A 226,506-nucleotide genomic window follows, 5' to 3' on the forward strand; every position below is an offset into this window, starting at 1 on the left:
GTGGAGGGAGGAGAGTAATAGCACGGATGATGCGTGGCGGAGTGCTGCGACAGTGGAGACGTAGGGGTAGAGTGATGCGGCGTTGAGGATGACTGGCTGCAAGTGTAGGGGTGTGGGGGGGCAGGGGTGGTGGGGGGTGGGTTGACAGCTGCAGCGGTGGGGTGGGGGGAGTGGTGGGCGGTCGTGGCGGTGGTGGGGGTGGTGGAGGGGGGGGGGCAGCGGGGGTGGGGGCGGAGGCGGTGGCGGCGGCGGTGGTGGCGGAAGCAGCGGCGGCAGCGGGAGCGGCGGCTGCGGTTGCGGAGGCTCCAGCGGCGGCCCTGGCGGTGGCTTTGGCGGCGGTTTCGGTGGTGCGAATGGCGGCGGTTTCGGTGGTGCGAATGGCGGTGGCTTCGGTGGTGGCTTCGGTGGCGGGTTCGGCGGAGGCTTTGGCGGAGGCTTCGGCGGCGGTCACGGAGGCAAGGGTGGCGGCAGCGGCGGCAGTGGCAACGGCGGCGGGAACGGGTACTAGGCGTCGCCCAATCCCCGGGTAGGGGGCCCCCGCGCCCTACCCGCCGACGAGATGTCCCGGCATACTGTCCGCTATCCGCTGGCAACGGCGGTGACGTCCCGATCCCCCGGTCGGGCGTCGCCGCCGGAGGCCGGTCGGAGCGGCCCGCCCGCCGTCGGCGCGCGCTGACGGCATGGCGCGGAGCCCGCGCGACCTGCGCCGGGAGCGGCGGGAACACAACCCCCATTGCATGCGAGTGTTATGGAACCAATCCGAGACGACCGCCTCATATCAGATTCATCGTTCGATATGAGGGCCCACAACATGCATCGAAACGTCCCCCCCGCCGCGACCCGCACGGCAGCCGCCGTGCTGATGGCTGCCGCCTTGGGCCTCGCATCGCTCGCCAATGCGCAAACGCCCGCGCAGCCGATGGCGAAAACCCTGTCGCAAGCTGCGCCCCCGGTCGACCCGACCTTCTCCGCGTATTCGCTCGTCCAGAGCTGCAAACAGCGCCACGACAACGTCGCTCAAGGGCAATGCGTCGGCGCGATCCGCGGCATCATCCACGGCTATCAGTACGGCGTGCTGTTCCTGGCGCAACGCGCGACCATGCCCGCCAACGAAATGCAGCGCGTCTCACTGTGCCTGCGCGACGTGCCGGTGTCGACGATCGTCGACGACTTCCTCGCCGATGCCGCCCAGGTCCCGGACGACGCGCTACAGCACACCCCCGCCGAAGTCGCCGTACTCGGCTCCGTGCATCAGCACCACGCCTGCACCTGAGCGTCGCGTCAGCGACGCCCGCCGTGCTCCAAGCCTCGCGCATCGCCGCTCCGCAATGGGCGGCGGTCGCGCCAGGGCTTACAACATCTCCAGCGCGCGCTTGCCGCGCGGCGGCTTGAAGTAGGCGTCGAGCGCGGCCAGTTCGCCGGCTTCCAGCACCATCTGCGACGTGCGATGGTTGTCCCGCACATGCTCGACGCGCGCCGCTTTCGGAATCGCGCACACATTGGACTTACCCAGCACCCACGCAAGCGCTACCTGAAACACCGAGACACCGCGCGCGTCGGCAATATCGTCGAGCGGCGAGCGTTTCGGCAGGCGCGCATGATCGACCGGGCTGTACGCCATCGCCGGCATGCCGCGCGCGGCGAGCCACGGCAACAGATCGAACTCCGGCCCGCGCCGCGCCACGTTGTACAGAATCTGATTGGTCGCGCACGCATCGCCGCCCGGCGTCGCGACGAGTTCTTCCATGTCGTCGGTATCGAAGTTGCTCACGCCCCAGTGACGAATCTTGCCCGCGGCGCGCAGCGCCTCGAAGCCGTCGACAGTTTCCGCAAGCGGCACCGAGCCGGGCCAGTGGAGCAGATACAGATCGAGCCGGTCGGTTTTCAGACGCTTCAGGCTTTGCTCGCACGCGGCGATCACGCCGCGCCGGCTGGCGTTGTGCGGATAGACCTTGCTGACCAGAAACACCTTGTCGCGCAAACCGGCGAGCGCTTCGCCGAGCAGCGACTCGGTCGCGCCATCGCCGTACATTTCGGCGGTATCGATCAGCGTCATGCCGAGTTCGATGCCGCAACGCAGCGCATCGATTTCCGCCGCCCGTTGCGCCCGTTGCTCGCCCATCTCCCACGTACCCTGCCCCAGTGCCGGAATGCGCTCGCCGCCCGGCAGGCTCACGCTTGCGATATCGCTCGTCATGCTGACTCCTCGAAGGTAGCTCGATCCAGATGCGATGCGAAGGCACGAGGCCTCATCCCGCAACGCATGCGACGAAAAACTAGCGACGAGTTTAGCGGCTCGGCGAGCTCCCGGCGGCGCGCCAGGCAAAAGCCCGCTATAACGGCACGCGCCGATGTTCTAAAATTGCCGCTTGCCCATCTTGCGTGAGCCCCATGACCTCTGCCTCGGAAGACCGCTGGCGCGACCTGCGCCCGGACCCGGAAAACGACACGCCGCTCTATCTGCAACTTGCCCGCAAGCTCGGCAGCGCGATCCATGAAAACCGCTGGAACGCCGGTGAAGCACTCCCTTCGGAACGCGTGCTGTCGGAGGCGCTCGGCGTATCGCGCATCACGTCGCGCAAGGCGATCGCGCTGCTCGTCGAGCAGGGTTTGATCCGCCGCACCCAGGGCGCGGGCAGTTTCATTACGCCGCGCTATGAAGATCCGCTGTCGCGCCTGTCGAGCTTCAGCGAAATGCTGCGGCGGCGCGGCTTCACGCCGAGTTCGAAGTGGCTGTCGCGCGAAATCTCGCCCGCCAATCGCGACGAGGTGATCCAGTTGGGCCTGTCGCCCGCCGCCGCGGTCACGCGGCTGCGGCGGCTGCGGCTCGCCGACGGCATCGTGATGGCGGTCGAGAACTCGACGTTTCCGGCCGCGGTGATTCCCGATCCGCAGGCAATCGGCGATTCGTTGTACACGTATCTGGAGAGTCGCGGACTGACGATCGTGCGCGCGTTGCAGCACTTCCGCGCGGTGAACGCGAGCGACGAAATCGCGCAGCAGATGAGCATCGCGCCGAACGAGGCGTTGCTGCTGATCACGCGCGTGGGTTATACGGCGGATCAGCGGGCGATCGAGTTGACCGATACGTATTGCCGCAACGACTACTACGACTTCGTCGCGGAGTTGAGGAAGTAGGCGGCGACACGGTGGGCGCTCGGGCGCGCCGTGGTCTCGAGCTGAACGCGCCGCCCGCTCCAACCTTCAAGTCCAGCGCGCTTCGTACGCGCCGAGTCGCGCCGGCGGCAGCGCATAAAACGCAGGCGTCTCATCCAGTTGCTCCGCGGGCTGCACGCCAAGCACGCGGCCGAATTCCGACTGCACGCTCGCGACGCAATCGCGCACATCCTCGAGCGACACCTCGGGCGCCCGCTGACCATCGTCGAGCAGCCCGAACGACTGCAACCAGCGCCCAGTCTGCGCGAGCGACACCTTCACATGCCAGCTACCGCCCTCGCGAGCCCGTCGCGCGAGCGCGACCATCGCACCGAACGCGGCCAGGTAGCCGGTCGCGTGATCGAGCGCCTGACACGGCAGATGGCGCGGCTCGACCGATCCCGCCGCCGCGCGCTCGGTCCACGCGATGCCGCTCGCCGACTGCACCAGACTATCGAAGCCGCGTCGCTGCGCCCACGGCCCCGTGTGCCCGTAAGCGCACACCGAGACATGGACGATGCCGGGCCGCAGCCGCGCGAGTTCGTCGGGCCCGAAGCCGCGCGCCGCCAGCGCGCCCGGACGATAGGCCTGCAGGAACACGTCGGCATCGCGCGCGAGGCCACGCAACGTGTCGCGGCCGGCCGCGTCGCGCAGATCGACGAGCGCCGAACGCTTGCCGCGGCCGTTGTCGATCACGAGCGGCGCGATGTTCGGCAGATGCGGCCCGTTGACACTCAACACGTCCGCGCCATGATGCGCGAGCGCGCGGCCAGCCACCGGTCCCGCGATGATCCGCGACAGATCCAGCACGCGCACGCCCGCGAGCGGGCGGTCGGCGTCAGTGTCACCAGAGCGCGGCGGCTCGACCGGCGCGTCGCCGATGCGCTCGATCTCGAACAGCGGCAAACGCGCGATCGCCTTGGCCTGCTCGAGCGCAGCCCATTCGTCGGGCGTGCGAATCAATGCGGCACACAGGCCCGCGTCCGCAAGCGTGCGATCGAGCGTCGCCCCCTCCCAGCCGCGAATCGCGGCCGCCACCGACTCGCGCCCGTTGTCGCAGCCGAGCACCTCGAGCACGCCCTTGAGGTGATGCGCAAAATTCGTGTGTAGCTGGATCCAGCGACCGTCGCCCGTTTCGTAGAAGCCGGTGACCGGATCGCGCAGCGTGGGCGGTGGCCCGTCGTCGATCCGCAGATAGCGTTCGCTGCGAAACGCCGCCAGCGCGCGACGCATCTGCACCGACACCTGTTGCCGGTGTCCACTACGCAAGCGCCAGTATTCGGCGGCGGCAAGGCCCGTCACGGCGATGGTTGCCGACGCTAGGCTGCCGACGCGGTAGACCGACGGCAAGCCGGGGTCCGTGCCGGCGAGCGACACGGCGTGCAGCGCAACCGGATCACAACCGGCAAGCGTCCAGATATGTTTGAGGGCGAGTTCGGGCGTCATGGCAGTGGGCGCGTGGGTCGCGCGGACAGGAAGCAGGTGCACCGAGTCTAAATAGGCGTGTCGCCCCGATCAATCTTGATTATGATAATCAATATATATTGATTTCTTCTGTTTCGACGCGCTTTCATGCCCACTCCGATTTACCTGACCGCCACCGAAGCGGCCGCGACGCTCGGCATCAGCTTGCCGACGCTGTATGCGTACGTGAGCCGCGGAATGCTGAGCTCGTCGCCGGATGCGCAAGGCAGGCATCGGCTCTACGATGCCGCCGAGGTGCGTCGTCTTGCGCGTCGCAAGGCGGACGGCAAGCGCGCGGGCAAGGTCGCGCAAAAGGTGCTCGACTGGGGCGTGCCGGTGCTCGAATCGTCGATCACGCTGGTCGCGGACCGTCGCCTGCTGTATCGCGGCCACGATGCGATCGAGCTCGCGCGCCATGCGTCACTCGAAGACGTCGCGGCCCTGCTGTGGGAATGCAGCCCGCGGCGCATCGCCGATGCGCCCGCCGTGCCGGTCGCCCCCGCGCAATGGGCCGCGTGGCTCAAGCTGTGGAGCGACAGCACGCCGCTCGATCGCGCGCTCGTGCTGCTGCCGGCCGCGGCCGCGCAAATGCCGCGCGTGTGGGCGCTCGGGCGCGATGCTCAACTCGACACCGCGTGCGCCGTGATGCGGCTGCTGGCCGCCGCGATGCTGCCGGCGGCGCCGTCGAACGAACCGCTGCATCGGCAGATCGCGACGGCCTGGCGGGTGCGTAGCCGGCCACAAAGCTTGCTGCTGCGCGCGGCACTGGTCGCGTGCGCGGATCACGAGCTGAACGCGTCGACATTCACGGTCCGCTGCATCACGTCGACGGGCACGCATCTGTTCGGCGCGGTCGCGGGCGGGCTCGCGGCACTCTCCGGGCCGCGTCACGGCGGCGAAACCGTACGCATCGCGGCCCTGCTCGACGAGGCGTCGCGCGCGCCCGACCTCGACCGCTATCTGGCGAACCGTCTCGCGCGCCACGAACACGGCGCGCCGGGGCCGGTGCTGTCGGGCTTCGGTCATCCGCTCTATCCGGACGGCGATCCGCGCGCGCGGCTGTTGCTGACGATGCTCGCCGACTGCGCGCCGGCCCGCTCACCGCTCAACGAGGTCCTCCAGCTCGCGCGAGCGGTGCGCGACACGACGGGCGCGGAGCCGACATTGGATTTCGGGCTTGCGGCGCTCGAGCGCGTGCTCGGCTTGCCGGCCGGGGCCGCGTTCACGCTGTTTGCGCTCGGGCGCGTGGTCGGATGGATCGCGCACGCGATGGAGCAGACGCGCGATGGCCGCTTGATCCGGCCGCGGGCGAGGTATATCGGGGAGTATCCGGCGGGCGGGGTTGAGTAGTGACCTCGTAGGTGCCTGCCCAAGGACTGAAAACCGTCTGAAAAGCGGCGGCCCGCCGTCCGCCCTGCTTCACACCGCGTGTGGTCGACGCAGCAGCCAAGCCGGCATCGGCCAGCCGAAGGGCAGCTTCGGCAACTTGCGCTCCGAGCCGCTCGCCAGCGCAAGACGCGCGCCCGCCTGCCCCGCGCTGACCCATGCCACCGAGCCACGCGCCAACCCGATCGACTCGCCCGCTGCGAGCCAATGATCCTCGTGCTCACCCTCGACGGTCAGCCAGACGTTGCCGCTGATCACCTTGAAAACCGACGGACGCTCGACCCGCCACGCCGTGACGGGCTCGTCATGTTCCAGCTCGAAAACTCGTACTTCTCGCATCGCCGCTCTCCTTGAAGGATTTTCTGTCGTACCGATTATTGACGTGCGATGATCGGAGACACATGCACAGTTCCGAACACTTTCATCGGAACTGTTCAGTCAAAAAACCGAACAGTTGGCGTGGTGGCGAAGGACGGCAAGCGTATGAAACTCGAAATCCAGCTCGATCGGGACAACGGCGTGCCGCTGACCGAGCAGATCGTCGCGGGCGTATCGGCGTGGATCCGTTCGCGCAATGCGCATCCTGGCTCGAAGCTGCCGTCGATCCGCCAATTCGCCGCCGACTTCGGCGTCAGCCGCTTTCCGGTGATCGAGGCGTACGACCGGCTGGTGTCGCTCGGCTATGTCGATTCGCGCCACGGTTCCGGCTTCTATGTCGCCGATCGTCAGCCGCCGGACATGCACTGCCAGGGCACCTCGGACCCGCGCCGCGCCGACGTCGAGTCGGACCATTTGCTGGAGCAATTCAACTATCCCGGCGAGACGCTGAAGCTCAGCACCGGCTTTATTCCCGTAGGGTGGCGCGACATCGATGGCATTGCCCAGGCGATCCGGCACGTGTCGCGAACCGATCCCGCCAGCATGGTCGAGTACGCGACGCCGCTCGGCAATCCTGTCTTGCGCGAGCAGTTGCGAACCCGCATTGGACAGTTGGGTATCCAGGCAGAGGCGTCGCAGATTCTGATCACCGACGGCGCAAGTCAGGCGTTCGATCTGCTCGTGCGCTACCTGCTCAAGCCCGGCGACACGATCTTCGTCGAGGACCCCGGTTACTACAACCTGTACGGCCTGCTGCGACTGCACGGCATGAAGCTGGTCGGCATCCCCCGCACCGGCAATGGACCCGATCTCGAGGTGATGCAGGCGCAACTGAAGCTGCACCGACCCAGACTGCTGCTCATCAACACCGTGTTCCACAATCCGACCGGCACGACGGTCGCACCGCAGGTCGCTTTCCGTCTGCTGCAACTGGCGCGCGAGCACGGCTTCCAGATTATCGAAGACGACATCTACGCGGATTTTCAGACCGACATCACCGATCGCCTCGCTACCCTCGACCAGCTCGAACAGGTGATCTACATCGGCGGATTGTCGAAGACGCTGTCGTCGTCGCTACGGATCGGCTGCGTGGTTGCGAACCACGCGATCATCAAGGATCTGGTCGACATCAAGATGTTGACGAGCATCGGCTGCTCGCGCTTTGCCGAAGCGGTGGCGGTGTCGATGCTGGAGCGCGGCGCATATCGCAAATATCTGGAACGACTGCGCCGGCAGATGCGTGGCGCGCTCGGCTCGACCGTCCAGACGCTCGAAGATGCCGGCTGGGAGATTTTCGAAGAGCCGGCGGGCGGTAAGTTCGTGTGGGCGCGCGTGCCCCATGTCGCAAACGCCGAGCGGCTGGTTGAATGCGGTGTGCCGCTCGGCGTGACAGTGCTGCCTGGACAACACTTCAGGCCGAATCGGGAGCCGAGCCCGTGGATCAGGATTCACGTGGCCTTTGGCAACGAGCCGCGGGCCCAGGCGTTCTTTCATGCGGCGGCGCAGTTGCCGCCCGATGCGTAAACACAGCCCGGAGCGCGACGGCGGCCGAGCATCGACACGATCGCAATACGCCCCCGCCGCTGCGCCGGGCCGCGCTTTTCCCTAGAATAGCGAGTCCCAGCCCGACCGAGCGCGCCTAGCCGCCTTCCATGTCCACGACGCCGACTCCGCCCGCCCTCGCTCCCGACATCCCCTCGGGTCCCTCGCCCCGCTCGCTGACCGTAATGCTGTGGCTGGTCGCCACCGGCTTCTTCATGCAGACGCTGGATTCGACGATCGTCAACACCGCGCTCCCCGCGATGGCGACAAGCCTCGGCGAGCTGCCGCTGCGCATGCAATCGGTGGTGATCGCCTACTCGCTGACGATGGCGGTCATGATCCCCGTGTCCGGCTGGCTCGCCGACAAACTCGGCACGCGGCGCGTGTTCTTCAGTGCGATTCTCGTGTTCGCGGTGGGCTCGTTGCTGTGCGCGAACGCGCATACGCTGAACCAGCTGGTGCTGTTCCGCATTCTGCAAGGCGTGGGCGGCGCGATGCTGCTGCCGGTTGGGCGGCTCGCGGTGCTGCGCACTTTCCCGGCGGAGCGCTATCTGCCGGCGTTGTCGTTCGTGGCGATTCCCGGTCTGATCGGACCGTTGATCGGACCGACGCTCGGCGGCTGGCTCGTCAAGATCGCGTCGTGGCACTGGATCTTTCTGATCAACGTGCCGGTCGGCATCGTGGGCTGCATCGCGACGTTTATCTTCATGCCGGACAGCCGCAACGAAAACACGGGCAAATTCGACCTTGGCGGCTACCTGCTGCTGGTGGTTGGCATGGTGGCGATTTCGTTCGCGCTCGATGGCCGTACAGAGTTCGGCGTTCAACATGCCACGGTGCTGGTGCTGCTGATTCTGAGCCTTGCGTGCTTCGTTGCTTATGGTCTGCACGCGGTGCGCGCGTCCGCACCGATCTTCCCGCTCGATCTCTTCAAGATCCACACTTTTAGCGTCGGATTGCTCGGCAATCTGTTCGCGCGGATCGGCAGCGGCTCGATGCCTTACCTGATTCCTCTGCTGCTGCAGGTGAGCCTCGGCTATAGCGCCTTCGAAGCCGGCCTGATGATGCTGCCCGTGGCGGCCGCGGGCATGGCGACGAAGCGTCTTGTGACGACACTGATCCTGAAGTACAGCTATCGACGCGTGCTGATGACGAACACGATTCTGGTCGGCCTGATGATGGCGAGTTTCGCGCTCACGAGCACGAATCAGCCGCTGTGGCTGCGACTCGTGCAACTGGCGATCTTCGGCGGCGTGAACTCGATGCAGTTCACCGCGATGAACACGCTGACGCTGAAGGACCTCGGCACCGGCGGCGCAAGCAGCGGCAATAGCCTGTTTTCGCTCGTGCAGATGCTTTCGATGAGTCTCGGCGTGACCGTGGCCGGTGCGCTGCTGGCGACCTTTACCGGCATCATGCAACGCGTGACGGCTGCCAATTCGTTGCCCGCGTTTCATGCGACGTTCCTGTGCGTCGGCATCATCACTGCATGCTCGTCGTGGATCTTTGCGCAGTTGTCGCCGGACATCCGCACGCCCGCGAAAAAGACCGATCCTTCGGAGCGGACCTGAAAGCCGCACACCTGGCTGCCGCACGAATGAGGGCGGCCGCTTCCGGCGTACCGGCGAACGGACTTCCGGCTAGGGGCCTGAGCGCGCGGCCCGCAGCACCCTCGAACAGCGCCGCCGACCCGCAACAGGGCGCGTCCCGCACCAGCGAAGTGCGTGTCATCAACCTTGTACCGCTGGGCATGCAGAATGGTGGCCTCAAAGCATCGCCGCTGGACGCTCGAGCTGTGTTCGTGCACGCGCATAGTTCTTGCTCGCCTATCCTGTAAACTCTTGATCTGCGCCTGCGAACTCCTGCCGAGTCCTGCAAGCGCCGCCATTTCCACACGACTGACATGATGAGCATGATCGAACTCGATCCTCCCGGTTTCCAGCCACCACGCCCGATGGCCGGCGACGAAGGCTCCCGGCGTACCGTTCTGTATGGCGGCTACACGGTTTTCAGCGTGTTTCAGCCGGTTTTCTCGGTCTCGCACCGGCGAGCGATCGGGTATCACGCATCGCTGCGCGCCCACGACGAGCATGAAAGGCAAGTGCCCTCGCACGAGGTCTTTACGCAGGCCGCGCGACGCGGCGACCTGCTTGAACTCGGACGGCTGGCCGAATCGCTGCACCTCGGGAACTTCAACGCGTTCGACAGCCACGACGAATGGCTCTTCCTCAGCCTGCATCCCGCCGCACTGATGGACACCAGCTACGGTGACGCGCTGCTTGCCAGCCTCAAAACGCTCGGCCTGCCGCCGCAACGCGTGGTGCTCGAAGTATCCGAACAGGCCGGAGGCGAGACCACGCGCTTTGCCGAAATCGTCGATTTGCTGCGCAAATCCGGTTTCCTGATTGCGCTCGACGGCTTTGGCGCAAAACACTCGAACATCGACCGCGTGTGGAATCTGCGGCCGGACATCGTCACGCTCGACCGCTGCATCCTCGCGCAAGCGAGTGAACACTCGCACATCGAGCGCGTGTTGCCGGGCCTCGTCTCCCTGTTGCACGAATCTGGGCAACTGGTGCTGATGGGCGGTCTGAGCACCGAGCGCGACGCACTGATTGCGCTTGAATGCAACGTGGATTTCGTCCAGGGCGCCTATTTCGCCGGCCCGAGCGTCGACCCCGTCAAGCCGCAAGTCGCAGCCGGCCTGATGGATGCGCTTTCCGCCGCGCTGCGTGAACGCGTTGCCGCGCGCGAGAAAGCCCAGTCCGCGCGGCTCGCACCGTATGTCACCGCGCTCGAGACAGCCGCCGCGCAAATGATTGCCGGAGAATCGATTGCGCAGGCCACCACCCCGTTGCTCGCGCTCGGCGAAACGGCGCGCTGCTTTGTGCTGGACGGCTCGGGCCGGCAGATCGGCGACAACGTGCTGCCGCCGGGCCGCACATCGCAACGTGCGAAGCGCTTTAGCCCGCTGCTGCATTCCGAAGGCGCGAGTTGGGAACGCCGCCCGTACTTCATCCAGGCAATGCGTCAACCGGGACGGGTACACCTGACGCCGCCGTATCTGTCGATCAACGAAGCGCACCTGTGCGTTACTGCGTCGATTGCCGCGCACACGTCGCATGGAACGCAGGTGCTATGCGTCGACATCAACTGGGAAGTCGCGGCTCACCGTAACTGATACCGCCGGATGTTTCTTGATCCGGGCAAGCAGTTCCTTGACCGCGTCACGACCCAGCATCTGATTAGCCGCCTGCAAATGCGCGGCGCTAGTCAGGATGCGCAACGAGACGATTCTCGCCGACAGGTCCGTCGCGCCATCCGTCACCACGTCGATCAATCCGACGATGTCGCCATCGCAGAACAACGCGATGCACACGGCCCCCTCCATCGACACCACCTCGGCGTGGCTCGCCTGCTGCGCGAGCGAGGTGATGGTGACAATCCACTCCGGAACTGACACCGGCTCGCAAGCGCACTGCGCTTCAGTCCTCGGCGTGGGTGCGTGCGCGCGAAGGGACGTGCCGACCGTGGAGAACGGCGTGGGCGCAGCGTGCAGAGGTACGTCGCTGATCAGTTGGGGCGCGTCGCTGAAAAGCTGCAGCAGGCCCACCCGGTCTTGCGCTTCGAGCGCGACACGCAAACGCTCGACGATTCGCCCATGTACCGCGGGATCGGGCCGCTCCAACGGCGCGCCCGCACGCCGCAGACGCTCCTTGGCCCGGTGAACGATTTGCCGGCAAGCGGCCGGTGTGCGTTCGAGAATCGAGGCAATTTCCGCATAGCCGCACTCGAACGCTTCATGCAGGACGAACGCCGCGCGCTCGTCCGGCTTCAGATGTTCGAGCAGCAGCATCACGCCATACGACATATCCGCCGCGCGCAATGCCAACTCCTCCGCCGATGGCGCAACCTCGTCGAGCCACGGCTCCGGTAGCCAGCCGCTAGCCTGCGACGCTCGCTCGCGCCGCGCGTGCCGCAAACGGTCGATCGCCGTGCGGGTGGTAAGCGTGGTGAGCCAGGCAACCGGTGTTTGCACCGCCTGAGTATCCGCCAGATGCCATTTGAGCCAGACGTCCTGCACCACGTCTTCGGCTTCCGCGCGACTGCCGAGCATCCGGTACGCGAGAGCCAGCAGACGGGCGCGCGCGGCCTCGAAACTGGATGCCTTGTCGATTCCCTGTTCCGTCATGCGTAGACCTCCCGATGGTGCGTGGTGAAAAAACGGCTTCGTACCGGTGACACGGCTCAAGCGCAAGCCACGGCCGGTATTCCTGAGCTTGACGCATGAGCAGCGAGTGATGTGACAGCGAGGCACAAAAAAATATTTGTCACACGGCCGGCCGCCAGTTCGTCAAATGAGCAACAACCCGCGCCTGTGATGCGGCTTGCGAACCGCGGCCGCATGCGCATCCCGGAATGCCCGTGCCGCCCATCCTGAACGAGGACCCTATGCCTTCCAGTTACCCATCTGTCTATGGCCTGGGCCTCGTGCCCACGGTCATCGAACAATCCGGCCGGGGCGAGCGCGCCTATGACATCTACTCCCGTCTGCTGCGCGAGCGCATCGTGTTTCTTGTCGGCCCCGTGAACGAGCAGTCGGCCAGTCTGATCGTCGCGCAATTGCTGTTTCTCGAGTCGGAGAACCCTGACAAGGATATTTCTTTTTACATCAACTCGCCTGGCGGCTCGGTGTACGACGGTCTTGCGATTTACGACACCATGCAGTTCATCAAGCCAGAGGTCTCGACCTTGTGTACGGGCTTTGCCGCGAGCATGGGGACCTTCCTGCTCACCGCGGGTCAACGTGGCAAACGGTATGCGTTACCCAATGCGCGCATCATGATTCACCAGCCGTCCGGCGGCGGTCAGGGCACCGCGGCGGACATCGAAATCCAGGCGAAGGAAGTGCTGCATTTGCGAGCGCGTCTCAATGCGATGATGGCGGAGCGCACCGGACGCAGCATCGAGGAAATCGCGCGCGATACCGACCGCGACAACTTCATGTCAGCGCTGGAAGCGAGGGAATATGGACTGATCGACGATGTGCTGGAAGCTCGCGCGACATGGAACAACACGGTTCGCCGCGATACCATGTAACGGCACTGACATGAAGCTGCTTTCTGGGTCGCCTGCCGCCACCTTCCACCTGACTATCGGTGCGAACGCACCACAAACGCTGCTCACCTTCGCTGGAATCGCTATCATGTCGCGAATCGTCGAGTTCGACGACCGCTTCAATGGAGATATACATGGCGTCATCCAACGAAAACGTCAGCATGGCGCTATTCTGCGACTTCGAAAATGTCGCGCTCGGCGTGCGCGACGCGAAGTACGACAAGTTCGACATCAAGCTGGTGCTCGAACGCCTGCTGCTGAAGGGCAGTATCGTCGTCAAGAAAGCGTATTGCGACTGGGATCGCTACAAGAGTTTCAAGGGGGCCATGCATGAGGCCAATTTCGAGTTGATCGAAATTCCCCATGTGCGCCAGTCGGGCAAGAATTCGGCCGACATCCGGCTCGTCGTCGATGCGCTCGACCTCTGCTACACGAAATCGCACGTCAATACGTTCGTGATCATCAGTGGTGATTCGGATTTCTCGCCGCTCGTGTCGAAGTTGCGCGAGAACGCCAAGCAGGTGATCGGCGTCGGTGTGCAGCAGTCCACCTCGGATCTGCTGATTGCGAATTGCGACGAGTTCTTCTTCTACGACGATCTCGTACGCGAAAGTCAGCGCTCAGTCGTGCGGCGCGAATCGTCGCGCCCTCAACAGAGCGCCCCGCAGGCCGCCAAACGTGCGCCGGACGAAGAGAAGGCCCCGCCCAAGGAAGATCTGGAGAAGCGCCGTAGCAAGGCCGTCGAGATTGCGGTGCAAACGTTCGACGCACTCGCTTCCGAACGCGGCGACAGCGGCAAGATCTGGGCGTCCGTGCTGAAGAACGCGATCAAGCGGCGCAAACCGGATTTCAACGAGACGTACTACGGTTTCCGCGCTTTCGGCAATCTGCTGGAAGAAGCGCAGGCGCGCGGGCTGCTCGAATTCGGCCGCGATGAGAAGTCAGGCGCGTACGTTTATCGAAGCAGCGGTGTGAACGTCGCGAGTGAAGCGACAGGTGAAATCGTCGGCGAAACCGTAGCTGAGTCGTCCGAGACGGGGTCGGCTGAGGAGTCGTACGAAACGCAGACTACGCAAGCGGGCGCTTCTGAATCGGGCAGCAAGCATAAGTCGCGACGCAAGGATCGGAGCAACCGCAAGGCGGCCCGTGGCCAGCAGGAAGCCGCCCACGACAGGCGCAAGCACCACGAAGCTGATGAAGAACCTGCGGTCACCACGCCGGCTTCCACCGAACCCGCCGAACAGATCCCGCTGCAGGAACCGCATGAGCAGGCGCCGCACTCACACGAGTTCGTCACTGAGCAGATCTCTGAAGAGTCCGAAGCGCGCTCTGTAACAGAGGAAGCGGATTCAACCGCTGAGCAGGTCCTTTTCGGCCCCGAAACCGGGCAGACCACCGACCACGCCCCACTCGCCCAGCGTCAAAGCGCCAAAAAGCGCGCATCGCGCAAAACGGCTGCGAAGAAAGTGAAGAAAAGCACGCCGCGCACGATCGATGAAGTACCCGAGATCGCTGCGCCGGCCGAGGCCCCTGCGCCGGCGGTCAGCCCGGAAGAAGCGCCCGTGGCCGCCAGGAAGGCTACCCGTAAGACGGCTTCTCGCAGCCGTCGTCCGAGCAAGGCGAGCTCAACGGACAACACGGAGTAAGCGAGCCGGTCGCCCCGCAGCCGTCACCGCTCAGTAAGCCGGATAGGGCGCATACATGACCGGCGGCGGCGGCGCGTAATAAGGACGCGGCGCGACATACACCGGTTGCGTCGAATAGTAAGGCTGCGGCTGAACGATCGTCTCGCCCTTCGAGGTCATGCACTGGGCGTAGGCGGTATCGTAGTGCGCCTGTAGGCCGGCGGCCGAATACTGTGCACCATTCGCGCCGTTCGCGCCGCCGATCAGCAGGCCACTGCCCGCGCCGATCGCCGCGCCCGCGCCGGCGTTGCCCGCCGCGGCACCGAACAGCGCGCCGATCGCTGCGCCGCCGAGCGTACCGAGCGCCGCACTGTTCACGCTATTCGTGGTGGCCGCCTGCGCCGCGCCGGTCCCATTCGTCGATTGATTTGCGTAATCACGGCACGCGTAGTCGTTCTGCTGAAACACGCTCAGCGGCTCGCCGCTACGCGGCATCGCGGCAATACTCGGGCCGCTTGGCGGCGCCACCGCGCAACCTCCCAACGCGAGTGCGATGATGGCGGCGGGAATCGCCAGGCCGATTGTTTTATTGCTGGAAATCATGGTCGTGCAGTTCGGAGGATTGGAATTCAAACGTTAGGCTAATCGCAAAATTCCGTGGTTACGGCTTCGTTACAGAAAGTTTTTGCGCTGCCGGCTTGCCTGTTGCCGACCGCGTGCGGACGCAGCGATCGGGTACGTTATATCGGGTAATGCTTGTAAATGAGCTGGCAATCAATTGTCGCAGAGTGCGCCCTACACTCGCGTCGAACATTCCCGCCGCCCAACCAATCGACCAGACGAAGGACGAATCGATGAACCGGCTCATTCCCGCCGCCGCAGCAGCTTGCGTCGCCTGTAGCGCGCCCGTGTTCGCGCAATCGACGCCGGCCACGCCGAGCGTCGTACTCCAGCAACCGGGCACGACGACCTTTCCGAGCGCCGCAATCGCGCAGAACTTCCAGTACATGAACCATCCGCCACCGGCGCCCACCCCCGCCAGTTCCCCGAAGTCGACGGGTGGCGGCCGGGGTCATCGGCATCGACAGATGTCGTCGAGTGCTGAGTCGGACGGTTAGACAACGGTCAAATCCGCTTCACAGCGCGACACCGTGGTTACCAACTGTGACAAACTTGTTTCAGAAGCGCGCAAGAAAGGCGCCCGCTGACGGTCAGCGAACGCAACACCCAATCCTCGCCTCCAAATCGCGTCGATAAAAAGAAAGCCCTCGCACAGGAGGGCTTTCGTGTTTTTGCCACCGTCATCGATCGCAACCGCGAGAACCGGCTCGGCTTATCCAAACCTCACGCCGGGTGACGATCTCAGACGGCAAGCGGCAAGCGGCAACCGGCAATCTCAAGCGAAGTTTTTCGCTGCGAAGTCCCAGTTGACGATGTTCCAGTACGCTTCGACGAACTTCGGACGCGCATTGCGATAGTCGATGTAGTAAGCGTGCTCCCACACGTCGATCGTGAGCAGTGCCTTTGCGTCGGTGGTGAGCGGCGTGGCGGCGTTGCTCGTCGACACCAGGTCGAGCGAACCATCAGCCTTCTTCACGAGCCATGCCCAGCCCGAGCCGAACGTGCCGACCGCGGTCTTTGCAAACTCTTCCTTGAACTTGTCGAACGAACCCCACTTCGCGTTGATCGCGTCGGCCAGCGCGCCGGTCGGAGCGCCGCCACCTTGCGGCGACAGGCTGTTCCAGAAGAACGTGTGATTCCATACCTGAGCGGAATTGTTGAAGATACCGCCCGACGACTTCTTGACGATCTCTTCCAGCGACAGGTTCTCGAACTCCGTGCCCTTGATCAGATTGTTCAGGTTGGTCACATAGGTCTGGTGATGCTTGCCATAGTGAAACTCGAGCGTCTCTTCCGACATGTGCGGAGCGAGCGCGTTTTTCGCGAACGGCAGCGGCGGGAGCGTATGTTCCATGGTGCTTTCCTTCTCTGTATCTGTTGTGGGGAGTCTGCGGATGACGCTATCGAGCACTCGATTGTAGGCGACTTGGAATAACCCCGCAAACCAACGGCCTTTATGTCCGGCATGGCAAAACCGCCGTGCGCAAGGCCCTCCGAAGGGGGTGCGCATGGCGCGTGCCTGCATCGTTGCAAGCCGGAAAATGGGCGCCGCGCGCCCACTGGCGAAACGTCAGAAACCGTCGGTCAGACGCGCCTGCACGTCGGCGAGCGCGACGTCGGCCGAGCCTTCGGCGAGATGCATCGTCAAGCGACGACCAGGTTTCAGCGACGCCGGCGTGCGAATCGCCCGACCGCTTTGCGCGTCGAGCACGGCCGCATAACCGCGCTCGAGTGTGCGCTGTGGACTCAGCACTTCGAGTCGCGCGCTGAGCATGTCGATGCGTGCGAGCTGGCGTTCGTGCTGGCGCGAGAGCGCCCCATCGAGACGCTGTGCCAGCATCTTGACGCGCGTGCGCTCGGCCGCGAGATCCGGACGCCAACGTTGCCAGCGCATCTGCAGCAACGCGAAGCGCGCGCGGGCGTCGCGCACCGGTCGCGCCCCCGCCGACGCAAGCCGCACGCGCACCTGCTGCAGATGTGCGCGCTGCCGCTCAAGCCGCTCGGCCGGCGACACGAGTCGGCGCGCCAGCCAGTCGAGCTGCTGCGCGCGCCGCTCCATCATGCGGCCGAACGCACGTGCGAGCGTCGCGTGTCGATGATCGAGCTCGCGCAGCAGCATGACGCGCTGCGGGCTCACGAGTTCGGCGGCGCCGGTTGGAGTCGGCGCGCGCACGTCGGCGGCGAAATCGGCAATCGTGAAATCGGTTTCGTGACCGACGCCACTCACCACCGGAATGACGCTTTCCGCGATCGCGCGCGCGAGCACTTCTTCGTTGAACGCCCACAGGTCTTCGATCGAACCGCCGCCGCGACACACGATCAGCACATCGACCTCGCGGCGCGCGCCAGCCGCCTCGACCATCGCCGCGAGCTTCGCGCTGACGCCCGCCCCCTGCACCGGCGCCGGATAGACGATCACCGGAATATGCGGCGCGCGGCGCGACAGCGTCGTCAGCACGTCGCGCAAGGCGGCGGCCTGCAACGACGTGACGATACCGATCGCGCGCGGATGCGTCGGCAGCGCGCGCTTGCGTTCGGCGGCGAATAGTCCCTCGGCCTCGAGTTGCGCCTTCAGGCGCAGAAACGCTTCGTACAGACGCCCCTGACCGGTACGGCGCACCGCTTCGACATTCAGCTGCAGTTCGCCGCGCGGCTCGTACATCGTGACGAGCGCGCGCACCTCGATCCGATCGCCTTCGCGCGGCGTGAACTCGGCGTACTGCGCGCGACCACGGAACATCACGCAGCGCATCTGCGCCTGCGCGTCCTTGATCGAGAAATACCAGTGGCCGCTCGCGGCGCGCGTGAAATTCGACACTTCACCCGCGACCCAGACGAGCGGAAACGAGCGTTCGAGCATCGTGCCGATTGCGCGATTGAGTGCGGAGACGGGAACGACGACTTCACCGCCTGGTGCGGCCGCCGAAGCAAAGGGATTTTCGGGATTCATGCGAGGAATAGTATTACTGGCCGGACAGACGATAGACCGAGTGGCCAGTGGCGTCCAGCCGGAATCGCAGGATTGTTAAAAGTGTCCACATGGCGGGAACCGCCTGACGAATTCCGCCAGAACGCCCGTCAATCCCAATAAATTGCGGGCATGCCTTTGATTTATATGGTGTTTAGGTGCCGACAACGAACGCTCGCCCCGGTCAAAACGGCGCGCAATGGCCCTTGCGGCCAATCAGGTGGCAGGTTCTCCACAAAGTTATCCACAGACTGTGAGCAACCGCACATAGCGCATTCAGGCGTGCGCGAGGTCCCACGCGACTTGCCGGGCGGGATGCCCGCGCGCTAGAGTGGCGGGTTCGACGGCATGCCGTTCGCGCAACACGGCGAAGCGCTTGCCGGTCTGAGGCACAACCTTGTGCGAGCCCGCTCGCCTCGATGCTTGCGCCTCATTTTTCGACCGTATTCGCATTTGATTGCCCGGAGAACCGCGTTGATGTTGACCTTGCGTAGTGCGTACGGCGCGCAGTCCGTGGCCGCGACCCGCCCATGAGCGAACTCAACGACCGTCTCGAGGCGCGCCTCGCGCACGAATGGCAGCAGCGTGGACCGCTCGCATGGGCGTTGACGCCTCTCGCCTGCGTGTTCGGCGCGATCGCCGCCGCGCGCCGCGCCGCGTTTTCGCTCGGCTGGCTGAAGTCGGTGCGGGTCGGCGTGCCGGTGGTCGTCGTCGGCAACGTGACGGTGGGCGGTACCGGCAAGACGCCGACCGTCATCGCGCTCGTCGAAGCGTTGCGTGCGGCGGGCTTCACGCCCGGCATCGTGTCGCGCGGCTACGGCGCGCGCGTGCGCACGCCGACCCAGGTCACGCCGGGTTCGTCGGCTCGCGTCGGCGGCGACGAGCCTCTGCTGATCGCGCGCCGCACCGGGGCACCCGTGTGGGTCTGTCCGGATCGCGTCGCCGCCGCGCAGGCGCTGTGCGCCGCGCGCCGCGACGTCGACGTGATCGTCAGCGACGACGGCCTGCAGCACTATCGCCTCGCGCGCGATGTCGAACTCGTCGTGTTCGATCACCGGCTCGGCGGCAACGGCTTCCTGCTACCGGCCGGCCCGCTGCGCGAGCCGCTATCGCGCCGCCGCGACGCGACGCTGATCAACGATCCGTACGCGCGCACGCTGCCTGGCTGGCCGAACACGTTCGCCCTGCAACTCGCGCCCGCCGACGCGTGGCATCTCGACAACCCCGCGCTGCGTCGTCCGCTCGCACAGTTCGCCGGTCAACGCGTGCTGGCCGCGGCCGGCATCGGCGCGCCCGAGCGCTTTTTCGCAACCGTACGCGCGGCCGGCCTCGCGCCCACGACGCGCGCGCTGCCCGATCATTACGCGTTCGAGCGCAATCCGTTCACCGACGTCGACGCCGACGCGATCCTGATTACGGAAAAGGATGCGGTAAAATTGGGGACCTGGCACGACGCGCGCATCTGGGTAGTCCCGGTCGAAGCCGCGCTCGATCATCGCCTCACTGCATTAGTTGTGGAGAAAGTCCGTGGACGCTCGCCTGCTTGAAATCCTCGTCTGCCCGATTTGCAAGGGCCCGCTCAGTTACGACCGCGCCGCGCAGGAACTGATCTGCAACGCGGACAAGCTCGCCTATCCGATCCGCGACGGCATTCCCGTGATGCTCGTCGACGAAGCGCGGCAGACCGTCGAAGGCACGCCCGTCGATCTGAATCCCGGCTCGGTCGCCTGACACGGAGCGACGCCGTACCGCGCAACGTCGTTTAGCGCGCGGGGGCCAGGCAAGCCTCAATGCCGATGCCCGCCCCACCTCTGCTCCACGACCGTTCCGCAGTCGTTTTCTTCGCTGCGGCTTATGTCTGACTCTGCGTGCGCGTCGCGCGCGCAGCCTCTTGTCCCGGCCTGAGCGCCACCCGCCCCTGCTCCGATGACCCAAACCGCTCCTCATCCGTTTATCGCCGTCGTGCCGGCCCGCCTTGCGTCGACGCGTCTGCCCAACAAGCCGCTTGCGGATATCGGCGGCAAGCCGATGGTCGTGCGGGTCGCGGAGCGCGCGCGCGAAGCGGGCGCGCAGCAGGTGCTGGTCGCGTCGGACGCGCAGGAGGTGCTCGACGCGGCGCACGATCACGGCTTCGACGCGGTGCTCACGCGCGCCGATCATCCGTCGGGCACCGACCGTCTCGCCGAAGTAGCGACGCGTTTCGGCTGGAGCGACGACACGATCGTCGTCAACGTGCAGGGCGACGAGCCGCTGATCGACCCGGCGCTCGTGCGCGGCGTTGCTTCGCATCTGGCGACGACGAACGACTGCGCGATCGCGACGGCCGCGCATCCGATCACCGATCCCGCCGAGATTTTCAACCCGAACGTCGTCAAGGTCGTGCCCGATGCGCGCGGCGTCGCGCTGTATTTCTCGCGCGCGCCGATCCCATGGGCACGCGACGCGTGGCAGCCGCACTGGCCCAACGTCGCATCGATGCCCACACCGCCCGCGCCCGCCGTCGTGTATCGGCACATCGGCCTGTACGCGTATCGCGCGAAATTCCTGCGCACGTACCCGAACCTCGCGATCTCGCCGATCGAGCAGGTCGAGGCGCTCGAACAGTTGCGCGCGATGTGGCATGGCGAGCGCATCGCGGTGCTCGTCACGCACGACGTACCGCTGCCCGGCGTCGATACTCCCGCCGATCTCGCGCGCGTACGGGCTTTATTCGGGTCTTGAGCGCGGGAAGCCGTGGCATAATCGACTGGTTATGCGCGCCTCCCAGCGCAGGCGAGACTCGGGTTATCCCGGTCGCGCCGTTCGGATCTTGCAGCGCCGTCGTATTCGACGTGCAGCGCGAGCTAACCAACGGTAGTCGACGCGGGTCCTGCGAGAATCGCCGGGAAGCATGCCGCATCAAGAAAGAATTCACATAGATCTGGAGATATCCATGCGTTTGATCCTGTTGGGTGCACCGGGTGCCGGCAAAGGCACTCAGGCCAACTTCATCAAGGAAAAGTTCGGCATTCCGCAAATTTCGACCGGCGACATGCTGCGCGCGGCCGTCAAGGCCGGCACGCCGCTCGGCCTCGAAGCGAAGCGCTTCATGGACGCGGGCGAACTCGTCACCGATGAGCTGATCATCAACCTCGTGAAGGAGCGTCTGCAGCAGCCGGACTGCGCGAACGGCTATCTGTTCGACGGTTTCCCGCGCACGATTCCGCAAGCTGAGGCAATGAAAGAGGCCGGCGTCGCGATCGACTACGTGCTCGAGATCGACGTGCCGTTCGACGAGATCATCGTGCGCATGAGCGGCCGCCGCTCGCACCCCGCTTCGGGCCGCACGTATCACGTCACGTTCAATCCGCCGAAGGTCGAAGGCATCGACGACGTGACCGGCGAGCCGCTGATCCAGCGCGACGACGACAAGGAAGAAACGGTCAAGAAGCGCCTCGAAGTGTACGAATCGCAGACCAAGCCGCTGATCGAGTACTACAACGGCTGGGCGAAAAACGGCGACGCGTCGAGTTCGGTGAAGGCGCCGCAATATCGCCGCATTTCGGGTCTCGGCAGCGTCGACGAAATTCGCGCCCGCGCGTTCGACGCACTGAAGTAAGCGTTGCCTGCTGCCCGAGTTTGACGAGAAACCCGCCCGCTTCGGCGGGTTTTTTTATTGGCGCGTAGGCAAATCAAGCTGCAACGCCTCGCGCAGCTTGCTCAGGAGAATTGATTAGCTCGCCATAGCGCTCCTATGCCGCCGCCCGCTTCGCTTTCCGCATTGCAGCATAGCCGCTACAATCAATCGTCGAAAAATGCTTCGATCGAGAAAGCACTGAACAACCGTAGCAAAGGAGAAGACATGGAGATTCGTGACAATGTGTTCCTGATCACCGGCGGTGCATCGGGCCTCGGGGCCGCCACCGCGCGCCTGCTCGTCGAGAACGGCGGCAAGGTCGTGCTCGCCGACCTGAATCTGGACGCGGGCGAGGCACTCGCGAAGGAACTCGGCGGCGTGTTTGTCAAATGCGACGTGAGCCGCGAAGAGGACGCGCAACAGGCCGTCGAAGCCGCGACGAAGCTCGGCACGCTGCGCGGTCTCGTCAACTGCGCGGGCGTCGCGCCGGCCGCGAAGACCGTCGGCAAGGACGGCCCCCATGCGCTCGATCTGTTCGCGCGCACCATCACGATCAACCTGATCGGCACGTTCAACATGATCCGGCTCGCCGCGGTGCAGATGTCGAAGAACGAGCCGAACGCCTACGGTGAGCGCGGCGTGATCATCAACACGGCGTCGGTCGCCGCGTACGACGGCCAGATCGGCCAGGCGGCCTACTCCGCCTCGAAGGGCGGCGTGGTCGGCATGACGCTTCCGATCGCGCGCGACCTGTCGCGCAACGCGATCCGCGTGATGACGATCGCCCCGGGCATCTTCGAAACGCCGATGCTGCTCGGCATGCCGCAGGAAGTGCAGGACGCGCTCGGCGCGATGGTGCCGTTCCCGCCGCGTCTCGGCAAACCGGCCGAATACGCGATGCTCGCCAAGCAGATCTTCGACAATCCGATGCTCAACGGCGAGGTGATCCGCCTGGACGGCGCGATCCGTATGCAGCCGAAGTAAGGATCGCCGAACGAGATCAGTCGTCGACCCGCGGGCTTGACCCGCATTCGACGAAAAAAAACGCCTGCACATGCGTGAGATGTGCAGGCGTTTTGCGTTTATGACGCTTGACGATACCTATGGCTACTCGCCGTTATCATGCCGCGTGCGCTGCCGCAATTCATGCAGCTGCGACTCGACCACCGTCGCATCCTCGGCATCGGGGCGATCGCCGAGATAGCTTTCGAGGTCCTCGAGCGCGGGCCGCAGATAGTCCAGGCGCGCATACGCGAAGCCGCGATCGCGTACTTCCTCGATATTGTCCGGCAGCAGAATGACGAGCCGTTGCTGCACCGCGAGCAGACGCTGCCAGCGCTCGGTCTGCAGGTAGATCGCCTTCAGGTTGCGCAACATCCTTGCGACGATCTCGCGACGCGTGGCCGGTTGCAGCAACAGGCGCAGTGCGCGTCCGACCGAATCTCCGGCAGACGCGACATACGGCTCGAGCATTTCGACCATTTGCGCTTCGGACAGCGAATGACCGGTGGTCGGATCGAGCATCACGTCGCCATCGGGCGTGCTCACGCGCAGCAGGAAGTGGCCCGGAAAAGACACCCCGCGCACCGGAACGCCGAATTGCTCGGCCATCTCCAGATAGAGCACCGCGAGCGAAATCGGAATGCCGCGGCGACGTTTGAGCACGACGTTCAGATGGCTGTTGTCGGGGTCGTAGTAATCGTTCAGATTGCTCGCGAAACCGAGTTCGCGGAAAAAGAAACGATTGAGGATGCCAACCTTCTGACGGATATCGGCATCGTCGGGCATGCGGCGGCGCAGCCGCAACACCAGCTCGTCGATCTCGGCGAGCACCGACTGCAGATCGAGGTCGGGATAGGCGTCCTGCGCGAGCGAGAGCGTCGTCTCGGTCAGCGGCAGGCTCTCGTCTTCGGCGACGAGCGTGCTGAAATAATCGAGAATCCGCGACATGGTGATCACTTCACTCGCCTTTTGAAATACGCGTACTTGAAGCCCATCAGCCAAAGCATACCGAAATATAGCGCGGCGAACAGCACGAGGCACGCACCAAGCAACACCATGCGGCTGACCGGCTGGTTATGCATGCCGATCCAGTCGAAGCTGATTGCAAGCCAGCGCATGACGCCGGCGAGCACGAGGCACGCTCCGAGTAACTGCACGAAGAACTTGAGCCAGCCGCTCGACGGCATATAGATGCCGCGTTTGCGCAGACCAATGAACAGCAGCAGCGCATTGACGCAAGCACCGAGCCCGACGCTCAGCGTAAGACCCGCATGCGCGAACACCGGTACGAACGCGTAATTGCTCAGCTGCGTGACGACCAGCACGCCGATGCCGATCTTCACCGGCGTCTTGATGTCCTGCTTCGCGTAGAAGCCCGGCGCGAGGATTTTGATCAGGATCAGGCCGACCAGACCGACGCCGTAGGCGGCCAGCGCGCGGCTCACCATCACGACCGAGTTGCCGTCGAACTTGCCGTAGTTGAACAGCACGGCCGTCAACGGCTGTGCGAAGAAGAACAGCGCGATCGCGCTCGGCGCGGCGAGCAGGAACGTGACGCGCAGCCCCCAGTCGAGCAGCGACGAATACTCGTGCGCATCGGCATCGACGTGCGCCTTCGACAGGCTCGGCAACAGGATCGTGCCGAGCGCGACGCCGAGCAGCGCGGTCGGAAACTCCATCAGCCGATCGGCGTAGTTGATCCACGACACCGCGCCCGGCCCGATGTGCGACGCGATGTTGGTGTTGATGATCAGGCTGATCTGCGCGACCGACACCGCGAACATCGCCGGCACCATCTTCGCGAGTACGCGCTTCACGCCGCGATGCGCGAGCGCGCGCAGCGGATTCAGGCCGATGCGCGGCACCATGTCGATCTTTTTGAGGCCCGGCAGCTGCACCACGAATTGCAGCACGCCGCCGACGATCACCGCCCAAGCCAGCGCATAGACCGGCGTTTGCAGGCGCGGCGCGAGGAACAGCGCCGCGAGGATGAACGCGACGTTCAACAACACGGGCGCGAACGCGGGCAGCGAGAAGTTCTTGTACGTGTTCAGCACGCCCGACGCCAGCGACGTCAGCGAGATGAAAATGATGTACGGGAACATGATGCGCGTCATCGTGACCGCGAGCTGGTACGCGTGCCCCTCGTGAGCAAGGCCGGACGCGACGACGAACACGACGCCCGACGCACCGACCACGCCGAGCAGCGACAGCACGGCCAGCGCCCACGCGAGCACGGTCGAGGTAGCATCGACTAGCGCCTTGGTGGCGTCGTGACCTTGCTGGTTCTTGAACTCGGCGAGGATCGGCACGAAGGCTTGCGAGAACGCACCTTCGGCGGAAATGCGGCGCAGCAGGTTCGGGATGCGGAAGGCGACGTAGAACGCGTCGGTGTATTGACTGGCGCCGAACGCACGGGCGATCAACGTTTCTCGGGCCAGTCCGGTCACGCGCGACAGCAGCGTGAAGCCGCTGACCGTCAGCAGGGCTCGGAATAGATTCATGGGGCGCTTATTATACGGGTCCCGCCAGTGCGGGCGACGAGCCAGAACGCGATTCGGACCGATTTGCGGCGCGGACGTTCGCGCCGATCTGCTGAAAAGCGCGATTTCTTGTGTTTCTTGCGATGTTCGCGTCGACCTCAGCACCCTGAGCTGTTGTCCTCGCACACGGGTCGGCAGATAAGCGCCAAAGTCACGCCGGACCGGCCGCCGCTGCGCCGTCGCGCGTTTTCCGTTGCCACGTGCCTGATTTTGTTGCTATAATCGTCGGTTTCGAAGCTTGCTCAGTTTTCGAACGGTCTTCGGACGGGATTCTCAGCTTGACGCAACGTCATCTGTCAATGCATCCGGATACCTGAAAACACGGGCCCGCCTTCGCGTAGTTCGATCGATTTTTTCGACACTTTTGCGCCCTTGGGCAATCGCTTCCAGGGGTTCGGATCGAGAAGCAGCACCTCGCCTCTTCAATCAAGGCCGGGTACTGGAAACAGGAACAGGATAAGGAACCGTCATGGCAAACTCCGCACAAGCACGCAAGCGCGCCCGCCAGGCCGCGAAGGCAAACTCGCATAACTCGGCACTGCGCTCGAAGTTCCGCACGGCCATCAAGGCCGTCCGCAAGGCAATCGACGCAGGCGACGAGGCTAAGGCCGCTGAAATCTTCAAGGCATCGTCGAAAACCATCGACATCATCGCCGACAAGAACATCATTCACAAGAACAAGGCAGCTCGCCACAAGAGCCGTCTCGCTGCAGCCATCAAGGGTCTGCAAGCGCCCGCAGCGCAGTAATTCCGGTCAGCCCGCTTCGGCGGGCTACCTCCTGTTTCCGCTGCACAAGAAGCCCGCTTTGGCGGGCTTTTTTGTTTTTTGCCACTTTTTGGTTTTTTGCCAGATCGGCAGCCACAAAAAAACCCGCTGCTTGCGGGTTTTTGCTTTTGCTGCGCGCGGCCGATGCGGCCAGCCTGCGTCAGATCACATGGCGTTTGGCTTGCGGCGGAGGTGCATGCTCGAGTTCCAGTTCGCACGCCTCGGTGACGAGCAGGTCGTTGTCTTTCGCGAAGTTGAGAACGAAATCGAAGGCCATCGGCTCGATGTCGCGCAGCCGCGAATCGAGAATGACGCATTTGAGGTCGCCGATCATCGTCGGGCGCACGTACACCGAGTACTGCATATAGGCGTTTGGCCCCTTCCTCACGCCGGGCCCGAACGACGACATGACGCCCGCGAGCCGCTCCGACCAGTCGCTCGGTCGAAACTTTTTTCCGGTCGACGTAATGCCCTGAATGAAATATTCGATTGGAGCTGCTTCGGCCATGTAGGAATACCTGTGTGACTGCCCAGCGGAATGACGGCCAACCGGCGAGCCAGCTGCGCGCCCGAATTCGCCGCAAGCGACATGCACGACAAGCGCTTGCAGGCTCCTGCGACGTTCATGGGACCTGGCGCTAACGCAACAATGACGAACCGCACGACGAGAACCGCTGCGGCGAACCGGCTGAACCGCTCTGGCGCCTGCCATGACGGCCACGCCGTGACAGGCTTTCCGCGCCACGCGAGCCACGTTTCTTCATGCGAAACGCCGGCCTGCTGGGCTTTGGGATAACCCCTAGATTATAGCGCAGCGGGCCCTTTTCCGCAGCGCACACAAGCGTCCTTCAGCACCTTTGCACAACGTATTGCAACGCTTTCGGATCGCTTGCACCGCCGTCCGGCCGACTCGTCAAACGGGGCGAAATCCTTTATGCTGCATTGAGTTACCACCAAACGACGGCGGCACAGTCCGGCAACCCTGCCGGGTGAGACCGCCGTATTTGTTTCATGACCGCCAAGAAAATTCGCCACTACCTGCAGTTCAAGGATTTCTCGCTGGAAGACTACGAGTACGTGCTCGAACGCGCGCGCATCCTGAAACGCAAATTCAAGAACTACGAGACCTATCACCCGCTGCACGACCGCACGCTGGCGATGATCTTCGAAAAGAATTCGACGCGCACGCGTCTGTCGTTCGAAGCCGGCATCTTCCAGCTTGGCGGTCACGCGGTGTTCATGAGCACGCGCGACACGCAGCTCGGCCGCGGCGAGCCGATCGAAGATGCCGCGCAGGTCATCTCGCGAATGGTCGACATCATCATGATCCGCACGTTCGGCCAGGACATCATCCAGCGCTTCGCCGAAAATTCGCGCGTGCCGGTGATCAACGGCCTTACCAACGAATACCACCCGTGCCAGGTGCTCGCAGACATCTTCACGTACTTCGAGCATCGCGGTCCGATCCGCGACAAGACAGTCGCGTGGGTCGGCGACGCGAACAACATGCTGTACACGTGGATCGAAGCCGCGCAGATTCTCGGCTTCAAGCTGCGCCTGTCCACGCCGCCCGGTTACAAGCTCGACCGTGCGCTCGTCTCGGCGGAAAGCGCGCCGTTCTACGCGGAATTCGACGACCCGAACGAAGCCTGCGCGGGCGCCGATCTCGTCACCACCGACGTGTGGACCAGCATGGGCTTCGAAGCCGAGAACGAAGCGCGCAAGAAGGCTTTCGCGGACTGGTGCGTCGACGCCGACATGATGGCGCGCGCGAATCCCGACGCGCTCTTCATGCATTGCCTGCCCGCGCATCGCGGCGAAGAAGTCAGCGCCGAAGTGATCGACGGGCCGCAGAGCGTCGTGTGGGATGAGGCGGAGAACCGTCTGCACGTGCAGAAGGCATTGATGGAATACCTGCTGCTAGGCAAGCTCAATCACTGAGCGAACGCTGGTCCAGACACAAGCCGGAACCGCGGTACAAAAAAGGCGCCAGGAGGAAAACTCCCGGCGCCTTTTTGCATTCTTCGGCGTTGAAACGGCCGCTCACAAGCAAACCGGCTCCGCCTCCAGTTCCACGCCAAATCGCTCGGACACGTCGCGCTGGATCGCCCGCGCGAGCGCCAGCACTTGCGCGCCGCTCGCGCCACCGCGATTCACCAGCACCAGCGCCTGGCGCTCATGCACGGCCGCCGCGCCCATCGCGCGCCCCTTCCAGCCACATCGGTCGATCAGCCAGCCGGCCGCCAGCTTCACCCGGCCATCGGCTTGCGCATACGACACGATTTCCGGCTCGCGACGTTTCAGCGCCTCGAACCGGGCGGCATCGATCACCGGATTCTTGAAGAAGCTCCCCGCGTTGCCCAGTTCGAGCGGATCGGGCAGTTTCGCGCGCCGCACGGCGACGACCGCATCGAAAATGGCCTGCGCGCTTGGCTGCAGAGCCTCGCCATCGGCTTGCCCGGCGCGCGCCGCCAGCTCGCGCGCGAGTTCCGCATAGCCGGCGCGCGGCTGCCACGCCTTCGGCAAGCGGAACGTCACCGACGTGATCACGAAGCGTTCGCGCCCTTCCCGCTTGAAAAAGCTGTCGCGATAGCCGAACCGGCACGCGTCGCCGTCGAGCTCCACGGCTTCGCCGGTCGCGAGCTCGATCGCCCGCAGCGACGCGAAGCGCTCGCACATTTCGAGCCCGTAAGCACCGATGTTCTGGATCGGCGCCGCGCCGACCGTGCCCGGAATCAGCGCGAGGTTTTCGAGGCCGGGCATGCTCTCGGCCAACGTCCACGCGACGAACTCGTGCCACGGCTCGCCGGCGGCGGCCTCGACATACCACGCGTCCTGATCCTCGCGCACCACGCGGCGGCCGCGCAGCGCCACCAGCAGCACGAGCCCGGCGAAGTCGCCGGTCAGCACGACGTTGCTGCCGCCGCCGAGCACAAGGCGCGGCAGGCCCGCGACGCGCGGATCGCGCACCGCGGCGAGCAACTGTTCCTCACGCTCGATCAGGCACGCGAACTGCGCGCAAACATCGAAGCCGAACGTGTTGTGGGCCTTCAGCGAATAGCCGGCCATGAGGGACGCGACGGCGGGAGTGACGAGATTGGATTGGGACATCGGATCGGCAGCAGGGCAACGACGGGAAGCAACGAAAAACGACGCATGACGCGTAAGACGACAGGAGCAACGCCGCCCGACGCGGATCGGCCGCCGTCGCGACCATGCGCGGCGGCCTTGGGCAAAAGGGAGCGGCGTCGGTAAAATGACGTCCGGTCCGTGATTATAGCGAGTGCCTCGCGCGCAGCCGACCGGCCGCGTCGCGCACTGCCGCACTATTGGGAGAATGCAATGCCATCGTTTGACGTCGTCTGCGAAGCGAACATGATCGAAGTCAAGAACGCGATCGAGCAGTCCAACAAGGAAATTTCCACGCGTTTCGACTTCAAGGGGTCCGACGCGCGCGTCGAACACAAGGAAAACGAAATCACCGCTTACGCCGACGACGACTTCAAGCTCGGTCAGGTGAAAGACGTGCTGCTCTCGAAAATGGCCAAGCGCAACGTCGACGTGCGCTTTCTCGACTACGGCAAGATCGAGAAGATCGGCGGCGACAAGGTCAAGCAGGTCATCAAGATCAAGAAAGGCGTGTCCGGCGATCTGTCGAAGAAAATCGTCCGTCTCGTGAAGGACAGCAAGATCAAGGTGCAGGCGAGCATTCAGGGCGATGCCGTGCGTATCACCGGTGGGAAGCGCGACGACCTGCAAAGCGTGATCGCGATGCTGCGCAAGGACGTGACCGACACGCCGCTCGACTTCAACAACTTCCGCGACTAAGCGCCACGACGCGCGAGGCTTGCAACGAGCTTCGCGCGCGAATTCAGACGCGCTTCAAATCGGGCCGGGCGAATCGCTCAGCCCGTCCATCTCACAGATCGTTGCCCGCCGCCGGAGTCGCGACCTTCTTCTTGTCGCCGATGCGGCTCTCCTGCCCCCGCATCAGCTTCGCGATGTTGCCGCGATGCCGCCACACGAGCAGCAGGCTCATCACCAGAACCGCGAGCGCGACGATGCGCGGCCCGAACAGGAACACGTAGAAGAGCGGCGCGAACAGCGCCGAGCACAGCGCCGCGAGCGACGAGTAGCGCGTGAAGAACGCGACGATCAGCCAGGTCAGCAAGGTCGCGATGCCGAGCGTCGGGTTGATCGCCAGCAGCACGCCCGCGGCGGTCGCGACGCCCTTGCCGCCCTTGAAGCGGAAGAAAATCGGATACAGGTGACCGAGAAACACCGCGAGCGCGGCAATCGCGATCGAGCGCTCGTCGAGCCCGTAACGCGCGCCGAAATGGACGACCACCCATACAGGCAGCCAGCCCTTGAAGGCATCGCCGATCAGCGTCAGAATCGCGGCCTTCTTGCTGCCGCTGCGTAGCACGTTGGTGGCGCCGGGGTTGCCCGAGCCGTACGAGCGCGGGTCGTCGAGACCCATCGCGGCGCTCACGATCACGGCAAACGACAACGAACCGATCAGATAGGCAACGACAGCGACGATCAGGTTTTGCATCTGGGACTCTTATAAGGATCGCGGTCTGACATTCGATACCCCAACCGCAACAGGGCATGCCCGTCGAAACGAGGCGGCGCACATTCTACCGAACGTGTCCGCGCAAAAAACATTCAGGCAAACGTCAACTCTCGCTGCGTCATCAGTCCACGCTCGCGCATTGCACCGGCTTCGCCCCAAGCAGATCGGTGAGCACTTCCGGCTCGATGCTGACGAGAAAGCCGCGCCGGCCGCCGTTCAGCCAGATCCTGTCCATTTCGAGAATAGTCGACTCGACGTACACCGGCATCTGCTTGCGCGTGCCGAACGGCGACGTGCCGCCGATCAGGTAACCCGAATGACGGTTAGCGACCTCGGGCTTGCACGGCTCGACGCGCTTCGCGCCGATCTGCCGCGCGAGGTTTTTCGTGCTGACGGTGCGATCGCCGTGCATCAGGACGATCAGCGGCTTCGCGTGCTCGTCTTCCATCACCAGCGTCTTCACGACCTGATGCTCGTCGACGCCGAGCTGGCGTGCCGATTCCGCGGTGCCGCCGTGCTCGACGTAGTCGTAAGGATGCTCGCCGAACGTGACGCCATGACGCCGCAGCAACTGCGTGGCGGGCGTTTCGGAGACATGTCTGGATTTGCTCATCGGCGCATTGTAATGGCGCGTTTGCAAGACGGCTATTTGCCGAACGGCCAATTGTGCGGGTCCGGAGCTTGTGGCACGATCGTTCGAAAATAGGCCGGCGCGGTGCGCGATACTGCGCAAGGGCAATGAATTGTTTCAGGAGACAGTGTTGAGCCAGGCTTCATCCATCCGTTCCACCATCGACATCCCCGCGCTCCTGGCCGCCCTGCCCGCGCGCATCAGCGACATTCCGGCGCTCGCCGCCGCGCGCGATCCGCGGCATGTCGCATTGATCGAAGACGCGCGCCGCCTCACCAACGCGCAACTGCGCGATGCCGTCGATGCCACCGCCACGCTGCTGCGCGACTGGGGCGTGCGCGGCGGCGATCGCGTGATGATCGTCGCGGAAAACAGCATCGCGCAGATCGTGCTGCTGTTCGCGACCGCGAAGCTGGATGCGTGGGCGCTCGTGTCGAACGCGCGCCTATCCGCCGCCGAGCTCGACTCGATCCGCGCGCATGCGCAACCGCGCGTCGTCGCGTATGCGGTCGAAAGCTCGCCCGACGCGCGCCAGCATGCGCAACGTCATCAGGCCACCCATGCACCCACGGTGTCTGCGGACATCGGCGCATGGTCGTATGCGCTGGACAGCACCGCGCAACCCGAACCGGTCGAAGCCGCCAACGACCGTCAATGCGCGGCGCTGATCTACACGACCGGCACCACCGGCGCGCCGAAGGGCGTGATGCTGTCGCATCGGAATCTGCTGTACATCGCGGCGGTGTCGAGCCGGCTGCGCCAGGTCGGGCCCGACGACGTCGTCTATGCGGTGCTGCCGATCTCGCACGTGTACGGTTTCGCGTCGGTATGCCTCGGCAGCCTGCATGCGGGCGCGACCTTGCGGCTCGCGCCGCGCTTCGTGCCCGAAGCGGTGCGTCGCGCGCTGGCCGACGACCAGGTGTCGATCTTCCAGGGCGTGCCGGCGATGCACGCGAAGCTGCTCGAACATCTGCACACGCACGGCCACGCATGGTCCGCGCCGCGACTGCGCTTCGCATACTCGGGCGGCTCGCCGCTCGACGCCGCGCTGAAGGCGCAGGCCGAAGCCGTGTACGGTCTGCCGCTGCACAACGGCTACGGCATGACCGAAAGCAGCCCGACCGTGTCGCACACGATGCTCGACGCCCCGCGCGGCGACTGCTCGGTCGGCGAAGTCATTCCGGGCGTCGAAGTGAAATTCGTCGGGCTCGACGGCGTCGAAGCGGCCGCGGGCGAGATTGGCGAATTGTGGGTACGCGGTCCGAACGTGATGCTCGGCTATTACCGCAACCCTGAGCAGACACGCGCGACGGTCACGGCAGACGGCTGGCTCAAGACCGGCGACCTCGCGCGGCAGGACGCCGATGGCGCGCTGCATATCGTCGGACGCAGCAAGGAACTGATCATCCGCTCGGGCTTCAACGTGTATCCGGCCGAGGTCGAGCACGTGCTGAACGCGCATCCGCAGGTCGTGCAGTCGGCTGTGATCGGACGCGCGGTCGAAGGCAACGAAGAAGTGATCGCGTTCGTCGAGCTGATTTCGGGTGCGACGGTCACGCCCGCGGAATTGATCGCCTGGTGCGGCGAACGGCTCGCGCCCTACAAGCGGCCGGCCAAGTTGAAGGTGCTCGCGGCGCTGCCGGCTGCGTCGACCGGGAAGATTCTCAAGCACCGCTTGCGCGAGTTCATGTGAAACGGCGGCCGCCGTATACGGCCCCGCGCGTCCCACTCACCCGCGCGGATGATGCTGCGCGTGCAGCGATTTCAAACGCTCGCGCGCGACGTGCGTGTAGATCTGCGTCGTCGAAATATCGGTGTGGCCAAGCAGCAATTGCACGACACGCAGATCCGCGCCGTGGTTGAGCAGATGCGTCGCGAACGCGTGACGCAACGTGTGCGGCGACAACGGCGCATGGACGCCCGCCGCCTGCGCGTGTCGCTTGATGATGTTCCAGAACTGCTGGCGCGTCATGCCTTCCGCGCGTGCCGTCACGAACAGCGCATCGGCCGCGCGCGCGCCGAGCAGCGCCGGGCGCGCGTCGCGCAGATAGCGCTCGATCCACGCGTGCGCCTCTTCGCCGAACGGAATCAGCCGCTCCTTCGAGCCCTTGCCGGTCACCCGCACGACGCCTTCGTTGAGCCCCACCTCGATGCTCTTCAGCGTGACCAGTTCGGTCACGCGCAAGCCGCTCGCGTACATCAACTCGAGCATCGTGCGATCGCGCAAGCCGAGTGGCGTGTCGATATCGGGTGCGCCCAGCAGCGCTTCGACCTGCGCTTCGCTCAAGGTCGACGGAAAACGCGGCGGCTGCTTTGCCGAGCGGATGCGCAAGGTTGGGTCCGCGGCCGCGCGACGCTCGCGCACCGCCCACGCGTAATAGCGGCGAAACACCGACAGCCGGCGATTCGCCGAAGTCGCCTTGTCCTTTTGCCGCGCCGCGCTGTAGGCGGTCAGGTCGGCTTCGCTCGCGATGTCGAGCGAGGCGTTGCGCGTGTGCGCGAGCCATTCGCAGAACAGGCGCAAGTCGCGGCGGTACGCGTCGAGCGTGTTGCGCGACAGGCCGTGTTCGAGCCATAGCGCGTCGCAGAAGGCGTCGATCGATGCGGAACTGGTCAGAAGCAGCGGCGAGGTGGCGGCTGTGTCTTCGCCGTGTGCGGCGGTATCGGTGATGGTGCTCATGCGTACGGCACACCCTCATGCGCGAGCAGCCAGCGCTTTACATTGCGAAAGAAGCCATCGCCGCCATCGTGCGCGAAGCCGCCGATGCCGCTCGAACTCACCACCCGGTGACACGGAATCACGATCGGAAAGAAGTTCGCGCCGCACGCCTGGCCAACCGCGCGCGGCGCGCTGCCGAGCTGCTTCGCGAGTTGTCCGTAGGTCAGCACGACGCCCGGCGGGATGTCGCTGATCGCCTGCCACACGCGCCGCTGGAACGCGGTGCCGCACGCGGCGAGCGGCAGCTCGAACTTCGCGGACGCTCGCTCGAAGTAACGCTCGAGCTGGTCGGCCGCCTCGCGCGCGAGCGGCGTCGCGGGCGCGACGTTGCGCGTCGAATCGGGCAGATAAACGATCTCGCGCACGGCCTCGCCCTCGAGCCGGATGCCGACCTTGCCGAACGGCGCGTCGATCACTGCGTTGAACATGATTGCCTGCTCCTCATGCGTGCCAACTTGCGGGCACGGAACTGCCACCAACGAATTGCCGCCACCGAATTGCAGCCACCGAATTGCAGCCACCGAATTGCCGCCACTTTACGCCGCTTCGAGCGCCCACTCCACATGCTCGCGCACCACCGTCGACGGATCGTCAACCCGCTGCCGCAACGCGCGCACGATCGCGGCACGCGCCTCGGCGTCGAGACTTGCGGGCGCGGCGCGCAACGCGTTACCCATGCCGACCGCGAGATTGCGCAGCCAGCTCTCGTAACCGATGCGGCGAATCGCGCTGCCTTGCATGCGCGTATCGAACTCGTCCGCGCTCCACGCGAACAGCTCGACCAGCGACGCGCGATCGAGCCCGTGCCGCACGTCGAAATCGGCGACCGGCGCGGCCTGCGCGAACTTGTTCCACGGACACACGAGCTGGCAGTCGTCGCAGCCGTACACACGATTGCCGATCAGCGGCCGCAGGTCGAGCGGAATACTGCCCTTCAGCTCGATCGTCAGATAGGAGATGCAGCGCCGCGCGTCGACCTTGTACGGCGCGACGATCGCGCCGGTCGGGCAGGCGTCGATGCACCGCGTGCAGCTGCCGCAATGCGAGCCCGGCGTTTCGGGCGCCGCCTCGGGCACGGTTTCGGCGTCGGTCGGCAGCGGGATGTCGACATAGATCTCGCCGAGGAAGAACAGCGAGCCCGCGTCGCGCTGCAACAGCAACGTGTGCTTGCCGCGCCAGCCGATGCCGGCCTTCTGCGCGAGCTCGACTTCGAGCACCGGCGCCGAATCGGTGAACACGCGATAGCCGAACGGCCCAATTGCCGCTTCGATCCTGTCGGCCAGTTGTTGCAGACGCTGACGCATCACCTTGTGATAATCGCGGCCGCGCGCATAGATCGACACGACCGCCGTCGACGGGTCCGCCAGCCGCGCATGCTCGGCCGCGCGCCAGTCGCGCGCTGCTTGCGCCGCCGCTCCCTCGAGCGTCTGCGCGGGCAGATAAGCGATGCGCGCGGTGATCACGCGTCGCGTGCCGGCCACAAGCTCGGCCGGCCGCGCGCGTTTCATGCCGTGTTTGGCCATATAATCCATCTCGCCGTGGCAACCCGCTTCGAGCCACGCTGCAAGCGGCGCTTCGGCGGCCGACAGATCGGTATCGCTGATGCCGATTGCCCCGAAGCCGAGTTCACGGCCCCACGTCTTGATGTCGAGCGCAAGCGCATGGAGCGCCGCTTCATCGAAACGGGACATTGCACACGAGACTCGCGCGGCATCATCGGCCGTTGCGGGCGTGCAGGAATCAGGGGACTTCGGACTTCGGTTCATCACGCCATTTTACGAGAATGCCTGTCAATTCCGATCACGCGACCCTACCGTCCGCTGCCGTTGTCCTCGAACGCTCTTTCGCGCTCGCGGACGAAGCCGCCACGCAGGCGTTCGGCGCGCGCTTCGCACAGGCGATCGAAAGCGTGCGCGCGGCCTCGCGCGCCCAGCCCGGCACCGCAAGCGGCCTCGCGTTCCACGGCCTGCAAGTCCAACTCGTCGGCGACCTCGGCGCCGGCAAAACCACGCTCGTGCGCGCGACGTTGCGCGGCCTCGGCCACACCGGCCGCGTGCGCAGTCCGACCTACACGCTCGTCGAACCGTATGTGCTCGAGCGGCCCGCCGGGGAACTCGCGCTGTATCACTTCGATCTGTACAGATTCACCGATCCGGCCGAATGGGCCGACGCAGGCTTTCGCGAATATTTCGACAGCGGCGCGGTCTGCCTCGTCGAATGGCCGCAACGCGCGGGCCCGCTGCTCGGCGTGCCGGATCTCGTCTTCTCGCTCGGGCTCGTCGGCGGCACCGACGCAAACGCGGACGCACGCGTCCTCGTCGCACGCGCCTATAGCGAATCAGGAAAGGCATGTCTCGAAAGATGTTAATCAAACCGTTCCACTCGATCGAATCGGCGGCGGGCGCAACGCATAACTGGCGGCGTCGGCAGATCCTGCGCGCGGGTGCGTCGACGCTCGTGCTCGGGCTCGTCGCGCCGCGTCTCGCCTTGGCGAGCTCGGTACTCGGCGTGCGCGTGTGGCCCGCGCGCGACTACACGCGTGTGACGATCGAATCCGATCAACCGCTGCAGAACACGCAACAATTGCTGCAGGGACCGGACCGGCTCGTCGTCGATTTGAGCGGTCTCGATCTCGATCAGGCGCTGAAGGATCTGGTGTCGAAGATCACGCCGAACGATCCGCAGATTTCGTCGGTGCGGGTCGGACAGTATCAGCCGCATGTGGTGCGCATGGTGTTCGACCTGAAGGGCTCGGTGAAGCCGCAGGTGTTCGCGCTGCCGCCGGTCGGCGCGTACAAGTACCGGCTCGTGTTCGACCTGTATCCGGCTGTCGCGCCCGATCCGCTGATGGATCTGCTCGCGCAGACCGAGCGCAAGCAACAGGCATTCGACGAACAGAACAGCGCGCCGCCCGCGACGCTCGCCGGTCCCGGCACGACGCCGCCCACCGACAACAGCGATGCGTTCTTCGAGCATTACGCGCAGAACGGCGGCGCGGGTACGGGCGCCGCGAATGGCGCCGCGGGCCTGCGGCATCCGCCGGCACACGGCACGACGGCCCCGTCCGCTCCGGTCATCGCCGGCAGGCAGGCGACACCGTCCGCGCCCTCCGCGGCAGTCGCGCCGCCCACCGCGATCGCCCGCAACAAGGGTGGCAACACCAGTGGCAACAGCACCGCGCGCGGCCTCGGCAACGAAAGCGACACCCCCGGCGACAGCGACGACACCTACGCGTTCACCACACCCAAATCGAGCCGCAGCAACACCGTGCGACTGCTCACCGTCGCGATCGATCCGGGTCATGGCGGCGAGGACCCGGGCGCGATCGGCGGCGGTGGTACCTACGAGAAGCACATCGCGCTCGACATCGCGAAGAAGCTGCGCGCGAAGATCGACGCGCAGCCGAACATGCGCGCGATGATGACGCGCGACGCCGATTTCTTCGTGCCGCTGAACGTGCGCGTGCAGAAGGCGCGCCGGGTCGGCGCGGACCTGTTCGTGTCGATCCACGCGGACGCGTTCACGACGCCGGAGGCCAAGGGCTCGTCGGTGTTCGCGCTGTCGGAGCACGGCGCGTCGAGCGCGGCCGCGCGCTGGATGGCGAACAAGGAGAACTCGTCGGATCTGATCGGCGGCATCAACATCAAGTCCGACGACGCGACCGTGAACCGCGCGCTGTTCGACATGTCGACCACCGCACAGATTCGCGACTCGATGCGCTACGGCAACTTCGTGCTGAAGGAAATCGGCGACATCAACAAGCTGCACAAGGGCTCGGTCGAGCAGGCCGGCTTCGCGGTGCTGAAGGCACCGGATATTCCGTCGATCCTCGTGGAGACCGCGTTCATCAGCAACCCCGATGAAGAGCGCCGCCTGAACGACGACGCGTATCGCGAGAAGATGGCCAACGCGATCCTGACCGGCATCAAGCGCTATTTCGCGGCGAATCCGCCGCTCGCGAAGAGCCGCATGACGTGATGTCGGCATACAGGAAGCAATAAAAAAACGGCCTCACGGCCGTTTTTTTATTCATGCTCGTCATGCGTGCTGCGATGGCTTATCAGCGGGCCGGCATCAAGCGCTGCACGACCCAGCCGCCGAACACGTTGACCGCGAGCCCCGCCATCACGAGCAAGGCGCCCGCCACCTGCATCGCGGAGAGTTGCTCGCCGAGCAGCAGCGACGCCGACGCGAGCCCGACGATCGGCACCAGCAGCGAGAACGGCGCGACCTGGCTCGCCGGATAGCGCGACAGCAGACGGCTCCACAAGCCATAGCCGAGCAAGGTCGCGATGAACGCCAGATAGACGATCGCGAAAATCGACAGCGCGCTGATACCGGTCAGCGCGCTCGCGATCTCGCGCGGCCCTTCGAACACGAACGAGGCCGCGAAGAACGGCAACGGCGGAATCAGGCTGCCCCACACGACGAGCCCGACCAGATCGACCTTACCGACCTTCTTCGTGACGATATTGCCGAGCGCCCACATGCACGCGGCGCACAGCGTCAGCACGAAGCCGGCGAGCGACATCGAGTGGCCGCCTTGCAGGCCGATCACGGCGAGCCCCGCCGCGGCGATCAGCAGACCCGCGACGTTCGGCAAACGGAAGTGCTCATGCAGAAACAGCGCCGCGAAGATCAGCGTGAAAAACGCCTGCGCCTGCAGCACCAGCGACGCGAGCCCCGCCGGCATGCCGACGTACATCGCCGAGAACAGAAACGCGAATTGCCCGAACGAGATCGTCGCGCCATAGGCGAACAGCCACCGCCACGGCATCTGCGGCCGCTTGACGAAAAATACCGCCGGCACCGCCGCGAGCGTGAAGCGCAGCGCGCCGAGCAGCATCGGCGGCACGCCGTGCAGGCCGACCTTGATCACGACGAAATTGACGCCCCACGCGATCACGACGACCAGTGCGAGCAGCAAGTCCCTGGGCGACATCTGCGTCTCCAATGTGCGGGTTCAATCCGCCAGTGTAGCGGAGGCGGCGACGTCGCATCATGGCGCCCGCTGATGCCGCGCGGGGGCCGTTGCCGTCGGCCGCACGCGACGCGCAGTAGAATCGACCATTCGACCCCTCCCCTTCCACTTTCCCGGCGAGCCTGCCCATGAGTACCTCGATCAAAGCCGTCCTCAAACCGCATTTGCGTGACATCGGCAATCTGACCGTGCGGCGTGTGCTGCCGGCCATGGCGGCGCGCCTGATCGGCCCGTTCATCTTCTTCGACCACATGGGCCCCGCGAACCTCGAACCCGGCACGGGCCTCGACGTGCGCCCGCATCCGCACATCGGCCTCGCAACCGTCACCTATCTGTACGACGGCGCGATCATGCATCGCGACAGCCTCGGCTCCGAGCAGAAGATCGTCCCCGGCGACGTCAACTGGATGACGGCCGGGCGCGGCATCGTCCATTCGGAGCGCACGCCGCCGGAAGACCGCGCGCGCGGCCAGAAGATTCACGGCATCCAGACCTGGGTCGCGCTGCCGCTCGCCGACGAAGACACCGAGCCGTCGTTCGCGCATCACGCGGCCGCGACCTTGCCGGTCGTCGAGCGCAACGGCGTGTCGCTGCGCGTGATCGCGGGCACCGCGTTCGGCGCGGTGTCGCCGGTCGCGACGTTTTCGGGCACGCTGTACGTCGCCGCCGACTTCACGCCGGGCAGCGCGTTCGCGCTGGAGCCGGAGCACGAGGAGCGCGGCGTGTATCTGGTGGAAGGCGATCTGGAGATCGACGGCACGCCGCTCGAGGCGGGCCAGATGGCCGTGCTCGCGCTCGATGAAACCGTCACGCTGGCCAGCACGCACGGCGCGCGCGTGATGCTGCTCGGCGGCGAGAAGCTCGACGGCGAGCGCTTTATCGAATGGAATTTCGTCGCGAGCTCGCGCGAAAAGATCGAAGCCGCGAAGCTCGCGTGGACGAATCAGGAAATGGGCCACGTGCCCGGCGAAACCGAATGGATTCCGCTGCCGCAGCGCAAGTAACGGCGCCGGGCCCGCGCGCGGCTCGCCATTGAATTCGCGCGATTCGGCCGCATGTAGCCACAAACCGTTTCTATCGACGAGGAAGTAATGGACACCACTCTGGCCACTTTCGAACAGGACGTCATCAAGGCGTCGATGCTGGCCCCCGTGCTGGTCGATTTCTGGGCGCCATGGTGCGGCCCCTGCAAGAGTCTCGGCCCGATGCTCGAAAAGCTCGAAGCCGAAGCCGCCGGCAAATGGAAGCTCGTCAAGGTCAACGTGGACGAGAACCACGAACTGGCCGCGCACTTCCAGGTGCGCAGCATTCCGCACGTGATCGCGTTCGCCGACGGCCAGGCGGTCGATCAGTTCGTCGGCGTGCTGACGGAAGGCCAGCTGCGCGAGTTCCTCGACCGCCTGGTGCCGCAAGGCGCGCCGGCAGCGCGCATCGAAGCGCAAACGGCGCTCGCCGAAGGCCGTCGCGACGACGCGTACGACCTGCTGCAAGCGGCGCTCGCGTACGACCCGGGCTTCGACGACGCGCGCATGGACCGCATCGAGCTGCTGCTCGAAGACAATCGCATCGACGAGGCACGCAGCGAAGTCGATCTGCTGTCGCCGAAAACCACCCAAGGCATCGACGCGCGCTTCAACGCGATCAAGACGCGGCTCGACGCGGTGGACGCCGCCGCGGACCTGCCGCCCACCGATGCGCTCGAAGCGCGCGTCGCCGGCAACCCCGACGATCTCGAAGCACGCTTCGATCTCGCGAGTGCGTTTATCGCGCGACGCAAATATGCGCAGGCGCTCGAACATCTGCTCGCGATCGTGCAGCGCGACCGCGCGTTTCGCGACGATATCGGCCGCAAGACGATGTTGTCGGTGTTCGATCTGGCCGCGCATCAGCCGGAGCTGGTGTCGCAGTGGCGGCGCAAGCTGAGCGCGTCGTTGTACTGATCGTTCGAAGTATTTCGCGTAGCAGCGAGTCGGGTGCGGGTTGAACGGTCCGCACCCACGCTGGCAACCAGGCTGGCAACCAGGCTGGCAACCAGGCTGGCAACTAAGCTGGCAACTAAGCCACGGCCCGTTTCGCCAACTCCCGCAACACATACGCGGCCGCCGCAAAACCAAAGCTCGCGGTCACGCACACGCTCGACCCGAACCCCGCGCAATTCAAGCCGACCGGCCCGGTACGTCCCGGCGACGTGCTCACGTGCTCGGCCTGCTCGTCGATATCGCACACCGCCGCTTCCGGATAGATCAACGGCTCGTCCGAATAGACGGCGCTCACCTTGAATTTCGCCTTCGGCCCGCGCGGAAAGCCATGCTGTTTGCGCAACTGGCCACGCACCTTCGAGAGCAGCGGATCCTGGATCGTCAGCGCGAGATCGTCGATGCGGATGCGCGTCGGGTCGAGCTGACCGCCCGCGCCGCCGACCGTGATCAGCCGCTGGCCACGCTCGACGCACCACGCGATCAGCGCGGTCTTCGTGCGCACGCTGTCGATCGCGTCGATCACATAGTCGAAGCCACCGCCGAGCGTCGCCGCGAAATTGTCCGGCTCGACGAAGTCTTCGATCAGCCGCACGTCGCAATACGGATTGATCGCCGCGACGCGCTCGGCCATCGCCTCGACCTTCGGTTTTCCGTAGTTGCCGTCGAGCGCGTGAATCTGCCGGTTAGTGTTGCTCTCCGCGACGTTGTCGAGATCGATCAGCGTGAGCGTACCGACCGCGCTACGCGCCAGCGCCTCCGCGACCCACGACCCCACGCCGCCGATGCCGATCACCGCGACATGCGCGCCCTCGAACGCGGCGAGCGCTGGCGCCCCGTACAGACGGGCGATGCCGCCGAAACGGCGCGCGCGGTCGGCGGTTTCATTGGCGTCGAGGCTGGTAGTAAGATCGGATTGCGCGGTGGTGCTGGACATGATGAAGGCTCGAAAACACAGGCGGAACGGAGAAAGCGGCGGCGCTTTGGCAGCGCCAAACGCACGCAGCCCGTATTTTGCCTGAACACGTGAAAGCCGCCGCGCAGGGTCCCGAGCAGCGACGCAACCTTGATCCGCTCGCGGGCAAAAAAACGGCGCCTTGGCTATACTTGATTCACTGTAGCGTTCGCATAACAACATGATCTCACTCGCCGAGCTTCGTAAAAACTATTCGCTGGGCTCGCTCGACGTTGCCGACGTCAACCACGATCCGTTCCGTCAATTCGACACGTGGTTTCAGCAGGCAATCGACGCCAAGCTGCCCGAACCGAATGCCATGACCCTCGCCACCGTCGACGCGCGCGGCCGGCCCTCGGCACGCATCGTGCTCATCAAGGCCGTCGACGAGCGCGGTTTCGTGTTCTTCACCAACTACGAGAGCCGCAAGGGCCGCGAGTTGGGCGCGAACCCCTACGCGAGCCTGCTGTTTCACTGGATCGAACTGGAGCGCCAGGTGCGTATCGAGGGCCGCGTGCTCAAAACGAGTGCAGAAGACAGCGATGCGTATTTCGTTTCGCGTCCACTCGGCTCACGCATCGGCGCATGGGCATCGAACCAGAGTCAGCTGATTGAAAGCCGTTCGCAGCTCGAAGTACGCGAACGCGAAATCAGCCTGCAATATGGCGACAATCCTCCGCGTCCGCCGCACTGGGGTGGCTACCGTCTGGTGCCCGACGCGATCGAATTCTGGCAGGGGCGGCCGTCGCGGCTGCACGACCGGCTGCTGTTTACGCGCGCCCAGGAAAGCGCCAACTGGCAGATCGCGCGCCTGTCGCCCTAACCGACGAATGACGCCGGTGCGCTGCCAACGTAGCGGCGCAACGGCGGGATTGCGTTGCGCGGCCCAAGGAGTGCGCTGCGCCCTGTCGCAATCCACACAAGCTTTGCTTTCAATCAACGAACACGGAGAGATCACATGTTCTGGGAGAAAAAGCTGGCGCAGTGGGTTGAAGATGTCAAAGCCAAAGCCAACGTTCCCGCACGCCTCGTGCTGTGGGATGGTCAGCAACACGACTTCGGGCAGTTCGCCGCGCCCCAGGTCACGCTACACGTGAAGAGCGCAACCGCGCTGCCCTATCTGCTCGAACCTAGCCTCGACAATCTCGGTGAAGCCTATGTGAAAGGCAAGATCGACATTGAAGGCAAGCTGTCGGACATCATCAATATCAGCTACCAGCTTGCTCGCAGCACCGTGACGAGCGCCAGCAAGCTCGCGCGCGTGCGTCGCTACTTCCATCACTCGAAGAACTCGGACAAAAAAGCGGTCCAGTATCACTACGACGTCTCGAACGAGTTCTACAAGCTGTGGCTCGACGAGAACATGGTTTACTCGTGCGCGTACTTCGAGACCGGCACCGAAGACCTCGCGACCGCGCAGCTGAAGAAAATCGATCACATTCTGACCAAAATCCAGGTGCAGCCGGGGCAGCGTCTGCTCGACATCGGCTGTGGCTGGGGTGCGCTCGTGCTGCGCGCCGCGCAGAAGTTCGGTGCGCAGTGCGTGGGCGTCACGCTGTCGCAGAACCAGTTCGATCTCGCCACCGCACGCGTGAAAGCGGCGGGCCTCGAGAAACAGATCGAAATCCGCTTGCAGGACTATCGCGACATCCCGGGGCAGTTCGATCGCATCACGAGCGTCGGCATGTTTGAGCACGTCGGCCGCAAGAACCTGCCCGGCTATTTCCAGAAAATTCATGATCTGCTCGCCGACGACGGCATCGCGATGAACCACGGCATCACGTCGAGCGACGCCGATAGCGGCGAAACCGCGCTCGGCGGCGGCGAGTTCATCGACCGTTTCGTGTTCCCGGACGGCGAGCTGCCGCACATCGGCCTCGCGCTCGAAGCGATGCAGCGCGGCGGGCTCGAACCGGTTGACGTCGAAAGCCTGCGCCGTCACTATGCGCACACGCTCGACATCTGGGCGGAGAATTTCGAAGCCCATGCGGACGAAGCCCGCAAGCTCGTCGACGACGAAAAATTCCGCATCTGGCGCGTCTATCTGGCCGGCTGCGCGTATGCGTTCGAAAACGACGACGTGTCGATCTTCCAGGTGGTGTGCCGCAAAGCCGGCCGCAGCGCGACAACCCTGCCGTGGTCGCGCCGCTATATGTACGAAAAACCGCTGTGACCCGGCTGTAACCGGTTGCGCCGCGGCGGCGTGCATGAGCGGATACCGCGGCGCAATTCTGATCAACAGCAGGCCGGACATCGATGGACCATAGCGGGACGCGTGACGTTGAAGAGCCGTTGAACGGCAACGAAGGCAAAAGCGGTGGCCCGCCGGACGGCGCGGCGCATGAGGTCTTGCAGCAGTTCGATCTGTTCGGGATGCCCGTGCAGGCAGCGATGGAAACGCCGGCCGCGTCCACAAGTGAAGCCGATTCCGGCGCAAGCGCAAGCGCTCCCGCGCAGCCAGAGCGCAAGCGCACGCCACAGACCGCAAAAGCCGACACCGCTGCGTCGCTGTTCGAAGACGACGCCACGCCGGACAGCCCCACGCCTGAACCGGACGCACCTCCCGTCCCGACCGCCGCCCCGAAAAAACGCCGCGGCCGCGACGTAGTCGCCGCGCCGGCATCGCCCGAACTGCTCGCGCTCGCGGCGCAAATGCCGCCGCAGATCCACCTCGGCACGTCGACGTGGTCGTTCCCGGGCTGGACCGGCATCGTCTACGGCGACGACTACAGCAACAGCAAGCTGTCGCGCGAAGGTTTGAGCGCGTACGGCGCGCATCCGCTGCTGAAGACGGTCAGCATCGACCGCTCGTTCTATCAGGCGCTGACGGTCACCGAATACCTGCGCTACGCGCAGCAGGTGCCTGAGCACTTCCGCTTCATCGTCAAGGCGCCGATGACGATCACCGACGCCACCGTGCGCGCCGAGCGCGGCGAGCCGGTCTCGCTGAACCCGTGCTTCCTGAACGCGCAGATGGCGATCGACGATTTCGTCACGCCCTGTCTCGAAGGCCTCGGCGCCAAGGCCGGCGCGCTCGTGTTCCAGTTCTCGCCGCTGCCGGATCAGATGCTCGCGCAGCCGGCGGTGTTCATCGAGCGTCTCGGGGAGTTTTTCCACGCGCTGCCCGGACTGCCCGACGGCAGTTGCTACGCGGTCGAGATTCGCGACGCGAGTCTGCTCACGCCGCGCTTCATCCGTATGCTGAAGACGGCGGGCGTGCGCTACTGCGTCGGCATTCATGCGCGGATGCCCGATCCGCTGCGCCAGGCCGCGGCGCTCGCGCTGCTCGACGGCGAGCCGGCCGGCCCGCTGATCGTGCGCTGGAGTCTGCACGGCGGCTTCAAGTACGAACAGGCGAAGGCGAAATACGAGCCGTTCGATCGGCTCGTCGACGAAGATCCGGCGACGCGCGCGTCGCTCGCCGAACTGGCCGCGCGCTACGCGCTGGCCGGCCAGCCGGTCGTGATCGCGGTCAACAACAAGGCGGAAGGATCGGCGCCGCTCAGCTGCGTGAAGCTGGCCGAAGCGATCGTGGAGGCGTGCGTGCGGGTCACGCAGGAACGCGCGGACGACGGCAATGAGGGTGGCGGCATGTCATTAGCAGCACAGGAACCGTTGCAATAACCGACAGCGGGCAGCCTTGTTGATCCGCCCGCTGCCGAAACCACTCAGGCCGCCCCGCCGTCAACCGGCCTTGATCCGATGCGCGAACTTCTGGCGGAATTTCGCGACCTTCGGCGCGACCACGAACGAGCAGTAGCCCTGATTCGGATGCTGCGCGAAGTAGTTCTGGTGATACGCCTCGGCGGCCCAGTAGTTGTCGCCGAGCGGCAGCACCTCGGTGACGATCTTGCCGTCGTAGATGCGCTGTTCGCCGATCTCGCGAATCGCCTGCAGCGCGGTTTCGCGCTGCGCGTCGGAATGCGTGAAGATCGCCGAGCGGTATTGCGTGCCGACGTCGTTGCCCTGCCGGTTCAACTGGGTCGGATCGTGGATCGCGAAGAAGATGTCGAGAATCTCGCGATAACTGATCTTCGCCGGATCGAAGTCGACCTTGACCACTTCCGCGTGACCGGTGTCGCCGTCGCAGACCTGCTCGTAGCTCGGATGGCGCGTGTGACCGCCCGCATAACCCGACTCCACCGCATTGACGCCCTCGACGCCCAGATACACCGCTTCGAGGCACCAGAAACATCCACCGCCAAGCGTTGCCGTCTCGTTCATAAGCTTCACCCCAGAATCAGAATCACAAATAATCGGCAACCCGTCGGCCTGTGTCACGCCGCCGGGTCTGCCACCGCAATCGAATATATGGCCGAAAACGCGTCCTGAAAGGCACCCCCTCGTGCGATTGCGCAGCGGAACAGATCGCGCCATTGCGGCAAATCCGGCGGTACCGATATCGAGTATAGAAACGCCGGCGCACGATGGGTGAATAACCCTGCATCACTTCAGCATGCCCCGTACCCGCGCATCAATCCAGGACGATCGGCAACTTTTCTGGTGGCCGCGGAAGTTGTTCGGCCACCGGCTTCGGCCAAGAATGCAGTCCAGGGATTGCACGTATCAGATCGATGCCAGGAGGAGAACAGACGTGTTGAGCGCGGAAAAGAATCAGTTGCTGACCCAGGTGGGACCGGGCACGCCGATGGGCGAATATCTACGCCGCTACTGGCATCCGGTCGCCGGCGCGAGCGAATTCGACGACAAGGCGGTGCGGCCGATTCGCCTGTTCGGCGAAGACCTCGTGCTGTTCAAAAGCCTGTCCGGCCAGTACGGGCTGATCCAGCGACGCTGCCCGCACCGCAATGCCGATCTGGCGTTTGGCTTCGTCGAACAGGACGGTCTGCGCTGCGCGTATCACGGCTGGGAGTTCGGCTCGAACGGAGCGTGCCTGCATCAGCCCTTCGAGGAGATCGTCGATGCCGACGCGCGCCTGCGCAAGAAGACCACGGTCAAGGCCTACGAAGTGCGCGAGAAGGCCGGCATGCTGTGGGCGTACATGGGACCCGCGCCGGCGCCCGAGCTGCCCGACTGGGAGCTGTTCAATTTCAGGAACGGCTTCGCGCAGGCAGTTTTTGCCGAACTGCCATGCAACTGGTTCCAGTGCCAGGAAAATTCGATCGATCCGATTCACTTCGAGTGGACCCACAACAACTGGACCGCGCGTCAGCACGACAGCCACGCCGAGTACGTGCCCACGCATCTGAAGACACAGTACGAAGAGTTCGAGCATGGCTTCGTCTACAAGCGGCTGCGCGCGTCGGAGACCGAGCAGAATCCGATGTGGACCGTCGGGCGCGTCACGCTGTGGCCGAACGCGTTCTATCTCGGTCACCACTTCGAATGGCGCGTACCGATCGACGACGAGAACACGCTGAGCGTGCTGTGGGTGTTCAGCCGCGTGCCGCGCGAGCAGGAGCCGTACGTGCAGCAGCGCATTCCGTCCTGGTATGGGCCGCTCTACGACGAGAACGGCGCCTGGATCACGAGCCACGTCGCGAATCAGGATTTCGCCGCGTGGGTCGGCCAGGGGCGCATCACCGATCGCACGAAGGAAACGCTCGGTGCCAGCGACCGCGGCATCGTGATGCTGCGCAAGCGCTTCTTCGACGAACTCGACGCGGTTGCGGCCGGCGCCGAACCGAAGGGCCTGATTCGCGACCCGGCGGCCAACCACGACGTACCGTTGCCGTCCGCGTGCCGTGACGAGATGATCGACGGCCTGCCGCGCGCGGAGCTCGATCGGCATCCGCTGCTCGGACCGTATCTGCGCGACTTCATCGGGCAGGCGGGACAACCGGAACAGGTACGCGCCGATTACGAACAGGCCATCGGGCAGAAAACGCAGCGCGCGAAGTTTTTTATCGTGCATGGCGCGTCGGCCAACGCGGCGACGAACGACCCCGCCCGCGTCGAATCCACTGACCAATCGGCGAGCCGCTAAACCGCCATGACGCATTCCCCCCTGCTGCAAGCCCGCGTGCGCACGCTGCGTCACGAAGCCGAAGGCGTGCTGAGCATCGAACTCGTGCCCGTCGACGGCGCGCATTTTCCCGCCTTCAGCGCGGGCTCGCACGTGAATCTGCATCTGCCGAACGGCCTCACGCGCAGCTATTCGCTGCTCAATTCGACCGACGAGGTCGATCGCTACGTGCTCGGCGTGCTGTGCGATCCGAACAGCCGCGGCGGCTCGCGCTACGTGCACGAAAGCCTGCGCTGCGCGACGGTGCTGCCGATCAGCGCGCCGCGCAATAACTTCGAGCTCGCAGCGGATGCCGAAGACAGCGTGCTGATCGCCGGCGGCATCGGCGTGACGCCGATCCTCTGCATGTACCGGCAGTTGCGCGCGCGAGGCAAAGCCGCGCGGGTGGTCTATTGCGCGCGCTCGCGCCGACAGGCGGCGTTTCTCGACGAGTTCGCGGCGCTCGGCGGCGATATCGAGCTGTGGTTCGACGACGAACACGGCGGCCAGCCGTTCGATCTCGCGACGTTCCTCGCCGCGCAGCCCAAGCACGTGCACGCGTACTGCTGCGGCCCGCTGCCGATGCTCGCCGCGTTCGAAGCCGGGTGCGCGGCGAGCGGCATCGCGAACGCGCATGTCGAGCGTTTCGCCGCCGATCCGGCGCTCACGCATGTGCCGACGAGCGGCTACGTCGTGTATCTGAAGCGCAGCGACCGCACGATCGAGGTGCCGGACGACCAGCGCCTGCTCGACATGCTGCTCGCGGCCGGCGTGAACTGCGACTACAGCTGCGGCGAAGGCATCTGCGGGGCGTGCGAGACCACCGTGCTCGACGGCGAGCCCGAACATCGCGATTGCGTGCTCAGCGAAGCGGAAAAAACGGCGGGCCGGAGCATGATGATCTGCGTGTCCGGCGCGAAAAACGGCGGCCGGCTCGTGCTCGACCTGTGAGCGCGCCGGCGCCGCACCACTCACGGCACGCATCGCGGTGCGGCGCGCGCGGCGATTGCAGTTAAAATCGGTGGAAATCGACGATTTTCACTATGACTTTCGAAACATCCGCTTCCCGCCACGCGGGTCTATGTCTTTATTTGCGCTCTTATTTGCGCTTTAGCCCATTCTTCACACGGCGCGCGCCGGGGACCTCGTCCCGATGAAGCGCGCGAGCCCCCCCAACTTCGATCAGGGCGCCTTCAAACAGGCGCTCAGCCAGTTCGCGACCGGCGTCACCGTGATCACGACGCGCGCCGCGTCAGGCCAGTTGATCGGCATCACGGCCAGCTCGTTCAACTCGGTATCGCTCGATCCACCGCTCGTGCTGTGGAGTCTCGCGACGCGCTCGGCATCGATGCCGGTGTTCCGCAGCAACAGTCACTACGTGATCAACGTGCTGGCCGCGTCGCAGCTCGATCTGTGCAAGCGCTTCGCGACCGTGAAGGGCGACCGCTTCGAAGGCGTATCGCACGCGGCGGGCGACACCGGCATGCCGGTGCTCGACGGCGCGCTCGCGTGGTTCGAATGCCATAACCGCAGCCGCTACGAGGAAGGCGACCACGTGATTTTCGTCGGCGAAGTGGAGCGCTGCGGCGTGCATGAAAATGCCGCGGACATGCTGCCGCTGGTGTTCCAGAGCGGCCAGTTCCACGGCCTCAAGTCGCTTTGAGCGGCGCGGCGCGTCTTTAGAGTCGGTCAATCAGGCGGGGCGAATGCGGCACGCCCCCGCCCTCGTCACCTTCAGCGCTCGCTATGCGTCGCCCCGTGCCCGCTACTTTTCTTCACGAGCGACACCGGCACGCCCGAATCTTCCTTCAGCGTCTCGAGCACGATGTTCGAGCGGATGTCCATCACGCCCGGCGCCTTGTACAGGCGATTGAGCACGAAATCCGAATAGTGTTTGAGGTTGTGCGCGAGCACGCGCAGCAGGTAGTGGGTCTCGCCGGTCACGACGAACGCGCCGACCACTTCGGGCCAGTCGCGTAGCGCTTCGGCAAAGGTCTCGTGCCAGTTCTGCTGGTCGTTGCGCATCGATACCTGCACGAATGCTTCCAGCTCGAACCCGAGTACTTCGCGGTTCAGGCACGCGCGATAGTGTTCGATGACGCCCTGCTCCTCCAGCAGGCGCAGCCGTCGCAGACAGGCCGATGGCGAGAGCGAGATGCGCTCCGCGAGGTCGAGATTGCTGATCCGTCCTTCCTGCTGAAGCACCGTCAAGATACGGCAATCGGTGGCGTCGAGCGAGATCGCGTTCATATTCGGTCTCCCTTTCACGTTTGAATCAAATTATGTTCCAAGACACGGCAAAGAAGGAGATTTTTTCGCAATCACATTTCGCGGCTTGACCTCTATCATTCAGAGATAGTCAGCTTCCGTCGAAACCGCCATGCGATCACTTTGGGACATCACCCCCGCCGTCGACACCGCCACGCCCGTCTGGCCGGGCGATACGCCGGTCGGCATCGAGCGCGTCTGGCGCATGGAGGCTGGCTCGCCGGTCAACGTCGCGCGTCTGACGCTCTCGCCGCACACCGGCGCGCACACCGACGCGCCGCTGCATTACGACGCCGACGGCGCCGCAATCGGCGATGTGCCGCTCGACGCGTATCTCGGTTTATGCCGGGTGATTCACTGCGTCGGCGCATCGCCTGTTGTGACGCCACAACACCTGACCGGCTCGCTCGACGATCTGCCGCCGCGAGTCTTACTTCGCACTTACAGAAATGCGCCGACCCGCGAGTGGGATAGCGCGTTCTGCGCGGTCGCACCCGAGACCGTCGATCTGCTCGCCGCGCGCGGCGTGAAGCTGATCGGCATCGACACGCCGTCGCTCGATCCGCAGGACTCGAAGACGATGGACGCGCATCACCGGATTCGCGCCCATCGCATGGCGATTCTCGAAGGCATCGTGCTCGACGCGGTCGAGCCTGGCGACTACGAGCTGATCGCGCTGCCGCTGAAGCTGACCACGCTCGATGCGAGCCCGGTGCGCGCGGTGCTGCGCGCACTGCCCGGCCCGCGCGAAGCGAGCCCTCCGACCACCTGAGCAACTGTGCAACTGAGCACCTGAGCTCCCAACCCATCGAACCCACCATGAACCATCGTGACGAAGCCGTGGCGCTCGACAGCGCCGATCCGCTCGCAGCGTTGCGCGACCAGTTCGCGCTGTCGCCGACCACCATCTATCTCGACGGCAACTCGCTCGGCGTGCCGCCGGCCGCCGCCGCGCAGCGCGCGCAGACCGTGATCGCCGCCGAATGGGGCGAAGGGCTGATCCGCAGTTGGAACAACGCGGGCTGGTTCGCGCTGCCCCGCCGCCTCGGCAACAAGCTCGCGCCGCTGATCGGCGCGGCCGAAGATGAAGTCGTGATCACCGACACGATCTCGATCAACCTGTTCAAGCTGCTGTCGGCCGCGGTGCGGCTCGCGAATGCGCGCGACCCGAAGCGTCGCGTGATCGTCTCCGAGCGCTCGAATTTCCCGAGCGATCTGTATATCGCCCAGGGCCTGATCGAGCAGCTCGATCGCGGCTACGAGCTGCGCCTCGTCGACGATCCGTCCGAGCTGCCCGACGCGATCGGCGAGGACACCGCGATCGCGATGATCACGCACGTGAACTACCGCACCGGCTACATGCACGACATGGCCGCGCTGACGAAACTGATCCACGACAGGGGCGCGCTCGCGCTGTGGGATCTCGCGCATTCGGCAGGCGCGGTACCGGTCGATCTGAACGGCGTGAACGCCGACTACGCGGTCGGCTGCACGTACAAGTATCTGAACGGCGGCCCGGGCTCGCCCGCGTTCGTGTGGGTGCCCAAGCGCCACCAGAACGAGTTCGCGCAGCCGCTGTCGGGCTGGTGGGGGCATCGCGCGCCGTTCGAGATGAACCCGTCGTATCAGCCCGATAACGGAGTCGGCCGCTACCTGTGCGGCACGCAGCCGATGGTATCGATGGCGCTCGTCGAATGCGGGCTCGACGTGTTCCTCCAAACGAATATGCAGGCGGTGCGCGAGAAATCGCTCGCGCTGACGGATCTGTTCATCGAACTCGTCGAGACGCGTTGCAGCGAGTTTCCGCTCCAGCTCGTGACGCCGCGTGAGCATGCGCAGCGCGGCTCGCATGCGAGCTTCGAGCATCCGCACGGCTATGAGGTGATGCAGGCGCTGATCGCGCGCGGCGTGATCGGCGACTATCGCGAGCCGCACGTGTTGCGCTTCGGCTTCACGCCGCTGTACACGCGTTTCGTCGACGTCTGGGACGCCGTCGAAACATTGCGCGACGTGCTCGCCCGCGAGGCGTGGCGGGCGCCTGAATTTGCCGCGCGCGGCGCCGTTACCTGAGGATTGCGGAAATGACCGATCACATGCACACGCCGGGCTTGCCAGACGAAACGGTGGTACAAGGCTGCCCGTTCGGGCACGGACGGAGCGCCGCGGCGCCGGCTGCAAGCGCGACCGACACCGGCTGGCACGACGCGCAGCTCGACTTCTCGGAGTCGATGAGCTACGGCGATTATCTGTCGCTCGGCACGCTGCTCGACGCGCAGCATCCGTTGTCACCGGATCACAACGAGATGCTGTTCATCATCCAGCATCAGACGAGCGAGCTGTGGATGAAGCTCGCGCTCTACGAACTGCGCGCGGCGCTCGCAGCCGTGCACCGCGACGAGTTGCCGCCGGCGTTCAAGATGCTCGCGCGCGTGTCGCGGATCATGGAGCAGCTGGTGCAGGCGTGGAGCGTGCTCGCGACGATGACCCCTTCCGAATACACCGCGATGCGGCCTTACCTCGGCAGTTCGTCGGGCTTCCAGTCGTATCAGTACCGGCAGATTGAATTCCTGCTCGGCAACAAGAACGAGCAGATGCTGAAGCCGCACGCGCATCGCGCCGACGTGTTCGCGCAAGTGAAGGCATCGCTCGAAGCGCCGTCGTTCTACGACGAAGTGGTACGCCTGCTCGCGCGTCGCGGCTTCGCGATTTCGCCCACGCGGCTCGAACGCGACTGGACGCAGCCGACCGAACACGATGCATCGGTCGAAGCGGCGTGGCTCGAGGTGTATCGCAATCCGTCCGAGCATTGGGATCTGTACGAGATGGCCGAAGAACTCGTCGATCTCGAAGACGCGTTCCGCCAATGGCGCTTTCGCCACGTCACGACGGTCGAGCGCATCATCGGCTTCAAGCAGGGCAGCGGCGGCACGAGCGGCGCGCCGTATCTGCGCAAGATGCTCGACGTCGTGCTGTTCCCCGAGTTGTGGCACGTGCGGACGATGCTGTAACGGTTGGCGTGTGTAAGGCACTTCCCCGCAACCGGAGAATCACGGCGAGCGCAATACTCACCGCTATTCCCGCTCGATGCAGAACAGGACCCGTGCATCGGGCTACGGAAAATTCGGAGCTATCCGAATCTTGAGAGATGGTCAGCAAGGCAGCATCGGAACCCCATATAAACATAAGCGGGTTTCGATATGCCCGGTGCCGATAACACCGAAGGAGTGAAGGTTGTATTGAGTGCTCCGCAATTCGCGGCCGTGCTATCCCGCCAGTCGATCAACCAGGCGGAGATGCTTTCCAACCGGCTTTGGAGCGGGTTGCAGGTCGTCGGCGGCGTGCTGGAAATGGTCGGTGCGGGCGCGCTGTGCGTTTTGCCGGAGCCGACGATGGCGAGCAAGGCCGGGTGTGTCGTGTTTGGGGTCCATGGCTCGGACACGGCGGCGGCGGGACTGCGGCAGGTCTGGACGGGTCAGGACACAGCCACATTGACCCAGCAGGGCACGACGAAACTCGCTGAAGCGATGAAGGCGAGCCCCGACATGGCAAACAATATCGGCCTGTCGCTCGATATCGTCGTGCCATTCGGCTTTGCCGGCTCGATCAGGGCGGCCCGCGCTGCGCGCGTCACGATGGGCCGGATCAACCTGTACATGCATGAGGCGAAGGACGGTAGCAGGATTGGTGGTCACACGATTTTGAAACATGTCGGGAGGACTGAAGCGCAGTTGAGGGAGAGGCTCAGACTGGAGCCGGGAAAGAAAGTAGTTTCCTCTTTCGTCAATCTTGAAGAGGCAGAGTGGGCCATATCAGAAACGGTGCACGCAAATGCCTTGCAGATTCACGAATGGACCAAAGCACCAAACCGGGTTTTGACGCTGAGAAAGGACGTTGGAAGAAAAGTAGGTTACGCATTGGTCAGGAAGACCGACCGGTTGGTACATAGCAGTAAAGTGGAGGTTGTCTTGAAGTACGGGACGTATAACGGAATGCCGTACTACATCCTCACGGCTGTGCTCGATGTTTGACTTGTGGAAATTGATGCATGAAGAAATATTATGATCTGGGGCAATTGATCGGCGGCTACTTCAACGAAGATTTCGACTACTGGGGAGACACAATTGAAGAGTTGGTCCGGGCTTGTGCAAGCGGATGTACGCCAGAGATGATTACCGCAACGGTAGCCGACATAGACCGGTTCAAGAGCGATCATGCTGGAGATCTTGACGCGGCCTTTGAGGAAAATTTTGGCAGGCAGTTCGATCCCACGCTGTGGGGTCACACCACCGAATCATTTCTTGACGAGCTTAAGCGTCTTCTTTTGAGTCAGTAAGCTGCCCCCTACCGCGCCGTATAACCCCCATCGATCGCCAAACACACCCCGCTAATCATCGACGCCGCGTCGCTCAACAGAAACAGAATCGGCGCGGCGACCTCGGCGGATTCGGCGAAGCGCCTGAGCGGAATCGCCTGTAACGCGAGATCGCGTTTGGCAGGATCGCTCCACGCGAGCACCGCCATCGGCGTCAGCGTGACCGTCGGGTTCACGCTGTTCACGCGAATCCCGTGCGGCCCCAGCTCGATGCACAGCGCGCGCGTGACTGCATCGAGCGCGGCCTTCGAGGCCGAATAGCTCAGATGATCGTCGAGCGCGACGAGCGCGGCCTGGCTCGACACATTGACGATGCTGCCCGCGCGCCCCGCCTCGAGCATGCCGCGCGCGACGTGCTTGGCGACCAGCACCGCGCCGCGCGTATTCACCGCCATCACGCGATCGAAGCTCGCGGCCGTGGTATCCACCGCGCGTTCGAGCAATGCGATGCCCGCGCAATTGACCAGACCGTCGAACGGTTCGAACGAAGCCAACGCTTCGTCGATCGCGGCTTCGTCGCTGATGTCGAGCCGCAACGGCTCGCAGCCGGTTTCCTCGGCGAGCCGCGCGAGTTCGTTGACGTTGCGCGCGGCCGCGACGACCGCCGCGCCACTCGCGCACAGCGCCTCGACCGTCGCGCGGCCGATGCCGCTGGAGGCGCCCGTCACCAGAATCGAGCGGCCGGAAAAATCGAAGGTGGCGTTCATGATGTGTGCAAGCGATGCATGACCGGCTTCAACGCCGGATAGAGATCCACGTACGCGCCAAAGCGCTGCTCGTATAACGCCATGCGCTGCGCGTCCGGCTGCGCGCGCTCGACCAGTGTGACCCAGCCGCCTTGCGCCGCTTCGCGCGACACGAGGCCGACGCCGAGCGCGGCGAGCAGCGCGGCGCCCATCGCGGCTTCGACATCCTGCTCGATCGTGTAGACCGGATAGCCGGTGACATCGGCGATGATCTGCATCCACAGGTCCGAATGCGCGGCGCCGCCGACCACGATCAGCCTGTCGTCGAGCGATTGCGCGCCTTTGCGCCCCGCCTCGATGTTGTGCCTGAGCGCGAACGTCACGCCTTCGAGCACCGCGCGATACAGATGCGCACGCGTATGAAACAGCGACAAGCCGACGAACGCGCCGCTCGCTTGCGCATCCCACACCGGGCTGCGCTCGCCCATCAGATACGGCAGGAACAGCACGCCGTCGGCGCCGGCCGGGACTTGCGCGGCGCTCGCTTCGAGCAGCCGATGCGGATCGCCATGCGGCGTCGCGCGCGCCGCCTCGATCTCCGCATGACAGAACTGCTCGCGATACCACGTGACCGACGCGCCCGCGGTAATCGCGCCGCCGAACACGTAGATATCGTGCTGCCCGTTGAACACGTGAGGCATGCTGATCAAGCCATGCCGCGCGTCGACACGCTGATTGATGTAGCCCCAGCACATGCTCGTGCCGATCATCGCGACGTGCTGACCCGCGCGCGTGACACCGGCCGCGAACGTCGCCATCGCCGCATCGACGCCGCCCGCGACGACCGCCGTCCCCGCCTCCAGCCCAAGCTGTTCGGTCCATTGCGACAGCAGCCCGCCCACCACCTCCGACGATTCGACGAGCCGCTCCGGCATCATCGTTGCGGGAATGCCGAGCATGTCGAGCGCTTCGTCGGACCAGTCGCGCCGCGCGATATCGTAGACGCCACCGATATTGCCGGCCGAGCTGTGATCGACGGCGACCTCGCCGGTCAGCAGGTAGATCACGTACGCATTCGGCGGCAGGAAATAGCGCGTATGCGCCCACACGTCCGGCTCGTTCTCGCGCAGCCAGAGCATCTTCGTGTAGCCGTAATAGCTGTCCACGCCGTTGCCGGTGATCGTATAGAGCCGTTCGAGATCGACGTTCTCGCGCACCCAGTCGACCTGCGCGGTCGCGCGCCGGTCCATCCAGATCAGGCACGGCGCGAGCGGCCGCATGTCGGTATCGACCGGGATGCCCGAGCCGCCGTACAAGCTGCTCACGCACAGCGCCTTGATCGAGCCCACCGCGATGCCGGCCGCTTTCGCATCACTCACACACGCGGCCACGCATTCGACCACCGCCTTCAACCACACCGCGGGCCACTGCTCGGCCCACAACGGCTTCGGCGTGTCAGGCTGATAAGCCGACGCACGCTGCGCGACGATCGCGCCATGCTCGTCGACCAGCAGCGCCTTCGTGCTCTGCGTGCCGATATCGACGCCGACGACGTAGTTCATAGAGTCTCCGTTGAAATGGCGCGCGCGAGGTTCACGCGCGCGGCTTCATCAGCACCTTGATCGAATCGAGCGAGTTCGCGATTCGGATCGCTTCGTCCCATTCTTCCAACGAAAAGCCGTGCGTGACGATGCCCTTCGAGGTCACGAGCCCGCGTGCGAGCAGATCGATCGCGATCGGATAGCAATAGGGTCCAAGATGCGCGCCGCGCACGTCGAGTTCCTTGCGATCGCCGATCACCGACCAGTCGAGCGTCGTGTCCGCACCGAACACCGAGAATTCGACGAAGCGTCCGAGCTTGCGGATCAGGTCCATCCCCTGGTTCACGCCGATCGGCGCGCCCGTCGTTTCAATATAGACGTCGCAGCCGTAACCGTCTGTCAATGAATGGATGATCGCGAGCGCGTCCTGCTGCTTCGGATTGATCGTCACGTCCGCGCCGTATTCGCGCGCCAGGGCGAGCCGTTCTTCGACCAGATCGATCACGACGAGCTTCTTCGGTGTCTTCAGATGCGCGACCTGCGTCATCATCAGACCGAGCGGCCCCGCGCCCGCGATCACGACGACATCGTCCAGTTGCAGATCGCCGCGATTGACCGTATGAATCGCGCAGGCGAGCGGCTCGATGATCGCGGCGTCTTCGAGGGAGATGCCGTCGGGGATCTTGTGGACGATCGCGGTCGGCGGAATGCGCATGTACTCGGCCATGCCGCCGTCGGCGACCTCGCGCTGAAAGCCGAAGATGTTGTGCACTTCGCACATCCAGTACTGACCGGATTTGCAATAGCGGCACTTGCCGCACGGCACGATCTGCTCGGCGATCACGCGCTCGCCCTTTTGCACGCCGAAGTGCTCGGCCGCGCCTTCGCCCAGTTCCTCGACGTAGCCGAAGAACTCGTGGCCCGGAATCACCGGTGCCTTGACCCATGGGCTCGGACCGCCCCAAAACATCTTGGCGCCGGAATGGCATTTGCAGTCGCTCGCGCAAATGCCGCACGCGGCGATGCGGATCACGAGTTCGTGCGCGCGGGCGCGTGGCTTCCGTACCTGTTCGACGCGATAGTCTTTCGGTGCATGACAGACGATGGCGGTCATGTTCTGCTTATCGGATTGAGTCGTCATTGCAGGGTCCTGCGAAAAGAGGGGTAGGAGGAAAAGAGCGTTACTTCCTGCGGTCGCGGCTGATGTAGATCGCGAGCAGAATGATTCCGCCCTTGATCACGTTCTGCACGTACGGATTCACGCCGACCATGTTCAGGCCGTTGTTCAGCACGCCGAGCAACAGCGCACCGATCAGCGTGCCGATGATCGAGCCGCGCCCGCCGGAGATCGACGTGCCGCCCATCACGACGGCGGCGATCGCGTCGAGTTCGAAACCGACGCCGGCGTTCGGCTGGCCGCTCATCAGGCGCGCGGTCAGCACGATCGCGGCGAACGCGGAGGTCAAGCCGGCGAGCGTGTAGACGATCAGCTTCACGCGCGCGACACGCACGCCGGACAGCCGCGTCGCCTGCTCGTTGCCGCCGATCGCATACACGTAGCGGCCAAACGGCATGCGTTCGAGCAGCACCCACGCGATCACATAGATCACCGCCATGATCACGACCGGCGCCTGGATGCCGAGAATCTTGCCGCTGCCGAAGAAGCTGACCCAGTCGGGCAGACCGTCGATCGGATAGCCGCCTGTGTAGATCAGCGCGAGACCGCGCGCGATGCCCATCGTCGCGAGCGTGACGATGATCGGCGGCATGCCGGCGAACGCGACGAAGAAGCCGTTGGCCGCGCCGAAGCCGAGACCGACCGCGATGCCGACCGCAAGCGCGGCCAGCCCGTTCAAGCCGGCGACCATCAGCCCGGCCGACAGCGTGCCCGCGAGCGCCATCACCGAGCCGACCGACAGATCGATGCCGCCCGTGAGAATCACGCAGGTCATGCCGACCGCGATGATCGCGTTGATCGACACCTGACGCAGCACGTTCTCGATGTTCGCGGTGGAAAGGAAGCTATCGCTCGCAAACACCATCACGATGCACACGACCAGCAGGCCGATGAACGGATAGAACAGCGTCGAGCGTTTCAAGCCGGCCCAGCTGAAGCGCACCGGCGCGCCCGGCGTGTCGCTGCTGACGCTAGACGTTTTGGGCGAAGAGGAAGGATTAGGCATGTTCATGGGAGGCTCCGAGCGAACCGGCGGTCGCATAGGTCATCACGGCGTTCGACTCGATCGCGTCGCCTTCGAGCAGTGCTTCGATGCGGCCCTGCCGGAACACGGCGACGCGATCGCACATACCGACGATCTCCGGCAGTTCGGACGAAATCATGATGATCGAGTAGCCGCGCGCGGTCAGTTCGCGCATCAGCAGATAGATCTCGGCCTTCGCGCCGACGTCGATGCCGCGGGTCGGTTCGTCGAAGATCAGGATGTTGGTGTGGTGATTGAGCCAGCGCGCGATCACGACTTTCTGCTGATTGCCGCCCGACAGCGTCGCGACTTCGGTGTGCATCGTCGGGGCCTTCACGCCGACCCGTTTCATGATGTCGGCGGTCGCGCGCGCTTCGCTGCGCTGGTCGATAAAGAAGCGCAGCGAACGGTACTTGCCGAGGTTGTTGATCGAGATGTTCTGCTTGATCGAGAAGTCGGTTATGAGGCCTTCGGTCTTGCGGCTCTCCGGCAGAATGCCGACGCCCGCGCGCAAAGCATCGGCCGGATCGGCGAGCTTCGCGGCCGCGCCGTTCACGCGAATCTCCTTCACGTAGGCGCGCTCCGCGCCGATCACCGCTAGCGCGGTCTCGGTGCGCCCCGACCCGACCAGTCCCGCGAAACCGAGAATCTCGCCTTCGCGCAGCGTGAAGCTCAGCTCGGGGCTCTCCTTGAACAGCTGCAAGCGCACGACGTCGAGCACGATCTTCGCGTCCGCGCGCGGCGCAGGTTTCGGCGGAAAGCTGCTTTCGATCCGGCGGCCCACCATCATCTGCACGAGCCGGCTCACGTCGGATTGCGCTACCTCGGTCATGCCGACGTACTGGCCGTCGCGCAGCACCGTGATGCGGTCGCACACCTCGAAAATCTCTTCGAGGTGGTGCGAGATGAAGATCATCGCGACGCCCTGCTGCTTCAGCTCGCGCATGATCGTGAACAGATGCGCGGCTTCGGCGGGCGTCAGGGTCGCGGTCGGTTCGTCGAGAATCAGCACGCGCGCGTCGAGCGACAACGCCTTGCCGATTTCGACGAACTGCTGCTGCGCGACCGACAGTTCCCGAATCGGCACCGACAGATCGATCGCGACACCGAGCCGCGCGAAAATCTGCGCCGCCGCGCGCCGCATCCTGCCGCGTTCGAGCATGCCGAGGCGGTTGCGCAGTTCGCGGCCGAGAAACATGTTCTCCACCGCGTTCAGATACGGAATCAGGCTGAACTCCTGAAATACGATACCGACGCCCGCCGCGACCGCGTCGTGATAGTTCGCGAAGTGGCGTGGCTCGCCGTCGAGTGTGATCGTGCCTTCGTCAGGCTGATAGATGCCGCACAGAATCTTCATCAGTGTCGACTTGCCCGCGCCGTTCTCGCCGAGCAGCGCGTGAATCTCGCCGCGCGCGATTTCGAGGTGAATGCCTTGCAGCGCCTTCACGCCGGGAAAGCTCTTGCTGATGTTGTCGAGCTTCAGAATCGTGTCCATCGTGTGTTCCTCTGCCGCGGCCGCCGCGCATGAGTCCCATCCGCGGCGGCCTGCGCTTCGATTACCAGCTGAAGCCCTTCGCGTTGCTCTTGTCGATCATCTTCACGTCGACCGGAATCGCTTTCGGCACATTGGCGCCCCACTTCTTCGCGAGCGCGATGCCGAGCGCGATACGCACCTGGTCGGCCGGGAATTGCGCGGATGTCTCGACGAATTTCGAATTCGGCTTCTGGATCGCGGCGATCGCTTCCGGCGCGCCGTCGACGCTAGTCAGCTTGATGTCCTTGCCCGACGATTCGATCGCCGAGAGCGCGCCCATCGAGCCGCCGTCGTTGACGCTGAACACGCCCTTCAGGTTCGGATGCGCCTGAATCATGTTCTCGGTGACCGACAGCGCGGTCGCGCGTTCCTGCTTGCCGTTCTGCGTATCGACGAGCTTCACGCCCGGCGCTTTCGCGAGCGCCGCCTTGCAGCCGCGCACGCGTTCGAGAATCGGCACGACCGGAATGCCGTCGAGAATCGCCACTTCGCCGCTGCCGCCGATCGACTTCGCGAGGTAGTCGCAAGCCATCACGCCCGCGTCGTAGTTCTTCGAGCCGACGAACGAATCGACCGGACCGTTCGCGTTCGCATCGACCGCGACGACCACGACGCCCGCTTTCTTCGCCGACATGACCGCCGACTGGATGCCGGTCGAGTCGGTCGGATTGACGAGCAGGATGTCGATCTTCTTCTGCAGCATGTCTTCGACGTCGCTGACCTGCTTGCTGACGTCGTGATGCGCGTCGGTCACGACGACCGTCGCGCCGGTCGACGCGGCCGCATCGTTCAGTGCTTTTTGCATCGTCACGAAGTACGGGTTGTTCAGTTCCTGGAAGGTCATGCCGATTTTCAGCGGCGCGGCCTGCGCGCTGTGCGCAGCCGACATGGCGACGAGCGACAAACCGAACGCGAGCGCGGCGACCCGGCGCGTGAAGCTCAGTGAAGAGGAACTCGGGCTAAGCGGAACAGCAGATGACTTCATGATTGTCTCCATTTTTTGAAGTGAGCACGCCCCTCGCGCTGTAAGCGCACAGCGCGATCGATGCGTGGTGAAACGCGAGTGGACTGAAGCAGTGACTACCGGGCGCGCACTATGTGACCGGATACGCGACGCCGCTACGCGGCAAGCCCGGCGCGAGCACGATTGCCGGCGCGTTGTCGATACCCCTGCCGTGCGCGGCCGCTTGCTCGGAAGCGTCGCGGCTCGCATCGTTCAGTTGCTGGTAGCGGCGAAACGTCGACGGCGCCATGCCTTTCATCGCGAGAAACTGCCGGTTGAAATTGGACAGGTTGTTGAAGCCCGCCTTGAAGCAGATTTCGGTCACGCTCAATTCGCCGTCGGTCAGCAACTGGCAGGCGAGATTGATGCGCATGCGGTTCACGTACTGCACGAACGGCAGCCCGGTATGGCGGCGGAAATATCGCGAAAACGCGCTGACGCTCTGGCCGGCGAGTTGCGCGAGCTCCGACTCGCGCAACTCGTTCGCGAGGTTCTTGCCGATATAGGCGAGCACGTGATTGATGCGGGTCGCCGCGAAGCTGGTCGGGTCGGCCTGATACGCGGGACTCGCGAGCGTGTCGCGATCCGGCGCGTTCACGAGGATCTCGAGCATCGACATGAACAGCACGAGCCGGCGCAGCCCGCGCGCCGCCAGCAGTTCGAGAAAGAGCGGCGTGATCTGCGCCGACGTCTGCGCACCGAACGACAGGCCCCGGCGCGCATCGGCGAGCATCGCCTCGACCTGGCGCCATTCCGGAAAGCTCTCGAGACAGTTCGATACGAACTCCTGACCGAACTGCACGACCAGATTGCGCTGCGCGACGCTCTCGCCTTCGGGCACGTCGCTGACCCAGTTGTGCGGCAGGTTCGGCCCCATCAGCACCAGATTGCCCGGCGCGAAGCTGCCGATGTGATCGCCGACGAACATCTTGCCGGTCGTCGCGACGATCAGATGGATCTCGTACTCCGGATGAAAGTGCCAGCGTACCGTGCGATACGGATAGCCATGCGACCACACCTTGAACGATTCGTCGTGGCGGACGGCCACGATTTCGAGATCAGGTTGCACTGTCTGCCTCCATGAAGCGGCGCGCCTGGGCGCTGCCGAACTTGATCTTGTATAAGCGAAAAGTAACCGCCAAACGCATAGGCGGCCACTTAAAAAGCGACCGCCTACCGATACTTTTTTGCATTCGGGTTAGTCCCGACGCCCGCAAGGTCAAAATTGACGCAATGCAATAGGGGTCGCGCGGCGGGTTTTCCGACCTCCGGCGCTCGACATTGCGACCCGCGCATGGCCCATGCCGCGCTGCGCCACGAAAACCCCGCGCCCTTGCCTTGACTTTCGTTTCAGCGGGTACGATCATTCGCTCACATACAGAGCAAATGCTCTGCACGCAGAAAACGCACGCCTCGAGCGCTGCGAACAAGTCTTTTGGAGACAAACATGAACAGCGGGCAAGGCAGCGGCGCGGCCGCACACGTGATCCTGCACATCGGCGCGGGATCGTTTCATCGCGCGCATCAGGCGTGGTATCTGCATCGCCTGAATGAGGCGACGGCGGCCAGCGAGCCGCGCTGGTCGCTCACCGTCGGCAATATCCGCAGCGACATGAACCCGGTGCTCGAAGCGCTCGCCGCGCAGCATGGCGTCTACACGCTCGAAACCGTCACCCCGCAAGGCGTGCGCGCCTACGAGACGATCCGCTCGATCGAGCGCGTGCTGCCGTGGAGCGAAAGCCTCGACGGGCTGATCGAAGCGGGCGCCGACCCGGCCTGCAAGATCATCGCGTTCACCGTGACCGAAGGCGGCTATTACCTCGACGAGCACGACCGGCTCGACACCGCCAATGCCGATCTCGCCGCCGATCTCGCCGGCGGCCACACGACGATCTACGGCGCGCTCGCGGCGATTCTCGACGCCCGCGTGAAACGCGGCGCGGGGCCCGTCACGCTGCAGACCTGCGACAACCTGCGCAGCAACGGCGAGCGCTTTCATGCGGGCATGAGCGAGTTTCTCGAACGACGCGGCGCGAACGAACTCGCGCAATGGTTCGACGACAACACGTCATGCCCGTGCTCGATGGTCGATCGCATCACACCGCGTCCGACGCCCGACGTGCGCGAGCGCGTGAAGGCCGCGACCGGCGTCGACGACGCGAGCCCCGTGATGGGCGAGGCGTTCATCCAGTGGGCGATCGAGGACCGCTTCATCGCCGGACGCCCGGCATGGGAGAAAGTCGGCGCGGAGCTCGTCGATTCGGTGCTGCCGTACGAGGAAGCGAAGATCCGCATCCTCAACGCGACCCATAGCTGCATCGCGTGGGCGGGCACGCTGGTCGGCCTCACCTACATCCACGAAGGCACGCACGATGCCGACATCCGTCAGTTCGCGTACGACTACGTGAGCGAGGACGTGATCCCGTGTCTGTCGCCGAGCCCGCTCGATCTCGAACGCTATCGCGACGTGGTGATCGAGCGCTTCGGCAACCCGCATATCCTCGACACGAACCAGCGCGTCGCCGCCGATGGCTTCTCGAAGCTGCCCGGCTTCATCGCGCCGACGCTCGCCGAGTGTTTCGAGCGCGGCGTCACACCGGCCGCGACCGCGGTGCTGCCCGCGCTGTTCTTTCGCTTTCTCGAACGCTGGCACAAGGGCACGCTGCCGTACAAGTATCAGGACGGCGTGATGGACGAGCGCGTCGCGCACGGCTTTTTCACGGCGCCCGATCCGCTGCGCGCGTTCGCCGCCGACCGGCTGCTGTGGGGCGGCATGGCACAGACCGCGGAGCTCGAAGCGGCGCTCGCGGGCGCGCTCGCGCGTGTCGACGCGTGGCTCGCGAAACGCGGCGCGGCTTGACCGCTCTACGCACCCTTTTGCTTCGATCCGATCCGCGCGCGCCGGCGAGGCGCAACGAGCCAGGCTTAATGCGCATGTCAGCGCGCGCGATGTACCGCTAAAGTAGCGCATCCCCAACGACGAAGGTTTCGCGCCCATGTACCTAGGCATCGACCTCGGCACGTCCGAAGTGAAAGTTCTGCTGCTCGCCTCCGACGGCCGCGTGATCGGCACCGCAGGCTCGCCGTTCACCGTTTCGCGTCCGCATCAGCGCTGGGCCGAGCAGAATCCCGAAGACTGGTGGGCAGGCACGCGCGCGGCACTCGCCGCATTGCGCGCACGCCATCCCGACGAGTTCGCGCAGATTCGCGGCATCGGCCTGTCGGGGCAGATGCATGGCGCGGTGCTGCTCGATGCGGAAAACCGCGTGCTGCGGCCCGCGATCCTGTGGAACGACATGCGCAGCGACAAGGAATGCGCGGAGCTGACCGAACGCGCGCCGGAGCTGCATAGCGTGGCCGGCAATCTGGCGATGCCCGGCTTCACCGCGCCGAAGCTGCTGTGGGTCGCGCGTCACGAGCCGGAGATTTTCGCGAAAACGGCCTGCGTGCTGCTGCCGAAAGACTATCTGCGTCTGCAACTGACGGGCGGCAAAATCTCGGATCCATCGGACGCGGCCGGCACGCTGTGGCTCGATGTCGCGAAACGCGATTGGTCCGACTCGCTGCTCGCCGCCTGCAACATGACGCGCGCGCAGATGCCCGCGCTGCGCGAAGGCAGCGCGTCGGCCGGCACGCTGTTGCCGGAAGTCGCGCGCGAATTCGGCCTGCGCGACGACGTGATCGTCGCGGCCGGCGGCGGCGACAACGCGACGAGCGCGATCGGCATCGGCGCGACGCAGCCGGGCGACGGCTTCGTGTCGCTCGGCACCTCGGGCGTGCTGTGCGTGGTCGGCGACAGCTTCCGGCCGAACCCGGCCTCCGCCGTGCACGCGTTCTGTCATGCGATTCCGGACCGCTGGCATCAGATGAGCGTGGTGCTGTCGGCGGCGAGCTGTCTGCGCTGGGTCTGCAAGCTGACCTCGACCGACGAGCCGACGCTGCTCGCCGAAATCGAGGCACTGCCCGCCGACGCATTGACCACCGCGCCGCTCTTTTTGCCGTATCTGTCGGGCGAGCGCACGCCGCATAACGACCCGTACGCGCAAGGGGTGTTCTTCGGCATGACTCACGCGACCGACCGCGCGTTGCTCGGTTACGCGGTGCTCGAAGGCGTGACGCTCGCGTTGACCGACGGGCTCGACGCGCTGCGCGCGGCCGGCACCGAGGCGAAAGTGCTGTCCTTGCTCGGTGGCGGCGCTCGCAGCGATTACTGGGCCCAACTGCTCGCCGACGCGCTCGACACCGTCACCGTCAAGCACGGCGGCGGCGAAACCGGCGCGGCGCTCGGCGCGGCGCGTCTCGGCTGGCTCGCCGCGGGTGGCGATCCGGCCACCGTGCTGACCAAGCCGCCCGTCGAAAAGGAGTTCACGCCGAATCCGCGCCGCCACGCGCAGTTGCGCACGCGGCTCGAAGCGTACCGGGCGCTGTATCGCCACGTCCGGCCGCTGTTCGATCCCGCGCGCGCGCCGCTCGCCTGAGCGTCAAGCGCGGCTGGCCTGGGCGAGAGACGCACCGGCCAGCCGCTATCATCGGCACACTTCCAGCGAAACCTCATCGTGCCCAGATCCACAGAAAAACTCGATCTCGCCACGCGCGCCGCGTGGCTTTACTACGTCGCGGGCAATACCCAGAACGAAATCGCCGAGAAGCTGCAGGTGTCGCGGCCGGTCGCGCAACGGCTCGTCGCGTTCGCGGTCGAAAAGAATCTGATCCGCGTGCGCGTCGATCACAAGCTCGCCGATTGCCTGTCGCTCGCCGATCAGCTGTCGAAACGCTACGGCCTGAGCCTCTGCGAAATCGTGCCGATCGACGGCGATACGCCCGAGGAACTGAACCGCAAGCTCGCGGTGGCCGGCGCGCAGGTGATGGAGCGCTATCTGAGCGCGGAAAAGCCAATGGTCGTCGCGGTCAGCAGTGGCCGCACGCTGAAAGCCGCGGTCGATCAGATCGCGCAGCTAGACCGTCCGCAGCATCGGCTGGTATCGATGGTCGGGGCAATCGCCTCGGACGGCTCCTCGAACCGCTATGACGTCGCGCTGCACATTTCGGAGAAGACCGGCGGCAAGCATTTTCTGCTGCCCGCACCGCTCCTTGCCGACAGCGAGGCCGAACGCGCGCAGTGGTGCAATCACCGGCTGTACCGGATCGTCGAGTCGTTATCCGCGCAGGCCGATGTCGCGTTCGTCGGCATCGGCAACATCGGCATGACCTGCCCGTTGCATGAGGATGGCTTCATCACGGAAGGCGAGGTGAAGGAGCTGATGCAAAGCGGCGCGGTCGCCGAGATGCTCGGCCTGCCGATCGATGCGGCCGGCGCGCACGTCGAATCGCCGACCGGCCGGCGCGTCACCAGCATCGCGCTCGACGCGCCGCCGCGGCGGCCGACCATCGGCTTCGCGGGCGGGCAGCGCAAGCGCGAGGCGCTGATCGCGGTGCTCAAGGGCGGGTGGCTGTCGGGGCTCGTGACCGACGAGTTGTGCGCGCGGGCGGCGTTGGAGGCGTGAGCGGTGGTTGCTTGCCGGTGGTACTTTTTTCAACGCAAGGCATAAAAGGTCAGATCTGAATAATTCGCTTTGGTCGACCGCTGTCCTCACGGTTGGAAACTCGTGACGATTGGGCGGTTGAACAAAGCGACCAGAACGAAGGAATAAAAGAGCCTTGGCTCGCCACGCGTGAAAACACGTCGGTCGGCATGGAAGTGCCAGGGCGCAGTAGCAAGCGGACCACGCGCTCAGGAAGGACCTCAACAACTTGTCGGCTTTTCAAAGGTCCACATAGCCATTGCCGGATCTGCCTCTATCGTCTCCCATAAAGCACTGTATATTGGGTTTTCCTTTATTCTTGAGATAGGCGACGGCTTCCTTAAACAATGGCGTGTCCTTGTCCCGCTCCTTCATAATTCGCCACTCTTCGTCGCCTTCTCCTTTCATCTTTAGAAAATGCGCGTCTTCCGGTTCGTCTACATAGGCTCTCACTATGTAGCTAACATTTCCCTCAATAAACTCATATATATCATACTCGTAATAATAGTCGTACATTCCGTTTTCATCGGCATCGCTGCAATCAATATGGTGACTTGCAATCACTTCCATTAACTTCTCCCCACACGCCAAAAAGAGATTGTCATCAAAGTTCAAGGTACGCGGTCAGAATATAGTAGGGCATGCCGTTATGGGATCCACGTTTTATAAACATTTTTACCCTGCGCAACTGCACGAGTTTCCCTGTTGATCGAACCACTCCATAGCCTACAGGCGATCCCACGTCCTGAATCAGACACAAGCGAATCTCATTTGTGGCCGCCCATGCTTTCACCTTCGAAGAGTTGAGTTGCATCACCTTGGAAATTGAAGCTTCAGCAGCGCGTAAATCCGCAAATGAGGATGCGATATAAATACGACTTTCAGCAGCCAGTCTGGCGCGCAATTGTGCCTCGGTTCGTCCAACGTGCTTGGCGATCGTATGCCCACCAATCAGGCTCCCGACGTTCGCTTCGTGATCCATTAGGTTAATCCGGCCCATCGTGATCTCGGACGCCCGTACTGCCTTAAGCGATCCGGCCACGCCTGCCGACACGGCGATATCGACCGACAAGCCGATATGGCTGGCCATGTCGGGGCCGGCTTTCATCGTCTCGGCCAGCTTCGCAGTACCGCGTTGAGTGAGCGTGGCGGTATCCCGCCCGGTCCAAACCTGTCGCAGACCCGCTGCCGCGGTATCCGAGCCATGCGCACCAAACACGATGCACCCGGCCTTGCTGGCCATCGTCGGATCTGGCAGCACGCATAACGCACCCGCCCCGACCATCTCCAGTACGCCGCCGACAACCTGCAAACCGCCCCACAAACGGTTGGAAAGCATCTCGGTCGGGCTAATCGACTGACGGGCCAGTACGGCCGCCAGTTGCGGGGCACTCAGGACAACGCGGACGCCGTCCGACTCATTCACCTGTGACATGCAAGAGTCCTCTACATTCGTTTCGGACTCCCACGGTATCCGGGGGATGCGCGGTCTGGCTATGGGCGAAGGATGATTCTGACAGAAGGTGTGGGTGCGCGACCCAACAGGGAGGCGCAGTCGAGCATGGAAAGGCACGGCACGGCCCGTGCCAATGACACACGAAAAGCCCCGCATTCGCGAAAGGCGGCGCGCGGGCGCCGCTCCGCTTGATCAAGCCGCCAGCACCTCGACGATCTTGCGCTGGAACGCCTTGCCTTCGCTGTCGAACAGATGGCAATGCTCCGGGGTCGCGCCAAGCTTCTGCGTGTTGCCCTTCGCATGCCGCTCGAGCGGCGGAATTCGCGCGATCAGACCATCGGGCGCGACGCTCGACTCCGCGTACAGATACGCGGCATCGCCAAGCGATTCGACCGCCATCGTGCGTGCCTCGATACCGTCCTCGGACGTGCTGACGTGCAGATGCTCGGGGCGAATGCCGACCGTCACCTTGTCGCCCTGCTTCGCCGCGCCCGGCTCGACCAACACGCGCTGCGTCTCGCCGGTCTCATAGCGCACCGAGACGCCGTCGTGCGACACCGACTGCACGACGCCTTCCATGAAGTTCATCTTCGGCGAGCCGATGAAGCCGGCGACGAAGCGGTTCGCGGGCGCGTGATACAGCATCGTCGGGCTGCCGACCTGCTCCAGATTGCCCGCCGACAGCACCACGATCTTGTCGGCCAACGTCATCGCCTCGACCTGGTCGTGGGTCACGTAGATCATCGTCGTCTTCAGCTCGTCGTGCAGACGCGCGAACTCGAGGCGCATCTTCACGCGCAGCGCGGCGTCGAGATTCGACAGCGGCTCGTCGAACAGAAACACCTTCGGCTTGCGCGTGATCGCGCGGCCGATCGCGACGCGCTGACGCTGGCCGCCCGACAGCTGCTTCGGTTTGCGATCGAGCAGGTGATCGATGTGCAGAATCTTCGCCGCGTTGCGCACGGCCGCGTCGATCTCCGGCTTCTTCGTGCCGGCGAGCTTCAGGCCGAACGCCATGTTGTCGTACAGCGTCATGTGCGGATACAGCGCGTACGACTGGAACACCATCGCGATGCCGCGCTTGGCCGGCGGCACGTCGTTCATGCGCACGGCGTCGATGTTCAGGTCGCCGCCCGTGATGTCCTCGAGTCCAGCGATCATCCGCATCAGGGTCGATTTGCCGCAACCGCTTGGGCCCACGAACACGACGAATTCACCATCCGCGATGTCGAGATTGATGTCGCGCATCACTTCGTTCTCGTCGTAGGCCTTTCTGATGTTGCGCAAGGTTACGCTTGCCATGATGTGTCTCCGTGTAATGCTGTTCGATACTTCGTGCTGCGACTGATTGAACTGTAGTGCGGTGCGCGTGCGTGCGCTCACGGCGCCGCGGCCGTCACGGACAGCGTCCATTGCGCGACGAGCTCCGGCAACTGCCGCATATCGTCGAACACATGACGCGCGCCCGCCGCATGCAGACGATCGATCTGCGCCTCGCTAGCATGACCGCCGCCGATGAATCCCAGCACCGCCATGCCCGCCGCGGTCGCCGCGCTCACACCGGTCACGCTGTCCTCGACGACGAGGCACGCGCCCGGCGCGAGCCCGAAGCCTTGCGCCGCCGCCAGATACACGTCTGGCGCGGGCTTCGGATTCGCCACCGCATCGGCGCAAAACAGCCGCTCGCCGAAAAAGCGCTTCAGGCCCGTGCGCGCCAGCACCGCCTCGACATATGGCCGGAAGCTATTGCTCGCGCAGCCCTTGACGAGCGGCACCTGAGTGAGCGCCAGCTCGATGCCGTCGACCGTCGGCGCCTCGATCGCCGCCGCCTCGACCGCACGGCGGATCGCGTCGATCGCGGTGGCGTCCAACTGTTTGCCGAGCTGCGTCGCGGTGTCCTGCAGCACGCGCTCGATGCGCAGCCCGAGCAACGGCAGCACGACCGGCTCGACGTCGACGCCGGGCCAGCGCGTCTCGAGTTCGCGCACCAGCATGCGCCCGGCCACCGCTTCGCTGTCGATCAGCACGCCGTCGCAATCGCAGATCAATGCGTATCGCGCGTTGCCCGGGCCTGCCGTCGGGTCTGTCATCACTTGACGGCCCCGAACGTGAGCCCGCGCACCAGCTGCTTCTGCGACAGCCAGCCGACGATCAGGATCGGCGCGACCGCAAGCAACGACGCGGCCGACAGCTTGGCCCAGAACAAGCCCTCAGGGCTCGAATACGACGCGATGAACACGGTCAGCGGCGCCGCGTTCGAGCTCGACAGGTTGATGCTCCAGAACGCCTCGTTCCACGACAGGATCACGAGCAGCAGCGCGGTCGAAGCGAGTCCGGGCAGCGCCATCGGCATCAGCAGATAGACGATCTCCTGCCATGTCGCCGCGCCGTCGATACGCCCGGCTTCGAGAATGTCGCGCGGAATTTCGGCGAAGTACGTGAAGGCCATCCACACCGCGATCGGCAGATTGATCAGCGTGTAGACGATGATCAGACCCGACACCGTATCGAGCAAGCCGGCGTTTTTCCACAGCAGATAGATCGGCACCAGCACGCCGACCGACGGCATCATCTTCGTCGACAGCATCCACAGCAATACTTTCTGCGTGCGATGCGTCGGGAAGAACGCCATCGCGTACGCGCAAGGCACCGCGAGAATCAGGCACAGCAGCGTGACGCCGACCGAGATCGCCACCGAATTCCACGCGAACAGGAAGTAGTTGCTGCGCGCGAACACCTCGCGGAAGCTGTCGAGCGTCGGGATGAAAAACAGCGACGACGCGTAAGCCTGCTGCTCGGTCTTGAACGCGGTGATCGTCATCCAGAAGATCGGGAAGAACAGCAGCAGTGCGACGAGCCAGGCGAGCACGCCGGGAATTGCGCGTAGTACCGGCTCGAACGGCGACTTGTGCGGCACCGCGACCGGCTGCGTCGTCGACGCTGGGGTGGAAGCGACGTGGCTCATTTTTCGTACTCCCCTTTCAGGTTCTTCGCGAGCATCCGCACAAGGAAGAACGACACGATGTTGGCCAGCACGACCGCGAGAATGCCGCCCGCCGAAGCGAGACCGACGTCGAACTGTTGCAGGCCGAGCGAGAAGATCAGGTACGACAGGTTGGTGGTCGCGTTGCCCGGACCGCCGCCCGTGGTCGTGTAGATCTCGGCGAAGATCGACAGCAGGAAAATCGTCTCCATCATCACGACGACCGCGATCGCGCGTCTGAGGTGCGGCAGCGTGATGTAGAAAAACATCGAGAAGGGACCGGCGCCGTCGATCTTCGCCGCCTCCTTCTGCTCCTGGTCGAGCGACTGGATCGCCGTGAACAGAATCAGGAACGCGAACGGCAGCCACTGCCACGCGACGATCATGATCACCGCGGTGAGCGGATAGACGGCGAACCAGTCGATCGGCTGCATGCCGAGCGCGCGCATGCCCTGCGCGACGAGGCCGTACACCGGGTGCAGGATCATGTTCTTCCAGATCAGCGCGCTGACCGTCGGCATCACGAAGAACGGTGCGATCGCGAGCAGGCGCGCGACGCCCTGGCCGTAGAACTTGCGATCGAACAGAATCGACATCAGCACGCCGCCGCCCACCGTGATCACGAGCACCGACACGATCAGCTCGACCGTGTGCGCGATCGACGGCCAGAACGACGGATCGGTCGCCAGATAACGGTAATTGTCGAAGCCGGCGAAGCCGCGCAGATCCGGGTTCAGCAGGTTGTAGTGCGAAAACGAGAACCAGATCGTCATCGCGAGCGGAATCGTCATCCACAGAACCAGCACGCCAACCGACGGCGCCACGAGCCAGCGGGCCGAATTGGCCTTACGGGTTTCGCGTTCTTTTTCTGTCTGGGGATGGGTTTGCATCATTGGTACGCGCAAAGGACGCATGATGGACCACCTGTACGGTAATGCGCGGAGCGCTCACCTGAGCCGCGTGCGCGCGATGCGGCGTGCCGTGTCAAAAGACACACGACACGCGCCGCATCGCATACGGCGCAGGCAAACGGCCGCCCTGCTGCATGAGCCGCATCGGTCGATGCGGCGGACCTGCCGGGTTAGTTACTTCTGATAACCCGCCTGCTTGACCGCGCGATCCGCGGTCGCATTGCCGGCCGCGAGCGCCTGGTCGACCGTCATCTGACCGGCAATCGCGCCGGAGACGCTCTGCCCGACCACCGTGCCGAACGACTGGAACTCAGGAATTCCGACGAACTGCACACCGGTGTACGGCACCGGCTTCAAGGTCGGATGCTCCGGGTCGGCGGTCTGGATCGCCTTCAGCACGAAGTCGCCGAACGGCGCGGCCTGCTTGTACTCGGGGCGCGCATAGGTGGACTGGCGCGTGCCCGGCGGCACCGAGGCCCAGCCTTCATCCTTCGCGACCATTTCGATGTACTCCTTCGACGTCGCCCACTCGATGAACTTCTTCGCCGCGTCCTGCTGCTTCGACGACTTCGGAATCGCCAGCGCCCACGCCCACAGCCAGTGCGAACCCTTCGGCGTGACCGCGATCGGAGCGGCCGCGAAGCCGACCTTGTCGGCGATCTGCGACTGCTGCTTGTTGTACAGCATGCCGGCCGCGACCGTCGCGTCGATCCACATCGCGCACTTGCCGGACGACATCAGCGTCAGGTTTTCGTTGAAGCCGTTCGAGCTCGCTCCGGGAGGGCCGTCCTTCTTCAGCAGATCGACGTAGAACGTCATCGCCTTCTTCCACTCCGGCGAGGTCAGCTGCGCGTTCCACTTCTCGTCGAACCAGCGCCCGCCGAAGGTGTTCACGACCGTCGTGCCGTACGCCATGTTCTCGCCCCAGCCCGCCTTGCCGCGCAGGCAGATGCCGTACTGCTCCTTGGACTTGTCGGTCAGCTTGTCGGCGAATTGCGCGATCTGGTCGTAGGTCGGCTGATCGGGCATCTTCAGGCCGGCCTTGTCGAACAGATCCTTGCGGTAATAGGTCATCGAGCTTTCGACGTAGAACGGCAACGCGTAGAGCTGGCCGTTGGCGGACAGGCCGTCGCGGGCCGTCTTCACGACGTCGTTCAGGTCATAGCTGGCAGGCAGGTTGGTGATCGGCGCGAGCCAGCCGCGCTTGCCCCATTGCGGCGTTTCGTACGCGCCGATCGTCATCACGTCGAACTGGCCGCTGCCGGTCGTGATGTCGGTCGTCGCGCGCTGCCGCAGCACGTTCTCTTCGAGAATCACCCAATTAAGCTTGATGTCCGGATTCGCCTTTTCGAACGCGGGCGACAGCTTCTTCAGCTCGATCATGTCCGGATTGTTCAGCGTCGCGATCGTCACGGTCGCCGCCGATGCGCTCAGCGCGAAGCAGGTGGCCGCGCCGGCACCGACCGCCTTCAGCGCGAATTTGCAAGCTGGTTTCATCGTTGTCTCCTTTCTCATACGTTATGTGGTTCTGCGTTCGTTTGACGACACTACGCGCCGCTCAGAGCAGCCAACGTGCCCGCTCCCAGTTCCTGTTTCAGCTCATCCAGTTGCCGCCGTCGACGTTCAGCGTCTGCGCGGTGATGTAGTCGGCATCGGCCGACGCGAGGAATAGCGCCGCGCCGGTCAGGTCGTCGGGCACACCCATGCGGCCGAGCGGCACGGCCTCGCCGACGAGACGCTTCTTCTCGCCGAGCGGCCGGTTCTCATAGCGCGCGAACAGCGCGTCGACCTCGTTCCACATCGGCGTATCGACGACGCCCGGCGCGATGCCGTTCACATTGATCTTGTGGGGCGCCAGCGCGAGCGCCGCAGACTGCGTATAGCTCAACACCGCGGCCTTGGTCGCGCAGTAGTGCGAAACGAGCGCCTCGCCGCGCCGCCCGGCCTGCGAGGACATGTTGATGATCTTGCCGCCGTGGCCCTGCTCGACCATCTGCCGCGCAACCGCCTGCATCAGGAAGAACAGGCCCTTCACGTTGACCGCGAACAGGCGGTCGAACACGTCCCAGGATTCGTCGAGGAGCGGGCGCATGTCGAACAGCGCCGCGTTGTTGAACAGGATGTCGATCTGGCCGAAGCAGCCGAGCGTGCTCGCGACGATGCGCTCGATGTCCTCGCGGCGCCGCACGTCGGCGCTGATGCTCAGGACGCGCTCACCGTAGGTGCCGCGTAGCGCGCCGCCGATGCTGTCGGCGGGCTTCACGTCGACCAGCACGCAGCGAGCGCCTTCGTCCAGATAGCGCCGGGCCACCGCTTCACCGATCCCGCTGGCCGCGCCCGTCAGAATGGCGACCTTGTCCTGCAATCGTGCCACTGCCTGTCTCCGGTTCGTTTTGCATTCTGGCGCGCAGTGAGCGAACGCTCGTTGCGCGAACAATTGCTCTGTTGGTGATCGAATGATCGGATACGGACTGGGTCATGTCAAGGCACGCGGACGAATTTCGATGGTGCAGCGCGCCATGCCAGAATTCGTTCGCTGACAAAAAATCGCGATACGTTATATCATTTCGACCTCGCCGCCCGTCCGGGCCGCTCCGTCAGGAAATTCACGCCGATGACTACCTCGCTCGCCGAACAGCACGCCACCCGGCTCGCGCACGCGGACGCGCACGCCGCCGCGCAGGGGCTCGCGCTGACGCCGTTGCGCCGCCAGGTGTATGCGGCCGTCGTCGCGAGCGAGCGGCCGGTCGGCGCGTACGAGTTGCTCGACGCGCTTGCGCCCGAGCGCGGTCGCATGCCGCCGACCACCGTCTATCGCGCGCTCGACTTTCTCGTCGCGCATGGCTTCGTGCATCGGATCGAATCGAAGAACGCGTTCGTCGCCTGCTGCGAAATCGGCGTGCCGCATCGCAGTCAGTTCCTGCTGTGCGACGGCTGCGGCGCGACCGTCGAGATTCCCGGCGACGAACTCGCCGACCAGTTGTCGCACAGCGGGCCGGCGCATGGCTTCGAGGTGCATCGCCAGGTAATCGAACTGAGCGGGCTGTGCGCACTGTGCGCCCGCACGGCTACGCCCGAGGGCCCGCACCGCGCATCACGCTGAGCAGCACAGCGGATTTGCCATCGCCATCGCGAATGCCTCATTCAACTCTCACGCAGCAGGAAACCAGGATGAAAACAATCGGCTCGATGTTCTCCCGGGCGCGACACGCGCTGAAGCGATCGACGTCTGCGCGCACGCATCTGTGCACCTGTCTGCTCGCGCTCGCGGCGCTCGGGTTCGGCCACGGCGCGTTCGCCGCCGATGCGATAATCCCGGTCGTCGCCGCGGAGAACTTTTATGGCGACGTGGTGCGGCAACTCGGCGGCGATCGCGTCGACGTGACCAGCATCCTCAGCAATCCGGACCAGGACCCGCACCTGTTCGAAGCGAGCCCGGCCACCGCGCGCGCATTGCAGCACGCGAGTCTCGTCGTCTACAACGGCGCCGACTACGATCCGTGGATGGCGAAGCTGCTGGCCGCGTCGAAAGGCGCGCAGCGCAACGTGATCGTCGCGGCCGACCTCGTCGGCAAAAAAGGCGGCGACAATCCGCACCTGTGGTACGACCCGGCGACGCTGCCCAAAGTCGCGCGCGCGGTGAGCGACGCGCTCGCCGCTGCTGACCCGGCGCACAAGTCGGCGTACGATGCGAACCTCGCGAAGTTTCTCGATTCGCTGAAGCCGATCGACGCGAAGGTCGCCGAGTTGCACGGCCGCTATGCGGGCCTGCCGGTCACGGCGACCGAGCCGGTGTTCGGCTACATGTCGGACGCGATCGGGCTCGACATGCGCAACCAGCGCTTCCAGCTCGCCGCGATGAACGACACCGAAGCGAGCGCGGCCGATATCGCCGCGTTCGAACGCGATCTGCGCGAGCGGCGCGTGCGCGTGCTGATCTACAACAGCCAGGCCACCGAGGCGCTGACCCAACGCATGCTGAAGCTCGCGCAACAATCGAAGGTACCGACGATGAGCGTCACCGAAACCTTGCCCGCCGGCAAGACCTATCAGACGTGGATGCTGTCGCAGCTCGACGCGCTGCAGAAGGCACTGGCTGCGGGTGACACGAACGGCGCGAACGGCGCGAACGGCGTGAATGGCGTGACGAACGCCAAAGGAAAGACTCCATGAATTCGACTGGCCCTCAAGCGCCAGCGGGTGCGCCGCCGAGCGCATCCAGCGCCGCCCGCGGCGGCACGCCCGTGCTCGAGCTCGCGAACGTGACGCTCGAACTCGGCGATCGCACGATCCTGCGCGAGACGAGCTTCGTCGTGAATCAGGGCGAGTTCATCGGTGTGCTCGGGCCGAACGGCGCGGGCAAGACGACGCTGATGCGCTCGGTGCTCGGTCTCGTGCCGGCCGCGGCCGGCTCGATCCGCGTGCTCGGGCAGCCGGTCGAGCGCGGCAACGCGTCGATTGGCTACATGCCGCAGACGCGCAGCGCGCTCGCCGGCCGCCGCGTACGCGGCCGCGATTTCGTCGCGATGGCCGCCGACGGTCATCGCTGGGGCCTGCCGCATGCGGATGCGAAAACGCGCGCGGACGTCGACCGGGTGCTGGAACTCGTCGGCGGTACGACGCTCGCGAAGCGGCCGCTCTCGGAACTATCGGGCGGCGAACGGCAACGACTGCTGCTCGCGCAGTGCCTGCTCGGCAACCCGAAACTGCTGCTGCTCGATGAACCGTTGATCAGCCTCGATCCGCATCATCAGAAAAGCGTCGTCGAACTGGTGCGGCGCGTGCAGCGGGAACTCGGCATCGCGGTGCTGTTCTCCGCGCACGAGCTCAATCCGCTGCTGAACTCGATCGACCGCGTGCTGTATCTCGGCAGCGGCGTCGCGGCGCTCGGCACCGTCGACGAAGTGATCACGCGGCCGGTGTTGTCCCGTCTGTACGGCTCGCCGATCGACGTGATGCGCGTGAACGGCCGCATCTTCGTGATGTCGGGCGGCGTCGAAGTCGAGAAGCACGATCACGAGCACGAAGACGACGGGGACGGCGGCCACTCGCATTCGCACGATCACGGTCACGCTCATTCACACAAGCACTCTCACGCGCACGATTCACGCGACGGACACACGCACGATGTTTGAATACGATTTCATGGTGAACGCATTCGCGGCGTCGGGGATCGTCGCGGTGCTGGCCGGCGTGGTCGGCTACTTTCTGGTGATGCGCGGACAGACCTTCGCGGGCCACGCGCTCTCGCATGTCGGCTTCACCGGCGCGACCGGCGCGGTGCTGATCGGCGTCTCGCCGATCTGGGGGATGATCGGCTTCACGCTCGCGGCCGGTGTCGGCATGGGCGCGCTCGGCGAACGGCTCGCCGGACGCGACGTCGCGATCGGCGTGATCCTTTCCTTGTCGCTTGGCTTCGGGCTGCTGTTTCTGCACTTCTTCACCGCGTATGCGACCCAGGTCACGGCACTGCTGTTCGGCAACGTGCTCGGCGTGAATGCGTCGACGCTCGGCGTGCTCGCGGCATTGGGCGTGGTCAGTCTCGTGGCGCTCGCGGCGATCATGCGGCCGCTGCTGTTCGCGTCGCTGCAACCGGAGCTGGCCGAAGCGAAGGGCGTGTCGTTGCGCCGCGTGTCGGTGCTGTTTCTCGCGATCGCCGCGCTGGCCGTCGCCGCCTGCACGCAGATCGTCGGCGTGCTGCTCGTGTTCACGTTGATGGTCGGCCCCGCCGCCGCGGCGCAGAACCTGAGTACGCGGCTGTCCATCGGTCTCGTGCTCGCGGCGGTTTTCGCGCTCGCGCAGGCATGGCTCGGACTGACGCTCGCGTTCTATACCGATTGGCCGACGAGTTTCTGGATCACCGTGCTCTCGGCGCTGGTGTATGGCGGGAGTCTGCTGAAGCGGCATTGAGCGGCGCTCACGCCGGTCACATGAAAAACGGCGGCATGTCACGTGCCGCCGTTTTTTCATTTCGCCGCGTTTTGCGACGTTTTCAGCCGAGTAACACCTTCGCGTGATGCGCGAGATGATCCTCGATGAACGTCGAGATGAAGTAGTAGCCGTGGTCATAGCCCGCATGACGGCGCAACGTCAGCGGCTGAGCCGCGGCCTTGCAGGCCGCTTCGAACACGTCGGGATTCAGCTGCGTCGGCAGGAACTGATCCGCGAGCCCCTGATCGACGAGAATCCCTTGCGCGAATTTGCGCGTCGAATGCGCGACCAGTTCGCTCGCGTCGTACTGCTTCCACGCTTCGCGGTTCTCGCCGAGATAGCCGCTGAACGCCTTCTCGCCCCACGGACAGCGCATCGGCGCCGCGATCGGCGCGAACGCCGACACCGACCGATAGAGGTCCGGGTTGCGCAGCGCGAGCATCAGCGCGCCGTGCCCGCCCATCGAATGACCGAAGATGCCGAGGCGCGCGCCATCGACCGGCAGGTTCGCGAGCACCGTTTCGCGCAGCTCGTCGCGCACGTACGAGTACATGCGGTAATGGCGCGCCCACGGCTGCTGGGTCGCGTCGACGTAAAAACCCGCGCCGACGCCGAAGTCCCAGGCATCGCTCTCGCCGGGCACGCCGGCGCCTCGCGGGCTCGTATCCGGCGCGATCAACGCGATGCCGTGTTGCGCCGCGAAGCGCTGCGCGCCGGCCTTGATCGCGAACGTTTCTTCGGTGCAAGTGAGCCCCGCGAGATAGAACAGCGCGGGCACCTTCGCATTGCCCTGCAACGCCTGCGGCGGCAGATAGATCGAGAAGCGCATCGGCAGACCGATCGTGCGCGACTCGTGCCGGTAGAAGCGCTGCTCGCCACCGTGGCAGGCGTGCGCCGAGAGTAGTTCGAGCATCGCGACGCTCCTCTGTTAGTACAGCACGACCGAGCGGATCGACTCGCCCTTCTTCATCAGGTCGAAGCCTTCGTTGATGCGCTCGAGCGGCAGACGGTGGGTGATCAGATCGTCGATGTTGATCTTGCCTTCCATGTACCAGTCGACGATCTTCGGCACGTCGGTGCGCCCGCGCGCGCCGCCGAACGCCGAGCCCTTCCACTCGCGGCCCGTGACCAGCTGGAACGGCCGCGTGCTGATCTCCTCGCCCGCCGCCGCGACACCGATGATGAACGACTGGCCCCAGCCCTTGTGCGTGCATTCGAGCGCCTGGCGCATCACCTTCACGTTGCCGATGCATTCGAACGAGTAGTCGGCGCCGCCGTCGGTCAACTGCACGATGTGATCGACGACGTTCTCGACTTCGTTCGGGTTGATGAAGTGCGTCATGCCGAACTTCTTCGCGAGTTCGACACGGCCCGGATTGATATCGACGCCGATGATCTTGTCCGCGCCGACCATCTTCGCCCCCTGGATCACATTGAGGCCGATGCCGCCGAGCCCGAACACGACCACGTTCGCACCCGCCTCGACCTTCGCCGAATACACGACCGCGCCGACGCCGGTCGTCACGCCGCATCCGATGTAGCAGATCTTGTCGAACGGCGCGTCCTCGCGCACTTTCGCGACCGCGATTTCCGGCACGACGATGTAGTTCGAGAACGTCGACGTACCCATGTAGTGGAACAGCGGTTTGCCATCGAGCGAGAAGCGCGACGTTGCATCGGGCATCAGGCCCTTGCCCTGGGTCGAGCGGATCGCCTGACACAGGTTGGTCTTGCGCGACAGACAGAACTTGCACTGGCGGCATTCGGGCGTGTAAAGCGGGATCACGTGATCGCCCTTCTTCAGCGTGCCGACGCCCGGTCCGACGTCGACGATCACGCCCGCGCCTTCGTGGCCGAGAATCGCCGGAAAGATGCCTTCGGGGTCAGCGCCCGACAGCGTGTAGTAGTCGGTGTGGCAGATGCCCGTCGCCTTCACTTCGATCAGGACTTCGCCGGCGCGCGGACCTTCGAGATCGAGTTCCTCGATCGTCAACGGGGCGCCGGCTTTCCATGCGATTGCTGCTTTGGTCTTCATCGTCAATGCTCCTGTGAGTCCGTGAATGCGAAATGGCCTCGCGTGCCGGGCAAAGCGTGGCGCGCGAAAAGCGTCATGGTATTGCAAAGTGCGTGACGGCAGCGTTGCCGATGGCAGCAGCAAGCGCAGCGCGTGCTACTTCAATGCTCCGCGCTGCATCGTGCCGCCGAACCACGGCTCGACCCGGCCATACAGATCAATGAAGCGCCCATAGCGTTCGGCGAGCGCCGCATCGCCTCGCGGACCCGCGACGCGTGTCGCGCCCGGCGCGAGCGTCGCGAGATCGCGCGTCTGCCAGTGGCCGCATGCGAGACCGCCGAGGATTGCCGCCCCGCGCGGCGCCGCGTTGGGACAATCGACCGCGTGCAGTTCGACGTCGAGCGCATCGGCGAGCAGCTGGCGCCAGCGCGCATCGACGGAACCGCCGCCCGCGAGCTTGAGCGCCGTCACCGGCGCGCCGCTCGCGCGAATCGCGTCGAGCCCCGCGCGCAGCGAGAACGCGACGCCCTCGAAAGCGGCGCGCATCATCGCGCCGCGCGTATGTTCGAGCGACAGACCGAGCCAGCCGCCGCGCGCCTGCGGATTCAGCCACGGCGTGCGCTCGCCGGTCAGGTACGGCAGGAAGGTCAGTGGCGCGGCAGCATGAGTGCTTGCATCGGTCACCTCGCCGAATGCCTCGCGATAAGCCTCTACCCACTCATACGAGAGCCACCCGCGTACCCGCTCCAGCGCGATGCCCACGTTCTGCATCGCCGCCATCCGATACCAGTGATCGCTCGCCGCGCGATAGCGATGCAAGCCCCTCAGCGGCGCGGGCTCGTCGTTCGCAAGCACGACGATCTGTCCGCCGGTGCCGGTGGTCAGCAGCGCGTCGCCGTCGCGGGCGAGTCCGCTGCCGAGCGCCGCGCACGGGGTATCCGCGGCGCCGGTCGCGAGCACGATTCCGGCGCGCAGGCCAAGTGCCTGCGCGGCCTGTGGCGACAGCGCACCCGACGCCGCATACGACGGCGCCAGCGGCGCGAACCACTCGCGCGGAATCTCGAGACGTTCGAGTAGCGCCGCGTCCCACGTGCCAGCCGGATCGGCGAGCGCGGTTGCGCACGCGTCGGACGCATCGGTCACGCACGCGCCGCCGAGCGCGACGCGCAGCCAGTCCTTCGGCTGCAGCGCCCAACGGGTGCGACGCGCGGCTTGCGGTTCATGCTGCACGAGCCAGCGCAGCAGTGGACCCGCCATGCCGGGCGCGACCGGATTCGCTTGCGGCTCGGGCCATGCGGCGAGTTCGGCGAGCGCGCGCGAATCGGGCCACAGCATCGCGCGCCGCACCGCTTTGCCGTTGGCATCGAGCAGCACGACGCCGTGCATCTGCCCCGAGAAGCCGATCGCTCGCACGTCGTCACGCAACTCGCGCGGCAGGCCCGCCATGGCATCGACGAGCGCGTTCCACCAGGTCTCGACGTCGATCTCGGCCCAACCCGCGTGCGGCGTGACGAGCGCATAAGCAACGCTCGACACCGCCTGCTCGCGCCCCTGTTCGTCGATGATTGCCGCTTTCAGGGAGCCGGTGCCGAGGTCGATGCCGAGAAAAGTCATGAGCGCGGAGAGCTTGAAGTGAGGATGAGGAACGCGTGAGCGAAGCGCCCGACTCGCGAAAAAAAGCCCATTCGCGGGTTAACCCCGCCATGCGACGAGCGTCGCCAAAACAGCACTATGTGTGAGGCGTGATACACGTCATTGATTCTCACACATATCCCCACACTCGACGAAGCCGCGCGGCGCACGCGACGCATCGCCGGCAGCCGCCGCCACATAGGGCTCACCACCGCCCAACGGCCGAGCCGTCCCACACGTGGCTTATATTTGCCTTTCAAAATGCACCTGCGCATATCGTCACCGGGAATGCCGGAATAGCCGCATATGGTCTTGTTGCGGCTTTTCGTCCCCGATACCTTGGAGTCATCCCAAAACGAGATGGTGGAGACAGACGATATGCAAGCGAACACGGTTCACCCGTGCGACGAGCGCCTACCTGCGGGCCAGTTGCTTACACTCGGCATTCAGCACGTGCTGGTCATGTACGCCGGCGCGGTCGCGGTACCGCTGATCATCGGCGCGGCGCTGAAGCTGCCGAAAGACCAGATCGCCTTCCTGATCAGCGCCGATCTGTTTTCCTGCGGCATCGCCACGCTGATCCAGACGCTCGGCCTGTGGATCTTCGGCATCCGTCTGCCCGTCATCATGGGCTGCACGTTCGCGGCCGTCGGCCCGATGGTCGCGATCGGCACCAATCCTTCGCTGGGCATCCTCGACATCTTCGGCTCGACGATCGCGGCCGGCGTGATCGGCATCCTGCTCGCGCCGGCCGTCGGCAAGCTGTTGCGCTTCTTCCCGCCCGTCGTGATCGGCGTGGTGATTTCGGTGATCGGTCTGTCGCTGATGGAAGTCGGCATCAACTGGGCGGCTGGCGGCGTTGGCAATCCCGACTACGGCAATCCGGTTTATCTCGGCCTGTCGCTGCTCGTGCTGACGCTGATCCTGCTGATCAACAAGTTCGCGAAGGGTTTCGTCGCCAATATCTCGGTGCTGCTCGGCATCGTCGCCGGCTTCGTGATCGCGCTGCTGCTCGGCCGCGTCAACATGGACGGCGTCACGCACGCGCCGTGGGTCGGCATCGTGATGCCGTTCCACTTCGGCCTGCCGCACTTCGATCCGCTGGCGATCGCGACGATGGTCACCGTGATGTTCGTCACCTTCATCGAATCGACCGGCATGTTCCTCGCGGTCGGCGACATGGTCGATCGTCCGGTCGATCAGAAGACGCTGGTGCGCGGCTTGCGCGTCGACGGGCTCGGCACGCTGATCGGCGGCATCTTCAACTCGTTCCCGCATACCTCGTTCTCGCAGAACGTCGGGCTGATCGGCGTGACCGGCGTGAAGAGCCGCTTCGTCTGCGCGATGGGTGGCGTGATCCTCGTGCTGCTCGGCCTGTTTCCGAAGATGGCGCAGGTGGTCGCTTCGGTGCCGGCGTTCGTGCTCGGCGGCGCGGGCATCGTGATGTTCGGCATGGTCGCGGCGAACGGCATCAAGGTGCTGTCGCGCGTCGACTTCGTGAGGAATCACCACAACCTGTTCATCGTCGCGGTCAGCATCGGGCTCGGCCTCGTGCCGGTCGTCTCGCCGCACTTCTTCTCGCAACTGCCACCGGCGCTCTCGCCGCTGCTGCATAGCGGGATTCTGCTCGCGTCGGTGTCGGCGGTCGTGCTGAACCTGATCTTCAACGGCGTGAAGAGCGAGAAGAAGGCGAAGAGCGAGATTCGCCGCGCCGGGCACGATCTCGACAAGAGCGCCAGCAGCGAGGCGCCCGGCAACGAGATGCCGGGCAACGAGATGCTGCGGGCGGCGGATCTGCATTGAGTTCGCCGATGCATCGCTGACGCGGCGCGCAATACCGGACGCCGCGCAAAAACGAAAACGCCACGGCATGCCGTGGCGTTTTCGTTTGCGTCAGCGCTTCGTCAACCTGAGGCGCTCACCCTGCGCTCGGTGCCGAGGCCGCGACCGGTGCGCTCGCCGCGCCGTAGTCGACCGGCGCGTCGGCGGGACGCGGCTGGTCGCCGTTATGCTCGATCCAGCCGCCGCCGAGCGCCTGGTACAGCGTGACCAGATTCTGCAGACGCTCCATGCGCGCGCTGACCAACAACTGCTGCGCCACGTACAGATCGGTTTGCGCGGTCAGCACCGACAGATAGCTGTCGACACCGTTCTTGTAACGCAGAGTCGACAGATCCAGCCGGCGCTGCTCGGCCGCGACATCCCGCTCGAGCGCGGCGATCTGCTCGTCGTACGTGCCGCGCGCGGCCAGTCCATCCGCCACTTCGCGGAAGGCCGTCTGGATCGCCTTTTCATACGTGGCGATCTGCACGTTCTTCTCGATGTTGGCGAGGTTCAGGTTGGCCATGTTCTGGCCGCCCTCGAAGATCGGCAGCGTGATCGACGGTGCGAAACTCCACGCCGCCGAGCCCGCCTTGAACAGCCCGCCGAGCGTGGGACTCAACGTGCCGGCGCTGCCGGTCAGCGTGACCTTCGGGAAGAACGCGGCGCGCGCCGCGCCGATGTTCGCGTTGGCCGCGAGCAGATTCTCCTCGGCTTCCATGATGTCCGGACGACGCGTCAGCAGATCGGACGGCAGGCCAGCCGGGATATCCGTGAGCAGACTCTGGTCGCTCAACGGCATGCCTTGCGGCAGATCAGCCGGCAATGCCTCGCCGATCAGCAGCGCCAACGCATTCTCAGCCTGAGCCCGCAAACGCATCTCCGTCTGCAGGTTCGCGCTCGCGGTCTCGACGACCGTTTGCGCCTGGCGCAAATCGAGTTCCGAACCGGTGCCGTTGTCGAACTGCACCTTGGTGATCCGATACGACTCCTGCGCCGTGGCCAGCGTGTTCTGCGTGACTTTCTGCAGATCGTCCAGTTCGAGCACCGTCAGGTACTGGCTCGCCACCTGCGACACCAGCGCGATTTCCGCCGACTTGCGCGCCTGCGCGGTGGCCAGATACTGGGCCAACGCCTGGTCCTTCAGGCTCTGCACGCGTCCGAAGAAGTCGATTTCCCACGACGCGTTCAAGCCCACCGAATACGTGCTGGAGATCGTCGGGCTGAGGGGCGACACCAGCAGGTCATGCGGCGTGCGCTGCCGGCTTTCCGAAGCGGCCGCATCGATCGCCGGGAAGAGGCCCGCGCGCACGATCCGGTACTGCGCCGCCGACGCCTGCATGTTCAGCACCGACACACGCAGATCGCGGTTGTTCTTCAGCGCGATTTCGATCAGCTGCTGCAGACGCTGATCGACGAAGAAGTCGCGCCAGCCGATGTCGACGGCGGCCTGGCCGTTCGCGCTGTGCGTGCCGGACGCGCCCGGCTGATGGTCGTACACGCCGCCCGTCGGGAAGGTCGCCGTCACGGGCGCCGCGGGCCGCTCGTAGTGCGGCGCCAGCGTGCAACCCGCGGCGAGCAACGCCACCGCTACTGCAATCAGAGAATGTTTTTGCATCTCAATGCCCATCCTTGCCCGAGCCATTGCCATTCGACCCACCCGAGGATCCGTCGGTCGAGCCGCCGTCCGCGCCGCCTTGCGGATCGTGCGGATGGTGCTGTTCGTAGTGGCGCATCGCCTCATCCGGGTCTTCCGTCTCGCCGCCGAACTTCGCACGAATCACGACGAAGAACATCGGGATCATGAAAATCGCAAGGAAGGTCGCCGTCAACATCCCGCCGATCACGCCGGTACCGATCGCGTGCTGGCTTGCCGAGCCCGCGCCGTTACTGATCGCGAGCGGCAGCACGCCGAGAATGAACGCGAGCGAGGTCATCAGGATCGGACGCAAGCGCAGACGCGCCGCTTCGAGCGCGGCCTCGATCGGCCCCATGCCTTGACCCTGCTGTAGTTCACGCGCGAACTCCACGATCAGAATCGCGTTCTTCGCGGACAGACCGACCGTGGTCAACAGACCCACCTGGAAGAACACGTCGTTCTCGAGCCCACGCAGCGTCGCGGCAAGCAGCGCACCGATCACGCCGAGCGGCACCACCATGATCACCGAGAACGGAATCGACCAGCTTTCATACAACGCCGCGAGACACAGGAACACGACGAGGATCGAGATGCCGTACAGGATCGGCGCCTGCGAACCCGACTGACGCTCCTGCAGCGACAGACCCGTCCACTCGTAGCCGACCCCGGCCGGCAGCTTCGTGACGATTGCTTCCATCGCCGCCATCGCCTGACCGGTCGACTTGCCCGGCGCGGCCGCACCCTGGATTTCCACCGACGAGATGCCGTTGTAGCGCTCGAGCTTCGGCGAACCGTACGTCCACTCGGTGCTCGCGAAGGCCGAGAACGGCACCATCGCGCCCGCGTTGTTGCGCACGAACCAGGCGTTCACGTCTTCCGGTTTCATACGGAACGGCGCGTCGCCCTGCAGGTACACCTTCTTGATCCGGCCATCGGTGTCGAGGAAGTTGTTCACGTACGCCGATGCCCACGCGATCGAGAACGTCTGGTCGATCGCGGACAGCGACACGCCGAGCGCCGAAGCCTTCTCGTGGTCGATGCTCACCTTGAACTGCGGCGTATCGTTCAGGCCGTTCGGACGCACTTGCGCGAGGATCGGATCTTTCGCGGCGAGACCGAGCAGCATGTTGCGCGCTTCCATCAGCTTCGCGTGACCGATACCCGCGCGGTCCTGCAGCTGGAAGTCGAAGCCCGCCGCGGTACCGAGTTCAGGAATCGACGGCGGATTGACCGGATACACGAGCGCGTTCTTGTAGCTGCTGAAGTGCATGAAGAGACGCCCAACCAGTGCCTGCACCTTCTGGTCCGCATGCTGACGCTGCGAGTAGTCCTTCATCCGCACGAACACGAGACCCGCGTTCTGGCCACGACCCGCGAAGCTGAAGCCGTTCACCGTGAAGGTCGATTCGACGATCGCCTTCTCGTCGTTGAGCAGGTAGTCCGAGACGTCCTTCAACGCGTGCGCGGTGGTTTCCTGCGTGGACCCGGACGGCGTTTGCACCAGCACGAACATCGTGCCCTGGTCTTCGTCAGGCAGGAACGACTTCGGCAGTCGCACGAACAGCAGCCCCACCGCGAAGATCACCACCATGTAGATGATGAGCCAGCGGCCCGAGCGCTTGATCACGTGGTGCACGCCCGAGTGATACTTGTCGCGGCTCGTGTTGAAGGTACGGTTGAACCAGCCGAAGAAGCCGGTGGCTTTTTCGTGATGACCCTTCGGGATCGGCTTGAGGATCGTCGCGCACAGCGCCGGCGTCAGAATCAACGCGACGAGCACGGACAGCACCATCGCCGCGACGATCGTCAACGAGAACTGCCGGTAAATCGCGCCGACCGAGCCGCCCGAGAACGCCACCGGCACGAACACCGCCGACAACACGAGCGCCACGCCGACGAGCGCGCCGGTGATCTGGTCCATCGCCTTGCGGGTTGCCTCGCGAGGCGACAAGCCCTCCTCCTGCATCACCCGCTCGACGTTTTCCACCACCACGATCGCGTCGTCCACCAACAGACCGATCGCGAGCACGAGACCGAACATCGACAGCACGTTGATCGAGAAACCGACCACGCTCATGATCGCGAACGTACCGAGCAGCACCACCGGCACCGCGATCGTCGGGATCAGCGTGGCGCGCAGGTTCTGCAGGAACAGGTACATGACCAGGAACACCAGCACGATACCTTCGAGCAGCGTCTTGACCACTTCCTCGATCGACAGGCGCACGAACGGCGTGGTGTCGTACGGGTACTGCACGACGAGACCGTGCGGGAAGTACTTCGACAGTTCGGCGATCTTCGTGCGCACCGCCTTCGCGGTGGCGAGCGCGTTCGCGCCGGTGGCGAGCTGGATACCGAAGCCTGCCGTCGGCTGACCGTTGTACTTGGTGTCGAAGTTGTAGTTTTCGCCGCCGAGCTCGATATGCGACACGTCGCGCAGACGCACCTGCGAGCCGTCCTGGTTCACCTTCAGCAGAATGTCGCCGAACTGCGCGGGCGTGTTGAGCAGCGTGGCCTGCGTGATCGTGGCCTGCAGCACCTGACCCGGCACCGACGGCGTGCCGCCGAGCGAGCCGCCCGCGACCTGCACGTTCTGCGCCTGCAGCGCGGTTTCGACGTCGAGCGGCGTCAGGCCGAAGTTATTCAGCTTGTTCGCGTCGAGCCAGATCCGCATCGCGTACTGCGAGCCGAACAGCGTCACCGTGCCCACGCCGTCGATACGGCTGATCGGATCCTGGATGTTCGACGCGACATAGTTCGCGAGGTCGTACTTGCTCATGCTGCCGTCGGTCGACACGAACGCCATCACCAGCAGGAAGCTGCTGCTCGACTTCGTGACCTTGGTGCCGAGCTGCTGCACCGCCTGCGGCAGCAGCGGCGTGGCGAGCTGCAGCTTGTTCTGCACCTGCACCTGTGCAATGTCAGGGTTGGTGCCGGCCGCGAACGTCAGCGTGATGGTGGCCGTGCCCGAGTCGTCCGAGGTCGACGCGAGGTACAGCAGGTGGTCGAGACCACTCATCTGCTGCTCGATCACCTGCGTGACGGTGTTTTCCACCGTCTTCGCCGAAGCACCCGGATACGTTGCGCTGATCTGGATGGACGGCGGCGCGATGGTCGGGTACTGCGCGATCGGCAGCGTGAACACCGACGCGAGACCCGCGAGCATCAGAATGATGGCGATCACCCAGGCAAAAATTGGGCGATCAATAAAGAACTTTGCCATGAGGCGGGCTCCCTGTTATTACGCGCCCGATGCGGCGGAGGCAGGTTGAGCCGCGGGTTGACCCGTCTGCGCGCCGTTCGCGGCCGCGTCGGAAGCCGGCGTGCCGGGCAGCTGCGCCGGCACGGGCTTGACCTGCTGGCCGGGACGCGCCTTGTCGGTGCCCTGGACGATCACGCGGTCACCGACCTTCAGGCCGTCCGAGACCACCCAGTACGAGCCGAAAGTGCCCGTCGTAACGATCTGACGCAGCTCGACCTTGTTGTCGTTGCCGACCACGAGCGCCGTGGGTTGACCCTTCTGGTCGTGCGTGACGCCGACTTGCGGCACGATCAGCGCGTTCTGGTTCACACCTTCGTCGATCTTCGCGCGCACGAACATGCCCGGCAGCAGCACGTGGTTCGGGTTCTTGAAGATCGCGCGCACCGTGACCGAACCGGTGCCCTGGTCGACGGTCACGTCGGTGAACTGCAGCTTGCCCTTCTCGGGGTAGACGCGGCCGTCTTCGAGCACCAGCGTCACCTGCGCGGCGCCCGGGCCGGTCGTCTTCAGACGCCCTTCCTGGACGTCGCGGCGCAGCTTCAGACCGTCGAGGCTCGATTGCGTGAGGTCGACGTAGACCGGGTCGAGCTGCTGGACCGTGGCCATCAGCGTGGCCGCGCTCTGCTGCACGAATGCGCCCGGCGTGACTTGCGACACGCCGATCTGGCCGGTCACGGGCGAGGTCACGTCGGTATAGCCGAGGTTGATCTGCGCGGTGTCGACGGCGGCTTTGCCCGCGGCGACGTCGGCGGCGGCCTGGCCTTCGGCGGCGACCGCGTTGTCGTAATCCTGCTTGCTGACCGCGTTGGCCGCGACCAGCACCTTGTAGCGGCTGGCCTGCGCGGTGGTCGTCACGAGGTTGGCCTGCGCCTTCGCGAGCGTTGCCTTCGCGTTGTTCAACGACGCGATGTACGGCGCCGGATCGATCTTGTATAGACGCTGGCCGGCCTTGACCTCGCTACCCTCGGTGAACTCGCGACGCAGCACGATGCCATCGACCCGTGCGCGCACTTGCGCGACGAGGAAAGCATTGGTACGGCCGGGGAGTTCGGTGACGACGGGAACGGTCGTCGGCTGGAGGGTGACGACGCCGACTTCGGGCGTCTGGGGCGGCGGGGCAGATTGTTTTGGTCCGCATGCCGCCAGCAAGATGGCAGCCGTCGCGGCACTAATTAAGCGGAATGGAACCCGTTCGACGCGCATGGAGCGACCTCTGTCAAAGACTGAGAATGAAAAAGTGCGCGCATCCCTACCCCGGGGACGACAGCGCACACAGGCGTCTCTCGACGCTCAACCGGAAGCCCACGGATGCATACCTGCGCCTGCAGGGCACCCTGCTACGAATGCGCCATACCGGGAATGCCGCACGGCGCCGCCATCTGGCGGGCGTATTGAAAGGCAACAGTGACGGATATTAACCGGTCGTCGCGGCTTGGGCTATCCGATCGTGGGGTGCTATTATATATACATTCACGAATGCATGTATAAGTGCATTTAGTTCGCTCGCGAGGGGGGGCTCGCAAGTTCACACCGTCAATCGCATCAAATGTAGTCAGATTGTCATCGGGCTGACTTAAAACGGCCCGGGAAAACCCCTCAATCGGCGGGTCATACCAATATGGTCAGAAAAACCAAAGAAGAGGCGTTGGAGACGCGTAACCGGATTCTCGACGCGGCCGAACAGGTCTTCTTCGAGAAAGGGGTATCGCGCACGTCGCTGGCCGATATTGCACACGCCGCCGGTGTGACGCGCGGCGCCATCTATTGGCACTTCGCGCACAAGAGCGAACTCTTCACCGAAATGTTCGAGCGCGTCGTGCTGCCGCTCGACGAACTGAAGGCGGCCTCGCTCGACCCCAACGAAACCGATCCGCTCGGCCGCATCATGGAAGTCTGCATGGTCTGCCTGCGCGACACCGCCAACGATCCGCGCCGCCGCCGGGTGTTCGACATCCTGTTCCTGAAGTGCGAGCTGGTCGAGGACATGGGGCCGATGATGGAACGGTATCAGACCAATATGCGCGAAGGGCTCGCCAAAATCGAAGGCGGTCTGCGCAACGCGATCTCCAAAGGCCAGATGCCGGCCGATCTCGACACGAAGCTCGCGGCGGCGATGGTGCACGCGTTCGTCGGTGGCGCGCTGCGCGACATGCTGTTTTTGCCGGATGCGACCGACTTCGGCGCACACGCGCACCAGATGGTGGAGGCGATGTTCGACGCCTTGCGCCTGAGTCCGGCGTTGCGCAGGAAGGCGGCAGCTTAGCGGGTGCGCAAGGGTGGTGAAACGTGAAAGCGGGCGGTTCGTTGAACCGCCCGCTTTGGTTTGTGGACCACCCCCTCACCCGCTACACCGCGTTCAGGCAAGCGCTTGCCGCGCCCGCGCCGCCTGATTCGACGCGTAGATGTTGCCGCGCTCGAGCGGCGCGCCGCCGTTGAGCGCCGCGATCCACTGATCGGTGCTCGCAACCGCCGCGAAGCGCGACTGCAGCACCACACTGAACACCCGATGAATCTCTTCCGCGCTCGCGAAGCCCGCGCTGTTCTCGTACGGCACCGAGCCGGTCGCGTCGTGCAGGAACTCGACCGCGAGCCCAGCATGCACCGCGTGGTTGATCGTCGACGCATCGCAGTTGTGGGTCATATAGCCGGTGATGGTGAGCGTATCGATCTGTCGGGCGGCGAGCCAGTCGGCCAGATCGGTACCCGCGAATGCGCTCGGCAGCGACTTCTCGACGAAATGGTCATGCGCGCGCGAGCTGACGACCGTGTGCAGTTCGGCGCCCTCGCTGCCGCGCGCGAACAGCGGCGAGGTGGCCGGCGCGACGTTCTGCACGACCACGACTGGCACGCCGGCGGCGCGCGCCGCGTCGATCGCGCGAGCGATATTGGCGAGCGAGGTCCGCACGTCCGGAAATTCGATCGGCAGGTCGCCGCTCACGTATTCGTTCTGCACGTCGATGACGATCAGTGCACGGCGCGGCGCGGGTGTGGTCATGGCAAGGCTCCTTGTCAAAAAAACGGTCGATGCCGCGCGCCCGGCTCGATAGCCGCGGCGCAACGGCAATGAACGCATTGTTGCTCCCCCGCCCGTGCGCCGACAGCGGCCCGAATGACAAGCTTCGCTAGAATCGGGCCATACTTCAGGCATTCACGAGGCGCCCGTCATGTCCACCGCCGCATCTTCCGACGATCTTCCCGACCTGTCGCCGCGCCACGTAGTCGCCGTCGTCGCGTTCGACCGCATCAGCCCGTTCCACCTGTCGGTGCCGTGCGTCGTGTTCGGCGAGGACCGTCAGGGCGGCGGCGTACCCTCGTTCGACTTCCGCGTGTGCGCCGCGGAGACGGGTGCGCTCGCGACGACCGCAGGTTTTTCGATCGCGGTTACGCACGGACTCGAAGCACTCGCCGACGCACACACGATCATCGTCCCGAGCTGGCGCGATCCCGACGAAATGCCGCCGGCAGCGCTGCTCGACGCGCTGCGCGCCGCGCACGCACGCGGCGCGCTCCTGGTCGGCCTGTGCCTCGGCGCGTTCGTACTGGCCGCGGCGGGCATCCTCGACGGACGGCCCGCTTCGACCCACTGGGCCTGGGCCGACGACTTCGCGCGCCGCTATCCGCGCGTGCGGCTCGACCCCGACGTGCTGTACGTCGACGACGGCGACGTGCTGACCTCGGCCGGCACCGCCGCCGGCCTCGACTGCTGCCTGCACGTGCTGCGCAAGATCTGCGGCACGCGGGCGGCGAACCACGTCGCGCGTCGGCTCGTCGTGTCGCCGCATCGCCAGGGCGGCCAGGCGCAGTACGTGCAGCAGCCGATGCCGCCGAACCCGCGCGGCGACCGCCTGTCCGCCCTGCTCGACTGGGTAAGCAGCAACCTGGCCGCGCCACATACGCTCGACACGCTCGCCGCGCGCGCGTTGATGAGCCGCCGCACGTTCACGCGACGTTTTCGGCTGGCGACCGGCACCACCGTCGGCGCGTGGCTGCTCGCACAGCGGCTCGCGCGGGCGCAACAACTGCTCGAAAGCACGGAGGAGTCGGTCGAAACGATCGCGACAAGCGCGGGATTCGGCTCGGCGGCATCGCTGCGGCAGCATTTCGCGGACGCGTTTCGCACGTCGCCAAGCGCGTGGCGGCGGGAGTTTCGCGGGGATTAGATGAAGGCGACGAGAGCACCGGCATTCCGTAGTGTGTCACCGGAAATTCGTAGTCGCGCGGGCACGTCGGGCGCGCGCTCCATCAGACGCTGTGTGCGGTCCGGCGCCTCAATGCTCGCTGAACCAGCGCGCAAGATACAGCAGCAGAGCGACCAGAAAAATCATCCCGGCCCACGCCCAGTACGGCACGACATGCTGGCCGGGCTCGTGATGCGACCAGCTGTGCGACGCGCTCGCCGCGCGTCCAGGCAGCGCATGACTGTGCTCGATGCGCGCGCGTCGCGTGATGCCGCTCAGCGAGATAGGCCGCAAAAACACATGCTGGCGACGCGGCGCCGAGCCGCGCGCGCGGTTCGGCCCCTTGCCGTGCTTGGCGCGTACGACGGCGTCGAACTCGGCGAAAAAATCGTCGGCGAGCTGACGCAGCGCGTTTTCGAGCTGGCGTGTCGGCAACTCGGCGAGCGGTCCCGACGACGTCGCCCACATCGTGTAATCGATGCGCGTGCCGCGCTCCCGGCCCTCGTCCGCGCGCAAACGCACTTCGATCTGACCGCGCAACGCGCCGATACCCTCGGCACGCGCCTTGAAGCTGATCGTGCGGCGCTGTGCGTCCGCCGGACCGGAATCCTGGCCGGCGACGTGCGCGCGCGCTTCGTAGTGCGCGCGCAACGGGCCGAGCGGCACGGTCATCGTCAGCGCGTATTCGCCGTGGGCGAGACGCACGAACGACTCGCAGTTGTCGAGGCTGGCACGCAACAGCGCGAGGTCCTGCAACGCGTCCCAAACCTCGGACGGCGCCAGCGGAATCCGCAACGCGTCGTTCAGTTCCATGACACCCTCCCCCGATGAACGCGCCGCCTGCCGGATCAGGACGTCTGATCGATGCGGTCGACGCGCGATGCGTAAAAAGCGAGATAGCCCTTGATCCGCTTGACCTGCTCGAATGGCGCCTCGTAGCACCACACCGCGTTCTCGATCACGCCATCTTCAGTGCGTAAGTGGAAATACGACGCGTCACCCTTGAACGGGCAATGCGACGTGTGTGCCGAGCGTTCGAGCCGGGCCATGTTCACGTGCTCGCGCGGGAAATAGAACACGTCGGCGAGGCCGGTCTCCGATAGCGTCAGGGCGGCCTGGGTGTCGGCCATCGTCACGCCGCCGTGAATCACACGCACGCGGTGGACGTTGTCGCGGATCACGATGGTATGGCCCTCCGGCCGTTCCGCAGATGTCGACGCATCGCTCATGTCCAGGCTCCGTGATGGGGTGGGCGTTGCACTGCCGGCTGGTGCCGCGGGAACGGCAAAGCCACGGGACACGCCCGTGGCTTCATTATCGGCCAAACTTCGGCCGATTGCGCGTGGTTCCTGCGCGTGCTTCCTGCGCAACGGCCGGCCGCCGGCGGATCGGTTCGCTACTTCACGTTCCAGATGAACGCGGATTTGACGTTGCCGTGCGCCGGCACGCTAACCGAGCGGGTCTGTTCGCTGTCGTTGTATTTGGCGTGCACCGTGTAGCGGCCCGGGCTCAGGCGCACCAGCATGAAGGGTCCTCGCGACGTCGTGTTCAGCACTTCGCCGTCGTGCGCATCGACGATCCGCACGTGCACGTCGGCGAGAAACTCCGCATTGGGTCCAGTGAAGCGCAGCGTCAGCGGCCACTGGCTTTGCGCCTGTTGCAGCGCTCGCGATTCGTCGAGGCCGACGCCGCCCGACACGTACGACACGTCGCCCTGCTGCTGGACTTGCGGCAGACCGCCGCCATTGGTGTTGCCCGCGCTGGTGTTGTCGGTGGTTGAGCCGCCGGTCACGCCCGCCTGTTGCGCGTACGCACCGCCCGCCAGTCCGAGCGTGAGCGCCACGCACAGCGCGGCGGCTACGATCTTTTGCTGATTGCGTTGGGTTTTCATCGGTTCGCTCTCCTTGTTAAGGTCCTTACCTGCCCCTGGACGGGTCAAATAATGGAAGAAGCAACCTGCGTGCCAACTGTCCGGTCGTATCGACGGAAGCGGCGCGGCGCGCTTGCGGCCTGCACGCTGCGGCCGCGACACCATCGATCGGACAGACGAAAAAAAGCCGGTCCTTGCAGTAAATGCAAAAGACCGGCAATGGGTACTACAGCTCTAATTGGGTTGGGCGATCCTTTCGAACCGCCCGGATACTGGATCAGCCGAGATCAACAGGCACAAAAATCTGTGCGTTGTCCCGCTGGATCAGCAGCGCAATGCTGTTGCTTGCGCCCGAAACCATCTGCTTCAGTTGATCGATGCTCGTGACCGGACGGCCGTTGACCGCGAGAATCACGTCGCCCGGCTGGATGCCGGCGCTCGCTGCCGCGCCGCCTGCCTGCTGCACGAGCAGACCATGCGACACCGACGCGCTGCTCTTCTCTTCCGGCGTCAACGGACGCACCGCCACACCAAGACGGCCTTGCAACTGGGTCTGCTGGTCGGCTTTGGTAGCCGAGGCGACCTTCGTGTCCGAGAGCGAGCCGATCGTCACCTTCACGTCCTTGCTGGCCTTGTCGCGCCACACTTTCAGCGTCGCCGAGCTGCCCGGCGCGAGATTGGCGATCTTGCCCGGCAGATCCGTCGAATCGCTGACCTCGTCGCCATTCACCGACAGGATCACGTCGCCCGGCTGCAAGCCGGCCTTGGCCGCCGGGCCGCTGGCGTCGACCGAGCTGACCAGTGCGCCTTGCGGCTTCTGCATGCCGAACGAATTGGCGAGCGTCTGGTTCATGCCCTGCACCGCAACGCCGAGGCGGCCGCGGCTGACGTGACCGGTCTTGACGAGATCGTCCTTGACCTTGATCGCCTCGCTGATCGGAATTGCGAACGACAGGCCCTGGAAGCCGCCCGTCTGCGAGTAGATCATCGAGTTGATGCCGATCACTTCGCCTTGCAGGTTAAAGAGCGGGCCGCCCGAGTTGCCCGGGTTCACCGGCACGTCGGTCTGGATGAACGGCGTGTAGTTCTCGTTGGGCAGCGAGCGCGACTTCGCGCTGATGATCCCCGAGGTCACGGTATTGTCGAAGCCGTACGGCGAGCCGATTGCGACGACCCACTGACCGACCTTGCTCTGGCGCGGATCACCGATCTTCACGGTCGGCAGATTGCTCGCATCGATCTTCAGCACGGCGACGTCGGACTGCTTGTCGGCGCCGACCACCTTCGCCTTGAACTCGCGCTTGTCGGTGAGCTTCACGGTGACGACGTTCGCGCCATCGACCACGTGCGCGTTCGTCAGAATGTAGCCGTCATTGCTGATGATGAAGCCGGAACCGAGGCTTGCGCTCGGCTGATCAGGTGCGTCGCCGCCATCGCCGCCTTGCATCCCCGGCACGCCGCCGAAGAAACGTTTGTAGAACTGATAGAACGGATCGTTCGGGTCGATCGGCAACTGGTTGCCGTTGAGGGTGCCGCGGTTACTGCGCATCGCGGTCTGCTTGACCACGTGCTTCGCGCTGATGTTGACGACGGCCGGACCGTAGGTCTCAACCAGACCGGAGAAATCGGGGATACCGGTTTTGGCCGCGGCTTCCGCAGGCATCAAAGCAGCGGCTTCCGCCGGCGAGATGATCTGCGGTGCGGGGACATCGCGATGGCCTGCCACATAGCCGGCAGAAAGGGCAGCGGCGACAGCTACCGCAACAGCGCCGCGGGACAAGGTTTTCGCGTTCATCATGAGCTCCTGGCTGGAGAAAGGGACGTTGGATGCCGAGGAGCGTAAGGGGCATCGCTTAAAGGAGTCTTAAGCAGCGCCAGATCGCGGGAACCTTCTCCGATGGGCCGTTCGGCGCCGTCGAGGGCGCCCGAACGGCGAGCTCGTCCAAAGGACACACCGCCATGGTCAGAAACGTACGATGACCTGCAAACCGCCGGTCGGCGATTCGTCGAGCGACACCTCCGCGTGATGTTGCGTCGCAATCCGGCGCACGATCGCGAGACCGAGACCGGTGCCGGCCACGTCGGTGCGCGCGCGATCCGCACTCGCGCCCGCGCGATAGAAGCGATCGAACACGCGCTCGCGATCGGCCGGATCGATACCCGGACCGCTATCAGCGATCCGCACGACCGGATGGCCCTCCTCGACGCGCAGGCTCACGTCGACCCGACCGGCGTGCGGCGTGTACTTGGTCGCGTTGTCGACGAGGTTGTTGAACATCACGCGTAGCGCTTCGGCGTCGCCCGTCACGCTGGCGGCCTCGCTGGCCTCGATGCCGAGGTCGACGCCTCGATTCAATGCGAGCGGCGCGTATGTCGCGACGCACTCTCGCAGCAGCTCGCGCAGATCGAGCGTCCCCACGGCAGCCCCGCCGTCCGGCTCGGCGCGCGCCAGCGCGAGCAGCTGCTCGGCGAGGCGGGTCGCGCGCGTGACACCCGCCTGCAGATCGGCGAGCGCCTCGCTGCGGGCAGTGTCGTCCTTCGCGCGCGCGACCAGTTGTGCCTGAATCTGCACTGCGGCAAGCGGCGTGCGCAGTTCGTGCGCGGCATCGGCGACGAACGCCTTCTGAATATCGAGCGCGGTCGCGAGCCGTTGCAGCAACCCGTTCAGTGCGCGCACGAGCGGCTGCACTTCCAGCGGCAAGCGCTGATCGGGCAACGGCTCGAGCGCCTCGGGGTGACGCGTGTTGAGCGCGCTCGTCACGCGCCGCAGCGGTTGCAGTCCGCGGCCGACAATCACCCACACCGCGAGTCCGAGCAGCGGCAGCAGCACGATCAACGGCCATAGCGTGCGCAGCGCGACGTTGGCGGCGAGCCGGTTGCGCACCGACAGCGGTTGCGCGAGCTGCACGACGTTATCGCCGACGATCGCGCCATACACGCGCCATTCGCCGCGCTCGGTATGTTCGGTCGAAAAGCCAAGCTCGGCGCGTGGCGCGAGCGGCGCGCGCGGCCGCGAGTAGTACATCAGCATGCCGTTGCGATTCCAGATCTGCAGCACGATGCCCTCGTCGCCGGTATCGCGGCCGAGCACCTGCGAGAACGGTTCCGCCGGCAGTGCCGCGGCGATCTGTTCGAGCTGGTAGTCGAACAGCTCGTTCGCTTCGGCGAGCGCCTGCCGATAGATCAGCCAGCCCGCGATGCCAACACCGAGCAGCACGAGCGCAAGCAGCCAGAACAACAGTTGACGGCGAATCGAGCGCATCGGCTCAGGCGTCCTTCGCGATCATGTAGCCCAGCCCGCGCACGTTGCGGATCAGATCGGCGCCGAGCTTCTTGCGCAACGCGTGGATATAGACCTCGACGGTATTGCTGCCGATCTCCTCGCCCCAGCCATACATCTTCTCCTCGAGCTGGCTCTTGGACAGCACCGCACCGGGCCGCGCGAGCAACGCTTCGAGCAGCGCGAATTCACGCGCGGACAGCGCGACCGGCGCGCCGTCGAGCGTCACCTGATGCGACGCGGGATCGAGGGTCAGAGTGCCATGGCGAATCGTCGAATCGCTGCGGCCGGACTGGCGCCGAATCAGCGCGCGCATGCGCGCGCCGAGTTCATCGAGATCGAAAGGTTTGACAAGGTAATCGTCAGCGCCGGCGTCGAGTCCCTTGACGCGATCGGCGACCGCGTCGCGCGCGGTGACGATCAGCACCGGCAGCGCATGGCCGCGCGCGCGCAGCGCACGCAGCACTTCGAGGCCGTCGCGCTTGGGCAGACCGAGGTCGAGCAACGCGAGGTCGTAAGGCTGGGAGGCCGCCGCGCGCAGCGCCGCTTCGCCGTCCTCGACCCAATCGACCGCGAAGCCTTCGCCGCGCAGCGCCTTGCGCACGCCTTCGGCGATCATCCGGTCATCTTCGACAAGCAGGATGCGCATGGTTGTCCATTCCGAAACATTGGGTGATGCCGCATTCTAGCGCCCGCGTCCCGGCTGCGCGGCGCGTGGCGCTTTTTTCACCGCAGTGCCGCGGCATGTCTCTACAATGGGCGCTTTGCGTCGCGCGACGGCCGTCGGGTGGCACGCGGCGCGCTCCGGCGCCGCCAAGCCGCCCGGATGGTCGCTGTATCGTCTCGCGCACGCCACACGCCGCTAGCCGCACGCCGCTAGCCGCGCGCCCTGAAATCCCGCTGATCCGTTTGCCTGTTCACCCGTTCATGACGCACGCTTTTCTGTCTTCCGTCGCACGCCGTCTGGCGCCGCAGTCACGCCGTATGTTCAATCGCGCAGCCTCCACGCCCAAGCGCCTCGCACCGCGCGCGGCCGTATGGCTCTTCGCCGCCGCTCTCGGCGCGGGCGCGCTGCTGCCGCAAGCCGCCGAGGCGCGCGTCAAGGCCGCGCATCCGAGTGTCAACGTCACGACGGTGTTGCCGCAGCCGGTGATGATCGGTCTGCAGCGCGCGCATGTGCCGTTGTCGTCGATCAGCGTGGTCGTCGAGAAAGTGGGCGACCGCACGCCGATCCTCGCGCTGAACGCCGGCAAGCCGATGATGCCCGCCTCGACGATGAAGCTCGTCACCACCTACTCGGGCCTCTCGATTCTCGGCCCCAACTACCGCTGGCGCACCACCGCGTACGCCGACGGCACGCTCGACGCGAGCGGTGTGCTGCACGGCAATCTGTACATCCAGGGCACCGGCGACCCCAAGCTCGTGCCCGAAGAACTGATCGACCTCGTGCAGAAGATTCACAAGGCGGGCATCAACGGCATCGACGGCGCGCTGGTGCTCGACAAGCGCTACTTCGATCCGTCGACGCGCGACCTGCCCGCCTTCGACGACGACGCGAACGCGCCATACAACGTCGGCCCCGATCCGCTGCTGTATGCGTTCAAATCGCTGTCGTTCACGCTGACGCCGTCGCCGGACGGCACGGTGGCGATCGACGTCTTGCCCGCTCTCGCGCAGCTGCGCATCGACAACCAGCTGCGCGCGACGAACGGCCCGTGCCGCGGCGAGCTGCCGACGCCGAGCGTCACGCCGCAACCTGACGGCACGCTCGTCGCGTCGTTCTTCGGCGACTTTCCGGTGCGCTGCGACGCGCGCACGATCAACCTCGCCGTGCTCGATCACTCGACGTTCTTCGCGCGCGGCTTCCTCGCACTGTGGCAGCAAACGGGCGGCACGTTCACGGGGTCGACCCGCGAAGGCCCGGTGCCGGCCGGCGCGAAGTCCGTCGCGACGCACGAGGGGCCAGTGCTGTCGGACATCGTTCGCGACATCAACAAGTTCAGCAACAACACGATGGCGCGCAACCTGTTCCTGACGATCGGCGCCACCGAGGAAAGACCGCCCGCGACGCCCGCTAAAGCCGCGCGCGCGGTCGAAGCTTTCCTGACACGCGACAGCCTGAACACCGAGTACCTGACGCTCGATAACGGCTCGGGCCTGTCGCGCGACGAGCACATCACCGCGCTCGCGCTCGCCGATGTTCTGCAACGCGCGAACGCGAGTCCGGTCGCGCAGGTGTTCGTCGACTCGCTGCCGATCGCCGGCGTCGACGGCACCATGCGCAACCGCCTGACCACCCAGGGCGCGGGCGGCAACGCGCATATCAAGACCGGCACGTTGCGCGACGTGCGGGCGATCGCCGGCTATGTCGCGTCGGCCGACGGCAACAGCTACATCGTCGTCAGCCTGATCAACGATCCGCATTCGGAAGCCGCGCGCGCCGCGCACGATGCGTTGCTCGAATGGGTGTACGACGGCCCGTCGCAAGGCTTTACGAAGGTCTCCGCGCAGGTCGGCGAAGTGCCCGAGAAGCCCAGGAAAAACCCGCGCAAACGCGGCGCCCACTGAGTATTCCTTCTAGCGATGCCGTGCGCGGCAAGCGCCTAACCGTGTACGCTGTCGGGCAGCATGCGGCGCGCGGCATCACGCGCTTGCCGCTCGGGGCGCCCGGTCGTTCGGACCGCGCGACCCGCTCGAACGATAACGACACCACCCGCCGCGCACTGCGCGGCGCTCAGGGACCAGGAAGGGAGACACGATGCAATTCGATGCCGAATTGCTGCTACTCGCCATGGCGCCCGTCTTTCTTGCCTGCATCGGCTGGGAGGCGTGGCATGTGAGCCGCACGCGCCCGGCCGAGCGGCTCTACAGCTGGCGCGACACGCTGTGCAACGCCACGCTGGCGCTGATGCACCAGGCCGCCGACAAGCTCGCTTGGCTCGCGATCATCCCTGTCTACGCGTTTTTCTACGAGCACTACCGCATTCATACCTGGCCGGCGACGTGGCTGTCGTTCGTCGTGCTGTTCGTCGGGCAGGATCTGCTCTATTACGTGTTTCATCGCTGCAGTCATCGGGTGCGTTGGCTGTGGGCCGCGCACGTCGTGCATCACTCGTCGGAGCGGATGAATTTTTCGACCGCGTTCCGCCAGAGCCTGATGTACCCGATCGCCGGCATGTGGGTGTTCTGGATTCCGCTTGCGATCCTCGGCTTTGCGCCGAAGCTGATCGTCGCGATCGTGCTGATCAATCTCGCCTTCCAGTTCTTCGTCCACACGCAGGTGATCGGCAAGCTCGGGTGGCTCGAATACGTGTTCAATACGCCGTCGATCCATCGCGTGCATCACGCGCGCAATGATCGCTACATCGATCGCAATTACGCAGGTGTGCTGGTGATCTGGGATCGCCTGTTCGGCAGCTACGTCGACGAAGATCCGCACGAGGCGCCGGAGTACGGCATCGTCGAGCCACTGCACACGTACAACCCGCTGAAAGCGACGTTTCACGAATGGGCGTCGATGGCCGCGGACTTCGCGAGCGTGCGCGGCTGGCGCAACAAATGGCGCGCGCTGTTCGCGCCGCCGGCATGGGCCGCCGCTTATCATGCGCAGCGAGCCGTCAGACCCGGCGGCAGCAGCGGTCTCGAAGGAGGATCGAACCTGCACACGCTTTCGGGTACGGACAACACATCGAGCCAGGTCACCGCCGAGCTACCCGGCTTGAACCCAAACCATACGGTCGCGCTTCGGACATCACGCAGGCCGTAGAAGATTCTGTAAGCTGTCGTCTCGCCGCCGACGCGGAAGACGTCGCCTGCAACACATGGCATCAAGGGCCACACATACGAGGAGATGCAGTCAATATGAATCAAACCGCTTCGAAGAAACAGCAATGGTTGCGCGTCACGCAGATCGCCGTGGCGAGCGCAGCGTTCGCCGCGCTCGCGGCATGCGGCGGTGGCAGCGACAACAACAGTTCGAGCAGCGGCAGCACGCCGCCAGGGGGCGTCACGCTGCAGGTCGTATCGTTCGGCGACAGCCTGTCGGACGTCGGCACCTACCAGCCGGGCGTACAGGCGAACGTCGGCACGGGTGGCGGCCGCTTCACGACGAATCCGGGCGAAATCTGGACACAGAAGATCGCCGAGTACTACGGCGGCACGCTCACGGCCGCGTATGTCGGCGGCTTCGGACTGCCGCTCACCGCGACGGGCGGTCTCGGTTATGCGCAGGGCGGCTCGCGTGTCGATCTGCAGCCGGGTGAAGGCTTCGCGCCGAACAACATGGCCGCGACGACGGTGCCGGTCACCACGCAGGTCGCCGAGTATCTGGCCGCGCACAACAGCTTCAATTCGAACCAGCTCGTGCTGATGAACGGCGGCGCGAACGACATCTTCATCGCGGTGCAAGCGGTCTCGGATGCGGGCACAGCAGCAGCGGCGAATGCCATCGCACAAGGCGGCGACGCTGCCGCCGCACAGGCGGCGGCAGCCACCGCGTCGCAGGCAGCCACGCAGACCGCGGTGCAGGCCATCATTACTGCCGCGACCACGTTCGTCGGCACGGTGCAGAAAGTGGTCGCGTCGGGCGCGACGCATGTGGTGGTGTCGGACGTCCCGGACATCGCGCAAACGCCGCAAGGTCTCGCCGCGGGCGCGCAGGGCCAGGCGCTCATCAACGCGCTGGTTCAGACCTACAACGGCGTGCTGCAGCAAGGACTCGCGTCGACCAAGCAGGTCGTCTACGTGAGCGCGTTCAAGTGGATCGACCAGACGCTGGCGAACTATCAATCGCTCGGCTTCACCGTGTCGAATACGGGCACCGCGTGTAACCTGACGGCGATGGCCACGAGCGCGACCACGTACGCGACGAAAAACCCGAGCGTGCTCGCACCCGGCCAGTCCGCGGCGGCGTTTGGCAGCTCGTTCGCGTCGTCGCTGTTCTGCTCACCGCAGACCTACACGGTGGCCGGCGCGGATCAGACCTACATGTTCGCCGACCTCGTGCATCCGACCACGCATTTGCAAGCGCTGTTCGCGCAGCAGGTTGAGTCGCAGATCGCTGCTAGCGGACTTGGGAAGTAACACGGTGTTGCCCGCGGGAGTCAGCGGTCATGACAGCTGACCCGCGACGCTAACGTTGCAAAAATGACAAAAGGCCCGGCTCGTTCAACGAGCCGGGCCTTTAATTTTTCCCGCTAGCCTCACAATGCAGCGCAACGCGCCGAGCGCGTCAGTTGCGCGCTTCGAAAGCCGCCGCCGCGCGACCGAGCCGATCGTTGAGCGCGACCCATTCAATCGTGTCGGGCAGTTTCTCGATCAGAATCCGCGTGACGTTCGCGCGATCGAGCGCGCGCAGCAAGCCGTATAGCTCGCGCGCATAGACGTGCGGATCTTCCGGCGCGGCGACGAAATGCACGCCCTCCGCATCGGCCCAGTGACCCGCACGCGATGCACGCGCAACCAGCGCGACGCGCTCGCCCGCCTCGCGCACCGCGAGCAGTGGCTCGAGCTCGCCGAACGGCAGCAGTGCGAGCGGTGTGCGCGGCGCGTAATGCGCCTTCAGCGTGCCCGATGCACGCGGCGCGCTCGCATCCGACCCATCGGGCAGACGCGGCGCCTCGCCGAGCACGTCGGCGATATCCTGGGGCGTCACGTGACCCGGCCGAAGCAGCGCCGGAAAGCCGCGCGACAGATCCAGAATCGTCGACTCGATACCGACATCCGACGCGCCGCCATCGAGCACATGAATCGCGCTGCCGAACTCGTCGCGTACATGCTGCGCGGTGGTCGGGCTCACGTGTCCGAAACGGTTCGCCGACGGTGCGGCAACACCGCCATGGCCGCCGCGCAACGCGCTGAATGCTTCGAGCAAAGCCTGCGCGACCGGATGCGACGGGCAGCGCAGCCCCACCGAATCCTGCCCGCCGCTGACCGCTGCGGGAATGCGCGCGGCGCGCTTGAGGATCAGCGTGAGCGGTCCCGGCCAGAAGGCGTCGATCAGGCGCTGCGCGTCCGCCGGCAAATGCTCGACCCAGTAGTTCGGATCGCCATGCGGCGCGAGATGCACGATCACCGGATGATTGGCCGGCCGTCCCTTCGCCGCGTAAATGCGCGCGACCGCGTCGGGGTTCTCGGCATCGCCGCCGAGGCCGTAGACCGTCTCCGTCGGAAACGCGACCAGCCCGCCCGCGTCGAGCAAGGCCGCTGCGTGCTCGATCTGCGCGGCGCTGACGGGCAGAGCGTTGGTGGCGTCCCCGGCGGGTTTCTGTTGATCCGGCATGGCGCGCGCGTCAGCTGGTGGCAATGTGCAGCAGCCGCGCGCAATCGCGCGCCGCGGTGCGGGCTTCTTCGAGTGTCGGCGCGGTGAAGTTCACGTGACCCATCTTGCGGCCGCAACGTGCCTCTTCCTTGCCGTACAGATGCAGACGCGCCGCCGGCATCGCGGCGACCTCCTGCCACGGCGGCGTCACCGCGGCGCGCTTCGGGCCGTCCGGGAACCACACGTCACCGAGGATGTTCAGCATCACCGCCGGCGAATGCTGGCGCGTGTCGCCGAGCGGCATGCTGGTCATCGCGCGCACCTGCTGTTCGAACTGGCTCGTCGCGCAGGCGTCGACCGTGTAGTGGCCGGAGTTGTGCGGGCGCGGCGCCATCTCGTTGGCGACGAGCGAGCCGTCCTCGAGGATGAAGAACTCGACGCACAGCACGCCGACATAGCCGAGCTTGTCGGCGATCTGCAGCGCAGCCTGTTGAGCCTGCTGCACGAGCGCGGGTGTCGCATCCGGCGCGGGGACGATGGTGTGCGACAGCACGCCGTCGCGATGCGTATTCTGCGCGAGCGGATAGACCACCGACGCGCCGCTCGCCGCCCGCGCGATCAGCGCCGACACCTCGAACTTCAGCGGCAGGCGCTTTTCCAGCACGCACGGCACGCCGCCGAGCGACGCATGCGCCTCGCGCACTTCCTCGGCGTTGCGCACGCGGATCTGGCCTTTGCCGTCGTAACCCATGCGCGCCGTTTTCAGGATGCCCGGCAGCACCGCTTCGAGCTCGGCATCGCCGAGCGCCGCCAGCGCATCCGACGACTCGATCACGACGTGCGGCGCAACCGTCACACCCGAGGACGCGATAAACCGCTTCTCGGCGATCCGGTCTTGCGCGACAGCGACGCACCGCCCCGCCGGGCTCACGAACGTGGTCTTGCCGAGAAAGTCGAGGCTCGCGGCCGGCACGTTCTCGAATTCGGTCGACACCGCCGCGCACAGCCGCGCGAGTTCGGTCAACGCCGCTTCGTCGTCGTAGGCCGCGCGCAGGTGGCGGTCGGCGACCGCGCCCGCCGGACTGGCTTCGTCCGGGTCGAGCACGGCGACGCGATAGCCCATCGCCTGGGCGGCAAAGCAGAACATGCGGCCGAGCTGGCCGCCACCGACCATGCCAAGCCATGCGCCGGGCAGAATCGGTGAAACCGGTGTGTTGTCAGGGTTCATCTTGGTGGTCGGTCGCGGCCGGATACGCGTCGCGCTCATGCAACGAGCGGCGGGCACCCGGCCGGGGGTCGGACAGGGGACGTCTTAAAAAAACAGTCGGCGCGCTTTACAGCGCCGGCAATACCATCGCGTGAGCCGCTTCGTTCTGGCGCACGCGGAATGCAGCGAGCTTGTCCGCGTATTCGGCGCTGGTGCCGGACAGCAGCGACACCGCGAACAGCGCCGCGTTCGCCGCACCCGCCTCGCCGATTGCAAACGTCGCGACCGGCACGCCCTTGGGCATCTGCACGATCGAATGCAGCGAATCGACACCCTTCAGATACTTGCTCGCGACCGGCACGCCGAGCACCGGCACCGTGGTCTTCGCGGCCAGCATGCCCGGCAGATGCGCCGCGCCGCCAGCACCCGCGATGATCGCGCGAATGCCGCGCTCGCGCGCGCTTTCAGCATAGGCGAACATTTCGTCGGGCATGCGGTGCGCGGACACGACCTTCGCTTCGTACGGCACGCCGAATTCCTGCAGGATCGCGACGGCGTTTTTCATGACTTCCCAGTCGGAACTGGAGCCCATCAGCACGCCGACGACCGGCGCGCCATGCGTATGGGCGGTTTGTGCTTCACTCATCTTTACGGCTTCCTTGTTTCCGGGCAATGCGCACCTGACACGGCGCGCGCAATCAGTCGAGCTTGTGGCCGGTCAGGCGCTCGAGCGCTTCCTGATACTTCTCGCCCGTTTTCGCGACCACGTCGTCCGGCAGCTTCGGTGCCGGCGGCTCTTTCTTCCACGGCTGGGTTTCGAGCCAGTCGCGCACGAACTGCTTGTCGAACGACGGCGGATTCGTGCCGACCTGGTACTGGTCCGCCGGCCAGAAGCGCGACGAATCGGCGGTCAGCGCCTCGTCCATCAGATACAGCTTGCCGTGGTTGTCCAGACCGAATTCGAACTTCGTGTCCGCGATGATGATGCCGCGCGTCGCCGCGTAGTCTGCGGCTTCCTTGTACAGGCGGATCGAGATGTCGCGGATCGTGGCCGACAGTTCGGTGCCGATGCGGCGCTCCATCTCGTCGTAGGTGATGTTTTCGTCGTGGTGACCCATCTCGGCCTTGGCGGCCGGCGTGAAGATCGGCTCGGGCAGCTTCTGCGCGTTCTGCAGGCCCGGCGGCAGTTGCACGCCGCAGACCGAACCGGTGGCCTGGTAATCTTTCCAGCCGCTGCCGGCCAGATAGCCGCGCACCACCGCTTCGACGAGGATCGGCTCGAGGCGCTTGACGACCACCGCGCGGCCCTTGACCTGCTCGACTTCGTCCGCCGCGACCACCGACTCGGGCGCCACGCCCGTCAGGTGGTTCGGCACCACGTGCTGCAGTTTCTCGAACCAGAAGTTCGCCATCGCGTTGAGCACGCGACCCTTGTTCGGAATCGGCTCGCCCATGATGACGTCGAACGCCGACAGACGGTCGGTCGTGACGATCAGCAGCTGGTCGTTGCCCACCGCATAGTTGTCGCGGACTTTACCGCGGCCGAGCAACGGCAGCGAGCGGAGCGTGGATTCGTAGAGGGTAGACATCGTCGTGGTTCGCTAAAAGTGGGGCAAAAAATGTGACCGGAACAAAAGGGAAACGCCGTTCCCCCGATGATGCGGGAACGGCGATCGGACGACAACCTGGCCAGACGGGTAACCGGGCGGCCAGGCGCGGAGCCAAAACTACAGCTTAGCGGACGACTTGCGCGAGCTCGCCCGACTTGTACTTCTCCGCAATTTTATCAAGCGAAACCGGCTTGATCTTGCCGGCCTGGCCTTCGCAGCCGAATTGCATGTAGCGGTCGACACAGATCTTCATCGCCGCCTCGCGCGCCGGCTTCAGGTAATCGCGCGGATCGAACTTGCCCGGGTTGGTCGCCATGTAGCGGCGGATCGCGCCGGTGATCGCCAGACGCAGATCGGTGTCGATGTTGACCTTGCGCACGCCGTGACGGATGCCTTCCTGGATTTCCTCGACCGGCACGCCGTAGGTTTCCTTCATGTCGCCGCCGAATTCGCGGATTTCCGCGAGCAGCTCCTGCGGCACCGACGACGAGCCGTGCATCACGAGGTGCGTGTTCGGAATGCGCTGATGGATTTCCTTGATGCGCTGGATCGAGAGAATATCGCCCGTCGGCTTCTTGCTGAACTTGTAGGCGCCGTGCGAAGTGCCGATCGCGATGGCCAGCGCGTCGCACTGGGTCAGCTTGACGAAGTCGGCAGCCTGCTCCGGATCGGTCAGCAACTGCTCGCGCGTCATCGTGCCTTCGGCGCCGTGGCCGTCTTCCTTGTCGCCCTTCATCGTTTCGAGCGAACCGAGCACGCCCAGCTCCGCTTCCACGGTGACGCCGATCGAGTGCGCCGCCTCGACGACCTTGCGCGACACTTCGACGTTGTACTCGTACGATGCGACCGACTTGCCGTCGGCTTCGAGCGAACCGTCCATCATCACGCTCGTGAAGCCGCTGCGGATCGCCGCCATGCACACCGCCGGCGACTGGCCGTGATCCTGATGCATCACGACCGGGATGTGCGGATACGACTCGACCGCCGCTTCGATCAGATGACGCAGGAACGGCTCGCCCGCGTACTTACGCGCGCCGGCCGACGCCTGCATGATGACCGGGGCGTTGACCTTGTCGGCCGCGGCCATGATCGCCTGCACCTGCTCCAGGTTGTTCACGTTGAATGCCGGAAGTCCATAGCCGTTTTCCGCGGCGTGGTCCAGCAGTTGACGCATTGATACGAGAGGCATGCTGAAACTCCTTAGATTGAAACGAATTCTTTTGCCGTCGGCATCTTTTGCGGCGATTTTATCGCGAAGCAGGCGGCGTTCCCGCGCTGACGCCGGCGCGTTGGTGCGCCGTCGCACATGGCCGCGCGGGTTGCGCCGGCCTGCTTCGCTCAATCGAGCCCGTGCCGATCGAGCAGTGCTGCCTGATCAGTACGGTTCACCGACCCGCACGATCTTCAACGTGTTGGTGCCGCCCGCCTGACCCATCGGCTCGCCGACCGTCAGCACGACCATATCGCCGTGCGACGCGTAGCCCTTGCCGACCACCGCTTCGAGCGCCTGCTGCAGCGCGGTGTCGCGGTCGGTGTTGGTATCCAGATGCAGCGACGTCACGTTGCGATACAGCGCCATCGCCCGTTCGCTGCCGACGCGCGGCGTCAGCGCGAAGATCGGCACGTGGGTCCAGTGACGCGACATCCACAGCGCGGTCGAGCCCGACTCGGTCAGCGCGACGATCGCCTTGGCGCCGAGGTGATAGGCGGTGAACAGCGCGCCCATCGCAACCGACTGGTCGATGCGCGTGAAGGTGCGGTCGAGGAAATCCTTGTCGAGCTCCGACTGCTCGGACTTTTCCGCTTCGACGCAGATCGCGGCCATCGTCTCGATGGTTTGCACCGGGTACTTGCCCGCCGCCGATTCCGCCGACAACATCACCGCGTCCGTGCCGTCGAGCACCGCGTTCGCGACGTCCGACACTTCCGCGCGGGTCGGCACCGGCGCGTGGATCATCGACTCCATCATCTGCGTCGCGGTGATCACGAACTTGTTCGATTCGCGCGCCATGCGGATCATGCGCTTTTGCAGCGCCGGCACTGCGGCGTTGCCCACTTCCACGGCCAGGTCGCCACGCGCGACCATGATGCCGTCCGACGCGTCGAGGATGCCTTGCAGCGCCGGAATCGCCTCGGCGCGCTCGATCTTCGCGATCATTTTCGGCTTGATGCCGTACGGCGCGCCGGCGATGTTCGCGAGCTGCCGAGCCATTTCCATATCGGTCGCGTTCTTCGGGAACGACACCGCGACGAAATCGACGCCGAGCGACATCGCCGTGCGGATGTCCTCCATGTCCTTCGCGGTCAGCGCGGGCGCCGACAGACCGCCGCCCTGGCGGTTGATGCCCTTGTTGTTCGACAGCTCGCCGCCGATCTTCACGACCGTGTGGATCTCGTTGCCGATCACGCGTTGCACGCCCAGCACGATCAGGCCGTCGTTGAGCAGCAGCACGTCGCCCGGCTTCAGGTCGCGCGGCAGATCCTTGTAGTCGAGGCCGACGCGGTCGTCATTGCCGAGCTCGCATTCGGAATCGAGGATGAACGCATTGCCGGCGACGAGCGTCGTGCGGCCGTTCTCGAACTTGCCGACGCGAATCTTCGGGCCTTGCAGGTCAGCCATGATGGCGACTTCGCGGCCGGCCTGGCGGGCCGCCTCGCGCACGAATTCGGCGCGCTGGCGATGGTCGTCGGCGGTGCCGTGCGAAAAATTGAGCCGCACCACGTCCAGGCCCGCCTGAATCATTTGCAGCAGGATTTCCGGTGTGCTGGAAGCCGGACCGATAGTAGCGACAATCTTGGTGGCGCGATGCATGAGTCTCCTCGTCTGGATAGGATCGCTGGAAAGAGCGCTGCGGGGCTGCTGCGGAGTCTGCGCATCGAATGATGCTGGCTGGGGTCGCGCGCCGGCTGTGGCCGGGGTCGCTTTGTGGGGGGAGGCGGGTGATGCGGTATTCGAGACCGGCGCCTTGCGCGCCGGAGTGCTGCTGTGCTGCTTGCCGGAAGGCTGTTCCGGCTGGTTCGAATCGGGCTGGTTCGAATCGGGCTGGGCGGATTCGCTGGGTGCTTCGGTGGGTGCCGCTGGCGGCGCCGCCGGGTCGTCGGCCGGAGCATGCTGCGCAACCGGCTCCGCGGCCACCCCGGCGGCTAGCGCCGGTTCGGCGACCGCGGGCGCTACGAGCGCCTCGACGGCCATATCCTGTCCGGCCATCGCCGATGCAGTGGCGGCGCGTGTTGCGGGCTCCCCTGCCGGTGTTGCCGCGTTACCGCGCGGCGCTTTCGCGCCACGCGCCTTGGTCGACTTCGCCGATGAGGAGCGCGTCGCCACGTTAAGCCCGCGATTCCAGAACTTCGACCGCCGGCAGTTTTTTGCCCTCGAGGAACTCGAGGAACGCGCCGCCGCCCGTCGAAATGTAGCTGACCTGGTCGTGGATGCCGTACTTGGCGATCGCCGCGAGCGTATCGCCGCCGCCTGCGATCGAGAATGCCGCCGAGCGCGCGATCGCGTCCGCGAGCGTCTTCGTGCCGTTGCCGAACTGGTCGAACTCGAACACGCCGACCGGGCCGTTCCACACGATCGTGCCGGCCTTCTCGAGTTGCGCGGCGAGCACCTTGGCCGTGTCCGGGCCGATGTCGAGGATCATGTCGTCGTCCTGCACGTCGGCGACGGCCTTCACTTCGGCCTTCGCGGTCGGCGAGAACTCCTTGGCCGTGACCACGTCGGTCGGGATCGGCACCGAGGCGCCGCGGGCCTTGGCCGCGTCGATGATCGCCTTCGCTTCGGTGACGAGATCGGCTTCAGCGAGCGACTTGCCGATCTTGAGGCCGGCCGCGAGCATGAACGTATTCGCGATGCCGCCGCCGACGATCAGCTGGTCGACCTTCTCCGCGAGCGACTTCAGGATGGTCAGCTTGGTCGACACCTTCGAACCCGCGACGATCGCGACGAGCGGGCGCTTCGGTGCGCCGAGCGCCTTGCCGAGCGCTTCGAGTTCAGCCGCGAGCAACGGACCCGCGCAGGCGATCGGCGCGTATTTCGCGATGCCGTGGGTGGTCGCTTCGGCACGGTGCGCGGTGCCGAACGCATCGTTCACGTAGATGTCGCAGAGCTTCGCCATTTTCTGCGCGAGCTCGTCGGAATCCTTCTTTTCGCCCTTGTTGACGCGGCAGTTTTCGAGCAGCACGACCGCGCCCGGCGCGACGTTCACGCCGTTTTCGACCCAGTTCGCGACGAGCGGCACCTCGCGGCCGAGCAACTCGGCGAGACGCTTTGCCACCGGTGCGAGCGAGTCTTCCGGCTTGAAGTCGCCTTCGGTCGGACGGCCAAGGTGCGAAGTGACCATCACGGCGGCGCCGGCGTCGAGCGCGGCCTTGATGGCGGGCACGGAAGCGCGGATGCGGGTGTCTTCGGTGATGTTGCCTTGATCGTCCTGCGGCACGTTCAGATCGGCGCGGATGAACACGCGTTTGCCGGACAGCTTGCCTTCGGCGATCAGGTCGGAGAGACGCAATACCTTGTTCATGGGCTTGAGTAGGCGAGTTGATGAGAAGGCGGTGGCGGACAGCGCGCGGGGACCGAGCGCGACCAATTCCAGCGCTTCGGCCCAACGGCTCCGCGGGATCGGGCGCCGGCGGCCAGCCGCGGCACTAGGCGCCTTGCTGCGGCGCGCTCAACCCGGAAAGGTGCATTTTAACTGATCCAAACGGCCTTCTGACCCGCGATGGAGCGAATGTCCCGTATTTGATCGCGAGGCCGTCGATGCCGCGCCGCAGCATTGGCCTCGGGGCGGTCAGAGAAAGACGCGCATCAGCGTGAATACGATCATTCCGGTCACGATCGTGCCGAGCATGGTGCGCCGCCACAAAAACCAGCCGAGACCGGCGAGCGTCGCGTAGAGCTCGTGGTTGGAGGTGCCGAACGACAGGCCGTCAGGGGTAGTCAGCACGTCGGGCAGCACTACGGCGGCGAGTGCGGCGGCCGGCGCGTAGCGCAGCATCTTCTGCACGCGCGCCGGCAGCACCGTGCGTTCGCCGCCGATCAGGAACATCGCGCGCGTCAACGCAGTGACGAAGGTCATGCCGATAATGGCGAGCCAGATTTGCGTGGAGGTCATCGGGAGTCTCCGGGGCGATCGCTCACGCCGCGGATGCGGCGCAGGTCGGCGCGCTCGATCATCAGGTCGGCCGCGCTGCCGGCGGCGATCGCCGCGATCACCGCGAGCGGCAGCGCGAGCCGGTACGGCAGATCGAGCGCGAGCAGCGCGACGATGCCGGCCACGCTGACCGCGACCAGCGTCGAGCGCGTCGCGATCGCCGCCACCATGATCGGCAGGAGCGCGAGCGTGCCGGCGAGCGCGAGCCCCCAGTTGTCGGGAATCAGGCTCGCGAGCAGGATGCCGAGGATCGACGACACCTGCCACGACAGCCAGCTCGACACCGCCATGCCCCAGAAGTAGGCCTCCTTGCCTGGCACGTAGCCGGTCGGAAAGCTCTTCTTCACGAACAGCAGATAGATCACGTCGCCGTTGAAATAGCCGAGCACGATGCGCCGCCACATCGACAGATAGGAGAAATGCGGCGCGAGGCCGGCGCTGAAGATCACGAAGCGGGTGTTGACCATGGCCGCGGTCAGCAGCACGGTCCACACCGGCAGCTTCGCGGCGAGGAGCGGCAACACCGCCAGTTGCGACGAGCCGGCATAGCACAGCAGCGACATCGTGAGCGCCTGCGGCAGCGTCAGCACGGACTTGCTCATCGCGATGCCGGTCACGAGGCCCCACGAGAAAATCGCCATCAGCGTGGGAGCGTAGGCGCGCGCGCCTTCACTGAAAGCACGGCGATCGGTATCGGACAGTCGAGCGAGCATCGGGCGAAGGGTACGGACGCAGGAAACGCCGTCAAGAAGGCCTGGTGGGCGCCAGCTCGCGAGCCACTCGCTGGCGTATCCGGATTTGATTTATGCGTGCGCTGGATTATAGCGTCCGGGGTGCGCCCAAATGCCCGTTGCGTGTGCAAAAGAAGCTAAAATAGCGCTCCCGGCTATGTCCTGCGCTCATGGCCGCACCTCATAACGCACCTGCTGGAGAACCGTATGTCAATGGCCGACCGCGACGGCAAGATCTGGATGGATGGCAAGCTCATCGACTGGCGCGATGCCAAGATCCACGTGCTCACCCACACGCTGCACTACGGCATGGGCGTGTTCGAGGGCGTGCGCGCCTACAAGACCGCCGACGGCGCCACCGCGATTTTCCGCCTGCAGGAGCACACCAAGCGCCTGCTGAATTCGGCCAAGATCTTCCAGATGGACGTGCCGTTCGACCATGAAACGCTCGCCGCCGCGCAGCGCGAAGTGGTCCGCGAGAACAAGCTCGAGTCGTGCTATCTGCGCCCGATCATCTGGGTCGGCTCGGAAAAGCTCGGCGTGTCGGCCAAGGGCAACACGATCCACGTCGCGATCGCCGCGTGGCCGTGGGGCGCGTACCTCGGCGAAGACGGCATCACCAAGGGCATCCGCGTGAAGACCTCGTCGTTCACACGCCATCACGTGAACGTGTCGATGGTGCGCGCGAAGGCGTCGGGCTGGTACGTGAACTCGATTCTCGCGAACCAGGAAGCGATCGCCGACGGTTACGACGAAGCGCTGCTGCTCGACGTCGACGGCTACGTGTCGGAAGGCTCGGGCGAGAACTTCTTCCTCGTCAACAACGGCAAGCTGTACACGCCCGACCTGTCGTCGTGCCTCGACGGCATCACGCGCGACACCGTCATCACGCTCGCGCGCGACATGGGCCTGCAGGTGATCGAAAAGCGCATCACGCGCGACGAGGTCTACACCTGCGACGAAGCGTTCTTCACCGGTACGGCCGCCGAAGTCACACCGATCCGCGAGCTCGACAACCGCGCGATCGGCGCCGGCGCGCGTGGCCCGATCACCGAAAAGTTGCAGTCGGCCTTCTTCGACGTCGTGAACGGCAAGAACGCGAAATACGCGAACTGGCTCACGAAGATCTGAGCAAGCGCCGCAATGAGCGTCTGAAATGCGCCGCGCCGCCCCGTCGGCGGCGCACTGCAAGCACCCCGCATACAACGAGAAAGCCTCATGAGCGAAATCAAGGAAATGCCGCTGGTCGAACTGTCGGCGAAAGATCTGCCGGCGTACTGCCCGAACCCGGCCATGCCGCGCTGGAGCGCCCATCCGCGCGTCTTCATCGACGTGTCGCATGGCGAAGCGCGTTGCCCGTACTGCAGCACGCGCTACAAGCTGCGCGACGGCGAAGTGATCAAGGGCCATTGAGCCGGCGCAACGAGCGTTCTGAGCCGGCGTCGGCGGCACGCGGCGCGGGTTTCGGACCACGCGCTCGCCGCGACGCAAGCTCGGCCGCACGACCCGCGCCGCCGCCCGCACTGCCATTGCGGCGCGTGTGGGCAATCGGTCCCGCGCCGCGCGGTTTTCCGCTTTCCCCATTTACCCATCCGAGTGCCACGCGCATGGCGCGCGCGGCGCTTGTTATCGACACCGGACACTCACTCTGATGCGTCGCGCGTTGGTTATCGCACCGAACTGGATCGGTGACGCATTGATGGCGCAGCCGCTGTTTGCGCGCCTCGTGAAATTGCATCCGCGCATCGTCATCGACGCGGTCGCGCCCAGCTGGGTCGCCCCCGTGCTCGAACGCATGCCGGAAATCCGCGACGTCTACGCAACCGATCTCGCCCACGGCAAGCTGCAGATGCTGCGCCGCTGGCAGCTCTCGAGCGATCTGCGCGACGTCGGCTACGACGCGGCCTACGTGCTGCCGAACTCGTTCAAATCGGCGCTGATTCCGTGGCTGGCGGGCATTCCGCTACGCATCGGCTACACCGGCGAGAGCCGCTTCGGCGTGCTGAACGTGCGTCACGCGAATCCGCGCAAGGACGCGCGTCCGCCGATGATCGGCCACTACGCCGCCCTCGCCTACGCGCCCGGCGCCAAGGTCCCCGAAGATCTGCCGATGCCGCGCCTCGACACGGATCTGAACGAGGCCTCGCGCGTGTCGGCGCGCTTCAATCTCGATACGCGCGTGCCGCTGCTGGTGTTCTGCCCCGGCGCCGAGTACGGCCCCGCGAAGCGCTGGCCGCCCGAGCACTTCGCGTCGCTCGCGCAGATGGTCGGCCAGTCGTTCCCGTACACGCAGATCGTCGCGCTCGGTTCGCCGAAAGACGCGCCGCTCGCGCAGGCGATCGCCGAGAAGGCGCCGAACGTGCGCAACCTGTGCGGTCAAACCGCGCTCGGCGAGGCCTGCGCGCTGATTTCGCGGGCCAATGCGGTCGTCACCAACGACTCCGGCCTGATGCACGTCGCCGCCGCGCTACGCCGCCCGCTGGTGGCCGTCTACGGTTCGACCGATCCGCGCCACACCCCGCCCTTGTCCGAGCTCGCGAAGGTACAATGGCTTCATCTCGAATGCAGCCCCTGTTTTGAGCGCGAGTGCCCGCTCGGTCATCTGAACTGCCTGAAGCAGCTGAGCGCCGAGCAGGTTTTCGGCGATTTACGCGGCATGCTGCTCGCGCAGCGCTGAGCCGACTGGTACTTGCACGCAACACCGCACGCCCCCGAGCGCGTCGCGTCATGTTCGCGCCTTGCGGCACGGGCAAGCTGACGCCCGGGAGCGATGGTCCCGCGCATCGGACCGTCCCGCTAACGCTGACCCGCAACCGCGCGCCGCGCACAAGAGACTGACGAGCCATGCCACGTTTTGCCCATATCTTCGAAGCCGCCGCCGATACCCTGAACGCCTACTATCAGGCCGTCGCCGAGGTCAATATCGACAGCTTGATGGGCTTGTGGATCGACGAGGAGTTCGTCAGCTGCATCTGCGCGGACGGCTCGCATCTGCATGGTCTCGAGAGCATCCGCAATGGCTTGCAGGTCCAGCTCGAAGCGCTGCCGGTATCGATCGAACCGCTCGACATCCGCGTCTACGACAGCCTCGGCACCGTCGTGTATGCGATTGCCGAAGCGCATCGCCCGGCTGACCCGACCGCCACGCCCGCAATGGTCTTCACCACCTACGTGATGGTCCACGAACGCGGCGAATGGCGCATCGCGCATATCCACGCGAGCCCGATGCCGAACGAAACGGCCAGCCAGTTCGCGACGAAGATGCGGCATGGCCAGGGCCCGTTGCACTGACGCGGCATCATTACAGAATCAGATTTGCGCTTTCTCGCTTGTCCGCCGGTATGAGTTCGACGCCCGATAAATCCGCTTCCTCCGGGACAGCCCCCGCCAAGGTGGCGGCCGCCGTCGAGGCGACCGTCGAGCTGCTGTACCGCGCGCCGCTGTGGCTGCCTAACCGGCATGCGCAGACCATCGTCCCTTCGCTGTTCGCGCGCCGCCCCGCGGTGTCGTTTCGCCGCGAGCGCTGGGACACGCCCGACGGCGATTTCATCGATCTCGACTGGGTCGCGCATGAACGCGCGCCCGCCGACACCGCGCCGCTTTTCGTGCTGTTTCACGGACTCGAAGGCAGTTCGTCGTCGCACTATGCGGCCACGCTGATGGCGGCCGCGCGCGAGTATGGCTGGCACGGCGTGGTGCCGCACTTTCGCAGTTGCAGCGGCCCGTTGAACCGGCTGCCGCGCTTTTATCATCTCGCCGACAGCAACGAGGCCGACTGGATCCTGCGCCGCCTGCGCGCCGCGCATCGCGGGCCGGTGGTCGCCGCGGGCGTGTCGCTCGGTGGCAACGTGCTGCTGCGCTGGCTCGGCGAGCGGCAAGACGAGGCGACCCGGGTGGTGTCGGCCGCCGCCGCGATTTCAACGCCGATCGACGTCCATGCGGGCGGCCGCGCGCTGTCGCAAGGCTTTGGTCTCGTCTACACGCGCAGCTTTCTGAAGACGCTGAAGCACAAGGCCGACCAGAAGCTCGAGCAGTTCCCCGGCCTGTTCGATCGCGACGCGATGCTCGCGAGCCGCACCATGTACGAGTTCGACAACGTCGTGACCGCGCCGCTGCACGGCTTTCGCGATACCGACGACTACTGGAGCAGCGCAACCACCCGCCCGCTGCTGCCGCACATTGAGGTGCCGACGCTCGTGCTCAACGCCCGCAACGACCCGTTCCTGCCGGCCGAAGCGCTGCCGTCGCGGCAGGAGGTGTCGGCGGCGGTCGAACTTGATCAGCCGGAGCACGGCGGCCACGCGGGTTTTATGACCGGGCCGTTCCCGGGCCGCATCGACTGGCTGTCGCGGCGCGTGTTCGGCTATCTGGAGCGGCACATCGATCATGGATGACATCGTTAGACAGGCGTTGGCCAAATGGCCGAACGTACCGAGCTGCACCGGCTGGCTGATGCTCGACCGGCGCGGCAACTGGCGCATGCGTGACGAAGCGGCCCAGGCGAGCGGCGCGCCCGGTGCGCAGATCCGGCACGAAGCGCTGCTTGGCTTCATCAACCGGAACTACGAGGCCGATGAGCACGGACAGTGGTTTTTCCAGAACGGGCCACAGCGTGTCTATGTCGAGTTGGGCTATACGCCGTGGGTGGTCCGGTTGTCCGCGCACACGGATGGGTCGCTCGCGTTGCACGACCAGGGCGGTGGCGCGTTCGAACCGGTGGCGGTGTTCGTCGATGAAGACGGCGGCATTCTGTTCGCCGATCACTCGCAGCCGGCACGGGTCGCCGTGCTGCACGATCACGACCTCGAAATCTTCTCCGATCACGCGACGCTCGCCGACGATGGTTCATTGAGCGGTACGTTCCACTGGAATGCCCAGCTCACGCTGCCGCTGCAAAGCGTGAAACGTGACCAGGTGGCCGCGCGCTTCGGCTTCGTCGCGAGTCCGGCCGCGCAGGACTGAGGCCCGCGTCGGCGCGCGTTCGCCTGCCCCTACCCCTTCTCGTCGAGCCGCTCCTCCTTGTAGCGGCTCTCCATCTCGTGCAGGCGCGCATCGACGGTCGCGAGGTCGTAATAGCCGATCGTCTTCAGGTCGCGCGCGTCCTTCAACTGCCGGATCGCCGATGGCCACGCCCCCTCCAGCGCGAACTTCTCCGCCATCGCGCGATGCTGCGTCAACGCATCACCGCTGCCCGCGCTCGCCTGCGCGAGATACAGCCACCACGCGGGTTGATCGGGATGCGCCCGGGTTTCCTGCATCGCGAGCGCCTGTGCGTCGGTAAAACGGTGCAGCGTCAGCAGCGTGCGGATGTGGATGTCGATCGCGGCGTTCGATTGCGGCCAGCGCTTCTGCGCGAACTCGGCGAGACGCGCGGCTTCGTCGGCGTGACCGGCGGAGCGCGCGATGTCGGCCGCGAGCACGTCGAGGCTCGGCGAATCGCGCTCGGGCTCGCCTTGCGCACGCGCGCCCGAAACGAACGTCGCGCGGGCGTTCGCGAGCGAGGCCGCCGCGTCGTCGTAGCGTTCGAGCAGCATCTGTCCATAGGCGATGCCGTACCAGTTCGCCGCGACGTTCAGCGCGGTACGGTCGTCGATTTCCGAGCGCAGCCGAGAAATCGCGTCCGCGTAATCGCTGCGCGAGTGGACCTGCAACAGACGGGAACGCGCCCGCACGAATCCATATTCGGGGTCCTGATGCGGTTGCCGGTACGGCGCGCGACGCGCGCGGTCTTCCATGTCGGCGATCCGCTCGCCGGTCAACGGATGCGTGCGCGCATAGGCCGGCACGCCGTTTTCATCCATCGCCGCGCGATCGAGCCGGTGGAAGAACGTCGGCATCGCATACGGGTCATAGCCGGCGCCCGCGAGCAGCAGAAAACCGACGCGGTCAGCTTCCTGCTCGGCCGAACGCGAGAAGCGCAGCTGGCTGTCGACCGCATACGCCTCGCCGCCAATCGCAATCGCGCTACCCAGGTCGCCGCTGTGCGCGAGCACGCCGGCCAGCACGCCGAACAGCAGACCGACGAGCGCCGCGATGCCGCCGTGCTCGCCGTTTGCGATCATCCGCGAGATGTGCCGCTGCAGCACGTGGCCCATCTCGTGACCGAGCACCGACGCGAGCTCGGACTCGGTCTGCGTCGCCGCGATGAGCCCCGTGTTCACGCCGATGAAGCCACCCGGCAGCGAAAACGCGTTGATCTGCGAGTCGCGCACCGCGAACAGCTCGAAGTCCGGACGATAGCCGCCGATGTATAGCGCGCTGGCCGCCGCGGCGAGCCTGGCCGCGACCGAATTCAGGTAGTCGCGCACCAGCCAGTCGTCGAGATAGTCGGGATCGCGGCGCAGGTCGCGCATCACGCGCTCGCCTAGCTTGCGCTCGGCCTGCGGCGTCAGCGAGTCGGCGCCGCCGCTGCCGAGATCGGGCAATTGCTGCGCGGCGATCGGCGCGCGCCAGTCGTTGCTGCCATGGCTGCCGCTGCTGCCACTTCCGCCGCCGTTGGACAAGCGGCTCTGTGCGCCGCCATAGGTGCCGAACACGCCGCGCGCGATGTCGGCGGGCAGGATCGGATCGGCATACGCGGCGCCTGCGCCGCTGACGAGCGGCGCCTCCGACGCCGACGCGTGCGGCGCGACGGCCGCCCCGCCGCCCGATTGCGCAAACGCGCCCGGCGGCACCGCGAGCGCGACGGATAGCAACGCAGCGAGGAATCGTTTTGGATGCATCGCGAAGCCGGTCTGACGAAGTCGAAAAGCGCCGCCCGCGGCCCGGACTAAGATAACGGGCAGGAGCGCCGCAGGACACGCACGAGGCGAAACGCACAGCACGATACAGCGCAAGTGTAATCAGTCGCGGCGACGATTCGAGGCCGCGCCGCACTGCTATGATAGGCGCCCTCTGAAGGAGTCAACCATGCCTGAACTCACTCATTTCGATGCGGCCGGCGAGGCGCATATGGTGGACGTCGGCGGCAAGCAGGAGACGAGGCGCATCGCGATCGCGCGTGGCTCGATCCGCATGCTGCCCGACACGTTCGCGCTGATCCGCGACGGCAATGCCAAAAAGGGCGACGTGATCGGCATCGCGCGCATCGCGGCGATCCAGGCCTCGAAGCGCACCGCCGATCTGATTCCGTTGTGCCACCCGCTGGCGCTGACACGCGTGAAGGCCGAGTTCGAGCTCGACGAGAAGATGCCCGGCGTGCACTGCACGGTTCAGGTGGAGACGTTCGGGCGCACGGGCGTCGAGATGGAAGCGCTGACCGCCGTGCAGATCGGCCTCTTGACCGTGTACGACATGTGCAAGGCGGTGGATCGCGGCATGACCATCACCGACGTGAAGGTGCTGGAGAAGCACGGCGGGAAATCGGGGGATTGGGTCGCGCAGGGTTGAGGCGCGGTTCGACAACTATCGGGGTAGCAAGATGACCATCGACAAACTGCTCGAGCAGCTACTGGCGTTTCGCGACGCGCGCGACTGGCAGCAGTTTCACACGCTGCGCAATTTGATCGTCTCCACCGGCATCGAAGCCGGCGAGCTGCTGGAGACGATTCAGTGGAAATCCGATGCCCAGATCGACGCGCTACTGCGCGATCCGGCGCAATCGACGAACCTCAGGCACGAGTGCGCCGACGTGTTCATGTATCTGCTGCTGGTGGCCCATACCGCGGGTTTCGATCTCGTCGACGCAGCGGCGGAAAAACTGCAGCTGAACGAAGCGCGCTACCCCGTCGACAAGGCGAAAGGCACCGCCGCGAAGTATTCCGAACTTTGAACTTCGCAGCGCGCAAGCCTTGGCCTCAGCGTGCCTGAGCTTGCTCTTCGCAATCAATCGCTGTCGCTATCGTCGTCCGGTGTCGTATCGGTCGCCGGCGTGCCGTAGCGCTTCACCAACTGCTCCCTGAAGCCCGCGAGCGACTTCTGCTCGTCGACGAGCTCATACAGATAGCCGAGCTGCGCCGGCCAATCCTTCAGTTCCTCCGCGAAAATCCGCAGGCGTTCGACAGTATCGAGCGCCGCCGCGGTATCGCCGGTCAATGCCTGCAGCACCGCATATCGACGCAGCACCGTCTCGCCCGGCAACAACGCAATCGCCTGCTTGTGCATTGCGAGCTTACGTTGCAGGTTCAGCGGATTCATCGGCTGCAGCGTCGCGAGACCGTATTCGCCCCAGGAGCCGAACAGGAGCGACGGATCCGCGCTGTACTGCTCGGCCGGCCGCGCGCCGTAGTACAGCACCTCGGCACGCGCATAGTCGCGATACACCGGATACAGCGCGGCAAGTCCGCCGAACACCACGACGGCGAACGCGCCGAACGAAACATTCGCGGGCACCACCCGCAACGGCCGCGTTTCGAGCAGGCCGAACACGAACATCGCGGGCAGCAGGAAGAACATGTACTGCTGCGGATACTCGACGAGCGCGTGCATCGTCAGCACGCCGATCAGCGCGATGCCGAACACGCGCGCGGCGCTTTGCGGCGCACGCACGACGCGCACGAGCCACCCGATCAGACCCACGAGCACGATCGCGAGGCCGATCAGACCGGTCTTCGCGAGCAGGTCGATAAAGATGTCGTGCGAGTTGTTGGCGATCTCGACGCCGCCCAGCTGCTTGACGAGCTCGAACTGATAGCTCGGGAATTCGCCCCAGCCGACGCCGAGCAGCGGATGCATCTTGAACATCGTCCAGCCGTATTTCCAGAGCGCCAGGCGCGGAGCGATCTGGCCGGCGTCCTGGAAGCGCTCGGCGGCCGACTGCCCGAGCTCGAGGTGATAACGCACGTTGGCCCAGCGGATCAGCGCATTGACCACGAAGAACAGCACCGCGAGCGCGATCGGCACCAGCCACGCGCTGTTACTGCGGCGCAGTTGCGGTTCGTTGCGCATTTGCGCGAAGGCCATCCAGAAGCCGGCGACGACGATCACGCCCATCTGCAGCCACGGACCGCGCGACACGGTCAGCGCGAGACCGACCGAGAAAATCGTCGATACGAGCAGCCAGACCGGCACCGCAATGCGGCGCGTCTGCACGAGGTACAGCGCGCCCGCCATCGCAAACGCGATATACGTCGCGAGATGGTTCGCCTGCGCCATGTTGCCGAATGGCCGCCGCTCGACCGTTACGTTGTACGAGACGACGAACGGCGCGACACGCGTCTCGAGGTGAAACAGCTGGATCACCTGGCTGAACACCGCAAACAGACCGCCGACGATCAACGCCCCCGCCGCCCAGCGCAACGCGGTTTCGTCGAGCTTCACGCGGGTGAAGCCATAGCCCACGTGCACGGCCATGAACGCGGCGAGCAGGAAGCCGGCGCCGAGCCAGTTCATCGACGGTTGCGCGACCGGCAGCAGCGTCTGCACCACCAGCACGAGGCCGAACAGCAGTGGCACGAGCGCGACCGTGGGCGACGCGAAGCTCACGCGCGGCCGCGCGGTCGCGACCAGCAGCACGACGGCGGCACCGGTCAGCAGATACAACGCGAGCGAAGTGAATTCGGCGTAGAAGGTTGGGATCGGATACGTATGGTTGGCAACTGCATAGGGCAGAATCAATGCAAGAGCCAGCAGTACGAGAGACAGGTAGCGCGCAAAAGGGGTGGGCATCGAATCAACGGTGGGCGTCAGCAACCGGCGCACTATACAAAAAATTCGTTGCACTGTGCGCCGGCCCGGCCGAAATAGGCAGAAAATCAGCCTTTTACGTTGATTCTTCGACTCGGCAGGCCAGCTCGGCCGCCGTCTCTTTCATTCACTTACGCACGGCATTCGGGCGGCGCCAGATTCGCGGCGAGCGTCGGCGCTTCGCCCGGCATCGGCCCCGAGCCTGGCGCCGGCAACGACGACGCGCTCTTGCCGCTCGCAAAACACTCCCACGTCAGCGCACCGCTTTGCACCGCGTCCTTGCTCAACGCGATGCGCGCGCTCGGCGCATCGGCGTTGTCCGGCACCGAGGGCACCAGCGTCAGCGCGTTCGCTCCGGCCTGGGCGACGCGGGTCGTGTAGGTGATCGTGATCTGTCCGGTGTCGTCGTCGATCTGGATGGACTCGACATTGCGCGTGGCGGGCGGCGACGCATAACCGCCGCTGAACGCGTTGCCGCTTGCGGCGTTTTCAGCCACCGCGAGCCGCGCCGACGCCGCGAGCGACAAGCCCTCGCCGACCCGGCTGCGCGCCAGATAGTCCTGATACGCGGGAATCGCATAGGCCGCGATCACACCGACGATCGCCAGCACGATCATCAGCTCGATCAGCGTGAAGCCGACGCCGCAGCGGCGCCAGACCCGCGCGATCCAGCCCGCGCGCCAGCGTGCGCGGCGCGACGAACGCGTGCGTTGCGTGGATTGAGAGTAAGGGGAATACGGCAAGGTGACGATCATCGGCAGACTCCTGATACGAAAAACGCCTGGCCCGAGGATCGGGAACAGGCGTCTTTATCGTAGCGAGCGTGGCTCGCGCTTCACAGTCAGCCGGATGGCCAGGCTTGCGTTCGGACGGCGTCCCGGTTTAGGCGATCTGCACGTGGCGGCGCCGCGCGCCGGGTGCCGTCGACGCCGTCCGCGCCGCGCTCATACCGCCGCGCGTTTCGCGTTACGCCGCTTCACCAGATAACCGACGATCACGACGAACAGTGCCCCCGCGAGGCTCATCCCGTACTCGGCGACGGGCGTGTCGAGGATCGGCCAGCGGTCGCCGGCCGGATCGTTGACCATCAGACCGCCCGCGATCCATCCGAGCAGCGCGGCGCCGAACAGCACGACGGCAGGAAAGCGATCGAGCAACTTCAGAATCAGCTGGCTGCCCCACACGATCAACGGAATGCTCACGACGAGGCCAAAGATCACCAGTGCCAGGCGATGCTCCTGCTCGGCGGCTTCGGCCGCGCCCGCGATCGCGATCACGTTGTCGACGCTCATCACCGCGTCGGCGACGATGATCGTCTTCACCGCCGAGATCAGCTTGTCGGCCGGCTTCACGTTCGCATGCCCCTCGTGCGCAGGCGCAAGAAGACGCACGCCGATCCAAAGCAGCAGCAGACCACCCGTGAACTTCAGGAACGGCACATCGAGCAGCACGACCGCGAATGCGATCAGCACGACCCGCAGCGCGATCGCGCCGACTGTCCCCCACACGATGCCGCGCATGCGCTGCGACTGCGGCAGGTTGCGGCAGGCAAGCGCGATCACGACCGCGTTATCGCCGCCAAGCAGAATGTCGATGACGATGATCTGAAAGACCGCGCCCCAATTGAGAGTCGTGATGAAGTCGAGCATGGAAGAAAGCATAAGAAGAAAATCGGCGGCCGGACACAAACTCTGCGCAAGCGCGGACGAAAAAAAAGCGGGGGAGTCTGCACTCCCCCGCTTTTCGGGACTTCGCGCTCACGAAAGGAATTCGTAAGCGTATCAAAAATCGCGCGCCTACGGCACGCGAATTCGATTTACAGCATCGCCTTCAGAAGACGCGCCATTTCCGACGGGTTCTTCGTGACCTTGATACCGCACGCGTCCATGATTTCCAGCTTCGCTTCAGCGGTGTCGGCACCGCCCGAGATCAGCGCGCCGGCGTGGCCCATGCGCTTGCCCGGAGGCGCCGTGACGCCAGCGATAAAGCCAACCACCGGCTTCTTCATGTTGTCCTTGATCCACTCGGCAGCGTTCGCCTCGTCCGGACCGCCGATTTCGCCGATCATGATGACGGCATCCGTATCCGGATCGTCGTTGAACATCTTCATGACGTCGATGTGCTTCAGACCGTTGATCGGGTCGCCGCCGATACCGACTGCCGACGACTGGCCGAGGCCGATCGCGGTCAGCTGGCCGACTGCTTCATACGTCAGCGTGCCCGAACGCGACACGACGCCGATGCGGCCCTTGCGGTGGATGTGACCCGGCATGATGCCGATCTTCAGTTCGTCCGGCGTGATCGTGCCCGGGCAGTTCGGTCCGAGCAGCAGCGTCTTGCGGTTTTCTGCGCGCATGCGAGCCTTCAGCTCGATCATGTCACGGACGGGAATGCCTTCCGTGATGCAGATTGCCAGATCCAGGTCGGCTTCGACAGCTTCCCAGATCGCAGCAGCAGCGCCTGCCGGCGGAACGTAAATCACCGACACGGTCGCGCCCGTTTCAGCCTTGGCTTCAGCGACGCTCGCGTAGATGGGGATGCCTTCGAAATCTTCGCCGGCGCGCTTCGGGTTCACGCCCGCGACGTACGCTTCGCGGCCGTTTGCGTATTCACGGCAAGCACGCGTGTGGAACTGACCGGTCTTGCCGGTGATGCCCTGCGTGATGACCTTGGTGTCTTTGTTGATCAGAATCGACATGTATTGACCTCTGTTCGTTTGGCGTCGCGCGTTAGCGCCACCTGGCGCGATGTTTCACGCCTGTGTCGCTCGCGCGCCGCCACTCGTCAATTTGGCAAAAAAGCTGGTAAATGCGCCGTAGACAGGTGGCTTACGCCTTGCCCGAAGCAGCCGCGACGACCTTCTGAGCCGCTTCTTCCATGCTGTCCGCCGCGATGATCGGCAGACCGGATTCAGCGAGCATCTTCTTGCCCAGGTCTTCGTTCGTGCCCTTCATGCGGACCACGAGCGGCACCTTCAGCGACACGGCCTTCGACGCCGCGATCACGCCTTCCGCGATCACGTCGCAGCGCATGATGCCACCGAAGATGTTGACCAGAATCGCGGTCAGGTTCGGGTTCTTCAGCATGATCTTGAACGCTTCGGTGACCTTCTCGGTCGTAGCTCCTCCGCCGACGTCGAGGAAGTTCGCCGGTTCGCCGCCGAACAGCTTGATGGTGTCCATCGTTGCCATTGCGAGGCCAGCGCCGTTCACGAGGCAGCCGATGTTGCCGTCGAGCGAAATGTACGCGAGGTCGAACTTCGACGCTTCGACTTCAGCCGGATCTTCTTCGTCCAGATCGCGGTACGCGACGATTTCCGGGTGACGGAACAGCGCGTTCGAGTCGAAGTTGAACTTCGCGTCGAGCGCGATGACCTTGCCGTCGCCGGTCAGGATCAGCGGGTTGATTTCGGCGAGCGATGCGTCGGTTTCCCAGAATGCCTTGTACAGGCCTTGCAGGATTGCGCGAGCTTGCGGCAGCGAAGCAGCCGGCACGCCGATCTTCGTGGCGAGGTCGTCGGCTTCCGAGTCCTTCAGGCCGGTCGACGGATCGACGGCAACCTTGTGGATCAGCTCAGGCGTCTTTTCCGCAACTTCTTCGACGTCCATGCCGCCTTCGCTCGACGCCATCACGACGATCTTCTGCGAAACGCGATCGATCACGAGACCGACATACAGTTCCTTCTTGATGTCCGCGCCTTCTTCGATCAGCAGGCGGTTCACCTTCTGGCCTTCCGGACCGGTCTGGTGCGTGACGAGCTGCATGCCGAGGATCTGGTTCGAGTATTCGCGAACCTGTTCCAGCGACTTGGCGACCTTCACGCCGCCGCCCTTGCCACGGCCACCCGCGTGGATCTGAGCCTTCACGACCCACACCGGGCCGCCGAGCTCTTCCGCGGCCTTGACCGCATCATCCACCGAGAAGACCGGCTTGCCGCGCGGTACCGCGACGCCGAATTTCCGCAGGATTTCCTTACCCTGGTACTCGTGAATCTTCATGCGTGATTCCCTTCAGTCTGAGAGTTGGATAGAACTTCGTTTCCGTTGCCGCCGTTCAGGCCGACACGTCGCCGCTTTGTTCGCGGACCACCGCGTCGTCCGACGGGGCCGCGCGTTCGGCCGCACGCGGTGCGTGGCCATACCAGCGCGGATAGAACTGTTTCACCGCCTCGCCGTCGAAACGCAGCGCGTGGCAGCGTCCCAACTGGAATGGCGGTTTGTCGTTGGAATGTTCGCCTGTGCCGTTAGACGACTCGTCTTCCGAACCCGCATTCGCGCCCGGCGTGCTGCCCTTATCGGTGTTCCACACGTCGCCGGCGAACGCCTGGATCGCGGCGGTCGGCAGGATCGCGCACAACTCGGTGAGATGCGTGCAACCGGCCGTGCCGGCCAGCAAACGGGCAGCATCGCGACGGAAGTTGTGGAACAGATTGAGCCCGATGAGGGCACGATAGGCGGGATTGCTGGCCTGGCACAACCCTGGATAGGGCACCCAGTCGGACGACGCCTCGGCGTCGACGACGTTGAGCTTGCGATCGATGGTGATGCGAAGCCAGAGTTCATGGATCGGCTGACCATTGGGCCGGACACCCGACGCAAGCGCCACATCGCGCGGCTTTTCGTCGGTCAGGCACGCTTCCACATCCCACAGGCCATCGGCTCGCTCGTAAGCTTCCGCTCTGATTGCGCGACGATGGCGCAACTGACGGGACACTGGCGGGGAGAGCGACATGCGGAAAGGAAAGGCCGGATTGGAAAACCACTGGATTTTAGCATAACGGGTATTTGGGACAGCCCCGATTGCGCACGGCCGCGCGGCAGGTTAAAGCGCGGCATTTCGGGTGGCCGAGGCCGGCGTGCTAGTCGCCGTCCAATATGTCTTCGATACCCTTCAGGATCTTGCCGATCGTCGCACCGGAAAAACCGCGCGACGCGAGAAAGCGCGCCTGTTTCGCGCGCTCGGCCGGCGTTTGCGGCAACTGGCCGAATTTCTTGCGCCAGACGGCTTGAGCGCGCGCGAGTTCGGTTTCGCGTAATTGCGCGCTCGCCTCTTCGACCAGCGCCGGGTTGAGCGCGTGCTGCTTCAGTTCGCCGAGAATGCGGCTCGTGCCGAGCCGCGATGCGCGCCGGTGGACCACGCTTTCCGCGAAACGCGAGTCGGATAGCCAGTTTTCGGCTTCCAGCGAGTCGAGCACCGTGTCGAGCGAATCGGTTTCCTCGACGTAGGGTTTCAGCTTGCGTGCCAGTTCGGCGCGGCTGTATTCGCGGCGCGACAGATAGCCGAGCGCGCGCGCTTTCAGCGAACGGACGGGGCGTTGGGATTTTCTGCTGTCGTCTTCGTCGGCCTCCCCGGGCTTCGTTTCGCCGGGTTGGCGGCGCGAGCGCGTGTAGGTGACTTCGGCGGGAGAGGTGGAATCGAGCTCGGAGAAATTTGGGCTCGACGACGCTGCAGGGGATGCAGACCGCGTACGCTGCGGGTCACGGCCCGCGGCGCGATCGTGCGCGTCGAACGATTCGAACGATTCGAACGGATCGAATGGATCGCCGGAATCAGGCGATCCATTCGCCGCGTCGCGCGGGCCGTCCGGATAGCGTCCGGAGTCGGAACCGGATAGCGGCCGGCCTTTGCGTATCACGTGATGCTTACTCTTCTTCGCCCGCGACTTCAGCGTCGGCGCCGGTCACGGCGTCCGCCATCGCGGTGACGCCCAGCGATTCGCGGATGCGGTTTTCGATTTCGCGAGCGATTTCCGGATTTTCGCGCAGGAATTCACGCGCGTTGTCCTTGCCCTGACCGATCCGCTCGCCGCTGTAGCTGTACCATGCGCCAGCCTTGTCGACGATCTTGGCCTGCACGCCCAGGTCGATGATTTCGCCCTGACGCGAGATGCCCTCGCCGTACAGGATGTCGAAGATCGCTTCGCGGAACGGCGGCGCCACCTTGTTCTTGACGACCTTCACGCGCGTTTCGTTGCCGATCACTTCGTCGTTCTTCTTGATCGAACCGATGCGGCGAATGTCCAGACGTACCGACGCGTAGAACTTCAGCGCGTTACCGCCCGTGGTGGTTTCCGGGTTGCCGAACATCACGCCGATCTTCATGCGGATCTGGTTGATGAAGATGACGAGGCAGTTCGTGCGCTTGATCGTGCCGGTGAGCTTGCGCAGCGCCTGCGACATCAGACGCGCCTGCAGACCCGGCAGCGAGTCGCCCATTTCGCCTTCGATTTCCGCCTTCGGCACCAGCGCCGCGACCGAGTCGATCACGATCATGTCGATCGAGCCCGAGCGCACCAGCGCGTCGGCGATTTCGAGCGCCTGTTCGCCCGTGTCGGGCTGCGAAACCAGCAGGTCGGAGACGTTCACGCCGAGCTTGCCCGCGTATTGAATGTCCAGCGCGTGTTCCGCGTCGATGAACGCCGCAGTGCCGCCGAGCTTCTGCATTTCGGCGACGACCTGCAGCGTCAGCGTGGTTTTACCCGACGATTCCGGACCGTAGATTTCGACCACGCGGCCACGCGGCAAACCGCCGACGCCCAGTGCGATGTCGAGGCCGAGCGATCCGGTGGAGACCACCTGGATGTCTTCGACTGCCTCACCTGCGCCGAGCCGCATGACCGACCCTTTGCCGAACTGCTTTTCGATCTGCGCGAGCGCGGCAGCGAGCGCCTTGCTCTTTTCAGCAGTCAGTCCAGCCGAGCCTTTCTTGCTTTCTTCCATGAATCGTCCTTTGCTATGATGAACGGCGTCTGAGGCAGGTGTGCACCCGAGGTTCCGCCAGATTGGGCGGAGTCTTCAGGACTTCGCACGAAACGCAGACACTGTATAAAAAAACAGTAGTTTTGGCAAGCGCGATGTGATGCGAACGCGCATTTTTACTGCCGCGCCGCCTCAACTACTCACAATAATGTTCGGAGACCGCTGCGCGCCGGGGCAACCCCCACGGTGCCGGCAAAGCCAGGCTGGCGCATCATGCGAATTCTGATAGCCGAAGACGACAGCATACTCGCGGACGGTCTGGTTCGATCACTCCGCCAATCGGCCTATGCGGTCGATCACGTCAAAAGCGGCGTAGAAGCCGATACAGCATTGTCAATGCAGACGTTCGACCTATTGATCCTCGATCTGGGCCTGCCGCGCATGTCCGGGCTCGAGGTGCTGCGCCGCCTGCGCGCGCGCAATTCGAACCTGCCCGTGCTGATCCTGACCGCCGCCGATAGCGTCGACGAACGCGTCAAAGGCCTCGACCTCGGCGCCGACGACTACATGGCCAAACCCTTCGCGCTGAACGAACTCGAAGCCCGCGTGCGCGCGCTGACGCGGCGCGGCGCCGGCGGCGGCCCCACGGTCGTGCGGCATGGCTCGCTGTCGTTCGATCAGGTGGGCCGCATCGCCCACGTGAACGACCAGGTGATCGATCTGTCCGCGCGCGAACTCGGCCTGCTCGAAGTGCTGCTGCAACGGATCGGCCGGCTGGTCTCGAAAGAGCAGCTCGTCGACCATCTGTGCGAATGGGGCGAGGAAGTCAGCAACAACGCGATCGAAGTCTACGTGCACCGGCTGCGCAAGAAGATCGAGCCGAGCGGGGTGCGCATCATCACCGTGCGCGGGCTCGGCTACTGCCTCGAAAAAGCGGCGCCGCAGGCGAACGCGACTGCGAACCCGCCCGGCGCCCCGGCCGGCTCAAGCGGCTCCGAGCCGCAAACGGCGCAATCGGCGCAACCCGCGCAACCCGCGCAACCGGCACAACCGTCGAGCGAGCCGTCGTCCGCCGCGATGCCGGCGAGCCACCACTACAAATAGAGGCCAGCGATGTCCGCACGCGCTGATCGCGCCACGGCGCACGCGGCGGACCTCGACGAGGCGCGCGACGCGCGCTACGCCAATCCGTTCGCCCCACCCGACGAAACCGAAGCCGCAGCCGAAGCGCGTCCGCGCTCGCTGTTCGGCGAGATTCTCGACTGGATGCTGGCGCCGCTCCTGCTGCTGTGGCCGATGAGCCTCGCGGTCACGTATCTGGTCGCGAAGTCGATCGCGAACGGGCCGTTCGACCGTGCGCTCGAAACCGACGCCTACGTGCTCGCGCGTCAGATTCATCCGGTCAACGGCGTCGCGGAGCTGTCGCTGCCCGACTCGACACGCGATTTCCTGCGCGCCGACAACGTCGACAGCGTGTTCTTTCAGGTGCTCGGCACGCGCGGCGAACTCGTCGCGGGCGAGCGCGACATGCCGCTGCCGCACGAGGAGGACCGCCCGCAGCCCGGCCTCGTCGAATTTCGCGACGACGTCCTGCGCGGCAACGACATCCGCGTCGCGTACACGACCGTCGAGTTTCCGCAGACACCGGGCGCCCAGGCCGTGCTCGTGCAGGTCGCCGAAACGCTCGACAAGCGCAGCCAACTCGCCAACGACATCATCAAGGGCGTGATCCTGCCGCAGTTCGTGATCCTGCCTCTGGCGATCCTGCTGGTGTGGTTCGGCCTGTCGCGCGGGCTCGAACCGCTGCACGCGCTGCAAGCGCATATCCGCGCGCGCCGGCCGGATGATCTGTCGCCGCTCGAGGCGCGCCGCGCGCCGCCGGAGATCGAGCCGCTCGTCACGTCGTTCAACGATCTGCTCACGCGCCTCGAACAGAACATGGAGCTGCAGAAGCGCTTCATCGCCGACGCCGCGCACCAGATGAAAACGCCGCTCGCCGGCCTGCGCACGCAGGCCGAGCTGGCGTTGCGCCAGAACGCGTCGGCCGAGGTGCATCGCTCGCTCGAACAGATCGCGACGAGTTCCGAGCACGCCGCGCGGCTCGTCACGCAGTTGCTCGCGCTCGCACGGGCGGAGAACCGCCGCTCGGGACAGATCTTCACGCCGGTCGAGCTGGGCGAACTCGCGCGCAGCGCAGTGCGCGAATGGGTGCAGCCCGCGCTCGCGAAGGAGATGGATCTCGGCTACGAAGCGCCCGACGAGCCGGTCGAAGTCGCCGGTAATCCGGTGATGCTGCGCGAAATGCTGGCGAACCTGATCGACAATGCGATCCGCTATACGCCGGCCGGCGGCCGCATCACCGTGCGCGTGCGTCATGACGCCCCCGCGCGGCTCGTGCATCTGGAAGTCGAGGACACCGGGCTCGGCATTCCGGCCAGCGAGCGCTCGCGCGTCGTCGAGCGCTTTTACCGGATTCTCGGCCGCGAGGGTGACGGCAGCGGCCTCGGTCTCGCGATCGTGCGCGAGATCACGGCGATGCACGGCGGCGAGCTCACCATCGACGACAACGTCTACCAGGAGTCGCCGCGGCTCGCCGGAACGCTGGTGCGTGTCAGCTTGCACGTGCTCGAACGGGGGCGGGACTTACCCTAACGCGGCTTGATCGTCAGCGGGCCGGCACCGTATTTTCGAGATATTTCGACGTGGGTTGCGCGAACATATACGCACGTTGACTGAAATTGGCTGCCGATTCGCCGGTGAATCGGACCACCCAGGTTTTGCCGTCGAGTCAGAACGCCGTAAGTTTCCACTCCAATAATCGGTGGCACGGGGACGCCTATGCCGGCGATCCGCGTGTATATCAATATTGGAGACGACATATGGCTACCGTTGGCGGGCAAATCTCGCACTCCCCGATGACGCGCGATGAGAAGCGGGTGATCTTCGCATCGTCCATGGGTGCGGTTTTCGAGTGGTACGACTTTTATCTGGCCGGCTCGCTCGCGGCCTTCATCAGCAAGAGTTTCTTCTCCGGCGTCAATCCGACCGCCGCGTTCATCTTCACGCTGCTCAGCTTCGCGGCGGGCTTCGCGGTGCGGCCGTTCGGCGCGCTCGTGTTCGGCCGGCTCGGCGACATGGTCGGGCGCAAGTACACGTTCCTGATCACGATCGTCATCATGGGCCTGTCGACGTTCCTCGTCGGCTTCCTGCCAGGCTATGCGGCGATCGGCATCGCTTCGCCGGTGCTCTTCATCGCCATGCGCCTGCTGCAAGGTCTCGCGCTCGGCGGCGAGTACGGCGGCGCCGCGACCTACGTGGCCGAACACGCGCCGGCCGGACGCCGCGGCTTCTATACCGCGTGGATCCAGACCACGGCGACGCTTGGCCTGTTCCTGTCGCTGCTGGTGATTCTCGGCGTGCGCACGACCATGGGCGAAGACGCGTTCGGCGCATGGGGCTGGCGCATTCCGTTCATCGTGTCGATCGTGCTGCTCGGGGTTTCGGTGTGGATTCGTCTGCAACTGCACGAGTCGCCGGTGTTCGAGCGCATCAAGGCCGAAGGCAAGACCTCGAAGGCGCCGCTCTCCGAAGCGTTCGGCCAGTGGAAGAACCTGAAGGTCGTGATTCTCGCGCTGTTCGGCCTGACCGCCGGCCAGGCTGTGGTGTGGTACACGGGCCAGTTCTACACGCTGTTCTTCCTCACGCAGACGCTGAAGGTCGATGGCTCGAGCGCCAACATCATGATCGCGATCGCACTGCTGATCGGCACGCCGTTCTTCCTGTTCTTCGGTTCGCTGTCTGATCGCATCGGCCGCAAGCCGATCATCATGGCCGGCCTGCTGATCGCCGCGGCGACCTACTTCCCGCTGTTCAAGGCGCTCACGCACTACACGAACCCGGCGCTCGAAGCGGCGACCGCGAAGTCGCCGATCGTCGTGATCGCCGATCCGGCCGAGTGCTCGTTCCAGTTCAACCCGGTAGGTACGGCGAAGTTCACGAGCTCGTGCGACATCGCCAAGGGCGCGCTGTCGCGCGCCGGCCTGAACTACGACAACGTCGCGGCACCGGCCGGCACGATGGCGCAAATCCGCGTGGGCGATACGGTCGTCAACACGTTCGACGCCCACGCCGCCGACGCGAAGGAGCAAGGCAAAACCTTCGAGAAGACGCTCGCGGCGACGCTGAAAGCCGCCGGCTATCCGCCGAAGGCCGATCCGTCGCAGATCAACTGGCCGATGAGCATCGTGATCCTGACGATCCTGGTGATCTACGTGACGATCGTGTACGGGCCGATCGCGGCGATGCTGGTCGAGATGTTCCCGACGCGCATTCGCTATACGTCGATGTCGCTGCCGTATCACATCGGCAATGGCTGGTTCGGCGGCTTCCTGCCGGCTACCGCGTTCGCGATCGTCGCGGCGAAGGGCAACATCTACTCGGGGCTGTGGTATCCGATCATCATCGCGCTGGTCACCCTGGTGATCGGCGTGCTCTTCGTGCGCGAAACCAAGGACTCGGATATCTACGCGAAGGATTGAGTGAACGGGCAGTCCGGCCTATCTGAAAAAGTTGTGCGCCGGGGGTTGACAGCCTCCGGCCTCCCCCGCATAATCTCGCTTCTTTCGGCGAATTAGCTCAGTCGGTTAGAGCGACGGAATCATAATCCGCAGGTCCGGGGTTCGAGTCCCTGATTCGCCACCAGCATCAAGAAAAAGCCGCTGTCCCACAAGGACAGCGGCTTTTTTGTTTTCGCTTCGAGCCCTCCGCTGAGATCCCAGCATCGAAGGACTCACCTCCTCCCCCTCCGCCCGATTCAAGTGCACACCCTGACACAGTTCAGTGCACCTCCTCCCCGCCCCAGGGCAAAACCTTCCCCTTCGCCCCACCAAACGCACGCCCAGTCCCAGACATCTCCGCTGGCACACTTCCCGCTTTAAAGAGCGCGCAAGGAGCCGGCGCAACCACCGGTTCGACAAACAATCTGGAAATGGACGGCTAGGGTTCCGGCCTGCTTCACGCGGGTGCTGGTCCGAGAGCTGTCGACCTCAGGCGAGGTTACACGGCGGGACAAAAGCCCGGGAGAGAACGCGATGTTTGCGCTGCTCCCTGCCGTCGCTAACCGTCCCCTCCGAGGTCAACCCATGTTCAAGCTCGTTCGCTGTCTTGGCATTGCCGCCGTCTCCCTCGCCACCTTCGCCTCGAGCCCCACGTTCGCCGCGGGCCGCAACGACTTCAAGGTTTGCTGGACCATCTACGCCGGCTGGATGCCATGGGGTCAGGCGAAAACCCAAGGCATCGTCTCCAAATGGGCCAGCAAATACGGCATCAAGGTCGATGTCGTGCAACTGAACGACTACGTCGAGTCCATCAATCAGTACACGGCCGGCAAGTTCGATGGCTGCGCCATGACCAACATGGATGCGCTCACGATTCCCGCTTCGGGCGGCGTGGATTCGACGGCCCTGATCGTCAGCGACTATTCGAACGGCAACGACGGCGTGCTGATGAAGGGCAAGGGCAAACAGATCGCCGACCTGAAGGGACAGCAGGTCAACCTCGTGCAGTTCTCCGTCTCGCACTACCTGCTCGCCCGCGCGCTCGAAAGCGCGCATATGAGCGAGCGCGACCTCAAGGTCGTGAACACCTCGGATGCCGACATCTCGGGCGCCTTCTCCACGCCCACGGTTCATAACGCGGTCACCTGGAACCCGATGCTCGCCGACCTGAAGTCCCAGCCGAACGTCAGCGAAGTATTCGACTCCAGCAAGATCCCCGGCGAAATCATGGACATGATGGTCGTCAACACGAAGACGCTGCAGGAGAACCCGGCCCTCGGCAAGGCGCTCACCGGCGCATGGTTCGAAATGGTCGCGCTGATGCACACGGACTCCGCGGCCAGCACGTCCGCGCTGACCGCGATGGCGAAGGCCTCCGGCACCGACCTCGCCAACTTCAAGGGCCAACTGTCGACGACCGCTCTCTTCTATTCTCCGCAAGCCGCGCTCGACTTCGTCACGAGCCCCGACATGCCGAAGATCATGACGCGCGTCGCGAAGTTCTCTTTCGATCACGGCCTGCTCGGCCAGGACGCGAAGAGCGCCGACGCGGTCGGCATGGCGTTCGACAAGGGCGTCGTGGTCGGCAACAAGAACAACGTCAAGCTGCGCTTCGACCCGTCCTACGTCGCGATGGCGGCCGCGGGCAAGCTCTGAGAAGGATCGTCCAGGCTCTCGCTGCGGGCCCGCACGCCGGGCTCGCATTCCAGCTCTTAACCAGGCGCTCACCATGCGACTCATCAATCGACATCCGAGCCGGATCGGCGGCCTGATGCTGCTCCTGCTGCCGTTCGTCGTGCTATGCGCGGTCTACTTCACCGGCTCCTCGATGCGGCTCTCGCTCAATCCCGATGACAAGCTGCTGCCGAGCGCGACGCAAATGAGCGATGCAGTGAAGCTGGCCGCCTTCACCGAGGATAAGCGCACCGGCGAGTATCTGTTGTGGGCGGACACGCTGGCGAGCTTGCGCAGGCTCGGTATCGGCCTCGTCGCGAGTGCCGTCATCGCGCTCGTCGCCGCGATCGCGACCGGTTCGCTTCCGCTCGTCAGCGCGACGCTCTCGCCGTTCATCACCGTGATCTCGATGGTGCCACCGCTAGCGGTGCTGCCGATCCTGTTCATCGTGTTCGGGCTCGATGAGTTGTCGAAGGTCGTACTGATCGTCGTGGGCATCACACCGGTGATCATTCGCGATCTGCATGCTCGCGCCCGCGAGATTCCGGCCGAGCTGTGGGTCAAGGCCCAGACGCTCGGCGCCACCAGCTGGACCCTGATCCTGCGTCTGGTGCTGCCGCAACTGCTGCCGCGTCTGCTGGTGGCGACGCGTCTGTCGCTCGGCGCGGCGTGGCTCTTTCTGATTGCGGCCGAAGCGATCGCGTCGACCGATGGCCTCGGCTATCGGATCTTCCTCGTGCGCCGCTATCTGTCGATGGACCTGATCCTGCCGTACGTCGCGTGGATCACGCTGCTCGCATGGCTCACCGACGAGCTGCTACGCCGCATCACGCAGTGGTGCTTCCCCTGGTACGGAGGCGCGCGATGATCGAAGTCCGCAACGTCTGGAAAGAGTACGGCGACCAGGTCGTGCTCGAGCGCTTGAATCTGACCGTCAAGGAAGGCGAGTTCTGTTCGATGGTGGGCGCATCGGGCTGCGGCAAATCGACGTTTCTGCGCTTGCTGCTCGGTCAGGAGCGCGTGACGCGCGGCGAGATCCTGCTGGACGGCAAGCCGCTGCCCGGCGAACCGGACCGGCATCGCGGCGTCGTGTTTCAACGCTACTCGGTATTCGACCACTTGAGCGTGCTGCGCAACGTCATGCTGGGGCTCGAGCTTCCACGCGCGAAGTTCACCGGCCGGCTATTCGGTGCCCAACGGCACGTGGCGCGAGACGAGGCCGTCGCCATGCTGGAGCGCGTCGGCCTCGGCGCCGCATTGAACAAGTTTCCGCAGCAGCTCTCGGGCGGCATGCAGCAACGCCTCGCCATCGCGCAAGCGCTGATGATGAAGCCTCGCGTGCTGCTGCTCGACGAGCCGTTCGGCGCGCTCGACCCCGGCATTCGCAAGGACATGCACGCGCTGCTCTCCGACCTGTGGCGCGAATCGAAGCTCACGATCTTCATGGTCACGCATGACCTGAAAGAAGGCTTCACGTTGGGAAGCCGCGTGCTGGTGTTCGACAAGGTGCGCGTCGACCCGCAGGCACCGGGCGCCTATGGCGCGCGCATCACCTACAACATTCCGCTCGACCGTAGCCGCGCTTCCGTCTCTGCCGTGCATATCGCCGAGGCGGCCGTGCGAGGCGCCGCCCCGATCGAACTGCTCTCCGACTGAAGGGAACACAGGTATGAACTCTGGTACGACCTTACTGCTTGAAGAAACCGTCCCGGGTGGCGGTCATACGTCGCTGATCGTCAGGCGCGGGCAATCGCTGCGCATTACCGACCTGCGTGGCGGTGCGAACGTCAGCGTGATGATGGTCAATGCGACCGAGAAAAGCGAACGGCTCAATCTGCCGGATTCGCTGAAGTGCCAGCACACGGCCAAGCTCACCGTTGGACACTGCCTGTACTCCGACATGGGCCGCGTGCTTGCCGCGATCGTCGTGGATACCTGTGGCTGGCACGACAGCATCGGCGGTGTGTCGAACGCCGACGAGGTTCGCGAACGATACGGCGCGGGCCGCTACCAGGAGCTGCGCAACGCGTTCCACCGCAACGGCACGGACAACCTGCTCGTCGAAATGGGCAAGTGGGGGCTCGGCATCACCGACCTGCTGATGACGCTCAACCTGTTCAGCCGTGTCGACGTCAGCGACGACGGCTCGCTGAACTTCGTTCCCGGCAACTCGAAGGCCGGCGACTACGTCGAGCTCTACGCGCCGATGAACACGCTCGTCGTGCTCACCGCGATCCAGCATCCGCTCGACCCGAATCCCGAGTACGCGCCGAGGCCCGTCAAGCTCGAATTGAGCGACGCGCGCCCCGCTATCGCCGAAGTTTGCCGTACCGCATGCGAAGAGAACGTACGCGGTTTCATCAACACAGAACGCTTCTTTCTTTGAGCGAAGGCCATGCTTATGACTAGCACGCTTATCGTCAGCGACAAACGTCCGGAAACCGCGGTTTATCGCGCGACACTCGCCGCGGGCGAGCCGTGGCTTCACGAGGTGAAGGCCGGGCAAACGCTGCGCGTCGTCGATCTCGAAGGCAACCAGGCGGTCGACACGCTGTTCTACAGCCTCGCCGATCCGCGCGAGCGCTTCGATCCGCAACGCACGTTGCGCCGGCAAAAGAGCCTCTACCTGACATCGGGCTCGGTGCTGTATTCGAACCTCGGCAATCCGATGCTGACGATCGTCGCCGATACGTGCGGGCGCCACGACACGCTCGGCGGTGCCTGCGCGCAGGAGAGCAACACGGTGCGCTACGCATTGGAGAAGCGCTACATGCACAGCTGCCGCGACAACTTCCTGCGCGCCTGCGCGCATGACGGCCGTCTGTCGAAGCAGGACATCGGCGCGAACGTGAACTTTTTCATGAACGTGCCGGTGACGTCCGAAGGCGGCCTCAGCTTCGAAGACGGCATTTCCGCGCCGGGCAAGTACGTCGAATTGCGCGCCGAGATGGACGTCATCGTGCTGATCTCCAACTGCCCGCAGCTGAACAATCCGTGCAACGCGTACAACCCGACGCCCGCGGAGCTGCTGATATGGAACTGAAGCGGATCCGCCATTGGCTGTTCCTGATCATGCTGGTTCGCGCGGGGCGCTACTTCACCCGGTCGCGCGACGAGCTGACCCAGATAGATCGCTGACGCGACTTCGGCCGTGGACGACCACGGCCGGTCATTCCCACGGCGGGACGGCCCGCCTCGAATCAACACACCTTCCATGTTCGAGAAGATTCTGATCGCCAATCGCGGCGCTATCGCGTGCCGCATTCTCCGGACGTTGCGCGAACTCGACGTCACCGGCGTCGCCATCTACGCGGAAGCCGACCGGGCGAGCCGCCACGTCAGCGAGGCGCCTGTCGCGCATGCGCTCGGCGAGGGCCCCGCCGCGCTGACCTATCTCGACGTGGACAAGATCCTCGCGATCGCCCGTCGCGAAGGCGTGCAGGCGATCCATCCCGGCTACGGGTTCTTATCCGAGAACGCGGCATTCGGCGAAGCCTGCGAAGCGGCCGGCATCGCGTTCATCGGACCGACGCCCGCACAGCTGCGCGCGTTCGGCCTCAAGCACACCGCCCGCGAAATCGCGGCGAACCAGGGCGTGCCGATGCTCGAAGGCACCGGGCTGCTCGCGGACGTGCCGGCGGCGCTCGCGGCCGCGCGGACCATCGGCTATCCGGTGATGTTGAAAAGCACCGCGGGCGGCGGCGGCATCGGCATGCGGGTGTGCTGGAATGCCGACGAGCTCGGCGCCCATTTCGACGCGGTCAAACGTCTCGGCGAAAACAACTTCAGCGATGCCGGCGTGTTTCTCGAGAAGTACATCGAGCGGGCGCGGCATCTGGAAGTGCAGGTATTCGGCGATGGCAAAGGCGACGCGATTGCGCTCGGCGTGCGCGACTGCTCGGTGCAGCGTCGTAATCAGAAGGTACTCGAAGAGACGCCCGCGCCTTGCCTGCCGGACGGCATTCCGGCCGCGCTGTGCGAGGCCGCGGTCAAGCTCGCGAAGGCCGTCGACTATCGCTCCGCCGGCACCGTCGAGTTCGTGTACGACAGCGCGGCCGAACAGTTCTACTTCCTCGAAGTGAACACCCGTCTGCAGGTCGAGCACGGCGTCACCGAGCAGGTGTGGGGCGTCGATCTCGTGCGCTGGATGATCGAGCTCGCGGCCGGCACGCTCGCCCCGTTGAAGGAACTCGCGGCGCGTCTGACGCCGCGAGGACACGCGATCCAGGCGCGGCTCTACGCGGAAGACCCGGGTCGTGATTTCAAACCCAGTCCGGGCCTCCTGACCGATGTCGCGTTCCCGCACGCGGACGGCCGCGCTCTGCGCATCGATACGTGGATCGAAGCCGGTTGCGAAGTGCCGCCTTACTTCGACCCGATGCTCGCGAAGGTGATCGCCTGGTCGCCGAGTCGCGATGAAGCGCGCCATGCGCTCGACGAAGCGTTGCGCAGCACCCGGCTCTACGGCGTCGAGACGAATCGCGACTATCTGCGCCAGATTCTGCGGGACCGGCCGTTCGCGTCGGGCGAACCGTGGACGCGATGTCTCGAAGGGCTCAGATATCAGGCCAGCACGGTCGAAGTCGTCAGCGGCGGCACGCAAACGACGGTGCAGGACTATCCGGGCCGGCTCGGCTATTGGGCAGTCGGCATCCCACCGTCGGGGCCGATGGATGACCGCGCGATGCGGCTCGGCAATCGCCTGCTCGGCAATGCGGCCGACGCCGCGGCTCTCGAAGTCACGATGAGCGGGCCGACACTGCGCTTTAACGCCGACGCGGTGGTCGCCATCACGGGCGCGCAGATTCCGGTGCTGCTCGACGACGTCGCGCAGCCGCTGAACACGAGCTTCCACGTACCGGCGGGTTCGACGCTCACGCTCGGCACGATCCGTGGCGCAGGCGCGCGCGCTTACCTGTGCGTGCGCGGCGGCTTCGATGTCGCGCTCTACCTCGGCAGCCGCAGCACCTTTACGCTCGGTCAGTTCGGCGGGCATGGCGGCCGTGCGATCCGCGCCGGCGACGTGCTGCATCTTTATCCGCTCGACGATCCGCATACCGGCGCCGCGCTCGCCGATGTGCCGTCGCTCGACGGCGTACGCACCCTTCGCGTGATCTATGGCCCGCATGGTGCGCCCGAATACTTCAGCGAGCGCTATATCGCGCAGCTGCTCGACATCGAGTGGGAGGTTCACTTCAACTCCAGCCGTACCGGCGTGCGCCTGATCGGACCGAAACCCGAATGGGCGCGCGAGGACGGCGGCGAGGCCGGACTGCATCCCTCGAACATTCACGACAATCCATACGCGATCGGCGCCGTCGACTTCACCGGCGACATGCCGGTGATCCTCGGCCCCGACGGCCCGAGTCTCGGCGGCTTCGTGTGTCCGGTCACGATCATCGAAGCGGATCTCTGGCAGATCGGCCAGCTGAAAGCGGGCGACAAGATCCGCTTCACTCCCGTCGAAGTCGAACAGGCGCGTGAAGCTGCGCGTGAGCGTCGCCAGGAACTGGCGAGCCTCGAGATCGCACGGAGCGCGCCGGTCGTAAGAAAAGCATCGCTGAGCTCGCCCATCGTGCTCGATACCGGCGCGGGGCGCGAGAGACTCGTCGCGCGTTTATCCGGCGATACGCATCTGCTGCTCGAAATCGGACCGGCGGAGCTCGATCTCGTTGCACGGTTCCGCGGACATGCGCTGATGCAGTCACTCGCAGCGAAGCATCTGACGGGCGTCATCGATCTCACGCCCGGCATCCGTTCGCTGCAGATCCACTACTGGCCCGAGGATCTGCCGCTCGCGCGCTTGCTCGACATCGTCGGGCAGGCGTGGGACGAGGTCTTGCTGCACAAGGACCTGCGTGTGCCGTCGCGAATCGTTCATCTGCCGCTGTCCTGGGATGATCCCGCGTGTCAGCTTGCGATCGAAAAATACATGACCACGGTGCGCAAGGATGCGCCGTGGTGTCCGAGCAACCTCGAATTCATTCGTCGCATCAACGATCTCGACTCCATCGACGCGGTCAGGCAGATCGTCTTCGATGCGAGCTATCTCGTGATGGGACTCGGCGACGTGTACCTCGGCGCGCCGGTCGCGACACCGCTCGATCCGCGTCATCGTCTGGTCACGACCAAATACAACCCGGCCCGTACGTGGACCGCGGAGAACTCGGTCGGCATCGGCGGCGCGTATCTGTGCGTCTATGGCATGGAGGGACCGGGCGGATACCAGTTCGTCGGCCGCACGCTGCAGATGTGGAATCGCTATCGTGACGTCGCGGATTTCGCCGGCCAGCATTATTTGCTGCGCTTCTTCGATCAGATTCGCTTCTACGAAGTGTCGGCCGACGAACTGCTGCGCATTCGCGCGGACTTCCCGCTGGGGCGTTATCCGTTGCGGATCGAAGAGTCCGAGCTTTCGCTGCCGGACTATCAGGCGTTCCTCGCCAGCGAATCCGTCAGCATCGAGCAGTTCCGTTCGAGGCAACAGGCGGCCTTCCAGGCGGAGCGCGAGCGGTGGCGTGAAGCGGGCAGCTCGGAAGAGTCGTTCGAGGCGCCGGTCACCGAAGACGCTCAGTTGGCGCCGCTGAAAGACGGCGAAGTCGCGGTGGACAGCGAGATTGCCGGCAGCCTCTGGCAAGTCAAAGTCAAAACCGGCGACACGGTCGACGCCGGCGACGTGCTGCTCATCATCGAGTCGATGAAGATGGAGATCTCGGTGTGCGCGCCGTGTGCCGGAACCGTCGGCGAGATCTACGTGGCGCCGGGTTCGCCGGTGCGCGCCGGGCAACGCGTTGCGCTCATCGCGCGTCACTAAATATCTGGACGAAAAATCATGTCGTCACTCCCGTCATTCGATCTACGCCTTTCGACACTTCGCACCGCCTATCGTGCAGGGGAACTCACGCCGCGCAAGCTCGTCGCCGAACTGCTCGCGAAAGCCGCTACGCTGAATCCATCGTTCAATCTGTTCATCCATCTTCTGAGCGAAGACGAGCTCGCGCCTTACCTCGACCGACTCGACGCGCAAGACCTCGAGAGCCTGCCGCTCTATGGCGTTCCGTTCGCGATCAAGGACAACATCGATCTCGCCGGCATTCAGACGACGGCCGCGTGTCCCGCATTCGCGTACACGCCGTCGCAGTCGGCGAGCATCGTTGCGCGGTTGATCGCGCTCGGCGCGATACCGCTCGGCAAGACCAATCTCGACCAGTTCGCGACCGGTCTGAACGGCACCCGCTCGCCGTACGGCAAGTGCCGCAATAGCGTGCATCCCGACTATCCGTCGGGCGGCTCGAGCGCGGGCTCGTCGCTCGCGGTCGCGCTCGGCGTCGCCAGTTTCGCGCTCGGCACCGATACGGCCGGTTCCGGTCGCGTGCCTGCCGGGCTGAACAATCTCGTCGGTCTCAAGCCGACGAAAGGCCTGTTGTCCACCGCGGGTGTGGTGCCCGCGTGCCGCACGCTCGATTGTGTGACCTTCTTCACGGCGACGGCCGAAGAAGCGAGCGAGCTGCTTGGCTTGAGCGCTTGCAGCGATCCTCGCGACGCATACAGTCGCTCGAATCCGCAATGGAATACCGCGCGCGCATTTGGCCGGCCCACGGCGTTCCGCTTCGGCGTGCCCGCACAACTGGAATTTGCCGGCTGCGCCGAGAGCCCCGAGCTGTTCGCCAACGCGCGCGCGTGGCTCGAAGCGGCAGGCGGCGAGGCGGTGGAAATCGACTTCACGCCGTTTGTCGAAGCCGCCAATCTGCTCTATCAAGGTCCGTGGGTGGCCGAGCGTTACAGCGTGGCGGGCGAGTTGATGACGAAGCAACCCGCTGCGGTGTTGCCGGTGATTCGCGACGTGTTGGCGAAGGCACCGGGCGCCACCGCGGTCGAACTCTTTCGCGCACAGTATCGCCTGCAGGAATTGAAGGCGGTCTGCGACGCATCGATCGAGACGCTCGATTTCGTTTTGACACCGACGTATCCGCGCGCCGTGACGCTCGACGAATTGGAGCGCGACCCGATCGGTCCGAACTCCCTGCTCGGCTATTACACGAACTTCATGAATCTGCTGGACTATGCCGCCGTCGCTACGCCGACCGCTTTCATGAAGAACGGTCTGCCGTGGGGCGTGACCGTTTTTGGCCGCGCATTCACCGACCAGTACCTGTTGGGCGTGGCCGATCTGTTGCAACGAGCGAGCGGCGTGCGACGCGTCGGAGGCCTAAATGTCGAGCCGGAGCCGTCCAGCGAACGACACACGGCGAGCCACGACCGCATGCGGATCGCGGTCTGCGGTGCCCACATGCAAGGTTTGCCGCTCAACCGCGATCTGCTTGCCCGACGCGCCCGGCTCGTGCAGGCCACTCATACTTCCGGGCACTATCGATTGTCGGCGCTGCCTGCGTCCTCGGACGGCACTCGACGCCCAGGCCTGTGGCGCGTCACAGATGGCGGCGCAAACATTGCTGTCGAAGTGTGGGAAATACCGAGCGCGGAGTTCGGCTCGTTCATCGCGACCGTTCCTTCTCCGCTGGTTCTGGGGAAGGTCGAACTCGTCGACGGGTCGTGGGTGACCGGCTTTCTGTGCGAGCCGTACGGCGTGCAGTCGGCAACCGACATCTCAGGTTTTGGCGGATGGCGAGCATGGCTTGCCAGCCAGCACGGCTCGCGACAAGCACCCGCTTCAGCCTGAGCTTCGCGAACCGTCATTAGCCTTATGAATTGGCTGAATTTGGCTTGCTTACCAATTGGATGACCGCACAGGATTTATTCAATTTCTGGTCGAACCAGAGAGTTCACAATTAATCATCTGAAGTTTTAATCAAGGCACAGTTCTTTCGCAGTGAAAGGCCGAGTTCACAAATATAAGAAATATTCCTCGTAATTCGGCCTTTAATCGCACATTCGCGGCATTTCCTCACTTAATCATCGCGCATTGCTGACGTTAACAAGTACAGCCAGGCGGACGCTACGCCCTGGATTGATTAGTACTTTTGACAGGTTGCTTACGCAAATGAATATCAAACGCAAGCTTCAGCTCCTCATGCTGGTGACGGTTTGCGCCATGGGTGGCGTGCTCGCTGTGACAGCGACGGCATTCAACTCGATCGGCGAGTCTTCGGCAACTGCATCGAGGCGGCAGCAGCAAATTCGCGGTTTGACGGAGATCAAGGCGAGTGCGATGTCTACCATTCAGCTCGATCCGACCGCCGACGATACGAAAAAAATCTTCAGCGATGCCGAGCAGAATATCGGCAAATGGGCGGACACCGTTGCCTCCCTCATCGCGCGTCCGGAGCGTCGGGAGAAGTTCAAGACGTTGATGCAAAACTGGAGAGCGTACGACCAGAAGTCGCAGCAAGTCATTGCTCTGGCCGCGCAAGACTCGAAAGCAGCCAATGAACGTGTGGCCGCGCTCTATCACTCCGACTTCCAGCCCTTCCAGGCACTGCTCGAGCAGAACATCGCGGAGAGTACGGAGGACGTGCGCAGCGCCATCGCAAGCGCGGACCGAACCCGCGAAAGCATGATGTACGTCGTGATTGCGGTCATCCTGCTGGGTCTTGTGATCGTGGCCGGGTGGATATGGGCGCTGTCGCGGGGGATCCAGAAAGCCCTGAACAACATTCAATCGACGCTGCAACACGCGAGCGAGTCGCTCGATTTGACCGAGCGCGTTCCGGTCGAAAGGATGGACGAGATCGGGATGGCTGCGACCGCCTACAACGGGTTGATGGATCGCGTCGTCGACGTCATGGTGACGGTAAGGGAATCGACCGAGTCCGTGAGCGTTGCGTCAAAGGAAATCGCGGCAGGCAATATCGACCTTTCGTCGCGCACCGAGGAGCAGGCCGCATCGCTCGAGCAGACTGCCGCCAGCATGGAGCAGTTGACGGGCACCGTGCGTCAGAATGCGGACAACGCGCGGCAGGCAAGCACGCTCGCCGCGAACGCATCGGGAGTCGCCGAGGAAGGCAATGGCGTGGTGCGGCGAGTGGTCTCGACCATGGACGAAATCAAGGACAGCTCGGCGAAGATCGCCGACATCATCGGAATCATCGAAGGCATCGCTTTCCAGACCAATATCCTCGCGCTCAACGCGGCCGTCGAAGCCGCCCGGGCCGGCGAACAGGGACGTGGCTTTGCGGTCGTCGCGGGCGAGGTGCGCGCGCTTGCGCAACGATCGTCGAGCGCCGCGAAAGAAATCAAGGCACTGATCGATAGCTCGGTGGCGCGGGTTCGCACAGGTGTGGATCTGGTCGATCAGGCTGGAACCACGATGCAGCAGATCAGCGTGGCCGTCACGCGCGTCACCGACATCATGGGCGAGATCGCGGCGGCATCCGACGAGCAGAGCAAGGGCATCGATCAGGTGGGCCAGGCCGTCACGCAAATGGACGAAGTCACGCAGCAGAATGCCGCGCTGGTCGAGCAGGCCGCGGCCGCCGCGCAGTCGCTCGACGACCAGGCTGCGAAACTGCGCGCCGCGGTCAATGCGTTCACGCTCGGCAACGGTGTCACATCCACACCGGCTCAGTCGCGGATCTCGGCGCAACGGCGGCCCGTTTCGGCCATCGGACGTGCAACCACGAAATTGCGTGCGTCGCCCGGCAGCGAAGTTCGCAAGCGGGCTACAGCATCTGCGACGCTCATGACGGCTCCCGTTGAAGCGGGCGGCGATTGGAAAGCCTTCTGATCCGTGCAACTCGGGCAAGGCCGCGAGCAAGGTCCGTGGTTGCCGCTGAACTCGATCGACAGGTTGGTCTCTAACGGCCTGACATGCGCCTCGGGCTCTGCCGTGGCAGCCGAGAATCGCAATTTCGAGGAGGTTTCCTGATGACGTTTCGCACCGCCGCGCTCGCCACCGCAGCTTCTCTCGCGCTTGTCTGCGCTACCGTAACGTTCGCCGCGCAGGCGCAAACTTCGGCTGCGCCCGACAGTCAATGGCGCGCCAGCCCGACCACGCTCGCGACGCTACTGCAGGACGGCTACAAAATCGTCGCAGTGGTCAATGGCGTGCGCGGCAATGCCGGGCTGGCCGACACGATCTTCGTGCAGCGCGATCAGAGCGCATTCAAATGCGTCGACCCGCAGCAACCGGATTCGAAAGCGGGCAAGACCGTCGGGGCGCCGGCCTGTTATGAGCTGGTCCCGCCGACTGGAACGGTGCCGGCGTCCGAAGCGAAATAACGTGAGTCGTGAGCGTCAGCGGTCCACCAGCCGGCTCAGATTGCCGCGCACCCGCTGCAGCAGCCCGATCAACTGCGCCGCTTCCTCATCGCTGAAACCATTGAGCGCTTCCAGCGCGACCTCGTCGCCGACCTTGCGGGCCTTGCCGAGCGTGGCCTCGGCCTTCGGCGTCATGCGTACCTGGCGCTCGCGGCGATCCTGCGGATTGGCGGTCCGCTCGATCCAGCCGCCCTCCTCCATCCGGTCGAGCAGCCGGCCCGCCGAGATCGGCGCGACCTCGAGCAGATCCGCGAGCCGCGCCTGATTGATGTCGCCGTAATGGCCGAGATAGGCCAGCACGCGGCATTGCGCGCGCGTCAGATCGACCGACGACTTCGCGAGATCGTCGAAACGCTTGCCCGCGAGTCGGCCGACGTCGTAGATCAGAAAGCCGAAGCGTTCTTCGAATTGGGTTTTCATGCGCGGATTATACGTAAGCACTTCGGCTTGCAGCGCCTCTGCGCATGCGTTCGACCCTCAGCACAACTCCCGATAGCGCAAACCCGCATGGCCGATATACTAAGCATGCTTACGATATCGACCGCGCCCACCTTTCATGTCCTCCGCCTCCACGCCGGCGAGCGCCACCGCGCTGCTCAACCGGCCGATGATCACGATCTCGATCATGCTCGCGACGCTGATCCAGACGCTCGACAGCACGATCGCCAACGTGGCGCTGCCGCATATGCAAGGCACGCTGTCCGCGTCGCAGGACGAAATCACGTGGGTGCTGACCTCTTACATCGTCGCCGCCGCGATCGCCACGCCGCTCACCGGCTGGCTATCGGATCGTCTCAGCGTGAAGCGGCTGCTGCTGATCGCGATCGGCGGCTTCACGGTGTCGTCCGCGCTGTGCGGACTCTCCGAAACCTTGTCGCAGATCGTCGTGTCGCGGCTGCTGCAGGGGGTCTTCGGCGCGTCGCTGGTGCCGCTGTCGCAATCGATCCTGCTCGACATCAATCCGCGCGAAAAACAGGGCCAGGCGATGGCCGTGTGGGGCATGGGCGTGATGGTCGGGCCGATTCTCGGTCCGACGCTCGGCGGCTGGCTCACCGATAGCTACAACTGGCGCTGGGTGTTCTTCATCAACGTGCCGATCGGCGCGTTCGCGCTGTTCGGCGTCGCAACCTTCCTGCCGACGCGCGAGCCCAAACACGACGTAAAGTTCGACGCGTTCGGCTTCATCACGCTCGGCCTCGCGATCGGCGCATTTCAGGCGATGCTCGATCGCGGCGAGCAGCTCGACTGGTTTTCATCGACCGAGATCGTGATCGAAGCGCTCGTCGCGGCGATCAGCTTCGCGTTTTTCCTCGTCCACACGGCGACCGTCGGCGAGCGCTCGTTCTTCAAGTACAAGTTGCTGAAGGACCCGAACTTCGCGACCGGCACGTTCTTCATCTTCGTGATCGGCGCGGTGATGTACGCGACGCGCGCGCTGCTGCCGCCGATGCTGCAAAACCTGATGGGCTATCCGGTCGCGACCACGGGCCTCGTCACCGCGCCGAGCGGCGCCGGCACGATGGTCGCGATGCTGATCGCCGGGCGGCTGCTCAGGCGCATCGACGCGCGGCTGCTGCTGCTCTGCGGCTTCCTAATTTCGGCGTTCGCGCTGTGGCAGATGATGCAATACACGATCGTGCTGTCGCCGTCGAACATCGTGTGGCCCGGCGTGATCCAGGGCTTCGGGCTCGGCCTCGTGTTCGTGCCGCTGTCCGCGCTGACGTTCTCGACGCTGTCGCCCGAATTGCGCGCGGACGGCACCGCGACTTATAGCCTGATGCGCAATATCGGCAGCAGTATCGGCATTTCGATCGTGCAGACGCTGATGACGCGCAACACGCAGATCTCGCACGCGGACCTCGCGGCAAACATCACCGCGTTCAATCCGGCACTCCAGCCGATGCTCGACAGCGGCTCCGCCTACGACATCGCGGCGCTGAACGCGTCGATCACGCAGCAGGCGGCGATGGTCGCGTATCTGAACGACTTCAAGCTGATGTTCGTAGCGACGCTGCTGGTGATTCCGCTGCTGCTGCTGATCCGGCCGTCGCACAAGGCGCCGGATGCGTCGGCCGCGCATGCGGCGATGGATTGAACTCGCGGCAACGCCAGCGCCAACCTCAAGCTTCGATTCGCCCGCGCGTCACGCCGAGCAAGGATGCCATCGCGGCGCGCGCCGCGGCGGCATCGCGCGCGCGGATCGCGTCGAACACCGCCGTGTGCTCGGCGAGCGACGCGTTGAACACCTCGGCACGTTTCGCGTTGAGGCGCAACTGCCCCTCGAGCGTGCGTTCGATCAGCGTACCGAGCGGGATCAGCAATTCGTTGCTGCACGCGGTGAGCACGCTCAGATGGAACTGCAGATCCGCGCGCACCCATTCGTCGACGTTACGCGCCTCCACCATCGAGGCATGCGCGGCCGCGAGCGAGCGCATCGTGTCGTCGGTGTACGCGTCGGCCGCGAGGCCGGCGGCGTACGGCTCGATCATCTCGCGCATTTCCTGCAGCTTGAGCGCGAACGTCATCGGCTCGGCGACCCGGGAGTACCAGTCGAGCAGATCGGCATCGAGCAGATTCCACGCGGATTTGATCCGCACCCGCGTGCCGACGCGTGGCCGCGATTCGATCAGTCCTTTCGACGTCAGCGTGCGCAGCGCCTCGCGCAACACGGTGCGGCTCACGCCGAACGTCTCCATCAATTCGGCTTCGCGCGGCAGGATCGACGCCGGCGCATAGTCGCCGCGCAGAATCGCGGTCGCGAGCAGTTGGGCGACTCGCCCGTGCAGATCGTGCGGAATGATGTTCTCCTCGCGGTGGGTGGTCTCGTGTCGCAACGCGACGGCCATTCTTCCAGCTTGACCACTATGTGGCGAATAATACTATTAATAGTACTTTAAAGCGCTTTGTTGTAGCATGGAATTCCCGAATTCTTTTGTATGCGCACTGGCCGCTAGGAGACACCCACCATGAAAATCACCAAGCTCGAAACCTTCATCGTCCCGCCGCGCTGGTGCTTCCTCAAAATCGAGACCGACGAGGGCATCGTCGGATGGGGCGAGCCGGTGGTGGAAGGCCGGGCGCATACGGTGGCCGCGGCCGTCGAGGAATTGTCCGACTATCTGATCGGCAAGGACCCGCTACTGATCGAGGATCACTGGCAGGTGATGTATCGCTCGGGTTTCTATCGCGGAGGCCCGATCACGATGAGCGCGATCGCGGGCGTCGACCAGGCACTGTGGGACATCAAGGGCAAGCACCATGGCGTGCCCGTGCATGCGCTGCTCGGCGGCCAGGTGCGCGACAGGATCAAGGTGTACTCGTGGATCGGCGGCGACCGTCCGAGCGACGTCGCGAACAACGCGCGCGCGGTGGTCGAGCGCGGCTTCAAGGCCGTCAAGATGAACGGCTCGGAAGAGCTGCAGATCATCGACACCTTCGACAAGGTGCAAGGCGTGATCAACAACGTCGCGGCGGTGCGCGAGGCGGTCGGGCCGAACGTCGGCATCGGCGTGGACTTCCACGGCCGCGTGCATAAGCCGATGGCGAAGGTGCTCGCCAAGGAACTCGATCCGTACAAGCTGCTGTTCATCGAGGAGCCGGTGCTGTCGGAGAACGCCGAGGCGCTGCGCGACATCGTCAATCAGACCAACACGCCGATCGCGCTCGGCGAGCGCCTGTATTCGCGCTGGGACTTCAAGCACATCCTGTCGGGCGGCTACGTCGACATCATCCAGCCGGACGCGTCGCACGCGGGCGGCATCACCGAGTGCCGCAAGATCGCCGCGATGGCCGAAGCCTACGACGTCGCGCTCGCGCTGCATTGCCCGCTCGGCCCGATCGCGCTCGCGACCTGCCTGCAGATCGACGCGGTCAGCTACAACGCATTCATCCAGGAACAGAGCCTCGGCATCCACTACAACCAGGGCAACGATCTGCTCGACTACATCAGAAACCCCGAAGTCTTCAAATACGAAGACGGCTTCGTGTCGATTCCGCAGGGCCCGGGACTCGGCATCGAGGTCAACGAAGAGAAGGTGCGCGAGATGGCGAAGGTCGGTCATCGCTGGCGCAATCCGGTGTGGCGTCACGCGGATGGCAGCGTCGCCGAATGGTGATCTGAGCTGAGCACTTGAGCGAATCAGGCGGAATGCTGCCGGCGGGCGGCGTTCCGGCCTCGCGCGATTTGCGTTTCACCCTCACCCGCCGTCGATACAAAAACATCAAGAGGCTTCCCTCCGTGGAGACAACCCACATTCACGTGCGCACACATGCGACCGGCAAACGGCATCGCCTGCTTGCGATGCTGTTCATCACCGTGGTCATCACGTATCTCGATCGCAGCAATCTGTCGATCGCCGCGACCGCGATCGGCCAGGACCTGCAACTCGATCCCGCCCAGATGGGCCTCGTGTTCTCGGCCTTCGGCTGGTCGTACGCGCTGCTGCAAATTCCCGGCGGCATGCTGGTGGACCGCACCCGGCCGCGCCTGCTACTCGCGCTGATCATCGGGCTGTGGTCGCTCGCGACGCTGCTGCAGGGCTTCGCCAGCGCGTTCGCGATGCTGCTGTCGCTGCGCGTGCTGCTCGGCGCGCTCGAAGCGCCCGCCTATCCGACGCTCAACCGTATCGTCACCACCTGGTTTCCCGATAACGAGCGGGCACGCGCGATCGCCACCTATACCTCCGGCCAGTACGTCGGGCTCGCGTTCCTGACGCCGGCGCTGGTGCTCACGCAGCAGCACTTCGGCTGGCAGGGCGTGTTCTTTCTGACGGGCGCGATCGGCATCGGCTGGGCGCTGGTGTGGTATGCGCTGTATCGCGAGCCGTCCGAGGCCACCGACGTCAACGCCGCCGAGCTCGAAACCATCCGCGCGGGCGGCGGCCTCGTCGAACTCGGCAACACGCAACGCGCCCGCGCGCGCTACTCCGCCGCCGACTGGCGCGCCGTGCTCGGCAACCGCAAGTTGTGGGGCGTGTATATCGGCCAGATCGCGGTGACCTCGACGCTGTGGTTCTTCCTCACCTGGTTTCCCACCTACCTCGTCAAGTACCGGCACATGGACTTCCTGAAGGCCGGTTTCATGGCGGCCGTGCCGTTTCTCGCGGCGTTCGTCGGGATCCTGGGCTCGGGCCTGCTGTCGGACTGGATGATCCGGCGCGGCGTGTCGGCCACCGTCGCGCGCAAGGTGCCGATCGTCACGGGACTGCTGCTGTCGACGGCGATCGTCGGCGCAAACTACGTCGACACGCCCGCGATGGTGATCTTCTTCATGGCCGTCGCTTTCTTCGGCAGCGGCTTCTCGTCGATCACGTGGGTGCTGGTGTCGTCGATGGCGAAAAAGGAGTTGCTCGGCCTGACCGGCGGCATGTTCAACCTGATGGGCAATCTGTCGTCGATCTGCGTGCCGGTGGTGATCGGCTTCATCGTCAAGAACAGCGACTTCAAGCCCGCGCTGATGTTCATGAGCGCGGTCGGCGTGGTCGGTGCGCTGTCGTATCTGTTCCTCGTCGGCAAGATCGAGCGCATCCGCTGACGCGTCGCTCGTGACCCCGCCCCGCGCGTCACGGCCACGTGACGCGCGGGGCGGTCGCTTTCGCGACGTTGGTTCGGTATCGGACATACGCATAGCCCGCAGCTTGCTCAAATGCATGCCGACAACGCATGCATCGGGGCACACCATGGGCGAATTCCTTCCTGACTATCTGATCCGCGAACAGGCGGCGGTCGGCGCGCTGGTCGCGTTCGGCGTGCTGCGCCTCATCGGTGCGATGATCGCCTACGAGCGCGGCTGGAGTATCGCGGTGGTCGAGAAATGCTTTATCGCAGCGGCGGTGCTGTACTGCCTGCCGCAGCTCTTCGACCTGCTCACGCAGATGGCCGGCTCGCACGCGGCCGGCGCCGAACTCGAAGGCAAGGCCGCGGGCTGCGCGATCGCGCTGTTCTGTGCGCCGATCCTCGGCCATCGGCTCGGCTTCGAGTAGCGACGCACGCCCTGCCGCGAGTTCAACCGAGCGCCGCGAACGCCGGCACGGTATGCGACAACGCGGCCGCGACGACGAACACGCCGATCATCACGAGCGCCTCCAGATACATCACGTTGACGAAGGTATGCGCATCCATCGTCGACGCGGTGCGGCGCAGACGCGGCAGCGCCAACGTCCGGTTCAGGCCGCCGAGCACCAGCGCGAGCGCGACCAGCACGAGCTTCAACGTCAACACATGGCCCCATGTGCTCGCCTGAATCGCCTCGAGCGAACCGCCCGAGCCGCGCACCGCGTTGAAGACGCCCGACAGCAACACCAGCCCGACCGCCACGACCGAGACGTTCGACACCTGGGTCGCCGTGCGAATCAGCATGCCGCGCGCGGTCGATGCGCCAAGCGCCGGCAGCACCGCGAGGCCGGCTGCCATCGCGACTCCGCCCCATACGCTGGTCGCGAGCACGTGCAGCGTCTGCATGCCGATCGCGGACGAGACGACGCCGGCATCGGCCGCATGTCCGAGCGACGCCTTGCCCGCCGCAATCGCGAGCACCGCGAGCCATAGCAACGTGTTACGCAACATGCCCGTGCCGTGGCTCAGCGCGGTGCCGAACAGCACCAGCGCGCCGCCGAACGCGACGCTCCAGCCGTAGCCGACATGCGTTCGCGTCAGCACCGTCGGGATCACGCCGAACGCCGCGGGCAGCGCGACGCCGCCCATCGTCGCGGCCTGATACAGCAGCCAGCCGAGATCCGCGAGCACCAGCACGCTGGTGGCCGCGACCATCGAGCGTTGCGCGCGCATCCAGCCGGGGCGCGCCGGTGACGTGCCGAGTTGCGCGTCCTTCGCGAGCCACGCGCCGAGCAGCGCCGAGCCGACGGCGAAGCCGAACGCGACGTTCATGAGCGCGGCCATGGCGACCTGCCCGATCCACAGTCCGTCGAAGCTCATTTGACGTTGAACGCGAAGTCGCCTTGCGTACGATGGCCGTCGGTGGCCACCGCGACCCAGTGCACCGCATAGCGGCCGCTCGTCAGCTCGGGCAGCGCGAGGCGCATCACGCGGGCATCCGCGCTATCGACCGCCGCCGCGCTCGCCGTCGCGGGCTTGCCGCTTGCATCGGCGAGCGTGATCCGGCTGAACGCGGGCTCGAGCGGCTCGGTGAAATGGATCGTCACGTCGGCGGGCGCGACGGCTTCGGTGTTCGCAGCCGGCGCGCTCGAGATCAGATGCGCATGCGCGAACGCGGTGGACGACAGGGCCAGCGCCACCGCGCCAGACATCAACGCACGCAGCGTCGACGAGGAAAAATCGAATAGCTTCATGTAAGCCCGATAGCGAATGGGAACGAACGGAACAGAGCCGGACCGACGACGCGCATCGTCTGGACGACGGCCGGCGAGCCCGGAAGTGTACGCTTCGATGACGCGCGCGGGGATCGGTTCAACCTGGATTGATCGATCGGCCCTGAAGCATCGCCCTTGGGTTGACCATCGGACCCGACGCAAGAAAAGTCCGAAACCGGCACATCGCGACACACTGTCGCATGGCGGTCACACCTGGAACCGTCTTTAATGCGGCAAATAGTCACCATCACCCTTCGATGATAGAATGCTGCGTCGCCGCAGCGACGGTTGTCTTTCACACCGAGCCGCCCGAAGTTCGGTCAGGTCCCCGATTCTGATGGAGTTACGCGTGTCTTCAAGACGCCTCTTCCGCCCGTTGCTTGCCCTTCTGCTGATCGGCACCGCGGGTGTCTATAGCGCTGCGAAAGCGCAGACTCAACCGAAGGCCCCCGACACGATGGAAGCGCGCGTGCAAGGCTGCACGGCCTGCCACGGCTCGCATGGGCAAGGTACCGACAACGACTACTTCCCGCGCCTCGCGGGCAAGCCGGCGGGATATCTGTTCAATCAGTTGCAGAACTTCCGTGAAGGGCGCCGCAAGTACCCGCCGATGAACTACCTCGTCACGTATCTCTCCGACGACTACCTCCATCAGATCGCCACCTTCTTCTCGCAGCAGCGCCCGCCGTATCCGACGCCGGCCAAGCCGACGGTATCGGCCGCCACGCTCGCGCGCGGCGAAGAGATCGTGCTGCACGGCGACGCATCGAAGCAGGTGCCCGCCTGCGCGGCTTGCCACGGCAAGGCGCTGACCGGTATGGAACCGGCGATCCCGGGTCTCGTCGGCCTGCACGCCGACTACATCAGCGCGCAGCTCGGCTCGTGGCGTACCGGCACGCGTCGTGCCATCGCGCCGGATTGCATGCACACGATCGCCACGCGTCTGTCCGACGAAGACGTGAACGCCGTCGCGGCCTGGCTGTCCACGCAGCGGGCTCCGCAAAACCCCGTGCCGGCTCCGGCCCGCTCCTTGAAGACTCCGCTTGCCTGTGGCAGCGAACCGCAATAAGGCGCCGGGAGAGACATTCAAATGAAACGCCAGTCTTTGTTCGCCCTCTCGGCAGTCGTCGTAGTCGCGGCTGCCGCCCTCGTTCCCGTCCTCTGGTCGGGTGGCGACCATCTGCATAGCAGCGGCGCGGCCGTGGCGGCAACGCCCGCGGACCAGGCCGACCTGATCAAGAAGGGCGAGTACCTCGCCCGCGCCGGCGACTGTATCGCCTGCCACACGGTGCGCGGCGGTCTGCCGTTCGCCGGCGGCCTGCCGATGGCCACGCCGTTCGGCACGATGTTCACGCCGAACATCACGCCTGACGACCAGTACGGCATCGGCAAGTGGACCCAGGACGACTTCTATCGCGCGATGCACACCGGTCGCTCGAAGGACGGCAGCCTGCTCTATCCGGGCTTCCCGTTCACGAGCTACACGAAGGTCACGCGCGCCGACGCCGACGCGATCTACGCGTATCTGCGCTCGGTCACGCCGGTCAATGTGCCGAGCCGTCCGCACGAACTGAAATTCCCGTTCAATCAGCGCAACATGCTGATCGGCTGGCGCACGCTGTTCTTCCGTGAAGGCGAGTTCAAGCCGGATCCGACCAAGTCGGTCGAGTGGAACCGCGGCGCGTATCTGGTCGAAGGCCTCGGCCACTGCGGCATGTGCCACACGTCGATCAACGCGATGGGCGGCCCGGTCAACTCGGCGGCCTTCGCGGGCGGTCTGATTCCGCTGCAGAACTGGTATGCGCCGTCGCTGACGTCGAACCGCGAAGCCGGCCTCGGCGACTGGGATCTGCAGGACATCGCCGATCTGCTGAAGACCGGTGTGTCGAACCGTGGCGCGGTGTTCGGTCCGATGGCCGAAGTGGTTCACAACAGCCTGCAGTATCTGTCGGACGACGATATCAGGGCGATGGCCACGTACCTGAAGACGATCCCGCAGAAGAGCGAAGCACCGGAACCGCTGCAGCTCGAGACGTCCGAAAAGTTCGGTGGCGAACTGTTGAAGCAAGGTCAGAAGATCTACGCTGACAACTGCGCGAAGTGCCACGCCGAAAACGGTCTCGGCATGCCGCCGTCGTTCCCGCCGCTCGCGAACAACCAGTCGATCCAGATGCCGTCGGCGGTCAACCCGATCCGCATGGTGCTGAACGGTGGTTATCCGCCGAGCACGGAGGCGAACCCGCATCCGTACGGCATGCCGCCGTTCGCGCAGGCTCTGTCGAATCAGGAAGTCGCAGCGGTCGTGACGTACATCCGTATGTCCTGGGGCAACCACGGCACGGCCGTGTCGCCGCAGCAAGTGGCCGAACTGCGCTCGGCGCCGCTCGACTAAGCGGCGTTTGACGCACCCCGGGCGCGGCCTGCGAATTTCGCGGCCGCGCCCTTCGTTTTTTCAGGACCGGTATGATGTAGGGCTGTTCGTGTTGGTGGTCGCCCTCGTGGGACCCTGCAGGAGGAAAGAGCCGTGCCCGTTGGTGAGCGTTTGAATAGCATGACCCATCTCGTCGGCGCCGTGCTGTCGGTGGTGGGGCTGGCGGCGCTCGTCACGATGGGTGCGCTCGCCGGCGACGCGTACAAGGTCGTGAGCTTCAGTGTGTATGGTGCGATGCTGTTCGTGCTGTATGCGATTTCGACGTTGTATCACAGTGTGAGCCATCCGCGTCTGAAGGCGATTCTGCAGAAATGCGATCATTCGGCGATCTACCTGCTGATCGCCGGCAGCTACACGCCGTTCACGCTCGTCACGTTGCGTGGACCGTGGGGCTGGTCACTATTCGGCGTGAGCTGGGGGCTCGCTGCCCTCGGTATCGTGCAGGAACTCACGCTCGGGCGACGCACCCGCAGCGTGTCGATGGTGCTGTATGTGTTGATGGGATGGCTCGCGCTCGTAGCCGTCCGCCCGCTGGTGCAGGCGTTGCCGGCCGCGGGTACCGCCTGGCTCGTGGCCGGCGGCGTCATTTATAGCGCTGGCATCTATTTCTTCATCAACGACGAGCGCATCCGCCACGGACACGGTATCTGGCACCTGTTCGTACTGGCGGGCAGTCTGTGTCAATTCGTCAGCGTCGCGCGCTATGTCGCGTGACGGTCCACGGCGACGAAATGCAACTTAAGGCCAGTCGACGTGTCTGCATAGCGCGTTGAAACATTCGGCACATCTGTGAGCGTGCCGCCGATTTCTCCGTGAACGGAACCGGGCTTCGGTCTCGCGCACGCCATACGGGCGTGTCGATGCCGTGCTGGTTTATCCGCGTTGGGGTTCGTGTACCCCGCGGGGCCGTTCGCGAAACTGCATTGCAAAGAGCTTTTATGTCTTTTGATTCCCTCGGCTTGTCCGAACCGCTGGTCCGCGCTGTCAATGAACTGGGCTACAGCAGCCCGACTCCGATCCAGACCCAGGCGATCCCGGCCGTGCTGAACGGCGGCGATCTGCTCGCCGGCGCGCAAACCGGCACCGGCAAGACCGCCGGCTTCACGCTGCCGATCCTGCAGCGCCTGAATTCGATGCCGCCGGCCGCCGGCGGCAAGCGCGTGGTGCGCGCACTGATCCTCACGCCGACGCGCGAACTCGCCGCGCAGGTCGAAGAAAGCGTGCGCGCCTATGGCAAGTATCTGAAGCTGAAGTCGACCGTGATGTTCGGCGGCGTCGGCATCAATCCGCAGATCGATGCGTTGAAGCGCGGCGTCGATATCGTCGTCGCGACGCCGGGCCGTCTGCTCGATCACATGCAGCAGAAGACCATCGATCTGTCGCATCTCGAAATCCTCGTGCTCGACGAAGCGGACCGTATGCTCGACATGGGCTTCATCCACGACATCAAGCGCGTGCTCGCGAAGCTGCCGCCGAAGCGCCAGAACCTGCTGTTCTCGGCCACCTTCTCCGACGAGATCAAGGCGCTCGCGGACAACCTGCTCGACTCGCCGGCGCTGATCGAAGTCGCGCGCCGCAATACGACGGCCGAAACCGTCGCGCAAAAGATTCATCCGGTCGATCGCGACCGCAAGCGCGAGCTGCTCACGCACCTGATCCGTCAGCACAGCTGGTTCCAGGTGCTCGTGTTCACGCGCACCAAGCACGGCGCGAATCGCCTCGCCGAACAGTTGACGAAGGACGGCATCAGCGCGCTCGCGATCCACGGCAACAAGAGCCAGTCGGCGCGCACACGCGCGCTCGCCGAGTTCAAGGACGGCACGCTGCAGGTGCTGGTCGCGACCGACATCGCCGCACGCGGCATCGATATCGATCAGTTGCCGCACGTGGTCAACTTCGATCTGCCGAACGTGCCGGAAGACTACGTGCACCGCATCGGCCGCACGGGCCGCGCGGGCGCGACGGGCGAGGCGGTGTCGCTCGTGTGCGTCGATGAACTGCAGTTGCTGAAGGACATCGAGAAGCTGATCAAGCGTCCGGTCCCGCAGGAAGTGATCGCTGGTTTCGAGCCGGACCCGACCGCGAAGCCGGAACCGATCCTGCGCCGCGGCCAGGGCGGCGGCGGCCGTTCGCCGCGCCAGGGGCAAGGTGCGGGGCGACGCGAGGGGGCAAGTGCTGCGGGTGGGAACGGTGGTGGCGCGTCGGCCAAGCCGGCTCAAGGTTCCGGTCAGCGTGCCGGACAGGGCACGGGTCAGCGCTCTGGTCAGCGTCCGTCGAACGCTCCGTCCGCGCCTCGCCCACAAGGTGCGAAGCCGGCCGGCAACGGCGGGCAGCCGCGTCGCGATGCGCAGCGTCACGACGATCGGCCGCGTGCCGCAGCGCCTGAGGGCAGCGCCGCCCAGCATGCGCCGCGCAAGCCGCAGGGCAATCGTACGCACAACGGCAATCCGGGCGCACTGCTCGGCGGCGCCGTGAAGCGCAACGATGCGCCGCGTGGTGCGCAACCGTCACGCAGTGGCGCGCGCGGCCGCTAAGCTTCGCTTGGCCTGAAGGCTGCCCGGCGTACCAGCCGTTGGTGCTTCCCTACTCGAAGACTAACGGCTGCTCGCTGCGGCGGCCCGCTTCAAATGCTCGACCTGCTGTTCCCATCGCTCGAGCACCGCACTTTTCTCCCCTTGCAATTCGAACGTGATGCCGCCCGTCAGGCGCGCATAACGGACGCTTTGCGCCTCCGCTGTGTCGATCGAGCCGAGCAGGTAGACGACGCCGCTATCGTCACCAGCCACACCGGGCAGCGGCGCGACGCGCAACTGCACCTGATAGAACTCGGCGTCACAGACGAAGCTCAACGCCGCGCGTCCGCTTTGCGCGATCGCGCGCGTGGCTCGTGCCTGCGGCCATAGCGCGAGGCACAGCGTGCGCGAGTCGGGTGCATAGAGTTCGCCGACGCTCAGCAGCGACGTGCGAACGTGGCCGTTCGCGTCGACAGTCAGCAGCGACGCGGTGAAGCCCACCTTGTCCGTCAGCGACGAACCGTCGAACAACGCGCGGACGTTGGCCGGCCATTCGTCGAACAGGGTCTGTTCGAGCGGTCGTGCGGGTGCGGGGGAATCGCTCATGGCTTCGATCCAGTCGAAGTAGTCGGTAAAGCTCGATGATGCCAGAGCGGATGCATCACGCCCGTGCTCGCCGCTTCAACGAAAGAACACATGCTGGGTGATCTTCGCGAGCGGGTAATGCACGCCCGGTTGAATACGCGCCGGCAGATCGAGCGGCTTGAGCAGCATCTTCACGCACATGTCGGCCGACAGATTGCGCCGCACCAGCTTATTGATGCGCGCCGCGCGATCGCGGTTGTACGCGCCGTCGTGCACGCGCTCCGGATAGCGAATGGCGAACACGTGTCGCAATGCGATCTCCGAATCTTCGTTCTTGATTTCCATCACGCGACGCATCAACGCGCCAAGCACCGCGAGCCGGCCATTGCCCTCGATGCGGTTGTACTTCTTGAAGAATTTGAAAAAGTGCTTGTAGTGACGGACTTCGTCGGTGCGGATGTTGTCGGTGATCTGTTTGAGCACGGGCTCGTCCGAGCACTCGTTGATCGCGCGGTACAGCGTCGCGGTTCCCGTTTCGACGACACAACGCGCGACCATCTCGAGCGCGCGGGTCTTTTCGAAATCCTCGACCGAGCACGTGAGCGAATATTCGCCCATGAAATTGCTAAACGCGGTGTCCCAGTCGAACTCCGGCCAGACATACGCGATATAGGTCTTCAGCGCCCGGCCGTGCTGCATTTCCTCGGGCTCCCACTCGTTGTTGAGCCAGGCCGAGACCTCGGGGTCGCCATTGAAAAACGTACTCAGATTACTGGTGTAGAGATCGGTGCCGCTTTCGATGAACGAGGCCGCGCACAGCAACAGCAGCAGGTCTTCGTTGATGGCGGCCTTCTGCCGGTCAATGCGCGTCAGATCGATGTCCTCGATCCGCCAGGGCATGACATGGTTCAGCTCTGTGTGCATCGTGTCTTGCTCCCATGCTGTACCGACCCGTGGAGATGCTCGCAACAGCCCCCCGCGCTTGCCGTGATGTTCCCGGTGTCGGATACAACGCCGTGAATTAGAGTTGGGCCCTTGTACTCTGCATGTTAGCCGGAGTTATCCGAGCATGCAGGTCACACAGCACAGACCATGCCGTAGCAACGCAGTTCCGATTCCAAGATAGTCGAAATCTTCCAACGTATTAAAACGAAGTGCGCAAGACGAAAAAAAGCCAGCCCAACGGGCTGGCTTTCTGGACAGACATCAGGCCCGGCGGCCCACGCGGCCTTGGCAGGCGCTCGCGTCCTCAGGCAGGTTGTACGTCGCCCGGCAACGGACGCACGCGTCGCATGCGCACCGCAACGATGACGAGCGACACGCCCGACAGCACCGCGGCCAGCAGCACGTAATAACTGGGCGCGAGTTTGTCGCCGGTCAAATGAATGAAGGTCTCGACGATGGTCGGCGCGAAGCCGCCGAAGATCGTCACGCCGATGCTGTAGCCGATCGAAAGGCCGGTCGAGCGCACCTGGGTCGGGAAGATCTCCGACATCAGCGCGGGCATCGGCCCCGAGTACGAAGCCTTGAAAATACCGGCGACAGCTTGCAGCGCGAGCAGCCAGCCAATCGTCGGATGTGTCTGCAACCATGCGAACATCGGATAGATCAGCAGCCCCATCAGGATCGAGGTGGTCAGCATGATGCGAATCCGGCCGATGCGATCGGACAGCGCACCCATGATCGGCGAGAAGATGAACTGCATGCCGCCGTTCAGCACGACCACGCCGAACGACGCGGCCGCCGCCATATGCAACTGCTTGACCGCATAGAGCGGCATGTAGAGCTGCAGCACGTACACGCCGACCGTCGACTGCGCGACGATGCCGATCGCCAGCACCAGGTTGACCCACTGATTCGAGAACGACGCATCTTTCGTTTCGGTCCCGACCTTGCGCTCGCCAGCCGCCTCGCTAGCGGCGCGCTGTTCACGCAACGCGAGGAATTCGGGCGTCTCGTCGAGATGCGAGCGAATGTAGTAGCCGACCGGCCCGACCAGCAGACCGAACACGAACGGCACGCGCCAGCCCCAGCTGTTCAGATGCTCGGCCGGCAGCCATGCGGTCAGGAGCGCCCCAAACGCCGCCGCGGTGATCGCCGCGAGCCCCTGGCTCGCGAACTGCCAGCTCGCGTAGTAACCGCGACGCGTCGCGCTGTGCTCGACCATGAACGCGGTCGCGCTGCCGAACTCGCCACCGACCGCGAAGCCCTGCACGAGCCGCGCGAGCAGCACCAGCACCGGCGCCGCGAGCCCGATCGACGAAAACGGCGGCATCACCGCCATCGTGAAAGTGCCGACCATCATCAGCGCGATCGCGAGCGTGAGCGCCGCCTTGCGGCCCTTGCGGTCGCCGTACACGCCGAGCACGATCGCGCCGAGCGGGCGCATCAGGAACGAGATGCCGAACGTGGCGATCGCGAGCAGCGTCGAGAGCCACTCGTCCTGCATCGGGAAGAACTGCTTCGCGATGATCGTCGCGAAGTAGCCATAGACCAGAAAGTCGAACCACTCGAGCGCGTTACCAATCGACGACGAGAAAACGATCCGCCGCACCATCGCTTTCGAAAGCGGCGCGGCGTGAGGGGAAGCGGTCGTCGAATGCGACGCGGGGGTGTTCATGATGGTCTCCTGCCTGTGTGCTGCGTGATTTCTATAGTGGGTGCGGCCTCGCCTGCCTCGCCTGCCTCGGCCAGGCGGCGGGGCCGCTGCGCAACGGCACGGCATGCGCGATGCCGCGTGTTACCCGTTGCTTGTATGTCTGAGCTGAGCTCCAGTGCGGACCTCGGCACCGGAGCTTGCCTCGTTCCAGCTCAGAAGCCGGCGGCAAGCCCGTCGCGGCGGCTGTCGCTGGCCGCTACGTAGCCGCGCTCCGGCTCGTTGCGGTCGAGCTTCCAGATGAACTGGCCGGAGCCGAAGTCCATGTACGGATCGTCGACCGATTTGATCGTGTGGCCGAGCTTCTGCAGGCCCTCGGTGGTCTTCGGGTCGAGCGTCGACTCGATATCGACCGTGAAGTCGCGGTTGACCTTCCAGCGCGGCGCATCGCAAGCGGCCTGCGGTTGCTGACCGTAGTCGAGCATGCGCACCACCGTTTGCAGATGGCCTTGCGGCTGCATGTCGCCGCCCATCACGCCGAAGCTCATCACCGCTTCCTGCTGGCCGTTCACCTGCTGCGTGAGGAATGCCGGAATGATCGTGTGGAACGGCCGCTTGCCGCCTTCGACGACGTTCGGCGACTTCGGATCCATCGAGAAGCCGCAGCCGCGGTTCTGCAGCGCGATGCCGCTGTCCGGCACCACGACGCCCGAGCCGAAGCCCATGTAGTTCGACTGGATGAAGCTGACCATCATGCCGCTCTCGTCCGCGGCCGACATATAGATCGTGCCGCCTGCCTTCGGCATGCCGAAGTCGAAGTGCGTCGCGCGCTTCGGATCGATCAGCTTCGCGCGCGAGCTCAGGTATGCGTCGTCGAGCATCTGCTCGGGGGTGACTTCCATCGAGCGCGGGTCGGCGACGTAGCGATACAGATCGGCAAACGCGAGCTTCATCGCTTCGATCTGCAGATGCTGCGACTCGACGCTGTCGACCTTCAGCGACTTCACGTCGAACTTCTCGAGAATGCCGAGCGCGACCAGCGCCGCGATGCCCTGCCCGTTCGGCGGAATCTCATGCACCGTGTAGCCGCGATAATCCTTGCCGATCGGCTCGACCCAGTCCGCGCGGTAGTTGCGCAGATCGTCGGCGGTCAGTGCGGCGCCGCCTTCGCGCGCGAACGCGGCGATCCGCTCGGCGATCTCGCCTTCGTAGTACGCGCGCGGGCCTTGCTCGGCGAGCAGGCGCAGCGTCTTCGCGTGACCGGGGAAGCGCACCAGCTCGCTGACTTCAGGCGCGCGGCCGCGCGGCATGAAGGTCTGCGCGAAACCCGGCTGATCCTTCAGTTCCGGCACGGCGTTCGCCCACTTGTAGGCGACGATGCTCGCCACCGCGTGACCACGCTCGGCGATCTCGATGGCCGGCTCCATCAGGTCGGCGAACGGCAGCTTGCCGAACTTCTGATGCAGCGCTTCCCAGCCGGCGATCACACCGGGCACCGTGACCGCGTCCCAGCCACGCTTGGGCTGCTTCGCCAGGCCGTTTTCCTCGCCGTATTTGCGCTTGAAGTAATCGACGTTCCAGGCCGCCGGCGACACGCCCGACGCGTTCAGCCCATGCAGCTTCTTGCCGTCCCACACCAGCGCGAACGCATCGCCGCCCAAGCCGCACGACACCGGCTCGACCACCGTGATCGCGGCGGCCGCCGCGATGGCCGCATCGACGGCATTGCCACCCTTCCACAGCATGCGCAGCCCGGCCTGCGCGGCGAGCGGATGCGAGGTCGAGACGATATTGCGTGCGAATACGGGCAGACGTTGCGTCGGATAGGGGTTTTGCCAGTTGAAGCCAGTCATGTCGAACACTCTCGAAAGCGCGGGCCGGCACGAAGAAGTCGCCGGACATCAGGGGAAAGGTTGTAAAGCAGGTAAAACGCGGAACCCCGGATTGCATCGCGAAGCGGGCCAAAAAACAAATTCATTTATCAAATGAATAAATGCGTAATGCGCCTGAATGCCGATTCGAAGCCGGCGCGAAACCTCCGCGTGCGATTCAGGCGGGTTGCGCCGGTTGGCGGACAAACAAGGGGCTCGATGGTCTTACAATAGCCGCAACCGCGTTCGTCGACGGAACGCGCCGACACAACAGCCACGACACGAGACACATGACACGAGACCCCCGCCTGACTCTCAACGCCCGGCAACAGGAATTGCTGGAGTGGGTGCAACGCGACGGCTTCGTGACCGTGGACGACCTCGCCAGCCACTTCGACGTCACTCCGCAGACGATCCGCCGCGACGTCAACTGGCTCGCCGATATGAACCTGCTGCGCCGCTATCATGGCGGCGCCAGTCTGCCGACCAGCTCCGAGAACGTCTCCTACACCGCGCGACAGCGCATGTTCCATGAAGAGAAACGACGCATCGCGGCGTTAGTGGCGACTCACATTCCGGATCAGGCGTCGCTTTTCATCAATCTCGGCACGACCACCGAGGAAGTGGCGCGCGCGCTGAACCGTCACCGCGGATTGCGCGTGGTCACCAACAACCTGAACGTCGCGAGCATGATGAGCGGCTACCCGGATTGCGAAGTGCTGGTGACGGGCGGCATCGTGCGGCCGTGGGACAAAGGCATCGTGGGTGAACTGGCGATCGACTTCATCCGCCAGTTCAAGGTCGATTTCGCGATCATCGGCACGTCGAGCATCGAAACGGACGGTACGCTGCGTGATTTCGACACGCGCGAAGTGCGTGTCGCCGAGGCGATCATCGAGCACGCGCGCACCGTGTTCCTCGCCGCCGATCACTCCAAATTCGGCCGCCCGGCACTCGTTCGCCAGGGACATCTGGAGCAGATCGACGCGCTGTTCACCGACGCCGCCCCGCCCGCCGACATGGCCGAGGCGCTCAGCGCCGCCAACTGTCAAATCTATATCGCCGGATAAGACCAGGCGTTCTCCGCCATGCTGCGGCGCACGCAAAACTTCGCGTGAAATCAAGAATTTGGCTTCGGGGCCGGACCGCCTCTCGCGTAGTCAATTGTCAAATGGAAAATTTACAGGGTCCAGGTTGGCGTTTCATCGGTGGTCGCCTACACTCCAGTTCCCCAACGTGCGTTGCGAGTTTCGCACGGCGTCGGTTGCGTGAATCTGTCGTGTAAGCCGTACCTCCCGCCCTGATCCTTTAGCGGACCCCGCCCAGGCCTGCCGGCCGACTGCAAGGTTGTCCGCAATTTGCTGACATGGAGAGAACGATGCTGAGTCCGCATGAATTCGCCACGTTGTTGCTCGTCAAGGACGCCCCCAACCAGGTCGAAATGGACCGAGAAGAACTCGATGCGTTGCTCGAACGCCAACTGGTGCAACTCGAGCGCCTCGCATCGGGCAACGAAGAATGGCGTCTGACGGAAACTGGCGATACCGCGTTGCGGGCCATCAAACGTTTATCCTGAGTTTTTTCAAGCAGTCGATTCGAGAGTCGTTGGCGGCGCGCTCGCGCCGCTCTCGGGGATGCGCCGCGCGCCCCGCTCGCTCTCCTGTTCCGAATTAGCGTCGGTCGATTTGCACGACAGCGGGCCGCCTCTTCGCGGCCGTTGATTGTGCGCAGCTGATTTACACAGTAAATTCACGCGACGGACTTTCCTCCCTCGCGCATGCCCAAGACGCTCTCCGCCGACGACATCCAGCAGTTTCGCGAAGCCATGCGGCGCGTCGCCGAAAACGCCTTCGCGACGCGTGGCGCGCAAGGCGTGACGATGCGCGAACTGGCGAAAGAACTCGGCTGTAGCGCGATGACGCCGTATCGCTATTTCCGCGACAAGGAAGAAATTCTGGCGATGGTCCGCGCCGCCGCGTTCAATCGTTTCGCCGCGCGTCTCGAAGCGGCCGCGCGAAGCATCCCCCCGGACGCCCCGGCCATCGATCACAGTGCCGTCAGCCAGGCCTACGTCGCTTTCGCGCTCGACGAACCGCATGCGTACCGTTTGATGTTCGACCAGACGCCGCAACAGCGAGACGCTTACCCGGAACTGGCCGCAGCGTCGCAGCGCGCGTGGCATCTGCTGGAAGCGCACTTCGAGCGGCTCGTCGAGGCGGGGGTTCTGGAAGGCGATCCGCGCCTGATCGGCTACGCGTACTGGACGAGCCTGCACGGTTTCACGATGCTCGCGCTCGCGAACCAGTTGCCGCCGTCGGCGGCGCAACAACAGGTCGATTGCGCCGGCGACAGCGCGCGGCAGCCATCCCGCGAAGCGGTGTTCGCGCAGATCTTGCGCATGCTGTGGCGCGGAGCGTTGGTGCCGCGCGCGTGACCCTGTGCGTCGCTCAGGCGGCGAGAGAATCGGGCTCGTCGGTCAACGCGCCGCCAGTTAGCCGTTCCGCAAAGTCGGATCGGCGCTCGCGCGCCAGCTGATCGCTCTTGCGCGCTGCTCGTTGAAGAACGCGACCCACTGGTCGCGCACCTTCGGATCGCTGCTCGTCGCCTCGCTCGCATGGCGCTGAGCAATCGACGCCTGGAACGCGCAGAAGTCCTGCGTCGACAAGCGGCCGCGCCGGTTCGCCACATAAGCGTCGAAGAACGTCTCGTAGACGGCCTGCGCATCGTGGCCGTAATCGACGGTTTGCGGCGAGCACATCTGCTGCAACGCCTCGAACGACGTCGCGCCCCGCGTCCCCTCCAGACTCGGCGTGCTCACGCATCCCGCCAGAAGCGCCGCCGCGCCGATCATCAAAAGTCCCCGCATACGTCACCTCGAAATGGCTGCTGGCAAGAGTATCGTCCGCGGCCGCGCGTTGCGCCACTCCCTTCCCGTTCGGTCAGGACTTGCCGGATCAAGCGAACTTTACTTTTTCGAATATGTTCTTTAAAGTTCGTAAACGAACATGAATCGTTCGATTCGCTTTCCAACTCGCTTCCAGATTCGATCCAGAGGACTCAGCAGGTGACGCAAGGCACGAAATACGATTTGCTCGTCGTGGGCGGCGGGATCAACGGCGCCGGCATCGCCCGCGATGCGGCCGGCCGCGGCCTGTCGGTGCTGCTGTGCGAGCAGGACGATCTGGCCGCGCATACGTCGTCGGCGAGCACCAAGCTGATTCACGGCGGCTTGCGCTATCTCGAGTACCGCGAGTTCGGGCTCGTGCGCAAGGCGCTGCAGGAGCGCGAAACGCTGCTGCGCGCGGCGCCGCACATCATGTGGCCGTTGCGCTTCGTGATGCCGCACATGCCGGACCTGCGCCCGGCGTGGCTGATCCGCGCGGGTCTGTTCCTCTACGACCATCTGGCCAGACGCGAGCTGCTGCCGGGCTCGCGCGGCATCGTGATGAGCCGGCATCCGGCGGGGGCGCCGCTCGTCGATTCGATCAAGCGCGGCTTCGTCTATTCGGATGGCTGGGTCAACGATGCGCGCCTCGTCGTGCTGAACGCGCTCGACGCGCACGAACGCGGCGCGACGATCCTCACGCGCACGAAGCTGGTCAACGCCGAGCGCGCCGGCGCCGAATGGCACGCGCAACTGCAAAGCGCGGATGGCGCGACACTCGAGGTGCGCGCCGCCGCGATCGCGAACGCGGCGGGCCCGTGGGTCGGCGAGCTGCTGAAGGGTGCGCTCGGCCGGCCCGCGTCGCATAGCGTGCGGCTCGTCAAAGGTAGCCACATCGTCACGCGGCGGCTGTTCGAGCACGACCACGCGTATATCTTCCAGAACCCAGACAAGCGGATCATCTTCGCGATTCCGTATGAGCACGACTACACGCTGATCGGCACGACCGACCTCGAATATCGCGGTGACCCGTCGCAGGTCGCGATCGACGCCAACGAAACCCAGTACCTGTGCGATTCGATCAACCGCTACTTCAAGCAGAAGATCTCGCCCGCCGACGTGCGCTGGACCTATTCGGGCGTGCGCCCGCTGCTGGAGGACGAGAACGCGGACAATCCGTCGGCGGTCACGCGCGACTACTCGCTCGAACTCGACGCGCCCGCGGGCGAAGCGCCGTTGCTGTCGGTGTTCGGCGGCAAGATCACGACCTTTCGCAAGCTCGCCGAGCAGGCCGTCGATACGCTCGCCGAAGCGCTGCGCCACGGCGCCCCAGCATGGACCGTCGGGGCGCCGCTGCCGGGCGGCGACATCGCGCAGGCGAACTTCAACCGCTTCCTCGGCGAGTTCTCGCGCGAGCATGCGTGGCTTCCCGCGTCGCTCGCGCATCGGCTCGCGCGCGCCTATGGCACGCGCGCGAATCGCGTGCTCGGCGCGGCGCGCTCGCGCGCCGAACTCGGCCGCGAGTTCGCGCCGGGACTGCACGAGGCCGAGCTGATTTATCTGCGCGACACCGAATGGGCGCGCAGCGCGCAGGACGTGCTGTGGCGCCGCTCGAAGCTCGGCCTGCATGTCGCACCGGGCACGCTCGAGCAGGTCGCGCGCGACATCGACGCGTGGTTCGCGCGCGAGCCCGTGCAGCAAAGCGCGTAGCGGCGCGGCACGGCGCCCCCGCGAGCCGGGCGCCGGCCCCGTACCGCAGCTTCGGCTGGACGACGCCGGCACGCACCCTCACACTATGGCGGCCCGCCCACAACAACACGCCGCTCGCATCGCCGGTCAGCAATCCGGCGATCCGCAACATGCATGGAGAAGAGACAATGCAGGATCAGTACGTCCTCGCGCTTGACCAAGGCACCACCAGCTCGCGCGCGATGCTGTTCGACCGGCGCGGCAACGTCGTAGCGACCGCGCAGAAGGAATTCCAGCAGATCTATCCGCATCCGGGCTGGGTCGAGCACGACCCGCAGGAAATCTGGTCGAGCCAGGCCGGCGTCGCCGCCGAGGCGGTCACGCGCGCCGGCATGAACGGCACGTCGATCGCGGCGATCGGCATCACGAACCAGCGCGAAACCACGATCGTGTGGGATCGCGAAACGGGCCACGCGATCTACAACGCGATCGTCTGGCAGGACCGCCGCACCGCCGGCTTCTGCGACGAGCTGAAGGCGCGAGGGCTCGAAGCCAGCGTGCGCGCGAAAACCGGTCTGCCGATCGACTCGTACTTCTCGGCGACCAAGATCCGCTGGATTCTCGACAACGTCGAAGGCGCGCGCGAGAAAGCGCGCCAGGGCCGGCTTGCGTTCGGCACCGTCGATAGCTGGCTCATGTGGAATTTCACGAAGGGTGCGCTGCACGTCACCGACGTGACCAACGCGTCACGCACGATGCTCTTCAACATCCACACACTGAAGTGGGACGACGAACTGCTCGACGCGCTCGACATTCCGCGCAGCATGCTGCCGGAAGTGCGGCCGTCGTCGGAGCTGTACGGACCGACGGTGACCACCGTGTTCGCGTCGAAGATTCCGCTCGCGGCGATCGCCGGCGACCAGCACGCCGCCCTGTTCGGCCAGATGTGCACCGAGTCCGGCATGGTGAAGAACACCTACGGCACCGGCTGCTTCCTCGTGATGAACACGGGCGACAAACCGATCGAATCGAACAACAATCTCATCACCACGATCGCCTGGCAGATCGGCGAGCGGATCGACTATGCGCTCGAAGGCAGCATCTTCATCGGCGGCGCGGTCGTGCAGTGGCTGCGCGATGGCCTCGGCATCATCAAGAACGCGGCGGAAATCGAAACACTCGCGCGCGGCGTGCCGCATTGCGACGGCGTGTATCTCGTGCCCGCGTTCGCGGGCCTCGGCGCGCCGCACTGGAACGCGCATGCGCGCGGCACGCTGTTCGGCGTCACGCGCGGCACCACCTCCGCGCACATTGCGCGCGCCGCGCTCGATTCGATCGCGTATCAATCGCTCGATGTGCTGAAGGCGATGGAAGCCGACTCGGGCATTCGCATCGGCGAGCTGCGCGTGGATGGCGGCGCCTGCGCGAACAATCTGCTGATGCAGTTCCAGGCCGACATTCTCGGCGTCGACGCCGTGCGCCCCCAGGTGTCGGAGACGACCGCGCTGGGCGCCGCTTATCTGGCCGGTCTCGCGGTCGGCTACTGGAAGGACATCGACGAATTGAAAAGCCAGTGGAAGCTCGAGCACCGCTTCTCGCCGGCGCTCCCGCACGCGGAGGTCAGGGCCTGCCTCGACGGGTGGCAGCGCGCGATCCGCGCGGCGAAGGCCTGGGCCGATACGCCGTAAGGCTGCCGGCGCGGAACGCCAGAAAGGACGAGGTTCGAAAGCACGTATGATGACGCTTTTCACCCCGGCGCGCGGGCCCGCAACCCGTCCCTCGCCCGCTTTGCGCATAGTGTTTTTCAGGCATGATCGACCACCTCATCTGTGACTGCGACGGCGTGCTCGTCGACAGTGAAGTCATCGCCGATCGCGTGATGTTCGACACGCTGACGGCCACCTTCCCCGGCCTCGATTTCGCCCCCGTCGTCAAAACCGCGTTCGGCCAGCAAACCTCTCGCTTTCTCGCCGGTCTGGAACAGCAGTTCGACATCACGCTGCCCGCGAACTTCCTCGATACGATCGAGCACAACGTCGAGCTCGCACTGGCCGCGTTGCTCGGTCCGATCCACGGCGTGCGCGACGCGCTGCAACGCGTGACGCTGCCGGCCGCAGTGGTGTCGAACAGCCGCATGACGCGCGTCGCCGCGTCGGTGCGGCGCGCGGGTTTGCAGCAGATTTTCGGCGAGCGCGTGTTCAGCGCCGAGCAGGTCGCGCGGCCCAAGCCGTATCCCGATGTCTATCTGTTCGCGGCAAAGACGCTCGGCGTCGAGCCGGCGCGCTGCCTCGTCGTCGAAGACAGCGTCGCGGGTTTGAACGCCGCGCGCGCGGCCGGCATGAAGACGATCGCGTTCGTCGGCGCGAGCCATATTCCGGACGGTTATGCCGATGCGCTGCGCGCGATGGGCATCACGCGCATCATGAAGCACATGGATGAATTGCCGGCGCTGATCGAGGCGGGCGTGCGCGGCGAATTCGGCGACGTACAGTCCTAGCGGTTTCCCGTCAGGCCGATAAAAAAGCCGGTTCTTCTTCGGAAGAGCCGGCTTTTTGCATGATGGCCGCGCGCGCCGCCTGATGGATGACCGCTCAGGCCTCGGCCATGGCGCCTTCGCGCGCCTGCGCGAGCGCCTCGCGAAACTCGACCAGCTCCGCGATCGTCAGCATCGGCAGATCGTGTTGCGCGGCGAAGCGCTCGACGTCCGCGCCGCGCGTCATCGTGCCGTCGGCGTTCATCAGTTCGCACAGCACGCCGGCCGGCTTCAGGCCCGCGAGGATCGCGAGATCGACGGTCCCTTCGGTGTGGCCGCGTCGCGCGAGCACGCCGCCGGGCATCGCGCGCAGCGGGAACACATGACCAGGGCGCACGATGTCGGCGGGTTTGGCGGTATCGGCGATCGCCGCACGGATCGTCGTCACGCGATCCTGCGCGGACACGCCGGTGCTGACGCCGTCGCGCGCCTCGATCGACACCGTGAACGCGGTGCCGTGACGACTTTCGTTGTTGACGGCCATCGGCGGCAGTTCGAGTGCACGGATCTTGTCGTCGGGCAGGCACAGACACACGATGCCGCTGCATTCGCGGATCAGCAGCGCCATCGTTTCGACCGACAGGCGCTCGGCCGCGACGATCAGATCGGCTTCGTTCTCGCGGTCGTGGTCGTCCTGCAGCACGACGGCGCGACCCTCGCGCAGTGCCTGCAAGGCGGCGGCGATACGCGGAGGAACGGCTTCGGTGGCCAGCAGCGGGAGATCGGCGAAGGCATCGTCTGCAATCGTCGACGGAGCGGGAAAAGTAGCAAAGGACATGGTTGAAACGCTCATCGCAAAAGTTGGGCGAGAAACGTTTCAGGGCATTGCAAACAGACAAAGACGCGCCGCTGGGCGCCGCACGAAAGCGGGCACCCATCCGCCGCCTCGGCAACAGGCGGCGTCACGGAACGCACATGACTATCTGCACATCTTCTTCCATCCGGACTATGACCGTCGGCTCTGGCTTCTGACCAGATCTGCTGACCCCGCCGCGGTCTCCAACCTGCCGAAGACCGCTCGATGCGGGCGCTCGCGGGCTTGCCGGCTCGCGCTGTCGCGCTGCCGGCCTACCGCCGGTGGGGAATTTCACCCCGCCCTGAAGACGCACTGATTGCCGGTTCGACCGGCCGGCGAAGCATACAACAGTCGCGCGGGAACTGCAGCGCGACGCATAAAGACCCTACTCGCGGCGTTGGACCTGCAGCAACGCCCTGACCTGCACCCGAACCTCGGGCGCCGTCGATCCTCAACCCGGCACGCCTTCGCGCGCGACCTCGTCGCGTGTCGCGGCTGCCGCCGGCACTTCCCAGCGCGGCGGCGTCTCCGAGCGCAGCGTCACGCGAAACGCGCGCGCCTCGGTGTCGCCGGGATTGCGCAGGCTGTGCGGCTGGTCGGCGTCGAACACGATCGCGTCGCCGGTCGCGAGCAGCTGGCGCTGGTCGTGCACGCTGACTTCGAGCGTGCCGTCGCTCACCACCAGATTCACGGTCGTGCCCGGCGCGCGCGGGATGCCCGCTTCGGTATGCAACGGCGCGATGCGCAGCTCGTGAAACTCGGCGGCGATCGACTCGTCGTCGGGAGAGAGCGGCCGCACCGAATAGCGCCCGTTCGCGCTGACGATGCGCGCGGAGCGCTCGGCGGGCAGATGCTCGAAGCCGTTGGTCGCGTGCCGCCGCAGGAACGCCGCCACCGACACCTTCAGCGCCGCCGCCACCTTGCACAGCACCTTGATCGACGGCACGCTGCGCGCCGACTCGATCTGCGCGAGCATCGCGCGCGACACGCCGGACGCCCGCGCCAGCGCATCGAGCGAAAGCTGCCGTTCGGCGCGCAGCCGCGCGAGGTTCACGCCGACCAGCTGTTCGAGCGCATCAAACGGTTCGGCGGAGCGCGGCGTCGCATCGGTATCGGCGTCGGCCGAAGGATCGCGGACCAGCGCGAGCGGGGAATGCATATTGGCCTCCAGAGCGCCGGCAGCCGGCGCAAGAGCAGTAAGTGGAAGCAAGATAGCATCGGGTTTCGCCGCGCCCAACGAAGTTATCTTCACACTGTTATCAGCATCGGGGAGGCAAGCAACTGACGCGTCACGCGCTTTGCGCGAGCGGGCGCGCCGGCGCATCCATGCGCGCCGCGAACCAGGTCAGCAGCAGCGCAGCGACGCTGACCGCGGCCGCGACCCACGGCAAGGTATCGAGCGGATGACCGTGATTGATCACGAGACCGCCGAGCCACGCGCCCGCCGCATTGCCGACGTTGAACGCGCCGATGTTCAGCGTCGAGGCGAGATTCGGCGCGGCGGCGGCCTTCTCGACCACGCGCATCTGCAGCGGCGGCACGGTCGCGAACGCCGCGATGCCCCACACGAATACCGTGATCGCGGCGGCCACCGGCGCATGGCTGGTGCGCGCGAAGACCGCCATCACGACCGCGAGCGCGGCGAGGATGCCCATCAGCGAGGGCATCAGCGCGCCGTCCGCGAGCTTGCCGCCGACCATGTTGCCGACCGTCAGGCCGACGCCGAACAGCACGAGGATCAGCGTCACGCCGCGCGGCGAGAAGCCGCTCACCTGCTCGAGAATCGGCGCGATATAGGTGAACACGACGAATACGCCGCCGAAGCCGAGCACCGTCATCGCGAGCGCGGTCCACACCTGCGGGTCCCTCAGTACGCGCACTTCGTGGCCGAGCCCAGCGGGGCCAGTGTCGTGACGGTTCGGCACCAATACGCTGATGCCCGCGAGCGACAGCACGCCGAAGCCGCTGACGATCCAGAACGCCGCACGCCAGCCGAACTGCTGGCCGATGAAGGTGCCGAACGGCACGCCGAGCACGTTCGCGAGCGTCAGGCCCGTGAACATCAGCGCGATTGCGCTCGCGCGCTTGTCGGCCGGCACGAGCGTGGCCGCGACCACGGCGCCGATGCCGAAGAACGAGCCGTGCGCGAACGAGGTCACGACGCGCGCGATCATCAGCACCGAGTAGTTCGGCGCGACCGCGCACAACACATTGCCGACGATGAACACGCCCATCAGCAGTTGCAGCGCGAACTTGCGCGACATCCTGCTCGTAATCACCGCAAGCAGCGGCGCGCCGACCGCGACGCCGAGCGCATAGCCGCTCACGAGCAGGCCCGCCGACGGAATCGACACGGCCAGGTCGCGCGCGACTTCGGGCAGGAGGCCCATGATGACGAACTCGGTCGTACCGATGGCGAATGCGCTGATCGCGAGCGCGATTAGTGGAATGGGCATGTTCCGCTCCGGGATTGAGGTGGATCAGGGTTGGGGTTGAACGGCCGGCTGGGCAGCCGTCACGAATTCGATGACGACGCCCGGCGCGAGCGCGACGAATAGCTGCCGCTCCGCCGGCTGCGCGGCGCTCGCGGGCACCTGCGCCGTCTGGTAGCCGATGCCGCGCGCGTCGAGCCGCTCGAGCAACGCCTGCCACTCGTCGGCGCGCTCGAATCGGAACGCGATGTGATCGATGCGCGGTGAGATGCGGGGTGAAGCACGGCCCGCCGGCGCGGACGCCGGCGCGTCGATCAAATGCACGACGGGGCGGCCGTTCGCGTACAACCAGTAGCCGTCGACGGAAAACGGCGGGCGCGCGCCGTCGCTGAGCCCGGCGATATCGACGAAGAAGCGCCGGACGGTTTCGGGCTCGGCGGTGACGATGGTTGCGTGGTCGAGTTGCATGGCTAGGGACAGCAGCGGAGTGGTGACGGCTGCATTGTCGGGGCGCGGCGCCGATTTGATAATTGGCGTAGCATTTGAAGCATTTTCAAATTCTGCTTGAAAGCCAGCGATGGACAACCTCGGCGACATCCGCCTCTTCGTCGAAGCGGCGCAGCAAGGCAGCCTGTCGGCGGCGGGCCGCAAGATGGGCCTGACGCCCGCCGCGGCGAGCGCGCGGCTCGCGAAACTGGAAGCCAGGCTGAAAGCGCGCCTGTTCGAGCGCACCACGCGCCAGCTGCGTCTCACCGACGAAGGCCGTCTCTACCTGAACTGCTGCCGCCAGGCGCTGCAATCGCTCGACGACGCCGAAGCTGCGCTGCAGGCGGGCCAGGGTGTCGTGCGCGGAAAGGTGCGCATCTCGGCAACCTCGGACTTCGGCCGCAATCTGCTGATGCACTGGCTCGACGAATTCAACGCGCTGTACCCGGACGTGACGTTCGCGCTGACGCTGTCCGATGCGCTCGCCAATCTCGTGCAGGAGGACATCGATCTGGCGATCCGCTTCGGCGTGCCGCAGGACAGCTCGCTGGTCGCGCGCCGGCTCGCGCCGAACCGGCGGGTGCTGTGCGCGTCGCCCGAATACGTCGCACGTCGCGGCGAGCCGAAGGATCCGCTCGACCTCGCCCATTTCGACTGCATCGTGCTCGGCACCGCATCCGGGCCGGCCAGCGAATGGCGCTTTACGCGTGGCGACGAGGTGCAGCACTACAGCGTGCCGTTCGAAGCGGCGCGCGAAACCAACGACGGCGCGGTCGCGCGCGAATGGGCGCTGCGCGGCTACGGGATCGCGATCAAATCGATGTGGGACGTGGAAGCGGACCTGCGCGCCGGCCGCCTGAAGATCCTGTTGCCGGAGTGGCACTATCCGGATGCGCCGCTGCACGCGCTGTATCACCGCAACCGCTTCATGGCGCCGCGTGTGCGCGTGCTGCTCGATTTCCTCGCCGAGCGCTTCGCGCAGGTATCGGACGAACTGGAAAGCCTGCTGGGCCTGCCGCCGGACCGGCAAACCCACGGATCGGCAGCAAAACCCCCGCTTTCCGAAGGGCTATAATATCGAGTTACGCTGCAAAGCCTCGCGCAGGCCGGCTACCGCACGCCGCGCTGCCCCGCTCAGCAGCCTCCTTCACCTTTTTACGACGCCCCCAGATTAACCACTGCGACCGGCGAAAATCGATGACCAAGAAAGTTTATGTAAAGACCTTTGGCTGCCAGATGAACGAGTACGACTCCGACAAGATGGTCGACGTGCTCGGTGCCGCTGAAGGACTCGTCAAGACCGACACGCCGGAAGACGCCGACGTGATCCTGTTCAACACCTGCTCGGTGCGCGAAAAAGCGCAGGAAAAAGTCTTCTCCGACCTCGGCCGCGTCCGCGAGCTGAAGGACGCGAATCCGAATCTGATCATTGGCGTGGGCGGCTGCGTGGCCAGCCAGGAAGGCGCATCGATCGTCGCGCGCGCGCCGTACGTCGATATCGTGTTCGGCCCGCAAACGCTGCACCGCCTGCCGCAGATGATCGACCAGCGCCGCGCGAGCGGCCGCGCACAGGTCGATATCTCGTTCCCCGAAATCGAAAAATTCGATCACCTGCCGCCGGCGCGAGTCGACGGTCCGAGCGCGTTCGTGTCGATCATGGAAGGCTGCAGCAAGTACTGCAGCTACTGCGTCGTGCCGTACACGCGCGGCGAGGAAGTGTCGCGTCCGCTCGACGACGTGCTGACCGAAATCGCCGGACTCGCCGACCAGGGCGTGCGTGAAGTCACGCTGCTCGGCCAGAACGTGAACGCCTACCGTGGCGCGCTGACGCTGGGCTCGACCGAGATCGCCGACTTCGCGACGCTGATCGAGTATGTCGCGGACCTCCCCGGCATCGAACGGATCCGCTATACGACGTCGCATCCGAAGGAATTCACGCAGCGCCTGATCGACACCTACGCGAAGGTGCCGAAGCTCGTGAGCCACCTGCATCTGCCGGTGCAGCACGGCTCCGACCGCATCCTGATGGCGATGAAGCGCGGCTACACCGTGCTCGAATACAAGTCCGTGATCCGCAAGCTGCGCGCGATCCGTCCGGATCTGTCGCTGTCGACGGACATGATCGTCGGCTTCCCCGGCGAGACCGAGGAAGATTTCGCGAAGATGATGGCGCTCGTCGAAGAGATGAAGTACGACACGAGCTTCTCGTTCATCTACAGCCCGCGCCCCGGCACCCCGGCCGCGAACCTTCACGACGACACGCCGCGCGAGGTCAAGCTCAAGCGCCTGCAACATCTGCAGGCCACGATCGAAGAAAACGTGCAGCGCATCAGCGAGGCGATGGTCGGGAAAGTCGAGCGCATTCTGGTCGAGCGCCCGGCGCGCAAGGACCCGAACGAGCTCGCCGGCCGCACCGAGAACAACCGCGTCGTCAATTTCCCGGCGCCGGTCGCCTCGCATGCGCGGCTGATCGGCCAGATGGTCGACGTGAAGATCGTGCACGCGTACCCGCACTCGCTGCGCGGCGAACTCGTGCTGGTTCACGACGACAGCGCCGCCTTAGCTCACTGAGCGCACTAAGCGCACTGAACGACATTCTGAGTACCGCAACCGACAGGATCGACTCACCGCCTTGAAGACCACTCAGCAGCATCTGGAATTCACCGCACCGCGCGAAGACAACGCGCGGCTCGCCAACCTCTGCGGACCGCTCGACGAAAATCTGCGGCAGATCGAGCAGGCGCTCGACGTGACCCTGCAGCGCCGCGGCCATCGCATCACGATCCGCGGGCGCGGCGCGAAACTCGCGCTCACCGCGCTCGAAAACTTCTACAACAACGCACGCGAGCCGTTGTCGGTCGACGACATCCAGCTTGCGCTCGTCGAAGTGCGCCATCCGGCGCGCCATCGCCCGAACGGCAACGGCAACATCAATGGCGATGAAGCCGTCGACCCGCGCTTCGCCGGCAACCCCGATCATCCGTTCGACCAGCCCGCCGATACCAATGCGAGCGAAGACGACCTCAAGGAATACGGTCCGAAGCTGTACACGCGGCGCGCGGATCTGCGCGGCCGCACGCCGGCGCAGCGCGAGTACCTGAAGCAGATCGTCTCGCACGACGTCACGATCGGCGTCGGCCCGGCCGGCACCGGCAAGACCTACCTCGCGGTGGCCTGCGCGGTCGACGCGCTCGAGCGCGACCAGGTCAAGCGCATCGTGCTGACGCGCCCGGCGGTCGAAGCGGGTGAGCGGCTCGGCTTTCTGCCGGGCGATCTCGCGCAGAAAGTCGATCCGTACCTGCGCCCGCTCTACGACGCGCTGTACGACCTGCTCGGCTTCGACAAGACCGCGAAGATGTTCGAGCGGCAGATGATCGAAATCGCGCCGCTCGCGTACATGCGCGGCCGCACGCTGAATCACGCGTTCATCATCCTCGACGAGGCGCAGAACACCACGCCCGAGCAGATGAAGATGTTCCTCACGCGGATCGGCTTCGGCTCGAAGGCGGTCGTCACCGGCGACACGACCCAGATCGACCTGCCGCGCGGCCACAAGAGCGGTCTCATCGAAGCGCAGCAGGTGCTCGCGAACGTGCGCGGCATCGCGCTCACGCGCTTCACGAGCGCGGACGTGGTGCGCCATCCGCTGGTCGCGCGAATTGTGGAGGCGTACGATGCGCATTCGCAGAAGACGCCAGCTCCGGTCGATTCGCGCTGAGCGATGCGCTCGCCAGCCTGAGACTCGAGCCACAACGCCGAAAACAACGCTCGAGCCACGAACGCCACGCACATACATCGCATGAGCCGCACCCCGAAACTGACGTTGAGCCTGCAATTCCCCGCCGCCAAAGCCTGGCCCGAACACAAGGCGCTGCTTCCGCGCGCGACCGTGGCCGGCTGGATCAAGGCGGCGCTGTTCGCGGACGGCGAACTGACCGTACGGTTCGTCGACGCCGAAGAAGGCCGCACGCTGAACCGCACCTTTCGCGGCAAGGATTACGCGACCAACGTGCTGACCTTCGCCTATGCCGAATCGGAAGACGACCCGGTCACGGGCGATCTGATCCTGTGCTGTCCGGTGGTCGAGAAGGAAGCCGCCGAGCAGGGCAAGCCGCTCGCCGCGCATTACGCGCACCTGCTCGTGCACGGCACGCTGCATGCGCAAGGCTACGACCACGAGGTCGAAGAAGAAGCCGAGGAAATGGAAGCGCTCGAAACCGAGATCCTCGGCAAGCTTGGTTTTCCGGACCCTTATCAATAAGCACCCACCGTGAGCACCTCGTCGCCCGAAGCCGATACCCCCGTGCGCTGCCCGGACTACCCGCCGGTGCTCGGCGAATCGCGGCTTCTGACGGACGACGAGTTGCGCGCATCGCTCGAATTCACGTTGCGCGACTGGGACCGCCAGAGCGATCTCTGGCTGTTCGGCTATGGCTCGTTGATCTGGAATCCAGGCCTGCCGACCGTCGAAGCGCTGCGCTCGAAGGTGCATGGCTATCATCGCGGCCTTTATCTGTGGTCGCGCGTGAACCGCGGCACGCCCGAGCAGCCCGGCCTCGTGCTCGCGCTCGATCGCGGCGGCTCGTGCACGGGCATGGCGTTCCGGCTCGCCGCCGAGGGCTCGATGCCGCATCTCGAAGCGCTGTGGCGCCGCGAAATGCCGATGGGCTCGTATCGTCCCGCGTGGCTGCCGTGTGTGCTCGCAGACGGCCGGCGCGTCGACGCACTCGCGTTCGTGATGCGCCGCGATGTGCCGAGCTACACCGGCAAACTGCGCGACGACATCATCCAGACCGTACTGGGCTGCGCATGCGGCCGCTACGGCACGACCTTCGACTACGTGAGCCGCACCGTGCATGCGCTGCGCGAAAGCGGCATGCCGGACCGCGCGCTCGAAGCGCTGCTCGCGCGCTGCAAGCCGACGGTGTGAGCAGCGCGACTCGGCACAAACCCCACCCGCGACTTTTTTGCCCGCAAGCGCTTTTGCCCACGTAATCGGTTAGGATGGATCCACGCCACGCCCTCGCGCGCGGCCGTCTGACCCTGGCTTCGCACCTCGCCAGGCCCGGCGGGACACGGTTCCGCCATGTGTCTGGTGTATCCTTAACGCTCTGCAACAGCGCGCCCAGTCTCGCCGGGCGCACTACCATGAACGACACGTATCCCAGTCGACGCTCTACCGGACGCCAACTCGACAAACCGCAGGAAAAGCGCTCGCTGCTCGAGCGCCTGACCGACTTCATCTCGCCCGAGCCCGACTCGCGCGCCGAACTTCTGGAAATTCTGCAGGACGCGCACGAGCGCAACCTGATCGACGCCGACTCGCTGTCGATGATCGAAGGCGTATTCCAGGTGTCGGAACTGAGCGCACGCGACATCATGGTGCCGCGCGCGCAAATGGACGCGATCAACATCGCGGACAATCCCGCCGAATTCATCCCCTACGTGCTGGAGAAGGCGCACTCGCGCTATCCGGTCTACGAGGGCAATCGCGACAACATCATCGGCGTGCTGCTCGCGAAAGACTTGCTGCGCTACTACGCCGAAGAAGAGTTCGACGTGCGCGGCATGCTGCGCCCGGCCGTGTTCATCCCCGAGTCGAAGCGGCTGAACGTGCTGCTGCACGACTTCCGCGTGAACCGCAATCACCTCGCGGTGGTCGTCGACGAATACGGCGGCGTCGCCGGCCTGATCACGATCGAAGACGTGCTCGAGCAGATCGTCGGCGACATCGAGGACGAATACGATTTCGACGAGGAAAGCGGCAACATCATCGCGTCGCCCGACGGACGCTTCCGCGTGCGCGCGCTGACCGAGATCGAGCAGTTCAACGAGACCTTCGGCACGCATTACTCGGACGACGAAGTCGACACGATCGGCGGCCTCGTCACGCATCACTTCGGCCGGGTGCCGCATCGCGGCGAAAAGGTTCGCCTCGACGATCTGACCTTCGAGATCTTGCGCGGCGACGCCCGCCAGATCCACATGCTGCTGGTGCGCCGCGACCCGCTCGCGGGCCAGCGCGAGCGCGAGACGCAGCACGTGCAGACCTGAGCCGGCGGCGCGGGCCGATGCACTGCCTGCGCGCCCGCGCGTTTTTCTGCGTGGGCATCTTGCCTGCTGATCCGACTTTTCAACTTCCCACGCCGACCGCGCAACAATGGCCGACCCGATCACTTCCCGTTCGCGCCGCGACGTGAGCGCCCCCGCTCCCGCCGACGGCACCCGCAGCCGCGCGCTGCCACGCTGGCACTACCTCGTCGCCCTGGCCGCGGGAGCGCTCAATACGCTGTCGTTCGCGCCGACGCCGCACGGCGGCTGGCTGCAGCTCGCGATCTTCGTGTTCTTCTTCGCCTGGCTCACGCGCAGCACCGGCTGGAAAAGCGCCGCGCTGACGGGCGGCGCGTTCGGCTTCGGCAACTTCGTGAGCGGCGTGTGGTGGCTGTATGTGAGCATGCACTACTACGGCGGCATGCCCGCACCGCTCGCGGGTACGGCGCTCGTGCTGTTCTCGCTCTACCTCGCCGTCTATCCGGCGCTCGCCGCGGGGGTCTGGTCGTTCTGCGCGGGCCATGCGCAGAACGGCGCGGCCGACCAGCGCGCGCCGTTCTCGCCGACCTGGCACGGCGCGCTCGCCTTCGCGAGCGCGTGGGCGATTGGCGAATGGCTGCGCGGCACGGTGTTCACCGGCTTTCCGTGGCTCGCGACCGGGTATGCGCAGGTCGACGGTCCGTTCGCGGGATTTGCGCCGGTGGTCGGCGTGTATGGCGTGGGCTGGATGGTCGCGCTGACGGCCGCGCTGCTCGTGCAGGCGCTGCTGGCGCTGGTGTCGTCACGGCGCGCGAGGCGTGCGGAGGAATCGCGCGATCCGACGCCCCGCGGCCGGGTCGCCTCGGTCGTCGTGCCCACTGGCGTCGCGCTCGCGCTGCTCGTGATCGGCCTGCTGCTGCCGCTCGTGCAATGGACGACGCCCGCCAACGCGCCGCTGTCGGTGCGTCTGCTGCAAGGCAACGTGAAGCAGGAGATGAAGTTCGAGGAAGCCGGCACCCTCGGAGCGATCGCCGAGTATCAGCAGATGATCACCTCGAAGCCGGCCGATCTGATCGTCACGCCTGAAACGGCGATCCCGGTGCTCGCGCAGCAGCTGCCGCCGAACTTCGCGGCGGCGATCCGCCAGTTTTCGGATTCGACCGGCAGCGCCCTGCTGTTCGGCGCGATCGGCGGCACGATCACACCGGACGGCCGGGTGGTCGATTACACGAACAGCCTGTTCGGCGTCACGCCCGGCTCGCACGAGATCTACCGCTACGACAAGCACCACCTGGTGCCGTTCGGCGAATTCGTGCCGTGGGGCTTCCGCTGGTTCGTGAATCTGATGAACATTCCGCTCGGCGATTTTTTCCGCGGACCGCCGGTGCAAAAACCGTTCATGGTTCATAACCAGCCGGTTGCGGTGAACATCTGCTACGAGGACATCTTCGGCGAGGAGATCGCGCGCACGCTGCGCGAGAACGCGACGCCCGCCGGCGTGCTGATCAACTCGACCAATCTCGCGTGGTTCGGCGACACGATCGCGCTCGACCAGCATCTGCAGATCGCCCGCATGCGCTCGCTCGAAACCGGCCGGCCGATGCTGCGCGCGACCAACACCGGCATGACCGCCGCGATCGATGCGAACGGCCGCGTGATCGGGCGCCTGACGCCGTACACGATCGGCTCGCTCGACCTGACCGTGCAAGGCACCTCGGGCAACACGCCTTACGTGACGAGCGGCAACAACACGGTGCTGGCGGTGTCGGCGCTGCTGCTCGCGTTCGGTTTTGCGTTCGGGCCGGCAATCGCACGGCGACGCAACGGCAAGCGCTAACGCCACAGCCGACTTCAAACGAAGCCCGCAGCCGAAAAAAAATGCGCCTGACATGCAGGCGCATTTTTTTCATCTACGACCGAACCGGATCAATCCTTCGGCACCGTATCGATGAACGACTGCCGCTGCGACAGCTTCTGGAAATGCTTGTCCAGATTCGGATGCGCTTCGCGCCAGTTCAGTTCCGGCATACGGAAGTCCAGATAGCCGAGTGCACAACCCACCGCGATGTCGGCGAGCGTGTAGTGATTGCTCGCGCACCACGTCTTGCTGCCGAGCCCCTGCGCGATCGCGATCAGCGCTTCGTCGATCTTGCGCTGCTGCCGTGCGACCCATGCTTCGACGCGCTGTTCGGGCGCGCGCTGCGTGCCTTCGAGACGGATCAGCACGGCCGCGTCGAGCACGCCGTCGGCGAGGGCTTCCCAGCAGCGCACCTCGACGCGCTCGCGCCCCGACTGCGGAATCAGCTTGCCGACCGGCGACAGCGTATCGACGTATTCGCAGATCACGCGCGAATCGAATACGGCCTCGCCGTCTTCCATCACGAGGCACGGCACCTTGCCGAGCGGGTTGAAGGTGTGAATCCGGGTATCCGGCGCCCAGACGTTCTCGGGCACCAGTTCGTAGTCGATCTTCTTGTCGGCGAGCACGATCCGCGCCTTACGCACGAACGGGCTGCCGAACGAACCGATGAGTTTCATCATGACCTTCTGCCTTTTTCTGAATCCGGCGAAAGTATAAGTGCTCTAAGGCGTTCACGAACGTGCCGCCGGCATCTTCGCGAGCCGCCCGCCGGCCCGCTGTGGACGGATTGCAACATGACGGCGACCGCCGCGCCGTCGGGATCCGCACAAAGCGAGTCAATGTCCTGCGCGGAAAATAGGGCCTCGAGAATCACGGCGCTACAATCGCACGATGAACCAGCCGACCGAACCCACCATCGCCATCGACGTCTACCGCACGCGCCGCGAGCGCGTTCTCGCCGCGCTGCGCGCCGCGGGCGGTGGCGTCGCCATCGTCCCGACCGCGCCGGAAGCGCTGCGCAACCGCGACGCCGATTATCCGTACCGCCACGACAGCTACTTCTACTATCTGACCGGCTTCACCGAGCCCGAAGCGCTGCTCGTGCTCGACGCCAGCGCCGCGCCCGGCGCGCCCGCGTCGATCCTGTTCTGCCGCGAGAAGAACGTCGAGCGCGAGACGTGGGAAGGCTTCCGCTTCGGCCCCGACGGCGCGCGCGAAGCGTTCGGACTCGACGCCGCGTTTGCGTTCGGCGAACTCGACACGCACCTGCCCGGCATCATCGCCGACAAGCCGGCGCTGCACTACGCGCTCGGCACCTCGGCGAGCCTCGACGAGCAGGTGCGCGGCTGGCTCGACGCGGTGCGCGCACAAGGCCGCGGCGGCACCGTCGCACCCACGGCCGCGCGTGACCTGCTGCCGCTGATCGACGAGATGCGGCTCGTCAAGGACGACCACGAACTCGCGATCATGCGCCGCGCCGGACAGATTTCGGCGGCCGCGCATCGGCGCGCGATGGCCGTGTGCCGCCCCGGCATCCGCGAGTACGAACTCGAAGCCGAGCTGCTCTACACGTTCCGCAAGTTCGGCGCGCAGGCGCCGGCCTATACGTCGATCGTGGCGGCCGGCGCGAATGCCTGCGTGCTGCACTACCCGGCCGGCAACGCGATCGCGCGCGACGGCGACCTGATCCTGATCGACGCGGCCTGCGAGCTCGACGGCTACGCGTCCGACATCACGCGCACGTTCCCGGCGAGCGGCCGTTTCACGCCGGCGCAGCGCGAGCTGTACGACATCGTGCTGGCCGCGCAGCAAGCGGCCGTCGCTGCCACGCGCGCCGGCGCGAGCTTCGACGATCCGCACCAGGCCGCGCTGCGCGTGCTGTCGCAGGGGCTCCTCGACACCGGCATCGTGCCGCGCGCGAAGTTCGCCTCGGTCGACGACGTGATCGCCGAGCGCGCCTACGCGCCGTTCTATATGCACCGCACCGGCCACTGGCTCGGCATGGACGTGCACGACTGCGGCGACTACCGCGAGCGCGGCGCGCCGCGCGACGAGGCCGGTGCGCTGCCGTGGCGCACCTTGCGCACGTCGATGACGCTGACGATCGAGCCGGGCCTGTACGTGCGCCCCGCCGGGGGCGTGCCCGAGCGCTACTGGAATATCGGCATCCGCATCGAGGACGACGCGATCGTCACGCCGGGCGGCTGCGAGCTGATCACGCGCGACGTGCCGGTCGCCGCCGACGAGATCGAGGCGCTGATGCAGGAAGCGCGGGCGTCTCATCCAGCGAGGGCCTGATCCGCGATGAACGAAGCCTCTCCATCGGCGGTGATCCTGAGGCCCGCCTCCCGCCAGCCGGGGTTCGATTTCGACGTGACGATCGTCGGCGCCGGGCCGGTCGGCCTCGCGCTCGCCGGCTGGCTCGCGCGCCGCAGCGTGACGCGCGAACTGAAGATCGCGCTCGTCGATGCGCGCGAGCCGGAAGACTCGATCGCCGATCCGCGCGCCATCGCGGTCTCGCACGGCAGCCGGATGATCCTCGAGCCGCTGCGCTGGCCCGCCGACGCTACCGCGATCGAGCGCATTCACGTGTCGCAACGCGGTCATTTCGGGCGCACGCTGATCGATCATCGCGAGCACGGCTTGCCCGCGCTCGGCTACGTGCTGCGCTACGGCTCGATCGTGCACGGTCTCGCCGAGGCGGTGCACGCTACACCGGTCCACTGGTTCCGCTCGACGTCGGCCGGCGCGCCGGTGCAGGAGCTCGACGGCGTCACGTTGCCGATCGAAACCGCGGGCGTCGCGCGACAGTTGCGCACGCGGATTCTGGTGAACGCCGAGGGCGGCCTGTTCGGCGACCAGAAGCACGCGAAAAGCCTGCGCGGCACCACGGACGACGACACCGCCGCCCTCAAGGTCGGCAAAGCCAACGCCGGCTCGCGCGACTACGGCCAGACCGCGTTGGTCGGCACGGTCACCGTGTCCGCGCCGCGGCCGCACGTCGCGTGGGAGCGCTTCACGTCGCAAGGCCCGATCGCGCTGCTGCCGATGGGCGGCGTGCGCGGCGCCGACTACGCGCTCGTCTGGTGCTGCGCGCCCGACGAGGCCGCACGCCGCGCCCAGCTCTCCGACGAAGCGTTCCTGCGCGAGCTCGACGCCGCGTTCGGCGACCGCATGGGCCGCTTTACGCACATCAAGGGACGCGCGTCGTTCCCGCTCGGACTCAACGCGATCGACACGCTCGTGAACGGCCATATCGTCGCGATCGGCAATGCGGCGCAGACCTTGCACCCCGTGGCGGGCCAGGGCCTCAATCTGGGCTTGCGCGATGCTCACGCGCTCGCCGATGCGCTGTCGGCCGAGGGCCCGACGCCGCTCGCGCTGGCGACCTTCGCGCAACGCCGCGCGCTCGACCGGCGCCTGACGATCGGCTCGACCGACACGCTCGCGCGTCTGTTCACGGTCGATTTCGCGCCGCTCGCGGTACTACGCGGCCTCGCGCTGACCGCGCTCGAATTCGTGCCGCCGGTGAAGACCGCGCTCGCCCGCCAGATGATGTTCGGCCAGCGCCGTTAAGCACGAAAAAGCGCCGCGCGGTTCTATGAGCCGCGCGACTTTCATAGAAGATTTAACGGGTTACGAAACTCAGATCGCGAATCCCGGCAAGCTGTTAACGCTAAAATAGCGGTTTTCCCTCGCATTTCGCGCCGCGTCGGCCGTCACGATTGTCAAATCCTGACCCGATAGCGCACGTTCACGCCATGCCCACTCTCGGCTCCCACACTCTGCGCAACAACCTGTTCGTCGCCCCGATGGCCGGCGTGACCGACCGACCGTTCCGCCAGCTGTGCAAACGGCTCGGCGCGGGCTATGCCGTGTCGGAAATGGTCGCGTCGAACGCGCAGCTGTGGAAAAGCGAAAAGACCATGCGCCGCGCGAATCACGAAGGCGAGGTCGAGCCGATCGCCGTGCAGATCGCCGGCGCGGACCCGGACATGATGGCCGAGGCCGCCCGCTACAACGTCGCGAACGGCGCGCAGATCATCGACATCAACATGGGCTGCCCGGCCAAGAAGGTCTGCAACGTCGCGGCCGGCTCGGCGCTGCTGCAGAACGAACCGCTCGTGCAGCGCATCGTCGAGGCCGTCGTCAACGCGGTCGGGGTCGGGCCCGACGCCGTGCCGGTCACGCTGAAGATCCGCACCGGCTGGAATCGCGAGAACAAGAACGCGCTGAACGTCGCACGTCTGGCCGAAGCGGCCGGCATTTCGATGCTGACCGTGCACGGCCGCACGCGCGCCGACCTGTACCACGGCGACGCCGAGTACGAGACCATCGCCGCGGTGAAGGCGGCGGTCCGCATTCCGGTCGTCGCGAACGGCGACATCACGTCGCCGCAAAAAGCCCGCGACGTGCTCGCCGCGACCGGCGCGGACGCGATCATGATCGGCCGCGCCGCGCAGGGCCGTCCGTGGCTGTTCCGCGAGATCGAGCATTTCCTGCAGACGGGCGAGCTGTTGCCGCCGCCGCGCATCGACGAAATCCAGCAGGTCATGAACGAGCATCTCGAAGATCACTACGCTTTCTACGGGGAATTTACCGGCGTGCGCACTGCGCGCAAGCACATCGGCTGGTACACTCGCGGCCTTTCCGGCGCCAACCTGTTCCGGCATCGCATGAATACGCTGGACACCACGCGCGAACAACTCCTCGCCGTCAACGAGTTCTTTGACGCACAAAAAGCGTTCTCAGACCGCCTCGTCTATGTCGACGAAGCGCCCGACAGCCCAGGCGAGGACAACACCGACCGACTAGCAGCATGAGCAAGAACAATATCGAACAATCTGTCCGCGACAGCCTGGACGTGTATTTCCAGGATCTCGACGGCTCCAATCCGCACGACGTCTACGACATGGTCATTTCATGCGTGGAAAAACCCTTGCTCGAAGTGGTGCTCGAGCAGGCCGGCGGCAACCAGTCGCTGGCCGCCGAGTATCTCGGCATCAACCGCAATACGCTGCGCAAGAAGCTGCAACAACACGGTTTGCTGTAGCGGGTTGTAGTTTCTGCGCCCTGCCACGTTTCCCTTCGGCTATTCGTCTTCATCATGATCAAGCAAGCGCTCATCTCCGTTTCCGATAAGTCCGGCATCGTCGACTTCGCCAAATCGCTGTCGGACCTCGGCATCAAGATCCTGTCGACCGGCGGCACCGCGAAACTGCTCGCGGACGCGGGCCTGTCCGTCACTGAAGTCGCCGACTACACCGGCTTCCCGGAAATGCTCGACGGGCGTGTGAAAACGCTGCATCCGAAGGTGCACGGCGGCATCCTCGCGCGCCGCGATCTGCCCGAGCACATGGCCGCGCTCGAGAAGCACGACATTCCGACCATCGACCTGCTGGTCGTGAACCTGTACCCGTTCGTACAGACCGTGTCGAAGGAAGAGTGCTCGCTGGAAGACGCGATCGAGAACATCGACATCGGCGGCCCGACGATGCTGCGCTCGGCCGCGAAGAATCATCGCGACGTGACGGTGATCGTCGATCCGGCCGACTATGCGGTCGTGCTCGACGAAATGCGCGCGAACGGCAACACGGTGTCGTACAAGACGAACTTTCGCCTCGCGACCAAGGTGTACGCGCACACCGCGCAGTACGACGGCGCGATCACGAACTACCTGACGAGCCTGACCGACGAGTTGCAGCATGCCTCGCGCAACGAGTATCCGGCTACCTTCAACATGGCGTTCGAGAAGGTGCAGGACCTGCGCTACGGCGAAAACCCGCACCAGAGCGCGGCGTTCTACCGCGACCTGACGGTGCCGGCCGGCGCGCTCGCGAACTACAGCCAGTTGCAGGGCAAGGAACTGTCGTACAACAACATCGCCGACTCCGACGCGGCGTGGGAATGCGTGAAGACCTTCGACGTGCCGGCCTGCGTGATCGTCAAGCACGCGAATCCGTGCGGCGTCGCGATCGGCGCCGATGCGCACGAAGCGTACTCGAAGGCGTTCCAGACCGATCCGACCTCGGCGTTCGGCGGCATCATCGCGTTCAACCGCGAAGTCGACGAAGCGGCTGCGCAAGCCGTCGCGAAGCAGTTCGTCGAAGTGCTGATCGCGCCGTCGTTCAGCGCGGCAGCGCGTCAGGTGTTCGCGGCGAAGCAGAACGTGCGTCTGCTCGAAATCGCGCTGGGCGAAGGCCATAACACGTTCGATCTGAAGCGCGTCGGCGGTGGCTTGCTGGTGCAGTCGCTCGACTCGAAGAACGTGCAGCCGCGCGAGCTGCGCGTGGTCACCAAGCGTCATCCGACGCCGAAGGAAATGGACGACCTGCTGTTCGCATGGCGTGTCGCGAAGTACGTGAAGTCGAACGCGATCGTGTTCTGCGCGAACGGCATGACGCTCGGCGTCGGCGCGGGCCAGATGAGCCGCGTGGACTCGGCGCGGATCGCCAGCATCAAGGCGCAGAACGCCGGCCTGACGCTGACCGGTTCGGCGGTCGCCTCGGACGCGTTCTTCCCGTTCCGCGACGGTCTCGACGTGGTCGTTGCAGCCGGCGCGACCTGCGTGATCCAGCCGGGCGGCTCGGTGCGCGACGACGAAGTGGTCATGGCGGCCGACGAGCACAACATCGCGATGGTGCTCACGGGCGTGCGTCACTTCCGTCATTGATCGGCTGAAGTTCGATAGCTGCAAAAAAGGCCCGGCGGGTTGTCCCGCCGGGCCTTTCGTTTTCGGGCGACGCGCTCAATCGTCCGGATCTTTGCGCGCGTAACCGTCCCGCACTTGCGGGTGCTGGCTGATGTAGGTGCCCAGACCCTGGCCGCGCCGCGCAAGACGCTTCAGCGCCGCGACATGATCGGCACCGACACTCGCCTCTGTGTACCAATACGTGACCCCGGGCCGAAAGCGCACCTTGATGAAATCGTCACCGATTTCATAGGCGTCGACGCCCGAGTCGCCGCTGAGATTGCGGTAGCGCTCCATCCTCGATCGCCTCCTTGCGCAAAGCCTTAGCAGCTTTTATTCCGCTAGTCGCGCAGCCAGCGGTCCGCCACGCGCCGCATTCGTTGTAGTATCGCAGGCACCTGGTTTTTAGCGCCTGTGCGGCACCTCATGAGAATTCTCGGCATCGACCCCGGCCTGCGCGTGACCGGCTTCGGCGTGATCGAACAACACGGCCACACACTGAGCTACGTCGCGAGCGGCGTGATCCGCACCGCCGACGCCGACCTGCCGTCGCGGCTCGGCACCATCTTCGCCGGCATCTCGACGTTGATCCGCGAGCACGCGCCGGATCAGGCGGCGATCGAAAAAGTCTTCGTCAACGTCAATCCTCAGTCGACACTGCTGCTCGGTCAGGCGCGAGGGGCCGCAATCTGCGGGCTCGTCGCGGGCGGCGTGCCGGTCGCCGAATACACCGCCTTGCAGTTGAAGCAGTCGGTGGTCGGCTATGGTCGCGCCACCAAGGAGCAGATGCAGCAGATGGTCGTGCGGCTGCTGAACCTGTCCGGCGTGCCGGGCACCGACGCCGCCGACGCGCTCGGCATGGCGATCTGCCACGCGCACGGCGGCTCGACCCTGAGCACGCTCGGTGCCATCGCGCCGGCGCTCGCGAAAAAAGGACTGCGGGTGCGGCGCGGACGTCTGGTCGGCTAGCGCGATGTGCGCTCCCTTACGCCGTACGCGCCGCCGATCCACTGCGCTACACTCGCGCATTCCCATTCGACTCTAAAAGCTAATCCGCCATGATCGGTCGCATTGCCGGCGTTCTGCTGGAAAAAAACCCGCCGCATCTGCTCGTCGACTGCAACGGCGTCGGCTATGAAGTGGACGTGCCGATGAGCACGTTCTACAACCTGCCGTCGACCGGCGAGCGCATCGTGCTGCTCACGCAGATGATCGTGCGCGAGGACGCGCATCTGCTGTACGGTTTCGGCACCGCGCAGGAACGCGCGACGTTCCGCGAACTGCTGAAGATTTCCGGCATCGGCGCGCGCATGGCGCTCGCGGTGCTGTCGGGCATGAGCGTGGCGGAGCTCGCGCAGACGGTCACGATGCAGGACGCCGCGCGCCTCACGCGCGTGCCGGGCATCGGCAAGAAGACCGCCGAGCGGTTGCTGCTCGAACTGAAGGGCAAGCTCGGCGCCGACCTCGGCGCGATGGCGGGCGCCGCTTCGGCATCCGACCACGCGTCCGACATCCTCAACGCGCTGCTCGCGCTCGGCTACTCGGAAAAAGAAGCGCTCGCCGCGATCAAGAACGTACCGGCCGGCACGGGCGTGTCCGAGGGCATCAAGCTCGCGTTGAAGGCACTGTCCAAGGGCTGATGCGCGAGCCATGCGCGGTACAATGACCGCATGATCGAAACCGACAAACTCGCCGCCGAGCGCATCATCGCGGCTACGCCTGCGTCATCGCACGAAGAGGCGTTCGAACGCGCGCTGCGTCCGCGCCAGCTCGACGAATATGTCGGACAGGAAAAAGTGCGTGGTCAGCTCGAGATCTTCATCGAGGCTGCGAAGCGCCGTTCCGAATCGCTCGACCATGTGCTGCTGTTCGGGCCGCCGGGCCTTGGCAAGACCACGCTCGCGCACATCATCGCGCGCGAGATGGGCGTCAATCTGCGGCAAACCTCGGGGCCGGTGCTGGAGCGCGCCGGCGACCTCGCCGCGCTGCTCACCAACCTCGAAGCCAACGACGTGCTGTTCATCGACGAAATCCATCGGCTCTCGCCGGTCGTCGAGGAAATTCTGTACCCGGCGCTCGAGGACTACCAGATCGACATCATGATCGGCGAAGGACCAGCCGCGCGCAGCGTGAAGCTCGACCTGCAGCCGTTCACGCTGGTCGGCGCGACCACGCGCGCGGGCATGCTGACCAATCCGCTGCGCGACCGCTTCGGCATCGTCGCGCGACTCGAGTTCTATAACGCCGAGGAACTCGCGCGCATCGTCACGCGTTCGGCCTCGCTGCTCGGCGCGCAAATCCATCCGGACGGCGCGTTCGAAATCGCCCGTCGCGCGCGCGGCACGCCGCGTATCGCGAACCGCCTGCTGCGGCGGGTGCGCGACTTCGCCGAAGTGAAGGCCGACGGCAACATCACCGCGCAGGTGGCCGACGCCGCGCTCAGCATGCTCGACGTCGACGCGGTCGGCTTCGACCTGATGGACCGCAAGCTGCTCGAGGCGATCCTGTACAAGTTCGACGGCGGCCCGGTCGGGGTCGACAATCTCGCGGCGGCGATCGGCGAGGAGCGCGACACGATCGAAGACGTGCTCGAGCCGTATCTGATCCAGCAGGGCTTCCTGCAGCGCACACCGCGCGGCCGCGTCGCCACGCTGCTCACGTATCGGCACTTCGGTCTGGCCGCGCCGGAATCGTCGAGCGCGCTGCCGGGTGTGTGGGATTCCACGAACTAAGTCACGCGACGAGGCCGACCAGGATGCCCGACCAGCCCCAGCATCAGCAGCCCGGCTCATCCAAGCACTCCCCCGTCAATCCCGCCGGCGACCCGTCCGGCAACTTCACGCAGCGACTCACGCATCGCCTGCGCTCGAAGCTCGCCGCCGGCGTCACGCATCTGACCACCGGCAGCGGGCCCGTGCTCGACTACTCGTCACCGCCGGGCGACCCGGGCCTGTTCGGGCCCGACTCCGTGTGCTGGAAAGTCCACGCCGACTTCACATCGATGATGACGGGCGGCATCAGCGCCCTGCTGCTGCAGGCACTGCATCCGCTCGCGCTCGCGGGCGTGTGGGACCATTCGAGCTTTCGCACCGACATTCTGGGACGTCTGCGTCGCACGGCGACGTTCATCGCCGGCACGACGTACGGCAGCAGGGACGATGCGCTTGCGCTGATCGAGCGCGTGAAGCGCATTCATCTCGACGTGACCGGCGTCGCGCCGGACGGTCAATCGTATTGCGCGAGCGAGCCCGCGTTGCTGACGTGGGTGCACGTCGCGGAAGTGTCGAGCTTCATGACCGCGCATCTGCGCTATGTGAATCCGGTGTTGTCCGTCGCCGCGCAGGATCAATACTTCGAGGAGACCGCACGCATCGCGGAAATGCTCGGCGCCGTCGACATTCCGCGCTCACGCGCCGAGATCGAGGCGTATCTGCTGGCAATGCGACCCGCGCTGGTCGCGAGCGAGCGCACGCGCGAAGTCGTCCGGATTCTGATGAACGCGCCGGCGCCCAGCCTCGCGATGCGGCCGGCCGGCACGCTGATGCTCAACGCGGGGGTCGATCTGCTGCCCGACTGGGCGCAGACGATGCTCGGCTTGAATCGCTACGCGGCGCTGCGTCGAACCTTCGCGCGGCCGGGTGTGCGGGTCGTCGCGCCGGTGATTCGCTGGGCGCTCGTCAATGGCGTATCGAAGCGTGCGCGGCGGCGCGCGGCGGCGGTGCGCAAGCGCGATTGAGCGACGCATCCACTGTGCTTACCGCTTTGACGCGGGCCCCTTCCTGAAACCGTCGTCGTCGGCGCTGCCAGCGTCGAGATGCGCGACGTCCGCCCACGATACGATCGTCGCGCGACCGTTCTCGTAATCCACGATGTTCAGGCTGGTGTTCAGCAACGGGTAATTGCGCGGCGCATCGAGCGGCATTCCAGTCGCAAAGCGGCGCACGCAGTCGAGCACGCCTCCATGCGTCACACAGGCGATGCGCCCGCCCGGGTGTGCCGCGACGAGCGGCTCGATCGCATGCACGATGCGGTGGTAGAACACGCGGTGTGACTCGCCTTCGGGCGGCGCGAAGCCGGGATCCCGGGTTTGCCATTGCGCGTATTCGTCGGGGAAACGCAGCGCGATTTCGTCGCTGTCGTGGCCCTGGAACGCGCCGTACGAGCGCTCTCGCAAGTTCTCGCGCAACTGCAGCGGCTGGCCGAGCGCATCGCCAATCGGCTGGGCGGTCTGCTGCGCGCGCTGCAGGTCGCTCGAATAAATCGCGTCGAGCCGCGCACCCTGCTTCGCCTCCTCGGCGAGACGCTGCGCGAGACGCCGCGCCTGCGCGACGCCCGTCGTCGCGAGCGGAATGTCGATATGGCCTTGAATGCGCTTGATGCGGTTCCAGTCGGTCTCGCCGTGCCGGATAAAGAGGATCTGCGTCGTCATGAGAGAGTGTGGCGCCGTTCGCCGGTTGTGCCGAGCAGGTATTGTCGCAAAAAGCGGCGACAGCCCGCTTGCTAGCGCTCGCTCACGCGTTGGTCTGCAGCCAGAACGTGACCGGCCCGTCGTTGACGAGCGACACCTGCATATCCGCGCCGAACTCGCCCGTCTCGACGATCGGATGCTTCGTACGCGCGGCCGCGACAAAGTAGTCGAACAGGCGCTTGCCCTCGTCGGGTGGCGCAGCCGGCGTGAAGCTCGGACGCAGGCCGCTGTTGGTATCGGCTGCGAGCGTGAACTGCGACACGAGCAGCAGACCGCCCGCGCGTCCGGCGCCGTCGAGATTCTGCACCGACAGGTTCATCTTGCCGGCCGCGTCGCTGAAGACGCGGTAGCCGAGCACCTTCGCCAGCAGCTTGTCGGCAGCGGCCTCGGTGTCGCCGCGCTCCGCGCACACGAGCGCGAGCAGGCCCGCGTCGATCGCGCCGGTCACACGATCGGCGACGCGCACTTCGGCGCGCCGCACGCGTTGGATCAGCGCGATCACGCCGTCAGCGTCACGCGCGCGAAGCGGCGCTTGCCGACCTGCACGACGTACTCGCCCGCTTCGACCTTCAGGCCCTTGTCGGACACCGTGGTGCCGTCGATCTTCACACCGCCCTGCTCGATGTTGCGCAGCGCCTCGCTCGTCGACGGCACGAGGTTCGCCTGCTTCAGCAACTGGCCGATCGCGAGCGGTGCGCCCGCGAGCGTGACTGCCGGAATATCGTCGGGCACGCCGCCCTTCGCGCGATGGTTGAAGTCCTCGAGCGCGCGCTCGGCGTCCGCCGGCGAGTGGAAACGCGCGACGATTTCCTGGCCGAGCAGCACCTTGAAGTCGCGCGGATTGCGACCCGCTTCGGCTTCGCGCCTGAAGCCGGCGATCTCGTCCATCGGACGGAACGACAGCAGCTCGAAGTAACGCCACATCAGCGTGTCGGAGATGCTCATCAGCTTGCCGAACATGTCGGTTGGCTTTTCGCTGATGCCGATGTAGTTGTTCTTCGACTTCGACATCTTCTCGACGCCATCGAGCCCTTCGAGCAGCGGCATCGTCAAGATGCACTGCTGCTCCTGGCCGTATTGCTTTTGCAGCTCGCGACCGACCAGCAGGTTGAACTTCTGGTCCGTGCCGCCGAGCTCCAGGTCCGCGTTCAGCGCGACCGAGTCGTAGCCCTGCATCAGCGGGTAGAGGAACTCGTGGATCGAGATCGGCACGCCGCCCTGGAAGCGCTTCGTGAAGTCCTCGCGCTCGAGAATGCGCGCGACCGTGTAGCGCGACGCGAGCTTGATCATGCCGTCGGCGCCGAGCGGCATCGACCATTCGCTGTTGTAGCGGATCTCGGTTTTGTCGCGATCGAGCACGAGTGCGGCCTGCTCGAAGTAGGTCTTCGCGTTCGATTCGATCTGCTCGCGCGTGAGCGGCGGACGGGTCGCGTTACGCCCGGACGGATCGCCGATCAGCGACGTGAAATCGCCGATCAGGAAAATCACCGTGTGACCGAGGTCCTGCAACTGGCGCATCTTGTTCAGCACGACCGTGTGGCCGATGTGGATGTCGGGCGCGGTCGGATCGAGCCCGAGCTTGATGCGCAGCGGCTTGGCCGTCGCCGCGCTCCGCGCGAGCTTTTGCGCGAATTCGTCTTCGATCAGCAGTTCGTCGACACCACGCTTGGTCACGGCGAGCGCGTGACGGACTTCGTCGGTGATCGGGAAGGCGGAAGCGGGATTGGGCTGGGTGGACTCGGTGCTCATGCTGGAAACGTAAAGTCGCGAAAAAACAGGATTGTCCCATAGATGCGCGCCGCCGAGCCCATTGACGCGTCCTGCCTGGCCCCGCGACGGGCGATTTTGTCGCCTTAGGTCGCATGTGCGCCGTGGCGGCGCGGTGGCGCATACGCACGGGCTATGCTGACGCCGCGCTTATCTTCGGCCGCGCTTGCGTCGATAATCTGCTACAACGAATCGCAATGAACATCGACAGGAGCAGCGACGTGGCGCAAGACCCCGCAGACGGCATCTATTTCGGACTGATGTCGGGAACCAGCATGGACGGTGTGGACGGCGTGGCCGTCCGGTTTGCCAAAGGAAAACCGCCCGAGGTGCTGGCCGAGGCATTCGTCGGCTTCTCGGCCGGCATCCGCGAGGCGCTGTTCGCGCTGCAGCAGCCGGGGGACAACGAGATCGAGCGCGAGGCGCTGGCCGCCAATGCGCTCGCGACGCGCTACACGGTCTGCTGTCACGATCTGCTGCGCGACAGCCGCGTGCCCGCCGAAGAAGTGCGCGCGATCGGCGTGCATGGACAGACCGTGCGGCATCGGCCCGAAAAGGGCTATACCCGGCAGATCAACAACCCGGCACTGCTCGCGGAAATGCTGCGTATCGACGTGGTCGCCGATTTTCGCAGCCGTGACGTCGCGGCCGGCGGCCAGGGCGCGCCGCTCGTGCCCGCTTTTCACGCGACGATCTTCGGTGCGAAGGACGAGACTCGCGTCGTCTGCAATCTGGGCGGCATCAGCAACATCACGATACTGAACGCGACCGGCGGCGTGCGCGGCTTCGACTGCGGCCCGGCCAACGCGCTGCTCGACGCATGGGCGGAACGCCATCTCGGCAAGCCATTCGACGAAAACGGTCATTTCGCGGCGAGCGGCCAGGTGGACCGCAAGCTGCTGAACGCGCTGCTCGACGAACCGTTCTTCGTCGAGCAGCCGCCCAAGAGCACCGGCCGCGATCTGTTCAACACCGCCTGGCTCGACGCGAAGCTCGAGCCGTTCGCCGCACTTGCGCCGGCCGACGTCCAGGCAACGCTCGTTGCGTTGACCGCGGTGACGGTTGCACGTGAAATCGAGCGGCATGCGTCGGACGCGCGCGCGGTGTACGTGTGCGGCGGCGGCGCGCGTAATCCGGAGATCATGAAGGCGCTGCAGCAGGCGCTCGAAGACAGCGGCGTAAGCGGCGTGCCCGTGTTGACGACCGATGCGCTCGGCGTGCCGCCGAGCCAGGTCGAGCCGCTCGCGTTCGCGTGGCTCGCGATGCGTTGCATCGCGCGTCTGCCGGGCAATTTGCCGGGCGTGACAGGAGCGTCGGAGGAACGGGTGCTGGGGGCGATTTATCCGCGCTGACGAAAGGCGGGGGCGGGGGCGGGAGCGCGGGCGGCGAAACTTACGCCTGTTGCCGTGACATGGCGACTTAGCGCCGCGAGAGGCATGAAAAAAAACGGGGCCGAGGCCCCGTTTTCGTTGTGGCTCGACGAGCCGCTGCGCTCAGACCGAGAACGACGAACCGCAACCGCAGGTCGTGGTCGCATTCGGGTTCTTGATGACGAACTGCGCGCCGTTGATGTCGTCCTTGTAATCGATCTCTGCGCCGACCAGGTACTGGTAGCTCATCGAGTCGATCAGCAGCTGGACGCCGCTCTTGTTCATCACGGTGTCGTCTTCGTTGATCGCTTCGTCAAACGTGAAGCCGTACTGGAAGCCCGAGCAGCCGCCGCCCTGCACGAACACGCGCAGCTTGAGCTCCGGGTTGCCTTCCTCATCGATCAGTTGCTTGACCTTGTCAGCCGCTGCGTCGGTAAAGACGAAGGGGGCCGGCATTTCGGTTACGGGGGTGTCGGTGACTGCGTTCATTCGAACTCTCCAAAAAGCTTTAACCGATATTGTAGGGCCGATCCGTATATCGTGCTGAAGCCCACAAAATCAATGGGTTCTTGTTGCAAGGTCGATGCAAGGCGATTCGTTGCCGATCGAGCGAGCGAGACCGGCCCCGCGCCCCGGCGAACCATAAAAAAAGCCGCCTTCGCGCGTGGCGTTGGCGGCTTTTGCTGCAAACCGGCGTGAACGCCGGTCCACACCCGAAACGATTAACGCTTCGAGAACTGCTTCCGGCGACGTGCCTTGTGGAAGCCGACCTTCTTACGTTCGACTTCACGAGCGTCACGCGTAACGAAGCCTGCCTTCGACAGTTCCGGCTTCAGCGTTGCGTCGTAGTCCATCAGCGCGCGGGTGATGCCGTGGCGAACCGCACCGGCTTGACCCGTTTCACCGCCGCCCGTCACGTTGACCTTGATGTCGAACGTGGCGCCGTGGTTCGTGAGTTCGAGCGGCTGACGCACGATCATCAGCGACGTTTCGCGCGAGAAGTAGTCGGCGATGGGCTTGCCGTTCACAACGATGTCGCCCTTGCCTGCCTTGATGAACACGCGAGCGACGGCGCTTTTGCGGCGGCCCGTGCCGTAATTCCAGTTACCGATCATGTGGGCTCCCCTTAGATCTCGAGCGCCTTCGGCTGTTGTGCCGAATGCGGATGCGTTGCGTCTGCGTAGACCTTCAGCTTCTTGATCATCGCGTAGCCGAGCGGGCCCTTCGGCAGCATGCCCTTGACCGCTTTCTCGAGCGCGCGGCCCGGGAAGCGTTCCTGCATCTTGCCGAACGTCGTTTCATAGATACCGCCCGGGTAGCCCGAGTGACGGTAGTACTTCTTGTCGGTAACCTTGTTGCCCGTGACCTTCAGCTTGCCGGCGTTGATAACGATGATGAAATCACCGGTGTCGACGTGGGGAGTGAATTCAGGCTTGTGCTTGCCGCGAAGACGGTGTGCCACTTCGCTGGCGACACGCCCGAGAACCTTATCCGTCGCGTCAATCACGTACCATTCGCGCGTCACCTCATGGGCTTTTGCGGAAAACGTCTTCATGATCGATCCAAAAAAATTGCTGCGCCCAATGTGTTCTTTCCTGCTTGTAGTGTGCGCATCGAGGCGCGTGCAGGCTCTCCCTGGTTCTTCCTCCGCGGGCGCGGATGCGGAAAAGCCCTGAATTATAAAGGAATTTGTGTTCGCAAGTCAAAACGCGCGATCCGACTGCCTCGAATCGTCCGAAAGCGGCGATAAACGCTGAGCGATAGCGAGCGAAAAAAAACCCGAACGAGCGGTTCGGGTTTAATCCACCAAAGGAGGAGGTGGAGGAGACAGCGGAGGTTGCAGAACTGCTGCAACGATGGGATGAATTATAAAAGTCACCCTTGTGCGACGCAAGAACATTTGCATTGCGAAACGCGATTTCACAATGTGACAAATTCTTGGTGCGGAACACGTTTTAAGGAAACTCCTTTTGTATCAAGCACTAAGGATCAAACAATCTGAACCGCATCAGGCATCTTCTAGAGTAAAACCCCTAAATCACTTGGCGAATTCAGGAATTGCCCGCCCATTCCGCACCGCAGCAAGAAAGCAATCCCTGTGCGTAGATCCGGGATGCGCTCGGCCTGCGCGAATTGTCAGGCACCGGGCTACAATGCCGACTCGATATAGCGATGCGCGGTGGGAGTGACAGCATGGAATGCAAAGTAAGCTGGATGGGGCAAGACGGGATGGCGTTCGCGGCCGAAACGGGCAGCGGTCATCTGGTCGCGATGGACGGCGCACCCGAAGGTGGCGGCCGCAACCTCGCGCCGCGTCCGATGGAAATGGTGCTGCTCGGCACCGGTGGCTGCACCGCCTACGACGTCGTGATGATCCTGAAGAAGAGCCGCCAGGAGATCGCCGGCTGCTCGGTCACGCTGAAGGCCGAGCGCGCAAGCGAAGATCCGAAGGTGTTCACGAAGATCCATTTCCACTTCACGGTGACCGGCAAGAATCTGAACCCGGCGACCGTCGAGCGCGCGATCAATCTGTCGCACGACAAGTACTGCTCGGCGTCGATCATGATCGCGAAGACTGCCGAGCTCACCCATTCGTTCGACATCGTCGCCCTCTGAGCGCATAGCGATAGCGGCGGCCCAGGCCGCTCTGCCAGCGCCCCAAATGAAAAAGCCGGCGTCCCAACGGACGCCGGCTTTTCTTTATTCAGCGGCAAAGCAGGCCGATAAGCCGGATTCTGTGCACGCGCCGCGCCCGAAGACGCGACACGCGTGGCAGCCATTCCTCTAGGCGCGCCATTACTAACGCGCTCAAGCTTCCTACCCGCAGACGAGACGGGGGCCCCGTCCTGCATCTCGAAGATGCGCGCCTGCCTACTTGGAATTGCTCCGGGTGGAGGTTACCGTGCCGGTCTGTCTTGCGACAGCCGCGGTGCGCTCTTACCGCACCGTTTCACCCTTACCTGATCCCGGCTTGCGCCGGGCCATCGGCGGTTTGCTTTCTGTTGCCCTGTTCCGCGTGTCGCCACGGATGGCCGTTAGCCATCACCCTGCCCTGTGGAGTCCGGACTTTCCTCGCCCTCGTTGGCCGAAGCCGTCGAAGCCGCGACTGCCTGGCCTGCTTTGCTGGCGCGGATTTTAACACCGAACGCGAATGCGCCTAGCGCTGGCGCCGCCCCGCCCGAAACACGGACGTGTCGTCGTAGAACGTCGGCGATTCGTTGTCCGGCCACCAGCCCGGAATGCCGAGCACGGGCAGCGGCGCGAACATGCGACTGGTCAAAGCGTCAGTGTCTAGCAGCGCCGCGGCGACTGCCTCGTCGAGCCATGCGTCGCGCGCGGCGCTATCCCATTCGAAATACGCGGCCGGTACATCGACGATCCAGGCATGGCCGGTGCAGCCCTTGAACGGCGCGATCAGCTTTTCCAGCAGCGCATGACCGAAGCAACGCACTTCGCAGCCGCGCCGCCACGCAGCGCGCCGCGCGACCAACAGCGTCTGCCAGTCGAAGCCGCGCAGCGCGGCGCCGAGCGAAGGATCGGCGCAAGCAAAAAGCACTGCGTTTTCGTCGAAGAGGGTCAGCATGTCGCGCACGCCGCCACGCGTCGGGCCGACGCCGAGCAGGTCGAGTTCCGCGGATTGGCGCGCGTTCAGCGCCGCCTTGATGCGCGGGAACGCGAACCACATCGAGCCATTGAAGAAGTCGTGCAGGTTGTGCCGCGTCGGCACGCAGCCGGTCGACGCGATATGCGCCTCGTACGCGGCACCCGCCGGTAGATCGTCCTGCGCGATGAACGCCAGCCGCTGGCCGCGGCCTGTGGTCTGTTGCAGCTGGGCGGCGTCGGCGTTCATCGCGGCGAGCAGGTCCGCGTAGCCGGTCAGCGCGGCTTGCTGCCAGCGCCGACCGCGCGCGGCGAATTGGGCGAACCATGGCAGCGACCAGTCGATTGCCGCAAAGCCTTGTGACACAGGATCGGGCTCCACGCCGCGCGCAACGCCGGCCGCCGCTTCATGCGTTACCGCAAGGCCCGCTTCGGCCGCCACCTGATCTTCGGCCCGCTGCCCCGCCTCACGCTCGCGCATCTAGCGCAGCCTCAAACGAGACGCCAGCCGATCGACTCGCCGCCTCGCAGCGGCACGACCGGCGTATCGCCCGCCGGCAGTTCAGCCGGCAGCGTCCATTCCTCGCGACGCAGCGTAACCTTCTCCGTATTGCGCGGCAGACGGTAGAAATCCGGACCGTGGAAGCTCGCGAAGCCTTCGAGCTTGTCGAGCGCGCCGGCCTTGTCGAACGCTTCGGTATAGAGTTCGAGCGCGTGCAGCGCCGTGTAGCAGCCCGCGCAGCCGCACGCGTGCTCCTTCAGCCCCTTCGGATGCGGCGCGCTGTCGGTGCCGAGGAAGAAGCGCGGATTGCCCGAGGTCGCCGCCTCGACCAGCGCGACGCGATGCGTCTCGCGCTTGAGCACCGGCAGGCAGTAGTAATGCGGACGGATGCCGCCCTGGAAGATCGCGTTGCGGTTGTACAGCAGATGGTGAGCGGTGATCGTCGCGCCAAGCAGTTCCGGTGCGGCGCCCGCTTCGCGGATGTAGTCGACCGCGTCCTTCGTCGTGATGTGCTCGAACACGACCTTCAGCGCCGGAAATTCGCGGCGCAGCGGCGTCATCACGCGATCGATGAAGACCTTCTCGCGGTCGAACAGATCGATGTCCGAATCCGTCACCTCGCCGTGCACGAGCAGCGGCATGCCGACTTCCTGCATCACTTCCAGCGTCTTCGCGCACTTCATCAGGTCGGTGACGCCCGCGTCGGAGTTCGTCGTCGCGCCCGCCGGGTACAGCTTCACGCCGTGCACGAAGCCGCTTTCGCGCGCGCGACGGATTTCGTCGGGCGGCGTGTTGTCGGTCAAATACAGCGTCATCAGCGGTTCGAACTTCGCGCCCTCGGGAATCGCGGCGATGATGCGCTCGCGGTAAGCCCGCGCCATCTCCGTCGTCGTGACCGGCGGCTTCAGGTTCGGCATGATGATCGCGCGACCGAACTGGCGCGCGGTGTCAGGCAGCACGGCCGCGAGCATCGCGCCGTCGCGCACGTGCAGGTGCCAGTCGTCCGGGCGGACCAGGGTGATGGAATCGGGGGAAGCGTTGGAAGCAGTCATGGCAGGGAAACGAGACCTCGCGCGCCTGGCAGATCGACCGGTCAAACCGCTTTGTTGCGGCCCAAACACATGTCAATTTTGCTATTTGGCGTCTCCGGCTCGGTGATATGCTTGGAAAATCATCATTGTAACGGCTCGCTCCGTTCACAGGCTCACCAGCAACATGTGCCAACTTCTCGGAATGAACTGCGCCGCGCCGACGGACGTCACGTTTTCCTTCACCGGCTTTGCCGCGCGCGGCGGCGTCACCGATCACCACGCCGACGGCTGGGGCATCGCTTTCTTCGAGGACAAGGCCTGCCGGTTGTTCATCGATCATCAATCGTCGGCCACCTCGCCGATCGCCGAGATGGTCAAGCGCTACCCGATCAAATCGAAAAACACGATCGCGCACATCCGCAAGGCGACGCAGGGGCATATCCTGCTCGAAAACTGCCACCCGTTCATGCGCGAACTGTGGGGGCGTCACTGGATCTTCGCGCATAACGGCGATCTGCAGGCGTACGCACCGGAGTTGAACGGCGTGTACCAACCGGTCGGCACGACGGACAGCGAGCTCGCGTTCTGCGCGCTATTGCAGGGTTTGCGCAAGGCTTTTCCGGGCGCACAGCAGCCGCCGCTTCCCGAGCTGTTTGCCGCGCTCGAAGCACTCACACGCGAAATCACGCAATACGGCGTGTTCAATTTCCTGATGTCGAACGGCCAGGCGCTGTTCGCGCATTGCTCGACGCATCTGCACTACCTCGTGCGTCGCTGGCCGTTTTCGACCGCGCATCTGGTCGACGCCGACGTGTCGATCGATTTCGCCAAATACACGACCCCCGAAGACCGCGTCGCGGTGATCGCCACCAAGCCGCTGACCGACAACGAAGTGTGGACCGCGTTCCAGCCCGGCGATCTGCTGATGTTCCAGCACGGCGAAGTGATCGGGCGAGCTAACGTCCCGGTGCCGCAGTCGGTGCTCGAAAAGCTGCGCAATCCGGCGCTCGATGCATCGGCATCGGCCACGACGATCGCGGCGTCGGGCGGAACCACGCATCCGCCCGACAGCGAAACCGATCTCGAAGCCGCGGACGACGCGGCGGCGTTCGAATCGTAAGCCGCTGCCGTCACCCTCGGCACGGGTAAAAAAAGCCGCTCCTCGGAGCGGCTTTTTTCCATTCGACGCCGAGCCTCACGAACGAGGCCCGCGTGCCAACCTCAGTGCAGGATCTTCGCAAGAAAATCCTTCGCGCGATCCGACTTCGGATTCGCGAAGAAGTCTTCCTTGCGATCGTCTTCGACGATCAAGCCCTTGTCCATGAAGATCACGCGATGCGCGACCTTCTTCGCAAAGCCCATTTCGTGCGTCACGCACATCATGGTCATGCCTTCCTGCGCGAGTTCGACCATCACGTCGAGCACTTCGTTGATCATCTCCGGATCGAGCGCCGAGGTCGGTTCGTCGAACAGCATCGCGATCGGGTCCATGGAGAGCGCGCGCGCAATCGCCACGCGCTGCTGCTGACCACCGGACAACTGCCCCGGATACTTGTCAGCGTGCGCGCGCAGACCCACGCGCTCGAGCAGCTTCAGGCCCTTCGCGGTCGCCTCGTCGCTCGAGCGGCCGAGCACCTTGATCTGCGCGAGCGTCAGGTTCTGCACGATCGACAGATGCGGGAACAACTCGAAGTGCTGGAACACCATGCCGACCTTCGAGCGCAGCTTCGACAGATTGGTTTTCTTGTCGGTCAGCGACTGGCCGTTGATGACGATCTCGCCCTTCTGGAACGGCTCGAGGCCGTTGACGGTCTTGATCAGCGTGGACTTGCCCGAACCGGACGGCCCGCACACCACGACCACTTCACCCTTTTTGACTTCCGTCGTGCAGTCGGTCAGCACCTGGAAATGGCCGTACCACTTGGAAACATTCTTGATAGAGATCATCTTGCGACCTTTTTCTGAAGACCTTTGACGAGGCTCGCCGCGATCACGCAGATCACGAAATAACACGCGCCCGCGAACAGTACCATCTCGACGTTCGTGCCGTCACGATCGCCAATATTCGTGGCCGTGCGGAAGAAGTCGGCGAGGCTGATCACGTAGACGAGCGACGTGTCCTGAAACAGCACGATACCTTGCGTGAGCAGCAGCGGCACCATTGCGCGGAACGCCTGCGGCAACACGATCAGACGCATCGCCTGTGCGTAGGTCATGCCGAGCGCGAACGACGCGTTGACCTGACCGCGCGGCACCGCCTGAATGCCGGCGCGGATGATCTCCGAATAATACGCGGCCTCGAACAGCGAGAACGCGACCATCGCCGACGCGAGCCGGATGTCGATATCGGGCGACAGACCGAGCACGCTTTGCAGCACCTGCGGCACGATCAGGAAGAACCACAGCAGGACCATCACGAGCGGGATCGAGCGGAACAGCGTGACGTAGATCTGCGCGAACCATTCGAGCGGTTTGATCGACGACAGTCGAAACATCGCGAGAATGGTGCCCCAGATGATGCCGAACACGATCGCGATCAGCGTGATCTTGAACGTGATGATCGCGCCGGTCCATAGCGTAGGCAGCGCGCCCGGAATACCGCTCCAGTCGAAATGATGCATCACTTGCCTCCGATATAGCCGGGCAGCCGGGTCTTCGCTTCGACCCAGCGCATCAGTTGCATCACGATCAGATTGATCAGCATGTACGCGACCGTGACCGCGATGAACGATTCATACGTCTGCGACGTGTAGTCGACGAGCTGACGCGCCTGCGCGGACAGATCGAGCAGACCGATCGTCGAGGCAACCGCGGAGTTCTTGAAGATGTTCAGAAACTCGGAAGTCAGCGGCGGCACGATGATCCGGTACGCGACCGGCAGCAGCACGTAGCGATACGTCTGCCATTGCGTGAAGCCCACCGCGAGACCGGCCGCGCGCTGCCCGCGCGGCAGTGCGTTGATGCCCGAGCGTACCTGCTCGCACACGCGCGCGGACGTGAAGAGACCCAGACATAAGATCGACGACGAGAAGAACTGCGCGCTCGGCGGTAATTGCTTGAACCAGTTACCGATCGACACGGGCAGCAGCTCCGGTATCACCAGATACCAGATGAAGAACTGCACGATCAGCGGAATGTTGCGGAAAATCGCGACGTAGACGGTGCCGATGCCCGACGCCCATTTGTTCGGCACCGTGCGCAGCACGCCGAACAGCGAGCCGACGACTAGCGCGATCACCCATGCCGACAGCGACACGGTGACGGTCACCCACAGCCCCGACAGCAGCCAGCCCAGATAGGTAGTCGGCTCGCCCGTGGAGACGGGACTCAGCAGAATGCCCCAGTTCCAGTGATATGACATGACCAAGACTCCAGCAAAAAGAAACGGAAGAAGCGCGTGGCCCCTTCCGTTTCGTTCAGCGTTTCGAAAGTGTCGAAAAAGCGGCTAGCGTTTAGTCGATTGCCTTGTCGTTCGGGTTCTTGAACAGCGCACGCATGTCGTCGCTCATCGGGAAGTTCAGGTTCAGGCCCTTCGGCGGGATCGGCGATTCGAACCAGCGCTTGTAGATCTGCTCGCCGTCGCCCGACGTCTGCACCTTCGCGATCGCATCGTCGGCGACCTTCTTGAAGTCGGCGTCGTTCTTGCGCAGCATGCAGCCGTACGCTTCGCGCGATTGCGGCGTGCCGACGATCACGAAATCGCCCGGATTGCTCGACTTCGCGCGCTCGCCCGCGAGCAGCGCGTCATCCATCATGAACGCGGCGGCGCGACCGGTCGACAGCGTCAGGAACGACTCGCCGTGATCCTTCGCGCTGATGATGTTCATGCCCATGTTCTTGTCCTGGTTCATCTTGCGAAGCAGGCGCTCGGACGTGGTGCCGGCGGTCGTCACGACCGTCTTGCCTTTCAGGTCCGGGAAGTCCTTGATGCCGGAATCTTTCTTGGTCATCAGGCGCGTGCCGATCACGAAGATCGTGTTCGTGAAGGCGGCCTGCTGCTGGCGCTCGAGGTTATTCGTGGTGGAGCCGCACTCGATGTCGACCGTACCGTTCTGCACGAGCGGAATCCGGTTCTGCGACGTAATCGGCACGAGCTTCACCTTCAGGTTCGGCATGTTCAGCTTCTGCTTGACGGCCTCGACGATCTTCATCGCGTAATCTTGCGAGTAGCCGATCACGTTCTGCTTGTCGTCGTAATAGGAAAACGGAATCGACGATTCGCGATGGCCCAGCGAAATGACGCCCGTGTCCTTGATCTTTTTCAGCGTGCCCGAGTCTTGCGCGTGCGCGCCGACCGTAAACAATCCGAGAGTCGCGAGCAGCAGCGCAGCCTTATTAATCTTCATCTTGATCTCCTTGGCAAGAACCGGCGCCAGTGTAGCAAAGTAATTTTTCTGAAAGTATTGCTATTAACCATGTTGTTGCGCGCACGCCGCGACGGGCCCGGGGCGCCGTCGCACCGCCGTTTCGCGCGCATGCGAAGGCGGGCGGCATCGATAGATGCCGCCCGCCGGTCAAACACGCCGTCTTGTGGACCGCGCTGATGCAAAAGTTGCGGCGGTTGTGCCTCCCGGCCCGAATCCCGGGCCGGGTAACCGCCAATACAAACAGAGTAGAAAAGGTCGATCAGGGATACAAGCCGCGCATTTCGCGCGCTTGCAGAATCCGCTTACACGCGACGATGAACGCCGCCGTGCGCACCGACACATTCTGCTCGCTCGCCACCTGCCAGACCGCCGCGAACGCTTCGCGCATCACGCGCTCGAGCCGCTCGTTGATCTCGTCCTCGGTCCAGAAGAAGCTCGAGAAGTCCTGCACCCATTCGAAATATGACACTGTCACACCGCCCGCATTCGCAACCACGTCCGGGATCACGAGGATGCCGCGATCGTGCAGGATGTCGTCGGCCGCCGTGGTGGTCGGGCCGTTCGCGCCCTCGACGATGATCTTCGTCCTGATCTTGCCGGCGTTCTTTTCGGTGATCTGATTTTCCAGCGCCGCCGGAATCAGGATGTCGGATTCGACCGTCCAGAATTCATCGTTGGCGATCGCGTCGGCTTCGGGGAAGCCGCCCACGCCGCCCGTCTTCGCGACGTAATCGAGCAGCGCGACCGCGTCGATGCCGGTGGACTTGTACACCGAGCCCGTGTGGTCCTGCACCGCGACGACGCGCGCGCCCGCTTCCTGGAACAACCGCGCGGCGATTCCGCCGACGTTACCGAAACCTTGCACCGCGATACGCGCGCCTTCGATGTCGAAGCCGATGCGGCGAGCCGCTTCGCAGCCGACCACGAACACGCCGCGGCCGGTCGCCTCGCGGCGGCCGAGCGAGCCGCCGAGCGTGATCGGCTTGCCGGTCACGACGCCGGTGGCCGTCTGGCCCTGGTTCATCGAGTACGTGTCCATCATCCACGCCATGATCTGCTCGTTCGTGTTCACGTCCGGCGCGGGGATGTCGGTATTCGGTCCGATGATGATGCCGATCTCGCTCGTGTAGCGGCGCGTCACGCGCTCCAGCTCGCCACGCGACAGCGTGCGCGGATCGACGCGGATGCCACCCTTCGCGCCGCCGTACGGCACGTTCACCGCCGCGTTCTTCACCGACATCCACGCTGACAGCGCCATCACTTCGGAGAGCGTAACGTCCTGGTGATAACGCACGCCGCCCTTGCCCGGACCGCGCGACACGTTGTGCTGCACGCGATAGCCCTCGAAGTGCGCGACCGTGCCGTTATCGAGTTCGATGGGCACGTCGACGACGAGGATCCGCTTCGGGCGCTTCAGGGTTTCGAGCCAGCGGGACAGCGAGCCGAGATACGGCGCGACGCGGTCGACCTGGCGCAGGTAGTTGCCCCAGGGGCCGAGGTCGTCTTTATTCAGGTAGGAGGGAACGGACTGCAACGTTGATGCGGCTTGGACGGATTGGGCGGCTTGTTGCTGGGATGACATGAACGCTCCGGCGTTTGATCGAGTACGGGCATTGTGGAAAAACGCCGCATCGAAATCCAATGCCGTTTCCTTATCCCGTTATGTTTATTTTGCATAACGTTCGGAAAGCCGCAAATTCGCGTCGTCGGGACGTAGGTTCGAACGCGAGTTTTATGCCGGGTTTTATGCGCTCCCCTGCCGGAGTTCCTCCGACACCACGTCCCATAACTGCCGCACGAGGATCTGGCGCGCGTCGTCGCTTTTCGCGGCAAGCTTGTCGCGGTACAGGCGAATCTCCATGCTGAGCGTCAACTGTCCTTCGGGCGTGCCGCGCACCGCGCGATCGAGGCGGATCAGCCGGCCTTCGGCCACCGCGTCTTCGACCGCGCTATGCGGCAGAAACGCGATGCCGTGACCGGCGAGCGTCATCGCCTTGAGCCCCTCGGCCATGTCGGTTTCGTACAGCCGGTCCAGGTACAGGCGCTGCGGCGCGTTCGCGAGAATCACCTCGGTCATGCGCCCGAGGTACGCGTTCGGCGTGTACGACAGATACGGCGCGGGCGCATCGGCCGAGCCCGGCAGCGTATGACGCGGACGGCCCGCGCGGCCCGGCGCCGAGAACGGGCTGATCGGTTCGTGGCCGAGCGTCAGCATGTCGTAGCGCGCCGGATCGAGCGCGACCGGATGGCTCGGATGGTGATAGCCCATCATCAGATCGCAGCCGCCTTCCACCAGCGAGAGCGCCGCGTCATGCACATTCAGCGCGCGTAGCCGCGTGTGGATCGGCCCCATCTGCGCCTCGATGCGCTGCAGCCAGCGCGGGAAGTACGTGAGCGACAGCGTGTGCGGCACCGCGAATTCGATCGTCGCCTGCGGCGTCGCCGTGTGGCCGCGCAGCAGCGCGCGCGCCTCGTGGAATTGCGACAGCATCGCGAGCGCCTGTTCGTTGAACACCTGGCCGGCCGCCGTGAGCCGCGTCGGATAAACAGAACGGTCGATCAGTTCCGTGCCGAGCCATGCTTCGAGCGCCTGGATGCGGCGCGAGAAGGCCGGTTGCGTGACGTGGCGCAATTCGGCCGAGCGGCTGAAGCTACGCGTTTCCGCGAGCGAAATGAAGTCTTCGAGCCATTTCAGTTCCATGCGATTGCGCTTGCCGGCGAGAGGGAAGAAGTCTGCATTCTAGCGGCGCCGGTTGCGGCCGACGCATCCGGGCAAGCCCAGCTCGTCACGGTGGTAAAATCCACGGTTCCCTCCGTTCCCGACCCGCTCGCTGAGCGCTCAACCGCTTCAACCCGGTCCCCATCATGTCCGACACCCGCCCCGACACCCTGTTCGCGCTGAACGCGCTCTCCCCGCTCGACGGCCGCTATGCCGCCAAAACCGAAGCCCTGCGCGACTGGCTCTCGGAAGCCGCTTTCATGCGCAATCGCGTGACCGTTGAAATCCACTGGCTGATCGCGCTGTCGCGCGCCGGCTTCGCCGAAGTGCCGCGCTTCTCCGATGCGTCCGAGCAGTTCCTGCTGCAACTGGCCGAGCGCTTCACCGCGCACGACGCCGCGCGCATCAAGGAAATCGAGCGCGTGACGAACCACGACGTGAAAGCGGTCGAGTACTGGCTGAAGGAATCGGTCAAGGGTCAGGAAGAACTGGAGCGCGCGAGCGAGTTCATCCACTTCGCCTGCACGTCCGAAGACATCAACAACACCTCGCACGGCCTGATGCTCGCCGGCGCGCGCGAACACGTGATCCTGCCGGCGCTGCGCTCGGTGCATCAACGCCTCGTCGCACTCGCGCACGCCCAGGCCGGGCAGCCGATGCTGTCGCGCACGCACGGCCAGCCGGCCAGCCCGACCACGCTCGGCAAGGAAATGGCCAACGTCGCCGCGCGTCTCGCGCGTGCGATCGAGCGTATCGCGAAGGTCGAACTGCTCGGCAAGATGAACGGCGCGGTCGGCAACTTCAACGCGCATTTGTCCGCGTATCCGGAATTCGACTGGGAAGCGTTCTCGAAGGACGTCGTCGAGAACCGCCTGAAGCTCACGTTCAATCCGTACACGATCCAGATCGAGCCGCACGACTACATGGCCGAGTTGTTCGACGCGGTTTCGCGCGCGAACACGATCCTGCTGGATCTGGACCGCGACGTGTGGGGCTACATCGCGCTCGGTTACTTCAAGCAGCGCACGAAGGCCGGCGAAATCGGCTCGTCGACGATGCCGCACAAGGTCAACCCGATCGACTTCGAAAACTCCGAAGGCAACCTCGGCCTCGCTAACGCGACGCTGCGCCATCTCGCCGACAAGTTGCCGGTGTCGCGCTGGCAGCGCGACCTGACCGACTCGACGGTGCTGCGCAACATCGGCGTCGCGTTCGGCTACTCGCTGCTCGCGTACGACTCGCTGATCCGCGGCCTCGACAAGCTCGAAGTCAACGCGCAGCGTCTGAACGAAGACCTCGACAACTGCTGGGAAGTGCTGGCCGAGCCGGTGCAGACCGTGATGCGCCGTTACGGCATCGAGAACCCGTACGAGCAGTTGAAGGAACTCACGCGCGGCAAGGGCATCACGCGCGAGGCGCTGCAGAGCTTCATCGGCGGTCTGGCGATTCCGCAGGACGCGAAAGACCGTCTGCTCGCGATGACGCCCGGCTCGTACATCGGGAAGGCCATCGAGCTGGCGAAGCGGATCGGTTGATCAGCCGGCCCAGCTTCAGCAGCGCATAAAAAAAGCCGCTCCTCGGAGCGGCTTTTTTTCGTCCTGCGTTCGCAGCTAGAGTGCGGAGAAGCCAACGACTCAGCGCGCTTCGACCTGCTTGAGCACCTCGTCGACGATCTGCTCCGGCGTCAGATCGATGCTGACCGTGATCGCTTCATCGTCGCCGGGTTCCTCGAGCGTCTCGAGCTGGCTTTCCAGCAGCGACGGATCGAAGAAATGCCCGGTGCGATGCCCCAGACGCTCCGCGAGCACCTCGCGCGAACCCTTCAGGTAGACGAAGCACACGTCCTTGTCGCCGGCGCGAAGAATGTCGCGATACGAGCGCTTCAGCGACGAACAGGTGAACACCGCCGTCTCGCCCGCCTTCTGCTTTTCCTCGATGGCCGCGCGGATCGTCTTCAGCCACGGCCAACGGTCTTCGTCGGTGAGCGGGATGCCGTGGTGCATCTTCTCCTTGTTCGCCGCGCTATGGAACGCGTCGCCGTCGGTGAATGCGCAATGCAGGCGCTCGGCCAGCATTTCGCCAATCCTCGTCTTGCCGGCACCCGACACGCCCATTGCGATCAGAATCATTTGAAACTCCTTACAGGACCGCCGCGAGTGCGAAGGTCAGGCCCAGCCCCATCAGCGAGATGATGGTTTCGAGGAGCGACCACGTCTTGAAGGTCTGCCCCACCGTCATGCCGAAATATTCCTTGATCAGCCAGAAGCCGCCGTCGTTCACGTGCGAGAAGATCAGCGAGCCCGAACCGGTCGCGAGCACCATCAGTTCCGGCTTCACCTGCACGCCGCCGGCCAACGCGATCGGCGCGACGATGCCGCAGGCGGTCGTCATCGCGACCGTGGCCGAACCGGTCGCGAGACGGATCATCGCCGCGACGAGCCAGCCGAACATCAGCGGCGACAGATGAATCGCGGTCGCCACGTTGGTGATTTCCTTCGAAATGCCGCTATCCATCAGCACACGGCCAAAACCGCCGCCCGCACCGACGATCAGTGTAATACCCGCGATCGGCGCGAGACACTCGCCGCAGAACTTCTGGATCTGCTCGCGGTTGAAGCCGCGGCTCGCGCCAAAGGTCCAGAAGCTGACCAGCACGGCCGTCAGCAGCGCGACATCGGTGTTGCCGAAAAAGCGCAGCAGATCGTTCGGCAGCGTCTTCGGCTCGAAGACCAGGTCGGCCCAGCTGCCGACCAGCATCAGCACCACCGGCAACAGGATCGTGGCCAGCGTGATGCCGAAGCCCGGCAGTTCGCGCTTCGGTGTGTTGGCTGTCGCGCCGTTGCCGTTATTCGCGTCGTGAGCGAGAAATTGCGCGGCCAGTGCGTTTTCCTTCGGCAACTGGATATGGCGGCTCACCAGCAGCGCGAACAGCGGACCGGCGACGATTGCGCACGGCACGCCGACGATCAGACCATAGGCGATCGTCTTGCCGATGTCGGCGTGATACGCCTGCACGGCGAGCAGCGCGGCCGGGTGCGGCGGAATCAGACCGTGCACGACGGACAGGCCCGCGACCATCGGCAGGCCGACCAGCAGCAGCGATTTGTTGGTGCGCTTCGCGACGTTGAACGCGATCGGAATCAGCAGCACGAACCCGACTTCAAAGAACACCGGCAAACCGACGATGATCGCCACGACCATCATCGCCCAGTGAATGTGCTTCTCGCCGAACCAGTTGATCAGTGTGGTCGCGACGCGCTCGGCGCCGCCCGATTCGGCCATCATCTTGCCGAGCATCGTGCCGAGACCGACCACGATGGCAATGTGCCCAAGTGTGTTGCCGTTACCTGTTTCGAACGATTTGACGATGGTCTGCATCGGCATGCCGGCCACGAGGCCCAGCAGCAACGAGACGATGATCAGGACGAGAAACGGATAGATTTTGAAGCGCGTGATCATCAAGATCAGCAACGCGATCGCGATCAACGCGTAGACGAGCAGCATGCTGCCGTGGGCAGATTCCATGAATCCCCTCCTTTGGTTTATTGATTTCAGAGTGCGGATGCGGCCGGCACTTCGTCTCACGGCAACCTGCGCGATGCCCGAAAACCCGGCTAGCCGCGCGGTGGCTGAATTTTACTGTTTGTTTCCAGAAAACGCGCGCAAATCCAGCACGCATATACGCAAAAAAAGAGTCTCAGCGCGACAGCCTGGTGCGGCTGCATCGACGAGACTCCTGGGCCCGGTTCAGATAACCGAAGCGTAGTGGTGATGTTTAGTGCGCGGGGGCGGCCAGCTGGCTCGCGGCGCGCGCGAGGCGCGTGATCTCATCCCAGTTCTGCGCGGCGAGCGCGGCCTTCGGCGTGAGCCACGAACCGCCGACGCAAACCACATTCGGCAGCGACAGGAAGTGCGGCGCGGTCTCGGGCGTGATGCCGCCGGTCGGGCAGAACTTCAGCGCCGGGAACGGACCGTGGAATGCCTGCAGCATCGGCACGCCGCCCGCCTGCTGCGCGGGGAAGAACTTGACGATCTCGTAGCCGAGCTCGAGCGCGAGAATGATGTCCGACGGCGTCATCACGCCGGGCAACAACGGCAAGCCCGCATCCTGCGCGGCCTGGTGCATCTCCTTGGTCAGGCCCGGCGACACGCCGAACTGCGCGCCCGCCTTCTTCGCCTGTTCGCAGTGCTCGGGCTTCGTGATCGTGCCGACACCGACCACGATATCGTCGGCGAGCCCGCACGCGCGCTCGATTGCGCCGAGCCCCGCGGGCGTGCGCAGCGTGATTTCGAGCACCTTCACGCCGCCCGCGTGCAACGCGCGCGACACGTGTTCACCCTGCTCGACGGTGTCGAACGCGAGCACCGGAATCACCGGGCCGAGGCGCACGATATCGCTTACTGTTTTCGACGTCATAGTCAGACTCCTTATTTATGCAGCGCCGCGCCGGCTTGCGCGGTGCTCGTGTGATGGTCGCCGTGTTGATGGCCGTGCTTGTGATGGCCGGCTTGGCCGTGCTGTCCGACAGGCGCGCCGCCCTCGCCGACCAGTTGGCCGAACACCGAAGCGCCCAGCTCGGCCGGCGCCGCCGCCGCACGAAACACGCCGAACAGCTCGCGGCCGAAACCGACTTCGTTGTCCGGCTGATGCAGCGGCTCGGCGCTCTGACGCGCGGCCCATTCGGCCGCGTCGATCTCGATGTCGAGGACGCCGGCTTCGGCGTCGATCACCAGCATGTCGCCCGTGCGGACCTTGCCGATCGGGCCTTGCAGCAATGCTTCCGGCGACAGGTGAATCACCGCCGGCACCTTGCCCGACGCCCCAGACATGCGGCCATCGGTCACCAGCGCGACATGGAAACCCTGATCCTGCAACACACCGAGCAGCGGCGTCAAACGATGGAGCTCGGGCATGCCGTTTGCGCGTGCGCCCTGGAAGCGCACCACCGCGACGAAGTCGCGCTTGAGTTCGCCCTTGTCGAACGCTTCCTGCACCGCTTCCTGCGAATCGAACACGATGGCCGGCGCCTTCACCTTGCGATGCTGCGCCGCGACCGCCGAGATCTTGATCACGCCGCGGCCGAGCTTGCCCTGCATCAGCCGCAGGCCGCCGTCCGGCTGGAACGGCTCCTTGATACCGCGCAGCACTGCCGTATCCGCGCTCGCCTCGACGCCCGCCACCCATTGCAGCTTGCCGTCGAGCAGCTTCGGCTCCTCGGTGTAGCGCTTCAGGCCTTTGCCCGCCACGGTGTTCACATCTTCATGCAGCAGACCGCCTTCGAGCAGGTTGCGTACGAGGAACGCGACGCCGCCCGCCGCGTGGAAGTGGTTCACGTCGGCCTTGCCGTTCGGATAGATCTTCGCGAGCAGCGGCACCGCCTGCGACAGCGTGTCGAAATCGTCCCAGTCGATCACGATGCCGGCCGCGCGCGCAATCGCGACGAGGTGCAGCGTGTGATTGGTCGAGCCGCCGGTCGCCAGCAGCGCGACGATGCCGTTGACGATCGCCTTCTCGTCGATGACATGGCCGATCGGCATGTAGTGGCCGCGCTCGACGGTCAGATCGAGCACGCGGCGCGCGGCCTGCGCGGTCAGCGCATCGCGCAGCGGCGTGTGCGGATGCACGAAAGCCGAGCCCGGCAGATGCAGGCCCATCACTTCCATCAGCATCTGGTTGCTGTTCGCGGTGCCGTAAAAGGTGCAGGTGCCGTGGCTGTGATAGGCGGCCGCTTCCGCTTCGAGCAGCGCGTCGCGGCCGCACTGGCCGGTTGCGAACTGCTGACGCGTCTTGGCTTTGTCGTCGTTTGACAGGCCGCTCGCCATCGGGCCGGCAGGCACGAAGATGGTCGGCAGATGGCCGAATTGCAGCGCGCCGATCAAGAGGCCCGGCACGATCTTGTCGCAGATGCCGAGGCACAGCGCCGCGTCGAACATGTTGTGCGTGAGCGCGATGGCCGTGCCCATCGCAATCGCTTCGCGCGAGAACAGCGACAGCTCCATGCCCGCGTTGCCCTGCGTGATGCCGTCGCACATTGCCGGCACGCCGCCCGCGAATTGCGCGACACCGCCGTTCTCTCGGGCGGCCTGCTTGATGATGTCCGGGTAGTTTTTGTACGGCGCGTGCGCCGACAGCATCTCGTTGTACGACGAGACGATGCCGATGTTCGGCTCGCGGATCTGCTTGATCACGAGCTTGTCGTTGCCTTCGAGGCCGGCGAAACCGTGGGCCAGGTTCGCGCACGACAACGCGCCGCGCGCCGGGAAGCGCCCCTGCGCATGCTGGATACGGGCCAGATACGCTTCACGCGTGGGCTTGCTGCGCTCGATCACGCGTTTCGTGACCTTCAACAATTGCGAATGCGGGGAAACCATCTGAGCTCCTTCGTCTTTGGCGGCAGGCGCGCATGACACCAGGCGGTATCGCGGGTTGTGTAATCGAACGATGCAATCTTAGTAGAAAAACTACACGCCATCAATGATGAATTCTGCTGCGCCGCCGCATCGCACAGACGGCTGAATCGCCCTATTGACGGTACTTCGGCGCTTTGAAGCAGAAACCCAGGGAATACACTTACTCCCCAATATGTAGTTTTTGTACCTAGCTTTTGTGCGCCAACGGCCAATCGGATATAGTCCACACGTCTTCAGCATAGTGCGAGTTTTCCGATGATGCTGTCCCAGGTGGAAGAGATGCGTGAGCAGCTGCGCCCGTCCGAGCGCAAGCTGGCCGATTACGTGATCGAGGCGCCGCGCGAGGTGCTCGATCTGTCGATGACCGAGGTCGCCGCGCGCGCGGGCGTGAGTCAGCCGACGATCGCGCGTTTCTGTCACGCGCTCGGCTTTTCAGGGTTTCGCGAATTCAAGATCCGCCTCGCACAGGGCATCGCCGCCGAAGTGCCGGCCGTCTATCGCGACGTGCGGCCCGACGAGCCGACGCCGGGCGTCGCCGCGAAGGTGCTCGATCGCACCATCGGCGCACTGATCCAGGTGCGCAACAACCTGTCCTCGGACAGCGTCGCGGCCGCGATCGACATGCTCGCGCAGGCAAAGCGCATCGAGTTCTACGGCGCGGGCGGCTCGGGCATCGCCGCGCTCGACGTGCAGCACAAGTTCTTTCGGCTCGGCATGCCGAGCGTCGCCTACTCGGACCCGCATACCTTTTTGATGTCGGCCGCGCTGCTCGGGCCGGGGGACGTGGTCGTCGCGATCTCCAATACGGGCCGCACGCGCGACATCATCGACGCCGCGAAGGCCGCGCTGAACGCGGGCGCGAAGGTCATCGCGATCACGCACGGCAACTCGCCGCTCGCGCGGCTCGCCACCGTGGGCCTGTTTGCGAACGTCGACGAAGATACCGACATCTTTTCGCCGATGACCTCGCGCGTGTCGCATCTGGCGATCGGCGACATTCTCGCGGTCGGCGTCGCGCTAAGCCGTGGGCCGGAACTGGTGGAGAAGCTCGCGCAGACGAAGGAGGTGATTCATCGGCGGCGGGTGGATCCGCAGGGGTAACTCGCGAGCGCAAATAAAACGAAGGGCGGTGTGCCGTTCACCCGGCACACCGCCCTTTGGTCTTTTCCAGCTCGGCGCCAATCGGAGTCAGGCGCCGTCAGCCGCTCAGAAAGGCTTGATCACCACCAGCGCAACGGCCGCGAGCATGCCGAGCACCGGCAACTCGTTGAACATCCGATACCACTTGTCCGAACGGCGATTCTCGCCGCGCTCGAACCTGCGCAGCAGCACACCGCAGTACGCGTGGTAGATGACGAGCAGCACGACCACGCCGACCTTCGCGTGAATCCAGCCCTCCCCGCTGCCGATGCCGATCACGAGCCACAACCACAGGCCGCACGCGATCGCGGGCACGGCGATGAAGCTCATGAAGCGGAACAGCTTGCGCGCCATCAGCAGAAGACGCGCCGTCGCGGCGGGTTCCGTTTCCATCGCCAGATTGACGAAGATGCGCGGCAGATAGAACAGGCCGGCAAACCAGGAAGCAATCAATACGATGTGAAACGTCTTTACCCAGAGCATCGGCGGGTTCCTGTCGTGGTGCTTCGATTCGTTGTTATTGACGGCCTTCGCCGTGACCCAGCACGACGTACTTCAGCGAGGTCAGCCCTTCGAGGCCGACCGGGCCGCGCGCATGCAGCTTGTCGTTCGAGATGCCGATCTCGGCGCCGAGGCCGAACTCGAAGCCGTCCGCGAAACGCGTCGACGCGTTGACCATCACGCTCGCCGAATCGACTTCGCGCAGGAAGCGCATCGCGCGGTCGTGATCTTCGGTGACGATCGCGTCGGTGTGCTGCGAGCTATACGTGTTGATGTGCTCGATCGCCGCGTCGATGCCGTCGACCACCTTGATCGCGAGCACCGGCGCGAGATATTCGGTGCGCCAGTCTTCCTCGGTCGCGTCGACGAGCGGGCCGACGCCCGCATCGGCGAGCACCGCGCGCGCCGCCGCGTCGACGCGCAGCTCGACGTCCTTGCCGCGATACAATTGCCCAAGCGGCGGCAGCACTTGCGCCGCGATGCCGCGTGCGACCAGCAGCGTCTCCATCGTGTTGCAGGTGCCGTAGCGATGCGTCTTGGCGTTGTCGCAAACGTTGAGCGCCTTGGCCAGGTCCGCGCGATCGTCGACATAGACGTGGCAGATGCCGTCGAGGTGCTTGATCATCGGCACGCGCGCTTCGTTCATCAGACGCTCGATCAGGCTCTTGCCGCCGCGCGGCACGATCACGTCGACGTATTCGGTCATCGTGATCAGCTTGCCGACCGCCGCGCGGTCCGAGGTCGCGACGACCTGCACCGCGTCCTGCGGCAGACCTGCCGCTTCGAGCCCTTCGCCGATCAGCTTCGCGAGCGCGGTATTGCATTCGAGCGCTTCCGAGCCGCCGCGCAAGATGGTCGCGTTGCCGGACTTCAGGCACAGCGCGGCCGCGTCGATGGTCACGTTCGGACGCGATTCGTAGATGATGCCGATCACGCCGAGCGGCACCCGCATCTGGCCGACCTGGATGCCGCTCGGCCGATACTTCAGATTGCTGATCTCGCCGATCGGATCGGCCAGCGCCGCGACCTGGCGCAAGCCTTCGACCATCGTCTTCAGCGCCTTGTCGGACAGCGTCAAACGGTCGATGAACGCGGCGTCGTGGCCCTTCCCGCGGGCGCGTTCGAGGTCGCGCGCGTTGGCCGCCTTCAGCAGATCGGCATCGCGCTCGATAGCCTCGGCGACAGCCGCAAGCGCCGCATTCTTCGCGGCGGTCGAGGCACGCGCCATCGCGCGCGAAGCCTGGCGGGCGCGCCGGCCGAGGTCGGTCATGTACTGGTCGATATCCATGGTCATTCTCGTGATGCCTTGCACGTCGGCGTGCGGTGGTCGGGCAAGATTAGCGAAAGATCAAACGATTGTAAGTCGGGTACTGGGGCTTTGCTCGGGTGCGGGCGGCGGGTGCGCCGATGGGGTGCCTCGAGCGTGTGGCCAGCGAACCGCGGGGGTCTGCATGCGAACCGGCTGAGCGTTGCGATGTGAATCCACGCTCGCCCACGCCGCTTCAGACTGGCCGCCGCGCTGGCGCCGCAGTTGGCGCCCGAGGTCGCGACGGCGGCACTGGCGGCGCTGCCGACGGCTTCGGCGCGGCCACCGTCATGGCGAGTTCGAACAGGCCGTCCCACGGATCGGGCGGCGGATCATGACGATGATTGCCCGGCGTGCCGCCCGACAGCCCCTTCACCTGACGGTCGAGCCGCGCCGCGAGCGCGAGCGCCTTCTCGAGCGCCGCTTCGGTAACGCGCGACAGCGCCGGCCCGATCAGCCGTTCGCGCGGACCCCACACGCGGTTCTCGCGCGTGAGCATCGCCAGCGGCTTGCCGGCCGCGACGCCGCGCTTGATCCGCAACAGCGTGCGCACTTCTTCGACGACGGCCCACAGCACGAGGACCGAAGCCTCGCCCTCGCCGCGCAGCCCGTCAAGCATGCGCGCGAGACGGCCGACGTCCCCCGCGAGCATCGCCTCGTTGAGCTTGAACACGTCATAGCGCGCGACGTTCAACACCGCGTCCTGAATCTGATCGAAGCTCAGCGAGCCGCTCGGATACAGCAGCCCGAGCTTCTGGATTTCCTGATGCGCGGCGAGCAGATTGCCCTCGACGCGCTCGGCGATGAACGCGAGCGCGCGACGCCCTTCCTCGCCGGCCGCGACGCGCTGACCTTGCGCCGCGAGCCGCTGCCCGACCCAGTTCGGCAACTGCGCGCGCTCGACCGGATCGATCTTCAGCGCGACGCCGGCGTCGGCGAGCGCGGTGAACCATGCCGATTTTTGCGTGGCCGCGTCGAGGCGCGGCAGCGTGATCATCGTCAGGACGTCGTCGTTGACGGTGGACGCGAGCGCCTTCAGCGCATCGGCGCCCTCCTTGCCCGGCTTGCCCGACGGAATGCGCAATTCGACGAGCTGGCGGTCGCCGAACAGCGACATCGACTGGCTCGCGCCAAGGAGCGAACTCCAGTCGAAGCCGCGCTCGACCGTGAACACCGAGCGATCCGTGAAACCGGCCGCGCGCGCCGCCGCGCGGATGCGGTCGCAGGCTTCCTGCGCGAGCAGGTGCTCGTCGCCGTACACGACGTACAGTCCGGCGAGGCCCTTGGCGAGATGCGCTTCGAGCGCGTCAGGTCGCAGTTGCATGGCTGGCGGTCGACGGGATGGAGAAGATTCGACGAAGCACGATCTGCGCGACGTTCACAGCGGCGGCGGCGGCAACGGCGCGCGCGGCACGACGGCCGGCACGGCCTCGGCCGGCGTCGGATGCATCGAGCGCACCACGCCGAGACGGCGGACCAGCTGATCGACCGCGTCGTTTTCCATGTCGGCGAACAGGATGTCGGACTCGGCGGCCTTCGCCTGCGAGAACTGGTCGCTATAGGTCATCGCGCGGTTCAGCGAGATCACGCTGCCCGGAATCAGCACGGTGCCATCCTTGCCGGTCAGCGTGTAGGTCATCGCCAGATTCAGCTGATACTCGGCGACGACGCCCAGCGAATTCAGCGTCAGCGTGCTGATGTTGCGGTTCTGCGAGATCAGCAGGATCGCGTCGGCATTGGCGACCGAGTTGACCACCACGGTGTCGCTGCCGCCCTGCACGATGCGCGTGAAGCGCGCGACGGCCGCGGGCGAGCCGCCCGCCACATAGAGGCGCTTGAACGCGTAGTCCTGCTGGCCGCGCAACTGGAAGCCGCAGGCCGACAACATCATTACGCTGCAAGCGAGCGTCAAAAACGATCTGCGAGTCACATTCGCTCCCGGTTCGCAGTGGATTCGCGGTGCCGAGGAGCGCCGCCGGGCGGCGCTCCGTCTGCAGAATGAAGGCGTGGAAACGTCAAACGACCACGTTCACGAGGCGGCCCGGCACCACGATGATCTTCTTCGGCGCTTTGCCTTCGCTGAACTTCGCGACCATTTCGTGCGCGGCCGCCTGCTGCTCGATCACTTCGCGCGAGGCGTCCTTCGCGACCGTGATCGCGCCACGCACCTTGCCGTTCACCTGCAGCACGAGTTCGATCTCGGCCTGTTCGAGCGCCTTCTCGTCGACCTTCGGCCACGGCGCGTCGAGCAGCGGGCCGAAGTCGTCCGCGTAGCCGAGTTCCTGCCACAGCTGGAAGGTCAGATGCGGCACGACCGGGTACAGCACGCGCAGCATCACGCCGTAGGTTTCGCGCAGCACGGCCGTCTGCGCGCCCTTCGCGCCGTCGAGCGCGTTGAGCATCTTCATCGCGGCCGACACCACCGTGTTGTATTGCAGACGCTGATAGTCGAAATCCGCCTGCTTCAGCACGTTATAGATCTCGCGACGCAGCGTCTTGTCGGCGTCGTTGAATTGCGCGGCGTCGAGCTGACCGCCCGCGCGCAGCGCGGCTTCGTTCGTATAGCCGAAGTTCCACACGCGACGCAGGAAGCGGCTCGCGCCTTCGACGCCCGAACCTGACCACTCGAGCTGCTGCTCGGGCGGAGCGGCGAACATCACGAACAGACGCGCGGTGTCCGCGCCGTGCTGATCGATCAGCATTTGCGGGTCGACGCCGTTGTTCTTCGACTTCGACATCTTCTCGACGCCGCCGAGCACGACCGGCTGGCCGTCCGCGTTCAGCACCGCGCCGACCGGACGGCCCTTGTCGTCGAACGACACGGTCACATCGGCCGGGTTGTACCAGGTCTTCTTGCCCGCTTCATTTTCGCGGTAATAAGTTTCGTTGAGCACCATGCCCTGCGTGAGCAGGTTCCTGGCCGGCTCGCCGAACTTCACGAGGCCGAGGTCGCGCATCACCTTCGCCCAGAAGCGCGAGTACAGCAGGTGCAGGATCGCGTGCTCGATGCCGCCGATGTACTGGTCCATCGGCGCCCAGTAGTCGGTGCGCTCGTCGACCATCGTCTTCGCGTCCGGCGACGCGTAGCGGTAGAAGTACCACGACGAATCGACGAAGGTGTCCATCGTGTCGGTTTCGCGCTTGGCCGCGCCGCCGCACTTCGGACACGCGCAGTTCAGGAACGCTTCGGACTTCGCGAGCGGATTGCCCGTGCCGTCCGGCACGAGGTCTTCCGGCAGCACGACGGGCAGATCCTGCTCCGGCACCGGCACATCGCCGCAGCTCGGGCAGTGGATGATCGGAATCGGCGTGCCCCAGTAACGCTGGCGCGACACGCCCCAGTCGCGCAGACGCCACGTGATCTGCTTGTCGCCGAGGCCGAGCTCCTTGAGATCGGCGGCGATGCGATCGACGGCTTCGTCGTAGGCGAGGCCGTCGTACTTGCCGCTGTTCACCAGCGTGCCGGTCTTCTCGCCGTACCACTCGGCCCAGGCTTCGGTCGAGAATTCCTTGCCCTCGAGCGCCACCACCTGCTTGATCGGCAGACCGTATTTCTTCACGAACGCGAAGTCGCGCTCGTCGTGCGCCGGCACGCCCATCACCGCGCCTTCGCCGTACGTCATCAGCACGTAGTTGCCGATCCACACTTCGACCTGCTCCTGCGTCAGCGGATGCGTGACGTAAAAGCCGGTGGCCATGCCCTTCTTTTCCATCGTCGCGACATCGGCTTCGGCAACCCCGCCGCGCTTGCATTCGTCGATGAAAGCCTGCAGTTCCGGCTTGTCTTGCGCGAGGCGCGTGGCGAGCGGATGCTCGGCGGCGATCGCGCAGAACGTGACGCCCATGATCGTGTCGGCGCGCGTCGTGAACACGCGCAGCAGCTTCTGTTCGCCGTCGATCTCGTACGGGAAACCGAAGTTCACGCCGAAGCTCTTGCCGATCCAGTTCTGCTGCATGATCTTCACGCGCTCGGGCCAGCCGAGACCTTCGAGATCGTTCAGCAGCTCATCCGCGTACTGGGTGATGCGCATGTAGTACATCGGGATTTCGCGCTTTTCGACGAGCGCGCCCGAGCGCCAGCCGCGCCCGTCGATCACCTGCTCGTTCGCGAGCACGGTCTGGTCGACCGGGTCCCAGTTGACCGTGCCGGTTTTCTTGTACGCGATGCCCTTTTCCAGCATCTTCAGGAACAGCCACTGGTTCCACTTGTAGTAGTCGGGGCTGCAGGTCGCGACTTCGCGCGACCAGTCGATCGCGAGGCCCATCGACTGCATCTGCTTCTTCATGTAAGCGATGTTGTCGTAGGTCCACTGCGCGGGCGGCACGTTGTTGGCCATCGCCGCGTTTTCCGCCGGCATGCCGAACGCGTCCCAACCCATCGGCATCAGCACGTTGTAGCCGTTCATCCGCAGATAGCGGTACATCACGTCGTTGATCGTGTAGTTGCGCACGTGCCCCATGTGCAGCTTGCCCGACGGATACGGCAGCATCGAGACGCAGTAGAACTTGGGCTTGTCGGTGGTTTCCGTCGTCTTGTAGGCGTCGATGGCGCGCCATTGCCCTTGCGCGGCGGCTTCGACGTCGGAGGGAACGTATTTTTCGTGCATGGTGTGATGGGATCGCTGGGTTCGGTGCTTTCGCACCGGCCTGGTGCTCTGCAGGATGTTGTTGCGTCGTTTCCCCGCAGGCGGGGAAAGGGCTGATTATACCGTTCGCGGACGGGTGCGCCGCGCGGCGTGGTGGGCGGCCGGGCAGGCCGGATTCATCGACGCGGCGCGCGCCCAGCCAGGCCCAGCGCCGCTCAATGTTGAGCGACGGGCGGCGGCGGGTCCGTCACGAAGCCGATGCGCGTGAGCCCCGCCTGCTGCGCGGCGCCCATCACCTGCGCAATCACCTCATAGCGCGTCGAACGCTCCGCGCGCAACTGGATGTCCGGCTGGTCCGGCTGCTTGCCGGCCTCGGCGAACCGCGTGCTCATCTGCGCGGGCGTGATCGGCTGGCCGTTCCAGTAGAGCTTGCCGGCGCCGTCGATGGACAGGGAAATGGTCTGCGGGGTCTGACGCGCGGGCGCCGCCGCGACCTTCGGCAGATCGAGCCGGATCGCGTGCGAGAACAGCGGCGCGGTGATGATGAAAATCACCAGCAACACCAGCATCACGTCGATCAACGGCGTCATGTTGATCTCGGCCATCGGCCCGGCCGTGTGCTTCTTCTCAAGTCCGCCGAATGCCATGCCGCCTCCTTGCGTCTGAGCTTGACTGTGCGCTGTGCGGCGCGCCGCCGTGTGCCTGAGGCCGCGCCGCGTTGCGCGTCAGCGGTGCGTCTCGTGCGCCGCCTGCTGCGCGCGCGGCGGCGGCGTGTGCTCGGCCGGCGCGCACACGTACGCATGCAGATCGTGCGCGAAGCCGTCCAGCTCCTCGCACAATTGCCGCACGAGGCGGCCCAGCACGTTGTACGCGAGCACCGCCGGAATCGCGACCACCAGACCGAACGCGGTCATGATCAGCGCCTCGCCGACCGGTCCCGCGACGTTCTCGATTTGCGCCTGCCCGCTCGCCGCGATGCTGCCGAGCGCGTGATAGATGCCCCACACGGTGCCGAGCAGCCCAACGAACGGCGCGGTGCTACCGACCGAGGCGAGCAGCACCTGACCGAATTCGAGCCGCCGCTGCGACGCATTGAGCGCCTGGCGCAACGCGCGCAGCACGCGTTCGCTACGCTCGACGCGCGCGAGCAGCGCGCCCGGAATGTCGACCTCGGCCGCCTGGAGCGCTGCTTCGGCGAGCGGCGCGAACACCCGCTCGCGGTCGGTGCGACGCAGGATGGCGACGCCTTCGGCGAGCGTCGGCGCCTGCCAGAATCGCGCGATCGCCCGCGTGGCCTGGCGTTTCGCGCGCGTCAAAATCCAGCTCTTGACGATCAGAAAGCACCAGCTCGCAATCGACATGGCCAGCAGCACATAGGCGACGCCATGCGTGAGCGCATCGCTCGTTTGCAGGTAATGGATGATGCCGCTGCTGCCTGCCATCTGACCTCGCCATGGGAAAGTGACTTCGGGAGGGCGCGCTCAGGATGCGCGGCCCCGCCTATGCGCAACCGCTTCCGCTCAACGCAGGCCGAGCACGTCCTGCATGTCGAAGAAGCCATTGTCGTGGCCTTCGAGGAAGCGTACAGCACGAAGCGCGCCTTGTGCATATGACAACCGGCTCGCCGATTTGTGCGTGATTTCGATGCGCTCGCCGATGCCCGCGAACAGCACCGTGTGATCGCCGACGATGTCGCCGCCGCGAATCGCCGAGAAGCCGATCGTCGACGGATCGCGCTCACCGGTGACGCCTTCGCGGCCGTAGACCGCGCAGTCGTCGAGATTGCGGCCGAGCGCGTTGGCGATCACTTCGCCCATCGTCAGCGCGGTCCCGGACGGCGCGTCGACCTTATGGCGATGATGCGCTTCGATGATCTCGATGTCGTAGCCGGTCGCGAACTGCTTCGCCGCATATTCGAGCAGCTTCAGCGTGACGTTCACGCCGACGCTCATGTTCGACGCGAACACGACGCCGATCCGCTCCGCCGCCGCGCGCAGCTGCGCTTTTTGGGCATTGTCGAAGCCGGTCGTGCCGATCACCATTTTGACGTTGTGGCGCTGCGCCGCTTCGAGATGCCTGAGCGTCGCGTCGGGGCGCGTGAAGTCGATCAGATAGTCGGATTCGGCGAACACGCGCTCGATGTCGTCGGACAGCAGCACGCCGGTCTGTTTGCCGAGTAATGCGCCGGCGTCCTGGCCGAGCTGCGCCGCGCCCGTGCGGCAGAGCGCGCCGGACAGCGTGGCGTCGGCATCGTTGAGGACGGTTTCGATCAGCATGCGGCCCATACGGCCCGATGCGCCAGCAATGGCAATTTTCATGACGATGAGGATTCGAGAAGAGTCAACCGGAACGGCGCCCGGCACATGCACCGACTAGTGTGCCGGCGAACGCGCCCGGGCGATACAGGGACAAGCGCCGCGAGGCGCGAGGATCTGGTGGCGGAATCGGCCGGCTCGCTCCCGGGGCCAAAGCCCGTGGCTGACCGGGATGTCGCTCGGGCGAGCAACTGATGGCCCACTGCGGCCACACATTCAAGCGGCCCAAGCGGCACTTTTCCGGCCTAACCTGCCGCCGGACAAACGCACATCCGGCGGGCGCTGCGCGGATGGCGCGCAGCCCGCCTCACAACACGGACGAGCCAATCAGTTGCTCGTTCCCGACGTCGACGGCGAACCGGTCTGCGCCGGGCTACCACTGTTTTGCGAGCCGGTCGGTCCAACCGGGTTGCTCTCGTTGTCCGGAGCCGGCGGCGGCGGCCGCTTGAACTGGAACTGCGGCTGGCCAGCAGCCGTCGGACCTTGAGTCGGGATGCCGCCTGCGCCCGCTCTCGGCACGGCCGAACGCACCGACGGCGCGCCGTTTGTCGGCGACACCGCGCTCGTCGCGCGATTGGCGGCCTGGGCGGCTTCCGCGTTGGCGTCCATGGACGGCGTAGCGGCTTGCTGGGCACCTTCGACCGACGGCGAGCGCGTCGTATCTACCGTGACCGGTGCCGCTGCAGCAGCGGCACCGCTCGCGGCGGCTGCGTCGCTGGCGGCCACGGCGTTGGCGGCCTCGGCCGCGCTCGTCGCGCGCGGCGGCGTCGCGTTCGGGCGACGGCCACTGCGGTCGCCGTCGATTTCAGCCAGCAATTCGAGATTGGTCGGCAGATCCTCGCCGCCCGTCCAGTGGGTCACGAGGTCGCCCGAGAAGAA

The 226,506-nt window shown here is 65.1% G+C and carries 209 protein-coding genes, 1 tRNA gene, 1 other RNA gene and 2 riboswitches (1 of these 213 only partly in view); of the genes, 101 read left to right on the forward strand and 110 right to left on the reverse strand.

Going from position 1 to position 226,506, the window contains the following annotated elements; genetic code table 11:
* The first annotated feature begins 811 nt into the window (after positions 1-811).
* On the forward strand, positions 812-1,273 hold the full coding sequence (locus CI15_RS03375) for a Rap1a/Tai family immunity protein (RefSeq protein WP_062124317.1): 462 nt from the start codon (positions 812-814) through the stop codon (positions 1,271-1,273).
* 78 nt (positions 1,274-1,351) lie between these two features.
* Here the strand turns inward: CI15_RS03375 and CI15_RS03380 are convergent, their stop codons facing one another.
* On the reverse strand, positions 1,352-2,197 hold the full coding sequence (locus tag CI15_RS03380; protein ID WP_062124319.1) for an aldo/keto reductase: 846 nt from the start codon (positions 2,195-2,197) through the stop codon (positions 1,352-1,354).
* A 194-nt stretch (positions 2,198-2,391) separates the two neighbouring features.
* Here CI15_RS03380 and CI15_RS03385 point away from each other — a divergent pair, with 194 nt between their 5' ends.
* Positions 2,392-3,138, forward strand: a complete 747-nt coding sequence (locus CI15_RS03385; protein ID WP_062124320.1) for a GntR family transcriptional regulator — start codon at positions 2,392-2,394, stop codon at positions 3,136-3,138.
* A 66-nt stretch (positions 3,139-3,204) separates the two neighbouring features.
* Here CI15_RS03385 and CI15_RS03390 read toward each other — a convergent pair whose 3' ends face one another.
* Positions 3,205-4,602: a CoA transferase gene (locus CI15_RS03390; RefSeq protein ID WP_062124321.1), complete on the reverse strand. Its 1,398-nt coding sequence runs from the start codon at positions 4,600-4,602 to the stop codon at positions 3,205-3,207.
* A 126-nt stretch (positions 4,603-4,728) separates the two neighbouring features.
* Between CI15_RS03390 and CI15_RS03395 the strand changes: the two genes are divergently transcribed.
* Complete coding sequence (locus tag CI15_RS03395; RefSeq protein ID WP_062124322.1) at positions 4,729-5,970, forward strand: citrate/2-methylcitrate synthase; 1,242 nt, start codon at positions 4,729-4,731, stop codon at positions 5,968-5,970.
* A 69-nt stretch (positions 5,971-6,039) separates the two neighbouring features.
* Here CI15_RS03395 and CI15_RS03400 read toward each other — a convergent pair whose 3' ends face one another.
* Positions 6,040-6,345 carry a DUF2917 domain-containing protein gene (locus CI15_RS03400; protein ID WP_062124324.1) on the reverse strand — a complete coding sequence of 102 codons (306 nt, stop codon included), beginning with the start codon at positions 6,343-6,345 and terminating at the stop codon, positions 6,040-6,042.
* Positions 6,346-6,489: 144 nt separating this feature from the next.
* Here CI15_RS03400 and CI15_RS03405 point away from each other — a divergent pair, with 144 nt between their 5' ends.
* The 3 genes from CI15_RS03405 to CI15_RS03415 all read left to right on the forward strand — a co-directional run bounded on the left by CI15_RS03405 (position 6,490) and on the right by CI15_RS03415 (position 11,107).
* Positions 6,490-7,908, forward strand: a complete 1,419-nt coding sequence (locus tag CI15_RS03405; RefSeq protein ID WP_062124846.1) for an aminotransferase-like domain-containing protein — start codon at positions 6,490-6,492, stop codon at positions 7,906-7,908.
* 128 nt (positions 7,909-8,036) lie between these two features.
* Positions 8,037-9,497 carry a multidrug transporter subunit MdtD gene (mdtD, locus tag CI15_RS03410; RefSeq protein ID WP_062124325.1) on the forward strand — a complete coding sequence of 487 codons (1,461 nt, stop codon included), beginning with the start codon at positions 8,037-8,039 and terminating at the stop codon, positions 9,495-9,497.
* Positions 9,498-9,832: 335 nt separating this feature from the next.
* Positions 9,833-11,107 carry an EAL domain-containing protein gene (locus CI15_RS03415; protein WP_062124848.1) on the forward strand — a complete coding sequence of 425 codons (1,275 nt, stop codon included), beginning with the start codon at positions 9,833-9,835 and terminating at the stop codon, positions 11,105-11,107.
* Here the strand turns inward: CI15_RS03415 and CI15_RS03420 are convergent.
* Positions 11,063-12,118, reverse strand: coding sequence for a sigma-70 family RNA polymerase sigma factor (locus tag CI15_RS03420; RefSeq protein ID WP_062124326.1), 1,056 nt, complete (start codon positions 12,116-12,118; stop codon positions 11,063-11,065). The two genes, CI15_RS03415 and CI15_RS03420, sit on opposite strands and share 45 nt — an antisense overlap.
* A gap of 260 nt (positions 12,119-12,378) precedes the next feature.
* Here CI15_RS03420 and clpP point away from each other — a divergent pair, with 260 nt between their 5' ends.
* On the forward strand, positions 12,379-13,026 hold the full coding sequence (gene clpP, locus CI15_RS03425) for an ATP-dependent Clp endopeptidase proteolytic subunit ClpP (protein ID WP_062124327.1): 648 nt from the start codon (positions 12,379-12,381) through the stop codon (positions 13,024-13,026).
* A gap of 152 nt (positions 13,027-13,178) precedes the next feature.
* On the forward strand, positions 13,179-14,690 hold the full coding sequence (locus CI15_RS03430) for an NYN domain-containing protein (RefSeq protein WP_062124328.1): 1,512 nt from the start codon (positions 13,179-13,181) through the stop codon (positions 14,688-14,690).
* A 30-nt stretch (positions 14,691-14,720) separates the two neighbouring features.
* Here the strand turns inward: CI15_RS03430 and CI15_RS03435 are convergent, their stop codons facing one another.
* The 4 genes from CI15_RS03435 to xseA form a co-directional block, all read right to left on the reverse strand.
* The gene (locus CI15_RS03435; protein ID WP_062124330.1) at positions 14,721-15,272 is read right to left on the reverse strand and encodes a glycine zipper family protein; all 552 of its coding nucleotides are present in this window, start codon (positions 15,270-15,272) and stop codon (positions 14,721-14,723) included.
* A 58-nt stretch (positions 15,273-15,330) separates the two neighbouring features.
* Complete coding sequence (locus CI15_RS36320; protein ID WP_153041042.1) at positions 15,331-15,678, reverse strand: hypothetical protein; 348 nt, start codon at positions 15,676-15,678, stop codon at positions 15,331-15,333.
* Positions 15,679-16,065: 387 nt separating this feature from the next.
* The gene (sodB, locus tag CI15_RS03445) at positions 16,066-16,644 is read right to left on the reverse strand and encodes a superoxide dismutase [Fe] (protein ID WP_013090345.1); all 579 of its coding nucleotides are present in this window, start codon (positions 16,642-16,644) and stop codon (positions 16,066-16,068) included.
* A 216-nt stretch (positions 16,645-16,860) separates the two neighbouring features.
* Positions 16,861-18,240, reverse strand: a complete 1,380-nt coding sequence (gene xseA / locus CI15_RS03450) for an exodeoxyribonuclease VII large subunit (RefSeq protein ID WP_062124332.1) — start codon at positions 18,238-18,240, stop codon at positions 16,861-16,863.
* 548 nt (positions 18,241-18,788) lie between these two features.
* Between xseA and lpxK the strand changes: the two genes are divergently transcribed.
* The 5 genes from lpxK (at position 18,789) to CI15_RS03475 (ending at position 22,858) form a co-directional block, all read left to right on the forward strand.
* Positions 18,789-19,805: a tetraacyldisaccharide 4'-kinase gene (gene lpxK / locus CI15_RS03455; RefSeq protein WP_062124333.1), complete on the forward strand. Its 1,017-nt coding sequence runs from the start codon at positions 18,789-18,791 to the stop codon at positions 19,803-19,805.
* The gene (locus CI15_RS03460) at positions 19,786-19,989 is read left to right on the forward strand and encodes a Trm112 family protein (protein WP_007180583.1); all 204 of its coding nucleotides are present in this window, start codon (positions 19,786-19,788) and stop codon (positions 19,987-19,989) included. The genes lpxK and CI15_RS03460 overlap by 20 nt, the downstream gene beginning before the upstream one ends.
* Before the next feature lie 195 nt (positions 19,990-20,184).
* Positions 20,185-20,979: a 3-deoxy-manno-octulosonate cytidylyltransferase gene (gene kdsB, locus CI15_RS03465; protein WP_062124337.1), complete on the forward strand. Its 795-nt coding sequence runs from the start codon at positions 20,185-20,187 to the stop codon at positions 20,977-20,979.
* A gap of 211 nt (positions 20,980-21,190) precedes the next feature.
* Entirely contained in the window at positions 21,191-21,856 is a 666-nt protein-coding gene (gene adk / locus CI15_RS03470) for an adenylate kinase (protein WP_062124339.1), read from the forward strand.
* 243 nt (positions 21,857-22,099) lie between these two features.
* Positions 22,100-22,858, forward strand: a complete 759-nt coding sequence (locus tag CI15_RS03475) for a 3-hydroxyacyl-CoA dehydrogenase (protein WP_062124850.1) — start codon at positions 22,100-22,102, stop codon at positions 22,856-22,858.
* Positions 22,859-22,981: 123 nt separating this feature from the next.
* Here CI15_RS03475 and CI15_RS03480 read toward each other — a convergent pair whose 3' ends face one another.
* Together CI15_RS03480 and murJ are read right to left on the reverse strand one after the other, a co-directional pair.
* A complete protein-coding gene (locus CI15_RS03480; RefSeq protein WP_062124852.1) occupies positions 22,982-23,824 on the reverse strand; it encodes a SirB1 family protein in 843 nt (280 codons plus the stop codon).
* A 5-nt stretch (positions 23,825-23,829) separates the two neighbouring features.
* The gene (gene murJ / locus CI15_RS03485) at positions 23,830-25,380 is read right to left on the reverse strand and encodes a murein biosynthesis integral membrane protein MurJ (protein WP_062124340.1); all 1,551 of its coding nucleotides are present in this window, start codon (positions 25,378-25,380) and stop codon (positions 23,830-23,832) included.
* A gap of 508 nt (positions 25,381-25,888) precedes the next feature.
* On the opposite strand from murJ, the gene rpsT reads away from it, so the two are divergent.
* The gene (rpsT, locus tag CI15_RS03490; RefSeq protein ID WP_062124342.1) at positions 25,889-26,167 is read left to right on the forward strand and encodes a 30S ribosomal protein S20; all 279 of its coding nucleotides are present in this window, start codon (positions 25,889-25,891) and stop codon (positions 26,165-26,167) included.
* A gap of 178 nt (positions 26,168-26,345) precedes the next feature.
* Here the strand turns inward: rpsT and CI15_RS03495 are convergent, their stop codons facing one another.
* Positions 26,346-26,693 carry a DUF3579 domain-containing protein gene (locus tag CI15_RS03495; RefSeq protein WP_062124344.1) on the reverse strand — a complete coding sequence of 116 codons (348 nt, stop codon included), beginning with the start codon at positions 26,691-26,693 and terminating at the stop codon, positions 26,346-26,348.
* Between the two features lie 503 nt (positions 26,694-27,196).
* Here CI15_RS03495 and argF point away from each other — a divergent pair.
* Positions 27,197-28,126, forward strand: a complete 930-nt coding sequence (gene argF, locus CI15_RS03500; RefSeq protein ID WP_062124346.1) for an ornithine carbamoyltransferase — start codon at positions 27,197-27,199, stop codon at positions 28,124-28,126.
* 102 nt (positions 28,127-28,228) lie between these two features.
* Here the strand turns inward: argF and murB are convergent, their stop codons facing one another.
* Complete coding sequence (gene murB / locus CI15_RS03505; protein ID WP_062124348.1) at positions 28,229-29,296, reverse strand: UDP-N-acetylmuramate dehydrogenase; 1,068 nt, start codon at positions 29,294-29,296, stop codon at positions 28,229-28,231.
* Between the two features lie 231 nt (positions 29,297-29,527).
* Between murB and CI15_RS03510 the strand changes: the two genes are divergently transcribed.
* On the forward strand, positions 29,528-30,013 hold the full coding sequence (locus tag CI15_RS03510; RefSeq protein ID WP_007180572.1) for a YajQ family cyclic di-GMP-binding protein: 486 nt from the start codon (positions 29,528-29,530) through the stop codon (positions 30,011-30,013).
* A gap of 91 nt (positions 30,014-30,104) precedes the next feature.
* On the opposite strand, the gene plsY is transcribed toward CI15_RS03510, so the two are convergent.
* Together plsY and ybaK are read right to left on the reverse strand one after the other, a co-directional pair.
* The gene (plsY, locus tag CI15_RS03515; RefSeq protein ID WP_062124350.1) at positions 30,105-30,740 is read right to left on the reverse strand and encodes a glycerol-3-phosphate 1-O-acyltransferase PlsY; all 636 of its coding nucleotides are present in this window, start codon (positions 30,738-30,740) and stop codon (positions 30,105-30,107) included.
* A gap of 142 nt (positions 30,741-30,882) precedes the next feature.
* Positions 30,883-31,374, reverse strand: a complete 492-nt coding sequence (ybaK, locus tag CI15_RS03520; protein WP_062124854.1) for a Cys-tRNA(Pro) deacylase — start codon at positions 31,372-31,374, stop codon at positions 30,883-30,885.
* Positions 31,375-31,522: 148 nt separating this feature from the next.
* Here ybaK and CI15_RS03525 point away from each other — a divergent pair, with 148 nt between their 5' ends.
* The gene (locus CI15_RS03525; protein ID WP_062124352.1) at positions 31,523-33,085 is read left to right on the forward strand and encodes a class I adenylate-forming enzyme family protein; all 1,563 of its coding nucleotides are present in this window, start codon (positions 31,523-31,525) and stop codon (positions 33,083-33,085) included.
* A gap of 36 nt (positions 33,086-33,121) precedes the next feature.
* Here the strand turns inward: CI15_RS03525 and xerD are convergent, their stop codons facing one another.
* From xerD to queG, 3 genes are all read right to left on the reverse strand, one after another.
* Positions 33,122-34,072, reverse strand: coding sequence for a site-specific tyrosine recombinase XerD (xerD, locus tag CI15_RS03530; protein ID WP_062124354.1), 951 nt, complete (start codon positions 34,070-34,072; stop codon positions 33,122-33,124).
* Positions 34,069-34,539, reverse strand: coding sequence for a methylated-DNA--[protein]-cysteine S-methyltransferase (locus CI15_RS03535; RefSeq protein ID WP_062124356.1), 471 nt, complete (start codon positions 34,537-34,539; stop codon positions 34,069-34,071). Before CI15_RS03535 ends, xerD begins: the two co-directional genes overlap by 4 nt.
* 108 nt (positions 34,540-34,647) lie before the next feature.
* Complete coding sequence (gene queG, locus CI15_RS03540; protein ID WP_062124358.1) at positions 34,648-35,877, reverse strand: tRNA epoxyqueuosine(34) reductase QueG; 1,230 nt, start codon at positions 35,875-35,877, stop codon at positions 34,648-34,650.
* A gap of 17 nt (positions 35,878-35,894) precedes the next feature.
* On the opposite strand from queG, the gene tsaE reads away from it, so the two are divergent.
* Both tsaE and CI15_RS03550 read left to right on the forward strand, forming a co-directional pair.
* Entirely contained in the window at positions 35,895-36,479 is a 585-nt protein-coding gene (tsaE, locus tag CI15_RS03545; protein WP_062124360.1) for a tRNA (adenosine(37)-N6)-threonylcarbamoyltransferase complex ATPase subunit type 1 TsaE, read from the forward strand.
* On the forward strand, positions 36,461-38,089 hold the full coding sequence (locus CI15_RS03550; protein WP_062124362.1) for an N-acetylmuramoyl-L-alanine amidase: 1,629 nt from the start codon (positions 36,461-36,463) through the stop codon (positions 38,087-38,089). Before tsaE ends, CI15_RS03550 begins: the two co-directional genes overlap by 19 nt.
* An 82-nt stretch (positions 38,090-38,171) precedes the next feature.
* Here CI15_RS03550 and CI15_RS03555 read toward each other — a convergent pair whose 3' ends face one another.
* On the reverse strand, positions 38,172-39,053 hold the full coding sequence (locus tag CI15_RS03555) for an EamA family transporter (RefSeq protein ID WP_062124856.1): 882 nt from the start codon (positions 39,051-39,053) through the stop codon (positions 38,172-38,174).
* Between the two features lie 167 nt (positions 39,054-39,220).
* On the opposite strand from CI15_RS03555, the gene CI15_RS03560 reads away from it, so the two are divergent.
* Together CI15_RS03560 and trxA are read left to right on the forward strand one after the other, a co-directional pair.
* Entirely contained in the window at positions 39,221-40,096 is an 876-nt protein-coding gene (locus CI15_RS03560) for a pirin family protein (RefSeq protein ID WP_062124365.1), read from the forward strand.
* An 87-nt stretch (positions 40,097-40,183) separates the two neighbouring features.
* Positions 40,184-41,032, forward strand: coding sequence for a thioredoxin (gene trxA, locus CI15_RS03565; protein WP_062124367.1), 849 nt, complete (start codon positions 40,184-40,186; stop codon positions 41,030-41,032).
* A gap of 115 nt (positions 41,033-41,147) precedes the next feature.
* On the opposite strand, the gene CI15_RS03570 is transcribed toward trxA, so the two are convergent.
* Entirely contained in the window at positions 41,148-42,005 is an 858-nt protein-coding gene (locus CI15_RS03570; protein ID WP_062124369.1) for a tRNA threonylcarbamoyladenosine dehydratase, read from the reverse strand.
* Between the two features lie 199 nt (positions 42,006-42,204).
* Between CI15_RS03570 and pdxH the strand changes: the two genes are divergently transcribed.
* From pdxH to CI15_RS03585, 3 genes are all read left to right on the forward strand, one after another.
* On the forward strand, positions 42,205-42,846 hold the full coding sequence (gene pdxH, locus CI15_RS03575; protein WP_062124371.1) for a pyridoxamine 5'-phosphate oxidase: 642 nt from the start codon (positions 42,205-42,207) through the stop codon (positions 42,844-42,846).
* Between the two features lie 135 nt (positions 42,847-42,981).
* The gene (locus CI15_RS03580) at positions 42,982-44,196 is read left to right on the forward strand and encodes an SAM-dependent methyltransferase (protein ID WP_062124373.1); all 1,215 of its coding nucleotides are present in this window, start codon (positions 42,982-42,984) and stop codon (positions 44,194-44,196) included.
* A gap of 83 nt (positions 44,197-44,279) precedes the next feature.
* A complete protein-coding gene (locus CI15_RS03585; RefSeq protein ID WP_062124375.1) occupies positions 44,280-45,647 on the forward strand; it encodes a DUF72 domain-containing protein in 1,368 nt (455 codons plus the stop codon).
* Between the two features lie 60 nt (positions 45,648-45,707).
* Here the strand turns inward: CI15_RS03585 and msrA are convergent, their stop codons facing one another.
* Positions 45,708-46,247, reverse strand: a complete 540-nt coding sequence (gene msrA, locus CI15_RS03590) for a peptide-methionine (S)-S-oxide reductase MsrA (protein WP_062124377.1) — start codon at positions 46,245-46,247, stop codon at positions 45,708-45,710.
* A gap of 370 nt (positions 46,248-46,617) precedes the next feature.
* On the opposite strand from msrA, the gene CI15_RS03595 reads away from it, so the two are divergent.
* From CI15_RS03595 to CI15_RS03605, 3 genes are all read left to right on the forward strand, one after another.
* Complete coding sequence (locus CI15_RS03595; RefSeq protein WP_062124379.1) at positions 46,618-47,970, forward strand: aromatic ring-hydroxylating oxygenase subunit alpha; 1,353 nt, start codon at positions 46,618-46,620, stop codon at positions 47,968-47,970.
* A gap of 6 nt (positions 47,971-47,976) precedes the next feature.
* The gene (locus CI15_RS03600; protein WP_062124381.1) at positions 47,977-48,939 is read left to right on the forward strand and encodes a PDR/VanB family oxidoreductase; all 963 of its coding nucleotides are present in this window, start codon (positions 47,977-47,979) and stop codon (positions 48,937-48,939) included.
* 202 nt (positions 48,940-49,141) lie between these two features.
* Positions 49,142-49,651 carry a flavin reductase family protein gene (locus tag CI15_RS03605; RefSeq protein WP_062124382.1) on the forward strand — a complete coding sequence of 170 codons (510 nt, stop codon included), beginning with the start codon at positions 49,142-49,144 and terminating at the stop codon, positions 49,649-49,651.
* Between the two features lie 71 nt (positions 49,652-49,722).
* Here CI15_RS03605 and CI15_RS03610 read toward each other — a convergent pair whose 3' ends face one another.
* On the reverse strand, positions 49,723-50,238 hold the full coding sequence (locus tag CI15_RS03610) for an Lrp/AsnC family transcriptional regulator (protein WP_062124385.1): 516 nt from the start codon (positions 50,236-50,238) through the stop codon (positions 49,723-49,725).
* A 130-nt stretch (positions 50,239-50,368) separates the two neighbouring features.
* Here CI15_RS03610 and kynB point away from each other — a divergent pair, with 130 nt between their 5' ends.
* From kynB to CI15_RS03635, 5 genes are all read left to right on the forward strand, one after another.
* Positions 50,369-51,028, forward strand: a complete 660-nt coding sequence (kynB, locus tag CI15_RS03615) for an arylformamidase (RefSeq protein ID WP_062124386.1) — start codon at positions 50,369-50,371, stop codon at positions 51,026-51,028.
* Between the two features lie 47 nt (positions 51,029-51,075).
* Positions 51,076-52,326, forward strand: coding sequence for a kynureninase (gene kynU / locus CI15_RS03620; RefSeq protein WP_062124388.1), 1,251 nt, complete (start codon positions 51,076-51,078; stop codon positions 52,324-52,326).
* A gap of 11 nt (positions 52,327-52,337) precedes the next feature.
* A complete protein-coding gene (kynA, locus tag CI15_RS03625) occupies positions 52,338-53,264 on the forward strand; it encodes a tryptophan 2,3-dioxygenase (RefSeq protein WP_062124390.1) in 927 nt (308 codons plus the stop codon).
* A gap of 189 nt (positions 53,265-53,453) precedes the next feature.
* The gene (locus CI15_RS03630) at positions 53,454-54,284 is read left to right on the forward strand and encodes an RNase A-like domain-containing protein (protein WP_062124393.1); all 831 of its coding nucleotides are present in this window, start codon (positions 53,454-53,456) and stop codon (positions 54,282-54,284) included.
* Between the two features lie 17 nt (positions 54,285-54,301).
* Entirely contained in the window at positions 54,302-54,589 is a 288-nt protein-coding gene (locus CI15_RS03635) for a contact-dependent growth inhibition system immunity protein (protein ID WP_062124395.1), read from the forward strand.
* 8 nt (positions 54,590-54,597) lie between these two features.
* Here CI15_RS03635 and CI15_RS03640 read toward each other — a convergent pair whose 3' ends face one another.
* The 7 genes from CI15_RS03640 to CI15_RS03670 form a co-directional block, all read right to left on the reverse strand.
* On the reverse strand, positions 54,598-55,335 hold the full coding sequence (locus CI15_RS03640) for an SDR family oxidoreductase (RefSeq protein WP_062124397.1): 738 nt from the start codon (positions 55,333-55,335) through the stop codon (positions 54,598-54,600).
* Entirely contained in the window at positions 55,332-56,876 is a 1,545-nt protein-coding gene (locus CI15_RS03645; protein ID WP_062124399.1) for an FGGY-family carbohydrate kinase, read from the reverse strand. The genes CI15_RS03640 and CI15_RS03645 overlap by 4 nt, the downstream gene beginning before the upstream one ends.
* A 31-nt stretch (positions 56,877-56,907) precedes the next feature.
* Positions 56,908-57,996: an alcohol dehydrogenase catalytic domain-containing protein gene (locus tag CI15_RS03650; protein ID WP_062124401.1), complete on the reverse strand. Its 1,089-nt coding sequence runs from the start codon at positions 57,994-57,996 to the stop codon at positions 56,908-56,910.
* Between the two features lie 40 nt (positions 57,997-58,036).
* Positions 58,037-59,044, reverse strand: a complete 1,008-nt coding sequence (locus CI15_RS03655; protein ID WP_062124403.1) for an ABC transporter permease — start codon at positions 59,042-59,044, stop codon at positions 58,037-58,039.
* Entirely contained in the window at positions 59,031-60,551 is a 1,521-nt protein-coding gene (locus CI15_RS03660) for a sugar ABC transporter ATP-binding protein (RefSeq protein WP_062124405.1), read from the reverse strand. Before CI15_RS03660 ends, CI15_RS03655 begins: the two co-directional genes overlap by 14 nt.
* A gap of 61 nt (positions 60,552-60,612) precedes the next feature.
* Positions 60,613-61,479, reverse strand: coding sequence for a substrate-binding domain-containing protein (locus CI15_RS03665; RefSeq protein ID WP_420915847.1), 867 nt, complete (start codon positions 61,477-61,479; stop codon positions 60,613-60,615).
* 205 nt (positions 61,480-61,684) lie between these two features.
* On the reverse strand, positions 61,685-62,662 hold the full coding sequence (locus tag CI15_RS03670; protein WP_062124409.1) for an AraC family transcriptional regulator: 978 nt from the start codon (positions 62,660-62,662) through the stop codon (positions 61,685-61,687).
* 378 nt (positions 62,663-63,040) lie between these two features.
* Between CI15_RS03670 and dalD the strand changes: the two genes are divergently transcribed.
* From dalD to CI15_RS03685, 3 genes are all read left to right on the forward strand, one after another.
* The gene (dalD, locus tag CI15_RS03675) at positions 63,041-64,453 is read left to right on the forward strand and encodes a D-arabinitol 4-dehydrogenase (protein WP_062124411.1); all 1,413 of its coding nucleotides are present in this window, start codon (positions 63,041-63,043) and stop codon (positions 64,451-64,453) included.
* A 136-nt stretch (positions 64,454-64,589) separates the two neighbouring features.
* Positions 64,590-66,071: a xylulokinase gene (gene xylB, locus CI15_RS03680; RefSeq protein ID WP_062124413.1), complete on the forward strand. Its 1,482-nt coding sequence runs from the start codon at positions 64,590-64,592 to the stop codon at positions 66,069-66,071.
* 78 nt (positions 66,072-66,149) lie between these two features.
* Entirely contained in the window at positions 66,150-67,097 is a 948-nt protein-coding gene (locus CI15_RS03685) for a sugar-binding transcriptional regulator (RefSeq protein ID WP_062124415.1), read from the forward strand.
* 258 nt (positions 67,098-67,355) lie between these two features.
* Here CI15_RS03685 and CI15_RS03690 read toward each other — a convergent pair whose 3' ends face one another.
* From CI15_RS03690 to CI15_RS03725, 8 genes are all read right to left on the reverse strand, one after another.
* Entirely contained in the window at positions 67,356-67,685 is a 330-nt protein-coding gene (locus tag CI15_RS03690) for a hypothetical protein (protein WP_063910524.1), read from the reverse strand.
* Positions 67,686-67,719: 34 nt separating this feature from the next.
* A complete protein-coding gene (locus CI15_RS03695; RefSeq protein WP_062124418.1) occupies positions 67,720-68,550 on the reverse strand; it encodes an RNase A-like domain-containing protein in 831 nt (276 codons plus the stop codon).
* A gap of 213 nt (positions 68,551-68,763) precedes the next feature.
* Complete coding sequence (locus CI15_RS03700) at positions 68,764-69,873, reverse strand: ABC transporter ATP-binding protein (protein ID WP_062124858.1); 1,110 nt, start codon at positions 69,871-69,873, stop codon at positions 68,764-68,766.
* Between the two features lie 77 nt (positions 69,874-69,950).
* Positions 69,951-70,661, reverse strand: coding sequence for an HAD family hydrolase (locus CI15_RS03705; protein ID WP_062124420.1), 711 nt, complete (start codon positions 70,659-70,661; stop codon positions 69,951-69,953).
* Positions 70,661-71,536 (reverse strand): carbohydrate ABC transporter permease, encoded by an 876-nt coding sequence (locus CI15_RS03710; protein WP_062124422.1) that lies wholly within the window; start codon positions 71,534-71,536, stop codon positions 70,661-70,663. The genes CI15_RS03705 and CI15_RS03710 overlap by 1 nt, the downstream gene beginning before the upstream one ends.
* Positions 71,533-72,468, reverse strand: coding sequence for a carbohydrate ABC transporter permease (locus CI15_RS03715; protein ID WP_062124423.1), 936 nt, complete (start codon positions 72,466-72,468; stop codon positions 71,533-71,535). Before CI15_RS03715 ends, CI15_RS03710 begins: the two co-directional genes overlap by 4 nt.
* A gap of 171 nt (positions 72,469-72,639) precedes the next feature.
* Positions 72,640-73,962: an ABC transporter substrate-binding protein gene (locus tag CI15_RS03720; RefSeq protein ID WP_062124425.1), complete on the reverse strand. Its 1,323-nt coding sequence runs from the start codon at positions 73,960-73,962 to the stop codon at positions 72,640-72,642.
* A gap of 97 nt (positions 73,963-74,059) precedes the next feature.
* Positions 74,060-74,839, reverse strand: a complete 780-nt coding sequence (locus CI15_RS03725; RefSeq protein ID WP_062124427.1) for an L-iditol 2-dehydrogenase — start codon at positions 74,837-74,839, stop codon at positions 74,060-74,062.
* 240 nt (positions 74,840-75,079) lie between these two features.
* Here CI15_RS03725 and CI15_RS03730 point away from each other — a divergent pair, with 240 nt between their 5' ends.
* The 4 genes from CI15_RS03730 (at position 75,080) to CI15_RS03745 (ending at position 78,375) form a co-directional block, all read left to right on the forward strand.
* Positions 75,080-75,568, forward strand: a complete 489-nt coding sequence (locus tag CI15_RS03730) for a Fur family transcriptional regulator (protein WP_062124429.1) — start codon at positions 75,080-75,082, stop codon at positions 75,566-75,568.
* Between the two features lie 68 nt (positions 75,569-75,636).
* Positions 75,637-76,638: a metal ABC transporter solute-binding protein gene (locus CI15_RS03735; protein ID WP_062124431.1), complete on the forward strand. Its 1,002-nt coding sequence runs from the start codon at positions 75,637-75,639 to the stop codon at positions 76,636-76,638.
* Entirely contained in the window at positions 76,635-77,600 is a 966-nt protein-coding gene (locus tag CI15_RS03740) for an ABC transporter ATP-binding protein (protein ID WP_062124433.1), read from the forward strand. Before CI15_RS03735 ends, CI15_RS03740 begins: the two co-directional genes overlap by 4 nt.
* Positions 77,593-78,375, forward strand: coding sequence for a metal ABC transporter permease (locus tag CI15_RS03745; RefSeq protein WP_062124435.1), 783 nt, complete (start codon positions 77,593-77,595; stop codon positions 78,373-78,375). The genes CI15_RS03740 and CI15_RS03745 overlap by 8 nt, the downstream gene beginning before the upstream one ends.
* Positions 78,376-78,457: 82 nt before the next feature.
* On the opposite strand, the gene fghA is transcribed toward CI15_RS03745, so the two are convergent.
* The 3 genes from fghA to CI15_RS03760 form a co-directional block, all read right to left on the reverse strand.
* A complete protein-coding gene (fghA, locus tag CI15_RS03750) occupies positions 78,458-79,309 on the reverse strand; it encodes an S-formylglutathione hydrolase (protein WP_062124437.1) in 852 nt (283 codons plus the stop codon).
* A gap of 15 nt (positions 79,310-79,324) precedes the next feature.
* Entirely contained in the window at positions 79,325-80,431 is a 1,107-nt protein-coding gene (locus CI15_RS03755; protein WP_062124439.1) for an S-(hydroxymethyl)glutathione dehydrogenase/class III alcohol dehydrogenase, read from the reverse strand.
* A gap of 135 nt (positions 80,432-80,566) precedes the next feature.
* Positions 80,567-82,024 carry a xylulokinase gene (locus tag CI15_RS03760; RefSeq protein ID WP_062124441.1) on the reverse strand — a complete coding sequence of 486 codons (1,458 nt, stop codon included), beginning with the start codon at positions 82,022-82,024 and terminating at the stop codon, positions 80,567-80,569.
* Positions 82,025-82,420: 396 nt separating this feature from the next.
* On the opposite strand from CI15_RS03760, the gene CI15_RS03765 reads away from it, so the two are divergent.
* Complete coding sequence (locus CI15_RS03765; protein WP_062124442.1) at positions 82,421-83,845, forward strand: nucleobase:cation symporter-2 family protein; 1,425 nt, start codon at positions 82,421-82,423, stop codon at positions 83,843-83,845.
* Between the two features lie 115 nt (positions 83,846-83,960).
* On the opposite strand, the gene CI15_RS03770 is transcribed toward CI15_RS03765, so the two are convergent.
* The 3 genes from CI15_RS03770 to CI15_RS03780 are packed head-to-tail and all read right to left on the reverse strand — an operon-like array spanning position 83,961 to position 89,967.
* On the reverse strand, positions 83,961-85,481 hold the full coding sequence (locus CI15_RS03770) for an efflux transporter outer membrane subunit (protein WP_153041044.1): 1,521 nt from the start codon (positions 85,479-85,481) through the stop codon (positions 83,961-83,963).
* Position 85,482: 1 nt separating this feature from the next.
* Positions 85,483-88,725, reverse strand: coding sequence for an efflux RND transporter permease subunit (locus CI15_RS03775; protein WP_062124446.1), 3,243 nt, complete (start codon positions 88,723-88,725; stop codon positions 85,483-85,485).
* Between the two features lie 18 nt (positions 88,726-88,743).
* A complete protein-coding gene (locus CI15_RS03780; RefSeq protein WP_062124448.1) occupies positions 88,744-89,967 on the reverse strand; it encodes an efflux RND transporter periplasmic adaptor subunit in 1,224 nt (407 codons plus the stop codon).
* A 415-nt stretch (positions 89,968-90,382) separates the two neighbouring features.
* Between CI15_RS03780 and CI15_RS03785 the strand changes: the two genes are divergently transcribed.
* On the forward strand, positions 90,383-91,027 hold the full coding sequence (locus tag CI15_RS03785) for a TetR family transcriptional regulator (protein WP_062124450.1): 645 nt from the start codon (positions 90,383-90,385) through the stop codon (positions 91,025-91,027).
* Between the two features lie 93 nt (positions 91,028-91,120).
* Here the strand turns inward: CI15_RS03785 and CI15_RS03790 are convergent, their stop codons facing one another.
* On the reverse strand, positions 91,121-91,759 hold the full coding sequence (locus CI15_RS03790) for an isochorismatase family protein (RefSeq protein WP_062124452.1): 639 nt from the start codon (positions 91,757-91,759) through the stop codon (positions 91,121-91,123).
* Positions 91,760-91,928: 169 nt separating this feature from the next.
* Here CI15_RS03790 and CI15_RS03795 point away from each other — a divergent pair, with 169 nt between their 5' ends.
* Positions 91,929-92,924: a helix-turn-helix domain-containing protein gene (locus CI15_RS03795; RefSeq protein WP_062124455.1), complete on the forward strand. Its 996-nt coding sequence runs from the start codon at positions 91,929-91,931 to the stop codon at positions 92,922-92,924.
* 108 nt (positions 92,925-93,032) lie between these two features.
* Here the strand turns inward: CI15_RS03795 and CI15_RS03800 are convergent, their stop codons facing one another.
* The 6 genes from CI15_RS03800 to CI15_RS03825 all read right to left on the reverse strand — a co-directional run bounded on the left by CI15_RS03800 (position 93,033) and on the right by CI15_RS03825 (position 98,741).
* A complete protein-coding gene (locus tag CI15_RS03800; RefSeq protein ID WP_062124457.1) occupies positions 93,033-93,755 on the reverse strand; it encodes an SRPBCC family protein in 723 nt (240 codons plus the stop codon).
* Positions 93,756-93,790: 35 nt separating this feature from the next.
* Complete coding sequence (locus CI15_RS03805) at positions 93,791-94,171, reverse strand: DUF427 domain-containing protein (protein WP_062124459.1); 381 nt, start codon at positions 94,169-94,171, stop codon at positions 93,791-93,793.
* Between the two features lie 167 nt (positions 94,172-94,338).
* Complete coding sequence (locus CI15_RS03810) at positions 94,339-94,833, reverse strand: hypothetical protein (protein ID WP_062124461.1); 495 nt, start codon at positions 94,831-94,833, stop codon at positions 94,339-94,341.
* A gap of 256 nt (positions 94,834-95,089) precedes the next feature.
* Complete coding sequence (locus CI15_RS03815; RefSeq protein WP_062124463.1) at positions 95,090-96,607, reverse strand: DegQ family serine endoprotease; 1,518 nt, start codon at positions 96,605-96,607, stop codon at positions 95,090-95,092.
* A gap of 168 nt (positions 96,608-96,775) precedes the next feature.
* Positions 96,776-98,074: an ATP-binding protein gene (locus tag CI15_RS03820; protein WP_062124465.1), complete on the reverse strand. Its 1,299-nt coding sequence runs from the start codon at positions 98,072-98,074 to the stop codon at positions 96,776-96,778.
* Between the two features lie 4 nt (positions 98,075-98,078).
* Positions 98,079-98,741 (reverse strand): response regulator, encoded by a 663-nt coding sequence (locus CI15_RS03825; RefSeq protein WP_062124467.1) that lies wholly within the window; start codon positions 98,739-98,741, stop codon positions 98,079-98,081.
* Between the two features lie 278 nt (positions 98,742-99,019).
* On the opposite strand from CI15_RS03825, the gene dacB reads away from it, so the two are divergent.
* From dacB to CI15_RS03840, 3 genes are all read left to right on the forward strand, one after another.
* Complete coding sequence (gene dacB, locus CI15_RS03830) at positions 99,020-100,660, forward strand: D-alanyl-D-alanine carboxypeptidase/D-alanyl-D-alanine endopeptidase (protein WP_062124469.1); 1,641 nt, start codon at positions 99,020-99,022, stop codon at positions 100,658-100,660.
* A gap of 190 nt (positions 100,661-100,850) precedes the next feature.
* The gene (locus CI15_RS03835) at positions 100,851-101,858 is read left to right on the forward strand and encodes a sterol desaturase family protein (protein ID WP_062124471.1); all 1,008 of its coding nucleotides are present in this window, start codon (positions 100,851-100,853) and stop codon (positions 101,856-101,858) included.
* 95 nt (positions 101,859-101,953) lie between these two features.
* Positions 101,954-103,174, forward strand: coding sequence for an SGNH/GDSL hydrolase family protein (locus CI15_RS03840; RefSeq protein WP_062124473.1), 1,221 nt, complete (start codon positions 101,954-101,956; stop codon positions 103,172-103,174).
* Between the two features lie 148 nt (positions 103,175-103,322).
* On the opposite strand, the gene CI15_RS03845 is transcribed toward CI15_RS03840, so the two are convergent.
* The 9 genes from CI15_RS03845 to CI15_RS03885 form a co-directional block, all read right to left on the reverse strand.
* Positions 103,323-104,372, reverse strand: coding sequence for an L-threonylcarbamoyladenylate synthase (locus CI15_RS03845; RefSeq protein WP_062124475.1), 1,050 nt, complete (start codon positions 104,370-104,372; stop codon positions 103,323-103,325).
* 10 nt (positions 104,373-104,382) lie between these two features.
* On the reverse strand, positions 104,383-105,579 hold the full coding sequence (locus CI15_RS03850) for a 5-(carboxyamino)imidazole ribonucleotide synthase (protein ID WP_062124477.1): 1,197 nt from the start codon (positions 105,577-105,579) through the stop codon (positions 104,383-104,385).
* A gap of 106 nt (positions 105,580-105,685) precedes the next feature.
* A complete protein-coding gene (gene purE, locus CI15_RS03855; RefSeq protein ID WP_062124479.1) occupies positions 105,686-106,204 on the reverse strand; it encodes a 5-(carboxyamino)imidazole ribonucleotide mutase in 519 nt (172 codons plus the stop codon).
* Positions 106,205-106,256: 52 nt separating this feature from the next.
* The gene (locus tag CI15_RS03860) at positions 106,257-107,147 is read right to left on the reverse strand and encodes a phosphoribosylaminoimidazolesuccinocarboxamide synthase (RefSeq protein WP_062124480.1); all 891 of its coding nucleotides are present in this window, start codon (positions 107,145-107,147) and stop codon (positions 106,257-106,259) included.
* 145 nt (positions 107,148-107,292) lie between these two features.
* A complete protein-coding gene (fba, locus tag CI15_RS03865) occupies positions 107,293-108,357 on the reverse strand; it encodes a class II fructose-bisphosphate aldolase (RefSeq protein WP_062124482.1) in 1,065 nt (354 codons plus the stop codon).
* 186 nt (positions 108,358-108,543) lie between these two features.
* The gene (pyk, locus tag CI15_RS03870; RefSeq protein ID WP_062124485.1) at positions 108,544-109,980 is read right to left on the reverse strand and encodes a pyruvate kinase; all 1,437 of its coding nucleotides are present in this window, start codon (positions 109,978-109,980) and stop codon (positions 108,544-108,546) included.
* A 514-nt stretch (positions 109,981-110,494) separates the two neighbouring features.
* Positions 110,495-111,688: a phosphoglycerate kinase gene (locus tag CI15_RS03875; RefSeq protein ID WP_062124487.1), complete on the reverse strand. Its 1,194-nt coding sequence runs from the start codon at positions 111,686-111,688 to the stop codon at positions 110,495-110,497.
* A 267-nt stretch (positions 111,689-111,955) separates the two neighbouring features.
* Entirely contained in the window at positions 111,956-112,279 is a 324-nt protein-coding gene (locus CI15_RS03880; RefSeq protein WP_062124489.1) for an AzlD domain-containing protein, read from the reverse strand.
* The gene (locus tag CI15_RS03885) at positions 112,276-113,031 is read right to left on the reverse strand and encodes an AzlC family ABC transporter permease (RefSeq protein WP_062124491.1); all 756 of its coding nucleotides are present in this window, start codon (positions 113,029-113,031) and stop codon (positions 112,276-112,278) included. The genes CI15_RS03880 and CI15_RS03885 overlap by 4 nt, the downstream gene beginning before the upstream one ends.
* Before the next feature lie 225 nt (positions 113,032-113,256).
* On the opposite strand from CI15_RS03885, the gene CI15_RS03890 reads away from it, so the two are divergent.
* The 6 genes from CI15_RS03890 (at position 113,257) to CI15_RS03915 (ending at position 118,011) form a co-directional block, all read left to right on the forward strand.
* Complete coding sequence (locus CI15_RS03890) at positions 113,257-114,180, forward strand: branched-chain amino acid transaminase (protein ID WP_062124492.1); 924 nt, start codon at positions 113,257-113,259, stop codon at positions 114,178-114,180.
* Positions 114,181-114,267: 87 nt separating this feature from the next.
* Positions 114,268-114,462 (forward strand): zinc-finger domain-containing protein, encoded by a 195-nt coding sequence (locus CI15_RS03895; protein ID WP_008920434.1) that lies wholly within the window; start codon positions 114,268-114,270, stop codon positions 114,460-114,462.
* A 238-nt stretch (positions 114,463-114,700) separates the two neighbouring features.
* A complete protein-coding gene (waaF, locus tag CI15_RS03900) occupies positions 114,701-115,726 on the forward strand; it encodes a lipopolysaccharide heptosyltransferase II (protein WP_062124494.1) in 1,026 nt (341 codons plus the stop codon).
* 167 nt (positions 115,727-115,893) lie between these two features.
* Complete coding sequence (locus CI15_RS03905) at positions 115,894-116,340, forward strand: nuclear transport factor 2 family protein (RefSeq protein WP_018421709.1); 447 nt, start codon at positions 115,894-115,896, stop codon at positions 116,338-116,340.
* Positions 116,341-116,390: 50 nt separating this feature from the next.
* Positions 116,391-117,443, forward strand: coding sequence for a hydrolase (locus tag CI15_RS03910; RefSeq protein ID WP_174543195.1), 1,053 nt, complete (start codon positions 116,391-116,393; stop codon positions 117,441-117,443).
* Complete coding sequence (locus tag CI15_RS03915; RefSeq protein ID WP_062124498.1) at positions 117,436-118,011, forward strand: DUF2946 family protein; 576 nt, start codon at positions 117,436-117,438, stop codon at positions 118,009-118,011. The genes CI15_RS03910 and CI15_RS03915 overlap by 8 nt, the downstream gene beginning before the upstream one ends.
* Positions 118,012-118,040: 29 nt before the next feature.
* Here the strand turns inward: CI15_RS03915 and CI15_RS03920 are convergent, their stop codons facing one another.
* Entirely contained in the window at positions 118,041-119,771 is a 1,731-nt protein-coding gene (locus CI15_RS03920) for a M48 family metalloprotease (RefSeq protein ID WP_062124500.1), read from the reverse strand.
* Positions 119,772-119,958: 187 nt separating this feature from the next.
* Here CI15_RS03920 and moaC point away from each other — a divergent pair, with 187 nt between their 5' ends.
* Both moaC and CI15_RS03930 read left to right on the forward strand, forming a co-directional pair.
* Entirely contained in the window at positions 119,959-120,438 is a 480-nt protein-coding gene (moaC, locus tag CI15_RS03925) for a cyclic pyranopterin monophosphate synthase MoaC (RefSeq protein ID WP_062124502.1), read from the forward strand.
* Positions 120,439-120,469: 31 nt separating this feature from the next.
* Entirely contained in the window at positions 120,470-120,820 is a 351-nt protein-coding gene (locus CI15_RS03930; RefSeq protein ID WP_062124504.1) for a nucleotide pyrophosphohydrolase, read from the forward strand.
* A gap of 53 nt (positions 120,821-120,873) precedes the next feature.
* On the opposite strand, the gene CI15_RS03935 is transcribed toward CI15_RS03930, so the two are convergent.
* From CI15_RS03935 to recA, 8 genes are all read right to left on the reverse strand, one after another.
* Positions 120,874-122,655, reverse strand: coding sequence for a PglL family O-oligosaccharyltransferase (locus CI15_RS03935; protein ID WP_062124860.1), 1,782 nt, complete (start codon positions 122,653-122,655; stop codon positions 120,874-120,876).
* Positions 122,656-122,804: 149 nt separating this feature from the next.
* On the reverse strand, positions 122,805-123,428 hold the full coding sequence (locus tag CI15_RS03940) for a pilin (RefSeq protein WP_062124506.1): 624 nt from the start codon (positions 123,426-123,428) through the stop codon (positions 122,805-122,807).
* A 189-nt stretch (positions 123,429-123,617) separates the two neighbouring features.
* A complete protein-coding gene (locus CI15_RS03945) occupies positions 123,618-124,322 on the reverse strand; it encodes a TerC family protein (RefSeq protein WP_062124508.1) in 705 nt (234 codons plus the stop codon).
* 167 nt (positions 124,323-124,489) lie between these two features.
* Complete coding sequence (gene sucD / locus CI15_RS03950) at positions 124,490-125,371, reverse strand: succinate--CoA ligase subunit alpha (RefSeq protein ID WP_062124510.1); 882 nt, start codon at positions 125,369-125,371, stop codon at positions 124,490-124,492.
* A gap of 130 nt (positions 125,372-125,501) precedes the next feature.
* Positions 125,502-126,671, reverse strand: a complete 1,170-nt coding sequence (gene sucC, locus CI15_RS03955) for an ADP-forming succinate--CoA ligase subunit beta (RefSeq protein WP_062124511.1) — start codon at positions 126,669-126,671, stop codon at positions 125,502-125,504.
* Positions 126,672-126,726: 55 nt separating this feature from the next.
* Positions 126,727-127,404, reverse strand: coding sequence for a DUF2889 domain-containing protein (locus tag CI15_RS03960; protein ID WP_174543196.1), 678 nt, complete (start codon positions 127,402-127,404; stop codon positions 126,727-126,729).
* 127 nt (positions 127,405-127,531) lie between these two features.
* On the reverse strand, positions 127,532-128,308 hold the full coding sequence (gene recX / locus CI15_RS03965) for a recombination regulator RecX (protein ID WP_062124516.1): 777 nt from the start codon (positions 128,306-128,308) through the stop codon (positions 127,532-127,534).
* Positions 128,309-128,315: 7 nt separating this feature from the next.
* Positions 128,316-129,392 (reverse strand): recombinase RecA, encoded by a 1,077-nt coding sequence (gene recA / locus CI15_RS03970; protein ID WP_062124518.1) that lies wholly within the window; start codon positions 129,390-129,392, stop codon positions 128,316-128,318.
* Between the two features lie 252 nt (positions 129,393-129,644).
* On the opposite strand from recA, the gene CI15_RS03975 reads away from it, so the two are divergent.
* The 13 genes from CI15_RS03975 to CI15_RS04035 all read left to right on the forward strand — a co-directional run bounded on the left by CI15_RS03975 (position 129,645) and on the right by CI15_RS04035 (position 146,779).
* Entirely contained in the window at positions 129,645-130,475 is an 831-nt protein-coding gene (locus tag CI15_RS03975) for a response regulator transcription factor (protein WP_062124520.1), read from the forward strand.
* Positions 130,476-130,484: 9 nt separating this feature from the next.
* Positions 130,485-132,023: a sensor histidine kinase gene (locus CI15_RS03980; RefSeq protein WP_062124522.1), complete on the forward strand. Its 1,539-nt coding sequence runs from the start codon at positions 130,485-130,487 to the stop codon at positions 132,021-132,023.
* 227 nt (positions 132,024-132,250) lie between these two features.
* Complete coding sequence (locus tag CI15_RS03985) at positions 132,251-133,909, forward strand: MFS transporter (RefSeq protein ID WP_062124524.1); 1,659 nt, start codon at positions 132,251-132,253, stop codon at positions 133,907-133,909.
* 86 nt (positions 133,910-133,995) lie between these two features.
* Positions 133,996-134,072: transfer RNA gene (locus tag CI15_RS03990), tRNA-Met, on the forward strand.
* A 283-nt stretch (positions 134,073-134,355) separates the two neighbouring features.
* Positions 134,356-134,455: riboswitch (guanidine-I (ykkC/yxkD leader) on the forward strand.
* 57 nt (positions 134,456-134,512) lie between these two features.
* A complete protein-coding gene (locus CI15_RS03995; RefSeq protein ID WP_062124526.1) occupies positions 134,513-135,583 on the forward strand; it encodes a putative urea ABC transporter substrate-binding protein in 1,071 nt (356 codons plus the stop codon).
* 73 nt (positions 135,584-135,656) lie between these two features.
* Entirely contained in the window at positions 135,657-136,469 is an 813-nt protein-coding gene (locus tag CI15_RS04000) for an ABC transporter permease (protein ID WP_062124527.1), read from the forward strand.
* A complete protein-coding gene (locus tag CI15_RS04005; protein ID WP_062124529.1) occupies positions 136,466-137,257 on the forward strand; it encodes an ABC transporter ATP-binding protein in 792 nt (263 codons plus the stop codon). Before CI15_RS04000 ends, CI15_RS04005 begins: the two co-directional genes overlap by 4 nt.
* 13 nt (positions 137,258-137,270) lie before the next feature.
* Positions 137,271-137,987, forward strand: coding sequence for an urea amidolyase associated protein UAAP1 (locus tag CI15_RS04010; RefSeq protein WP_062124531.1), 717 nt, complete (start codon positions 137,271-137,273; stop codon positions 137,985-137,987).
* A gap of 15 nt (positions 137,988-138,002) precedes the next feature.
* Positions 138,003-138,644, forward strand: coding sequence for an urea amidolyase associated protein UAAP2 (locus tag CI15_RS04015; RefSeq protein WP_062124533.1), 642 nt, complete (start codon positions 138,003-138,005; stop codon positions 138,642-138,644).
* Positions 138,645-138,815: 171 nt separating this feature from the next.
* The gene (uca, locus tag CI15_RS04020) at positions 138,816-142,415 is read left to right on the forward strand and encodes an urea carboxylase (protein WP_062124535.1); all 3,600 of its coding nucleotides are present in this window, start codon (positions 138,816-138,818) and stop codon (positions 142,413-142,415) included.
* An 18-nt stretch (positions 142,416-142,433) separates the two neighbouring features.
* Positions 142,434-144,281 carry an allophanate hydrolase gene (gene atzF, locus CI15_RS04025; protein ID WP_062124537.1) on the forward strand — a complete coding sequence of 616 codons (1,848 nt, stop codon included), beginning with the start codon at positions 142,434-142,436 and terminating at the stop codon, positions 144,279-144,281.
* A 321-nt stretch (positions 144,282-144,602) separates the two neighbouring features.
* Positions 144,603-146,285: a methyl-accepting chemotaxis protein gene (locus CI15_RS04030; protein ID WP_063910523.1), complete on the forward strand. Its 1,683-nt coding sequence runs from the start codon at positions 144,603-144,605 to the stop codon at positions 146,283-146,285.
* Between the two features lie 140 nt (positions 146,286-146,425).
* On the forward strand, positions 146,426-146,779 hold the full coding sequence (locus CI15_RS04035; protein ID WP_062124538.1) for a hypothetical protein: 354 nt from the start codon (positions 146,426-146,428) through the stop codon (positions 146,777-146,779).
* A 15-nt stretch (positions 146,780-146,794) separates the two neighbouring features.
* Here the strand turns inward: CI15_RS04035 and CI15_RS04040 are convergent, their stop codons facing one another.
* Positions 146,795-147,238, reverse strand: a complete 444-nt coding sequence (locus CI15_RS04040; RefSeq protein ID WP_062124541.1) for a MarR family winged helix-turn-helix transcriptional regulator — start codon at positions 147,236-147,238, stop codon at positions 146,795-146,797.
* A gap of 136 nt (positions 147,239-147,374) precedes the next feature.
* Between CI15_RS04040 and CI15_RS04045 the strand changes: the two genes are divergently transcribed.
* The gene (locus CI15_RS04045) at positions 147,375-148,913 is read left to right on the forward strand and encodes a DHA2 family efflux MFS transporter permease subunit (protein ID WP_062124544.1); all 1,539 of its coding nucleotides are present in this window, start codon (positions 147,375-147,377) and stop codon (positions 148,911-148,913) included.
* Between the two features lie 25 nt (positions 148,914-148,938).
* Here the strand turns inward: CI15_RS04045 and CI15_RS04050 are convergent, their stop codons facing one another.
* Positions 148,939-149,664, reverse strand: coding sequence for a FadR/GntR family transcriptional regulator (locus CI15_RS04050; protein ID WP_174543197.1), 726 nt, complete (start codon positions 149,662-149,664; stop codon positions 148,939-148,941).
* Between the two features lie 120 nt (positions 149,665-149,784).
* On the opposite strand from CI15_RS04050, the gene dgoD reads away from it, so the two are divergent.
* The 3 genes from dgoD (at position 149,785) to CI15_RS04065 (ending at position 152,799) form a co-directional block, all read left to right on the forward strand.
* Complete coding sequence (dgoD, locus tag CI15_RS04055) at positions 149,785-150,933, forward strand: galactonate dehydratase (RefSeq protein WP_062124546.1); 1,149 nt, start codon at positions 149,785-149,787, stop codon at positions 150,931-150,933.
* 122 nt (positions 150,934-151,055) lie between these two features.
* A complete protein-coding gene (locus tag CI15_RS04060; protein WP_062124863.1) occupies positions 151,056-152,351 on the forward strand; it encodes an MFS transporter in 1,296 nt (431 codons plus the stop codon).
* Positions 152,352-152,496: 145 nt separating this feature from the next.
* On the forward strand, positions 152,497-152,799 hold the full coding sequence (locus tag CI15_RS04065) for a hypothetical protein (RefSeq protein WP_062124548.1): 303 nt from the start codon (positions 152,497-152,499) through the stop codon (positions 152,797-152,799).
* A gap of 22 nt (positions 152,800-152,821) precedes the next feature.
* Here the strand turns inward: CI15_RS04065 and CI15_RS04070 are convergent, their stop codons facing one another.
* Positions 152,822-153,751: a CopD family protein gene (locus CI15_RS04070; protein ID WP_062124550.1), complete on the reverse strand. Its 930-nt coding sequence runs from the start codon at positions 153,749-153,751 to the stop codon at positions 152,822-152,824.
* Positions 153,748-154,125, reverse strand: a complete 378-nt coding sequence (gene copC / locus CI15_RS04075; RefSeq protein WP_062124552.1) for a copper homeostasis periplasmic binding protein CopC — start codon at positions 154,123-154,125, stop codon at positions 153,748-153,750. Before copC ends, CI15_RS04070 begins: the two co-directional genes overlap by 4 nt.
* A gap of 358 nt (positions 154,126-154,483) precedes the next feature.
* Here copC and CI15_RS04080 point away from each other — a divergent pair, with 358 nt between their 5' ends.
* The 4 genes from CI15_RS04080 (at position 154,484) to CI15_RS04095 (ending at position 159,111) form a co-directional block, all read left to right on the forward strand.
* On the forward strand, positions 154,484-155,215 hold the full coding sequence (locus CI15_RS04080; RefSeq protein ID WP_062124554.1) for a c-type cytochrome: 732 nt from the start codon (positions 154,484-154,486) through the stop codon (positions 155,213-155,215).
* Between the two features lie 21 nt (positions 155,216-155,236).
* A complete protein-coding gene (locus CI15_RS04085) occupies positions 155,237-156,538 on the forward strand; it encodes a c-type cytochrome (protein ID WP_062124556.1) in 1,302 nt (433 codons plus the stop codon).
* Positions 156,539-156,670: 132 nt separating this feature from the next.
* Complete coding sequence (gene trhA / locus CI15_RS04090) at positions 156,671-157,291, forward strand: PAQR family membrane homeostasis protein TrhA (protein WP_062124558.1); 621 nt, start codon at positions 156,671-156,673, stop codon at positions 157,289-157,291.
* 224 nt (positions 157,292-157,515) lie between these two features.
* Positions 157,516-159,111: a DEAD/DEAH box helicase gene (locus tag CI15_RS04095; RefSeq protein ID WP_062124559.1), complete on the forward strand. Its 1,596-nt coding sequence runs from the start codon at positions 157,516-157,518 to the stop codon at positions 159,109-159,111.
* A 60-nt stretch (positions 159,112-159,171) separates the two neighbouring features.
* Here CI15_RS04095 and CI15_RS04100 read toward each other — a convergent pair whose 3' ends face one another.
* The 4 genes from CI15_RS04100 to ggt all read right to left on the reverse strand — a co-directional run bounded on the left by CI15_RS04100 (position 159,172) and on the right by ggt (position 164,124).
* On the reverse strand, positions 159,172-159,696 hold the full coding sequence (locus CI15_RS04100; protein ID WP_062124561.1) for a hypothetical protein: 525 nt from the start codon (positions 159,694-159,696) through the stop codon (positions 159,172-159,174).
* Between the two features lie 75 nt (positions 159,697-159,771).
* Complete coding sequence (locus tag CI15_RS04105; RefSeq protein WP_062124563.1) at positions 159,772-160,599, reverse strand: ferritin-like domain-containing protein; 828 nt, start codon at positions 160,597-160,599, stop codon at positions 159,772-159,774.
* A 325-nt stretch (positions 160,600-160,924) separates the two neighbouring features.
* Entirely contained in the window at positions 160,925-162,295 is a 1,371-nt protein-coding gene (locus CI15_RS04110) for an MFS transporter (RefSeq protein WP_062124565.1), read from the reverse strand.
* A gap of 191 nt (positions 162,296-162,486) precedes the next feature.
* A complete protein-coding gene (gene ggt, locus CI15_RS04115) occupies positions 162,487-164,124 on the reverse strand; it encodes a gamma-glutamyltransferase (protein ID WP_062124567.1) in 1,638 nt (545 codons plus the stop codon).
* A 308-nt stretch (positions 164,125-164,432) separates the two neighbouring features.
* Here ggt and CI15_RS04120 point away from each other — a divergent pair, with 308 nt between their 5' ends.
* The 3 genes from CI15_RS04120 (at position 164,433) to CI15_RS04130 (ending at position 166,576) form a co-directional block, all read left to right on the forward strand.
* Positions 164,433-165,212, forward strand: coding sequence for a DeoR/GlpR family DNA-binding transcription regulator (locus CI15_RS04120; RefSeq protein WP_062124569.1), 780 nt, complete (start codon positions 164,433-164,435; stop codon positions 165,210-165,212).
* Between the two features lie 308 nt (positions 165,213-165,520).
* On the forward strand, positions 165,521-165,718 hold the full coding sequence (locus CI15_RS04125; protein WP_062124571.1) for a hypothetical protein: 198 nt from the start codon (positions 165,521-165,523) through the stop codon (positions 165,716-165,718).
* A gap of 201 nt (positions 165,719-165,919) precedes the next feature.
* On the forward strand, positions 165,920-166,576 hold the full coding sequence (locus tag CI15_RS04130; RefSeq protein WP_062124573.1) for a TetR/AcrR family transcriptional regulator: 657 nt from the start codon (positions 165,920-165,922) through the stop codon (positions 166,574-166,576).
* 57 nt (positions 166,577-166,633) lie between these two features.
* On the opposite strand, the gene CI15_RS04135 is transcribed toward CI15_RS04130, so the two are convergent.
* Positions 166,634-167,008 (reverse strand): hypothetical protein, encoded by a 375-nt coding sequence (locus CI15_RS04135; protein ID WP_174543198.1) that lies wholly within the window; start codon positions 167,006-167,008, stop codon positions 166,634-166,636.
* A 198-nt stretch (positions 167,009-167,206) separates the two neighbouring features.
* On the opposite strand from CI15_RS04135, the gene glpD reads away from it, so the two are divergent.
* The 3 genes from glpD (at position 167,207) to CI15_RS04150 (ending at position 171,212) form a co-directional block, all read left to right on the forward strand.
* On the forward strand, positions 167,207-168,736 hold the full coding sequence (glpD, locus tag CI15_RS04140; protein WP_062124578.1) for a glycerol-3-phosphate dehydrogenase: 1,530 nt from the start codon (positions 167,207-167,209) through the stop codon (positions 168,734-168,736).
* A 167-nt stretch (positions 168,737-168,903) separates the two neighbouring features.
* Complete coding sequence (gene glpK, locus CI15_RS04145; protein WP_062124580.1) at positions 168,904-170,403, forward strand: glycerol kinase GlpK; 1,500 nt, start codon at positions 168,904-168,906, stop codon at positions 170,401-170,403.
* A 122-nt stretch (positions 170,404-170,525) separates the two neighbouring features.
* Complete coding sequence (locus CI15_RS04150) at positions 170,526-171,212, forward strand: HAD family hydrolase (RefSeq protein WP_062124582.1); 687 nt, start codon at positions 170,526-170,528, stop codon at positions 171,210-171,212.
* A gap of 94 nt (positions 171,213-171,306) precedes the next feature.
* On the opposite strand, the gene ribB is transcribed toward CI15_RS04150, so the two are convergent.
* The 4 genes from ribB to CI15_RS04170 form a co-directional block, all read right to left on the reverse strand.
* Entirely contained in the window at positions 171,307-172,026 is a 720-nt protein-coding gene (gene ribB / locus CI15_RS04155; RefSeq protein ID WP_174543199.1) for a 3,4-dihydroxy-2-butanone-4-phosphate synthase, read from the reverse strand.
* Positions 172,027-172,173: 147 nt separating this feature from the next.
* Positions 172,174-172,357: riboswitch (FMN riboswitch) on the reverse strand.
* A gap of 138 nt (positions 172,358-172,495) precedes the next feature.
* Positions 172,496-173,203: a helix-turn-helix domain-containing protein gene (locus CI15_RS04160; protein WP_062124585.1), complete on the reverse strand. Its 708-nt coding sequence runs from the start codon at positions 173,201-173,203 to the stop codon at positions 172,496-172,498.
* Positions 173,204-173,333: 130 nt separating this feature from the next.
* Positions 173,334-174,500, reverse strand: a complete 1,167-nt coding sequence (locus tag CI15_RS04165) for an MFS transporter (RefSeq protein ID WP_062124587.1) — start codon at positions 174,498-174,500, stop codon at positions 173,334-173,336.
* A 24-nt stretch (positions 174,501-174,524) separates the two neighbouring features.
* Positions 174,525-174,944: a VOC family protein gene (locus tag CI15_RS04170; protein WP_062124588.1), complete on the reverse strand. Its 420-nt coding sequence runs from the start codon at positions 174,942-174,944 to the stop codon at positions 174,525-174,527.
* Positions 174,945-175,053: 109 nt separating this feature from the next.
* On the opposite strand from CI15_RS04170, the gene CI15_RS04175 reads away from it, so the two are divergent.
* The 7 genes from CI15_RS04175 (at position 175,054) to lnt (ending at position 182,829) form a co-directional block, all read left to right on the forward strand.
* Positions 175,054-176,037: a LysR family transcriptional regulator gene (locus CI15_RS04175; RefSeq protein ID WP_062124590.1), complete on the forward strand. Its 984-nt coding sequence runs from the start codon at positions 175,054-175,056 to the stop codon at positions 176,035-176,037.
* A gap of 122 nt (positions 176,038-176,159) precedes the next feature.
* The gene (gene miaB, locus CI15_RS04180) at positions 176,160-177,533 is read left to right on the forward strand and encodes a tRNA (N6-isopentenyl adenosine(37)-C2)-methylthiotransferase MiaB (RefSeq protein WP_062124592.1); all 1,374 of its coding nucleotides are present in this window, start codon (positions 176,160-176,162) and stop codon (positions 177,531-177,533) included.
* A gap of 61 nt (positions 177,534-177,594) precedes the next feature.
* Complete coding sequence (locus CI15_RS04185; protein WP_062124594.1) at positions 177,595-178,680, forward strand: PhoH family protein; 1,086 nt, start codon at positions 177,595-177,597, stop codon at positions 178,678-178,680.
* An 81-nt stretch (positions 178,681-178,761) separates the two neighbouring features.
* The gene (gene ybeY, locus CI15_RS04190; protein ID WP_062124596.1) at positions 178,762-179,223 is read left to right on the forward strand and encodes an rRNA maturation RNase YbeY; all 462 of its coding nucleotides are present in this window, start codon (positions 178,762-178,764) and stop codon (positions 179,221-179,223) included.
* Positions 179,224-179,232: 9 nt separating this feature from the next.
* Positions 179,233-179,892: a gamma-glutamylcyclotransferase gene (locus CI15_RS04195; protein WP_062124598.1), complete on the forward strand. Its 660-nt coding sequence runs from the start codon at positions 179,233-179,235 to the stop codon at positions 179,890-179,892.
* A 218-nt stretch (positions 179,893-180,110) separates the two neighbouring features.
* Complete coding sequence (locus tag CI15_RS04200; protein WP_062124601.1) at positions 180,111-181,016, forward strand: HlyC/CorC family transporter; 906 nt, start codon at positions 180,111-180,113, stop codon at positions 181,014-181,016.
* Between the two features lie 106 nt (positions 181,017-181,122).
* Positions 181,123-182,829, forward strand: coding sequence for an apolipoprotein N-acyltransferase (gene lnt, locus CI15_RS04205; RefSeq protein WP_062124603.1), 1,707 nt, complete (start codon positions 181,123-181,125; stop codon positions 182,827-182,829).
* A gap of 89 nt (positions 182,830-182,918) precedes the next feature.
* On the opposite strand, the gene CI15_RS04210 is transcribed toward lnt, so the two are convergent.
* Positions 182,919-183,533 (reverse strand): glutathione S-transferase C-terminal domain-containing protein, encoded by a 615-nt coding sequence (locus CI15_RS04210; protein ID WP_062124605.1) that lies wholly within the window; start codon positions 183,531-183,533, stop codon positions 182,919-182,921.
* 211 nt (positions 183,534-183,744) lie between these two features.
* Here CI15_RS04210 and CI15_RS04215 point away from each other — a divergent pair, with 211 nt between their 5' ends.
* From CI15_RS04215 to purH, 5 genes are all read left to right on the forward strand, one after another.
* A complete protein-coding gene (locus CI15_RS04215) occupies positions 183,745-185,151 on the forward strand; it encodes an aminopeptidase P N-terminal domain-containing protein (RefSeq protein ID WP_062124607.1) in 1,407 nt (468 codons plus the stop codon).
* Between the two features lie 6 nt (positions 185,152-185,157).
* Positions 185,158-186,429 (forward strand): UbiH/UbiF/VisC/COQ6 family ubiquinone biosynthesis hydroxylase, encoded by a 1,272-nt coding sequence (locus tag CI15_RS04220; RefSeq protein ID WP_062124608.1) that lies wholly within the window; start codon positions 185,158-185,160, stop codon positions 186,427-186,429.
* 185 nt (positions 186,430-186,614) lie between these two features.
* The gene (dusB, locus tag CI15_RS04225) at positions 186,615-187,676 is read left to right on the forward strand and encodes a tRNA dihydrouridine synthase DusB (protein ID WP_062124610.1); all 1,062 of its coding nucleotides are present in this window, start codon (positions 186,615-186,617) and stop codon (positions 187,674-187,676) included.
* Positions 187,673-187,906 carry a Fis family transcriptional regulator gene (locus CI15_RS04230; protein WP_008919619.1) on the forward strand — a complete coding sequence of 78 codons (234 nt, stop codon included), beginning with the start codon at positions 187,673-187,675 and terminating at the stop codon, positions 187,904-187,906. The genes dusB and CI15_RS04230 overlap by 4 nt, the downstream gene beginning before the upstream one ends.
* A gap of 54 nt (positions 187,907-187,960) precedes the next feature.
* Positions 187,961-189,526 carry a bifunctional phosphoribosylaminoimidazolecarboxamide formyltransferase/IMP cyclohydrolase gene (purH, locus tag CI15_RS04235; RefSeq protein WP_062124612.1) on the forward strand — a complete coding sequence of 522 codons (1,566 nt, stop codon included), beginning with the start codon at positions 187,961-187,963 and terminating at the stop codon, positions 189,524-189,526.
* Positions 189,527-189,601: 75 nt separating this feature from the next.
* On the opposite strand, the gene CI15_RS04240 is transcribed toward purH, so the two are convergent.
* Positions 189,602-189,841 (reverse strand): hypothetical protein, encoded by a 240-nt coding sequence (locus tag CI15_RS04240; protein WP_062124614.1) that lies wholly within the window; start codon positions 189,839-189,841, stop codon positions 189,602-189,604.
* A 129-nt stretch (positions 189,842-189,970) separates the two neighbouring features.
* Here CI15_RS04240 and ruvC point away from each other — a divergent pair, with 129 nt between their 5' ends.
* The 4 genes from ruvC (at position 189,971) to CI15_RS04260 (ending at position 193,280) form a co-directional block, all read left to right on the forward strand.
* Positions 189,971-190,513 carry a crossover junction endodeoxyribonuclease RuvC gene (gene ruvC / locus CI15_RS04245; RefSeq protein ID WP_062124617.1) on the forward strand — a complete coding sequence of 181 codons (543 nt, stop codon included), beginning with the start codon at positions 189,971-189,973 and terminating at the stop codon, positions 190,511-190,513.
* Positions 190,514-190,602: 89 nt separating this feature from the next.
* On the forward strand, positions 190,603-191,184 hold the full coding sequence (gene ruvA, locus CI15_RS04250; protein ID WP_062124619.1) for a Holliday junction branch migration protein RuvA: 582 nt from the start codon (positions 190,603-190,605) through the stop codon (positions 191,182-191,184).
* Between the two features lie 30 nt (positions 191,185-191,214).
* A complete protein-coding gene (ruvB, locus tag CI15_RS04255; protein ID WP_062124621.1) occupies positions 191,215-192,276 on the forward strand; it encodes a Holliday junction branch migration DNA helicase RuvB in 1,062 nt (353 codons plus the stop codon).
* Positions 192,277-192,299: 23 nt separating this feature from the next.
* Positions 192,300-193,280 (forward strand): oxygenase MpaB family protein, encoded by a 981-nt coding sequence (locus tag CI15_RS04260; RefSeq protein ID WP_062124623.1) that lies wholly within the window; start codon positions 192,300-192,302, stop codon positions 193,278-193,280.
* A gap of 18 nt (positions 193,281-193,298) precedes the next feature.
* On the opposite strand, the gene CI15_RS04265 is transcribed toward CI15_RS04260, so the two are convergent.
* The 3 genes from CI15_RS04265 to tyrS form a co-directional block, all read right to left on the reverse strand.
* Positions 193,299-193,973: a histidine phosphatase family protein gene (locus CI15_RS04265; protein ID WP_062124625.1), complete on the reverse strand. Its 675-nt coding sequence runs from the start codon at positions 193,971-193,973 to the stop codon at positions 193,299-193,301.
* Between the two features lie 82 nt (positions 193,974-194,055).
* Positions 194,056-194,514, reverse strand: a complete 459-nt coding sequence (dtd, locus tag CI15_RS04270; RefSeq protein WP_062124627.1) for a D-aminoacyl-tRNA deacylase — start codon at positions 194,512-194,514, stop codon at positions 194,056-194,058.
* A complete protein-coding gene (gene tyrS / locus CI15_RS04275; protein WP_062124629.1) occupies positions 194,511-195,761 on the reverse strand; it encodes a tyrosine--tRNA ligase in 1,251 nt (416 codons plus the stop codon). Before tyrS ends, dtd begins: the two co-directional genes overlap by 4 nt.
* Positions 195,762-196,000: 239 nt before the next feature.
* Here tyrS and CI15_RS04280 point away from each other — a divergent pair, with 239 nt between their 5' ends.
* Positions 196,001-197,131, forward strand: coding sequence for an anhydro-N-acetylmuramic acid kinase (locus tag CI15_RS04280; protein WP_174543201.1), 1,131 nt, complete (start codon positions 196,001-196,003; stop codon positions 197,129-197,131).
* A 141-nt stretch (positions 197,132-197,272) separates the two neighbouring features.
* Here the strand turns inward: CI15_RS04280 and erpA are convergent, their stop codons facing one another.
* From erpA to rplM, 3 genes are all read right to left on the reverse strand, one after another.
* Positions 197,273-197,638: an iron-sulfur cluster insertion protein ErpA gene (gene erpA, locus CI15_RS04285; RefSeq protein WP_013090506.1), complete on the reverse strand. Its 366-nt coding sequence runs from the start codon at positions 197,636-197,638 to the stop codon at positions 197,273-197,275.
* A gap of 233 nt (positions 197,639-197,871) precedes the next feature.
* Complete coding sequence (rpsI, locus tag CI15_RS04290) at positions 197,872-198,264, reverse strand: 30S ribosomal protein S9 (RefSeq protein ID WP_062124633.1); 393 nt, start codon at positions 198,262-198,264, stop codon at positions 197,872-197,874.
* Positions 198,265-198,275: 11 nt separating this feature from the next.
* Entirely contained in the window at positions 198,276-198,704 is a 429-nt protein-coding gene (gene rplM, locus CI15_RS04295; protein WP_013090508.1) for a 50S ribosomal protein L13, read from the reverse strand.
* A 638-nt stretch (positions 198,705-199,342) separates the two neighbouring features.
* On the opposite strand from rplM, the gene CI15_RS04300 reads away from it, so the two are divergent.
* Positions 199,343-199,765 carry an OsmC family protein gene (locus tag CI15_RS04300; protein ID WP_026226035.1) on the forward strand — a complete coding sequence of 141 codons (423 nt, stop codon included), beginning with the start codon at positions 199,343-199,345 and terminating at the stop codon, positions 199,763-199,765.
* 92 nt (positions 199,766-199,857) lie between these two features.
* On the opposite strand, the gene rnpB is transcribed toward CI15_RS04300, so the two are convergent.
* The 3 genes from rnpB to pyrC all read right to left on the reverse strand — a co-directional run bounded on the left by rnpB (position 199,858) and on the right by pyrC (position 202,303).
* Positions 199,858-200,271: RNase P RNA component class A (gene rnpB / locus CI15_RS04305), an RNA gene on the reverse strand.
* Positions 200,272-200,306: 35 nt separating this feature from the next.
* Positions 200,307-201,230 (reverse strand): DUF3025 domain-containing protein, encoded by a 924-nt coding sequence (locus CI15_RS04310; protein WP_062124635.1) that lies wholly within the window; start codon positions 201,228-201,230, stop codon positions 200,307-200,309.
* Positions 201,231-201,241: 11 nt separating this feature from the next.
* Positions 201,242-202,303, reverse strand: a complete 1,062-nt coding sequence (gene pyrC, locus CI15_RS04315) for a dihydroorotase (RefSeq protein ID WP_062124637.1) — start codon at positions 202,301-202,303, stop codon at positions 201,242-201,244.
* Positions 202,304-202,466: 163 nt separating this feature from the next.
* Here pyrC and CI15_RS04320 point away from each other — a divergent pair, with 163 nt between their 5' ends.
* Positions 202,467-203,402 carry a class II glutamine amidotransferase gene (locus tag CI15_RS04320; protein ID WP_075643649.1) on the forward strand — a complete coding sequence of 312 codons (936 nt, stop codon included), beginning with the start codon at positions 202,467-202,469 and terminating at the stop codon, positions 203,400-203,402.
* A gap of 101 nt (positions 203,403-203,503) precedes the next feature.
* Here the strand turns inward: CI15_RS04320 and CI15_RS04325 are convergent, their stop codons facing one another.
* The 6 genes from CI15_RS04325 to CI15_RS04350 all read right to left on the reverse strand — a co-directional run bounded on the left by CI15_RS04325 (position 203,504) and on the right by CI15_RS04350 (position 209,350).
* Positions 203,504-204,229: an amino acid ABC transporter ATP-binding protein gene (locus CI15_RS04325; RefSeq protein WP_062124640.1), complete on the reverse strand. Its 726-nt coding sequence runs from the start codon at positions 204,227-204,229 to the stop codon at positions 203,504-203,506.
* Complete coding sequence (gltK, locus tag CI15_RS04330) at positions 204,226-204,903, reverse strand: glutamate/aspartate ABC transporter permease GltK (RefSeq protein WP_062124642.1); 678 nt, start codon at positions 204,901-204,903, stop codon at positions 204,226-204,228. The genes CI15_RS04325 and gltK overlap by 4 nt, the downstream gene beginning before the upstream one ends.
* Positions 204,903-205,643 carry an amino acid ABC transporter permease gene (locus tag CI15_RS04335; RefSeq protein WP_062124644.1) on the reverse strand — a complete coding sequence of 247 codons (741 nt, stop codon included), beginning with the start codon at positions 205,641-205,643 and terminating at the stop codon, positions 204,903-204,905. Before CI15_RS04335 ends, gltK begins: the two co-directional genes overlap by 1 nt.
* A gap of 91 nt (positions 205,644-205,734) precedes the next feature.
* Complete coding sequence (locus CI15_RS04340; protein WP_062124646.1) at positions 205,735-206,628, reverse strand: glutamate/aspartate ABC transporter substrate-binding protein; 894 nt, start codon at positions 206,626-206,628, stop codon at positions 205,735-205,737.
* Positions 206,629-206,908: 280 nt separating this feature from the next.
* The gene (locus CI15_RS04345) at positions 206,909-208,231 is read right to left on the reverse strand and encodes a Glu/Leu/Phe/Val family dehydrogenase (protein ID WP_062124648.1); all 1,323 of its coding nucleotides are present in this window, start codon (positions 208,229-208,231) and stop codon (positions 206,909-206,911) included.
* Positions 208,232-208,393: 162 nt separating this feature from the next.
* On the reverse strand, positions 208,394-209,350 hold the full coding sequence (locus CI15_RS04350; RefSeq protein WP_062124650.1) for a LysR family transcriptional regulator: 957 nt from the start codon (positions 209,348-209,350) through the stop codon (positions 208,394-208,396).
* 164 nt (positions 209,351-209,514) lie between these two features.
* Here CI15_RS04350 and purB point away from each other — a divergent pair, with 164 nt between their 5' ends.
* Positions 209,515-210,903, forward strand: a complete 1,389-nt coding sequence (gene purB, locus CI15_RS04355; protein ID WP_062124653.1) for an adenylosuccinate lyase — start codon at positions 209,515-209,517, stop codon at positions 210,901-210,903.
* Positions 210,904-211,002: 99 nt separating this feature from the next.
* Here the strand turns inward: purB and CI15_RS04360 are convergent, their stop codons facing one another.
* From CI15_RS04360 to edd, 4 genes are all read right to left on the reverse strand, one after another.
* On the reverse strand, positions 211,003-211,497 hold the full coding sequence (locus CI15_RS04360; RefSeq protein WP_062124655.1) for a gluconokinase: 495 nt from the start codon (positions 211,495-211,497) through the stop codon (positions 211,003-211,005).
* 10 nt (positions 211,498-211,507) lie between these two features.
* Positions 211,508-212,893 carry a GntT/GntP/DsdX family permease gene (locus CI15_RS04365; protein ID WP_062124657.1) on the reverse strand — a complete coding sequence of 462 codons (1,386 nt, stop codon included), beginning with the start codon at positions 212,891-212,893 and terminating at the stop codon, positions 211,508-211,510.
* Between the two features lie 250 nt (positions 212,894-213,143).
* The gene (gene eda / locus CI15_RS04370) at positions 213,144-213,785 is read right to left on the reverse strand and encodes a bifunctional 4-hydroxy-2-oxoglutarate aldolase/2-dehydro-3-deoxy-phosphogluconate aldolase (RefSeq protein WP_062124660.1); all 642 of its coding nucleotides are present in this window, start codon (positions 213,783-213,785) and stop codon (positions 213,144-213,146) included.
* Between the two features lie 11 nt (positions 213,786-213,796).
* Positions 213,797-215,740: a phosphogluconate dehydratase gene (gene edd, locus CI15_RS04375; RefSeq protein ID WP_062124662.1), complete on the reverse strand. Its 1,944-nt coding sequence runs from the start codon at positions 215,738-215,740 to the stop codon at positions 213,797-213,799.
* A 294-nt stretch (positions 215,741-216,034) separates the two neighbouring features.
* Between edd and CI15_RS04380 the strand changes: the two genes are divergently transcribed.
* Positions 216,035-216,880: a MurR/RpiR family transcriptional regulator gene (locus CI15_RS04380; RefSeq protein ID WP_062124664.1), complete on the forward strand. Its 846-nt coding sequence runs from the start codon at positions 216,035-216,037 to the stop codon at positions 216,878-216,880.
* Positions 216,881-216,985: 105 nt separating this feature from the next.
* Here the strand turns inward: CI15_RS04380 and CI15_RS04385 are convergent, their stop codons facing one another.
* From CI15_RS04385 to CI15_RS04425, 9 genes are all read right to left on the reverse strand, one after another.
* Positions 216,986-217,402, reverse strand: coding sequence for a CopD family protein (locus CI15_RS04385; protein ID WP_062124666.1), 417 nt, complete (start codon positions 217,400-217,402; stop codon positions 216,986-216,988).
* A 34-nt stretch (positions 217,403-217,436) separates the two neighbouring features.
* Positions 217,437-218,708 carry a glutamate-5-semialdehyde dehydrogenase gene (locus CI15_RS04390; protein ID WP_062124668.1) on the reverse strand — a complete coding sequence of 424 codons (1,272 nt, stop codon included), beginning with the start codon at positions 218,706-218,708 and terminating at the stop codon, positions 217,437-217,439.
* 214 nt (positions 218,709-218,922) lie between these two features.
* Positions 218,923-220,050 (reverse strand): DNA polymerase III subunit delta, encoded by a 1,128-nt coding sequence (gene holA, locus CI15_RS04395; protein WP_062124670.1) that lies wholly within the window; start codon positions 220,048-220,050, stop codon positions 218,923-218,925.
* A gap of 54 nt (positions 220,051-220,104) precedes the next feature.
* Positions 220,105-220,656 carry an LPS-assembly lipoprotein LptE gene (locus CI15_RS04400; RefSeq protein WP_174543200.1) on the reverse strand — a complete coding sequence of 184 codons (552 nt, stop codon included), beginning with the start codon at positions 220,654-220,656 and terminating at the stop codon, positions 220,105-220,107.
* 85 nt (positions 220,657-220,741) lie between these two features.
* On the reverse strand, positions 220,742-223,333 hold the full coding sequence (gene leuS / locus CI15_RS04405) for a leucine--tRNA ligase (RefSeq protein ID WP_062124674.1): 2,592 nt from the start codon (positions 223,331-223,333) through the stop codon (positions 220,742-220,744).
* 194 nt (positions 223,334-223,527) lie between these two features.
* Positions 223,528-223,959, reverse strand: coding sequence for an ExbD/TolR family protein (locus CI15_RS04410; RefSeq protein WP_062124676.1), 432 nt, complete (start codon positions 223,957-223,959; stop codon positions 223,528-223,530).
* A 78-nt stretch (positions 223,960-224,037) separates the two neighbouring features.
* The gene (locus CI15_RS04415; protein WP_062124678.1) at positions 224,038-224,754 is read right to left on the reverse strand and encodes a MotA/TolQ/ExbB proton channel family protein; all 717 of its coding nucleotides are present in this window, start codon (positions 224,752-224,754) and stop codon (positions 224,038-224,040) included.
* A gap of 78 nt (positions 224,755-224,832) precedes the next feature.
* On the reverse strand, positions 224,833-225,630 hold the full coding sequence (dapB, locus tag CI15_RS04420) for a 4-hydroxy-tetrahydrodipicolinate reductase (RefSeq protein ID WP_062124680.1): 798 nt from the start codon (positions 225,628-225,630) through the stop codon (positions 224,833-224,835).
* Between the two features lie 324 nt (positions 225,631-225,954).
* Positions 225,955-226,506, reverse strand: the 3' portion of a protein-coding gene (locus CI15_RS04425; RefSeq protein ID WP_062124683.1) for an outer membrane protein assembly factor BamE. 300 nt of this gene lie beyond the right edge of the window; 552 of the gene's 852 nt are visible here — the last part of the coding sequence; its start codon lies beyond the right edge, outside the window; its stop codon occupies positions 225,955-225,957.

The sequence above is a fragment of the Paraburkholderia monticola genome, from assembly GCF_001580545.1.
Classification (GTDB): Bacteria; Pseudomonadota; Gammaproteobacteria; order Burkholderiales; family Burkholderiaceae; genus Paraburkholderia; species Paraburkholderia monticola.

What these genes read in the sequence shown, in the direction of transcription:
- CI15_RS03375 (WP_062124317.1), top strand. Translation starts at nt 812, where the DNA reads ATGCATCGAAACGTCCCCCCCGCCGCGACCCGCACGGCAGCCGCCGTG.
- CI15_RS03380 (WP_062124319.1), bottom strand. Translation starts at nt 2,197, where the DNA reads ATGACGAGCGATATCGCAAGCGTGAGCCTGCCGGGCGGCGAGCGCATT.
- CI15_RS03385 (WP_062124320.1), top strand. Translation starts at nt 2,392, where the DNA reads ATGACCTCTGCCTCGGAAGACCGCTGGCGCGACCTGCGCCCGGACCCG.
- CI15_RS03390 (WP_062124321.1), bottom strand. Translation starts at nt 4,602, where the DNA reads ATGACGCCCGAACTCGCCCTCAAACATATCTGGACGCTTGCCGGTTGT.
- CI15_RS03395 (WP_062124322.1), top strand. Translation starts at nt 4,729, where the DNA reads ATGCCCACTCCGATTTACCTGACCGCCACCGAAGCGGCCGCGACGCTC.
- CI15_RS03400 (WP_062124324.1), bottom strand. Translation starts at nt 6,345, where the DNA reads ATGCGAGAAGTACGAGTTTTCGAGCTGGAACATGACGAGCCCGTCACG.
- CI15_RS03405 (WP_062124846.1), top strand. Translation starts at nt 6,490, where the DNA reads ATGAAACTCGAAATCCAGCTCGATCGGGACAACGGCGTGCCGCTGACC.
- mdtD (WP_062124325.1), top strand. Translation starts at nt 8,037, where the DNA reads ATGTCCACGACGCCGACTCCGCCCGCCCTCGCTCCCGACATCCCCTCG.
- CI15_RS03415 (WP_062124848.1), top strand. Translation starts at nt 9,833, where the DNA reads ATGAGCATGATCGAACTCGATCCTCCCGGTTTCCAGCCACCACGCCCG.
- CI15_RS03420 (WP_062124326.1), bottom strand. Translation starts at nt 12,118, where the DNA reads ATGACGGAACAGGGAATCGACAAGGCATCCAGTTTCGAGGCCGCGCGC.
- clpP (WP_062124327.1), top strand. Translation starts at nt 12,379, where the DNA reads ATGCCTTCCAGTTACCCATCTGTCTATGGCCTGGGCCTCGTGCCCACG.
- CI15_RS03430 (WP_062124328.1), top strand. Translation starts at nt 13,179, where the DNA reads ATGGCGTCATCCAACGAAAACGTCAGCATGGCGCTATTCTGCGACTTC.
- CI15_RS03435 (WP_062124330.1), bottom strand. Translation starts at nt 15,272, where the DNA reads ATGATTTCCAGCAATAAAACAATCGGCCTGGCGATTCCCGCCGCCATC.
- CI15_RS36320 (WP_153041042.1), bottom strand. Translation starts at nt 15,678, where the DNA reads ATGTACTGGAAGTTCTGCGCGATTGCGGCGCTCGGAAAGGTCGTCGTG.
- sodB (WP_013090345.1), bottom strand. Translation starts at nt 16,644, where the DNA reads ATGGAACATACGCTCCCGCCGCTGCCGTTCGCGAAAAACGCGCTCGCT.
- xseA (WP_062124332.1), bottom strand. Translation starts at nt 18,240, where the DNA reads ATGAATCCCGAAAATCCCTTTGCTTCGGCGGCCGCACCAGGCGGTGAA.
- lpxK (WP_062124333.1), top strand. Translation starts at nt 18,789, where the DNA reads ATGAGCGAACTCAACGACCGTCTCGAGGCGCGCCTCGCGCACGAATGG.
- kdsB (WP_062124337.1), top strand. Translation starts at nt 20,185, where the DNA reads ATGACCCAAACCGCTCCTCATCCGTTTATCGCCGTCGTGCCGGCCCGC.
- adk (WP_062124339.1), top strand. Translation starts at nt 21,191, where the DNA reads ATGCGTTTGATCCTGTTGGGTGCACCGGGTGCCGGCAAAGGCACTCAG.
- CI15_RS03475 (WP_062124850.1), top strand. Translation starts at nt 22,100, where the DNA reads ATGGAGATTCGTGACAATGTGTTCCTGATCACCGGCGGTGCATCGGGC.
- CI15_RS03480 (WP_062124852.1), bottom strand. Translation starts at nt 23,824, where the DNA reads ATGTCGCGGATTCTCGATTATTTCAGCACGCTCGTCGCCGAAGACGAG.
- murJ (WP_062124340.1), bottom strand. Translation starts at nt 25,380, where the DNA reads ATGAATCTATTCCGAGCCCTGCTGACGGTCAGCGGCTTCACGCTGCTG.
- rpsT (WP_062124342.1), top strand. Translation starts at nt 25,889, where the DNA reads ATGGCAAACTCCGCACAAGCACGCAAGCGCGCCCGCCAGGCCGCGAAG.
- CI15_RS03495 (WP_062124344.1), bottom strand. Translation starts at nt 26,693, where the DNA reads ATGGCCGAAGCAGCTCCAATCGAATATTTCATTCAGGGCATTACGTCG.
- argF (WP_062124346.1), top strand. Translation starts at nt 27,197, where the DNA reads ATGACCGCCAAGAAAATTCGCCACTACCTGCAGTTCAAGGATTTCTCG.
- murB (WP_062124348.1), bottom strand. Translation starts at nt 29,296, where the DNA reads ATGTCCCAATCCAATCTCGTCACTCCCGCCGTCGCGTCCCTCATGGCC.
- CI15_RS03510 (WP_007180572.1), top strand. Translation starts at nt 29,528, where the DNA reads ATGCCATCGTTTGACGTCGTCTGCGAAGCGAACATGATCGAAGTCAAG.
- plsY (WP_062124350.1), bottom strand. Translation starts at nt 30,740, where the DNA reads ATGCAAAACCTGATCGTCGCTGTCGTTGCCTATCTGATCGGTTCGTTG.
- ybaK (WP_062124854.1), bottom strand. Translation starts at nt 31,374, where the DNA reads ATGAGCAAATCCAGACATGTCTCCGAAACGCCCGCCACGCAGTTGCTG.
- xerD (WP_062124354.1), bottom strand. Translation starts at nt 34,072, where the DNA reads ATGAGCACCATCACCGATACCGCCGCACACGGCGAAGACACAGCCGCC.
- CI15_RS03535 (WP_062124356.1), bottom strand. Translation starts at nt 34,539, where the DNA reads ATGTTCAACGCAGTGATCGACGCGCCGTTCGGCAAGGTCGGCATCCGG.
- queG (WP_062124358.1), bottom strand. Translation starts at nt 35,877, where the DNA reads ATGAACCGAAGTCCGAAGTCCCCTGATTCCTGCACGCCCGCAACGGCC.
- tsaE (WP_062124360.1), top strand. Translation starts at nt 35,895, where the DNA reads ATGCCTGTCAATTCCGATCACGCGACCCTACCGTCCGCTGCCGTTGTC.
- CI15_RS03550 (WP_062124362.1), top strand. Translation starts at nt 36,461, where the DNA reads ATGTCTCGAAAGATGTTAATCAAACCGTTCCACTCGATCGAATCGGCG.
- CI15_RS03555 (WP_062124856.1), bottom strand. Translation starts at nt 39,053, where the DNA reads ATGTCGCCCAGGGACTTGCTGCTCGCACTGGTCGTCGTGATCGCGTGG.
- CI15_RS03560 (WP_062124365.1), top strand. Translation starts at nt 39,221, where the DNA reads ATGAGTACCTCGATCAAAGCCGTCCTCAAACCGCATTTGCGTGACATC.
- trxA (WP_062124367.1), top strand. Translation starts at nt 40,184, where the DNA reads ATGGACACCACTCTGGCCACTTTCGAACAGGACGTCATCAAGGCGTCG.
- CI15_RS03570 (WP_062124369.1), bottom strand. Translation starts at nt 42,005, where the DNA reads ATGTCCAGCACCACCGCGCAATCCGATCTTACTACCAGCCTCGACGCC.
- pdxH (WP_062124371.1), top strand. Translation starts at nt 42,205, where the DNA reads ATGATCTCACTCGCCGAGCTTCGTAAAAACTATTCGCTGGGCTCGCTC.
- CI15_RS03580 (WP_062124373.1), top strand. Translation starts at nt 42,982, where the DNA reads ATGTTCTGGGAGAAAAAGCTGGCGCAGTGGGTTGAAGATGTCAAAGCC.
- CI15_RS03585 (WP_062124375.1), top strand. Translation starts at nt 44,280, where the DNA reads ATGGACCATAGCGGGACGCGTGACGTTGAAGAGCCGTTGAACGGCAAC.
- msrA (WP_062124377.1), bottom strand. Translation starts at nt 46,247, where the DNA reads ATGAACGAGACGGCAACGCTTGGCGGTGGATGTTTCTGGTGCCTCGAA.
- CI15_RS03600 (WP_062124381.1), top strand. Translation starts at nt 47,977, where the DNA reads ATGACGCATTCCCCCCTGCTGCAAGCCCGCGTGCGCACGCTGCGTCAC.
- CI15_RS03605 (WP_062124382.1), top strand. Translation starts at nt 49,142, where the DNA reads ATGAAGCGCGCGAGCCCCCCCAACTTCGATCAGGGCGCCTTCAAACAG.
- CI15_RS03610 (WP_062124385.1), bottom strand. Translation starts at nt 50,238, where the DNA reads ATGAACGCGATCTCGCTCGACGCCACCGATTGCCGTATCTTGACGGTG.
- kynB (WP_062124386.1), top strand. Translation starts at nt 50,369, where the DNA reads ATGCGATCACTTTGGGACATCACCCCCGCCGTCGACACCGCCACGCCC.
- kynU (WP_062124388.1), top strand. Translation starts at nt 51,076, where the DNA reads ATGAACCATCGTGACGAAGCCGTGGCGCTCGACAGCGCCGATCCGCTC.
- kynA (WP_062124390.1), top strand. Translation starts at nt 52,338, where the DNA reads ATGACCGATCACATGCACACGCCGGGCTTGCCAGACGAAACGGTGGTA.
- CI15_RS03630 (WP_062124393.1), top strand. Translation starts at nt 53,454, where the DNA reads ATGCCCGGTGCCGATAACACCGAAGGAGTGAAGGTTGTATTGAGTGCT.
- CI15_RS03635 (WP_062124395.1), top strand. Translation starts at nt 54,302, where the DNA reads ATGAAGAAATATTATGATCTGGGGCAATTGATCGGCGGCTACTTCAAC.
- CI15_RS03640 (WP_062124397.1), bottom strand. Translation starts at nt 55,335, where the DNA reads ATGAACGCCACCTTCGATTTTTCCGGCCGCTCGATTCTGGTGACGGGC.
- CI15_RS03645 (WP_062124399.1), bottom strand. Translation starts at nt 56,876, where the DNA reads ATGAACTACGTCGTCGGCGTCGATATCGGCACGCAGAGCACGAAGGCG.
- CI15_RS03650 (WP_062124401.1), bottom strand. Translation starts at nt 57,996, where the DNA reads ATGACGACTCAATCCGATAAGCAGAACATGACCGCCATCGTCTGTCAT.
- CI15_RS03655 (WP_062124403.1), bottom strand. Translation starts at nt 59,044, where the DNA reads ATGAACATGCCTAATCCTTCCTCTTCGCCCAAAACGTCTAGCGTCAGC.
- CI15_RS03660 (WP_062124405.1), bottom strand. Translation starts at nt 60,551, where the DNA reads ATGGACACGATTCTGAAGCTCGACAACATCAGCAAGAGCTTTCCCGGC.
- CI15_RS03665 (WP_420915847.1), bottom strand. Translation starts at nt 61,479, where the DNA reads ATGTCGGCTGCGCACAGCGCGCAGGCCGCGCCGCTGAAAATCGGCATG.
- dalD (WP_062124411.1), top strand. Translation starts at nt 63,041, where the DNA reads ATGAACAGCGGGCAAGGCAGCGGCGCGGCCGCACACGTGATCCTGCAC.
- xylB (WP_062124413.1), top strand. Translation starts at nt 64,590, where the DNA reads ATGTACCTAGGCATCGACCTCGGCACGTCCGAAGTGAAAGTTCTGCTG.
- CI15_RS03690 (WP_063910524.1), bottom strand. Translation starts at nt 67,685, where the DNA reads ATGGAAGTGATTGCAAGTCACCATATTGATTGCAGCGATGCCGATGAA.
- CI15_RS03695 (WP_062124418.1), bottom strand. Translation starts at nt 68,550, where the DNA reads ATGTCACAGGTGAATGAGTCGGACGGCGTCCGCGTTGTCCTGAGTGCC.
- CI15_RS03700 (WP_062124858.1), bottom strand. Translation starts at nt 69,873, where the DNA reads ATGGCAAGCGTAACCTTGCGCAACATCAGAAAGGCCTACGACGAGAAC.
- CI15_RS03705 (WP_062124420.1), bottom strand. Translation starts at nt 70,661, where the DNA reads ATGACAGACCCGACGGCAGGCCCGGGCAACGCGCGATACGCATTGATC.
- CI15_RS03710 (WP_062124422.1), bottom strand. Translation starts at nt 71,536, where the DNA reads ATGAGCCACGTCGCTTCCACCCCAGCGTCGACGACGCAGCCGGTCGCG.
- CI15_RS03715 (WP_062124423.1), bottom strand. Translation starts at nt 72,468, where the DNA reads ATGCGTCCTTTGCGCGTACCAATGATGCAAACCCATCCCCAGACAGAA.
- CI15_RS03720 (WP_062124425.1), bottom strand. Translation starts at nt 73,962, where the DNA reads ATGAAACCAGCTTGCAAATTCGCGCTGAAGGCGGTCGGTGCCGGCGCG.
- CI15_RS03730 (WP_062124429.1), top strand. Translation starts at nt 75,080, where the DNA reads ATGACTACCTCGCTCGCCGAACAGCACGCCACCCGGCTCGCGCACGCG.
- CI15_RS03735 (WP_062124431.1), top strand. Translation starts at nt 75,637, where the DNA reads ATGAAAACAATCGGCTCGATGTTCTCCCGGGCGCGACACGCGCTGAAG.
- CI15_RS03740 (WP_062124433.1), top strand. Translation starts at nt 76,635, where the DNA reads ATGAATTCGACTGGCCCTCAAGCGCCAGCGGGTGCGCCGCCGAGCGCA.
- CI15_RS03745 (WP_062124435.1), top strand. Translation starts at nt 77,593, where the DNA reads ATGTTTGAATACGATTTCATGGTGAACGCATTCGCGGCGTCGGGGATC.
- fghA (WP_062124437.1), bottom strand. Translation starts at nt 79,309, where the DNA reads ATGCTCGAACTACTCTCGGCGCACGCCTGCCACGGTGGCGAGCAGCGC.
- CI15_RS03755 (WP_062124439.1), bottom strand. Translation starts at nt 80,431, where the DNA reads ATGAAGACCAAAGCAGCAATCGCATGGAAAGCCGGCGCCCCGTTGACG.
- CI15_RS03760 (WP_062124441.1), bottom strand. Translation starts at nt 82,024, where the DNA reads ATGACTTTTCTCGGCATCGACCTCGGCACCGGCTCCCTGAAAGCGGCA.
- CI15_RS03765 (WP_062124442.1), top strand. Translation starts at nt 82,421, where the DNA reads ATGCAAGCGAACACGGTTCACCCGTGCGACGAGCGCCTACCTGCGGGC.
- CI15_RS03770 (WP_153041044.1), bottom strand. Translation starts at nt 85,481, where the DNA reads ATGCAAAAACATTCTCTGATTGCAGTAGCGGTGGCGTTGCTCGCCGCG.
- CI15_RS03775 (WP_062124446.1), bottom strand. Translation starts at nt 88,725, where the DNA reads ATGGCAAAGTTCTTTATTGATCGCCCAATTTTTGCCTGGGTGATCGCC.
- CI15_RS03780 (WP_062124448.1), bottom strand. Translation starts at nt 89,967, where the DNA reads ATGCGCGTCGAACGGGTTCCATTCCGCTTAATTAGTGCCGCGACGGCT.
- CI15_RS03785 (WP_062124450.1), top strand. Translation starts at nt 90,383, where the DNA reads ATGGTCAGAAAAACCAAAGAAGAGGCGTTGGAGACGCGTAACCGGATT.
- CI15_RS03790 (WP_062124452.1), bottom strand. Translation starts at nt 91,759, where the DNA reads ATGACCACACCCGCGCCGCGCCGTGCACTGATCGTCATCGACGTGCAG.
- CI15_RS03795 (WP_062124455.1), top strand. Translation starts at nt 91,929, where the DNA reads ATGTCCACCGCCGCATCTTCCGACGATCTTCCCGACCTGTCGCCGCGC.
- CI15_RS03800 (WP_062124457.1), bottom strand. Translation starts at nt 93,755, where the DNA reads ATGGAACTGAACGACGCGTTGCGGATTCCGCTGGCGCCGTCCGAGGTT.
- CI15_RS03805 (WP_062124459.1), bottom strand. Translation starts at nt 94,171, where the DNA reads ATGAGCGATGCGTCGACATCTGCGGAACGGCCGGAGGGCCATACCATC.
- CI15_RS03810 (WP_062124461.1), bottom strand. Translation starts at nt 94,833, where the DNA reads ATGAAAACCCAACGCAATCAGCAAAAGATCGTAGCCGCCGCGCTGTGC.
- CI15_RS03815 (WP_062124463.1), bottom strand. Translation starts at nt 96,607, where the DNA reads ATGAACGCGAAAACCTTGTCCCGCGGCGCTGTTGCGGTAGCTGTCGCC.
- CI15_RS03820 (WP_062124465.1), bottom strand. Translation starts at nt 98,074, where the DNA reads ATGCGCTCGATTCGCCGTCAACTGTTGTTCTGGCTGCTTGCGCTCGTG.
- CI15_RS03825 (WP_062124467.1), bottom strand. Translation starts at nt 98,741, where the DNA reads ATGCGCATCCTGCTTGTCGAAGATGACCGGATGATCGCCGAAGGCGTG.
- dacB (WP_062124469.1), top strand. Translation starts at nt 99,020, where the DNA reads ATGACGCACGCTTTTCTGTCTTCCGTCGCACGCCGTCTGGCGCCGCAG.
- CI15_RS03835 (WP_062124471.1), top strand. Translation starts at nt 100,851, where the DNA reads ATGCAATTCGATGCCGAATTGCTGCTACTCGCCATGGCGCCCGTCTTT.
- CI15_RS03840 (WP_062124473.1), top strand. Translation starts at nt 101,954, where the DNA reads ATGAATCAAACCGCTTCGAAGAAACAGCAATGGTTGCGCGTCACGCAG.
- CI15_RS03845 (WP_062124475.1), bottom strand. Translation starts at nt 104,372, where the DNA reads ATGCCGGATCAACAGAAACCCGCCGGGGACGCCACCAACGCTCTGCCC.
- CI15_RS03850 (WP_062124477.1), bottom strand. Translation starts at nt 105,579, where the DNA reads ATGAACCCTGACAACACACCGGTTTCACCGATTCTGCCCGGCGCATGG.
- purE (WP_062124479.1), bottom strand. Translation starts at nt 106,204, where the DNA reads ATGAGTGAAGCACAAACCGCCCATACGCATGGCGCGCCGGTCGTCGGC.
- CI15_RS03860 (WP_062124480.1), bottom strand. Translation starts at nt 107,147, where the DNA reads ATGTCTACCCTCTACGAATCCACGCTCCGCTCGCTGCCGTTGCTCGGC.
- fba (WP_062124482.1), bottom strand. Translation starts at nt 108,357, where the DNA reads ATGCCTCTCGTATCAATGCGTCAACTGCTGGACCACGCCGCGGAAAAC.
- pyk (WP_062124485.1), bottom strand. Translation starts at nt 109,980, where the DNA reads ATGCATCGCGCCACCAAGATTGTCGCTACTATCGGTCCGGCTTCCAGC.
- CI15_RS03875 (WP_062124487.1), bottom strand. Translation starts at nt 111,688, where the DNA reads ATGAACAAGGTATTGCGTCTCTCCGACCTGATCGCCGAAGGCAAGCTG.
- CI15_RS03880 (WP_062124489.1), bottom strand. Translation starts at nt 112,279, where the DNA reads ATGACCTCCACGCAAATCTGGCTCGCCATTATCGGCATGACCTTCGTC.
- CI15_RS03885 (WP_062124491.1), bottom strand. Translation starts at nt 113,031, where the DNA reads ATGCTCGCTCGACTGTCCGATACCGATCGCCGTGCTTTCAGTGAAGGC.
- CI15_RS03890 (WP_062124492.1), top strand. Translation starts at nt 113,257, where the DNA reads ATGTCAATGGCCGACCGCGACGGCAAGATCTGGATGGATGGCAAGCTC.
- CI15_RS03895 (WP_008920434.1), top strand. Translation starts at nt 114,268, where the DNA reads ATGAGCGAAATCAAGGAAATGCCGCTGGTCGAACTGTCGGCGAAAGAT.
- waaF (WP_062124494.1), top strand. Translation starts at nt 114,701, where the DNA reads ATGCGTCGCGCGTTGGTTATCGCACCGAACTGGATCGGTGACGCATTG.
- CI15_RS03905 (WP_018421709.1), top strand. Translation starts at nt 115,894, where the DNA reads ATGCCACGTTTTGCCCATATCTTCGAAGCCGCCGCCGATACCCTGAAC.
- CI15_RS03910 (WP_174543195.1), top strand. Translation starts at nt 116,391, where the DNA reads ATGAGTTCGACGCCCGATAAATCCGCTTCCTCCGGGACAGCCCCCGCC.
- CI15_RS03915 (WP_062124498.1), top strand. Translation starts at nt 117,436, where the DNA reads ATGGATGACATCGTTAGACAGGCGTTGGCCAAATGGCCGAACGTACCG.
- CI15_RS03920 (WP_062124500.1), bottom strand. Translation starts at nt 119,771, where the DNA reads ATGCATCCAAAACGATTCCTCGCTGCGTTGCTATCCGTCGCGCTCGCG.
- moaC (WP_062124502.1), top strand. Translation starts at nt 119,959, where the DNA reads ATGCCTGAACTCACTCATTTCGATGCGGCCGGCGAGGCGCATATGGTG.
- CI15_RS03930 (WP_062124504.1), top strand. Translation starts at nt 120,470, where the DNA reads ATGACCATCGACAAACTGCTCGAGCAGCTACTGGCGTTTCGCGACGCG.
- CI15_RS03935 (WP_062124860.1), bottom strand. Translation starts at nt 122,655, where the DNA reads ATGCCCACCCCTTTTGCGCGCTACCTGTCTCTCGTACTGCTGGCTCTT.
- CI15_RS03940 (WP_062124506.1), bottom strand. Translation starts at nt 123,428, where the DNA reads ATGATCGTCACCTTGCCGTATTCCCCTTACTCTCAATCCACGCAACGC.
- CI15_RS03945 (WP_062124508.1), bottom strand. Translation starts at nt 124,322, where the DNA reads ATGCTCGACTTCATCACGACTCTCAATTGGGGCGCGGTCTTTCAGATC.
- sucD (WP_062124510.1), bottom strand. Translation starts at nt 125,371, where the DNA reads ATGTCGATTCTGATCAACAAAGACACCAAGGTCATCACGCAGGGCATC.
- sucC (WP_062124511.1), bottom strand. Translation starts at nt 126,671, where the DNA reads ATGAAGATTCACGAGTACCAGGGTAAGGAAATCCTGCGGAAATTCGGC.
- CI15_RS03960 (WP_174543196.1), bottom strand. Translation starts at nt 127,404, where the DNA reads ATGTCGCTCTCCCCGCCAGTGTCCCGTCAGTTGCGCCATCGTCGCGCA.
- recA (WP_062124518.1), bottom strand. Translation starts at nt 129,392, where the DNA reads ATGGAAGAAAGCAAGAAAGGCTCGGCTGGACTGACTGCTGAAAAGAGC.
- CI15_RS03975 (WP_062124520.1), top strand. Translation starts at nt 129,645, where the DNA reads ATGCGAATTCTGATAGCCGAAGACGACAGCATACTCGCGGACGGTCTG.
- CI15_RS03980 (WP_062124522.1), top strand. Translation starts at nt 130,485, where the DNA reads ATGTCCGCACGCGCTGATCGCGCCACGGCGCACGCGGCGGACCTCGAC.
- CI15_RS03985 (WP_062124524.1), top strand. Translation starts at nt 132,251, where the DNA reads ATGGCTACCGTTGGCGGGCAAATCTCGCACTCCCCGATGACGCGCGAT.
- CI15_RS03995 (WP_062124526.1), top strand. Translation starts at nt 134,513, where the DNA reads ATGTTCAAGCTCGTTCGCTGTCTTGGCATTGCCGCCGTCTCCCTCGCC.
- CI15_RS04000 (WP_062124527.1), top strand. Translation starts at nt 135,657, where the DNA reads ATGCGACTCATCAATCGACATCCGAGCCGGATCGGCGGCCTGATGCTG.
- CI15_RS04005 (WP_062124529.1), top strand. Translation starts at nt 136,466, where the DNA reads ATGATCGAAGTCCGCAACGTCTGGAAAGAGTACGGCGACCAGGTCGTG.
- CI15_RS04010 (WP_062124531.1), top strand. Translation starts at nt 137,271, where the DNA reads ATGAACTCTGGTACGACCTTACTGCTTGAAGAAACCGTCCCGGGTGGC.
- CI15_RS04015 (WP_062124533.1), top strand. Translation starts at nt 138,003, where the DNA reads ATGACTAGCACGCTTATCGTCAGCGACAAACGTCCGGAAACCGCGGTT.
- uca (WP_062124535.1), top strand. Translation starts at nt 138,816, where the DNA reads ATGTTCGAGAAGATTCTGATCGCCAATCGCGGCGCTATCGCGTGCCGC.
- atzF (WP_062124537.1), top strand. Translation starts at nt 142,434, where the DNA reads ATGTCGTCACTCCCGTCATTCGATCTACGCCTTTCGACACTTCGCACC.
- CI15_RS04030 (WP_063910523.1), top strand. Translation starts at nt 144,603, where the DNA reads ATGAATATCAAACGCAAGCTTCAGCTCCTCATGCTGGTGACGGTTTGC.
- CI15_RS04035 (WP_062124538.1), top strand. Translation starts at nt 146,426, where the DNA reads ATGACGTTTCGCACCGCCGCGCTCGCCACCGCAGCTTCTCTCGCGCTT.
- CI15_RS04040 (WP_062124541.1), bottom strand. Translation starts at nt 147,238, where the DNA reads ATGAAAACCCAATTCGAAGAACGCTTCGGCTTTCTGATCTACGACGTC.
- CI15_RS04045 (WP_062124544.1), top strand. Translation starts at nt 147,375, where the DNA reads ATGTCCTCCGCCTCCACGCCGGCGAGCGCCACCGCGCTGCTCAACCGG.
- CI15_RS04050 (WP_174543197.1), bottom strand. Translation starts at nt 149,664, where the DNA reads ATGGCCGTCGCGTTGCGACACGAGACCACCCACCGCGAGGAGAACATC.
- dgoD (WP_062124546.1), top strand. Translation starts at nt 149,785, where the DNA reads ATGAAAATCACCAAGCTCGAAACCTTCATCGTCCCGCCGCGCTGGTGC.
- CI15_RS04065 (WP_062124548.1), top strand. Translation starts at nt 152,497, where the DNA reads ATGGGCGAATTCCTTCCTGACTATCTGATCCGCGAACAGGCGGCGGTC.
- CI15_RS04070 (WP_062124550.1), bottom strand. Translation starts at nt 153,751, where the DNA reads ATGAGCTTCGACGGACTGTGGATCGGGCAGGTCGCCATGGCCGCGCTC.
- copC (WP_062124552.1), bottom strand. Translation starts at nt 154,125, where the DNA reads ATGAAGCTATTCGATTTTTCCTCGTCGACGCTGCGTGCGTTGATGTCT.
- CI15_RS04080 (WP_062124554.1), top strand. Translation starts at nt 154,484, where the DNA reads ATGGAGTTACGCGTGTCTTCAAGACGCCTCTTCCGCCCGTTGCTTGCC.
- CI15_RS04085 (WP_062124556.1), top strand. Translation starts at nt 155,237, where the DNA reads ATGAAACGCCAGTCTTTGTTCGCCCTCTCGGCAGTCGTCGTAGTCGCG.
- CI15_RS04095 (WP_062124559.1), top strand. Translation starts at nt 157,516, where the DNA reads ATGTCTTTTGATTCCCTCGGCTTGTCCGAACCGCTGGTCCGCGCTGTC.
- CI15_RS04100 (WP_062124561.1), bottom strand. Translation starts at nt 159,696, where the DNA reads ATGAGCGATTCCCCCGCACCCGCACGACCGCTCGAACAGACCCTGTTC.
- CI15_RS04105 (WP_062124563.1), bottom strand. Translation starts at nt 160,599, where the DNA reads ATGCACACAGAGCTGAACCATGTCATGCCCTGGCGGATCGAGGACATC.
- CI15_RS04110 (WP_062124565.1), bottom strand. Translation starts at nt 162,295, where the DNA reads ATGAACACCCCCGCGTCGCATTCGACGACCGCTTCCCCTCACGCCGCG.
- ggt (WP_062124567.1), bottom strand. Translation starts at nt 164,124, where the DNA reads ATGACTGGCTTCAACTGGCAAAACCCCTATCCGACGCAACGTCTGCCC.
- CI15_RS04120 (WP_062124569.1), top strand. Translation starts at nt 164,433, where the DNA reads ATGACACGAGACCCCCGCCTGACTCTCAACGCCCGGCAACAGGAATTG.
- CI15_RS04125 (WP_062124571.1), top strand. Translation starts at nt 165,521, where the DNA reads ATGCTGAGTCCGCATGAATTCGCCACGTTGTTGCTCGTCAAGGACGCC.
- CI15_RS04130 (WP_062124573.1), top strand. Translation starts at nt 165,920, where the DNA reads ATGCCCAAGACGCTCTCCGCCGACGACATCCAGCAGTTTCGCGAAGCC.
- CI15_RS04135 (WP_174543198.1), bottom strand. Translation starts at nt 167,008, where the DNA reads ATGCGGGGACTTTTGATGATCGGCGCGGCGGCGCTTCTGGCGGGATGC.
- glpK (WP_062124580.1), top strand. Translation starts at nt 168,904, where the DNA reads ATGCAGGATCAGTACGTCCTCGCGCTTGACCAAGGCACCACCAGCTCG.
- CI15_RS04150 (WP_062124582.1), top strand. Translation starts at nt 170,526, where the DNA reads ATGATCGACCACCTCATCTGTGACTGCGACGGCGTGCTCGTCGACAGT.
- ribB (WP_174543199.1), bottom strand. Translation starts at nt 172,026, where the DNA reads ATGTCCTTTGCTACTTTTCCCGCTCCGTCGACGATTGCAGACGATGCC.
- CI15_RS04160 (WP_062124585.1), bottom strand. Translation starts at nt 173,203, where the DNA reads ATGCATTCCCCGCTCGCGCTGGTCCGCGATCCTTCGGCCGACGCCGAT.
- CI15_RS04165 (WP_062124587.1), bottom strand. Translation starts at nt 174,500, where the DNA reads ATGCCCATTCCACTAATCGCGCTCGCGATCAGCGCATTCGCCATCGGT.
- CI15_RS04170 (WP_062124588.1), bottom strand. Translation starts at nt 174,944, where the DNA reads ATGCAACTCGACCACGCAACCATCGTCACCGCCGAGCCCGAAACCGTC.
- CI15_RS04175 (WP_062124590.1), top strand. Translation starts at nt 175,054, where the DNA reads ATGGACAACCTCGGCGACATCCGCCTCTTCGTCGAAGCGGCGCAGCAA.
- miaB (WP_062124592.1), top strand. Translation starts at nt 176,160, where the DNA reads ATGACCAAGAAAGTTTATGTAAAGACCTTTGGCTGCCAGATGAACGAG.
- ybeY (WP_062124596.1), top strand. Translation starts at nt 178,762, where the DNA reads ATGAGCCGCACCCCGAAACTGACGTTGAGCCTGCAATTCCCCGCCGCC.
- CI15_RS04200 (WP_062124601.1), top strand. Translation starts at nt 180,111, where the DNA reads ATGAACGACACGTATCCCAGTCGACGCTCTACCGGACGCCAACTCGAC.
- lnt (WP_062124603.1), top strand. Translation starts at nt 181,123, where the DNA reads ATGGCCGACCCGATCACTTCCCGTTCGCGCCGCGACGTGAGCGCCCCC.
- CI15_RS04210 (WP_062124605.1), bottom strand. Translation starts at nt 183,533, where the DNA reads ATGATGAAACTCATCGGTTCGTTCGGCAGCCCGTTCGTGCGTAAGGCG.
- CI15_RS04215 (WP_062124607.1), top strand. Translation starts at nt 183,745, where the DNA reads ATGAACCAGCCGACCGAACCCACCATCGCCATCGACGTCTACCGCACG.
- CI15_RS04220 (WP_062124608.1), top strand. Translation starts at nt 185,158, where the DNA reads ATGAACGAAGCCTCTCCATCGGCGGTGATCCTGAGGCCCGCCTCCCGC.
- dusB (WP_062124610.1), top strand. Translation starts at nt 186,615, where the DNA reads ATGCCCACTCTCGGCTCCCACACTCTGCGCAACAACCTGTTCGTCGCC.
- CI15_RS04230 (WP_008919619.1), top strand. Translation starts at nt 187,673, where the DNA reads ATGAGCAAGAACAATATCGAACAATCTGTCCGCGACAGCCTGGACGTG.
- purH (WP_062124612.1), top strand. Translation starts at nt 187,961, where the DNA reads ATGATCAAGCAAGCGCTCATCTCCGTTTCCGATAAGTCCGGCATCGTC.
- CI15_RS04240 (WP_062124614.1), bottom strand. Translation starts at nt 189,841, where the DNA reads ATGGAGCGCTACCGCAATCTCAGCGGCGACTCGGGCGTCGACGCCTAT.
- ruvC (WP_062124617.1), top strand. Translation starts at nt 189,971, where the DNA reads ATGAGAATTCTCGGCATCGACCCCGGCCTGCGCGTGACCGGCTTCGGC.
- ruvA (WP_062124619.1), top strand. Translation starts at nt 190,603, where the DNA reads ATGATCGGTCGCATTGCCGGCGTTCTGCTGGAAAAAAACCCGCCGCAT.
- ruvB (WP_062124621.1), top strand. Translation starts at nt 191,215, where the DNA reads ATGATCGAAACCGACAAACTCGCCGCCGAGCGCATCATCGCGGCTACG.
- CI15_RS04260 (WP_062124623.1), top strand. Translation starts at nt 192,300, where the DNA reads ATGCCCGACCAGCCCCAGCATCAGCAGCCCGGCTCATCCAAGCACTCC.
- CI15_RS04265 (WP_062124625.1), bottom strand. Translation starts at nt 193,973, where the DNA reads ATGACGACGCAGATCCTCTTTATCCGGCACGGCGAGACCGACTGGAAC.
- tyrS (WP_062124629.1), bottom strand. Translation starts at nt 195,761, where the DNA reads ATGAGCACCGAGTCCACCCAGCCCAATCCCGCTTCCGCCTTCCCGATC.
- erpA (WP_013090506.1), bottom strand. Translation starts at nt 197,638, where the DNA reads ATGAACGCAGTCACCGACACCCCCGTAACCGAAATGCCGGCCCCCTTC.
- rpsI (WP_062124633.1), bottom strand. Translation starts at nt 198,264, where the DNA reads ATGATCGGTAACTGGAATTACGGCACGGGCCGCCGCAAAAGCGCCGTC.
- rplM (WP_013090508.1), bottom strand. Translation starts at nt 198,704, where the DNA reads ATGAAGACGTTTTCCGCAAAAGCCCATGAGGTGACGCGCGAATGGTAC.
- CI15_RS04300 (WP_026226035.1), top strand. Translation starts at nt 199,343, where the DNA reads ATGGAATGCAAAGTAAGCTGGATGGGGCAAGACGGGATGGCGTTCGCG.
- CI15_RS04310 (WP_062124635.1), bottom strand. Translation starts at nt 201,230, where the DNA reads ATGCGCGAGCGTGAGGCGGGGCAGCGGGCCGAAGATCAGGTGGCGGCC.
- pyrC (WP_062124637.1), bottom strand. Translation starts at nt 202,303, where the DNA reads ATGACTGCTTCCAACGCTTCCCCCGATTCCATCACCCTGGTCCGCCCG.
- CI15_RS04320 (WP_075643649.1), top strand. Translation starts at nt 202,467, where the DNA reads ATGTGCCAACTTCTCGGAATGAACTGCGCCGCGCCGACGGACGTCACG.
- CI15_RS04325 (WP_062124640.1), bottom strand. Translation starts at nt 204,229, where the DNA reads ATGATCTCTATCAAGAATGTTTCCAAGTGGTACGGCCATTTCCAGGTG.
- gltK (WP_062124642.1), bottom strand. Translation starts at nt 204,903, where the DNA reads ATGCATCATTTCGACTGGAGCGGTATTCCGGGCGCGCTGCCTACGCTA.
- CI15_RS04335 (WP_062124644.1), bottom strand. Translation starts at nt 205,643, where the DNA reads ATGTCATATCACTGGAACTGGGGCATTCTGCTGAGTCCCGTCTCCACG.
- CI15_RS04340 (WP_062124646.1), bottom strand. Translation starts at nt 206,628, where the DNA reads ATGAAGATTAATAAGGCTGCGCTGCTGCTCGCGACTCTCGGATTGTTT.
- CI15_RS04345 (WP_062124648.1), bottom strand. Translation starts at nt 208,231, where the DNA reads ATGTCATCCCAGCAACAAGCCGCCCAATCCGTCCAAGCCGCATCAACG.
- CI15_RS04350 (WP_062124650.1), bottom strand. Translation starts at nt 209,350, where the DNA reads ATGGAACTGAAATGGCTCGAAGACTTCATTTCGCTCGCGGAAACGCGT.
- purB (WP_062124653.1), top strand. Translation starts at nt 209,515, where the DNA reads ATGTCCGACACCCGCCCCGACACCCTGTTCGCGCTGAACGCGCTCTCC.
- CI15_RS04360 (WP_062124655.1), bottom strand. Translation starts at nt 211,497, where the DNA reads ATGATTCTGATCGCAATGGGCGTGTCGGGTGCCGGCAAGACGAGGATT.
- CI15_RS04365 (WP_062124657.1), bottom strand. Translation starts at nt 212,893, where the DNA reads ATGGAATCTGCCCACGGCAGCATGCTGCTCGTCTACGCGTTGATCGCG.
- eda (WP_062124660.1), bottom strand. Translation starts at nt 213,785, where the DNA reads ATGACGTCGAAAACAGTAAGCGATATCGTGCGCCTCGGCCCGGTGATT.
- edd (WP_062124662.1), bottom strand. Translation starts at nt 215,740, where the DNA reads ATGGTTTCCCCGCATTCGCAATTGTTGAAGGTCACGAAACGCGTGATC.
- CI15_RS04380 (WP_062124664.1), top strand. Translation starts at nt 216,035, where the DNA reads ATGATGCTGTCCCAGGTGGAAGAGATGCGTGAGCAGCTGCGCCCGTCC.
- CI15_RS04385 (WP_062124666.1), bottom strand. Translation starts at nt 217,402, where the DNA reads ATGCTCTGGGTAAAGACGTTTCACATCGTATTGATTGCTTCCTGGTTT.
- CI15_RS04390 (WP_062124668.1), bottom strand. Translation starts at nt 218,708, where the DNA reads ATGGATATCGACCAGTACATGACCGACCTCGGCCGGCGCGCCCGCCAG.
- holA (WP_062124670.1), bottom strand. Translation starts at nt 220,050, where the DNA reads ATGCAACTGCGACCTGACGCGCTCGAAGCGCATCTCGCCAAGGGCCTC.
- leuS (WP_062124674.1), bottom strand. Translation starts at nt 223,333, where the DNA reads ATGCACGAAAAATACGTTCCCTCCGACGTCGAAGCCGCCGCGCAAGGG.
- CI15_RS04410 (WP_062124676.1), bottom strand. Translation starts at nt 223,959, where the DNA reads ATGGCATTCGGCGGACTTGAGAAGAAGCACACGGCCGGGCCGATGGCC.
- CI15_RS04415 (WP_062124678.1), bottom strand. Translation starts at nt 224,754, where the DNA reads ATGGCAGGCAGCAGCGGCATCATCCATTACCTGCAAACGAGCGATGCG.
- dapB (WP_062124680.1), bottom strand. Translation starts at nt 225,630, where the DNA reads ATGAAAATTGCCATTGCTGGCGCATCGGGCCGTATGGGCCGCATGCTG.